Here is a 230686-nt window from a genome sequence, read left to right as displayed (position 1 = left end):
GGCGGCCTGTCAGCGCGTGGGGCGCGATCCGGCCTCGGTGCGCCTGCTGCCGGTCAGCAAAACCAAACCAGAAAGCAACCTGCGGCTGGCGTATGCGGCGGGGTGCCGCATGTTGGGCGAAAACAAGGTGCAGGAGGCGTTGGGCAAGTGGGAGGCCATGCAGGATTTGAGCGATTTGCAATGGTCGGTCATCGGCCATTTGCAAACCAATAAGGCTCGGCTGGTGGCGCGTTTCGCCAGCGAATTTCAAGCGCTGGACAGCCTGAAACTCGCCGAAGCGCTGGATCGCCGTTTGCAACATGAAGGACGTGCGCTGGATGTGTTTGTGCAGGTCAACACCTCCGGTGAAGCGAGCAAATATGGCCTCGCGCCCGAGAATGTACCGGCCTTTATGCATGCACTGCCTGCTTTCACGGCATTGCGGGTGCGTGGATTGATGACGCTGGCGCGCTTTTCCAGCGAGGCGGAACGCGTACGCGAGTGCTTTGTACTGTTGCGCACGCTGCGCGATCGCTTGCGGCAACGTGCTCCCGCAACGATTGCGTTGGATGCGCTATCGATGGGGATGTCGGGGGATTTTGAGATAGCCATCGAAGAAGGTGCCACCGTGGTGCGTGTCGGGCAGGCCATCTTCGGCGCGCGAGCATTGCCTGACAGCCATTACTGGCCCGGAGAAACAGCGCAATAATGCCCATTCTCCCCCATGAATCCAATACCATCATTTTACTTGAGAGGACCCTGCCATGTATGACGCTTCCCTTACCCTGACCGATGTCGATCCTGAACTGGCGGATGCCATAGTGAATGAACAACGCCGTCAGGAGGAGCACGTCGAGCTGATTGCTTCTGAGAATTACGCCAGTCCGTTAGTGATGGCTATCCAGAATTCGGTGTTCACCAACAAATACGCCGAAGGTTACCCTGGCAAGCGCTATTACAGCGGCTGCGAGTTTGTTGATGTGGCAGAGCGGTTAGCCACCGAGCGCGCCAAGGTGCTGTTCGACTGCGATTATGCCAATGTGCAGCCTCATGCGGGCGCGCAAGCCAATGCGGCGGTGTTTCTGGCGCTTACCAACCCCGGCGATACCGTAATGGGCATGAATCTGGCGCAGGGAGGGCACTTGACGCACGGCAATCCGTCTAATTTCTCCGGTCGTCACTACAAGATTGTGCCCTATGGGCTCGATCCCGAGACCGGGCTTATCGACTATGACTAGATGGAGCGAATTGCGCTGGAAACCCGCCCCAAAATGCTGATCGGCGGTTTTTCTGCCTATTCGCGCCACAAAGACTGGGCGCGCATGCGTGCCATCGCTGATAAAGTCGGGGCGCTGTTTTGGGTGGATATGGCGCATGTTGCCGGTCTGGTCGCGGCAGGGGAATACCCCAATCCGTTGCCCTATGCCCACGTGGTAACCAGTACCACCCATAAAACCCTGCGCGGTCCGCGTGGCGGCATCATCCTCGCCAAAGGGCAGAGTGAGGCGTTTTACAAGAAGCTCAATGCTGCCGTATTCCCCGGTATTCAGGGCGGGCCGTTGATGCACGTGATTGCGGCCAAGGCGGTCGCTTTCAAGGAGGCGCTGCGCCCTGAATTTACCACCTACCAGCGTCAGGTGGTGACCAATGCCCGCGCCATGGCGGCAGTGGTGCAGCAGCGTGGTTACCAGATTGTCTCGGGCGGTACGGATAACCATCTGATGCTGATAGACCTTTCCGATCGCGCTTACACGGGAAAAGACGCCGATGCGGCGCTGGGTGATGCGTATATCACCGTGAATAAAAATTCCGTGCCGAACGATCCCCGTTCGCCGTTTGTCACCTCTGGGCTGCGCATTGGCACACCGGCAGTGACCACGCGCGGTTTTGGCGTTACCGAATGCGAGCAACTGGCCGGCTGGCTGTGTGATGTGCTGGATGCGTTGGAACACGGCGAAAGCACGCAGAGGACAGTGCGCGATCGGGTGCGCAAGCAGGTGGTGGATCTGTGCTGTTGCCATCCGGTGTACCGATAACCGGTGCACACCTTGCGCTGCGTTGAAAAGGATAACGGCGGCTGCTATAACGGGAGAATCAAGGCAGCCGGGTGGCGTATGGACAGCAAGGTACTGAAGCACTTTTTAAAAATCGTCCAGTTAGGATCGCTGACCGCGGCGGCCGATGACGCTTGTCTCACGGTTCAGGCGCTGGCGGCGCAAATCAAAAAGCTGGAACAGCACATGGGGTTGCGGTTGCTCAACCGCACCAACAAGGGCGTGTCGCTGACCCCGGAGGGTCAGCAGATGCTGCCAGACATCATGGCGATGGTCAGAAGCGCGGAGCAACTGCAACGCAAGGTCGATCAGTTGCGCCAGCATGCGCCAACGACGCTACACATCGCGCTGAACAGTACGTTTTCGCTGGAGATTAACCACTGCATCATGAACTTTATGATGGATACGCTGCACGGTTACCGCATCGTATTCAGCAGCTCTGAATCACCGGAAAACCTGACCAAGCTGGCCAATGGCGATGCCGATATGGCCGTGGTGATTGGTTGCCCGACACACTGTGGATGACCTCATCTACCTGATTGATGCGCTGAAGGTATCAATCGTGGCCGCGATGGCACCGGGTACCGCGCTGGCGCTGCCTCCGGGCCCGTAAGTGGGTGAAAACAGCTCCCAGTAATCGGGGAAACGTGTGGTGTAGCCTACGCCGGCATAGACCATCAACGGCAGCGACGCGACGGAATGCTCCACGCGCAGGAAGCCCGCGGGCAGCGTGGCGCTGCGACTGGGTTGTTCTGCTGTGGTGAAGTTATCGACCTGCGCACGATCCAGCCGGGTACCGACAATAACCTTGTTTTGTGCGCTGGCCTCCCAGGTCAGTTCACCGAACAGGCCATAATTGTCGAAACGGGCATCTTTATCCCAACGGCCGTTGTCCAAACTGCGGTGGGTATTCAACTGGGTATCGGCACCCGTTTGCAGCTGGTAATCCTGCCACAACCAGGTGGTCATCATCCTGCCACCAACGGTGCGGCGGTCCAGACGCATCGCCATCGGCATCGACATCCCCATACCCATACCACCCATCGACATGCTGCCCGGCGTGCGCAAACTGAAGTTATCCATCACGTGGTCGGCATAGTTGTAATAGGCGCTGGCTTCGAACTTATCGAGCAGGGGGCCAATGTTGCTCTTTTCAAAACGCAGGCCCAGGCTTTCGCGCTTAAACTGCGAACCATCCATGCCGCGCCCCGCGTAGCGCGCCTCCCCATCGCCTTTGCCCGCAGAGAGCTCCAGCAGGGTGTCTTTATCCGGTGTCCATCCCAGTGCGATATCGCTGTTCCATTTATCCCACTTTGAGGGCACGCGGCGATTGTCTCCGTCCTTGTAGTCGTTGGCGCGGGATGTATTTCCCGTCAGCCGCAGATAGCCCTGCTCGTTGCCAACGCTGATATCCGCATTTTTATCCCAGCGACGGTTGGAGGCAGCCAGCAGGCTGACATTTCCTTTGACGCCCGCCTGCGTGAACTGAGGGGGCAGCCGCTCGAAGCGCAGCGTGCCCGCAGAGTTTCCTGGCCCCCATAACACGCTCTGTGGCCCCTTGATCAGCGTGAGTACATCGTAACTTTCCGGCGAGATATAAGAACTGGGGGCGTCCATACGCGCCGGGCAGGCACCGAGCATTTCGCCATCGTTGGTGAGCAGTCGCAAACGCGATCCAAACATGCCGCGAAACACCGGGTCACCGTTGGTGCCGCCATTGCGAATTTGGCTAAAGCCGGGGATGGTTTTCAGGTAATCCGACCCATCGCTGGCGGGCACGGGTTGGCGCGGTGTTTTGGGGGAGGTCGCAATGGTTAATGGAGAATAGACTGGCGCCGTCACTGTCATCACATCCCCTTCATCATGGGGGTGTGTTTTTTCTGCGCTGGCCGTTGTCTGAAGCGGCAAGGTGCACATTACCGCCAGTGATGTGGTTAACATTTTAGTTTTTTTCATTACTCTCACCTGTCTTCGATCGTACGTATGACAAACGCCACGATCGGGAGCCACCTGATCCCGGTGGATAAAAAAGGTATGTCGTTGCGAAAAAGGCGGATGCCCATTTCGAACGAGATGACATCTCCCCGGTCCATAAGCACGAGCGCTACGGGCACGATGTATCCACTGTGTTAATCCGATAACCGGTTACTGTGAAAAAGGAGATTTATGCTGCGAGTGACAGGTGAAGACGTGGCGGCGCGCGCGGAAGATGCGTGGCATCAAGCGGGGGACTACGTGGAGGCAAAACACGGGGTAGCGGCGGTGCCCGTGCTAACAGGACCATCAGCCACACCATAGGGATAAAGATAATGCCGATAAAGGGCACATGCACCAGCAGTTCGCAATAGCCGCAGGCGAACCCTTCTTCCTGCATCATGGCGGTGTGGTGATGTGCTGCAGGCGTTGCGCTGTGATGATGGATTGCCATTTCGCGCGTTTGCGGTAACGGCATACGCTCGGCGCGCCCCTTGGATATCACCGGAGCGACGAACAGCAGTAGCACTGCCAGTAATGCCAGGCAGGCTGCACTTTTTTGTGCCGTTGCATGTGAAACCATCATCGGGGCCAGGGAAACCAGAGCGTAGTTTATCGCAGGAATAATGATGAGAATGAGAAATATTATCTTGTATTATCGATTTCTTGCTTTATGTCATACTGGGTTGAATCTTGCCGTACCAGACAGAGCCCCTCCGTGCCGGTCATAGTGAAATGAGGGTCATGGGTGTATGATTTTAGCCGTTGGATCTCAGGAGGCTGAAGTGAGTACGGATATTGCGCCACGCGGCAGAGGTCGGCCGCCAAAAACCGATGCGAGTTATAAAGACACGCGCGAAGTGCTGATTCGTAGCGGGTTGGCGTTGCTGACGCAAAACGGCTTTCTCTCCACGGGCATTGATGCCATCGTGAAAAACGGCGGTGTACCCAAAGGTTCTTTTTATTACTATTTTGAAAATAAAGAAGATTATGGGCGCACGGTGCTCGCGTCCTATGACAGCTTCTTTCAACATAAGCTGAATAAATTTCTGTCGGATGCCTCTGTGACGCCGATGAAACGGCTTAGCCGCTTTGTGGCCGATGCTGGCCGAGGCATGCAGAAATACGCCTTCACCCGGGGTTGCCTGGTGGGTAATTTGATGCAGGAAACGCCCGGGTTACCCGATGCGTTCAGAGGACAGTTGCAGCAGATTCTCAACGCATGGCAACGGCTGGTGGAAACCTGTTTGCAGGCAGCACTGATCGCGGGTGAAATCCGCACGGCGACGCCACCCGAGCAGTTGGCCGAGATGTTCTGGAGCGGTTGGGAAGGGGCAGTGATGAGAGCCAAGCTATACCAGTCCACACAGCCGCTAAACGAATTCTGGTACTTCTTTTCCCAGGCCCTTGGTTATCACTCGGATGATGAAATATCGCGCTGACAGCAGCGTGCTTTTCACCGTCGTGAAATTGATAAATAACAAACTTTTCTCACTCTTCAATGCGGGTTGCTGCGCTGCGCTTGAAACGCACCGTGATGACAGTTACCGTGGTATTAATTTATAGACGATCGGTCAATAATTAATTCGATGAATTTTACGGCTGCGTTCCCCCGGTGGGCGAACGATACGGAGACGAGGTTTACATGTTCAATGCAATCGTGATCGACAAAGTTGAAGGCAATTATCATGCGGCGCTGGTGGCACAAGAGGAAAGTGCATTGCCAGAAGGTGACGTTACTGTCGCCATCGACTACTCCTCCATCAATTACAAGGATGCGCTGGCGATTACGGGGCGCGGTCCTATCGTACGTAAATTCCCGATGGTGCCCGGTATCGATTTTGCTGGCACGGTAATAGAGAGCGTTAACCCAGCGTATAAAGCCGGTGACAAGGTGCTGTTGACCGGATGGGGCGTTGGGGAAAAACACTGGGGTGGCCTGGCGGGTAAGGCGCGCGTGAACGCAGAGTGGTTGGCACCGTTGCCACAAGGTTCAGACGCCAGACATGTGATGGCGATTGGTACGGCTGGGTTTACCGCGATGCTCTGCGTCGAGGCCGTGTTAAACCACGGGGTGAAACCGGCTGATGGCCTGGTGTTGGTCACCGGTGCCAGCGGCGGCGTAGGCAGCTGTGCGGCCCTTATTTTGGCGCAATTGGGGTATCAGGTGGTGGCTTCCACGGGGCGCCCGGCAGAAGCTGACTGGCTGCGCAATGACGTTGGGGTGAGTGAGGTTATCGATCGTGCCGAGCTGAGTGCGCCGGGTAAACCGCTGCAAAAAGAGCGCTGGGTGGCGGCGGTGGATACCATGGGCAGCCATACGCTGGCTAATGTGTGTGCCAGCGTTCAGTACGGCGGCATTGTTGCTGCTTGTGGTATGGCGCAAGGGTTGGATCTCCCGGCAAGCGTTGCGCCGTTTATCCTGCGCAACGTGACCCTGCAAGGTATCGACAGCGTGATGGTCAGCACGGAAAAACGTCCGGCGCTGTGGGAAAAGGCCTGCAAATACCTGCCGATGGCAAAACTGGCTGCGTTAACGACGGAGTACCCGTTGACGCAGGCCATTGATGTTGCCGGAGCCTTATTGACGGGCAAGGTGCGAGGCCGTGCCGTGATCAAGTGCTGATAGCCTGATGTGACTGGCCCGCTTGGTTATCGGAGCGGGCCAGATACCGTTGTTTACGCCCTACCGGGGTTACTGTTTTGGCAGCGGCGGCGAAGGTAATGGCATACCCTGCTCGCGACTTGCTCCTCTGCCTTGCTCAGCAGCATAGCTGTCGAGATTAAACTGTCGGATAGCACTAAGCCGTTGTTCTATTTTCCTCATGTCTAAGGCAGTCCTAAACGCTTTTAGCTTTTTCAACCGGTACGCTATTTCCCTGTTTTTATCTTGCTCAGTGAGCGGTGACAATGCAGGCGGCTTTATCGCTTCATCGATTTTCATTTTCTTACTTGTTGTTGCTTCATGACTTATAGCATCCAGCGTGTGTTTAACTGCGGTTTTAGCGCGTATCGATGCTTCTTTATTGATCTGATGCAATAACATCATAGCGTGGTCTGGCGTTTTTACTGTTGCCAGGTATTCGTCAAGGTTTCGGTGGCCCATGCCAGAGGGGGTTAATGTCATGTCACTCATTTTTTTTGTAACATCACCGGCAAATACGGTTTGCTTTATCAATGTATTTAGCTGATCGAAAAAAATGTTTTTGCTAATAGGTAATTGGCTCATCGTTACATTGAGGGTGCTATCCTCATCGTTAAACTCTTTTTCCGTAATGATGAATTTTATATCAGGGAGGAATAGAAATTCATTTTCTCTATCATCCATGATGTCTGATAAATGTGCACCGGAGTAAGGTGTTATTTTCTCTATAGTATAAAGTACATTTATTTCTCCCTCCCGTAGCGCTTCCCTATCTCCGAGGAAGGATTCAGCAACTTCTTGGTCGTCGGAAGTACTGAAGAAGATGGGTGAGGAAAACGTATCACCCTCTTCAATATTCTCAAAACACTCACTTTTTCTCACTTCTCCTCTGAACAGGGGAACGGCATTGCTGAAATACTCAGTATCATTGGCTTGTTTCATGGCCAAGTGGTGTAGGGTTAACGCCAGTTGAATAATATGCGGCGGTCTAAGGGCGCCTGGTGGAAGGGCTAATAAGGTTTTATTGATATTTACGTAGCCATCCTTACCGTAATCATAAATCGAGAACAGGTCAATGAAATGAAATTTCTCATACAGTTTTTGCTTGTTAAAGGAGTCTATTAATTCATCCATATCCTCATCAGGGCCAGCAATTGATTTATTGAGATACTCTTCTGAGTAGATGTCTTTCAGTTGCAGAATAACCTGTTCCTTATCATTAATAGCACCTGAAATTTTGTAAGAAGAATCTACAAAATTTCTCAGGTGTTTCAAATGTTGCCCTTCAGCAATGGAAATATACGTTATTAAACCTGTTGGATTATTGATAGGGGCCGCGGTTTCTTGTCCTTGATGCCGAGTGAGTGTTGCCGCATTGTTTGCAATGAGACTGAGGCTTTCCGTGACGTTTCTGCAAGAGGGGCTTGGTTTGCCATCTGTATCTCGGCCATCATGAGGATTAAGTTGCTCTGTTTTCAGGGGGAGAGGGGGTGGCAGCGATGGGCTGTGACTCGGGATATGACTAAACATGGCGCATCCTTATGCAAAGTGCAGAACGAGCCTGTACTGAATGACATAATCCCTCTGATTTCTTTCAAAATTCAATTTTATGTTTTTGACATCGTGAGTGCATTTATTAACGATTAGTCTTAGACAACACTAGGGATAGCAAACACGCTATCCCACAGTGACTGAACCCAAGAAGGGCATAGGCGGCAGGGGCATTATCTCCCACAGACCAATGCTTTTTGCTTATCCAGCAGAAAAGGACGCAAATAACCGACGGTGTTGGACATCGGCAGGACATCGGCATGCAATGGAATGTGTAATACCTCTTCCAGATACGTTCTGCGTGTGAGAATACGCTGCCACAGCGCCGGGTACGTGCAGGCCAATTCGGCCCGCAGGTCTGCGTTAGCCAGTGCCACCGTGTCCTCAATGCTGGCACCTGCATAGCCAGCGACCGAAGGGATAATGTCGATCTGCAACAGCATACCGCTGGCGAGCGCAACGGGCGAATTCTGGCTGATGGGAGAACAGAGCCACTCTTCATCCGCCACTAAATGGCCCGGATTCAGATGCCAGTGAAACCGCTCTTTGGGCAGAACATCCTCGATTAACGCGTATATGTCCCCGCCCGTGATACCGACGCGAAGCGCGGTCAGCCAGCAGACCACGGCGTGATAATAAGGAATGGCGACACGTTCCAGATAGTCATTGGTTTTGGCTGGCAGCATCTCGCGATGTTTTACCACATAGGCCGCTCGGCTGCTGAGCCCGCCTTTAAAACCGGTGGTGAGGGAAAATTTGTCACCCAGCGCTATCTTTTTATCGCCGGGATAAAGCCGAGCTTGCTCAAAGCGATCGCCAGTGGCTGCGATGGTCACCACGGTATGCGGTTGCCCTTCGGCAGCCAGCAGTGCAGCAATCTCTTTTTCTGTTTTACCTATCTCTATTGCATTGAGCGCATTCAGCATGGCAGTGGAGGCCAGATTTGCCCCGTATTCATAGTGCGCCAGCTCGTTGGCGTTGTTAATGGTGCGGGCACCTCCGTGGGGAGAAATAAAAATACCGGTGGCATTCACCAACGTGGCGGCGCAGGGCAGTGCGTCCCGAATGCTCTGATAAATAAAGTGTGGAATATCAAATAGGGCCTGGCCTGAAGGCCCGTTAAACGTCAGGTGTTTCCAGCCAGCAATGCCGACTCGCTGGCAACACGGAATGCCTGACTGCGCAAGCAACGCGGTGAAATCGAAATCGGGCGGTATGGGTTGATCGGGCAGTGAGAAGCAGGGCGCGTGCAAAACGGTTCCCCGCAGCCGAGCGGAGGCACCAGCTTGAGATTTTCATTCCCCATGACATAGGTGGCTGCCCCATTTTTTGCGACGATCAGCAGTGCCTCTTCGAAGCGGGGAATAAATCCACTCAGGTATTCGAAATTGCCGCCATGCTCTTTATCGGCATAGATAATCAAAGCATCAAGATCCTGCTGCTGCATGCCCAGCAAGACACGTTTTAAGCGTTCTCTCTGGGTTTCATCAGTAAGAGGGGGGCTCTGCACACTCGCATAGGTGTCCGGCTGAGGAATGGCTTGCAGTGTGTATGATTCCAGTTCATTCACTGTCATGATCGCCTCTGAATAACGGGGGAAAGGTTGCTGCCTCTGGTCGTATGAACGAATTATAACCTAACCTGACTTTATCTCGCTGTGTCCGGTCTAGCGAGAATAAAGATTTTTCAGCGGATCACATTTTAGTTATTGCCATCGAAGGTTTAAATTATTTTTATATAATCAAATTATTTTAATGTTATGAATTTAATCGGTTTTATGGTTTGTTTTATCATGTGAAATTGCTGTTTTTTTATCATGTTCATTTTTTCTTAACTTAGGTTAAGTGATGCACCGTTGCGGCCAGTATGGTTATTTCAGATATTTATGGCGAAATGATTTTGTGTTTATACCGAGGTTCGCAATGAATGATACTGAATATTTAGCAAAGGCCAACATACTGACGACGCCGGAACTTGCTGATGCGCTTGATTTCTTTTCTTTGCCTGGCACGTTACTGGGTGTGAAGGCAATTACAGGAAATAAAAAAATAGCAGGCTGGGCCTGGACGGTCCGTTATGTTCCTGTCGATCCCGATAATCCTGGCTCGGTGGGCGATTATATCGATCAGGTTAAGCCAGGGGATGTTGTTGTTATTGATAATGCTGGCCGGTTGGATTGTACCGTGTGGGGCGGCATTTTAAGTCAGGTGGCGGCAGCTAAAGGTATTGCCGGAACCATTATTCATGGTGTAAGCCGTGACACCGATGAAGCGATAAATTCACATTATCCGATCTATGCCTGCGGTAATTATATGCGTACGGGCAAAGACAGGGTTCAGGTTGCCGCGGTAGCCGGTGCTGTCAATATTTGTGGTGTACTAGTGAATCAGGGTGACCTGATGGTGGCCGATATTGATGGTGCGGTCGTGATCGGTAAAAAACATATTGCTCAAGTCATTGAACGCGCCTTGGAAATGAAAGCTATTGAAGAGCAAATTGTTCATGATGCTCTGGCCGGAATGTCTATTTCTGACGCCAGGAAAAAGCATAATTATCACCTGCTACAACGCAACCCCTCTTTATAAATAAGGTCATATCGTGAAAAATAAAAATACGCTGACTGATGCCGTGGTCGAACATTTAATTCGACTGGGAAGCGCCACCATTTATGAAGCGCAAGGGGCCGTTGGGGCATTGTCTGAAGCCATAAAGCCGCTGGCGCGCGGTATGAAAATGGCGGGGTCGGCATTAACGTTACATATGCGTCCCGGCGATAATCTGATGGTGCATTACGCCTTAATGCATGCAAAGAAAGGGGATGTGCTGATTATTAATTGTGATGGATTTACGGGGGCCGGTATTTGGGGCGATGTACTGACGACGCAAGCGCAGCATATTGGCCTGGCGGGACTGGTGGTTAATGGCGCGGTCAGAGACAGCGATGCAATTATTGAATCTGGCTTTCCTGTCTTTGCCCGAGGAATCTCTATTCGAGGAACGGAGAAAAAACAACCAGGCACGTTCAATGAAACATTGATTATTGATGACTGTATTATCCGATCGGGTGATATTGTGGTCGGCGATTCGGATGGTCTGGTCGTCATTGAGCGAGAAAAGATTGATAATGTTATAAAACTCTCCGATGAGAGAGAGGAAAAAGAAAATAACTATAAAAATAAAATTCTCAATGGTGCGACAACAGCGGAATTGATGCAGTTGAACCGCGTCTTTGATTATCTCGATGTAAAATGAGGTTTTGAACATGAATCTGAATATAGAACAGGCAGCATCAGGGGTTAAACCGACTCATCATCGGTGGTGGGTCGCTTTCTTATTTTTCCTGATTTATACCATTGCGGCAGCAGACAGGGCTAATCTAGGGGTAGCACTGCCGTTTATCAGAAAAGAATTTACCATGACCAATGCGGAAGCTGGCGCGCTTGTCAGCCTGTTTCTGTTGGCCTATGCCTTTATCCAGATCCCTTCAGCCTGGTTGATTACACGTTTTGGTGTGCGAAGGGTCTTCACGTCATCCATGATCCTCACCTCTATTGCGACCGCGCTGACGGGATTTGCCGGGTCCATCTTGCAACTGAAAATATGCCGGGTGTTGTTAGGCATTGCTGAAGGCCCACTGCCTATTGGAGTAACCTCCACCATTAACAACTGGTTTCCGTCAAAAGAGAAGGGCATCGCCTCGGGTATTTTTCTCTCATCTATCAAGCTGGGCCCGGTGATAACACCGATCATCGGTTCGTTTATTATCATGCATTGGGGATGGAAAGAGGTCTTTATATTTTTTGCCCTGCCAGGGCTGATCCTGCCGGTGATGTGGTATCTGTTTGTGAAGGACAAGCCTGCTGAGTCCGGCTTCGTTAACCAACAGGAAGTCGACATCATCAGTGAAAAGCAGACCACAGCGCAGGTGCAGGAGAAGAAAGCCTACAAACGGATACCTTATCTGGACAGGTTTATTCGGGTACGCAATACCCCTAAAGTCACCACAACCCAGCAAGTGTATCGCTCATGGAATGTGTTTGGTTGCGGTCTGGGCTATTGCTGTCAGCTAGGGATTTCCAGCTTGTTGCTGGCCTGGATCCCTACCTATCTGCTGTCGGAAAAGAACCTGTCGGTGGTGGGGATGGGGTTTGTCTCTGCGGCACCTTGGGTTGGTGCGGTGCTGGGTAATCTGCTGGGCGGCCTTCTCTCTGATACGCTGCTGGATAAACGCAGAAAACCGGGCATGTTGCTCTCGGCAGTGTCGACATCGGTAATGATGCTGTGTCTGCTCTATATGCCTGCGAACCCAGCGTTGTGCGCCTTGCTGCTGTTCATGACCGGTTTGTTGTTGAGCATTGGGTTCTCTGCCTACATGGTCTACCCCATGTCTTTCGTGGCAAAAGATAAATTCCCGGTTGCCAATGCCATTGTCAACATGGGAGGGCAATTAGGCGGTGCGGCCACACCCTTTATTGCCGGGTTAATTCTTGACCATTACGGTTGGAATACGGTGTTTCTGTTTATGGCGGGCATTTCATTACTGACATTTTTGGTTGTCGTCACTATTGATGAGCCGATGGAAAACTGTGACGCCTAACCCTTGCGAGTGAGATAATCAATGTAAGTTCCAGGGAAGCGGCGTATATGCTTCCCTTTTACTGTATTATTCAGCGATCTTTTTCATGGTATCAATAAACGCATGGATGTTGGGGTTGGTATTTTTCGGGTTATAAACCGCGTAGATATAGCTGAGGCAGCGAAAATCTTCAATCGGCAGGAAGATGATATCTTGCCGGTTATTGGGAATGGTGGTTTTTCCCACCAGCGTTACGCCTAATCCGGCGCCCACCAATGCTAACGCCGTATGAATTTCAACAACGCGATGTGAAACGGCTGGGCGAATACCGTATTCATCAAACTTTTCAAATACGCGTAATGAGTAACCGCTTTTAGGGTCGCTGGGGAAAATGATAAACGGGGAATTACAAAAATCACGCAGCGTGATATATTTTTTCTTGCTTAAATAGTGATTTTTAGGGATCGCCTCGATAAGGGGATCAATCATTATCAGTTCATGATTGAGTTCATGACCAATGAAATTATCGTTATCCATTTCTCGCGTGAAGCCAATATCAAGCTCATGGTTCAATAGCAATTCTGGCTGATGCTCGGACAGCACTTCTTTCAGATTTATTTCGATATGTCCGTGTGTGTCAGCGAAGTATTTTATCGTTTCTGGAATCAGGTTAAACATCACGGAGCGGACGAACCCGAGCGTCAACGTAATCGATTTGCTGTTAACATATTGCCAGGCATCTTTTTCAAGCTTTTCAATATTGAAGATGATCTCTGGTGCGCGTTGATAGATAAATTCTCCGAGCCGGGTTAAGGTCATCGGACGAGAACTCCGATTGAATAACTCACCGTTAAGTTCTTTTTCAAGTGCTGAAATTTGCATACTGATTGCGGCAGGTGCCAGATCGAGCATTTTTGCAGCTTGGCTGGCACTTCCCGTTTCAACCACTTTGCAAAAATAGCGCAGTTGTTTGATATTCAAAGACAGGCTCTTATTGTGGTGAGAATGTTATTTAATGATATCTTGAGAGTACTTTTTTTTCAAATTTATCGCGGGGTGGCAAAGAAGGGAAAGTGTGATGATCTCGTTATTATAAATAATTAAAAACGGTATTTTTATTTCGCTATGATAAATAATGGAGCATGACAATAAATAATACTCTCCATTTTCTCACTCTATTATCAAACAGCGCCCTGTGTCAGGGCGATGTCTGTGCAGGATTAGGGTTTAACCCCTAAGCGTTTCGCTAATCGGTGAAGGTTGGCAACATCGATGTCGAGGGCTCTGGCGCTGGCAGCCCAGTTGTGTCCGTTCTGGGTTAACGCCTGATGAATCACCGTGCGCTGAAAATCTTCTGTGGCATGGCGTAAGTTGGGTGTTGGTGCAACGCTTTGGCTCTCCTGCACCGGGCGCTCAGGCGCACCCTGCTGCGCAATGTGGTGTGCTTCCAGCACGATGTTATCACCGGGCCGCTCTGCCCGGGCAAGGATGATGGCACGGTGGATGGCATGCTCCAATTCCCGTACATTCCCTGGCCAGGCGTAAGTCAGCAGCAGGGCGTGGGCACGTTGGCTGAGCGCCACACGGGTCAATCCCAGCCTTACGCGGCACTGCTCGCAGAAATAGCCTGCCAGAAGAATCACATCTTCGCCGCGTTCGCGCAGGGGAGGCACCAAAAGTGGAAATACGCTCAGGCGGTGATACAAGTCGGCACGAAAACGCCCTGCCAGCACCTCTTCGCGTAAGTCGCGATTGGTTGCCGCCAGCACGCGCACATCAACGCGCAGACTGCGATCGTCACCCACGCGCTGTATATCGCCGTATTGCAGAACCCGCAGCAATTTAGCCTGTAAGGCGAGAGAGAGTTCGCCTATTTCATCGAGGAACAGCGTGCCTTTATCGGCCATTTCGAACTTGCCGCTACGATGGCTGATGGCACCGGTAAACGCCCCTTTCACATGCCCGAACAACTCACTTTCGGCCACGCTTTCAGGCAGTGCTGCACAGTTCAGGTAGATAAGCGGGTTTGCCGAACGGGCAGATCCCTGATGAATAGCCTGAGCGACCAGCTCCTTTCCGGTGCCGGTTTCCCCGCCGATCAGCACGTTAAGATCGGACGCCGCGACGATCTCAATCTCTTTTTTTAGCTGGGTCATACCCACAGAGAGGCCAATCATCTCTGTGTGCGCGGCCTTTTCAAAGGCGGGAGCGGCAGCGGGTAGGATGTTTTGGTTTTCCAACTGGGCGATCAGCAGCGCATTATTAAAAGCCCCTGCGGTTAACGCGGCGATCAGACGCAATTCCTCATCACTAAAGGTATCGAATTGATCCGGAACCAGTCCATCAAGGGTGAGCGCGCCGATCAGATTTTGCCCGGCAAATAGCGGTAAGCCGATACAGGCATGCACTTTCAACGTTTCCTGTCCGGGGATCAATCCATCGTAGGGGTCGGGTAAATCACTATCGGCGGGGAAACGCACCACATCGCCCGCGCGCGCAATCGCCTCCAGTCGTGGGTGCGCTTCCAACGCGAAGCGTCGGCCCAACACGTCCGATGCCAGACCGTCAATGGCCAGAGGGATAAATTGGCGTGTTTCATAGCGCAGCAGGGCGGAGGCATCACAATCTAATACCTGACGCAGGGTGGTAATCAGGCGCTGAAACCGATCCTGATGACCGATGCCACTCTGTAGCTCAATGGCAATCTTCGCCAGGACGTTAACGGAAAAACTCATGGCTACCCCCCCGATAGTCAAATTGACAATAAATAGTGTCATAATGACCATAATAAGTATAGTCATTATGACATGTTTATTTTTAGATAATGTGATAAATCTTTTTAAAAACATTAAATTAAAAACATGGCATGCCAATTGATATAGCCCAACTATCTTATTCGCATTACCGCATAATTTGAGGTTGATATGGCTATTCATGTAAAGAACAACATCCATTGGGTAGGACTGCGTGATTGGGAAGTGCGCGATTTTCACGGCACCGAATACAAAACCTTGCGCGGCAGCAGCTATAACAGTTACCTGATTCGCGAAGAGAAAAACGTGCTTATTGACACGGTGGATCACAAGTTCAGCCGTGATTTCGTCCAGAACCTGCGCACAGAAATCGATCTGGCGCAGATTGATTACATCATTATCAACCATGCAGAAGAGGACCATGCGGGCGCGTTAACCGAGCTGATGTCGCAGATTCCCAATACGCCTATCTACTGCACCGCCAATGCTATTGATTCGATTAATGGTCATCACCATCACCCGGAATGGCACTTCCACGTGGTGAAAACCGGCGACACCCTGGATATTGGCAATGGTAAACAGTTGGTGTTTGTGGAAACGCCGATGCTGCATTGGCCGGATAGCATGATGACCTACATGACGGGCGATGCGGTGCTGTTCAGTAACGACGCATTCGGTCAGCACTACTGCGATGAGCGTCTGTTTAACGACGAAGTTGACCAGACCGAACTGTTTGAGCAGTGCCAGCGCTACTACGCCAACATCCTGACGCCGTTCAGCCGACTGGTGACGCCGAAAATCACGGAGATCCTCGGCTTTAATCTGCCAGTTGATATGATTGCTACCTCACACGGTGTGGTGTGGCGTGACAACCCGACGCAAATCGTGGAGTTGTACCTGAAGTGGGCGGCGGATTATCAGGAAGATCGCATCACTATCTTCTACGACACCATGTCCAACAATACGCGCATGATGGCGGACGCTATCGCACAGGGCATCAACGACGTTGATCCGCGTGTTGCAGTGAAAATTTTCAATATTTCGCGCAGTGATAAAAACGATATTCTGACTAACGTGTTCCGCTCCAAGGGGGTTCTGGTGGGATCGTCCACCATGAACAACGTTATGATGCCCAAAGTGGCGGGCATGTTGGAGGAGCTGACAGGGCTGCGTTTTCGTAACAAAAAAGCGTCTGCTTTCGGCAGCTATGGCTGGAACGGCGGCGCGGTCGATCGCGTGCAAACGCGTTTGATGGATGCCGGTTTCGAAACCACCCTTGCGTTGAAGGCTAAATGGCGTCCCGATATCGATGCGCTGGAAATGTGCCGTGAGCACGGGCGTGAAATTGGTCGCCAGTGGGCACTCTCACCGTTGCCAGAAGCGGTGCGCGCAACGTCGCAACCGGACGCCTGCGCTTGTGCTGACAACGCGGCTGCCGATCTGGGGCCACAGATGCAGTGCAGCGTTTGCCAGTGGGTGTATGACCCGGCACGCGGTGAGCCGATGCAGGATGTGGCACCCGGAACGCCGTGGAGCCAGGTGCCAGACAGTTTCCTGTGCCCGGAATGTTCCCTGGGTAAGGCGGTATTTGATGAACTGGCGGTGGAGGCTGTATGAGTCACGGTATCGTTATTATCGGATCAGGCTTCGCGGCGCGCCAATTGGTGAAGCATATTCGCAAGCAGGATACGGCGATCCCGCTGTCGTTGATTGCTGCTGACAGCATGGATGAATATAACAAGCCCGATCTCAGCCATGTGATAAGCCAAGGGCAATGCGCCGACGATCTGACGCGCCAGTCGATGGGGGCGTTTGCTGAGCAATATCAGCTACGGCTCTACCCAAATACCCGGATCACCGACATCGATGTCGCACAGCATCGCGTAAAAAGTCACGACAGCGAATGGTGCTACGACAAGCTGGTACTGGCAACGGGGGCCTCCGCATCGGTGCCTTCGGTTCCGGGGCATGAGCTGATGCTGACGTTGAACAGCCAGCAAGAATACCGTGCGTGTGAAGCGCAGTTGCAGGATGCGCGGCGGGTGTTGGTGGTCGGCGCAGGGCTGATTGGTACCGAGTTGGCGATGGATTTTTGCCGTGCCGGTAAGGCGGTTACGCTGGCTGATTGCGCTGCCAGCGTGTTGCCGACGTTGTTGCCGCCGGAGGTGAGTGGCCGCCTGCAACACTGTCTGGTCGATATGGGAACGCATCTGTTGTTGAAAGCAAAACTGCAATCGCTGGAACAGACTGAGAAAGGCATTCGTGCCCGATTCGATGGCGATCGCATCAGTGACGTGGATGTGGTGGTGGCCGCGACCGGCCTGTGCCCGGAAACAACGCTGGCGCAACGCGCCGGGATTGTCACCCGACGCGGCGTGGTGGTAGACAGCACGCTGCAAACCAGCCAGGCAGATATCTATGCGTTAGGCGACTGCGCCGAGATTGCAGGGCAAGTACGCCCCTTTCTGCAACCGATCCAGCTAAGCGCTATCGCACTGGCGAAAACGCTGCTTGGCGTTAGCACCGCGCTCGCACTGCCCGCCATGCTGGTGAAGGTAAAAACGCTGGCGCTGCCGTTACATCTGGCCGGAGAATCGGGCCGCGGTGACTTACGCTGGCAGATTGCCACTGCGCCGGAGGGCATGGTGGCACAGGGTATGGATGCTGAGGGGCAGCTGCGCGCCTTTGTGGTGAGCGAAGATCGGATGAAAGAGGCATTCGCATTGCTAAAAGCACTATAACCTGGTGTATGGGTATGATTTTTTAGGCTGACTTATCGAAAAGGCCGTCTATACCCGTCATGCTTCACGTTGCAGGTGTGTTGGCTGCGTTCACTCACCCCAGTCACTTACCTGAGTAAGCTTCTGGGGATGAATGAATCTCATCCCTGAGATTCACCCTGTGGGCCAGCGCAAGCGCTGTTCAAATCTGTTCCAGACAGATTTGTCATTCACTTGCCGCCTTCCTGCAACTTGAATTATTTAGGGTATATTTTCTGTTATGGTGTAGGGCATAGGGCGATAGCGTATTGGTTGCGTGCTGTGGACGTGATTAATGGGTGTCGCCTTACTCCGTTTTATTCCGCCATGAGGTTGTGATGAGTCTTGCCAAACAAGGCATGTTATACGTGTTAATCGCCTCCATTCTGTGGGGCAGTTCTGGTGTTTGTGCTCAATACTTGATGGAGCACCTGCATATTTCCGCCGGTTGGTTGACGATGTCGCGCCTGCTGTTTTCCGGCATCATTCTGTTAATGCTCGGTTTCTTGCAAGGCCAGCCGGTTTTTAGCGTGTTCAGCGAGAAGAAAGAGGCCACCAAGCTCTTTATTTTCAGTCTGTGCGGTACGCTGACGGTGCAGTTTACCTTTTTGGTCACGATTGAAAAATCAAACGCGGCAACCGGGACTATCCTTCAGTTTCTCTCCCCAACGGTGATTGTCACCTGGTTTGCGCTGACGCGGAAAAAGTTGCCGGGTATGTTTGTGTGTGCCGCAATACTCACTTCGCTGGCGGGCACTTTTTTGCTGGTGACGCACGGTAATCCGACGTCGCTGTCGATCTCGCCTGCGGCGTTGATCTGGGGGATTGCTTCCGCCTTTGCTGCCGCTTTTTATTCTACCTACTCCTCGGGCCTGATATCCCGACACGGCACGTTGCTGGTGGTGGGGTGGAGCATGTTTATTGCAGGGGTATCGATGATGCCGTTCTTCCTGCTGCCGGAAGAGAACATTGCAGTTAACGGTCTGGGTCTGTTTGCCTTCTTCTATCTGATTATCGTGGGCACTGCCGTGACGTTTAGCCTGTATCTCAAGGGCGCATCGCTGATTGGCGGCCAGAAGGCCAGCATTCTTAGCTGCGCGGAGCCGCTGACCAGCGCAGTGCTATCCTTGTTGCTGTTGGGCATTACGTTTACGCTGCCGGATTGGCTTGGCACGCTGCTTATCCTTTCATCCGTGCTGCTGATTGCCATGGATGCCAAGGGGAAACTGCACCAATAAACGGCGGAGTAGTAATTCAGCGAAGGTTGCAAGATACCCCGCTCATGACGAGCGGGGGCGCGAATTATTTTTTCGCCATGGCGTCTTCCCGAGCTGCCTTACTCAGGCATAGCGGGATAAGAAATGAAGGCATCAGGTTACGACGAATTAACCAGTGATCCAGTGAGAATTTGCCACCGCCAGAGAGGGTGAAACTCCCGAAAAATACCAGTAACAACACTATATATTCCCATCCACCGTTGCTAAGGCCGCCGGATGCACGAATATTCCATGTGTACCCATTAAAGAAATGTCCGCCAAATTGATTAACGCTGAGAATATAAAGGAATCCACCCAGCCCCGCCAAGCGGGTCAGGAATCCGAACCCAACGCCAATAGCTAATGCGAGTTCACATAATCCTGCAAAAATCACATATCCAGCGGTATTTGAATGTAAACCATAGCGGATGAATGCCTGTTCCAGGTTCTGGAAAGATCCCATCCCCGCAAACAGTTTCTCTGTGCAGTGCCCGACTTCATTAAAAGCGAAATAAATGCGAACAATCGTCATTTGCCATTGTATGTCTCCGAGACCGCCATCTTTTTTATAATTTTTTTGATCGTTGCGCATACAATCAAAAAATTGTATAGCAAAAAAGAACATACCCACTGAGCTTATCGCCATCACGGGGGTGACGTTATTCATGGCACCAACACGCCAGGCAATGACGAAAGGTAACAATGACGTAAGGAAACCAACGGTGTAGTTTTTGGGCGTAACAGTGACACAAATGATAAAAGAGAGGAGCAAGAGTAAGACAGTGGAATATGCTGAAAAGTCAGGTAACTGTTTCGATATAAACCCACAATATATTGCAACCAGAAGTGCTAAAAGGACTAATCCTGAAATTAGTATATTTGGTACGAATCTGGGTTTTACATACTCAAGTTCTTCTATGATCTTCTTATTTCCGACTCTTTCACTTCCCATTTTAGACTCCTGATAAAGTAACACTTTATTACCGCTGTTGCCGAGTGGCTAACAGCGGTGGTTGAATATGATACATAAGGAAGGAAAAAGGCCGTTTAGCCTGCAATGGGTGTCAGCAATATTAATACTGACATTATTTTATTTTTTAGAGTCATCAAAAAAAGTATCCAACCCAATCTCAAATAATTCACCAAGATTTAATGGGCTGGAGGCACACAGCATGCCATTGTGTATCATCCCAATCCAATTCGATGCCAGCAACAAATGGGGATAACGAACAAGTCCGTCATTTTTTAGTTCACCCTCTTGTAAAGCCACATCCAACAGCGGCCGTAAAGCATCAATCAGCGGTTGATGCACTTCACGAACATAGGCCTCGGCAAGAGAGGGGAATCTGTCACTCTCAACAATAACCAATCTGGCTATTTGCGCGCGGCCCGACGATTCCAGCGTTTGCATGACGGGTAAAAGAACGCGCTTTAAATACTGTTTGATCGTTTCGTCTTGCCGACGGTGTCCACTTTGTAATTCAATGCGCGCCGTTGCTATGAACTCCTGCAATACACTTTCAAAAAGGCTCTCCTTTGTTTGAAAGTAGTTATACATTGAACCCTTGGCCACACCTGCCTTCTTACAGATATCGGCCACACGAGCATCAGAAAACCCCTGGTTTATGAACACGTCCAGCGCAGCAGCGATAATTTTTTTTCGTGTTTGCTCTGTTTTGTTCGTGCTGGGTCCACGACTTCTCTCTGTCTGGGGAGCTTCCTTTTCATCCATGACACTGTCCTCGGTTGGTGTATTCTTTTGATATAAATCATATTCGAATGTCAGTTACGTAATGAATCCACCGTCCCAATTTGCTGTTTTGCTTTATACATTACCTTTGTATGATGAGTAGGGTATGGGCAATCCGCTGTTATTTTGGCAGTAACTATAACGCCTGCGCACACGCCCACGCGGAACTCCACGCCCACTGGAAATTATAGCCGCCCAGCCAGCCGGTCACGTCCACCACTTCGCCGATAAAATAGAGGCCCGGCACGTTACTGGCCTCCAGGGTTTTCGACGATAGCTCACGCGTATCAACACCGCCTAAGGTGACTTCTGCGGTGCGGTAGCCTTCCGTACCATTGGGTTGCACTTGCCAGGCGTGCAGATTTTCCGTAAGTGCTGCGATCTGGGGGGATTGCAGTTGCTTAAGCGACAGTTCAGGCACTAATCCCAAGGTTTGCAGGCACTCGACCAAGCGTTTCGGCAGCCACAGCGCCAGCGTATTTTTCAGGCTCTGATTGGGGTGCGCCGCACGTTGCTCGGCCAGCAGCGCGCTGAGATCGTGCTGTGGCAACAGATTGATTGTCACCCATTCACCCGGTAGCCAATAGCTCGACAGTTGCAGAATGGCGGGTCCTGAAAGGCCGCGATGGGTAAACAGCAGGCTCTCTTTAAAGCTGACACCGTTTTTTGCTGTCACCACCACGGGCACGGAAACGCCGGACAGGGTCTGTATCTGTTCTAACAGTGGTTTATGCAGCGTAAACGGCACCAGCGCGGCGCGTGTGGGCAGTACCTTAAGGCCAAACTGTTGGGCGACCTGATAACCGAAGGGCGATGCGCCTAGTCCCGGCATGGAAAGCCCACCGCTGGCAATCACCACCTGTGGAACCGTGAGCGTGCCATTGGCAAAGGTGAGGGTGAATGCTGAGTCAGCCCGTTCAATACTCTGGAGTTCACTGCGTAGACGAAACTGCACGTTGCCGAGTTCGCATTCGCGCATCAGCATGTCCACAATCTGCTGCGCGCTGTCATCACAGAACAACTGCCCAAGGGTTTTCTCGTGATAGGCAATACCGTAACGATTGACCAGATCGATAAAATCCCACTGGGTGTAACGTGCCAGTGCGGATTTGCAAAAATGCGGATTTCCAGACAGGTAAGCCGCTGGTTCGGCGTACATGTTGGTGAAATTGCAACGGCCACCGCCCGACATCAATATTTTGCGACCCGGTTTTTTACCGTTATCCACTAGCAGAACGCGCAATCCGCGTTGTCCTGCCTGGGCGGCGCAAAACAGACCAGCAGCCCCTGCACCCACAATGACAACATCAAACGATTCCACAGTGCGTTCTCCTACCAGTGGCGATATAAAAAATAAGCATTTTTCCCGATAACCTACGGGCGGCTGATTGTAGTGTCAGGCACGAAGGGATGCCAGCGTAACAAAATGTATATTTATACAAGAATATATATTTTTTTGATTTTATTAAGATAAATCCGATCAATAGCCGAATTGGTCATCTTTTCGTCAAAAAAAGTCATATTTTCCTTTTCCCGTTTAGGCTTGTCGCAGATAATGCGCCGCGTTCATGACCACAAATGGCCTAACGCTTATGCTACATTTATTTACCGGGGTTGATTTTCATACCGGTCTGATGCTGATTTTGGCACTGGTATTTGTTCTGTTCTATGAAGCCATAAACGGCTTTCACGATACGGCGAATGCTGTTGCCACCGTTATATATACGCGCGCGATGCGGGCGGAATATGCGGTTGTCATGGCCGGACTGTTTAACTTTTTCGGCGTGATGCTAGGTGGGTTGAGCGTGGCTTATGCCATCGTGCATTTGCTGCCCACTGATTTGCTGCTTAACGTCAGTTCTGCGCACGGCCTGGCCATGGTGTTCTCCATGCTGCTGGCGGCGATTATCTGGAACCTGGGCACCTGGTACTTTGGCTTGCCGGCCTCCAGTTCCCACACCTTGATTGGTTCTATCATCGGGATTGGTTTGACCAACGCCCTGCTCACCGACACCTCTGTCGTGGATGCGCTCAACGTTCCCAAAATGATCAGTATTTTCCTGTCACTGATTCTGTCTCCGATTGTGGGGATGGTGGTCGCGGGCTTGGTGTTGTTTGTGCTGTTGCGCTTTTGGAATAGCAACAAGAAACGTAAACGCGTTCACTTAACGCCAGCCGATCGTGAAAAGCTGGATGGCAAACGTAAGCCGCCGTTCTGGACGCGTACAGCGCTGATTATCTCCGCTATTGGCGTCAGCTTCTCCCACGGCGCTAACGATGGTCAGAAAGGTATTGGCCTGATTATGCTGGTGCTGATTGGCGTTGCGCCTGCTGGCTTTGTTGTCAACATGAGCGCTTCTGGCTATGAGATCAGCCGCACGCGTGATGCGGTTGTCAATTTGCAGGAGTTCTATCAGCAGCACGGCGATGCGCTCAAACATGTTATCGACCTCTCTACGCCGGTACCGGCGACAGAAACGGTGTTGCCTGATAATGGCGTTAAAGAGTTCCACTGCGACAGTTCGCGCGTGATGATCGCCATCGAACGTTCACTGGGCCTGCTGAATAACCTGAAGAGTTATGATCAGTTGAATGCCGAGGATCGCGGTCGCGTGCGTCGCTTACTGATGTGCATCGCGGATACCATGGACAAGGTGGCAAAATTGCCGGAAACCACGTCGGAAGACCGCCGCTATCTGAACAACCTGCGTCAGGATATGCTGAAAACCGTTGAGTACGCGCCGTTATGGATTATCGTTGCCGTCGCATTGGCGCTCTCATTGGGCACTATGGTGGGCTGGCGTCGCGTCGCGGTTACTATCGGCGAGAAGATCGGTAAACGTGGCATGACCTACGCGCAAGGGGTGTCTGCTCAGGTCACGGCGGCGCTGTCAATTGGTGTGGCGAGCTATACCGGTATGCCGGTGTCCACCACCCATGTGCTCTCCTCTGCGGTCGCGGGCACCATGATCGTGGATGGCGGCGGCGTACAGGGTAAAACGGTTAAGAACATCCTGTTGGCATGGGTGTTTACGCTGCCGGTTTCTCTGGTGATGTCCGGCGTGCTGTATTGGTTGGCGCTGAAATTGATTTAATCCGTCAGGATTGATACTGCACCTAATAAAAGGCGATTCGAGAGAATCGCCTTTTATATTTCTCGATTGCACATGGTTAAGTACCCAATCGCTCAATACCAAATCATCATGGACAGCAAACTTACCAGTATCAGCCCGCACAGTGCGGAGGTCAGCATAAACTGGCCTCGTACTCGCTCACAGCGGCGCATAAACGCTTCATCGTGGTGCTCCAGATAGCGCTGTGCGTAAATGTAGCGAACCAGCCGAATCTGCTTACTGGGTTGTCCGTGGGAAGTGAAAAATCCTCCGCCATCCACATACTGGTACAACAGCGGGTCGCAATCGCGCAGGATCGTCAGCAGTACGCGCAAAGAAGAATAATAGCGCGCCATGTTGATGACACAGACGATGCACAAGGCCCAGAAAAGCGCAAATGTACTGATCATGCTCCCCTCCCGGATTATGTTATTCGTCAGAACGAGGATGTGGTGAACATCCTACGGCGTTTCTGCGAATCGTTTTGCCACACGTTCATTACGCGATTTTATTAAGCGGGCGAAGAAAGGGTAAATCGCCCTTATCTTTTGCTCTACCGGGCGGTATGCAGTACGGTAATCGAAAGACCTCAAGCACCGCAACGGAACACCGCTCGACTCACCCAGAATGAGAGGCTCAACAACCGAATGGCACGTTGATATCCCCCTCACTGTTATTGTAGAAGAGGAAAACAGATTTTTGCCACAGAGTGACCGATATCAAATAATTTTGACGATTTTCCCTACTCTTTTTCCCGGTTTTGTAGCGGATTGTCGCGAATCCAGACGTGATAGGGAGCCGTTTCTACTACACTTATCAATGAGTACGAGAATTTTACGGTCAGATTGCCGCTCCCGTGAGCCGTTGTGCAATAATCGCTTGTACGTAGCGCGGACGCTGTGCGGGTTATCGCGCAAAATGCGGTAAATATGTGGCGGTGTGATCTGCTGAACATAACAAAAATCGGCAGGGGTGGTATTCTATAGCCAAGCCGTTAAGTATCAGATTAGCAGGCGGAAAAATCTGCTGAACCATTAATGTGTCTTTACGGAAGGAGCTTATTATGGCTTATAAACATATCCTGATTGCTGTTGACCTTTCTCCAGAAAGTAAAGTGTTAGTGGAAAAGGCGGTCTCGATGGCAAGGCCGTGCAATGCCAAAGTCTCGTTGATCCATGTCGACGTCAATTACTCCGATCTCTACACCGGCCTGATTGACGTGAATCTGGGCGACATGCAGCAGCGTATTTCTGAAGAAACGCAAAACGCGTTGACCGATCTCTCTAAAAACGCCGGTTATCCGATCACGGAAACCTTGAGTGGCAGTGGCGATCTTGGGCAGGTATTGGTGGATGCTATCAAGAAATATGATGCTGACCTGGTGTTATGTGGGCACCATCAGGACTTCTGGAGCAAGCTGATGTCTTCCGCGCGTCAACTGATCAACACCGTGCATGTGGACATGCTGATCGTTCCGTTGCGTGATGACGAAGAGTAACACCCTCGTTCTCTCCCCGGTTAAGGCCGGGGAGCCTTTTCAGTCAGTGCATTTTTTTGCAAATTGACCGATTTTTTAGTCGATCGCATTTTTTTACCTCCCCTCTGCAAACCGCTTTTTTGTGCACTGAATTGCGCTTTCTTTTGTTATATAACAGAAACTTATGACCTTTTTTTGTCATTTTCCATGTAAAAATAAGTGCCTATCTCATTGGTTTTTAAGCATATAAAACGTTAAAAAACGCTTGCTTGAATATCCACCAGCAGTGCTATAGTCGAAGCGGCACAACATCATTCAACCGCGATCCCACAGGCTTTTAACGTGCATAACTTTCACCGTTTTCACGCGGCCAGGCACTTTGCTGCGCGTGAAAGGGTGCGAGATAAAAAAAGCACAGTCCACCGGACGCTTTTTCTTTTTTGCAGGAGTTGGTAATGGCTCAATTAGTCTCTCTGGAAAGTTTTCTCAATCAGGTTCAGAAGCGCGATCCGCATCAGCCGGAGTTTTCTCAGGCGGTCAGGGAAGTTTTCTCTACCCTGTGGCCGTTTCTGGAACAGAACCCGCGCTATGCAGAGCAAAGCCTGCTGGAACGCCTGGTCGAGCCAGAGCGTGTTATCCAGTTTCGTGTTGCCTGGACTGATGATAAAGGTCAGGTGCAGGTCAACCGCGCCTGGCGCGTGCAGTTCAGTTCCGCCATTGGCCCGTATAAAGGCGGGATGCGTTTCCACCCTTCGGTGAACCTCTCAATCCTCAAATTTCTCGGTTTCGAGCAAACCTTTAAAAACTCACTGACCACGCTGCCGATGGGCGGTGGTAAAGGCGGTTCCGATTTCGATCCCAAGGGTAAGAGCAATGGCGAAGTCATGCGCTTCTGTCAGGCACTGATCGCGGAACTGTATCGCCATTTGGGGCCGGACACCGACGTACCTGCTGGTGATATCGGCGTGGGCGGTCGTGAAGTGGGCTTTATGACCGGGATGATGAAAAAGCTGACCAACAACACCGCGTGTGTGTTTACCGGTAAAGGGCTCTCTTTTGGCGGCAGCCTGATTCGCCCGGAAGCGACAGGGTATGGGTTGGTCTATTTCACGCAGGCGATGCTGGAGCGTCACGGCCTTGGGTTTGAGGGCATGCGTGTTGCCGTCTCTGGGTCCGGTAACGTGGCGCAGTATGCCATTGAAAAAGCGTTGTCTCTGGGCGCGCGCGTGATTACCGCTTCGGATTCTAACGGTACGGTGGTGGATGAAGCGGGCTTTACGCCGGAGAAGCTGGCGTTGCTGGCGGATATCAAAAACCAACGCTATGGCCGTGTGGAAGATTATGCGCGCGAAGCGGGTCTCACGTACCTGCCAGGGCAAACGCCGTGGAACGTGCCGGTAGACATCGCACTGCCGTGCGCTACGCAAAATGAGCTGGACCTGACCAGTGCCAAGACGCTGATTGCTAACGGCGTGAAAGCCGTGGCGGAAGGGGCCAATATGCCGACCACGATTGAGGCGACGGACGCCTTCCTGGAAGCCAACGTGCTGTTTGCGCCGGGCAAAGCCGCAAACGCTGGTGTCGCGACCTCAGGGCTGGAAATGGCGCAGAATGCGGCGCGTATGGGCTGGAAAGCGGAGAAAGTGGATGCGCGTTTGCACCACATCATGCTGGATATTCACCATGCGTGCGTGGATTTCGGCGGCGAAGGTCAATACACCAACTACGTGCGCGGCGCGAACATCGCGGGCTTTGTGAAAGTGGCGGATGCGATGCTGGCGCAGGGCGTGGTGTGACGATATCGCCTCGTGAGGCTATCCCCGTTTAGATTTGAACGGGGATTTCTGTCGGTTCCGTGAAGGTTTCGTGCGCGTTAACCAACATGGATTTCTGCAACCGTTGCAGCACGCGCCCGACACGAGGCGCTCAATCGCCGCCGCCTCGTGACTCCAGGCTTTTCGCGATAAATCACGCCGCTACGCGGTGCCTTCGGCGTTTGTGCCCGCTGTTCGGGCCTCTAGCGACGCGCTCCCGGCGCGGCGCTAGCTTTCGCGGCATCCATGCCGCTCACCCGGCGGTCACGCCCACCTCAGCGTGATGTTTTACGCGAGTAAAAGTCAAAGATGAAAACCTGTGCTACCCGGTCGATGCGTATTACCCCAAATACTCGATAATCGAGAGCCCACCGTTGTAATCCGTGCTGTAAATAATGCCCTGTGCATCCACAAACACATCACAGGACTGAATGACGCGTGGGCGACCCGGGCGGGTATCCATCATTTTCTCCGGCGCAGCAGGCACCAGCGCGCCGGTTTCTACGGGACGATACGGGTTGCTGATATCGTAAGCGCGTACGCCTGCGTTCTGGTAGGTGGCGAAAATCAGCGTTGAACTGATAAAGCTGCCTGGCCGGTTCTCGTGCAGGTTATGCGGCCCGAAGTGCGCACCTTTGGCCACGTAATCCACTTCATCCGGCTGCGGAAAGGTGGAAATGCTGACCGGATTGCTCGGTTCGCGAATATCGAACAGCCAGATCAGCTTCTCGCCATCCTCCTGATTGTCCAGCACTGCCTCATCCAGTACCACCAGCAGATCGCGATCCGGCAACGGCAGCGCGGTGTGGGTACCGCCGCCGAATGGCGGGCTCCAGTTGCGGTGGCTAATGAGCTGCGGCTGATGGCGATCGCTCACGTCCAGCAGCGTCAGGCCACCGTCACGCCAACTGGCGTAAGCGGTATCGCCGCTGATAATCGCGTGGTGCAGCGCAAAGCGTTTCCCTTCCGGCCAATTGGGGGTTTCGCCTGCGGCGCTGTGCATACCCGGCAACCACCAGCGCCCGGCCACTTCCGGTTTACGCGGATCGGCAAGATCGATGGTCAGGAAGATATAATCACTAAAACCGTCCAACAGGGCGGAGACGTAGGCCCAACGCCCACCGACGTACCAAATACGGTGAATACCAATGCCGTTCAGCGGCAGAAAGCCGATTTCACGCGGCGTGTCCGGCGTTGAGATATCAAACACCCGCAGTCCGGCGCTCCAGCCTCTGTCTTGCACGTCACTCACCGTATCGGCAACGGAGCGCGTGTAATAGACCTTTTCATCGGCAAAGCGGGTATCGGCAAACAGATCGCGTGCGTTAATCACCAGCAGTAGATCGTCATGCGCCTGCAAGTGCACATTCCAGGTACCGGGCGGGGCGGGTACATAGCCTGCCGCTCTGGGATTTTTCGCATCGCGCACATCGACGATGGAGAACCCCTGCGACACCATGTGCCCGATATAGGCGTAGCCACGATGGACCATCACTTGTACACCGTCTGGCCGACCCCCCTGATCGCTATGCCCGATTAACCGCATATTGCGGCTGTAATCGGGCTGCGGCAGTTCCTGCTTTGCCATGCTGCGGTTCCTTATTTTTTCTGTTTGGCTTCAAGTGTTGCGAACCACGGGGCAATGAAATCATCGCTCTGGCCCCAGCCGGGAATAATGTTGCCGAGTGAAGCGACGTTAACCTGTCCCGGCTGGCTCACCAGCAGCGCCTGTGGAATGGTAGCGGCTTTGAAATCATAGGTTGCCGGGGTAGGTTCGCCTGCAATCTTGTTGGCAATCAGGCGCACGTTGGTGGCACCGATCAGTTTCGGGTCAACCGCCACGCTGACTTTCCACGGGCTGTTGGCTTCGCGCATCAGTTGCACGTCCTGGTTAGAGATATCGATGCTGTAGAGTTTGATTTCGGTGCGGCCATTCTCTTTCAGTGCTTTGTAAGCGCCCTGGCTGAAGGCATCCCAGGTGCCCCAGATGGCGTCGATTTTACCTTTCGGGTATTTCGCCAACACGGCACCCACTTTGTTAGCGGTGTCACCCTGTACGTCGGAAGAGACCGCACCAATGGACTCCAGCTCTTTAATGCCGGGGTGGTCTTTCAGGATGTTTTGATAGGCAGCCTGACGGCGCTCCATCGGCGGGAACCCGGCGACCCACAGCTTGATGATGTTGGCCTGACCGCTGAAATCTTTCACCAGTTGGCCGAAGGAGAGGTCGGTCAGTGACGCGTCATCCTGCTGAGTCACGGTCACGCCGTTAATGGTGCCATTGACGGCGGTATCGAAGGTGGACACCGCAATGCCGCTGTCAACGATGCGCTGAACCAGCGCAGTCGAGTACGGATCGCGGCCCTGAGACAGGATAATCCCGTCATACTTCTGGCTGATGGCCTGATTGACGAAATCCTGAAAGCGGGCGTCATCGCCGTTGCTCAGGAAGGTATTGACGGTGAACCCCAGTTTCTTCCCTTGCTGGATGGCTCCCGCAATAAATTGGGTGGTGTTATCGTCGGATCCAAGGTTACGGATAACGGCGATGCGAATCGGTCCGTCGTGTTTGGCGATAGCGTCCGGCACGGGGGCAGGTGTGGCGGCAAAGGTGGGGGCGATGGTCAGCAGGCTCAGCGCCAGCAGTGAAAACGTCAATTTCTTCATTATAGTTTCCTGTCTTTCGGGATTAACGGCGTTGAACGTAAGTGATTGCCAGGGCGGCGGCCAGCACCAGCCCTTTGATAATGTCCATGGCGTAATAGGGAACAGAGAGCATCACCAGCCCGTTCTGCAATACGCCGAGGATCACGGCCCCGACCAGCGTACCCAATGCGTTAGGTTTGCCAGAGCCAGCGAGTGAAAAACCGATCCAGGCCGCGGCCACGGCATCCATCAGGTAACCGCTACCGGCGTTGACCTGGGATGAGCCGATGCGCGATGCCAGTAAAATACCGCCCAATCCTGCCAACAGTGAGGCGAGGATATAGGCCGCCACGCGGTAACGGGTGGTACGGATGCCGGAAAGCCGTGCGGCTTCAGCGTTACCGCCGATGGCATACATGCGGCGACCGTGTTTGGTCAATGACAGGCCCAGCTGTGCCACCACGGTGACAGCCAGCATGATAATCACAATGGTCGGCACTTGACCGAGCAGTGAGAAAGCGTCAGGGATAATGCCTTCTGCCATCTCCCCGCTGGGTAGCACCATATTTTGCGTGATGGAGCCACCGTAGCTGTAGGTCATCGCGACGCCCTGAATCACGAACAGGCTGGCAAGTGTTGCTAACATGTCGGGGATTTTCAGTACCACGATGAGAAAAGCATTAAACAGGCCGACCAGCGTACACAGCAGCAGTGTGACCAAAATCGCTTCCGTGGTGCCAAAGCCGTGCCAAACAAACAGCGAAATCACCAGTGCGTTAGCCAGCGAGGCGGTAGAGCCCACCGAGAGATCGAACCCACCCACCGTGAGTGAGATGGAGACGCCAATGGCGATCACTGTAACGATGGCAATCGAGCGCAGAATATTGATGATATTGTACGGATCGAGAAAGTTGTCGGAGGCGACACCAAACAGCGCGATCAGCGCGATCACTGTCAGCAGCATTCCCCATTTGTAGAGAAAATCAAACAGCTGTTGGCGGCCCGAAACTGTCGCCTTAAGGGAAAGTGCTTTGCTCACGCAGGGGTTCCTCCGGTGGAGTAAAGTAAAAGGGTTTCTTCGCTGGCTTTGCGGCCATCCAGTTCTGCCACAATGCGGCCATCCCACAGCACGCAAATGCGATCGCACAGCCCGACCAGTTCAGCGAATTCGCCGGAGGCGTAAATCACGCCTTTGCCTTCGCGAGCCAGTTGGTCGATTAAAAGAAAGAGATCGGTTTTGGCTTTTACATCAACGCCTTTGGTTGGCTCATCAAAGATCAGTACATCGGCATCGTTGCGCAGCCATTTGCCAATCGCGACCTTCTGCTGGTTGCCGCCTGACAGGCGACGCAGCGTCTGTGCTGGCCCGGTGGTTCGCACGCCGAGACGTGAGATGATCTCCTGTGCCCAGCGCCATGCGCGCCGATGATTAAAAAGACTCCAGCGGGAAAAGCTGTCGTCGGCGCTGATGCTCAGGTTCATCGCCACCGACTCGTCAATAAAAATGCCTTCTTTGCGGCGCTCTTCTGGCACCAGAGCAATGCCAGCGGCGACGGCATCCGCCGGCGTGGTCGGCTGCCAGGGCTTGCCGCGCAGTTCGCCGGACCGCACGCGGCTGGCATTGGCGCCAAACAGCGCTTTGCACAGTTCGGTTTTCCCCGCGCCAGCCAGCCCGGCAATGCCAAGAATTTCGCCGCCGCGCAACTGCAACGAGATATCGTGCAGCCGTGTATTGTCATGCAGACCGTCAATCGCCAGCAGTGCCTTACCGGTTATCGTCGGGCGGCGTGGCGGATAGATATCATTCAACGCATGACCGAGCATCTTTTCGACGATCGCTTCGCCGCTTAGCCCGTCCATTGGACTGCTTTCAATCAGGCGACCATCGCGTAATACCGTCATGCGATCGCAAATCGCTTTTAGCTCATGAATACGGTGCGAGATAAACACCACGCCGATACCGCTGTGCTGCAAGCGTCGCACCACGTTGAACAGGCGCTCACTTTCATGCTGATCGAGCGGTGCCGTGGGTTCATCAAGGATCAGGAAGCGACAATGGTGGGAGAGGGCACGTGCCAAGAGAATCTGCTGTTTTTCGGCCAGTGAGCATTGCTCGATGCGGCGACGCACGTCCAGATCGACACCCAACAGAGCCAGTACGTTGCGCGCACTGTGGCGGATGTGTTGCCAGCGATAGCGATGCCCCGGCTCTGCCAATTGATCGAGCATAATATTTTCCGCCACGCTCAGGCCTGGTACTAACGCGACGTCGACTTCCTGTTGTACCAGATGGATGCCAAGTTGCTTGGCCTGTCGCGGTGAGCGAATCTCAACGGGTTTTCCGTCGATGACAACGGTTCCCTGATAGTGCTCATGCGCACCGGAAAGTACCGCCATCAACGTGGATTTGCCTGCGCCATTGGCACCGGTCAGCGCGTGGATAGAGCCGCCTTCCAGCGTGAAATCGACCTGCGTCAGCGCAGCGAAGCCGGAAAAGGCAATGGAAATCCCACGCATTTCCAGTTTGTGTGGCGTTGGCCGATGTGTGTGTGTCATGGCGGTTATCCCAGGAAAAAAGACATCTGATCGGCCAGATCTTTCACGGGGTGATAACGCCTGGCAATGAACGAAAACACATAAGATAAAGCAAAATGTTATTAGCCGTCCAGATGTCCAGACGTAACATGAAGATAATTCATAAAACAGACGCTTACAACGCAACATGAAAAAAATGCATCATGATGCTTTCGATGTTTATAGCCATCCAGAAGTCTGTTTGTGGTAAGGTAGTGATCATTCACCGATGACAGTCAACACACAACAGGACGTAGCATCATGACCAGCACGGCAATTCGCGTGGTAACCGGCCCCGCCAACTATTACTCCTACCCCGGCGCATTGCAGGAGCTGGAAACCCTTTATACCCCGGCACAGCTGGGAAGCGCCGTCTGGATTTATGGTGAACGGGCGATTGCGGCAGCTACCTCGTTTTTGCCTGCGGCATTCACCCTGGCCGGTGTAAAGCACATTGCTTTTGGCGGCCATTGCAGCGAAAGCGCGGTGGCGCAACTCTGTGCACAAGCGGGTGACGATCGTCAGGTGGTGATCGGTGTCGGTGGCGGTGCGCTGTTGGACACGGCTAAAGTGGTGGCGCGTCGCCTCGGTTTACCGCTGGTGGCTATCCCTACCATCGCCGCGACCTGTGCCGCCTGGACGCCGCTTTCCGTGTGGTATAACGATGAAGGTCAGGCGCTGCGTTTTGAAATTTTCAACGATGCCAACCATCTGGTGCTGGTGGAGCCCACTATCATTCTGCGCGCGCCGCAGGAATACTTGCTGGCAGGGATCGGCGATACGCTGGCGAAATGGTATGAGGCGGTGGTGTTGAGCCCACAGCCGGAAAACCTGCCGCTGACGGTGCGTTTGGGGATTGAAGCTGCGCTCTCTATTCGTAATGTGCTGCTTAATAGCAGCGAGCAGGCGCTGGCCGATCAACGGCGTGGCGAACTGACGCAGGCCTTCCTTGATGTGGTCGATGCGATTATCGCTGGTGGTGGTATGGTCGGCGGCTTAGGTGAACGCTACACCCGCGTGGCAGCGGCGCATGCGGTGCATAACGGGCTGACCACCTTACCGCAAACCGAGCGTTTCCTGCACGGCACCAAAGTGGCTTATGGCATTCTGGTGCAGAGTGAACTGCTCGGGCAGCGCGACGTGACCGAGCAACTGATCGCGGCGTTTGCGCGTTTCAACCTGCCCACCAGCCTGAAGGCGCTGGGTGTTGATATCCATAATCACGCCGATGTGGAGAAAGTGATTGCGCGCACGCTGGCACCGTTCGAATCGATCCACGCGCTGTCTGTGCCGCTGAGTGCAGAAAGCCTGCGTGGTGCCATCGAGCGGGTTGAGGCGTTGTCGGCGTAAGGTTGCTGAGTGGTCTGTCAGGGACTAACAAGCGCTCATGTATGAGCGCTTAACTGCAGCGGCAAATAAAAATCAAAGCGGTGGCTTTTGGTGGTCAGCATCGATTGGGCGGCAATGCCTGCCAGCCGCGGAGCGTAGTCGGGGCGCTTTACCACCACGCGCTTTTTCGCCAACGCCCGCGCGGGAGCCAGTAGGTCATCCGCATCGTCGTCCGCGCCCACCAGTGATTGAAACACCCGCATCTCTTTCTTTACCAGCGCACTTTTTTGCCGATGAGGAAACATGGGATCGAGATAGACCACATCCGGTGGCGGTGTGATATCGCTCAGGGCTGTGTGGCTTGAGGCATGAATCAGCGTCAATCTTTCGCGCAGCCACGTGCCTATCTCGGCATCTTCATAACCGCGGCGCAAGCCATCGTCGAGCAGTGCGGCAACGACCGGGTTACGTTCCAGCATGCGTACACGGCAGCCTAATGAGGCCAGCACAAACGCGTCACGGCCCAACCCGGCGGTAGCATCCACGACGTCCGGCAGATAATCTTTTTTGATACCGACCGCTTTGGCAACCGCTTCACCGCGTCCGCCGCCAAAGCGACGGCGGTGGGCCATTGTGCCAGAGGCGAAATCGACATAGATAGCGCCGAGCTTCTCTTCATCCTGTTTGCGCAGTTCCAGACGTTCTGGCGTGAGCACCAGCGCCAGCGTCGCGGCGGGATCGTCCTGCAATCCCCAGCGTGCCGCTAATGCATCAAGGGCGCCTCTATCGGCGCCCCCTTCTGTCAGCAGGCTGATGTTCACCCTTTAATGCCATAGTGGTGCAGCATGGCATCCAGCTGTGGTTCACGGCCACGGAAGCGCTTGAACAGATCCATCGGCGCTTCGGAACCGCCGCGCGACAGAATGTTATCCAAGAAAGACTGGCCAGTGGTGCGGTTGAAAATGCCTTCCTCTTCAAAGCGCGAGTAAGCGTCTGCCGCCAGAACATCCGCCCACAGGTAGCTGTAGTAGCCTGCGGCATAGCCGCCTGCGAAGATATGGCTGAAGGCGTGCGGGAAGCGATTCCAGCTTGGGCTCGGCACGACGGCAACCTTGGCTTTGACATCGGACAGTGTCGGCAGAATTTGTGCCCCTTTTGCTGGATCGTATTCCGCATGCAGACGGAAATCGAACAGGCCGAACTCAAGCTGGCGCAGGATAAACAACGCTGCCTGATAGTTTTTGGCCGCCAGCATTTTGTCCAACATGGCTTGCGGCAATGGTTCGCCGGTTTCATAGTGACCGGAAATAAACGCCAACGCTTCCGGCTCCCAGCACCAGTTTTCCATAAACTGGCTTGGTAGTTCGACGGCATCCCATGGCACACCGCTGATGCCAGCCACCCCAGCGGTATCGATCTGCGTCAGCATATGGTGCAGGCCGTGACCAAATTCATGGAACAGGGTGGTGACTTCATCGTAGGTGAACAGCGCGGGTTTGCCGCTGACCGGACGGTTGAAGTTACATACCAGATAGGCCACCGGTTTTTGCAGCTCACCGTTGCTCTTGCGCAGGCGTCCCGCGCAGTCATCCATCCAGGCACCGCCGCGCTTGTGTTCGCGTGCATAGAGATCGAGGTAGAAGCTGCCGCGCAGCTCGCCGCTTTCATCAAACAGGTCGAAGAAGCGCACTTCGGGATGCCACACGTCTACGTCGTGGCGCTCTTTGGCGGTAATGCCGTAAATGCGTTTCACCACTTCAAACAGCCCTTCAACCACGCGCTGCTCTGGGAAATAAGGGCGCAGTTGCTCGTCGCTGATGGTGTAGAGGTGCTGCTTTTGCAATTCGCTGTAGTAAGTGATGTCCCACGGTTGCAGTTCGTCAGCGCCATGATGCGCTTTGGCGAAGGCGCGCAGCTGTGCCAACTCCGCTTTCCCTTGTGGACGAGCGCGCGTTGCCAGATCGTTGAGGAAATCCAGCACCTGCTGTGGGTTTTCTGCCATTTTGGTGGCAAGGGATTTATCCGCGAAGCTGCCAAAGCCCAACAGTTGTGCCAGTTCATGGCGCAGCGCCAGCTCCTCGGCCATCACCTCGCTGTTATCCCATTTACCCGCATTCGGCCCCTGATCGGAGGCGCGGGTTGCATAGGCGCGATACATCTCTTCACGCAGCGCCTGATTGACGCAGTAGGTCATGACTGGCAGGTAACTGGGGATATCCAGCGTCAGCAGCCAACCTTCCAGCCCTTTCGCCTCGGCTTGTGCAGCGGCGGCGGCCAGCGCGCTTTCCGGCATCCCTTCAAGCTGCGCAACGTCAGTGATGTGCTTATTCCAACCCATGGTGGCGTCGAGCACGTTGTTGCTGTACTGCGCACCCAGTTCAGACAGGCGCGCGGCAATTTCGCCATAGCGTTTCTGTTTTTCCGGCGGCAAACCGATACCGGACAGTTCGAAGTCACGCAGCGCATTATCCACCGCTTTTTTCTCCGCGAGGCTCAATGCCGCGTAGTGGGCCCCTTCTTTCAGGTCGCGATACGCCTGATACAGCCCGGTGTGTTGTCCAACCCAGGTGCTGTATTCAGAGAGCAGCGGCAAACATTGCTCATAGGCAGTACGCAGCTCAGGGCTATTTTTCACGGCATTGAGGTGGCCGATCGGGGAAAACAGACGACCCAAACGATCGTCGCTCTCTGCCAGCGGTTGACACAGATTTTCCCAGGTGAACGGTGCACCCTGCGCGACGACGCGCTCAACCGCACTGCGGCAGTCTGCCAGCGCAGACTGAACGGCGGGGACGATGTCATCAATGTTAATGGCGGAAAACGGGGGCAGGGTAAACGGGGTCAATAATGGATTCGTCATATCACGGTCCTATCGTTATGTGTCAGCCAGCGATAAGGGCAGTCGCGCGAGCGCTGGCAAAAAAAGCGAATTATTGATTAACATGAGGCCAGAAAGGGCAAAAATCAATGAACGGGGGAAAATTCCCTGAGCATGCCGAGATTGCGCCTGGCGCGCAAGTTAGCGCGCCGGGCGCAGAGGGCTCACTGCGGCGTTGCGGGCGGTATGAAGTGAGTGGTGCTGTGTTTAGGCTCGGGTACGTACCGCTTCGTTGCTCCCCGGCGTATCGTAACCGGCATAAAAATAGACCACGGTTTGTGGATTACCGTATTCACTAAAAAACTCGGCGATACGGTCACGCTCCAGCCCATAGCGCCGTGAAAGCAGGCCCGCCTCAAACGCGGCTTTTTGCCGATCGCCTACCGCCTCCGCCAGGTTATACGCGTAGCCACAGATATAACCACGTCGATATTCGAGACCGTGGTGCTGAATTTCGCTCAGGGGTTGTGGCGTTTGGGCCTTAAGCCCATCCATAACGCCATCGCTAAAGGGGTTTGCCATGATGTTCTCCACTCACTACCGCTATATATTTAATAATATAACGATCGATCGACCCTTTCGGCAAGGGGATTGCGTTATGGTTTTCCGGTGATATTTTCTGCGGCAGAACGTTTATACTGTGCGAGACATGATCTTGCCTTCGGGCACCCCGCTTATTTCACCGGAACAAAAACCGTTATGTTGAGTTATCGCCACAGTTTCCATGCCGGCAACCATGCCGACGTACTGAAGCACACCGTTCAGAGCCTGATCATTACTGCGCTCAAAGAAAAAGAGAAACCGTTTCTGTATCTGGATACCCATGCAGGGGCCGGGCGTTATCAGCTTAGTGGTGAACATGCGGAGCGCACCGGGGAGTATCTGGAGGGTATTGCCAAACTGTGGCAGCGGGACGACATTCCCGAAGCGCTGACCCCTTACCTGAATGCGGTTAAAGCCTACAACAGTAACGGTACGCTACGTTTCTACCCCGGCTCGCCGCTGATTGCCCGCCAACTGCTGCGTGAGCAGGACAGTATTCACCTGACGGAGTTGCACCCGAGCGACTTCCCGTTGCTGCGCGGTGAGTTTCAACGTGATACGCGAGCCAAAGTGGTGCGTGAAGATGGCTATCAGCAGTTGAAATCCCAATTGCCGCCCGCCTCGCGCCGTGGATTTATCCTGATAGACCCTCCCTACGAATTGAAAACCGACTATCAGGCGGTGGTCAAAGGGATTCAGGAAGGTTACAAACGTTTTGCCACCGGCGTGTACGCGCTGTGGTATCCGGTGGTATTACGCCAGCAAATCAAACGTATGCTCAAAGATCTGGAAGCCACCGGTATCCGTAATATTCTGCAAATTGAACTGGCAATGCTGCCTGACAGCGATCGCTATGGCATGACGGCGTCAGGCATGATTGTCATCAACCCACCGTGGAAACTGCACGCGCAAATGCAAACGCTGCTGCTGTGGTTGCACGGCGTGCTTGCGCCTAATGGCACTGGGCATACGCTGATTGAGCAAGTGGTGCCAGAATAACCTGAGAGGTTTTACCTGTTGCACCTATCGGCAAAACCGACGTTAACGGTTTTGCCGCAGACCGAGTTCAGGGGTTACACTGCGTTTTATTCTCTTCACTTAACCATGGATCTTCTCATGACAAAGCATTATGACTATCTCGCCATCGGTGGCGGCAGTGGCGGTATTGCGTCCATTAACCGTGCGGCAATGTATGGGCAAAAATGTGCGTTGATTGAAGCAAAGTATCTGGGCGGTACCTGCGTTAATGTTGGCTGCGTACCGAAAAAGGTCATGTGGCATGCGGCGCAGATTGCCGAAGCGATCCATCTGTATGGGCCAGACTATGGTTTTGATACCACCGTTAATGCCTTTAACTGGGATGTCCTGGTGAAGAACCGCAGTGCCTATATCGATCGCATTCATCAGTCCTACAACACGGTGCTGGGCAAAAACAAAGTGGACGTTATCCACGGTTTTGCGCGTTTTGTCGATGCGCATACCGTTGAAGTGAATGGCGAAACCATTACTGCCGACCACATTGTGATCGCGACGGGAGGCCGGCCGACGCGTCCTTCGATTCCCGGGGCTGAGTACGGTATCGATTCCGATGGTTTTTTTGCGCTTGACGGTTTGCCAAAGCGCACGGCAATTGTCGGTGCGGGCTATATCGCCGTTGAGATCGCCGGTGTTGTGAACGCACTCGGTTCCGAAACCCATCTGTTTGTGCGCAAGCACGCGCCGTTGCGCGGCTTTGACCCGCTGATCTTCACTACGCTGGTGGAGGTGATGAAGGCAGAAGGGCCGATGCTGCATACCGAATCCTTGCCGCAGTCCGTGGAGAAAAACGCCGATGGTAGCCTGACTCTGCATCTGACCAACGGTGAATCTTATACTGTGGATTGCCTGATTTGGGCGATTGGCCGTGAGCCAGCAACCGATAACCTCAATATTGAAGCGGCGGGCGTCATCAAAGACGAGCGTGGTTTTATCAAGATGGATAAATACCAAAACACCAACGTGCCGGGTGTTTATGCGGTGGGCGACAACACCGGCGCCGTCGAACTGACACCAGTGGCTGTTGCGGCGGGGCGCCGTCTCTCAGAACGGCTGTTTAACAACAAGCCGGAAGAGCATCTGGATTACACCAATATTCCCACCGTGGTGTTCAGCCATCCGCCGATTGGCACTGTTGGCTTGACCGAACCGCAAGCGCGGGAAAAATTCGGTGATGATCAGGTTAAAGTTTACACCTCTTCTTTCACCGCGATGTATACCGCCGTAACGCAGCACCGCCAACCGTGCCGCATGAAGCTGGTGTGTGTCGGAGCGGAAGAGAAAATCGTTGGTATACATGGCATCGGTTTTGGCATGGATGAAATGCTACAAGGCTTTGCCGTGGCGGTGAAAATGGGCGCGACCAAACGCGACTTCGACAATACCGTGGCGATTCACCCGACCGCATCGGAAGAGTTTGTGACGATGCGGGGTTAATGTAGAAAACCCACCTACACTCGTTCGTACTGTAGAAAAACTGAGAGGCCAGAGCATCGTTCTCTGGCCTTTATTTATTGACTCATCGATTGAACTGACCCCACATCAGTATACAAATTCTATCCTCACGACGAGGCCTGTTCGGAGGCTTCCTCGCCCAGTTCCGTGGGCTGGCCCAGGTAACCGGTATACGCTGCTGTTCGAATCCTTCGTCATCTCATGGCTAAAAATCAGCACCGTTGACGCGGTCAGGAAACAACTTAAGCTCAGCTAGAGTGCCGTCGATAAAATCATGCAACGTGCAGTGAAACGAGGACTGGTCCGAGATGAAAACCATCCCGTTGCAGGCAAGGAAAAGTGCACATCGCTCCCGTTATCTGTGGTTATACGGTCGCCATAAGCGTCATGGCCGCATAGCGGAAAGGCTGGAGGTAGCGCAGTTGGTCCTGCCGGATACCAGTCGTTGTTGGGCGCTGAAAGAGCTGGTGAGGGAACTCTGGAACCGACAGTACGATGAACACAGCAGACGGTTGTGGCTGGAATGGATGAGCATGGCAAAAGACGTGGGAGTGTCACTGCTGAGCAGCGCAGTCAGAACGTTCCGTAAAAGGCTTTACGGGATGCTGAATGCCATGAAACATCGGGTCTCAAACGGCAACGCAGAATCACTGAACAGTAAAATACGACTGCTTAGGGTCAAGTCCAGAGGATACCGGAACAAAGAGCGCTTCAAAATCGCAGTGATGTTCCATTATGGCAGGTTAAACATGGATTTCTGAATCTCCCACCATGATCGGGGAAGTCCCCATTAAGCACAGTGTGCCGAAAAACCTGTGTCGACCAAAATGGTGGTCGGTCGTTTTGGGACATTTTCGTCTATGCGGGAAAAAGCCCAACGTGCCAAGGGAGGGATAGGGCTGTCAGCAACGCTCTCGTCACGGCCGCCCACCCGGACTGTATGCAATTCACTGGATCATCAGTAGTTATAACGCAAGGGCACGCAGTTTTAATCTTTATGACCCGATCGTTAAAAAAGGAAAAAAAGTAGCTACTAGCCTAACCCAGCGATTATGAAGTTAAAATAAGGGTACAAAGCGGCGTTAAGCGTAAAAAGATGAAAGCCGCAATAAACGTTGGGCACTATGCGGAGAAACCCCAATCCGTGAAAAGAAAGAGCGCCTGGAAGGGCGAAATGCGATGCCCTCCTAGTGGCTCTGGTCACGTAGAAAGGAGGAGGTCGGAAGCAAAAACTTGAAAATTGCATGTGCTAAGCACCTATCCGGGATGAGATAATGATGTTCTTGAAGCAAAAGACGCGTTGAACATCCATTATTCCGCCCGACTATCCCGTCGCGCGGGAACAGGTACCGTATTTGTTTATTCCTGAACAAGTATGCGGGGAAGTGTTGTCTTGATAAAAGTTTTTTCGAGGAGAGTACTTTATTAAAGGTAGCTAGTATTGCATGGCGTAAATAGAAAATGCGTATCAGAGACTTTTGACATACAGGGAAAACCATCTATACGATAGGATATTTATGTGGGAAATTAAAATTTGAAAAATCAACAAAAAAATTGCTAAAAAATGAAAATAAATTTGATATTTATCTTGCATTATGATAATATTTTTTCATTGAGAGGTGGGTTGCTGCTTACGAAAGAAATAGCACTCACGCGTTGAGTTGATAGCACTTAGGTTGAATAAGAAATGTGAAAGATTAAATGACGGAATGCTTGAGTGTTATGACTTAGCCCTCCCTGAACTCAAATTCAACTCATTATTATCAACCTCCTGACCGGGAGGTTTTTTATTTCCAGTCAGCAAGTAATCCTCAACGTCTTATACACTGACATGCCCCCCGCCTGCGCGAATAATCTTCGCTCATGAACCGGGACACCCCTTGCCAAAATCGGGCAAAAGGGAAATGGCGTAAACAATAAAGAGTATGAAATAAGCGGGGTGAAGTATGAGCGGATAAATAGCAGAAGTGCTGGAAATACGACGCCAAAGGGAATGTTCCCTGCGGTAATGGTTCATTAATAAAGGTATTGAATATGTTTATTTCAACTACTGGTTTTACAAAACAAGCTCGTTCTAATCCATTAACCAAAGGAGACTACAATGGATACAAAGTTAGACGCAGTAAAAGAGAGTACGTTCACAGTTTACAATGAGTATTCAAGCGTTAAGTATGACATCAAGACGGCATTACGCGAGAAAAAATACTACAGGCTATTCTGCTTGGGTGTTTTGGCGCTCGCAATGACAGGACTGATACTTTTTGTGAAGCCCTTACTTGTCAACTATCTCACACAATGGATTATCGGGACTTTAGGGGGGTCTCATGCCGTCGGTATTGTCGGGGCAAACTTCGTAGGAAGTCTACTCACTACGCAGGTCCGAAAGATTTTGAAGTACTGGGTGCTTAAAATAAACAAGTAGAATACATATGACTATTATCACATGTTTCTCGGTTGGGGCCGAGGAACATGTATACATAATAGCCATACTGCTAACAAATATCAAGCCCTGATAGTTATCATCGACAAGTTCACGTAATTTGTTGTTTGAAACTTAAGGTACTTTTCTGCACTATTCATGTGTCACATGAATAGTGCTTCTTTGCGCATGCGTATATCCGAGTTCGAGAGAAAGGTACTCTTGGTTCTCTCCACGCTTGAAGCGAGCGGCTACGATGCGTCCTTGCCCGTCATGCAACTCTGAGCCTGCTCAACGCCGCCATCAGTAAAGATGTCTACGCCACCAATTTGCGCACTTCACTGCACTGCTGCGGACTACTTCAGCGCAAAGGAGATCTATTCTTCGGTATAACGGGTCTTTTTCATGACGGACTGGTGTCTTTGTTCGATAAAAGAAAGACTGGAGACTTCAGTTTAGACCGGTACTGATTACAGGGAAGAGATCAGTGATTCTGGATAATGAGGATATAAGCTATTCATCTAGGCCAAATTTAGACATACATATGTACAACAAATCTGTGTTCATGACTCGTACTTAACATCCAGGTTGCGGCCCCAATGGATTATTTTTACTAATATCGAAAGGGTGAAATTTGTCGAATAAAAACGCAGGGGAAAACTCATATACGCCTACAGGTCTTGCCCAGTTAGAATTTCCTATTTCTCTAATTATTATACCTATATGAATACTGCATGACGATGCGCTAAAGCTGACGACCTAATTAATGCCTTAAAAGAAGCTCGATCGCGAGCTTCTTTTTTATTGGCAGTACCCTACGGTTTACGGCCTAGACGTCTCCACCCGATAAGCGAGCAGAAATACCGTGATGGCGCGAGAGACCGCCGCTTCAATGCGTTTTGCATCTGGCGCGGTGTCGACGCCCAGTGCTGCGACAAGAAATAACTCCGCTTCAATCAGCCCTTTCAAATGCATTGCGCAAACCCAACTGTCTGAGCTGCGCAGAATACCTTCGTCGCTTTTTTTGCTCAGGTAATGGCTTAACCGTTTCCAGCCCTTTTGTGGCCCTTCGGCATAAAACAAACGACCAATATCGCTACGCTCTGATTCACTGATTGCCATACGCCAGATTGCCATCAGGCCGCTGCTCAGCACCGAGGAGAGGTAGTTGCGGCCAAATTGGTTAAGCGTCGTTTCGATATCTTTCTTTGGGTCTAGTGATTCGAAGGCTTCCGCGATGTCGGTTTTGGCTGACGATGCCATGACAGCAGAGAAGATCTCTTCTTTGGAGCTGAAATAGTTATAGAGCGTTGATTTGGATCCCCCGACGCGACTGGCGATCTCCGACATCGACGTATTGTTGAATCCCTGCTCTATAAATGCGCGCGTCGCGATATCCAGAATGGTTTGACGCTTGGTTTCACTTTTTACTCGCATACGCTCCTCTTCCCTTTCCGTCCAATGGGCAAGCTTCTCTTGACTATCGTTTTATGTCAAGTTATAACAAAACCGTACTGTACGGTATTAAAAAGGGTGTATCTTGAAAATCAATAAGTTAATAAATCGCAGCCTGTTACCTCCTGATTTGCGGTTTTCAATGCTTGCCGTGGTGCTCATCCTGGCGGGCTGTTCAACCGCCCCAGACAACACACTGAGCCAAATAAAACGTGCCGATGAGTTGGCTTCTTCGCGGTCGCTGACCACGGAAAAACAGGGCCGCTGGCCAGACGCGCAGTGGTGGCTACGCTACCACGACAGGCAGTTGGACAGCCTGATGGAAACGGCGCTGGCTTCTGCGCCAACCTTGAAAATAGCAGAGCCTCGATTAAAGAACGCGGCCGGGATCGCCGAGCAAATTGGTGCGATTCGTTCTGTGCAAGTTGGTGCGTCTGCGTCAAAGAGTAAAGTGAGCTATGCCTATCAGGCCTATATGCCACCGCACGGTTGGAATGACTACGGTTCTGCGACGGCTAATCTGAGTTTTAACCTGGATTTTTGGGGAAAGAACCGTGCTGAAGTTGCCGCTGCAACGTCAGATTATGCGGCGGCCGATGCGGAAATGCAGTCGGCAAAATTACTGCTCCAAGCCGCGCTGGTGCAGTCCTACGCAGAGCTGACGCGCTTATACCTCAACCGTGACACGACACAGAATGCGTTGGAGATCCGTAGCAAGACCGTTGAATTGATGACAGAGCGCAATCTCAATGGGCTAGAAACTGACGGCGTGATCAAACAGGTGCAGGCGCTGAAAGCGAGCGCCGAGGCCGAATTGATAGCCTCCGAGGAGGCCATCCAGCTACAGAAAAATGCCATTGCCGCACTGTTGGGCGACGGCCCAGACCGGGGGCTTTCTATTCAGCGCCCGGCGATCCATCTCGATGAATCCTTTAATTTGCCGGCTAACACCGGCATCAACATTCTGGGCCACCGTCCGGACATCAGCGCCGCCCGTTGGCGCGTTGAAGCTGCGGCAAAACGCATTCATGTTGCCAAAACCGCGTACTACCCCGATGTCAGTATTACCGGTTTTATTGGCTATCAGTCGTTCGGCCTGAATAATCTGACCCGCTCGGGCAACGATGCCGGAAGCATTGGGCCTGCGCTGTATCTGCCCATTTTCACCGGTGGACGCTTATCCGGGCAATTAACCTCCGCCGAGGCCAACTACGAAGAGTCCGTAGCGACTTACAACAACACGCTGACGTTGGCATTGCACGATGTGGCCAATGTGGTTACCCGTGCCAATGCCCTGAAAGCGCGTCTGTCGAAAAGCGAAAGCGCCTTTGCGAACGCCAAAGCGGCGTATCTCATTGCAGATAAACGCTATCGCGGTGGTCTGGCAACCTATCTCGATGTCCTGACAACAGAGGACGCCATGTTGGATACCCAGCGTGCGTTAGTGAATTTGCAATCACAGGCGTTCTCACTCGACGTTTCATTAATCCACGCGTTAGGCGGCGGATTTGATGCTTCTTAATCCTCTCTCGACTTGCAGGAAGTTTTTCTATGTCACAGCGAAATAATGACTCTGCCACGCCTGCGGCGGACACACATTTTCATGCATCGCGCGCCGCGTCATCGCGTAAAAAAGGGTTTATGGGATTGGCTGCCGCGGTGGTTATCGCTGCGGGCGGTTACGGCGTGTGGTATGCGGTGGTGGGTTCGCGCTATGTCACCACCGATAACGCCTACAGTGCGGCGGAGGTGGCGGAAGTGACGCCTTCGGTTACCGGCATTGTGCAGGCGGTGAATGTGGTGGATACGCAGTGGGTGAAGCAGGGGGATGTGCTGGTACAACTCGATGACACTGATGCCCGTTTGGCACTGGCGCAGGCCGAGGCGATGCTGGGGCAGTCGCGGCGGCGCGTGAGCAGCTACATGGCGACCGACGAGGGATTGGCCGCGCAAGTCAAGGCGCGAGAAGCGGATGAAACGCAGGCGCAAGCGCGTCTGGTGGCGTCACAGGCTGACTTCACCAAAGCGCAGGTGGATTTAACGCGGCGCGAGGCGCTGGCAAAGTCCGGCGCGGTATCCGGTGAGGAATTAACTAACGCTCGTAATGCGATGGCCCAGGCTGAATCTAACCTCAATGTCGCCAAGGCGGTGGCCGCGCAGTCGGTGGCTAATCGCTTATCGACCATCGGTGCGAAAAAAGCCAATGCGGCGCTGACCATTGATGCCACGGTGGAAACCAACCCAGAGGTGATGCTGGCGAAAGCCAAGGTGGAACAGGCACACGTTGATCTGGCCCGCACCATTATCAAAGCGCCCGTCGATGGCGTCATCGCCAGGCGTCAGGTACAGATTGGCAAGCGGGTACAGAACGGCGAGCGTTTGATGACGGTAGTGCCGTTGCACGACGTGCATATCGACGCCAACTTTAAAGAGGTTGAGCTGCGTCACGTGAAAATCGGTCAACCTGTTGAAGTCACGGCTGACATTTATGGCGACAAGGTGGTGTATCACGGCGTGGTGAGCGGTGTTTCTGGCGGCACGGGTTCAGCGTTCTCCATGATCCCCGCGCAAAATGCAACGGGCAACTGGATCAAGGTGGTTCAACGTTTGCCGCTGCGTATTACGCTGGACAAGCAGGAATTGGCGAAACACCCGCTACAGGTTGGCCTGTCGATGATTGCTACCATCGATACGCATAACACCTTGGATCTGGCGGCATCGGGCCATGAAGGTCTGACAACGGCTCGTCAGGATTAAGGCGCAAAACAATGAGCCACAACACTACGCAGAATACCTTTCCGCAGCCGCTAACGGGCGCGGCGCTCGTCATTGGAACCCTGTGTCTGGCGATGGCCAATTTTTTGGCCATTCTCGATACCACCATCGCCAACGTCTCTGTGTCGAATATTGCCGGGAGTCTGGGGACATCAACCAGCCAGGGAACATACGTCATCACATCTTACGCGGTGGCGGAGGCGATCTCTGTCCCTCTGACCGGTTGGTTGGCTTCTCGCTTTGGTGCCCTGCGGGTTTTCGTGATTTGTCTGCTGATGTTCGGCGTATTTTCAACGCTGTGCGGAATGGCGACCAGTATGAATATGCTGGTGCTGTTTCGCGTGTTTCTGGGTTTTTCTGGCGGGCCGCTGATGCCGCTGTCTCAGACGTTGATGATGCGTATTTTTCCGAAAGATAAAAGCCACGTTGCTATCGGTATCTGGAGTATGACTACCCTGGTTGCTCCGATTATGGGACCGATTCTCGGTGGCGTTATCTGCGATCAGTTTAGCTGGCACTACATCTTTATCTGTAAGACCCCTTTTGCTATTGCGGCGGGTTTCATGTGCTGGAAGATGCTGCAACGTTATGAAACGCAGACGGCAAAATCGCGCATAGACGTCGTGGGATTGGGACTGCTGGTGGTTTGGGTGTCCGCCTTGCAGATCATGCTCGATGAAGGCAAGGATCATGACTGGTTCGCTTCAACGCGCATTGTCATTCTGGCGATTATTGCGTTGATTGGCTTTATCTCCTTCCTGATTTGGGAACTGACCGAGCGCAATCCCGTAGTGGACCTCAGAGTATTTCGTCATCGCGGCTTTACGACCAGTATGGTGACGCTCTCATTGGCGTTTGGCGCATTCTTTGGCATTACCGTGCTGACCCCCTTGTGGCTGCAAATTTACATGGGCTATACCGCGACGATTGCCGGTTACTCAACGGCGATGATGGGGGTATTGGCCGTGTTTCTCGCGCCGCTGGTTGCTACCTTGGCGACGAAAATCGATCCGCGTCCGCTGGTGTTCGCGGGGGTGCTGTGGCTCGGCCTGTGGACGCTGTTTCGCAGCCAGGCAGACATGAGCATGACATTTTCCTAGATAAGTTTACCCATGTTGTTCCAAGGCATCGGTATGCCGCTGTTTTTTGTTCCCTTGACCGGAATTGCGCTTGGGTGCGTGCTTGAGCGAGAGATGGATTCTGCCGCAGGGTTGATGAACTTTATTCGTACCTTATCAGGGGCTTTCGCTACCTCCATGGTCAACACATCATGGGAGAACCAAACCCGCTATGTGCATGCGGAGCTGGCCGGTCTAACGGACAGGGAGGCGGTAGCCACCCATAACATGCTGAATGATGGCATGAACATGGACGCCGTTCGTGGCTCGATAGAGTGGATGCTTCAAGGGCAGAGCGTGATGGTTGCCACCAACCATATCTTTATGGTGATTGCCGCTATTTTTGCTGTCGCTGCACTGGTGATTTGGTTTGCGCCGAAACCGAATAGAGTGAGTATCTCGTCCGTGCATTAATAATAATATTGATGTTTTATCCATTTCGCTGACAATTCCCTTCCCAGGTTGTCAGCGTTTTTTTATATACGGATATATAAAAAACTATTAATTGATAGGAGGCGTGTTTTCCCGAATGTAGTAATTCCTCTTTTTGTACACGCTATAGGTTTATCTGACCCTTCAGTTAAGGAAAGGAGCTTTGGTGATGAGATGTCAGAATTCTGCACAGAATAAATCCCAACCTGTATTCACCGATGAGGCACCGTTGGCAGATCGTGTCGATGGTAGCCATTTCCCTAAGCGTATTAAGGCCATTGCTTGTACGTATGAAAATACTCCCGGCGGCGTGGAGGGGAACCGAGAAACTGCGGGTGAAAGCGGCGTATTAGCCTATATCAACCGGGTTTTCTTCACACGTTCGGTGGATCCTAAAGAGAATGATCCGCTGATGCTCCGTCAATTGGAAAAGGGGAGGCTTCTGAACGCGCAGAGCCAATATTTGCAACAGATTCGGTCCGAAAAAGGAAACGAGCCAATACCGTTAACGCAAAAACAGGCTGTGTTGCTCGGGGGGTTATTATTTGTGGGAGCAGCAGGCGGTGCGTTGTACCGACTGTGGGGTCAACACTTCGCCACTGCTGGGAAGGAAACTGAAACGTTTGCTGTTTCGCGAAACGCGGAAATGCAGCAATCGGATGCTTTTATTATTGCGAACGCGAGTGATATTTCTTTAAATGAATATAATCACGAACTGGACATTATTCATCAACTCGTTGTTCCTGACATTGACCATTTTTATCTCACTACCAAAAATGCAAGGTCCCGGAGTTACAGATCCGTCACTATCAAGAATAGGCATATTCCGAATGAGATATTGAGGGTGTTGCAGGACGAATCAATTAATTGGCGTGTGAGAAATGAATTTGATCTGATATTTAGACTCGCTGAAAATTCGCCTGATGTGAAAAATACGCCAATAAAACGAGAAAAGAATGTCAAACTGCTTATTAAATGCCTCCAACTGCTTTCGGCCTTTGTTAAAGAGAACGAGAAACAGGCTATCAATAATAAATCTTATCATTTTGGCAAAGTACACTTGAAAAATTTGTATAGCATCGTCAGCCATCTTTCTCGTGATGACAGTCGTATGGTAAAGTTATTCTATCAACAACGCAATGATCTATCAGATAAAAATGATACTTTTCAACCATTAGCGCCGATCCGTGTTAACAAAAGAATTTATTTACCTAAGAATAAAGAAATAGAACACACAAGTAATGATGACATAAAAATAAAAAGTCTTATAGATTGTCGTGATGAGAGAGAGGTGCTTAGCACTGAAAAAATAATGAGAGTGATAAGCAATACGTTAAAAAACCCAATTTCTGCATTGATTAACGAGGGCAAGATCGCGCTTGACTATAATGTTTATGGTGTAGGTTGTGTGGGGAATCGTCAGTTTGATGATCTTGCCAAAAAAATTGAGTCGATAATAGACAGTATATTTTCATGGATTCCGCTGTATGGCCGGGGTCGTCTGGTTACTTTGATTTTGTCATCTTTTCTGGAAATGCTATCTGATGCCATTGAGAATAAAGATCTTTCATTAGATAAGGCTGACGAGTTGGAGTCATACATCAGAAATTTAGCCAAAGACCTCATCTCCTCGGTGTTAACCAGACAATTATCTGATAGCACTGAAAACGGTGCGATTAGTGCCATGATGAATGATGTGGAGATTAAAAATAACAAGCTTTATATCAATGTGAAAAACCCAGAGAAGATGGTTGAAACCACAGGCGTATTTAACCATTTTTCTGATGTGGAAACCAAAGATTATATCTTTTTTAATGCTAACGGACAATGGGTTTTAAAAGGTGATATAAAATTTAATCATGTCATTGAATCAACCATGAAAAAAGCGAATGAGGTTTTAAACGATAAGGAAAATACTTTTTTCTTGCAAAATAATTCTCCGAAAATATACGGAGATAGTGTTTTCATAAAAAACCAATTAAACACTTACGCGATGATTGAAAATAATATGTTTCCCGTGCGTGAGTCGGCGGTGAAAAAAAATGTATATAGGTATGTGGTACAACAAAAGAACGATTTTTCTCCTATTGTCACTCGAGGCGGTGAGTGGGTTTTTGAAAATAAAAACTCTCCGAGTATAAGTAAAGATATTATCGCATTATTGGCAGATCGACATTCCCTGACAGAAAGACTTAGCCGTGATGACATCAAACATCAGGATGTTGGACCGATGACGTTGGCGAGCGCCACACAATACGACAAGCACCTTAATCAATACCTAAAAATCAATAACAAATATTTTTTATTAAAGTCAGACGTCAGTAACTATCAATATATTTCTGGGGAATATGATATTATTCCATTAAAAAAAACAGATCATGAATATGATTTACAATCTCATTTTGCTGACGGTATTTATACAAAATAAAAAGAAAAATTGGATGAGTTACCCACCAGAGAAAATGATCCTGCCTACTATCTTGATAACACTATCATTGATGTCATTAAAAATAACCCGCCTTGGTATAAAGATGCTATTCCTGTCACCTATGGAGGTTTACTTTATGAGAACCCTGGCGTGAGAGATATTGATGGTGCATGGCACATCAATAATGAGGATTTTTTACCCTACAATAATCGACTGCTCAGAATAAGATCTGAAGGTGATGACACCTACCTGTTAGGCGAGGCGAAGAGCAGTGGTGGTGTAGTCATTTATAAAAACGAAAAAAGTAATACTTATTTTTTATTACCTGAACGGAAGCGTGATAACGGTAGTAACAAAAACTATAGATTACGTACAAATCATTGTATTGCTAAGAGGCAAATTCTATCATTATGCAATGCGGATTTTTATGAAACGAAAGGTATTAGCACCCTACTAAAAAGAAACCAGGATCATGGCATAACCATTGTTCATCCTGATGAATCATTGACGCCTTATGTCGGGATAAATGGTTTTTTTAAAACCAGTGAGGGTAAAATATTTTATCGATCCATTGAAGGCTTTTTTTTCATGCAAAAGAAACGAAATCCAATAAAAATGCCATTGTTCCAGAGTACGTTACTCTGCATGGAAAAAAAGAAGATGGAAGCATAGATAATAAAATAAAAATAACATCGGTAAGTATTATCAAAGACTTTGATACTAAGAAAATTATTGTTAGTACCCCCGTTGAAGCACAGGAAACAATTCTAGGGATAGATAAACAATCATCAAAAAAACTGTTGGCATGGCAGGCGATTGGCGAAGATCTGTATGATGTTGATGATGAGAAACTGGCGGAGATTCAGCGTCGTCTCACCCAAGATAATAATATGGAGGACGTTTATGAAATTTTTGCGCGCAGTAGTAAGAAAATCGTTCTTTCTATGAAAGAAATGGATGCCATATTGCCAAAAATGACAAAGCTGTTTTTTGGAGAAGAAAGTGAGTTCGACCTTAAAAGCTTATCTCAGCTCAAAGAGGAGAAAGCATCCTCGGTAATTTATGATATATACAATGAAGCGTTTAATAATGCTGTTAAACATCTCAATGACGCTGTTTCAGTGATAAACGATGAGCAAGGTATTTTTGAGTCTTATATCTCTGATAGAATACAAATGAAAGATAAAGACGCTTTGCGTTTTTTTATTGACTCCCTGCTTAATAAGTTAAAAAGAATGACGTCCATATTGGATGGTGACAACAATGAAAATATTATTTTGCTAATAAAGAATAAATCAAAAGCAGAGACGGTTATGCAACCTGAAGCCATTAATAAAGACACTATTTTCGGCCTCACAAGTATCGGTGATCCCTTAGATAGAATGTTTATAAATACCGCAATTGTGCCGGAAGATTTAAATCCTTCGAACAATAATTTTCAGACGTTTCAGGATAGAGAAAAATACATCAACCTGGCGACTGGTACGATGTTGCATGAGGCGGTACATGCTATCGGACTGCCCGAAGACTATATCTATCTTAATGTTGAAGACACGGGCGGGTTTGTCAGTATTGAACAATCTCTTGCACAAATAAAATATGCCATTGAAAATAATTTCATGGAGAAAGAACATTTTAATTATCTTTGTCATTTATATTTCTTGAGCAATCCGGTTTATAAAGATTTATCGCTGGAAAGTTTAATGAAACCGAGTAATCTGAAACGTCTTTTCCAACTCGATGATTACTTTAAAGGCGTTTTGTTGATTAATAACCCTGATACAGTGAGTCAGATAATCAGTGATATAGCTAAAAATAACGAACTGTTTCGCAGAGGGGATGGCGCACCATGACTGGGGCGCTAACCCCGAACGGATTATTGGATTACGACAAGCACAATAGCATTGCGCTTGTCGTTAATCTGCGCGGCTCTCGCTCAACGCCAGCTCCACTTCCTGCGCCAGAATCGCAATGCCCTGTTCGATCTTCTCGGGTTCAGGCACATAGTTCATGCGTAAACACTGGTGAGCATGAGGCCAGTCTTCTGCCAAACCGGGGAAGAAGTAGTGGCCGGGCACCATCAATACCCCGCGTTTTTTCAACCGTTGGTAAAGCGTTTCCGTGGAGATAGGCAGATCCTTGAACCACAGCCACAGAAAAATTGCCCCCTCCGGTTTATGGATCAGGCACCGTTCTGGTGACAGGTAACGACGGATCGTCGCGATGGTTTCCGTAACGCGCTGCTGATAAAACGGACGCACAACGTCGTTGGACAAACGCAGCAAATCGCCGCGCACAATCATTTCGTTCGCGATCGCAGGGCCGATAGAGCCGGGTGACAGGCTGACAATGCCGTTCATGTTGCTGATAGCGGAGATAACCTGTTCATTGCCAACGATGATGCCGCAGCGCGACCCCGGCAGGCCGAGTTTGGACAGGCTCATACAAAGAATGGTGTTGGCATTCCACAGCGGCGTGGCGTCGCTGAAGATGATACCGGGGAAAGGTACGCCGTAGGCGTTATCGATCACCAATGGAATGCCGTGCTGCTGAGCCAGTTCATCGAGATGAACCAGTTCTTCGTCGGTTAATACATTGCCAGTCGGGTTGGTCGGGCGTGATACACAAATCATCCCGATGTCATCACCGATGGTTAAATTGTCGAAATCGACGTGGTATTTGAATTGGCCTTCGGGCAGTAATTCTATCTGTGGGCGCACAGAGACGAACATATCCTCATCCAACCCGGAGTCGGCATAGCCGATGTATTCAGGTGCGAGCGGGAACAGCACTTTGCGCGATGACCCCTCCTCATAACGGCCTGCAAACAGGTTGAACAGGTAAAAGAAGGCGCTTTGGCTGCCGTTGGTCAGCGCAATGTTTTGCGGCCCAATATCCCAACCAAACGTCTGCCGGAGTAAAGCTGACAGGTTGGTGAGAAGCGTGTCCTTACCTTGTGGGCCATCGTAATTGCACAGCGCTTCGGTCAAGGTACCGGTACTCAACATCTCCTGACAAAGTTGCTGAAAGTAGGCATCCATTGCCGGGATGTGCGCGGGATTGCCGCCGCCCAGCATGATGGCTCCAGGCGTACGTAACCCATCGTTCAGGTCATCCATCAATTGGGTGATGCCAGCGTGGCGGGTGAATTTGTTGCCGAAAAGAGAAAAGTTCATCATGTATCGCTTAAAGGTAATGCCAACGTTAACAAAGAACATAACGCTTGCCGACGGTGGCTGCAATGGTAACCCACTTGCCAGCCGCTAACGGAGAGCCTTTTGTTCGACAATGCGCCATACCCGCTATACTTCACGTTGCAGATGCGTTGGCTGCGTTCTCTCACCCGGATCACTTACCAAAGTAAGCTCATCGAGATTCGTTCGCTGGCCCTAAAGGGCCAGCGCAAGCGCTGTTCAAAACGTTAACGTTTTGTCCTGCAACTCGAAGTATTTAGGGTATAACGGGATACAATAATGAGTGATGCGATTGCGTTGCCGAAAAGTTTCAAATACCGAGACAAAAAATAACAGGTGTTAGACCTATATACAAAGGTGAAGTAGACTGCTGAAATTGAAAATACGCATTCTTACTCGTTCATTTAATATCGTACGGATACACTATCAACCCTCAGTTCATTAATAAGGACAATAAATGAAGATTGATAACCTCACTTTTATTATTTTTTTCTTATTATTTATGGGGTTTTTGTCTCAAGCCAATGCATTGGAAATGGGATGCCATGATGATAAGGACACTGATTTAACGCAGGTAATCGCGTGTTATCGTGAAGATTTGGCGGCGATGCCGATGGATTATCATTACGAAGGTGATGATATTATGGCTGACGTCAGAGTAAAGAAATACAGCATGATTTCCCAATCCTGGTCACCCGGCGGAATTAGTGCAACCCGCACAGTGGCAACACAACGTCGATATCTATCTCCCTGCCCACCTTGTTAAATCACAGCATGCGCTAATGGTTGTCAACAACGGCACCAACTACCCCAATGGTATTATCAAAACCGATGGGCATAATGAATTCAGCCCGGATATGCTGGCTTCTATTGCCCGTGCAACCGAAGCGGTTGTTATCTCTGTAAGCAACATACCAAACCAATATCTTACTTACGGTACGGATAATAAGCCGTTGAAAGAAGGTGATAATGTTGCGCGCAGTTGGTTGTTGTTCATGGATAATCCGGCGCTAAGAACACGGGCTTCCGTACATATTCCTATGGCGACAGCGGTGTCACAGGCGATCAGAGTGGCGAAGCAAGAATTAAAAGCACAAGGCATTTCTCGGTTTATTGTGACGGGAGCATCCAAACGGGGCTGGACATCCTGGCTGACCTTTATTTCTGATCCTGATGTGGATGCCGTCGTGCCCTTTGTCATCGATTTGCTGGACACGCGTACTGCGCTGACGCATATGTACCGTTCTTACGGTGGCAATTGGCCGATTGCTTTTTATCCTTACTATCAACAGGGTGTAGACAAGACCATCAATACCGAGGAATTTCAGGCGTTGATGAAAATTGAAGATCCGATGCAATATTTAGCCGCGGGCCAGTCTGCACAATTCAATAAAGCAAAATATATCGTCAATGCCAGCGGTGATGATTTCTATGCACCCGATAATGCGCGTTTTTATTATGACGCGCTGCCAGGAGAGAAATCTCTGCGCGTGGTCCCCAATTCCAGCCATAACGGTATTTTAAAATACGTTGAGCGCACGTTGATCACTTTTGTGAATCGATTTTTGAAAAACAAGCCATTGCCGCAGCTCACCGCCACACTCAAAGACGATACGTTGAATGTCACTTTTTCTGAAAAACCTGTCGAGGTAAAACGCTGGACGGCAAATAATCCGGAAGCACGGGATTTCCGCTATGCCTGCGATGTTCACTATCAGGGAACAACGGTGACGTTACCCAACCATGGGCCGGTAAGCCTGGCGCTGAATTCACAGCATGCTGGCTGGCAAGCAACCTTCGTGGAAGCCACGTTCAAAGACGGGTTTGTTGCGACCAGTCGAGTTTACGTGACGCCGGATGATGTTTTCCCGACGGCAGCACCGCCTGTCGTTGGTAATTTTTGCAAGACATTGCCGGGCCGTGGGCTTGGTGAAGCAACACCTTAAGGAGTAATAAGCGCGCCAACAGAACCACGTTGGCGCGCAATACGTTATTTAAGCACCTGCGGGTTGACGCAGTTTTCTTTAACGTCGCCTGTGAGTGCGGCGATGAGGTTATCAACGGCGCAGGCGGCCATGCCATAACGCGTTTCGTGGGTGGCAGAACCGATATGCGGCAGCGCAACGACATTGGGTAGCTTTAGCAACGGGGAATCAACCGGCAACGGTTCCTGAACGAACACATCCAAACCGGCAGCATGAATGGTTCCGTTGCTAAGGGCCTCGACTAATGCAGCCTCATCCACCACCGCGCCGCGACCGATGTTGATCAAAATGGCGCTGGATTTCATTTTCGCCAGTTGTTCATGGCCGATCAGATGGCGTGTTTCTTCGGTCAACGGAAGGGTAACGCAGAGAAAATCCGACTCAGCCAGTAAGGTATCCAAATCGCAGTAGCGCGCGTTAAAGCGCGTTTCGGCTTCGGCATGATGGCGTCGCGCGTTGTACAACACTTCCATGCTGAAACCGAAATGGGCACGCTGCGCCACGGCCAGACCAATACGGCCCATACCAAGGATGCCGATTGTTTTATGGTGTACGTCAATACCGAACCAGTCGCTACCGATGCCGCTTTTCCAATCGCCGGCTTTGACGCGTTCAGCCACTTCGACCACACGGCGGGCGCTCGACAGGATCAAAGCGAAAACGGTGTCCGCCACGGTTTCGGTTAATACCGTTGGCGTGTGCATGAGCGGAATGGCTTTTTCTGTCAATGCTTCAACGTCAAAGGTGTCGTAGCCGACGGAAATGGTCGATACCGCACACAGACGCGGCGTCTGTGCCAGAAAGGCGCGATCGACTTTGCCACCGGAACCGATGATACCTTCAGCCTGCGCCAGAGCAGGGTGTCCCGCTGGGGGCAACCCATCAAATTCGGTGACGGTAAAATGTTGTTCCAGGCGTTTGCACAAATCGGCGGGGATACTTTTGTACAAAATCACACTCGGTTTCATCACAACCTCCGGAAGTTAAAGGAAAAAAAGGCCTCACCGCATCATCGCGTAGGCGGCTGGAGACTGCAAGTGTTCATCGAAAGTTAAATGAATTTGAGAAAAAAAAGATGCCTGAGCTGAAAAAAGTTATGATTTCCGCTCCCTCAATACGACATGGACGGAGCGTAATGGGCGTAAATACCTGGCTGGTCGAGCGGTTGCGAACGCGCATGGCGGAGCCGGATAAACTCCCGCTGTACGTAAAATTCGCTGATGTAGTGCAACTGGCGGTGCTGAACGGGGAGATTCAGCGCGGAGATTTTCTTCCCAGCGAGCGCGATTTTGTTATGGCGCTGGGAATTTCCCGTATCACGGTGCGCAAGGCGCTGGAACTGCTGGCTGAGCAGGAGATTGTGGTGCGCGGTCGTGGTTATGGCACTTACGTTAATCACCAGCTCGAGTATCACCTCAAACCGGCAATGGGGTTCTCCCAGCAGGTGGTGGCAACCGGAAAAACGCCGGGCACGCTGTGGATCAGTAAAACGCGGGTACCTTGCCGGGCGGAAATTGCGGAGCATTTACAGCTTTCTGCAGGTTGTGACGTTTATCTTCTCAAACGTGTGCGTGACATTGACGGCGAGCCTGTCTCCATTGAAGAGAACTATGTTCCCTTGCACCTGATTGCCGATGTCGAACAGATCGATATTTCACTTTATGTGTATTTCCGCAGCCAAGGCATTGCGCCTGTCAGAACGCGCAACTGGGTATCGGCACAATCGCCGTCGCATGAGTTTATCCAGAGTGTGAATACGCCAGCAACGCTACCGGTTTTGGTGGTGAAATCGCTGGCGTTTGATATCAATCAGCGTCCGCTTGATTACAGTATCAACTACTGCCGTGCCGATATGTATGTCTTCTATTCAGAGGACTAACACCTGCCTCAATCGAACGGATACCTGTATCACAGGCTCTGCGGTTTAAACCGCCATGCGGCGCTGACGCAGCCGAGCCAACGCGGAACTGTACGCGTCAATGTCCAGCGCATTGACCTCATCCAACTGCCGTTTGAAATCCGAATCAATGCTTTCGACACCGTGGAGTGCACCACAGATAGCCGTTGCCATGGCGCCGATGGTATCGGTATCACCCCCCAGATTGGCGCACAAAATGGCGCAGCGGTTCGGCTCGGTATGCGCCAACTCCACCATCGCAATAGCGGCGGGCACTGACTGGATGATCTCCGTGCCGGTGCCAATCAGTTGATAAATTTGCTCTAACGCGGTGTCGTCGTCGGGTGCATTCCGCACGGTTTCCAATGCCAGCTGCAGGCGCGCGGATAAGGCCGGGCTGTAGGTGGTTGTGCGTTTTTCCTGCGCGGCTTGTGCCACTGCGGGCAATGCCGCTTGAATCTCCGACCAGCTTTTTTCTGCAATACCTTGCGATATCGCCCAGGCGATAACGGTAGCGCCAGCCACCGCAATATCTGATTTATGAGTAGGGCTAGAAGCGAGTGCTACGGCATCAATGAAATCGGATAATGGCATGGGTGGCAGCAGACACCCCAGCGGAGAAACGCGCATCGCCGCGCCATTGGTGATGCCGTTATTTTCCAGCGAGTTGATATTTGCACCCTGCTTGAGGGCGAAAAGCGCCGTTTTGGAACTGGGGCCAAGAATATTTTTTTCAAAGGCATCAGACTGTAGCGCCCAGGTGAGGATGTGGTTACCAATAACGTCAGGCACGACGTCACCCTCACATTCGATCAGCGCATCGGCAAGTGCCAGCGCCATGGCGGTGTCATCGGTGTATTGCGCTGCCGTGAAATAGCAGGCGGCGATGTTATCCGCAGGGCCAGGCAGAAAGCGATCGATCCACCCAAAATGCGCTTTGATGCGTGCTCGCGGCCACAGCTCCGATGGCATTCCCATCGCATCCCCTAGCATTTGCCCATATAACGCCCCGGCGATATGACTCTCTAATTTTGATGGCATAAGCTGTACTCTGATTGTTGTTATAAGTAACGCGGGTAGTGCATCGGTGATAAGAATCTAATACCAATATAATACCATTGGCCGTGTCTTTGAACAAAAATCCTACGTAACAGGATACCATTCGTGTATTCGAGTGAGGTGCTGTTGTTAACGCAATACGCTAGGGCCTGTTGACAATCATCGCCAAGAACCTGTTTTTTTGTAAAAGAATCTGTTTACATTCTGTCTTTTTTGGAAAAGCAGAATGCCAAGATTGATGCTCAGTGATGACCAATACGAACGGATTAGCCCGTTTTTGCCGGGAAAGGATTCGGATCCGGGACGAACAGCAGCAGATAATCGGCTTTTTGTCGAAGCGGTTTTATGGATCGCCCGAACTGGAAGCCCATGGAGAGATTTACCACCCGATTTCGGACTCTGGAACAGTGTGTACAAACGCTTTGCCAGATGGTCACGGGCAGAAATATGGCATTCCGTTTTTGCTGAACTTGCGGGCGATGCCGATTTCGAGGAAATCTTCATCGACAGCACTATCGTACGGGTTCATCAGCATGCAGCGGGCGCTCCCAAAAAAACGGTGACCAGTCGATTGGTCGTTCTCGCGGGGGATTGACAACCAAGATTCACGCTCTGGTTGATGGGCTGGGCATGCTTGCCCGTTTTAGTTTGACTGGTGGTCAAAAGAGCGACACCAGAGAAGCATTGCCTTTACTTGGTGAATTGAAACCTTCAAGCTTGGCTGCAGACAAAGCCTACGATACGAATGTGATTCTACAATATCTGGAGTCGGTAGGCATTCAGGCTGTCATCCCCAGCAAAGAGAATCGCCGTGAGCAACGCCCACTGGACAAACATCTTTACGCTTCACGCAATTTGATCGAACGTTTCTTTTGCCGTATCAAGCAATTTCGACGCGTAGCTACACGCTTCGACAAACTCTCAAAACGCTTCGCATCATTCGTTGCGCTCGCTGCTGCATTCGTCTGGCTGTGTTAATTGTCAACAGCCCCTAGGATAGGTGCAGAATTGTTGCAGCATGAAATCTGACGAACAGACAATGTAATATTAAATATCAATCAGTTATAATGTTGGTGTCGGGGTTAAACAGGGTGTAAACCAGGAGCAAACATGAATAATGCAAAAACAAAAGTGCCGGCTATCGATAAAATGATTTTGCTGCTTGATTATCTTTCAACACGGAATGTGGCAACCTTTACCGAAATACACAATGCATTATCCTTGCCGAAAAGCAGCCTCTCCCTGATGTTGTCATCGCTGGTTACGCACCGTCTGGTGAAATTTGAAAAAAACAAATATCACCTGGGTTTGAAAATGTATGAATATGGCAGTGCGGCCATTCAGAATTTTAATGTTAAATCTGTAGCTCACACCCTGTTGTCCGACTTGGTAAACCAACTGAATTTGACATGTCATTTGGGCGTACTCGATGGCGATAGCCCGATATATCTGGATAAAATAGAAAGTAATCAACTAATTAGCATAAAAAGCGTGGTAGGGAAAAAGTTGTCGCTACACAGCTCCGGGTTGGGTAAGGCACTGATTTCTCAGTTAAGTGATGAAGAGCTGGATCGCTTGTTACCGGAAGAGAACCTGGAAATCTTCACCCCGATGACCATTCCAACCAAAACTGCCCTGAAAAAAGAGCTGCAAGAGATCAGAAAAACAGGCTATGCCTTCGATCGTGAAGAAGGTGATCTGGGCATATTTTGTATTGCTATGCCAATATTCGACGGTCATCACGATATTATTGCTGGTGTTAGCGTTACGAGCGTCACTTTTCAAATGCCTGAAACACGGCATGAGGAAATCATTCATCAGTTACGTGAAGCTTGCCAAAAGATCAGCCGCAAGCTCTATGAGTAAACAATAAAAAAAGAGCGATGCCAGCAACGCTCTTTTTTCTGTCCAGACTAATTATTTATTGGCTGTCACTTTTGGCAGCGATAATGTCAGCAGTGCGGCAATAATCAGCGAAACAACCAGCGTTAATACGCCCATTTTGCTGCCTAAATACAGCGAAATCAGGCCCACCAGGTAGGGACCACAGAATCCACCCAGACTCCCGATGGCATTGATGGTGCCGCGGGCGCCACCTAACGCTTCCGTTGGGAACAGCAGGGTAGGCATTGACCAGTACGGGCCCGCCCACGCGTTCAGGAAGAAGCCGCCGCACACCAGCATGCCATAGGAAAGCCAGACGTTTTCTTTCAGCACCACAGAAAGGGCCAGCGAGATTGCAATGCCAAAGAATGACAGTGCGGTAAAGAGCCGCCGGTTCATGGTGGCGTCGCACAGTCTGGCGAAAATATACTGGCCGATGATGGTAAAGATAAAGGGCACGGCGGTCAGTAAACCGACGACCGTCATGGTGGATTTGGTGAGCTCGCTGATAAGCGTGGGCATCCACAGTGAGAAACCGTAAAAACCAGCTGACATAAAGAAGTAAATTGCCACCATGCGCCACAGGTTCAAACTACGGTAAAGGTCTTTATAGCCGCCTTTAGACAGTGCGCCTTGATTGCGCTTATTTTCTTCCGCGTCGTTGCGCAGTTCGGTTTCAATCCACTCCCGTTCTTGCGCAGAAAGCCATTTGGCATCTTTGGGGTGATCGGCGACCAGTGGCAGCCAGATAAACAGCAGTGCCAAGGAGACCAGGCCTTCAACAATAAACATCACGCGCCAGTCATAGTTCTGAATCAGCCAGCCGGAAATCGGGCTGGTGATGATCACGGCAATCGCCATGTTCATCTGGAAAAACGCAATGGCGCGGGCTCGCTCTTTATTGGGGAACCAGTGGCCAATCAATGCAAGAATGGCAGGATAAACCCCGCCTTCCGCTACGCCGAGGAAGAAGCGTACCGTCATCAGTTGCCAGGTATTTTGTACAAAACCCGATAACATGGCCAGTCCACCCCAAAACACGATGGTCCAGGCGATAAATTTCTTGGCGCTGGCCTTTTCTGCAAAGTGGCCGCCAGGAATTTGCAAAAAGAGATAGCCGAAAAAGAAGATGCCCGCAGCGGCTCCGGCGACTGAGGATGTAATACCGAGATCTTTATCCATACCGCCGGCAATGGCGATCCCGATATTGGTGCGATCCATAAATGCGACGATATAGACTAATATGGTGGCAGGAATAATATGCCACCATCTGGCATTGGGTATTGTTGCGTCAACCTGATTGTAAGTTACTGCTGGATTAGTATTTTCCATACTATAGACCTGCTATTATTATTAATTGGTAGGTACAGCGTGTATTCCCGTCACAATTAAAACGGCGTGCGTTATTCATTCCTTCCCTGGGCCTCACGGGGAGTGAGGCCATATTCCTGCCACGCAAATTATTACGGGTGTAATGTCATCAATAATGACAATCTGGTTATTTCAAAACGGCACCCTCATGTGCCGAGCTGGCTAATTGTGAGTAAATGCCCAAAATACCCTTGGTGAATTTACGTTTGGGCGCCTGCCATTGTTGTAACCGTTGAGCGATTTCTTCATCGGTTACATGGGCGTGGATCGTTTTGTTAGGAATATCAATAGTAATCAAGTCGCCATCGCGCAGTGCAGCAATGGGGCCGCCTTCCGCCGCTTCTGGCGAAATATGGCCAACAAAGCAGCCATTATTGGTGCCGGAGAAACGACCATCGGTAATGATGGCGGTGTTACTGGCCAGCCCCATGCCATACAGGTATTTCATTGCTTTGAACATTTCACGCATGCCGGGGCCGCCTTTGGGACCCTCATAGCGAATCACCAACACGTCGCCGGGTTTAATATCTCCGGCCAGAATGGCTTCCTCGGCAGCATCTTCGCTGTCAAAACAGACGGCTTTTCCGGTGAAATGACGCATTTCTGGCAAAATGGCGGCCGGTTTGGTTACCCCGCTTTTCGGTGCGATGTTGCCTTTGAGAATGGCGATCCCACCCTGAGGGGCAAAGGGCGTTTCCAGGGGTTTGATGATGTCACGGTTAGGCTGATACAGCAGGTTCATGGCCGCCAGGTTTTCTCCCACGGTTTGCCCGGTGACGGTCAGCGCGCCTTTTTCCAGCAATCCACTGATTTCATGCATCACTTGTGGTATGCCGCCTGCACGGTGGAAATCTTCCATATCGAACTTCGCCGCCGGATTCACCTTGACGATTTGCGGCGTGCTGTCACTCAGTTCTTCATACAGGTCCATCATGGTTTCAGCAGAGATATCAAGCTCATGTGCCAATGCAGAGAGGTGCAGGACGGCATTGGTGGAGCCACCGATTGCCATCAATACCCTGATGGCGTTTTTAATCGCGTCGATGGTGATGATGTCACGAGCGGTAATGCTGTTTTTCACCATGTTCATAATGGCAAAACCGGTACTTTCACCCAGCCGCAGGCGTTCGGAATAAACCGCGGGCGTCAGTGCGCCATTGGGTAATGTCATGCCGATGGCTTCCGACAGGCTGCACATGGTGTTGGCCGTGCCGAGGAATGAGCAGGAACCGCAGGTCGGGCCGCAAGTGTTTTCTAGTCGATGGCAAACGTCTTCGGTGATTTTGCCTGCTTTGAGCATGCCTAACGATTCTGACATGGTCGTCAGGTCCGATTTGCGTCCGTCGAACACTTCGCCACCCAGCATTGGGCCACCGGGCAGAATGATGGCGGGAATATCCAGGCGTGCTGCGGCCATCAGCATCGCGGGAAAAATTTTATCGCAAGAGCCGAGCATCACGATGGCATCCAACTGATGGGCTTCTACCATGATCTCGATGTCGTTGGCGATCATATCCCGTGAAGGCAGGATGTAGTGCATACCCTTATGGCCCTGTGCCGTGCCGTCACAAGCGGCAATCAGGCCAAATTCCACGGCGGTGCCGCCCGCCATGTGGATACCTTTTTTCACTGATTCACCGACCTGACGCAGATTGAAATGGCCGGGTACCAATTCATTCCAGGAGTTGGCGATACCAATGACAGGTCTTTTCAGATCTTCATCAGAATAACCGATGCTTTTAAATACGCTACGGTTAAAACCCTACTCAAGGCTTCCTAATATTTTTTGGCTTCGCATAATTAAAACCTCATATAATCATTAGTATTATTGTGCTTGCTTGGTGTTGGCGTTTTTTAAATCCAATGCAACATCGACAATCATGTCTTCCTGACCGCCGACCATTTTTCTTTTTCCGAGCTCCATTAATATATCCATGGTGCTGATGCCGTATTTTTGCGATGCACGTTCAGCGTGCAGCAAAAAGCTGGAATACACCCCGGCGAGTCCGAGCGATAAGGTTTCGCGATCGACGCGCACCGGACGGTGTTGCAGCGGGCGTACCACATCGTCAGCACCGTTGATCAACGTGTCCAACTGACAACCGTGCTGCCAGCCCTGCTTTTCCAGGCAGCCGATAAACACTTCGGTGGGCGTATTGCCCGCACCGGCGCCCATGCCTGCCAGGCTGGTATCCACCCGATCGCAGCCTTCTTCAATGGCGGTCAGTGAGTTGGCGATACTGACAGAAAGGTTGTTGTGCGCGTGCATGCCCGTTTGGGTATCGCTGTTCAGGATGGCTTTCAGCGCCCGGAAGCGATCGCGAATGTCCTGCATCAGCATGGCGCCGCTGGAATCCACGACGTAGATACAATTCGCGCCATAGCTTTCCATTTTTTTCGCCTGCTCAGCCAGTTCCTGCGGAGTAATCATGTGGCTCATCATCAGAAAACCGACGGTGTCCATACCGAGGTTGCGCGCGAATTCAATATGTTGCCGTGAAATATCTGCTTCGGTGCAGTGGGTGGCGACACGTACCACGCGTGCGCCTGCATCATAGGCGGCGTGTAAATCATGAAGGGTGCCGACGCCGGGTTGAGAATAATGATGGCTTTTCCGGCGCGCGCTTTGCCGACGTTAACAATGGCAGCCGACGTGGTTTCGGTAAATTCGTCAATATTGGCTCGGGTGCCGGGGCCCGCAGACTTGCTGGCGATACTGGCAACAATTTCGGCATAGTAAACGTCCGTGACCTGTGCCACCGCATTGACGATAGGAATGGTTGCCTGCCCACCGCAGGTGACCATGTTGATGTTGGCCGCATTACTTTCTTGTTCCAGATTAATGGACGGGACCACGTACGGGCCGATGGCTGCCGGTGTCAGGTCGATGACCTTAATGCCGAAGGGTTGCAGCTTCTCGTTATGTACCAGATGTGATTTGGCTGAAGTGGCGTCGAAAACGATTTTAATGTCTTGGAAATGGGGCAATGCCAGCAGTCCATCGATACCCTCGGCAGAAACCGGCACGCCCAGCCGCGCAGCGCGGGCCAAACCGTCTGAGGCTGGATCGATACCGATCATCGCGCCCATACTCAGGTATTGGCTGTTTTTCATTATTTTGAACATCAAGTCAGTACCAATATTTCCTGAACCAATAATGGCGGCCTGGATCTTTTCACTTCCCATGGTTTATTCCTTTTCTTCACGTAATGGCAGAAGGTCTTTTAATTCCGCAATGTGTTCCGGTGAAAGCCTATTTGTTTTATTGCCGTTGCCGTCAGGCGTATACATTCCCGTCATGGCTAACAGATGTTTGAGTAAGTCAGGCAAGGGGGCATTAATGGAAAAAAGTTGCGCCAGTCGCGATAAGTCACGTCGCTGTTGAAATACGGTCGAATAGTTTTCTGCGCAAAAATGCTCGTAGAGTTTAACGGTCACGTCAGGGGCGAAATTGGCACTCGCCGGAAAGCCACCATCGCCTCCTAATATCAGCGTGTCTAACAGGTATTCGTCGTAGCCGGCAAAAATCAGGAAGTCCGGGCGATGAGGTTTAACCTGATTCATCAATTCCCGAATATGGCTGATATTGTTAATGGTGTCTTTAATGCCGATGATCGACGGAAATTGCTGCGCTAAACGTCGCACCATATCGGCAGAAATCGAGTGCCCCGTCAGCTGCGGAAAGTTATAAATCATGATCGGCAGTGCGAGATTTTCCGCCACGGTTTGGTAAAAGTGAAAAAGGCTCTCTGCGCTGAGCGGGGCGTAATAAGGGTTGATGACCAATACGGCATCCGCGCCGCAGCGCGCTGCATGCTGCCCGAAATACAGAACATCATCGATGCAGGTACCGCCGATACCGAGAATCACCGGCACGCGACCCTTGACATGGTTAACCACAAATTCTGCGGTTTCCTGACGCGTTTCCCGGCGCAGGGCATAAAATTCGCCGCAGGTGCCCAGTGCCAACACGCCGTGTACGCCAGCGTTAATCACCCGATCGAGCAAGCTGCCCATTGCTTGCTTGTCGAGGTTCCCCTCAGCATCCGTCAACGTGGGAAGGGGGGGAATAACGCCCTTAATCCGATCTGCTTTCATTCTATTCACTATATTGAACAATAGTTCCATATAATAAACCACTCAAAGGGTGAGTGATTCAACCACAGGGTTGATGAAACGCGATCGTTATCACTAATTACGCGTGGAACAGCGCGTGGGTACGACAACCTATTGGCAGGCAGGGCAGGATATTGAGGGGGCGGTACACAGGTTAGCCTGACATCGTCAGGCCGTTTTTTCCCATTGCATAATCTGCGCGGGGGCGTTGGTTTCCGCGGGGAACGTGCGTTTTACCGCAGAGAAACCCAGTTTCTGGTAAAAGGCGCAGGCGCGCAGGTTTTGTTCATACACTTCCAGACTCAACACAGGGAAGTGCTGCTGCACATGGGTCATCAGCGCGACGCCGACGCCTTTGCCATGCCAGCGATGATGGACAAACAGTGCGCCGACAAAACGCTGTTCCATCACGCTGATGAAACCGACGATCGCGCCTCCAACCTCATAAACCCAAGTCTGCGCGTTCGGCAGATACTGCTCACGCACCAGCGGTTCGCTTTCTTGCCAATAGGTGGGGTTGATAAACGGGTGCGATCGGGTCGTGCTTTCTAGCCACAGGGGGAGGAGGAGGGCAAGATCCTCGGGCCGGTAGTCCCTAATCACGCGTGGCCTCTTGATAGCAGAAGCAGTCGGTCGTGTGATCGTTGACCAGACCGGCGGCTTGCATAAAGGCATAGCAGATGGTGGAGCCGATAAACTTGAAGCCGCGTTTTTTCAGTGCTTTTGACATGGCGTCAGACACGGCGGTTTTAGCAGGCACATCGGACAGCGTGGTGGGGCTGTTGACCAACGGCGCATGGTTAACGAAAGACCAGATGAAATCGGAAAAAGACTCGCCCTGCGCTTCCATGTCACACCAGATGCGTGCGTTGGTGATGATGGCTTCAATTTTGCCGCGATGACGGATAATGCCACTGTCTTGTAGCAAACGCTCGACGTCTTCCTGCGTCATGTTTGCCACCCGTTTCGGGTCAAACTGATGGAAGCTCGCCCGGTAGTTTTCCCGCTTTTTCAATACCGTTATCCATGACAAACCGGCCTGCTGTCCTTCAAGGCACAGCAGTTCGAACAGTTTGACGCTCTCTTTGCACGGTTTGCCCCATTCCGTATCGTGATAATCGAGGTAAAGCGGGTCTTGGGTGACCCATGCGCATCGGTTCATGGTCGCGTTCCTGTGGCGTGTGGCGCCTCTGTAATAAGCAGAGGCTATTGCAGTTTCATCAAGTTGTCATTTCATCATGATGTTGCTAAAGATATACCCGTCATACTTCAAGTTGCAGATGCGTTGGCTACGCTCACTCACCCGAATCACTTACCTGAGTATGCTCATCGGGATAAATGAATCTCATCCCTGAGATTCACCCTGCGGGCCAGCGCTTGCCGCCTTACTGCAACTCGAATTATTTAGGGTATAGGTATGATTCAATCACGATCATGGCAAAATTTAACTGTATATGCAAACAGTCATTTGTGTGCGTGCTCACAAGAAATCAATAAGATCGGCGCGTGAAAGGCACTGCACAGGTTATACACTATTACACATTGCAAGCGGGGAAGGGGAAGCACATGGCTATTGAGTGGATCGCTGCTTATCTGGCGTTGGGCGGCATTGTCAGGTTTGTGGCGGGGCTGCTGGGGATTGGCGGCGGCGGTATCATGGTGCCGATTTTAACGGCACTGTTTGCGGCTCAGGGGGTGCAAGGCGAGCATCTGGTGCATTTGGCGCTGGGCACCTCGATGGCGGCGATTGTCATTACCGCGATCTCCAGCTTGCGCACCCATCATCAGCATCAGGCGGTGCTGTGGCCCGTGGTGCTGCGTATTACGCCTGCAATTCTTATCGGCACCTTTGCCGCCACCTGGTTGGCTACACTGCTGCCTACGCGGGCGCTGGCGATCTTCTTTTCCTGCTTTATGGCCTATGTTGCCGTGCAGATGGTGCTTAACATCAAGCCCAAAGCGCAGCGCCAACTGCCGGGTGTAGCGGGGGTATCGTTGGCGGGTCTGATCATCGGCGGTATTTCTGCGCTGGTGGCGATTGGCGGGGGCTCGCTCACCGTACCGTTTTTGACCTGGTGTAATGTACGCATTCAGCAGGCGATCGGCACATCGGCGGCGGTAGGGCTGCCTATCGCGTTGGCGGGGGCGCTGGGCTATATGATTAACGGTTGGTCCACGGCGGGGATGCCTGCCTATACGTTGGGCTATGTTTCAGTGCCTGCCGTGCTGCTGATCTCGGCGGTGAGCTTCTTTACCGCACCGTTTGGTGCGCGGTTGGCGCATCGTTTGCCGGTGGCTACCCTGAAAAAAATCTTTGCTGCACTGCTGCTGGTGCTGAGCCTGAAAATGCTGCAAACGGTGTTCAGCGCGTGATCCGCTGGGCGCGGCCAGCCACGGGCCGCGCCGTGTGAAACTGACCTCAACATCAATAAAGTACCGCTGAAGTGAAGTTGTTGCAGCATTCTGGCTGTATATCTTGCACTCAGAGGGTATACTGGCGCATTCCATATAAATCCACATGTATCGCGTGAATCTGACATGCAAAAGTTTGATACCAAGACCTTTCAGGGCCTGATCCTGACGTTGCAGGATTACTGGGCTCGCCAAGGCTGCACCATTATCCAACCTTTGGATATGGAAGTCGGCGCTGGCACCTCTCATCCGATGACCTGTCTACGCGCGCTGGGGCCAGAGCCTATTGCCGCTGCCTATGTCCAGCCGTCGCGTCGTCCTACCGACGGTCGTTACGGGGAAAACCCGAACCGCCTGCAACACTATTATCAGTTTCAGGTCATCATCAAGCCGTCACCCGACAACATTCAAGAACTGTATCTCGGTTCGCTGAAAGCGCTGGGGCTGGACCCGACCATCCACGATATTCGTTTCGTGGAAGATAACTGGGAGAACCCGACGCTGGGTGCCTGGGGGCTGGGTTGGGAAGTGTGGTTGAACGGTATGGAAGTCACGCAGTTTACCTACTTCCAGCAAGTGGGCGGTCTTGAGTGCAAGCCGGTTACTGGCGAGATCACCTACGGTCTGGAACGTCTGGCAATGTATATCCAGGGCGTAGACAGCGTCTATGACCTGGTGTGGAGCGATGGCCCGCTGGGTAAAACCACCTACGGTGACGTGTTCCACCAAAATGAGGTGGAACAGTCCACCTATAACTTCGAATACGCCGACGTCGATTTCCTGTTTACCTGCTTTGAGCAGTACGAGAAAGAAGCGCAACAGCTGCTGGCGCTGGAAAAACCGCTGCCGCTGCCTGCCTACGAACGCATTCTGAAAGCCGCGCACAGCTTTAACCTGCTGGACGCGCGTAAAGCCATTTCCGTTACCGAACGTCAGCGCTATATCCTGCGCATTCGCACGCTGACCAAAGCGGTGGCCGAAGCCTACTACGCTTCCCGTGAAGCGCTGGGCTTCCCGATGTGTAACAAGAAAGAGAGCTAACAGCGATGACTGACAAGACTTTTCTGGTGGAAATCGGCACGGAAGAGCTGCCGCCAAAGGCGCTGCGTTCTCTGGCGGAGTCCTTTGCCGCCAACTTCACCACTGAACTGGATAATGCCGGACTGACACACGGTGACGTGAGCTGGTTTGCCGCACCGCGTCGTTTGGCGTTGAAAGTGGCACAACTGAGCGCTGCACAACCGGATCGTGAAGTCGAAAAACGTGGTCCCGCGATTGCTCAGGCGTATGACGCTGAGGGCAAACCGACCAAAGCAGCTGAAGGCTGGGCGCGCGGCTGCGGCATCACTGTCGATCAGGCAGAACGTTTGACGACCGACAAAGGCGAGTGGCTACTGTATCGCGCGCTGGTAAAAGGCGGCAGCGCGCAGGGGCTGCTGGCGGACATGGTCGCAAACGCGCTGGCGAAACTGCCAATCCCGAAACTGATGCACTGGGGCGATAAAGAGACCCAGTTTGTGCGTCCGGTGCATACGGTAACGATGCTGCTGGGTGATGAACTGATCCCCGGTCAGGTGCTGGGCATTGAATCTGCTCGCACCGTGCGCGGCCATCGCTTTATGGGTGAGCCCGAATTCACCATCGATAACGCTGACCAATACCCGAGCATCCTGCTGGAGCGCGGCAAGGTTATCGCCGATTATGAAGCGCGTAAGGCGTTGATCAAAGCCGATGCGCAAGCGGCTGCGCGTCAGATTGGGGGGAATGCCGATCTGAGCGAAAGCCTGCTGGAAGAAGTGGCCTCACTGGTGGAATGGCCGGTGGTGCTGACCGCGCGCTTTGAAGAGAAATTCCTGGCGGTGCCTGCCGAAGCGCTGGTTTACACCATGAAGGGCGACCAGAAGTATTTCCCGGTGTATGACAACGCCGGAAAGCTGCTGCCGAATTTCATCTTTGTTGCCAACATTGAATCCAAAGATCCACAGCAGATTATTTCAGGTAACGAGAAAGTGGTACGCCCACGTCTGGCGGATGCCGAATTCTTCTTTAACACCGACCGTAAAAAACGTCTGGAAGATCATCTGCCGCGTCTGCAAACCGTGCTGTTCCAACAGCAGTTGGGTACGCTGCGCGACAAGACCGATCGCATTCAGGCCTTGGCGGGCTGGGTGGCGGAGAAAATCGGTGCCGACGTCGCTCACGCGAAACGTGCTGGTTTGCTCTCCAAGTGCGACCTGATGACCAACATGGTGTTCGAATTTACCGACACCCAGGGCGTCATGGGGATGCACTACGCGCGTCACGACGGTGAAGCCGAAGACGTTGCCGTCGCCCTGAACGAACAGTACCAGCCGCGTTTTGCCGGGGATGCACTGCCTGCATCTGGCGTTGCCTGCGCATTGGCGATCGCTGACAAGATGGACACGCTGGCGGGGATTTTCGGTATCGGTCAACACCCGAAAGGGGATAAAGACCCGTTCGCGCTGCGCCGTGCTGCACTGGGTGTGCTGCGTATTATCGTTGAGAAACAGCTGCCGCTCGATCTGCAAACGCTGACGGAAGAAGCGGTACGCCTGTATGGCGACAAGCTGACCAACGCTAACGTGGTTGATGACGTGATCGAATTCATGCTGGGCCGTTTCCGCGCCTGGTATCAGGAAGAAGGTCATAGCGTAGACACCATTCAGGCGGTACTGGCCCGTCGCCCGACCCGCCCGGCCGATTTCGACGCCCGTGTGAAAGCGGTGAGCCATTTCCGTTCGTTGGAGGCTGCCACCGCGCTGGCGGCGGCCAACAAGCGCGTGTCTAACATTCTGGCGAAAGCCACCGATACGCTGAACGCCAACGTTGATGCTGCTCTGCTCAAAGAGAAAGAGGAAGTTCAGTTGGCTACTTACGTTATCGCGTTGGAAAGCAAGCTGGCACCCTGGTTCGCTGAAGGACGTTATCAGGAAGCGTTGGCGGAGCTGGCCGAACTGCGTGAACCGGTTGATAACTTCTTCGATAAGGTGATGGTTAACTCGGAAGACGAAAGCGTACGCCTGAACCGTCTGACGCTGCTCAATCAACTGCGTAATCTGTTCCTGAAAGTGGCGGATATTTCCGTATTGCAGTAAGCGAACAGCGTGGCGTGTAGCATCTAAACAAATAAGGGCCGTTCATGCAGGAACGGCCCTTTTTTCTACCGCTGCCTTGCTATCGATCTTCCTTCTCAAACGCCGTTTGCAGTGCCAGCACCAGCGTATCGCAACCGGCTTTATCGATAGTTAACGGTGGTGCCAGCACCAGTTTCGGTCCGACCGGACGTACCACCGCGCCCGCATCGCGTGCCGCTTCTGCAATACGAAATGCCAGTCCGTTATCCGGCGCCAATGTGCGCTTGCTCGCTTTGTCCTCCACCAGATCTAGCGCCAGCATCAGCCCTTTGCCCCGTACGTTGCCCACGGAGCGAAAGCGTGACTCAAACGGCAGCAGTTGACCCAGCAAGTATTCCCCCTGGTGTGCGGCATTGGCTGGCAGATTCTCCTGCTCAACAATATCCAACACCGCCAACCCGGCGGCGCAGGCTAACGGGTGGCCGCCGTAGGTGAAGCCGGTCATCAATAATCCACGCGCATCGCGGTTGTCCAGATAGGCCGCTTCGATACGCTGATTCAGCACGGTAGCCGACAGCGGTACATATCCGGCGGTGAGCGCTTTGGCGAACACCATGATGTCTGGTTTTACGCCCCAACCGCGTGAACCAAACATCGCCCCGCTGCGGCCAAATCCGGTGACCACTTCATCGGCGATTAGCAGCACGCCGTATTTATCACAGATCTCGCGCACCAGCGGCCAGAAGTTAGCCGGTGGCACAATCACACCGCCTGCACCCTGCACCGGCTCGGCGATAAACGCGGCGACGGTATCCGGGCCGTAATAAAGAATTTCACGCTCTAACTGCTCAGCCACCAATTTGCCTAACGTATCGGGATCGTCGCAGTTCCACGGGTTGCGATACTGCCAGGGCGATTCGATCTGCGTACAGCCTTCCAGCATTGGGCCATAGTTAAGACGATAAATCGGCAGGCCAGACACCGAGGTGCCACCCATGTGTACGCCGTGATAGGCATTCTTCAGTGAGATAAAGCGCGTGCGTTGCGGCTTGCCTTGCAAAATCCAGTACTGGCGCGCCACCTTGAGGGCGGTTTCCACACCGTCCGAGCCGCCCATGCCGTACAGCACCCGCCGCATATCTTCTTGCTGTGTCATCTGAATGAGGCGATTAGACAGCGCTTCGGCCATCGGGTGGCTGACGCCGTCAAACAGTTGGTAGTAAGCCAGTTCATCCATCTGTTTGGTGATGGCGGCTTTCACTTCTGGGCGATTGTGGCCGACGTTGACGCACCACAGCCCGGCGAAGCCATCGAGCATTTTTCGCCCTTTATCATCCCAGATGTAGAGGCCATCGCCTTTAACAATGCGCAGCGGTTCGCGTTCGGCCCAGTCATTCGGGTGTGCCATCGGGTGCCAAAAACGGTAATCGGTATGGTTATAGGGTGTTGTCATTGTGAACTCCATGAAATCAGATGACGGTGAGCCGTTGTCGCCGGAGCGACAACGGACGAATCCGCGTGGCGTTACAGGGTTTCGACCATCTGGCCGATGCGTGAATAGCGCTCGGGGCTCAAGCGACGCAGGAAGTGCGCACTCATAAACCCGGCAAACGCCACCATCAGCACCAGATAGGGCAGCGATGACACCACCGGCGAGGAAGAGCCGCTCAGTACGTCGAGGTTATTGACCACCAGCGCCAGCGTCGCCAGCATGCCGAGGGCGGAGAGAGCTGGAGCGATCAGGCGGCTCCAGCGTGACACCGGCAGCGCAGGATTACGCTGGAAGTAGGCGAGAACGGCGAGCGAGACGCTGAATTGCAGCACCAGAATCGACATGCTGCCCAAGGCGGAAGCCCAGGAGAAAACGTTCGCCATCGGGTCTAACTGCGCCAGGGCGAACAGCGCGGTGGCGCACAGCATAAACGCGCCTTGCACCAGGCTGGCGATATAGGGCGTATGGTGCGTGCGGTGGGTTTTTGCCATTTTCGACCACAGCAAACCGTCACGGCTAATGGCAAACAGATAGCGAGACAGCGTGTTATGGAACGCCTGTGTGGCGGCAAACAGGCTGGTGATCAGTAAGACCGACATCACCTGTATATCCCACGGGCCAAGCACCTGTTCGGTGACGGTAAACACAAACATCCCGGGATCCTTGGCGGCGAGCTCAGCAACGTGAGCAGCCCCCGCATATTGTACAAATGCCCAACCGGAGAGGGCGAAAAAGCTGGTGATCAGCACCACGGCGAGCAGCGTGGCGCGTGGGATTATCTTGGCCGGTTGCCGACACTCTTCCGAGTAGATCGCGGTCGCTTCAAAGCCGATAAAAGAGCAAATGGCGAAGATCATCGCAATGCCCACGTCGCCATGAAACACGGTGGACGGAGCAAATGCGCTGATATCAAAGGCAATAGGCTGGGTAACAATGGCGGCGTCAACCAGCAGTACAATGCCGACTTCCATCAGCATCAATATCCCGAGCACTTTGCCGCCCAGCTCAACTTTGGCAATGCCGAGCGCGACGACCGCTGCTTGCATCAGCAGTGAGAACAGCCACCAGGGCGCTACAACGCCAGTGTGCATCTGCACGAACTGCGCGAAGAAGAAGCCAAACATGGCCGTGACGGCAAGCTGAATGGCGGTATAGGCCAACAGTGCGATGCCGAGCCCGGCGATACCACTGTGGGTGCCCAGCCCTTGTGCGATATAGGCGTAGAACGCGCCAGCGTTTACCACATAACGGCTCATGGCGATAAAGCCAAAACTGAAAATAAGTAGCAGCGCGCCCGCCAGGACATAAACACCGGGCACACCTGCGCCGTTGCCTGCCATAAAGGCGACGGGTAAGCCCCCGACCACGCCAGTTAAGGGCGATGCGGCGGCAATAACAAAAAAGATGATCGACCAAAGGCCAAGGCTGCCTTTTTGCAGTTGGTTCCCCTGCGGCAATGCCGTCTGGGGCAGCGCGTGCGCTGATGAAGCGTGCTGTGCCATGTTCCGTTCCCCTACGTGATGGTTCATGGTCAGTCTATGAAGGGCTCTGGCGTGTGCGTTATCGAAATCTGGCAAACTTGAATGTGACTTATAGTCATCAACTTCAGATCAAATGATGAACCGCTCGCCGCGTGTGAGAGGGCAGTTCAGCAAACAGACGTTTGTAGTCAGCGGTAAACTGCGACAGGTGCCAGAAGCCCCACTTGGAGGCAATTTCGCTGATCTGCGCGTACTCTCCTTCCATCACCAGCATGCGTTTCACCCCGTTGAGTCGCATGTTTTTCAGGAATACGGCAGGGCTTTGGCCCGTGACGGTTTCAAAACAGTTTTGCAGGGTGCGACGCGAGGTGTGGGTCAGCTGGCACAGCTCATCCATGGTCAGTGGCCGATCGCGATGGGCGATCAGCGCGTCCTGCGCTTTGGTGACGACACGCTGCGCTTTTTGCAGAGAAGGGCGCACGCTGATGGTCTGCGTGCCGACGGCAGTGAAAAAGGCAAAGGCAAGCTCGCGAATATCGCTGAGAAATTGCAGTCGCGCCTGCCGTTGCGCAAATTGCAGCGGGTGTTCCATCACGCTGTGCAACATGGCCAGAATGTGCTCGCGCAGCCGGTTGGCAAGGAGATCGTGATGAATGGCGTAGACCCGGTGCGGCAGTTCATCGGTGATATCCGATAACAGCGCCAAAGGAATGCTCAGTACCAATAGCGAAGAGGTTTCCGGCGTTTGCAGCATCAACTCGCCTCCGTCGTAGGACCAGGTGATGTCCTGTTGCGTCAGGCTGCTTCCCATCCAGCGCGCTTCTCCCGACAGCGCATTAAACACCCCGAGGCAGAGCGTGCCCGTTCGGCCCTGGCCGCGTTGAAACACCGACTGTGACAGTTGCTCCTGGTAGAACTGTACGCCGTCCAGCCAGGCTTCTTTCAGGCTACCTTCAAAGCGCCCGTGAGAAATCTGGTCATAGCGTAATGACCAGTCGGTCAGCAGTTGACTGTGTTGTGCCAGTTCCTGAATGCGCGATGCGCAACGAAAACCGTTTTGTTCACCAAGATGAAGTACGGGTGTCATCGTCTGTCTTTCCTGCGTCGTGCTGGGATATACCCACTGAGCAAGAATCACGCCAGCGTAATAGCAAAAAATGGCAGATTTTATCTCTGCGTTTCGGGTCTGTGAGTGATGTTTTTGCTACATATAGCCGTAAAACAGCGGGAAATAGAGTGATTCCTGCCATAGGCGCGTTTTACGCTGTGGCGTTGCACCGTTATGGGGGCATTGCTCAATTTTGCAGCAGCGCGCGATTATCTGCCATTGCACCCTGAGTATCCCGGTGGCGTGGCAGAAAAACGAGGGTATCGCGCTGATTCGACTATGCTTAGGGATAAGGCGGAGCAATGTGGTCCGCTTCTTTACCGAATAAGACGTGCGATAAGGAGTATGGCATGACGATAACAACGGGGTGGCGCTCGCGCTGGCTATTGCCAGTGCTGGCGTTGGGTATGGTGTTCCAACTGACGGCTTGCGGTGATAGCGAAGCGGATCAGCGCAAGGCGTTTATCACGGTATTGCAAAGCGTGCCATCGCAACCGGGTAGCGTGCCGCCTGCACTGAGTGACGATCAGAAAAAACGGTTAGGACCTTTTGCCAACGATTACGCCATCTTAACCACCTTTTCCCAGCAGTTGCGTCAAAGCATGGCGGTGAGCCTCAAACCGTTATTGGAGCACGTTTCTCAGATTCGTGTGCCGCAGGATTATTTGACGCAGCGTGACGGCGTGCGTAGCGCCGTCGGCGCGATAAATCTGCTGGGGCAGCAGGTGCAGGCGGCAAAAACCCAGGCAGATTCAGCCCGGCGTAATCTGAGCCAGCCGCAAGAGGTGCAAGTGCTGTATGAGCGCGTGTACTCGCAGGTAGTGATCCAACCGGCGGCGGCATTGGGGAACGTGGTGCCGACCGCCGCCACCTTGGCACAGCAGTTGGCGCAGGTGGGCGACTTCCTTGCGGCTCAGGGCAAGCAGGTTACTTTTGTGGGAAATCAGGTGCAGTTTGAAACGGCGCAGCAGGCGGCACGTTACAACGCGCTGATTACGCCTCTGGCAACACAGCAACGCGATTTGATGAACGGATTACCGCCACTATTACCGTTGTTGAAACCATCGCTATAGGGCAATAACGCGAGGTTGTGATGATATTTAGTGATGTTGATCACATAACCAAAACAAAATCACGGTGTTGTAATGTGATTGAGGTCACATTGTGCTGCCGTTGATGCGGATGGTGATGCGTCGAATCAACCGCATTCGGTGATTTTATGTGAACTCAGTCACTAAAATGTAGCAATGATGTGGGGATTATGTGTGATGTTTGTCACATATGGCCGTCAGGTTGCGGTATCAAACCGACGTGCTAGAGTCCGCACGATCTCTACCGACGGAAGGCAGTCACACCGTCTCACGATAATGACCACACGCGCTTGCGATCGCGCGTTTGAATAGGGGTGTGTTTTTATGCTCACAGCAGATACAAAGGTCAAAGTTCAGAATTTTGGCCGCTTCCTGAGCAACATGGTAATGCCTAATATCGGCGCGTTTATCGCTTGGGGCCTGATTACTGCGTTGTTTATTCCCACTGGCTGGCTGCCGAATGCAACGCTCGCCAAGCTGGTGGGACCGATGATCACCTATCTGCTGCCGCTGCTTATCGGTTACACCGGCGGCCGTTTGGTGGCGGGCGATCGCGGTGGCGTGGTCGGTGCTATCACCACGATGGGGGTGATCGTCGGTGTCGATATGCCGATGTTCCTCGGCGCAATGATCGTCGGCCCGTTGGGCGGATGGGCCATCAAACGTTTTGACCGCGCTGTTGATGGTAAAATCAAAAGCGGTTTTGAAATGCTGGTCAACAACTTCTCGGCCGGTATTATCGGCATGTTGTTGGCTATATTGGCATTTTGGGCTATTGGTCCGCTGGTAGAAGGGTTATCGAAAATCCTGGCGGCGGGCGTAAACCTGATGGTGCAGACCAACCTGCTGCCGTTGGCCTCTATTTTTGTCGAACCGGCCAAAATTCTGTTCCTGAATAACGCCATTAACCACGGTATCTTCTCGCCGCTGGGTATCCAACAAGCGACGGAAACCGGTAAGTCTATTTTCTTCCTGATTGAAGCCAACCCGGGTCCGGGTATGGGTGTGCTGATGGCCTATATGTTCTTTGGCCGCGGTAATGCGAAAGAGTCCGCACCGGGCGCTGCCATTATCCACTTCCTGGGCGGTATCCACGAAATCTACTTCCCGTATGTTCTGATGAACCCGCGTCTGCTGATTGCGGTGATTCTGGGCGGTATGACGGGCGTGTTCACGCTGAACTTGCTGGGCGGTGGTCTGGTTTCTCCGGCTTCTCCGGGCTCTATTCTGGCTGTGTTGGCGATGACGCCGAAAGGGGCTTATTTTGCCAATATCGTGGCGATTGCTGCCGCGTTTGCCGTCTCCTTTGTGCTGTCAGCGATTCTGCTGAAAAGCACCAAGGTAAAAGAGGGTGACGATCTCGATGAAGCCACACGCCGTGTGCAAGAGATGAAAGCGGCCTCCAAAGGCGGTTCAGTGCCTACCGGCATCAGCGGCGATCTGAGCACCGTGCGCAAAATCATTGTGGCCTGTGATGCCGGCATGGGCTCCAGCGCCATGGGGGCTGGCGTACTGCGCAAGAAAGTACAAGATGCCGGGCTGACGCAAATATCGGTCACCAATACCGCCATCAACAGCTTGCCTGAGGATGTCGATCTGGTGATTACGCACCGTGATTTGACCGAACGTGCCCTACGCCATGCGCCGCAAGCACAGCATATCTCGCTGACCAACTTCCTCGACAGCCAGTTGTACAGCGATCTGGTGAGCCGTCTGGCCGCCGCTCAGCCTGCGGGTGGCAGCGCTGCTGCTGCACCGGTTGTTGAACCGCAAGCCGCCACCTTGTTCCAACTGGGGGCTGCTAACGTATTCCTGAACTTGCAGGCGAGTGATAAAGAGCAGGCGATTCGCTTTGCCGGTGAGCAACTGGTGAAAGGTGGCTACGTTGAGCCGGAATATGTGGATGCGATGTTGGCGCGTGAAAAACTGACCTCGACCTATCTGGGCGAATCCATCGCCGTGCCGCATGGCACCATTGAAGCCAAAGATCGCGTGCTGAAAACCGGCATCGTCTTCTGCCAATATCCGCAGGGGGTGCGCTTTGGTGATGATGAGGATGACGTCGCAAAATTGGTGATCGGTATCGCGGCGCGTAATAACGAACATATTGCGGTGATCACCCGCCTGACCAATGCGCTGGACGATGACACCGTGATTGCCCGTTTGGCGCAGACCCAGGATGTGCAGGAAGTGCTAGACCTGCTCTCCGAGAAAAAGAGTGCCTGATGCATCGGCAGCGCCGCCTTCGGGCGGCCTCTTTTTTTGCCATTGTTTTTAAAGGTTAACGCATGATGAAAGCTTTACATTTTGGTGCCGGAAATATCGGCCGCGGGTTTATCGGAAAACTGCTGGCAGATGCCAACATTGAACTTACCTTTGCCGATGTGAATCAGCCACTGCTAGATGCCATCAACAGCCGTAAGCAGTATCAGGTGAAAGTGGTCGGCGAGCAGGCGCAGTTGGAAACGGTCAGCAATGTCAGCGCGGTGCACAGCGCCAGCCCAGACGCTGTGGCGCTGATTGCCGAGGCCGATGTGGTGACGACGGCGGTAGGGCCGCAAATTCTAGAAAAAATTGCGGGTGCCATTGCTCAGGGTTTGGTGAAGCGCCATGCGCAGGGCAACACGCGCCCACTGAATATCATCGCTTGCGAAAATATGGTGCGCGGGACCACGCAATTAAAGCAACACGTCTGGAAGCATTTGCCGGAAAACGAGCAGGCATGGGTCAACGAGCATGTAGGTTTTGTTGATTCGGCGGTAGACCGTATTGTTCCACCGGTGGAAGCGAACCAGGACGATCCCTTGGCCGTGACGGTAGAAACTTTCAGTGAATGGATTGTCGACCAAACCCAATTCGTCGGGCCGCTACCGCAGATAGCGGGTATGGAATTAACCGACAATCTGATGGCATTTGTTGAACGTAAGCTGTTTACACTCAATACCGGCCACGCCATTACCGCGTATCTGGGGCAGCAGGCTCGTCATCAGACGATCCGCGATGCCATTTTGGATACCGAGGTGTGCGCTGTGGTGCGTGGGGCGATGGAAGAGAGCGGGGCTGTGCTGATTAAGCGTTACGGTTTTGATGCCGAGAAGCATGCTGCCTATATCAACAAGATTTTGAGCCGCTTCGAAAACCCTTATCTGCATGACGATGTGGAGCGCGTTGGACGTCAGCCGTTGCGTAAACTCAGTGCAGGCGATCGCCTGATCAAACCGCTGCTGGGCACGCTGGAATACCAACTGCCCAATGACAACCTGATTATCGGTATCGCGGCGGCGATGCATTACCGCAGCGAGCAGGACCCGCAGGCGCAGGAACTGGCAGTGCTGTTGGCTAACCTGGGGCCACAGGCTACGTTGGCACAAATTTCTGGTCTGGATGTGCAGAGTAAGGTTGTGGAGCAAGCAGTGAGTGTGTATAACGCCATGCAATAATTTGCGCCGTTCGGCAGGGACGTTATGATGGAAGAAACTCAAGCCTTTGAGAATCGCGTGCTGGAATCCCTCAATGCGGCGAAAACCGTGCGCAGCTTTATGCTAAAAGCGGTTGAGCTGTTGGCGGAAGCCGTGAGTATTCTCATGCTGCAAATCTTCCGTAAAGACGATTATGCGGTGAAATACGCGGTAGAGCCGCTAATGACCGGCAGCGGGCCATTAGGGGACCTCTCGGTGCGTTTGAAGCTGATTTACTCTGGGCATGATCAGCCGTAAAGAGTATGAAGACGCTGAGTTGGTGATGGAGTTAGGGGAAGAATTATTCCACGACGAAAACGACTATCGTTTTACCGATGATGAGATTCTCGGGCCGATTGCCGAACTGCACTGTGTGACGGCGTTGCCGCATCCTCCTGAACGGCTAATGGGAGGGGAACCTGCCGACCCCTTGTTGATTCCGATGCAGCAGCAGCGTTATCAGCAAGTAGTGCGTTCCACGCTGGTACTTTCTCTGACGGCATTAATCTCGCAGGTTAGCCTTAAGAAAGCCTTTTAGGTTTGTGATTCAGAACGTCGACGGGCGGTGCGTTTTTGATAGCGCACCGCCCGTTTTTTTACGACGCGGAATGTTATATCAACCTTATTTCGGGTTGGTTGATGCTTACTGCGGGTATTTACCGTTGGTAGTTGAGCTGTGCCGGGCGTTCGCCATAGCCGAGGGCGGGAGTAGCACCGTCTGCGGCCTGTGTAAGGCGAAATACTGATACTGCTTCCGTCAACACCTGCGTTTGTTCTTCCAGAGAGTTTGCGGCGGCGGCGGATTGTTCGACCAATGCGGCGTTCTGCTGTGTGGTGCCATCCATTTCCGCAATCGCTTGACTGACCTGAGCAATACCACGGCTCTGCTCTTCAGATGCGGTGGCGATCTCGCCCATGATATCGTGCACCTGCGTTACTGATTTCACGATGTTATCCATGGTCTTGCCCGCGTTGGTAACCAGATTGGCGCCCTGACTGATTTGCGTGACGGACTCGCTGATGAGCCCTTCAATCTCTTTAGCGGCTTGTGAACTGCGCTGTGCCAGATTGCGCACTTCGCCAGCAACCACGGCAAAACCACGTCCTTGCTCCCCGGCGCGCGCTGCTTCGACCGCTGCGTTCAGCGCCAGAATGTTGGTCTGGAAGGCAATGCTATTGATGACTGAAGTGATTTCGGCAATACGCTTGGAACTTTGTTCGATACCCACCATGGTTTGCACCACATGGCCTACCTGTTCGCCACCCTGTTTGGCCGTTTGCGAAGCACTCACCACCAGCTTGTTGGCATGGTTGGCGTTATCCGCATTTTGCTTCACGGTGGCAGTCAGTTGCTCCATGCTGGCCGCCGTTTGCTCAACGGCTGCCGCCTGCTGTTCGGTACGAGAAGAGAGATCGGTGTTACCGGCGACGATCTCGCTGGCTGCCGTTGAGATTTGACCAACGCCAACGCGGATATCATCAATCATTTGGTGCAGATTGCCGTTCATTTTTGCCATGGCATTCAACAACTGACCCAATTCATCACGGCGTGAGGTCGACATGTTCATGGTCAGATCCCCCGTGGCAATGCGCTCGGCGATGGTGAGCGTATGGTTGAGCGGCGCAGTGATTTGTCGTGAAATAAACCAGGCGATCAGCAGACCCGCCAGCAGCGTGATCAGCGCCGTTACGGTCAACTGAATTTCTGAGGTGCGCACATTGTGGTCGGTTTGCTGTAGCTGTGCGTTAAGCAGTTCGGTGATGCGATCGCTCAGCGCTACGGCGATGTCGTTCATCTGCGTGACGCTGTCCATCTCCTTCTGGTAAGCCGGCATGTAAGAGAGCACCTGCTCCTCATAATGGTTCATGGTGTTCAGAACCGGGTCCAGCGTTTCCCGTTGCTCGACGGAAAGGCTCTGGCTCAGGAAGGTCAATGCCGTTTGTGCTTCATTGATGGCGTCGGTCAGCGTTTCTTCTGCTGCCTTGCTGCGTTCCAACAACAAATTGTCCAGATGGAAGCGCACTGTCATCAGCTTGGTTTTGAAATCGGCCAGCAGCAGTTGCTGTGATTGGCTATCGCCCGTCGCGCGCAATTGATCGTCAAGCTTGCTCATGGCCTGATCGATACCGTCCAGGCTCCAGCTTTTTCTGACGTTATCTTTGGTGCCCACGGCATCCAGATAGTTTTGGCGCTGCTGCTTGTAGCTGTTGATCGTGGTTACGATGCTATCGAGCGTTTTGCTATCCTGAGCAGACCAGCTTAACGTCTTGGCCTGGGCGACCAGCGTATTGATGTTGTCGATATGAATACTGTTTTGTTTAATGTCGTTCAGATCGTAATTGGCACCAAAGCGGGCACGATAATATTTAGCCTGATTAACTTCGGTATTAATCTGATTACTCAAATTAACTTTTTGAATACTCTCTTGTAACGACTCAATGTAGCTAATTCCTCGGCCCGCAATCAGTGCGGTTAACAGCAGTACCAAAAAGAACCCCAGCCCTAATTTCTTACCGACGTTGATATTTTCAAACTTGATAGCCATTCTGTTTTCCACTGTGTGTGAAGCCAAACAATGGCGTCTATCCGGGGAGCGCACAAGCTCACGCTGTGCGATGGGGTGTCAGACACCGGGGTGTCAGGCTGAAGGCACGTCAGGAAAGAAAGACAAGCTCCGTGTCAGCGTGTGGCTAGGTACCGTATTGCACTGTACAAGCCGTATTCACCTTCCCATGGTAAAAGTCCGGATGGGATAGACTGCCTACCTCAGACAGCAGGGACTGCTATCTGATGCGGTGTTAATCGCCATAATCCGGGTACAAGGCAGCGTACGCCGCAAAGGAGGCAGCACAAAACACAGCATGATTTCGGCGAGTTAACCTTGGCAGCATAAATGAAAAACGCGCCTTTAAAAAATTTTTAATTGTTTAAATGTAAGAAAGATGAATCGAGTCAGCGGGGAAAAAGCAAAAAAAAACCGAAATAACATTTTGTTATTTCGGTTTCATGCGTTTTATATCGTCAGGACAAATTATTTGGCAGCAGCAAAACGTGCAGCCGCTTCGTCCCAGTTCACCACGTTCCAGAACGCTTTGATGTAATCCGGACGACGGTTTTGATATTTCAGGTAGTAAGCGTGTTCCCACACGTCCAGCGCGACGATCGGGTAACCGGATGCGCCAGACACAGCTTCACCCATCAGCGGACTATCCTGGTTAGCAGTAGAAACCACGGCCAGTTTGCCGTCTTCTTTCAATACCAGCCACGCCCAGCCTGAACCGAAACGGGTAGCAGCCGCTTGCTCAAATTTTTCTTTGAAAGCATCAACGCTGCCGAAATCGCGTTCGATAGCCGCTTTCAGGTCGCCACCCAGCGTGGTGCCCAGTTTCAGGCCTTTCCAGAACAGGCTGTGGTTAGCGTGGCCGCCAGCGTTGTTACGCAGTACCGCTTTTTTCTCGGCCGGTACTTTATCCAGTTTGGCGATCAGCTCTTCTGCGGAGAGGCTAGCGAATTCCGGCAGACTTTCCAGAGCTGCGTTAGCGTTATTGACGTAAGCCTGGTGGTGCTTGGAGTGATGGATTTCCATCGTTTGTTTGTCGAAATGCGGTTCCAGCGCGTCATAAGCGTAAGGCAGGGATGGCAGTGAATAACTCATATTTATCATCTCCATAGTTGTACTACTAAATAATCGCGAGCGTGCTTGGTCTTGGTTGTGGCGCGCGCGTGATAGCCAGGTACGGCACGCCTCAAGCGGTAGTGGTTAACAAACAACCGTTTGTTAGCGTCGCGTAATCATGAGGTTCATTATAGTTAATTAAATGATCTTGAAAACGATTATTCGCGTCGCCATCACACAGCGTTCTCACGTTTACCCACGGAAAACAAACGGTTATATCATTGTTGCCTAAGCTAAAAACAGATTAATCTATCCGCAGTGGCCTTATGCACTGTCGAGCAGGCGCTGTGGATGGGTATAAACGGTCGCCCGTCCTGGGCGGCAAAAGCCCACTAGCGTCAGGTTGCAGTGCTCAGCCACATCAATGGCGAGCGACGTCGCCGCTGAAACGGCAAACAGGATCTCGACGCCGCACATCGCGGCTTTTTGCACCATCTCATAGCTGGCACGGCTGGAAACCAACACGGCACCCGAGTGCCAGGGGCTTGTCGCGCGCACGCCCAGCAGTTTATCGAGCGCCACGTGGCGACCGACATCTTCGCAGCCGCCCAAAATAGTCCCTTCACCGGAAAGCCAGGCCGCCGCATGGGTAGAACCGGTCAATTGGCCGATATGCTGCACGTCTTTGAGTTGTTTTAATGCACCGTCCAGGTGATTTAGCGAGAAGGTTTGCGTGAAGGGCAGCGGTGTGACCGGCTTGCCTATCTCTTCTAACTGTTCAACACCACACACGCCGCAGCCGGTGCGACCGTTCATGGCGCGACGGCGCTCTTTTAGCCCGGAAAAGCGGCGGCTGGAAAGCTCTATCTGGACTTCAATACCATTACAGACCGGCTGCACGTCCATGCCGTAAATCTCTTGCGGTGACGTGATGATGCCTTCCGACAGGGAAAAACCTAATGCAAAGGCTTCCAGATCTTTTGGCGTAGCCATCATCACCACATGGGAAATGCCGTTGTACACCAGTGCGACCGGCACTTCTTCCGCCAGCCAGTCAGTTTTGGCCTGAGACAGGCTGCCTTGATGGCGTACCGTTCGTTGGCATGCGCCCTCGAGCGCAGGGATCGCTTCTTCCACGTATTATCCCCATAAGATGTTCATTCTGGAGTAGAAAGCCATTATTTCACCCCACCGGGTGCGATGCGAGTTTTATCGTGGCACGCGGTGTGTTGCCTGTGGTCCAGGGCACAAAAAGGGAGGCAAAGTGTGCGTTTCCTCGAAGAGTCGCTAAACAGCGCGGCAGGAAAGCCGATTTGTGTATACGCTTGGTAGACCGTCCTTGATGTTAGCAATTTTTTGCATATTGGCTCTGTTTTCATCGCGGCCTGGCCGCGTAACCCTACGGCGAAGAACAGGAGACCGCAATGGCGCATCACACCGCTGAAGACCGGGTCGCGCCCGGCACCTATGCTTACCCCCTCAATCTGAAAAAACGCTATGACAACTTTATTGGCGGCACCTGGGTGCCTCCGGTCAGTGGCGACTATTTCGTTAACCTGACGCCTGTCACCGGGCAACCCCTGTGCGAAGTCGCCAGCTCCGGTATGCGTGATGTCGACCATGCGCTGGATGCCGCCCATAATGCCAAGGCAGAGTGGGGCGAGATGTCGGTACAGGAGCGCGCCTTGCTGCTGAACCGGATTGCGGATCGCATGGAGGAGAACCTGGAACTGCTGGCGTATGCGGAAACCTGGGATAACGGCAAACCGATTCGTGAAACCTTAGGGGCTGATGTGCCGTTGGCCATCGACCATTTCCGCTACTTTGCCGCCTGTGCCCGCGCGCAGGAAGGGGCGATCAGCGAAATCGACAAGGATACGGTCGCTTACCATTTTCACGAACCGCTGAGCGTGGTGGGGCAGATTATTCCATGGAATTTCCCCCTGCTGATGGCCTGCTGGAAAATGGCTCCGGCGCTGGCGGCAGGTAATTGCATCGTGCTTAAACCGGCGAAATTGACGCCGCTCTCCGTGCTGATGCTGATGGAGTTGATTCAGGATTTATTGCCACCGGGTGTGGTCAACGTGGTGAATGGCTCTGGCAGTGAGATTGGTGAATATCTGGCGACGTCGCCGCGCATCGCTAAAGTGGCGTTTACCGGCTCCACCGAAGTCGGACAACAAATTATGAGCTATGCGGCGCGCAATGTGGTGCCTGTGACGCTGGAATTGGGTGGGAAATCCCCCAATATCTTTTTTGCTGACGTGATGGACAAAGAAGACAGCTATTTCGATAAGGTGTTGGAAGGCTTCACGCTGTTTGCCTTTAATCAGGGGGAAGTCTGTACCTGCCCAAGCCGGGCATTGATTCAGGAATCTATTTACGACCGTTTTATGGAACGGGCGATAAGACGGGTCGAAGCCATCCGCATTGGTAACCCCCTGGACAGTCAGACCATGATGGGGGCTCAGGTATCGGAAGGCCAGTTGAAAACCATCCTTGATTATATTGAGGTGGGTAAGCAGGAAGGCGCACGTATCCTGACCGGTGGGCGGCGCAAAGCGTTGTCGGATGCATTGACGCAGGGCTACTATCTGGAGCCGACCGTGTTGTTCGGAAAGAACAGCATGCGCGTGTTTCAGGAGGAAATTTTTGGTCCGGTACTCGCGGTCACCACGTTTAAAACCATGGATGATGCGCTGGAGATCGCCAACGATACCCACTATGGATTGGGCGCCGGGGTGTGGAGCCGTAATAGCAACATCGCCTATCGTATGGGGCGGGGCATTCAGGCGGGGCGTGTGTGGACCAACTGCTATCATGCCTATCCGGCACATGCGGCCTTTGGCGGCTACAAACAGTCAGGCATTGGCCGTGAAAATCACAAGATGATGCTGGAGCACTACCAGCAAACCAAGTGCTTGTTGGTGAGTTACTCCGACAAACCGCTCGGGTTATTCTGAGGGGGGCGTTATCGATCTGGGCGTTGCTGACAAACTGTCTTACTGTCACCGTCATCCCCGGCTTTCACCGACGATGACATGTGGCGTCTGAACGCCCGTCTACGACGGGCGTTGTATTTTGTTCTATCACGAAGGAACGTTGTGTGAAGATAATTTCTGTGCGTGAAACACCGCACTGGGCGGCAGAAGCTACGGCTTATTTTCAGGAACAGTGGGCATCCGAAGAGACGATGATGTTGTATCAGGATGCGATTGAACGCTCGCTAACGGCAGCGAACCCGCGACCACAATGGTATCTGCTGGTTGAAGACGAGCGGATTGTTGGCTGTGCTGGGCTGATTACCAATGATTTCATTAGCCGGATGGAGCTTTACCCCTGGCTTTGTGCGCTTTATGTAGAACCTGACTGTCGTTCTCGTGGTCTTGCTCGCCAATTGATTCGTCATGCCGCCGATGAAGCGAGAAAACACGGTTTCACCCATTTGCATCTGTGTACCGATCTGGTTGGATTCTACGAGCAAGCCGGATTTGTCTATGCCGGAGAGGGCTATCACCCATGGGGAGAATCATCGCGCGTCTACTCATTCGCGTTGTGATGTCAGGCGGTCGCCATAACGACATTTCCAGACACCCGGCCATTGAGGCATACCCGTAGTGGGGCTACCCTTATGCTGCTAAAGACGAAAGGGGAGCCTCATGTCGGACAAGATAGGCTGGGTCGATAACCTACGCGCTGTAGCCTGCCTGATGGTAGTGTTGATCCACAGTACCACCTATTACATAACGGCGGCAGGCATGCCGGGCGAGCGCCATTGGGATGTGGCAAACCTGCTAAATTCCGCGTGCCGGGTGGGTGTTCCGCTGTTCTTTATGATTTCCGGCTACCTGTTTTTTGGCGAGCGGCGGGCGGAAAAAAAGCACCTGTTGCGTATTGGCCTCTGCCTGCTGTTTTACAGCGCAGTAGCCCTAGCGTATATGGCGCTGCTGACACCTATTCATGCAGGCAACGCGCTACGATTGTTCTGGCAAAAGCCGGGCTTTTATCACCTGTGGTTTTTCTATGCCATTCTGGTTATCTATCTGCTATCGCCGCTAATACGGGTTCCCCCGGTGTCAGGACGATACCTTGCCGTAGTGGTATTGGTTCTGGCCGTTGTCGCTAATCCTAATACGCCTGAACTGACGATAGGGCATACCCCGTTGTTACCGGTCAATGTGTATATCGCGGGCGACACCTTTTACTACCTGCTGTATGCGGTGATGGGGCGTGCTTTGGGGACGTTAACGCCTACGCGTTGGGTCACGTTGGGAGCCGCACCGTTGTTCGTTGCCTCCGTGCTGCTGATTGCGATGGGCACCTCGCAGCAGACGTTAGCCAACGATAACTTTACCCAAACGTTCTACCTCTATGCTAACCCGTTGGTGTTTATTGCGGCGGTATGCCTGATGATCCTGTTCAAAGCTCCCGCATTGAGCGCCCCTTTCCCCGGATTTTCGTTTATTTCCCGCCATTCTCTGGCTATTTATGGCTTCCATGCCCTGATTATTCATTTTATTCGTACTCGCGATCTGGCCCTGAAAGGGTGGCCGATACTGGATATCTTTTACGTTTTTACCTGCGCGGTGGCGTGCAGCATGTTGCTCTCTCTGTTGGTACAGCGATGCGACATTCGGCGTTGGGTCAGTTAATGGGTATCGTTCATCAACGGACGCAGCTGCTGGTAGAGCATACGAAACGTTTCTCGTTGCTGCGCATAGCGGGCGTGCTGTGCGGCATCGGGTTGGTGAACCTGCTCCAGAGGCAGCGGTGGCAACAGGTCGGCCAGCGAGATAGCAGGATTCACGGCGCTTTGTGCTAGCCGTGCCGCCCCCAGTGCGGGGCCGACATCGCCACCGGTGCGGTATTCCAGCGTCTGTCCGCTGATATCCGCCAGCATTTGACGCCAGTAGGCGCTGCGCGCACCACCGCCAATCAAGGTAATGCTGGAGGGGCGCAGCCCGGTCATGTGCAGCACGTCCATGCCATCGGCAAGCGCGAACCCAACGCCTTCCAGCACGGCGCGCGCCAGTTCTGCCCGTCCATGCTGGTGAGTGAGCCCCCAAAAAGCGCCTTTTGCCTGCGGATTATTGTGCGGGGTGCGCTCGCCTGAAAGGTAGGGGAGGAACCAGACGGGGGGGATGCTGGTATTGACAGTGGCCTGTGCCGCTTCTTCCAGTAATTGCGGTACGCTTTCGGCATGGGTCAATCGGGCGGCCCAATCCAGACATGATGCCGCGCTTAACATCACCGACATCAAGTGCCAGGTGCCCGGCAAGGCATGGCAGAAGCTGTGCACCGCGTGCTGCGGGTTGCTGAGGAAGCCATCGCTGACGGCAAAATAGACGCCGGATGTGCCCAGTGACAGCATGGCTTGCCCGGCTTGCCACAGACCGACCCCGACGGCACCCGCTGCGTTATCGCCGCCACCGGCAACCACCGGGACGCTATTCATGTTCCAGCGCTGTGCCTGTGCGTCAGAAAGGTAGCCGGTTATCTGATTGCCCTCAAACAAGTCAGGCATGGCCTCGCGATCAAGCGAACAGGTGGCGAGCAGCGCATCACTCCAGTCCCGTTTCCCGACATCAAGCCACATCGTACCGGCGGCATCCGACATGTCGCTGGCACATTCACCCGTCATACGCCAGCGCAGGTAGTCTTTGGGTAACAGCACTTTATCAATCTGTCGAAAACATGCGGGCTCATGTTCCTGAACCCATTTCAGTTTGGGGGCGGTGAAGCCCGGCATCATCAGGTTACCGGTAATCTGGCGAGAATCCGGCACCCGTTGTTCCAATGTGTGGCATTGGGTGGCACTGCGGCCATCGTTCCACAGCATTGCGGGGCGCAATACCCGATGCTGTTTGTCGAGCAAGGTTGCGCCATGCATTTGCCCTGTCAGGCCGATGGCCTTAACGGCATGCAAATCGTACTGTGTTGCCAGCGCTTGCACCGTGGCATCGGTTGCCGCCCACCATGCCTCAGGCGATTGCTCAGACCAGAGCGGATGGGGGCGGGATACCGTTAACGGCGCGCTTTGCGCGGCAATAACGCTGCCTTCCTCATTCAAAAGAAGCGTCTTAACGCCGGATGTGCCGAGATCGATACCCATATACATAGTGTGAGATCCTTGGTTAGAGACCTGCCGACTTGCCCGTCATACTTCAAGTTGCAGATGCGTTGTCTGTACTCATTATTCGGCCCATTCCTGGCCTCACCGCTCACGAGGCCACTGCAAGCAGCGTTCAAATCTGCTCCTGGCAGATTTGTCACCCGAATCACTTACTTCAGTAAGCTCATTGGGATGCTCTCCCTTGCCGCATTACGAGACGCATAAATGAGCCTCGCCCTAAAGGGCCAGCGCAAGCGCTGTTCGAAACGTAAACGTTTTGTCCTGCAACTCGAATTATGTAGGGTATATTGCTGTAATTCCCACCATGCTATTCCCACGGATAAGTAGCAAGATCCGTGAGAATAGACGGCTTTTAACCGTTACTGATACAGGTAGTCGTTGATCAAATTCTCTAACATCTCCTGATGTCCGCTTTGGTGTTTCGGTGAGAGTTGTTTTGCGTGGACATGTTTCGCCAACTGCTCAAGGGAAAGCTTCCCTTGCAGGATTTGCTGCCCGAGTTCGCCGTTCCAGCCCGCATAGCGTTTGGCAACCCATTGGTTCAACTTGTCATCTTCCAGCATCCGGGCTGCGACTTTAAGCGACAACGCCAACGTATCCATGGCACCGATATGGGCGTGGAAAAGATCGTAGCGATCGGTGCTTTGGCGACGCACTTTGGCGTCAAAATTCAGTCCACCGGTTGTGAAGCCGCCCGCTTTGAGGATCTCATACATGATCAATGCATTTTCTTCCACGCTGTTCGGGAACTGGTCGGTATCCCAGCCCAGCTGTGGGTCGCCACGGTTGGCATCAACCGAACCAAAAATCCCCAGTGCGATGGCAGTGGCGATTTCATGGTGGAACGTGTGTCCAGCCAGCGTAGCGTGATTTGCTTCAATATTAACCTTGATCTCTTTTTCTAAACCGAACTGTTTGAGGAAGCCATAAACGGTCGCCACATCGTAATCGTACTGATGTTTGGTGGGTTCCTGCGGCTTTGGTTCGATAAGCAGGGTGCCCTGAAAACCGATCTTATGTTTGTGTTCGACCACCATCTGCATAAAGCGGCCAATCTGTTCCCGTTCTTGACGCAAATCGGTATTGAGCAAGGTTTCATAGCCTTCGCGCCCCCCCACAGCACGTAGTTTTCTCCCCCGAGCTTCTGAGTGGCATTCATGGCAGAAAAGACCTGTGTCGCCGCCCAGGCAAAAATTTCTGGATCTGGATTGGTGGCAGCACCGGCAGCATAGCGCGGGTGTGTAAAGCAGTTGGCGGTTCCCCAGAGCAGTTTTACTCCCGTTTGCTGCTGTTTTTCGGCAAATTTTTCGACAATGGTTTGGAAATTATACAGATAGTCATTAAATGAATTGCCTTCCGGTGCGATATCCACATCGTGGAAGCAGTAGTAAGGCACGTTCAGTTTTTGAAAAAACTCAAAGGCAATATCGGCTTTTTGCTTTGCCAATCCCAGGGGATCCCCTGCTGCTTGCCAAGGGCGCTCAAAGGAGCCGACGCCAAACATATCGGCACCGTTCCAACAGAAGGTGTGCCAGTAGGCGACGGCAAAACGCAGATGCTCTGACATCCGTTTTCCCAAAATTTCCTGTTCGGGGTTGTAATGGCGGAAAGCGAAGGGATTTGTCGTGCCGCGGCCTTCATAACGAACACGTTCAATTTGTTCAAAATAGGTTGGCATGGAGAACTCCTTAAGAAAGTCATTCAGCGGATAAGCGGTTATTGTTATTCATCTTCGGAGGGGATCGCCGTTTGCTCAATTATGTTATTTCACACTTGTATTCAGATAATTATTAAGTGTGCAGCCGATCGCAAAAATAACGGAGAAAAACATTCTGAATGCACATTCATGAATAATGAGGAAAGGTTGAGGGCAATAACAATAAAATATGACCGACTTCATAAAATTACGATTACACCAAAAAACATAATTGCTTGGTGAAAATCTGTAATTGAAGCTGCGCCAGTTACCAGCAACACTTTTTCTGCTTGGTAGCGTTTCTTTCCTGCACGTTAAACGTTAAAAAAGAAAAGGTACTCATGATGAAAGTTAAACACTTTTTACTGTCAGCCTGTGCCGCACTTGCGTTAATAAGCCATGCCGGATTTGCCAAAGAGGTAAAAATTGGTATGGCAATCGATGACTTGCGTTTGGAACGCTGGCAGAAAGATCGCGATCTCTTTGTTGCCAAGGCGCAGAAGCAGGGGGCGACGGTGTTTGTTCAGTCCTCAAACGGCAATGAGGAAACCCAGATTTCTCAAATAGAAAACATGATAAATCGCGGCGTCGACGTCCTGGTTATTATTCCTTACAACGGCCAGGTGCTTAGCAATGTGATTGCAGAAGCAAAACGCCAAGGTATCAAGGTCTTAGCCTATGACCGCATGATCAATAACGCGGATGTGGATTTTTATATCTCGTTTGATAATGAAAAGGTGGGAGAGTTACAGGCGAAGTACCTGATTGATAAAGTGCCACAAGGGAATTATTTCCTGATGGGTGGTTCGCCGGTAGACAATAATGCAAAACTGTTCCGTAAAGGGCAGATGAACATATTAAAGCCCTTGATTGACGCTGGGAAAATAAAAGTCGTTGGCGATCAATGGGTCGATGCCTGGTTGCCAGAAAATGCCTTGAAAATTATGGAAAATGCACTAACGGCAAACAATAACAATATTCAGGCCGTCGTCGCCTCCAATGATGCCACGGCGGGCGGTGCGATTCAGGCTCTGGCCGCGCAAGGCTTGGCGGGTAAGGTGGCGATTTCCGGGCAGGATGCGGATTTGGAGGCGATAAAACGTATTATCGCGGGTACGCAAACCATGACGGTGTATAAACCGATCACCAAACTGGCGACGGAAGCTGCTGATATTGCCGTTGCGTTAGGGGCGGGTAAAGCCCCCAAATCCAATGCCTCGCTGGAGAATGGATTGAAAGCGGTACCGTCGTATTTGTTAGAACCGGTGCCGGTTGATAAATCCAACATTGAAACCACCGTGATTGCCGATGGGTTCCATAAAGCTGCCGATCTGAAGTGAGTGACTGGCCCCGTGTGTCTTCTGACACCGGGGCTTAGGCAGGCTGCGTGACCGGGTGTGCGGCGAGTGAACGATGGAGGCGAGAATGCCGTTCTTGTTGGAAATGAAAAACGTCACCAAGGTGTTTGGCAGCGTAAAGGCGGTGGATAACGTCAGCCTGACGTTAGAGGCCGGACAAGTGTTATCGCTGTGCGGTGAGAATGGTTCGGGTAAATCGACGCTGATGAAAGTGCTTTGCGCCATTTATCCCTTTGGTAGCTATGGCGGAGATATCGTCTTCGCCGGTGATCCGTTGCACGCCAGCCATATTCGTGACACCGAGCAGAAGGGCATCGCCATCATTCATCAGGAACTGGCGCTGGTCAAAGAGATGAGCGTGTTGGAGAACATCTTCCTGGGCAATGAGTGGACGACACGCGGCGTATTGGACAGTGATGCCATGTATTTGCGCTGCCAGACCATGCTGGCGCGCGTCAAGCTTGACGTCGATCCTCATACCCGCGTCGGTGAACTGGGTCTGGGCCAGCAACAACTGGTGGAGATTGTCAAGGCGATTAACAAACAGGTGCGACTGCTGGTATTGGATGAACCCACCGCCTCACTCACTGAGCGAGAAACCGCGATTTTGCTGGATATCATTCGCGATTTACGCAATCACGGCATCGCCTGCATCTACATTTCCCACAAGCTGAATGAAGTCAAAGCCATTTCAGACGTCATCTGTGTGATTCGCGATGGCAAGCATATTGGTACCCATCCTGCCAGCTCGCTCAGTGAGGAGCAGATCATCGCCATGATGGTGGGGCGGGAGCTCACCGAGCTCTACCCTTCTGAGGCGCATGACATTGGTGAGGAGATCCTGCGCGTCGAACACCTGACGGCGTGGCATCCGGTTAATCGCCATATTCGTCGTGTCAATGATGTTTCCTTCGTGCTGCGTCGGGGGGAAATTCTGGGTGTCGCGGGGCTGGTCGGCTCTGGCCGGACTGAAACGGTGCAATGCCTGTTTGGTGCTTATCGTGGACGCTGGCAGGGCGAGATTGTGCTTAAAGGACTGCCTGTAGCGATAAATGATTGCCAGCAGGCGATGGCGCTGGGTATCGCGATGGTACCGGAAGATCGCAAAAAGGATGGCATTGTTCCGGTAATGAGCGTGGCGCAAAACATCACGCTGGCGGCGCTCGATCGCTTTTCCGGGCTGTTCTCTTCGCTGGATGACGCGCGCGAGCAGGATGTGATTCGCCAGTCGATTGCTCATCTTAAAGTGAAAACGGCCAGCCAGGATTTAGCCATTGCTCGTCTGAGCGGCGGGAATCAGCAAAAAGCGATGTTGGCAAAATGCCTGTTGTTAAACCCCGATATTTTGATCCTCGATGAGCCTACGCGCGGTATTGATATCGGCGCAAAATACGAAATATATAAACTTATTAATCAGTTAGCCAAAGAAGGGATGGCGATTATCGTCATTTCCTCTGAGCTGCCCGAGGTGCTGGGACTGAGCGATCGTGTCCTGGTGATGCATGAAGGACGCATAAAAGCAGATTTGGTTAATCACGATTTGACACAAGAGCAGGTTATGGAAGCCGCGCTGAGGAGCGAACAACATGTTGAAAACGCCACCGTCTAATGCCTCTGTCGACCCCCTGACACCCAAACAACCGGCACCAGTGGAGGAGGCCGTGCGCTGGTTCAAGCAGGTGAATCTTCAGGTGTTTGTCATGATTGCCGCCATCATCGCGATTATGTTGTTTTTCACCTTGATGACCGATGGCTCCTATCTCAGCGCGCGTAATGTCTCTAACCTGCTGCGCCAGACGGCCATCACCGGCATCCTGGCGGTGGGGATGGTGTTTGTGATCGTCTCTGCCGAAATTGATCTCTCGGTGGGCTCCATGATGGGGTTGTTAGGGGGATTAGCCGCTATCTTTGACGTGTGGTTAGGATGGCCGCTGCCGCTGACAATCGTGGTGACACTGGTTTTGGGGCTGTTATTGGGTGCCTGGAACGGCTGGTGGGTAGCGTACCGTAAAGTGCCCTCTTTTATTGTCACTCTGGCGGGAATGCTGGCTTTTCGCGGCATTCTCATCGGCATTACCAACGGTACCACCGTCTCTCCAACCAGTAGTGCCATGGCGCAGATCGGCCAAAGCTACCTGCCCGCGGGCGTCGGGTTTACGCTTGGGGTGGCGGGGCTATTGATATTTGTGGCCTGGCAATGGCGTCGGCGGCAAAAACGCGCCAATCTGGGGCTCAGCGTAACGCGTCCGGCCAGCGACATCGGACGTCAGGCCGTCATGGCGGTGCTGGTGTTAGGCGCGATTTACCTGCTGAATGACTATCGTGGCGTGCCAACGCCGGTGTTGATTTTGACACTGCTGATGCTGGGCGGGATTTTTATGGCAACGCGCACGGCGTTTGGGCGGCGCATTTATGCCATTGGCGGCAATATCGAGGCGGCCCGCTTGTCGGGCATCAATGTTGCACGCAGCAAGATGGCCGTTTTTGCCATTAACGGACTGATGGTGGCGGTCGCCGGGTTGATTTTAAGCTCGCGTCTGGGAGCGGGCTCACCGTCTGCGGGCAATATTGCCGAGCTGGATGCCATCGCCGCGTGCGTGATTGGCGGCACCAGTTTGGCCGGTGGCGTAGGCAGCGTAGCCGGGGCAGTCATGGGCGCGTTTATCATGGCCTCGTTAGATAATGGAATGAGCATGCTGGATGTTCCGACCTTTTGGCAATACATCGTCAAAGGCGGCATTTTGCTGTTGGCAGTATGGATGGACACGGCCACCAAGCGTAAGGGCTGACCGTCTCTGGCGACATGATGTCAGCGGGTCTCAGGAAACCGGCTGTGGTTCGCATTAATCAGCAAAATATTTTTGCTCACCGTGGGGGTGTGCTATTGAGAAGGGCATCTCCACGGCTGGAGCAGTGAATATGTTTGAAAAACGCTATCGTATTACGCTGTTGTTTAATGCCAATAAAGTCTACGACCGGCAAGTGGTGGAGGGCGTAGGTGAGTATTTGCAGGCCTCTCAATGCGGTTGGGATATTTTTATTGAAGAGGATTTCCGCTGCCGTATTGATAATGTGAAAGACTGGCTGGGCGATGGCGTGATTGCCGATTTTGACGATCGGGAAATTGTTCAGTCGTTGCAGCGTGTGGGCGTACCCTTGGTGGGCGTTGGCGGCTCTTATCACGATCCCGATGACTATCCGCCCGTGCATTACATCGCGACCGACAATCATGCATTGGTGCAATGTGCATTTATGCATCTGAAAGAGAAAGGACTCAATCGTTTTGCCTTTTATGGTTTACCGCCTTCAGGTGGCAAAGGGTGGGCGCAGGAACGGGAGTACGCTTTTCGGCAACTGGTTGCCTCGGAGCAATATCAGGGCGTGGTGTATCAGGGGATGGAAACGGCACCAGACAACTGGCAATACGCACAAAATCGCCTGGCAGACTGGGTGCAAGCCTTACCGCCACAAACCGGCATTATCGCCGTTACGGATGCTCGAGCTCGCCATTTATTGCAGGTGTGCGAATATTTGAACATTGCGGTGCCGGAAAAACTCTGTGTCATCGGTATTGATAATGAAGAGCTGACGCGTTATCTGTCGCGCGTTGCACTCTCTTCTGTTGCGCAGGGCACGCGGCAGATGGGGTATCGTGCCGCCAAATTGCTGCATCAGTTATTACACCATCCGGTCGCACTGCCGCTTCAGCGCATTTTGGTTCCCCCCGTGCGGGTGGTGGGGCGCAGTTCTACCGATTACCGTTCGGTGCACGATCCGGCGGTGATTCAGGCCATGCACTATATTCGTTGCTATGCCTGTAAGGGAATCAAAGTCGAACAGGTACTGGATGCCGTCGGTATGTCGCGCTCCAATCTGGAAAAGCGCTTTAAAGATGAAATGGGGCAGACCATTCACGGTGTGATTCACGCAGAAAAACTTGAGCGCGCGCGCAATCTGTTGGTGTCGACCTCACTGTCGATCAACGAGATCTCTTTGATGTGCTGTTACCCGTCACTGCCTTACTTTTATGCGGTGTTCAGGAAAGAGTATGATTTGACGCCGAAAGAGTATCGTGACCGCTTCGGTGAAGATGTGAATCGGTGAAATGCCCGGCCTCGTTTACGATAGCCGGGCTAGCGGTTTTTAGGCTGGTACGCGCCAGTGATCGTAATAGATATGCTCGATCTGGAAGTTGGTGTCTTCAACATCGCCGGTCAAGCGGCAGGCAATAGTACCCGCGAAGTCGAAGGCAACACCCAACCCTTTGCCGCTGATCAGGTTGCCATCTTCTACCACGTTTTGATCGACATAGACGCCGTCCGTGACATCCTTCCAGAGATCGCCAGAACAGACATAGCGTCGGCCTTTTAGCAATTTGTTGCCGCCCAGCACGCGCGCTGCCGCCGAACAGATCGGGCAGATCAGCTTTCCGGCCTCGTCATGACGGCGAATAAATTCGGTAACCAGTGGGTTTGCTGCCAGACTCAGCGTGCCTTGCAAGCCGCCTGGGATCACCACGGCATCGAACAGTTCATCCATGCTTCTTTCCAGCAGTGCATCGGCAAACATACGGATATTGTGATAGCTGCGCAGTTCCAGCATGTCTTGGCAGGACAGCATTTTCACGCCGATCTTCATACGGTGCAGGATATCTATCACCATAACCGCCTCTGCTTCTTCAAAGCCTGGTGCCAGCAGGACGGCGACTTTCTTAGACATAACATCTCCAGCAAATAGGCAAGGGAAAACATAGTTCGCCGAGAATAACAAAGATTTATCCTTTAAATGAAACATTGTTTTATTATTTGGTTTCCCGTCGCGTAAATCGATTTTAGCCGCTGGATTGGCAGTGAAATGGCGGTATAATTGCCTGCTGCGTTTGTTTTCTCTCCGAGCTGTTCTTCATTGCCTATTCTTTGTGGTAGAAATCCAGAGATACCGTTACATTCAAAGGCGGCTTAGCGACATCGACGGTTTTTTGCAGAAATCATCACTCGGCTCTTCCTGTCGCGGCAAAAAGATGTTTAAATTATAACTCATTTATTTTGCATAAATATGCATTTGTTGGATGGCGAACAGTATCGGTACATGAGCGTGCCGCCACGCGCATAACGATCTGATTTTTTCTCATCAATGCATGGCGTAACATATCGTGGTGTGGCTGTTAAGCTTCTCTCCATAAGTCTATCGAGCAGGGATTTATTTTATGACGACGATTCTCAAGCACCTTCCGGCAGGTCAACGTATTGGTATTGCGTTCTCCGGAGGCCTGGATACCAGTGCAGCATTGCTGTGGATGCGTAAAAAAGGGGCGGTTCCTTATGCTTACACCGCAAACCTGGGACAACCGGATGAGGATGACTATGAAGAGATCCCTCGTCGCGCAATGGAGTACGGCGCAGAAAATGCCCGTCTTATTGACTGCCGCAAGCAGCTGGTTGCGGAAGGTATTGCCGCTATTCAGTGTGGTGCTTTCCATAACACCACAGGTGGCCTGACCTACTTTAACACCACTCCGCTGGGCCGTGCGGTAACGGGCACCATGCTGGTCGCAGCCATGAAAGAAGATGGCGTAAATATCTGGGGTGATGGTAGTACTTATAAAGGTAACGATATTGAGCGTTTCTATCGTTATGGTCTGCTGACCAATGCTGAACTGAAAATCTATAAGCCGTGGCTGGATAAGGATTTTATCGATGAACTGGGCGGCCGTCAGGAGATGTCCGAATTTATGGTGCAGTCCGGCTTTAACTATAAGATGTCCGCAGAAAAAGCCTACTCAACTGACTCCAACATGCTGGGCGCAACGCACGAAGCGAAAGATTTGGAATTCCTGAACTCCAGCGTGAAGATCGTTAACCCGATCATGGGCGTCAAGTTCTGGGATGAGAACGTCAAGATTGCGGCAGAAGAGATCACGGTACGTTTTGAACGCGGCTATCCGGTGGCGCTGAACGGCAAAACCTTTGCCGATGATGTTGAACTGATGCTGGAAGCTAACCGCATTGGCGGTCGTCACGGTTTGGGCATGAGCGATCAGATTGAAAACCGTATTATCGAAGCGAAGAGCCGTGGCATCTATGAAGCCCCCGGCATGGCGCTGCTGCACATTGCCTACGAACGTTTGGTTACCGGTATTCATAACGAAGATACCATTGAGCAATACCATGCACACGGTCGTCAGTTGGGCCGTCTGCTGTATCAGGGGCGTTGGTTCGATCCGCAAGCCTTGATGCTGCGTGATGGGCTGCAACGCTGGGTGGCCAGTGCCGTCACTGGTGAAGTGACGCTGGAACTGCGTCGCGGCAATGACTACTCTATCCTGAATACGGTGTCGGATAACCTGACCTACAAGCCGGAACTTCTGACGATGGAAAAAGGCGATTCCGTGTTCTCACCGGATGACCGTATTGGTCAGTTGACGATGCGTAATCTGGATATCATCGATACGCGTGAAAAACTGTTCAACTATGTTGAAACTGGGTTGCTGTCCTCCTCGGCGACGACGGGCTTGCCGCAGATGGAAGGTCTTGAGCAGTTGCAGGACAAGAGCAGCAAATAACGCGCTGCTGGTTGTCTGTTTTTGCAAAAGGGCACCTACGGGTGCCCTTTTTTGTTTGCTTGTTTTCGTTACTGCATGCTGGTCAACAAACGACCGCTGTCACACTTCCCGTCGAGCCACCTGTGACGGTTATCACACACAAAACGTTGATTATGTGAGTGGTTGCACACTTTATCCCAATAAGTCACTCCCCGAATGCCGAGCGTCGCTTTCCTGTGTGTTTTACCTGTGGGGAAATGCTTATGCTCATTTCACGGTCAAGACGCAGTGATGTCGCATTCCAGACTGGCCGCCAAATGAAGAAGACGCTGCGGGTCGAGCAGTAGGTGAAAGGTATAAGGCTGTTGTGTGCCCGCCGAGGAAAACCAGGTTTCCAGCTCGGTGATGAAGTGCCGCAGCGTATGTAACGCTTGCCGCAGTTGTTCGTGTTGCGTGGGGTTATTACCGTATTTGTGGATCCACAAGCGGAGCGCAAAAGCATGGGTAATGTGGCTGTAAGCGCGGGTATACCAGAAGGCGCGTTCCCAGCTAGCGGTGAGCGTGTGTTTAAAGGCGTCCGTGAGCGGCATGGCGGGTAATTTTTTGTCCACCTGAGCGCGCAGGTATTCCGCCAGAAAACGAGATTTCTGTTTTTCCAGGATGATGAGCTGCATTTGCTGCTCACCAACGGCTTCATCATCTGGTGGCATCAGTGGCTGAAAAGCCTGAGACCAATTGGCTCTGCGGGTATCCATATGCAGCAGTTGTAGCGCCTGCTCAAAGTCATACGGGGGGCGGCTATGACGTTGCAGCAGTCGTCCCAGCAGGCTGGGCGTTTTACACATCCAGTCGTGGCTGGAGGTATAGATGGCAAACAGATCGTCAATCTCTTGTTGTGACAGAGGACGCAGGGCGTAGGGTTCCAGCCACTCGGTAAACAGCGTCTGCGGGGCAACTGACGGCGCGCGGATCAGGCGCGACAGGCCGTACAGATTCAGTTCGTTGACTGAGCCCAGCAGTGCATTGTTTGGCAGCCATTCCCAACTTAAGCGTGCGGTGATTGCCTCGAGCTCATCGCCCAGCGTTTGGGAGGCCCAGTGAAGACGTTTTTGCAGTTCGTCTAACAGGCAGCAGGGGAGCAGCGTCCAGCCGTATTCGATGCCCCACAGATCGAATTCTACCCACTTACGGGAGCCGCTCAGGCGAGTAAGGGTGGGATTGTTGGCAAATCCGGGACGATAGTCCAGCTCCGTTGCTTTTACGGAAGCGCGTACATCATTAGGCAGCACATCCAACGCCATCTTTAACTGCTGGCGGGGCCACGCTTTGTCCTGATAATCGCGCAGCACCAACTGACAGCCGTGTAAACGCAGGCCCTGGTAGAGGCGTTGCAGCGCTGATTCCCACGCTGTCTGGTGCACGGTAGGTGAGTAAGCGAGAGGCGTAAGCCGCGCACGGTGGGCAAATGGCTCAGGATTTCAGGCAGGGTTTCGCCAAAAAACAGGTTAAGAAACGCCGCGTCGTTGTGTGGATCCTGGGAAAGAAAGAACTCGGGAAATTTACGGTGCAGGTCGTGACAGTCTGGCGTCGCTTCGCCCTGTAGCCACAGCTGAATATGGTTCTCTTCGCAATAACGCGCCACGTTTTGCAGATAGTGCAGGGCATTGCTGCGAGCGAGCAGCAAATGTTCCACCGTGGCGGGAGGGCATCGCGGTGAAGGTTTGGCCAACAGCGCGAGCAGCGTTTGTTGATGCAGGATCAGCCCGTTGAACGGGAACGTTTTGAGATGACGCATGATGTCGGTAAACGTCTCCCACTGCCAGATGGCGGGGGTGTTTACCTCAAGAAATAACAGCGGTACCGGGTTACCCATGGCGAATCTCCTGCACGCGTCCTGCTCGCTGATACCAGCATGCGGATATTAGAACGGTGGGGAGGGGGAGTCAATCGCAGGGGGGCTAATCGCGGTGTAGTCAATGAGAGTCAAAGAAGGGAGATGAAGATGAAGACTTATGCATTGGTTGGCTCCGGTGGTCGTTCGGGGATGTACCTGGAAGCGATTGCGACCACTTATCGGCAGTCAGCGCGTCTGGTGGCGCTCTGTGATACGAACCAGACGCGTATGGATTATGCCAATCGCAATCTGGAGACGTGGGGCCATGCGAAGGTGGCGACGTGGAAAGCCACCGATTTTGAGACGATGATCGCGCAGCACCGCCCTGACATTGTGATCGTCACCAGCGTGGATCGCACGCACGATCGCTACATCATCCGCGCGATGGAGCTGGGCTGTGATGTCATCACGGAAAAGCCAATGACCATTGATGAAGAACGCTGCCTGGCGATCGTTGAGGCCGTCGAACGCACCGGTCGCGATCTGCGTGTGACGTTTAACTATCGTTATGCGCCACATCACAGCAAACTGCGCGAATTAATCCTCAACGGTACGGTCGGTGATGTCTTCTCGGTGCATTTCGAATGGCTGCTGAATACCCAACACGGCGCTGACTATTTTCGCCGTTGGCACCGCGATAAACGCAACAGCGGTGGGCTGCTGGTCCATAAATCCACTCATCACTTCGATTTAGTCAATTTCTGGCTCGACTCCGTGCCGGAGTTCGTCTTCGCGCAGGGCGATCTGCGGTTCTACGGTAAGGAAAATGCCGAGCAGCGCGGTGTAAGCGAGTTCTATTCCCGCTGCCATAACCAATCGGCGGCCCGTAACGATCCGTTTGCTTTGCACATGGAGGAGCGGGCGATGCTCAAGGAGCTGTACCTGAATGCGGAGCATGAGGATGGCTACCTGCGCGACCAAAGCGTGTTCGGCGATGGCATCAGCATCGAAGATACCCTGGCGGTGATGGTGAAGTACCGCAACAAGACGCTGCTGACTTACTCCCTCAACGCCTATCAGCCGTGGGAAGGGTTGAACATCGCCTTTAACGGCAGCAAAGGGCGGCTGGAAATGAAGCTGGTCGAGAACTCTTACGTCAATGGCGGAGGAGAGCGCAAGCACGAAGGCAGCCTGATGGACTGCGATATCACCTGGTATCCGATGTTTGGTGCGCCGGAGCGTATCGAGGTGGCTTACGGACAAGGGGGACACGGTGGCGGCGACGCACTGATCCTGGAAGAGCTGTTTGGCAACCCGGCGCCCGATCCGCTTAAGCGGCGTGCTGACAGCCATGCCGGTGCTATGTCGATTTTGACGGGAGTATGCGGAAACCTCTCGATGCAACGTAATCAACCGTTATTTATCAACGAATTGCCTGTGGGCAGAAAGCTGCTGTCACGGCGAAACAGGGAGCAATAGCAATGGCGAAAGGCGATGTTTATCAGCTCGAGTACCATGAATCTATCGATGAGGATACCTGCGCGCGGGTGACCCGATTGACACCCCCGAACGTTATCTGCCACCGCAATTATTTTTATCAGAAATGTTTTCTCGATGAAGGTCGGTCACTGATTTTTGCGGCGGAATTCGATGGATTTCGCAACTACTACCTGTTGGAACTGGCTAGCGGCAAAGCGACACAGTTAACGCAAGGTGCAGGCGATAACACCTTTGGCGGATTCCTCTCTCCTGACGAGCAATACCTCTATTACGTGAAGGGAGAACGGGCGCTGATGCGGGTTACCTTGCAGGATTTGTCCGAGGAAACTGTCTATCAGGTGGCGGATGAATGGGTAGGTTATGGCACCTGGGTCGCCAACTCTGCCTGCACCAAGCTGGTAGGCGTGGAAATCCACCGTGATAGCTGGCGGCCCGTCAGTGACTGGACGGTGTTCCAGCAGTTTTATGAAGAAAATCCGCTCTGCCGTGTGATCCGCATTGATTTGCAAACGGGTGAGCGCACCACGCTATTACAAGAGAACCAGTGGTTAGGACACCCGATTTACCGTCCTCATGATGATGATACCGTTGCATTTTGCCATGAAGGGCCACTGGATCGGGTAGAAACCCGCATGTGGCTGATGAACGAAGATGGCAGCCATATTCGCCGCGTCAAATTGCCGGCACCAGGGGAAAGTTATACCCATGAATTTTGGGTACCAGATGGCTCTGCCATGATGTATGTCACCTATGTGAAGGACAGCCCGGTGCGCTATTTGTGCCGGGTTGATCCTGAGACGGGTGTTGATGAAAAGATTATTGCCATGCCGCCGTGCTCGCATGTGATGAGCAATGACAATGGGCACTGGACGGTTGGCGATGGTTCCGGCAAGCCCATTGATATTGTTGACAATGACAAGTACGGCGATGCAACCGATCCCTATTTGTACCTCTTTGATTTGAAGCACCAACACACCCACAAAATTGCCAAACACAGCAGTTCATGGGCGGTGCTGGATGGCGATCGTCAGGTTACCCACCCGCACCCGTCTTTCACGCCCGATGAGAAACAGGTGCTGTTCTCCTCGGATAAGGATGGCAAGCCTGCGTTGTATTTGGCCTGTATTCCCGACGCTATTCTCCGCGCTATTCAATGATAAATAAGAGGATTTAGCTATGTTGATGAAACCTGTCACGCTTGCCGCCACCCTGCTGCTTGCCACATCCGGTATGGCGTATGCGGAAAACGTGGAGTTAAGATTTTCCTGGTGGGGAGGAAACAACCGCCACCAGGCAATGCTCCAGGCGATAAAAGCGTTTGAACAACAACATCCGAATATCAAAGTTCAGGCGGAATACTCGGGATGGGAAGGCTATTTATCCCGTTTTACCACCCAGATTGCTGGTGGCCAGGAGCCAGATGTCGTCCAGACTAACTGGAACTGGCTGCCGATTTTTTCTAAAGATGGGCATGGTTTTTATGATTTACGCAAAGTGGCTAAAACACTGGATTTGACGCAGTACGATCCCCAGTCGCTGGAGAGTGTGTCGGTGGCGGGCAAGCTGAACGGCATTCCCGTGGCGGCCACCGCGCGTAGCTTCTACTACAACCAGAAGCTGTGGCAAGAGATGGGGGTAGCCTACCCCAACAGCTGGGATGAACTAAAAGCAGCGGGTAAGGCGTTCAAAGCCAAGGATGAAAACAGCTACCCGCTGGTGCTGGATTACATGGAGTCATTAACGCTGCTGCATTCTTATATGGTGCAGAAATACAACATCTCTGCGATCGACGATAAAGCGGGGACGTTCACCTATACACCAGCCCAGTGGGAAGCGTTCTTCCAACTGTATAAAGATTTGGTCGACAGCCACGTTTTCCCGTCGATGCGTGTGCTGGCCTCCTATGGAAAAGCCAATACCTGGGAGATGAAGCCCTGGATTAGTGGACAATGGGGGGGAATCTACATGTGGAACACCAATGCCACCATGTATGAGGCCAACCTACAGCCTCCTTATAACAAACTGGATCTTGGGCCTTTCTTTATGCTGCCGGGAGCGAAAGACGCAGGACTGTTCTTCAAACCGACCATGATGCTGAGTATTGGGCGCTCCACCAAACATCCGGAAGAGGCGGCTTTGCTGGTCAATTTCCTGATGAATGAGGCGGCGGGTGTCAAGGCGATGGGGCTGGAGCGCGGCGTGCCGCTCAGCAATGCGGCATACCAACAATTGGTACAGGATGGCACCATCAAGGAAAACAATATCGTGGTGGCCGGACTGAAATCGTTTATGGCCTTGCCGCATGCCATTCCGACGTCTCCCCATTTTGATAATCCGCAGTTTGTGGCGCTTTACCATGAAACCATCCAGAAAATCGATCAGGGGAGCCTGTCTGTAAAAGACGCGGCATCCTCCTTCGCGAAAAGCGCCGATCGCATCCTGAAACGTGCCACGAAATAACGCCCTTCGAGCACGTAATGAACGCCCCGGCCATGCGCCGGGGAACACGGTTTCACCAGGATAGCCAAGGTACGGTACACGATAATGATTACGTTTAGTGCAACACTGACTTGCCAGTACGATGCGCCCTTTTCCCCGTTTAGCGCAGCCGATATTCATAAAGGCATTGCGTGGCTGAAAGCGAGTGGATTTGATGCGGCGGAACTGTGTATTTCGGATTATCAGGGGATCGATATTGCACGGATAGCCGATGCGTTAGCCGCACACGGATTGGGCTGCACCACCATTGCCAGCGGACAGGCGCGTAAGCGGGAAGGGTGATCGCTGCTGGCACAAGACCCGGAAATCCTGCGCCGCACGCGCCAGCGTCTTTTTGAGCATATCGATGCGGCAGCGGTGTTAGGATCTTATGTCACGATTGGTTCGTTGCGCGTGGCGGATACGACATTGAGCGCAACGCGTTATTGCCAGCTTTTGGCGCAGGGGCTCGCTCCTTGTCTGGACTATGCGCACGCACGCGGCGTGACCCTGATCGTTGAAGCACTGAACCGCTATGAGGCCGAGCACCTTAATAGTGCAGAAGAACTGGTGCAATTTCTTGATCTTATTGGCTCACCCTCACAGCTTGGTATTTTGTGGGATGTGTTTCATGGCAACATCGAAGACCGTGACTTTGCGCAGGCCATTACATTGATGGGGCCGCGCTTGCGGCATGTGCATTTTGCTGATTCTAACCGCGCTTTTCCTGGCTATGGTCACTTGCCGTTTGATGATATCTACCGCCAATTGCGGCAGTCTCATTATCAAGGTGCCATCTCGCTGGAGTGCCTTTGCCGACCATCAGCTCAGACGGTGATTGATGAGTCCGGGCCTTTTATTCATCGTTTGCGTCAATTGTAACGCACATAAGCAGACTAATAGCCTGGTCTTTCAACGGGGTATTGGTTTAGCATCGGTACTAATTATATCGACTGACGGAGTCTTACGATGAATACGCGTACCATGGCGATATTGCTGACGTTGTCTTTGAGCGGTGCAGTACAGGCTGATGCCACATCATTTTTGGCGCAGCAGGGGTTAGCGGGCAAAACGGTTGAACAAATAGTCAATACCATTGATCAATCGACCCAATCGCGGCCTCTTCCCTATTCTGCATCGATCAATGCGACCCAATTGATGCTGACCCAAGGGGAACAGAAGTATGTTTATCCGCTGGGCGACAAGTTTTATTTGTCGTTTGCTCCCTACGTGCAGCAAACACACCCTTGCTTTAATCACAGCTTGTCGGGCTGTCAGGGAGAACTGGCCAACACGGCATTCAACGTTAAAATTACTGACAAGCAGGGCGCTGTCATTGTGCATAAAGACGTGACGAGCTACCAGAATGGTTTTGTAGGGGGCTGGTTGCCGCGAAATACCGAGGGAACCATTGAGGTAACCTATCAGGGGCGTGTCGCTCAGGCACCTTTCGCGACTTATGATGACAGCCAAACCTGTATGACCACGCTACGACTGAAGAGCGTCTAAACACACCGACGATTATGCTACCTCAGCGCGTATGCTGGGGTGGCAATCCTCATGCCGTATCGGTTTAGCGACACTGCGGTTGTATCTGTATTTTTTCTTCCTTTTCTGTTACACCTGATGGTCTTGTCACCGCACGGTAAATCTGCAATGTCTCTGTTAATCAAAGCCATTCTTGGCGCTGTCATTGTTGTGCTGATTGGTATTTTGGCTAAGACCGGACACTACTATATTGCGGGGTTAATCCCGCTGTTTCCTACCTTTGCCTTAATTGCTCACTACATCGTAGGAACAGAGCGCGGTACCGAAGCGCTGCGAGCCACCATCCTGTTTGGCATCTGGTCTATCATTCCCTATCTGATTTATCTGATATCACTCTACTATTTTACCGCATCCATGAAGCTGCCATTGGCATTGCTATCCGCAGTGGCCTGTTGGAGCGCTTCTGCTTATGTATTGATCAAAGTCTGGGCGCACTTCTATAACCCGTAGCGCATACCCCGTGGCGATTGGGTTTCCTGAACGACGAGAATGGATATCACAGAAAGATGGCTTCATTGCTATTACTGCGCCTTCTACGTGATTTCTTTTTACTACAGCAAAGCGTCGCGTCCTCTGAAGATGAGGATGAAGCGGTCAGGGCCAGGCTGCGATAATCGTTACTCAGGATCATGGCGCATATCTTTTCCCACGACACGATATCGTGCTCCTCGCTAGCGCATGCCTCTTCATCCGGTATGCACGTCAGAAAGCCGCGTGAGCGGTGCCAACTAAGGTACTGAGCGATGTTGACGCGGAATTGATCTGCCATTTTCTGCGGCATTGAGTTCAAGAGGAATGTGGCATGGTTTTGCCATGTCCTCTCGCCGGGTTTGCGGGCGTTGTCACAGGGGTCAGCGCAACTGAACGTGGCCGGTTGCGCATAGTCTGCCTTACACCGAAAAATTTCTGCGGTTTGTTGTTCGAAGGGTTCTTGTATTTTCATGCTGCTACGTGGTGCACCTGAGCGATACATGAGGTCATACAAGGGGTTATAAGTCGCTTTTGACAGGCTGTTAAATAACCATACGTCTTGTGATTGCCAATCAAACAGAGGATAAAGCGTATGAATCTGGCTGCTGGTCTCTGATGTAGAGAGGCGTTCATTGCGGCCTACGCCATAGCTTGTTTGTGTCGGTTGACTGTTGGTGTTGGCATCTTCATTGGACAGCGTTCCCTTGACGAAGGCGAGTGTTTTTCCAGCGGAGAGCCAATTGAGAAACGCAGAGGTAAAGCTGCTCTCCGTCATTGCATAATGGTAAAACGGAAAGTGCTTTTGATCCGTAATGGTGTCTGCTGGCGGAATTCTCCACCACTCAACGTTATCTTCCCAAGATATCCAGGTGCGCGAATGATAGCGTTGATTATTTTCAGTTGTGAGCGGTAGCGAAATCCAATAAAAATGTTCGATGACCTCGCAATATAGCTGTTTCAAGCGTTGTATATGCGAAATGGTTTGCAAATGTTGAGCTTCCTTATCAATAAATAATACGGTGATTTTTTTACCGTGAGCTTTAGCAACCGTAGCCGCAAGATGTAATAATACCGTTGAGCTTTTGCCTCCAGATAAGGAGATACACACTTCTTCATGATCCCTGAAAACGATATCAAGGCGTAATAACGCTGCATCAAAAACGTTGGATATAGAATGTGGCTCTTTCATCTTATGGCCTTGGTGGTAAAATTTTTTCTGGGTTGCCGACTGATAGCGAACTGTGAACCTTTATATTTTATAGGGTTGGTGTGAGAAATGAATCTCGTTATCATGCTTGTTAAAAATAACCGATTTGCAAAGACGGCCATTCCCGCAAGTTAACGCTAACTATATGATATTCTTTTTATTATTGAGGTGTGCTGAATGGGGAAAACCTCTGTATGTGTACTTTTTATGGTCGTTAATATAAACTTTTTTTCGTCATTTTTCGTCATTTTTCGTCATTTTTCGTCATTTTTTGCTCAATTAATTGCAAATTTTTATAGGGAAATAGTCATGAGTTTAGCGATTATTATTGGTTTATTTATCTACCGATTAATAATCGTTGTAATTGTCAGCCAGGGAGTAAGGTACTCGTCTAGCCGATTGCTGTGTTTTCAATGCGCATTTTTATCGTCAAGTCTGTGGTATATTTTTCTTTTTTGTATCTTAAATGAGACAGTGACCCAGTAGGATCAGACAGGTAAAATCGATTTGGTTTTGATTTTATTGAATGTAAAAATCTGTATTTTTTGACATCCGCTGATTTTTTCAGGATATAGGTGAAAGTCTCGAATACCTAACCTGATATGAGCAGGTATTAAAATCAAGAATTATCTTAATTCATATTTTATTCTTCTGTGATAAGGCATCACACCTTTGTTGGTGTTGTTCGTGCTGCGAATGAGTGTGTTGGTTTCTTGAGTGCCAGGAAAGCCTTGCATTAACGCTGCCCTTATCACCGAACGCCGTTGTGTTGAACACGAAAAGAGGAAAGCCGCCCAGCAAGGCCTCATTGAGATTAGGGAAAATGTTGGCGTTTTTGCTGAAGGGCGGAATGTATTGAATGAAGTGATGTGTGTTTATCGAATGGCATGTACTGCTCGGTATAAAAGCGGCTGACCACAACGTCGTGAGATGACGTGCCGTAAATTAGCTTTTTAACGGAGTGATAAGAACCACCGTTATATGTGATTCGAGGTTTGCCAAGGGGGAGGGATCATGTAAACACAGTACGCTTTAGGATCATGTTTATAATAACAATGAGTGAAAGTGTCACGCTTCACTATCTTGATACTTGAGCTACACTTGTTTTAGGTCACTGCGTCGATTGGTGCTCTTGTGCAGAGAAGAAGAATATTTAAATCCTTTCCGCTATAGCTGGATGCGATCTGAAGCTGTAGATGTTCATTCGTATCTTTTCATGATATCGGTTTGGTTGCCCTTTGTTGGATAGGTAACTTTAGGATGATCAACGTTAAGCCTGTGCGGCAAGTGAGAAAGTTAAATCTCACGATAAATACGTAGCGGAGGGGTTATGGTAATAAATAATGTCTTGCTCTTTGGTCAAGATTCCTTTTTTTGTAAGACCATATCTGACCTTTTGCTGAAAAAAAACATTCAACATGTACATGTGAAAAATTATCGTCAATTTTTCACGCAACTTGTTAATGATGCGCCATCTCTTGTTATCGTGACAGATGATATATTGGATTGTGAAAGGAAAATAGAACTCTTCAAGATCAAATGCTATTCGTTGGGTGTGAGAGTCCTACTCTTCACCGAGGGATGTATAGATCTTAGTATTAGCAAAGACCTTTCTGTTGTCGATAAGAGAAACTCTCTGCATCTCTATGAGTCCATTATCGATCTTTTTGTTGCGGGCTACCGACTTATTGATTCGAAAGTCGCACCTGATAAAAAGGTGAATGTACAGAAAGTGCTTAGTCCAAGAGAAAATACTATTTTGTCTATGATGACTGGCGGAGTAAGCGTAAGAGATATATCAAAGCAGTTGAAAATTAAGGAAAAAAAATTATGACCTATAAGCGTAGATTCTTCGCCAAATTAGGCGTGAGAAAACTTCGAGATTGTATTATCCCTTAATCAGAGTTTCACTATGCCGAGTAATATTGTTTTCTATGATTTGGACTCTTTCTTTGTTCTTGGTGCCAAGGCGTTGCTTGATACCTTTGAACCTATTTATATTGCCGCAACACAACGAGAAGTCATCGAGCTTCTTAAATGGCAAAGCATCGACATCCTCATTATTGATCCTTCACAGAGGATTTGGATTATATCGGAGGATTTTTTAGCCTCAGTCCGTTCTGTTTCAGAAAAAACAAAGATCGTTTTCTTAATTGAAAGTAAAAATAGAAGCAATTTTTATATCAATAGACTCTGCCCGCATTTGGTAATAGAAAAAAATATTGATCCCGTCATTTTTGTGAAGATATTGGAGTTACTCAATATAGGTATCTATGCTAATAAAATATGATGTTGGCGTTTTTATGTTTTTCTATTCTTCAAATTGAAGACCGGTTTTTATTACAAGGTAAGAATTTAGCATGTTATATCATTATGAAGACAAACGCTGCCCATTGTTTGAAGAAAAATTGAGCAGTAAGATAAATATATTGAAAAGTTTTTTGTTGCCTCATATGGTGAGGGTGAAAAATGCCAAGGGTAAACAGGATTTAATGTCATTTTTCTATGTATCGTCTGGATTTCTCTCCGTTTATAGAAAGAATGAAGATATTCTTCTTGGGCATCTACACGCCCCTGTTTTTTTTGGTGTTAATTTTTTATACGATGCCTATTTTCCCGTTTATTTTACTGGAGGCCATGATACAGTTATTTATCAAGGTGACGTTAATACGCTACAGAAAATAATTAAAGAGAATCATCTGGAAGAATGCCTTATCTACGTGATGATCGCCAACCTGAATTAATTATATCGAAGAAACTTGATATCCGGAAAGTTTGACAGTTATCAGGTGATAAGAAGCATATTATTACATTATATTGATAAACCTCTGGACTTTAGAATGCAATTTGGCATAGCCTCAATTATTATCAAGTTAACAGGGCTGTCCCGTAGCCATGTCATGAGAATTCTGTCTGAGTTGAAAAAAGGGGGGTATATTGAAACCAAAGAGGGTAAACTTATCTCTGTTTCCGATTTGCCAGAAAAATTTTGAATGAAAAGATGATAACTTGTTTGTGTTATAGCCACGATAATGCGTTTAAATTTAATATGTTTTTAATCAACTAGTTATGATTTTTTATCTTTTGCTTTTTACTTTTATCTCTCATGGAGGGATTGAGTCATTTTTTGAAAGATTCGCCGCTGAATTTGTTTTAATCTTTCTGTGAAAAATTACTGATAAGCCTCGATAGCAAGACACGATTGTAAGAATAGTTTGTGGCGTGATGGTGACTCGTTCCTATTTTTATTTTTCTGTCGTTTCCTGTATTCGTTATTTTCAGAATTACAGTTGAAATACATGTTTATGCGTGATTTCTTTTGTCGTTTATTACGATTTTTGAGAGTAAACCCTATTTACTTATCGGGCGTATTCTTGTTCGTACTCACTCTGAGTGGTTCGCCTCTCTCCTCTCATGCACAATCCACTCATCAAATTTTCAACGATACTGAGGACCTTGCTTCCCTACCCACTATGCTATATACGTTGAAAATGGGAGAGTCACCGCCATCCGTGGCAAAAAAACTGCATATCAGTTTGGAGATATTGCGACAATTAAATGCGTCGCGGACCTCATTATATGAGTTTGATGATCTTCAACCTGGTGAAAAACTGATTATCCCAGCATTACCTTTGGTATCAAACAGTAAAAATTATCAACGTGATGAGTCTTCCCTGGTAATTCCAGATAATGAACGGTCGCATAAGGTTGCTCAATTAGCCCTCCGTATTGGCCCTTTTCTTGCTGACGATCCAAAGCGCGATACCGCGATGACTGAACTGCATCGCATTGCTGTCGATCAGGCCGGTAGTGGGTTTCAGCAGTGGCTAAGCCGTTTTGGTACTGCTCGAGTGCAACTCGATGCGAATAATGCCTCTTTGCTTAAAAAATCGCAGGTTGATTTATTGCTTCCTTTGCGAGACCGGCAGGACAATCTTATTTTCACCCAGGGCAGTATCCACCATATTGATAAACGTGTGCAGGCAAACCTGGGTTTAGGCATGCGTCACGTCACGCACAGCGCTGTGCTGGGGGGCAACGGTTTTCTTGACTACGATTTTTCCCATCATCATGTGCGTGCGGGGATTGGCGTCGAGTACTGGCGTGATTTCCTGAAGCTGGGTGTGAACAGTTACCTGCGCCTTAGCAATTGGAAAGCGCCGTATGGTAATGAACGGGAGCGTCCTGCGAATGGGTGGGACATTCGCACAGAAGCCTATTTACCTTATTGGCCCCAACTTGGTGTAAGGCTATCGTATGAACAATTTTATGGCGAGCAGGTGGTCCTGTTTGGTAAAGACGACCGCCAACATAACCCGCATGCCATGGGGGTGGGCGTAAGCTACACCCCCTTTCCACTGATGACGTTGAGTGCAGAGCAGCGCAGTGGAAAAGCAGGAAGCGGTGATACGCGCTTTGGCCTGCAATTTCACTATCAGTTTAGTTTGCCTTGGGAACGGCAACTTGATCCTGAAGCCGTTCGTTCGATTCGCCATTTGCCGAGGCAGCGTTACGATCTTGTCACTCGCAAAAATCATCTGGTGCTTGAGTACCGTAAGATACAGCGCCTCTTTTTGAGTATGATTCGAACGGTAGATGGGTATTCCGGAGAGCAAAAACCGCTTAATGTTGAAGTGAATGCCACCGATAGGCTCTCTCGTCTTGAGTGGTCCGCCCCGGCGTTGATCGCTGCTGGCGGAAAAATTTTGCCGCGTGGCTACCAAAATTATGCGGTCGTGTTACCCAACTATAAGGAAGACGGTCAGCCCCAGAATTGTTATCGCGTTTGTGCCGTTGCCGTAGGTACACAGGGACATCGCTCCAATCAGGGGAGATCTTGGGTACGCGTTCATGCGCCCGCAATGACCATGATGCGTATAGCCTCTGATACCCCCCGTGGCACGTTATCGGTGATGCCGGTTTCAGCCGTGGCAAACAATACGAGCAGTATCAACATCGTCCTCACGATAAAAGACAGTAACGATAGACCCCTGCGCAACATGGCCGGCCATCTTTCCTTTCGGCTACAAAACCAGCAGGGAGGTGACCCCTCTGCCAGTGAAGTGGCTCTCAGTGCAATTCGTGAAAGCGGGGAGACTGGCCGCTATATTGCTACGGTAAGGGGAACGAAAGCGGGGGTTTATTCCATAACGCCACGGCTTGATGGTGTGGCGATGGCATCATTATCGGCAAGATTCGCACTGAAGGCCGATGTGACGACGGCCAGGGTCGAGTCTCTGTCTGCGGATAAATCCTTACTGACAGGTGATGGCATTGATTATGTTCAGTTTACCGCCTTGATTAGCGATGAGCACGGCAACCCTGTTCCCAATGCGGTGGTGCAATGGCGGCATTCATTTGGTCACTTGTCCGCCAGCAAGACCGTAACATCTGCGCAGGGTATCGCCAGTGCCAGCTTAAAAAGTGTTGATAAAGGTAAGGTGACGGTTACCGCCGCTATTAACCACTCCAGCGTGAGTGATGTCAGCGTCAAGACCATGGGATTTATTGAAGACTCCTGGGATATTGCCAGTGAAGGTGTCAGATATCGCTCGGTACCGGTCAAGGGGTATTCATCACTAGGGTTTGTCGCAAAAGCGCCGACCCTTGGCCCCCAGCAATTGGTCTGGTCATCGCGTAGCGATCAGGCTTTAGTCGTGGTATTGACCAACCAAGCGGATGAAAATCGCTATACGGTGAAATTCAGAGGATATCGCCATTCTGGTTGTAAGCTCAGGCCGCTCAATGATGCGATTGGCTGTGCCAAGGCCGGGAATGGTATGGATGCTGAACTGGTGTTCTCGGCAGACGATAATGCAACCTTGCCTCCAGGGCGTTATGTGGGCGATATTCATTTTTCTGCGAGAAGCGGCACGGAAGACTTTGAGGTGGAATACCTGCTGCATGTGACGTTGCAGGTTGTCAGGTAGTTGCCTGTTCAGGGCTGTTCGCTCGTCATTGATGAGTAGGGATAACATTCTCCACTAAGTCACGTAAATGCTGTGCTAATTGATCGACGGTTTTCTCGCCAATTGCTGCCTCTACCGTTAAGTTTTCCAACATATTGTCGGTATCACGAATGCTAATACCGTTACGGTAGAGGAAGGTCATGGTAACAAAGAACGCTGTGCGTTTATTCCTATCGTTAAAAATGTGTCCACGAGCGATCGCGACCCAGTAGGTGGCGGCGAGCTCAAAGACATCAGTAACACCACATCAAACTCGGCATCCAGCTTAGCGTTTTGGTATGCCTCAAATTCAGCCTTGCTGATAACCACGGCTGCGCTACCGTCTCGACGAGTGATTTCAACGGGTTCGCCATGTGTGGCCGCATCCAATACCTCTGAGATTTTGGCCCGTGCCTGCGTTGAGGTGTAAATACGCATAATGTGTCTTCTTGAATGTACATTTAGTGCTGTTTTGATTCAATTATAAACAATGTTCAATTCATTATAGGATTGGGTATTGATGTTGATCTCTGTCCGTTGTTCGGGCACGGATATTTGGATGCGTTCAATGAGATGAAAAAAAAGCCATTTTTTACCATGGCTTTTTTAGCAACGAGCGGTGGTGAGAGCGCGTGAAACGTTACTCGATGTTCTGAATCTGCTCACGCATCTGCTCAATCAGCACTTTCAGCTCAATGGCGCTGGCAGTGACGTCGGCGTTGATGGATTTGGAGGCCAAGGTGTTAGATTCGCGGTTGAATTCTTGCATCATGAAGTCCAGACGGCGGCCAACGGCTTCCGGCTTTTTCAGGATGTTGTAGGTCTCTTTAACGTGCGCTTCGAGCCGGTCCAGCTCTTCGGCAACGTCAACACGCTGTGCCAACAGCACCAATTCCTGTTCCAGTCGGTTGTTTTCCAACTGCACCTGCGCTTCTTCCAGCTTGTTGAGCAGGCGTTCGCGCTGCCATTGCAGAATAGTTGGCATGTGCGCGCGCACTTTCACCACTTCGGCACTCACGCCTGCAAGGCGTTGCTCAATGAGCAGTTTCAGCGCGGCACCTTCGGTTTCGCGCGCGGTGATAAAATCATCCAGCGCGTTTTCCAGTGCGGCCATCAACTCCTTGCTGATCGCATCAAGGTCTTGATCTTGAGCGGACATCACGCCCGGCCAACGCAAAATATCAACGGGATTGACTTCCCCTTCATCGCTCTGCATTTTGACCCAGTTGGCGGCTTCAACCAGCTGTTTTGCCAGTTTTTCATTCAGGATCAGGCTGCCTTGCGCACTCGGATCGAGTTCAAAACGCAGGTTGCATTCGATTTTTCCGCGCGTCAGACGGGCGCGAATACGCTCACGAATCATTGGCTCCAGGCTGCGGAACTGTTCCGGTAAGCGGATGTATGTTTCAAGATAACGCTGGTTAACGGAGCGAAGCTCCCACGCTGCGTTACCCCAGCCGCCCTTGATGTCACGGCGGGCGTAGGCGGTCATACTGCGGATCATCGGTATTTACCTGTTTAGCAAGAGATAGGGCGAGTATAACGCGCCCGTGGTTTTGCAGGGTAGGATAAAATCGGTTGAGCCGTCGGCGCACGAGAGGATTTCAGAGCGCGACCGCATTATGCGGCGTGAAACAGACCTTCGTTTTGTCGGGCAATTTCCCAGCACTTGTTTTTCATCAGTTGCTTCAATTGCAATGCGGCGCGTGATTGTGGGTTGTCGCGACGGCTGATCAGCGTCACCTCGAACGGCAGCGGCTGTGCGATCGGTACAATTTTCAACATATCGGCATAGCGATGCGCGGTAAACAGATCGACGATACCCGCACCGCCGCCTGCCAGTACCATGTCGGCAATTACCGAGTAGGTTTTAATATACACCGATGACATCGGCGTGAGCCCTTTGGCGCGCAACGCACGGTGCAGCACCTGGCCTAACGGGTCTTGCTGCTGCATCATCAGCAGGTTATTGGAACAGAGCCACTCCAGCGATACCGGACCATTCTGTGGGCTGTCTTTGGGCAACACAGCGACCATATAGGCTTGAAACAGCGGCTCAGCCAGCAGGGCTGCGGGTACTTGTTGACCAAAGACCAGCGCAAAATCGAGTTGGTCTTGCAGGATATTTTGACACAGCGTGGAGAAGTGCTCGGTCACCAGCTCTACGTTGACACGCGCTTCTTGCTTGTGAAATTCCACCATGGTGGGTGCAACCACCATTTGGCTAAACGCATGCGCCGCCCCTAACCGCACCGTTTGTACCCGATTGCGTCTCATCTGTTCCGTCAGTGAACCAATGGCTTGCAGATGGATGTAAAGCTCCTGTACTTCGGGGATCAGACGTCGCCCTTCGCGTGTTGCCACCATGCCCTGCGCGCCGCGTTCAAACAGGGCAAATCCCAGCTGTTGCTCCGCATGATTGAGCACCCGGCTGACGTTCGGCTGCGAAACGTTCAGCAAGCGGGCAGCACCGCTGATGGTGCCAGCCTGAAGAATAGCCTGAAAGATTTCGATGTGGCGTAAACGCATGGACAGGTGCTCCGTGTTGGTTAGGTCATCATTTCACCTTGAGCAAATTCCATGCAATATCCACGCCACCCGATACTTTGGCCCGTGGTTATTTACCCCAGGTGGCTTCCAGTACACGCAACCAGTTGCCGTAGCAGATTTTTTCCAGCAATGGGCGATCGTATCCGCGTCGCGTCAGTGCGTCGACCAGGAGTGGCAGCCCTGCGACATCATGCAGGTCTGGCGGCACGGTGGTGCCATCGAAATCGGAACCGAAACCGACGCCGTCTTCTCCCAGCTTGTTGAGCAGGTAATCGACGTGGCGGACAATCTCTTCCACCGTGGCGTTCGGGTCTTTTTTACCATCGGCGCGCAGGAACGCAGTACCGAAATTCACGCCGACAAAGCCGTTGCTTTCACGAATGGCATCCAGCTGTTTGTCTGTCAGATTGCGGGACTGCGCGCAGAGTGCATTGGCGTTGGAGTGGCTGGCAACCAGCGGGGCATCGCTGATGCGAGCGGTCTGCCAGAACCCTTTTTCATCCATGTGCGACAAATCCACCATGATGCGTTTGGCGTTACAGGCTTTCACCAGACGCAGGCCGGTTTCCGTCAGCCCGGAACCGATATCGGCTGAAGAAGGGAAGCGAAACGGTACGCCGTCGCCGAAGATATTCGGTCGACTCCAGAGTGGACCCAGGGTGCGTAAACCCGCTGCGTGAAGGATATCAAGCAGTTCCAGATCGGGGTCGAGTGCCTCTGCACCTTCAATGTGCAACACCATCGCCAGGGTTTCCGTCGCCATGCAGTGACGAATATCGGCTACGCTGTGGCAAATTTTGGCTTGCCCAGCGGAGGCCGCCTCAATGCGCAACAGCGTGGAAATCATTGAAAAGGTTATCTCTCTGGCAGATTCCATCGACGGTGTCGCATGGTTTACAAACAAACTGTCGTTTTCTGGTACAGATTTTGCTGGGTCTTTAGGGGATGGGACATAAACGGCGAATAATCCGCCAGCCAGTCCCCCTTGTCGGATACGCGGCAAATCGATTTGACCGGCGGCTGGGCCTTGTAGAAAGGCATTGACCGCATCCTCCCGGTGGGAGGAATAAAGGCGTAATAAAACATCGTTATGCCCGTCAAAAACAGGGAAAGGGCGTTGCGTACCCGTTAGGAAATTGTTAGACATATTCAAAGTTATCGGCTCAGGATGCGATGAAACGGTATTTGCCCCATTAAGGTGCACGTTGCCCCAAAATGGACAAATGATTGCGCAGGGAATGGATGTCCTGGTGCGTTCATTTAAGCCAATCCCGTTTGACTATGTCAAGGCTGGATATGAAATAAAATCCAATTAATTGTTAAATATATCAATAAGTTGAGGGATTCATGCTTACCAGGAGACGTTTTCTCGCCGGTTGCGGCGCCGTACCTTTTTTATCCTATCTGAACCTGCACTCCGCTTTTGCTGCCACGCCTCCCACCATGCTGGTGATGGCGATGCAATTGGATAACATGACCAGCCTTGATCCCCATGAAAGTTTTGAAGCGGTAGGCTCTGAGATTGTGGGTAACCTCTACCAGCGTCTGGTCATGCCAAACCCGTTGAAACCCAGCGAAGTGAAAGGCGAGTTGGCCACGCACTGGGAAGTGAGCAACGACGGTAAGACCTTTACCTTCCATATTGATCCAAAAGCAAAATTTTCCGATGGCACGCCAGTTACCGCAGAAGATGCAGCGTTCTCGTTACAGCGTGCGGTTAAAATGGATAAAAGCCCCGCCTTCATTATCAACCAGTTCGGCTTCACCAAGGATAACGTGGAGCAGCACATCACCGCGCCGGATGCCAGTACGCTGGTGCTGAACCTGGACAAGCCGGCGGCAGAATCTTTCCTGCTCTATTGCCTCTCTGCGCCAGTGGGCAGCATCGTGCAGAAGAAAGCCGCGCTGGCGAACCAACAGGACGGCGATTTCGGCTACGCCTGGATTAAACAGCACAGTGCCGGGTCTGGCCCGTTCACGCTGCGTAGTTGGAAAGCGAGCGAAAGCATCATTCTGGAGAAGAACACCCACTTCCAGACCGACAGCAAAATTCAGCGCGTGATCATGAAGCACATCACCGACCCTGCGGCACAGTTGCTGATGCTGCAAAAAGGGGATGTGGATATCGCGCGCGATCTGACCAGCGAACAACTGCGCCCGATCGTCAACGACCCTGAGTTCAATGTGATCCGTCGTGACGTTTCGACCATCATGCTAATGTCGTGCAACACCACCAATGAATTACTGAAAAAACCGCAGGTGTGGCAGGCGCTGAAATGGGCGATTGATTATGACGCCATTCAGAAAAACATCATTCCACTGACGCACCGCGTGCATCAGAGCTTCCTGCCGGGCGGCTTCCCTGCGGCACTGGACGATACGCCGTTCCATCAGGATGTGGCCAAGGCGAAAGCGCTGTTGGCAGAAGCGGGTTATCCCGATGGGTTCGAGATCACCATCGATCACTACTCTGCACAGCCCTATCCGGATATCGCGCAGGCCATCCAGACTCAACTGGGTGCCGTGGGGATCAAGGCGAAGTTGGTCTCTTCTGAAAACCGCGCGGTGTTGACCAAAATGCGTGCCCGCCAGCACCAATTGGCGATCACGGCCTGGGGCGCTGACTATTTCGATCCCAATTCGAACACCGAAGCGTTCTGCGTCAATCTCGATAACACGGAAAATGCGCGCAGCCGTACTCTGGCATGGCGCTGCGGCTGGTCTGACGAAAAATTCAACACGTTAACCGAGCAGGCGTTGCATGAAAGCTATTCCGCCAAGCGTATCGCGCTGTATGAAACCATCCAGCGTGAGCACCGTGAGCACAGCCCGTTTATTTTCCTGATGCAAAACACCTTGCCGATTGCCTGCCGCAAAAACATCAGCGGTGTGAACATGACGGTACTGCGTGACAACCCGTACGATCAGGTGAAAAAAGCCTGATGCTGATAGCAAAACGTATTCTCAGTACCCTGGGCAGCTTGCTGCTCACGCTGTTGGGGCTGTCGGTGCTGACCTTTTTTATCGGTCGCATCATGCCCACCGATCCGGTGTTGGCGATGGTGGGGGACAATGCGCCGGAATACGTGGTGCAACGCGTGCGTGAAGAGATGGGGCTGAATCAGCCCCTGTGGGTGCAGTTTGGCCGCTATCTTTCGCAACTGTTGCACGGCGATCTCGGCAATTCGATCCTTACGTCCAATCCCGTGATGACGGATATCGCGCGTTTCTTCCCGGCTACGCTGGAGCTGGCTACCGCCGCTATCATTATCGCGGCGCTGGTCGGTATTCCACTCGGCGTGTGGGCCGCAGTGAGGCAGAGTACTTGGGTCGATCAAACCATTCGTATGGTTTGTCTGGCGGGGCACTCGTTGCCCGTGTTTGTGCTGGCACTGCTTAGCTTGCTTATCTTCTATGCCGTACTCGGCATTGCGCCGGGGCCGGGGCGTCAGGACATCATTTTTCAGGATATGGTGCCGCAGGTCACTGGCTTGCTCACGGTGGATTCGCTGTTGGCGCGGGATTACGCCGCCTTTCACGACGCGCTGGCACACATGGCGCAGCCGGTCTTGATCCTCGCCTATTTCAGTATGGCGTATATCACCCGTATGACACGTACCTTCATGCTCAATGCGTTGAGCGGTGAATTCGTCATTACCGCGCGCGCCAAAGGGCTGTCGTCGCGTCGGGTTATCTGGCGTCACGCCTTTCCGACCGTTGCGGTGCAGTTGGTGACCGTATTGGCACTGACCTATGCCGGGCTGTTGGAAGGGGCGGTGGTCACGGAAAACGTGTTCGCCTGGCCGGGGCTAGGTCAATACCTCACCACGGCATTGATGAACGCTGACATGAATCCGGTGATTGGTGCCACGTTGCTGGTGGGCACCGTATACGTGCTGCTCAATTTGCTGGCTGACATTCTCTATCGACTTTGGGACCCGCGCGTAAAATGATTTTTCCTGTCTCACGAGCATGGTTGCTCGACGAAACGCCCGCGACGCGCCGTCAGGCCATCTGGGGGCGACGTTATCGCTTATGGTTGGGGCTACAGACTAATCCGATGGCAATGATCGGGTTGGTGGTGATTCTGGCTGTACTGGTATTGTCATCTCTCGCGCCTTGGCTGACGTCTTATCAGCCGGGATTTCAGGATCTGGCCAACCGATTGGCACCGCCTTCTGCTGCCCATTGGTTCGGCACGGATGAATTGGGGCGTGATATCTACACCCGTATTCTGTATGGCGGTCGTACCACCCTCGGCATGGTGATCGCCGTAGTGGTGCTGACCGCGCCGCTAGGGTTATTGATTGGCTGTGTCGCCGGGTATGCCGGTGGCTGGGTAGACAAAACCCTGATGCGCGTAACGGATATTTTCCTCTCCTTCCCCCGATTGATTCTGGCGTTGGCGTTTGTTGCTGCGTTGAAGCCCGGTGTCGAGAGCGCCATCTTGGCGATTGCGCTGACGTCCTGGCCGCCCTATGCGCGCCTGGCGCGGGCGGAAACCATGCAGTTTCGCCACAGTGATTTTATCGCTGCCTGCAAGCTCACTGGGGCGACGCCGTTGCGCATTATCGTGCGCCACATTATGCCGCTCTGCGTGCCGAGTCTGGTGGTGCGTATCACGCTGGATATGAGTTCTATCATCATCACGGCGGCCAGTCTGGGCTTTCTCGGCATGGGGGCACAGCCGCCTTCGCCGGAATGGGGCACCATGATTGCTACTGCGCGACGTTTCTTATTCTCCGAATGGTGGGTGCCGTTGGTGCCGTGTATCGCCATTTTCATGACCTCGCTGGCGTTTAACTTTTTGGGTGACGGTTTGCGTGACGTACTGGACCCGAAGGAGCGCTAAATGTTGGTGGAAATTGAAAACTTGCGTATTACGTTCGCGAGCCGTACACAGACGTTTGAAGCGGTGCGTGGCGTTTCGCTGAGTATTGGCAAAGAGAAATTCGCGATTGTCGGGGAGAGCGGTTCAGGCAAATCTCTGACGGCACGCAGCCTGATGCAACTGCTGCCCGGCAGTGCGCGCGTGGAGGCGGATAAGCTTAGCTTTGACGGCATCGATTTGCGCGGCGCGGATGAAAAAACCTTACGTCGTATTCGTGGCAAGCGGGTGGGCTTTATTCTGCAAGACCCGAAATACTCCCTCAATCCGGTGATGACGATTGGTCAACAGATCGCTGAAGCATGGCGTGAGCATAAGGGCGGCTCGCACCGTGCCGCGCTGGCGGCAGCCACCGATTTGTTAGAGCAGGTGCGCATTCGCGAACCGCAGCAGGTGGCCGCACGCTATCCGCATGAGGTGTCCGGCGGGATGGGGCAACGGGCGATGATCGCCATGATGCTGGCGCCTGACCCGGAACTGCTGATTGCGGACGAGCCCACCAGCGCATTGGATGCCACAGTGCAGGCCGATATCCTCAAGCTGATCGACGATCTGGTCTCACAGCGTGGCATGGGGCTGATTTTGATCAGCCATGACCTGCCGCTGGTGTCGCATTTCTGCGATCGCGTGGCGGTGATGTATGCCGGGCGGGTGGTGGAGATGCTGGCCGCCAAAGATCTCCAGCTTGCGCAGCACCCGTATACCCAGGGACTGTTGGCCTGTTTGCCGTCACTGAAACACCCGCGTGAACGGCTGCCGGTAATGAAACGTGATGAGGCGTGGAAAAACGGATGATTACCTTAAATAACTTGCGTATCGCTTTTGGCGCTACCGAGGTGGTCAAGGGCGTCTCTTTTCAGGTAGAGAGTGGCGGCAGTTTTGGCATTGTTGGCGAGAGCGGTTCCGGTAAATCGACCATTCTGCGCGCGCTGGCCGGTTTGAACGATAACTGGCAGGGTGAGATGCTGTTCGGGGGCATGGCCCTCGGCGCCAAACGCGGGCGGGACTTCTTCCGCCAAGTGCAGATGGTATTTCAAGACCCTTATGGTTCTCTTCATCCGCGCCAAACCATCGATCGCATTTTACAAGAGCCCCTGTTGGTGCACTGCGTCGATAATGCTGAGCAACGCATTGCCAAAATGCTGGATGATGTGGGGCTGCCTGCGGCGGTGCGTTTTCGTTTCCCGCACCAGTTGTCAGGTGGACAGCGCCAACGCGTTGCCATTGCTCGGGCGCTGATTGTCGAGCCGGAAGTGCTGCTGTTGGATGAACCGACCTCTGCGCTGGATGTATCGGTACAGGCTGAAATCTTGAATCTGCTGGCAGATATCCGGCAGGAGCGTAAGCTGACCTACCTGATGGTGAGCCATAATCTGGCCGTGGTGACCCACTTGTGCGAGCAGGTGGGGGTGATGCAGCAAGGAGAGATGGTAGAAAGCCTGAGCGCCGAGCAGCTACGTGCCGGGCAGATTCAACATCCTCATACCGCTGAGTTGTATGCATTGAGTATCGCATTGGAGGAACCCGCATGACGCTTGATTGGCAGCGGGCGACGGAGGTGGCGCAGTCCATCACGGCGCAATGGCAGGGAGAGGGGCAGCCCGGCGGCGCAATTGCGCTGTTTGATGGCAATCAGTTACGGGCGTTAAGCTGCGGCGGTCTGGCTGACCTGGCGCAAGGCACGCCATTCAGCGCGGATAGCGTGGTGCGTTTTGCCTCGGTAACCAAACATATATTTGCTTCGTTGGTCACCGGGCCGTTAGCAGAGGTTATCGCACTCGACGACCGGTTGGCGCAGCATCTGCCCCAACTGCGTGGCCCGAGCGGGCAGGTTACCGTCGGTCAGGCGTTGGATATGACGGCCGGGTTGCACGATTTGCGTGAAACGCTATCGTTGCTTGGGTTATCGGTCTACAACGCCACGCAATCTGATGATTTGCTGGCGTTTGTTGCTGCGCTGGATAAGTTGAACTACCCGGCAGGCAGTGAAATTTCCTATTCCAATACCGGCTATCGGCTGGTGGAGGAGGCGTTGAAAGCCAAGGGCATTTTGTTTGCCGAACGCTTGCAGCAGCATATTTGCCAACCCTTAGATATCCACCTGTTCGCACCGGAAACCTGGTTTGATATTGTGCCTGGGTTGGTGCCGGGGTATTGGCGCAGCGACAGCGGTTGGCAACTGGCAAGCGCCGGGCTACATCTTTCTGCGTCCGGCAGTGTGGCGGGCAGCGTGCGTGATTTGAGCACCTGGTTGCAAACGCTATTGCGCGATGAGGGGCCGGGGCGCGGGGTAGTGGCGCGCCTGACTGCACCGCGCCAGCTAACGGATGGCCGCGTGACTGGCTATGGTTTAGGGGTTGCTCATTCACGTTTTGGTGATGCGCACTGGGTCGGCCACGGGGGTTCTCATGCGGGTTATAAGAGCTATTTTCTGCTCGATCCGCAGCGTGGTGTGGGGCTGGCGCTGGTGGCAAACCGTGAGGACGTGTCAACCTATGATTGTGCACTGCGCATCATGGCGGCGCTGACCGGGCAAGCGTTACCGCAACCGGGCCATGCGCTGATGCCGGGGCTGTATGTGGCGGAAAACGGCAGCGAGTGGCTGGAAATCAGTGGCAACAACGCCTGCTGGTTGGGCGCGACCGAAACGCTCTATCCGTCAGAGGACGGAGCGATATCGCTCTCCAGCCATTTGCCGATGCAGCTGCGTCAGAAAGGGACAGTGATTGAGGGTGAAATAGGCCATGCCACCAAACGCTTTGTGCTGCCACATCGCGATGATTCTCTCGCGCAAGCGCAAGGCCGCTGGTTCTGTCCGGAATGGCGCAGTGAATGGGTGATTGAAGGCGACCGCCTGGTGATGGGAATTGGCCCCTCGGCGCCGGTTGCGTCGCTGGAGTGTTTGGGTCAAGGTCGGCTATTGGCGACCGCGCAGGACGGCCCGTGGGAGAAACGCTTTGCGTTGCATATCGAAGGCAACAACATGACGTTTTTGCTTAACCGCAGTCGGGTGGTGACGGCGCGGCGTGGGGACGTTCACTGGGCGTAAATATACCCGTCATACTTCACGTTGCGGAATGCCAGCACAGGGCATTCCGCTACCTGTACGTTAGCGGTAAATGCCCACCCACGGGGCTTGGCCTACATAGCCATAACCGCGGTACATCCCTTCACTGTTGAACGGCAACGCGATGTTTCCTTCTTTATCGACGGCGATCAGGCCACCGCTGCCGTCCAGCGGCAACAGTTTTTCCATCACCACGCGCTCGCCGGCTTGCTCCAGCGTCAGCCCGGCATACTCCATTAACGCAGAGACATCATAGGCCGCTACGCAGCGGATAAACACTTCGCCTGTGCCAGTGCAAGAGACGGCAACGGTATTGTTGTTGGCGTAGCAGCCTGCACCAACGATGGGACTATCGCCTACGCGTCCGGCCTGCTTGTTGGTCATGCCGCCGGTTGAGGTGGCGGCGGCGAGATTGCCTGCGCTGTCCAACGCCACGGCACCGACGGTGCCATATTTGCGTTCCGGATCGATAGGGTCACCCTGCGCCATATCGCGCTGACCATCGTGATCCAGCACGACACGCCCTTCTCCTGCTTGCGCATGATGTAGCTGTTCACGCCGGGCATCGGTCGAGAAGAAGTCGGGTTCGACCATCTCCAGCCCCTGCTTACGTGCGAACGCTTCTGCTCCTGCCGCGGTAAACATCACGTGCTGGCTCTGTTCCATGACAGCCCTTGCTGCCAGCACCGGATTGCGAATATGGCTGACGCAACTGATAGCCCCAGCATCCCGAGTGCGGCCATCCATGATGCTGGCATCGAGTTCGTGGGTTTCATCGTGCGTAAAGACTGAACCGTGCCCGGCATTAAACAACGGACACTCTTCCAGTAAACGCACCGCTTCGGTAACGGCATCCAGCGCACTGCCGCCCTGGCTGAGAATCTGCTGGCCGCTGGCGACAATGGCGTTTAACGCGTCGCGGTAAGCGTGTTCTTTTTCTGCGCTCATGGCGGAACGGGTCAATGCCCCCGCCCCTCCGTGGATCACAATGACTGGCTTGACCATGTCATCTCCCTGTTATTAGTTCTGTGTGGTAGCCAGATACGAAAAAGTGCTTAGCAAGCGAACGATATCTGTCATGGTGGATGCGGTGTAGTGTACCGTCACCGCATCACCGCGTTCCACTCCGGGGATCAGGCTAAACAGATCGGCCAGCACCGGTTTGGCGGTCATCAGTTCAAGATGATAGGGCGCAGCGATGCGCGAGGTGTTTTCACGGTGCGCGCGCTGCACGGCCTGTTGCGCCTGTGCGCGAATCAGCTGTTGCGCCGCTGGTGGGCTGAGCGATTCCGCCGAGGTTTGTGAAATGGCGCGTTTGACGCAGGCGTAGGCGGTTTGGGGATAATAGCGGGCGATCCACTGTTGCAGGATATTATCGCCGCTGACCAGCCACAGCGGTGTGCCCTTTTCGGCACCGGCGGCCGCGTAGATATCGCTCTCACCCATCACTGCATCGTTGATTTTCACCCGATAGAAGGCGCGACCATTGATGGTGTGCGCCAGCACGCCGTGCTCTCCGGCAGCGCTGTGGTAGCCGATGAACATCAGTCCATCAAACGCCTGCTGCTCGAGCCCATCGACCATCGACAGTATGCGCGGTTTGCCCTGAACCAGACGGGCGCGGGCATCAATATTCTCTGCTCGCAGATTGGTCATGGCGGCGTGGCTGTCAGCCACCACCACTTCCGTTGCGCCACCGGCGAAAGCACCGTCAATGGCGGCGTTCACTTCCTGCTCCATCAGCCCGCGAGCCAGTTGGTACTCGGCTTGTCCGGGGCTGCACTGTTCCGGTCGCATCACGCCGGCGATCCCTTCGATGTCGGCAGAAATAAACACTTTCATGGGTATGTCCTTACGCTAAAACGTGTTGTGCAAGACTATCTAACACCTGTCGCAAGTCTGGACGGTGGTGGCCGCGAAAACCGCTCACCGCCTCGGCGCACAGCAGGGCATCCAGTACGGCATGTTCTGTGGCATCGGCGGCGGCGTGGGCTGGGTGGAAAACGCGACGGCGATGTCGCCAGAACCGTGGCCCCAATAGCTGCCCAGACGGCCCAGTCCGGCACCGGCGCGTTTGGCGATGCGCCCAAGCTGGCGCGCATCCAACGGTGCATCGGTTGCCATAATGATGATAATTGACCCCGCATCGCGTTGTGGTGCCAACTCGGGCAGCAGCGGTTCAATAAAGGGGCCGATGTGTAGTCCGTCCAGCGTGAGCGATGCCAGCGTGCCAAAATTGGCCAGCACCAACACACCCAACGTGGCATTCAGTTCGGGAATCAGACGAGATGCGGTGCCGATACTGCCTTTCAGACCGAAGCAGCTCATACCGCGCCCGGCACCGACGCTGCCGCGTGCAAAGTGGGTATCTGCCTTGCTCAGGGCGGCCTGCGCCATGGCTTCCGTCACCGCCAATGCCTGAATGTCGTTCAGCCAGCCGTCATTGCATTCCAGCGCCAGCGGATTCACCGTCGGCAGCGAGCGCCCGAGTTCAGGGTTTTTGGCAATCGCGTCGCGCACCAGCGTGGTAAACAGTGTGCCGATAGCCAACGTATTACTCAGCAGGATCGGGGTTTGCAGTTGCCCCAGCTCTTCCACTTGGACCAATCCCACCGGTTTGGCAAAACCGTTCAGAACCGCGGCACCGCACGGCAGCGGCTGCGTAAACAGGTTGTCACTGGGCGGCACAATGGCAGTAACGCCGGTTTGTACTTCGCCCTGCGCCAGCGTTTCATGCCCAACGCGCACGCCAGGCACATCGCACAGGCTGTTGCCTGGGCCGCTGGGCATACGTGGCACGCCGACTTGCTGGTGGTCACGCCAGCGCTGCAATAGGGCGTGCAGCTGCGCCTGTTGAAAAGCCATCATAGGATTCTCATGCATTCTTCAGTTTTGGGTCCAGCGTATCGCGCAAGGCGTCGCCTAACAAATTGAATGACAGCACGGTGAAGAAAATCGCCAGACCGGGGAAGACACTGACGTGCCATTGACCGGCCATCATCATGCTGCGGCTCATCGCGAGGATATTCCCCCACTCAGGCACATCTGGCTCAGGGCCAAGACCGATAAAGCTCAGGCTGGCCGCCGTGAGAATACTGGTACCAATGCGCATGGTGAAATAGACGATCACGTTCGGCAAGGTGGCAGGCAGAATATGGCGGATCAGCAAGATGCGATCCGGCGCACCGGCACTGCGCACCGCCTCCACGTAGGCGGCTTGTTTCAGGGTTAAGGCAGAAGCGCGTACGATACGTGCGAACACCGGCACGCTGAATACTGCGACGGCGATAATCACGTTATTCAAGCCAGGGCCGAGAATGGCGACCACCGCGATAGCCAGCAGCATACCGGGGAAGGCGAACAGCACATCGGCGCTACGCATGATCAGCATATCAATCCAGCGGCCATAAAACCCGGCCAGCAGACCCAATACAATGCCGACAACCATGCCAAGCGTGACGGAAAACAGACCAATATATAAGGAGATGCGCGAACCGTAGATAATACGGCTCATCACATCGCGTCCCAGATCGTCGGTCCCCATCCAATGGCTGGCGGAAGGCGGTGCGGACAGTGCCATCCAATCCGGGTCCATCGGGTTATAAGGGGCTAGCCAAGGGGCGAAGGCCGCGACCAGCACCAAGAGCAGAATAAATCCGCCGGACACCAGCGCCAGCGGGTTTTGGATAAAAGCCTGCCAAAAATCACGCATCGGTGAACGGATGGTGGCGTTATCCTGCGCGGCGGCGGTCATCGTGGGATCGGTAGCGTGGCTCATGATCGCTCCTAGCGTAAACGAATGGCTGGGTTAACCACGGCGTAGAGCAGGTCGACCAGCAGGTTGATAACAATAAACTCGAACACAAACAGCATGACCAGCGCCTGAATCACCGGCTGGTCCTGCGTTTTGATCGATTCAATCAGCAGCCAGCCCAATCCGGGCCAACTGAAGACGCTTTCCACCACAATCGAACCGCCCAGCAGAAAACCAAATTGCAGGCCGAGCATGGTGATGATGGGGATCAGCGCATTGCGCATGATGTGCTTCCAGGTGATCAGCCGTTGGCGTAATCCTTTAGATCGTGCGGTACGGACATAATCTTCCTGTGCCACTTCAAGGAAGGCGGAGCGGGTGAAGCGCGCCATCACCGCGGCCACGGAAGCACCCAGCGTCAGAGCGGGTAACACAATATCGCTCGGCTGGTTAAAACCGCTGACGGAAAACACCCCGAACGGCATCGCCACAAACTGGATCAGCAGCAATCCGAGCCAGAAAGGTGGCATGGAGATACCGCCGACAGCGGCGCTCATCAGCGTCCAATCCTGCCACTTTCCACGTTTTAGTCCCGATACCACGCCAATCAACAGGCCGAGTACCACTGACCAGGCGAAGCCTGCCAGCGCCAGCCACATGGTGGGCATAAAGCTTTTGGCGATCACGTCCATCACGGGTTGCTGCGTGCGATAGGTGATGCCCAGATCGCCGCGCAACAAGCCACCCAGCCAACGAACATACTGCTGCGGCAACGGATCGTTGAGCCCTAACAGTTGGCGAGCGGCCTCCACGGCGGCAATCGGGGCATCCGGCCCGGCATAAATCCGCGCCGGATCGCCGGGTAACAGCTTGATAAAACCGAACACTAACAGGGAGACCACCAGTAGCACCGGGATCATTTCCAGCAAACGTCGGACGATATAAGCAAACATGGCGTTCTCCCCGTGCGATTACTTAAATTCAGCCTGATCGAAGATCAACGAGCCATCTGCCAGCATGTAAACGCCAGAGAGATTTTTCGCTTTACCGACCAGATTGTCCGGTGTACCCAGGAACACGACGGGCGCATCACCCCAAATCACTTTCTGTGCTTCGGCGTAGGCGGCGGCGCGCTTGCCAAGATCGGCGGTCGCCAAGCCAGCCATAATGGCTTTATCGGCGGCAGCACTGCTGTAGTAGGCCACGTTATAAGCTGCAGGCACCCAAGACTCGGTGGCATACAGCGGACGCAGCGCCCAGTCAGCATCACCGGTAGAAGGTGACCAGCCGTTGTAGAACAGATCGAACTCCGCCTCTTTCGGGTCTTTCACGCCGAACAGTTTGGCGTTACGCATCCCGGAATCCATCGGTGTCACGGTGATCTTGATGCCTACCTGTTCCAACTGCTGTTTGAAGAACTGTGCGCTACGGATGTAATCGGTGCGGTTAGTGGTCCACAGCTTGAGGCTGATGCCATCCGGGTAACCCGCTTCTTTCAACAGCGCTTTGGCTTTGGCCGGATCGTAGTTGTAGCTCGGCGTGGTTTGTGCGTGGAAGAATTGAACACCCGGCGCCATGGCTGACGTTGCCGGTGTACCCATGCCCGCAAAGCCGACTTTCAGCCACACATCGCGGTTGATGGCGTAGTTGAGTGCCTGACGCACGCGGATGTCATTCATGGGCGGGCGCAGGTTATTCATCGCCAACCAGAACTGATAGATACCGGGGTCGCGTTGGACGGCCAGTTTGCTGTCGCTCTGTACGGTAGCCAGCAGATCGGACGGCAGCGGATAAATCGCATCAACCTGACTGGATTTCAGGGCTGCCACGCGCGTGGAGTCTTCCGGCGTCGGGTAGAAGGTCACGCTATCCACTTTCGGCCAGCCTTTTTGCCAGTAGCTGTCATTCTTGACCAGCTTGACGTCTTTGCCCTGTTGCCATTCGGTGAATTTAAACGGACCGGTGCCGACCGGGTGGACGCGCAGTTGTGCTTCATCCGGGTATTTCTTCAGCGCTTCCGGGCTGTGCATAACGGCAGACGGGTGTGCCAGTGTGTTGACGAAAGCACCGAATGATTTATTCAGTTCAATCTTCACCTGTGTCGGAGACAGCACGGTGACAGTTTTTACCATATTGAACAGGCTATTACGCTTTAAGCCTTTGCTCTGATCGGCCAGGCGATCCAGGTTGGCTTTGACCGCTTCGGCATTAAAGGGCGCGCCGTCCTGGAAGGTGATGCCGTCGCGCAGCGTGACCACAAACTCGGTTGCATCGTCATTGCTGGTGTATCCGGTTGCCAGACGCGGTAACAGTTTCATTTGGTTATCAAACTGGAACAGGCGCTCAAAGATACCGCTCTGGATGGAGTAGCTCAGGGTATCTGAGGTGTCGTGCGGGTCGAGCCCGGTAATATCGGCATAGATAGAGATGCGCAGATCTTGAGCCTGAGCCGCAGCGGCCAGACAGAGTGAAAGCCCGAGGGCCAGCGCGGAACGATATCGTAGTGGCTTCATGTTGTGTCTCCCGGTTGTGAATGGGTTGTCGTTGTTGTTGTTTAAAACGGCTTATTCATCAATGCGTTTCATCAATGACTGTCGTTGGCGACCCAGTGGTGTGGGCCGACTTCGCGATAGGTCATTTTATTGACCTCTTCGCCTGCCTTGCGCAGCGGGGAAGGGATCTCGCTGTCATCAAACTGGCGCACGCTGCGTTGTTGAGGGTCGGCAATCGGCACCGAAGCCAGCAAACGCTGCGTATAAGGATGCTGAGGGTTATTGAACACCGCCTGGCGCGGACCGATTTCCACAATCTGACCGAGATACATCACGGCAACGCGGTTGGCGATGCGTTCGACCACGGCCATATCGTGAGAAATGAAAATCCATGACACGCCGGTTTTTTGTTGCAGATCCATCATCAGGTTTACCACCTGATCCTGAATCGAGACATCCAGTGCGGAGACGGCTTCGTCAGCAATAATGACCTGAGGTTGCAGTGCCATGGCGCGGGCGATAGCGATACGTTGGCGCTGGCCGCCGGAAAACTCGTGCGGATAGCGACGGGCGTGTTCGGGAGGTAGTCCGACGCTTTTCAGCAGTTCCTGCACGCGGGGCGTTGCGTCCTCCAGCGATCGGGCCAGCCCGTGCAGCAGCAGCGGTTCAGCAATGGTGAAACCGACGGTTAAGCGCGGGTTCAATGACGCATACGGGTCTTGGAAAACCATTTGGATTTCGCGGCGCAACGGCAAAAAAGCGCGATCGTCCATCAGGGAGATTTCATTGCCCTGAAACAGAATACTTTCTGATTCGCTCTGAATCAGGCGCAGCAGTGCGCGCCCAGTGGTGGATTTTCCACAGCCGCTCTCCCCGACAATCGCCAGGGTTTCGCCGGGCCACACGCAAAAATCAATCTGTTCGACGGCATGTACGCGGTGCGTAACCGCGGAGAAAATACCGCTGCGGATCGGGTAGTAGACGCGCAAACCACGGATGTCCAGCAGCGGCTCTGCGTCATAGCGCGCCGTTTTCTGTTCGCTATCGCTGGATTGCTGTTGTCCCAGCAGCGGGAAACGACGCGGCCAGGCGCTGTCACGCATATCGCCCAGCTTCGGCACTGCGGCCAACAAGGCTTGAGTATAAGGGTGCTCCGGATGCGCGAAAATTTGCTCAACCGTACCTTGTTCCACCACTTCACCCCGGTACATCACTACCACGCGATCGGCGATTTCAGCGACAACGCCCATGTCGTGGGTAATAAACAGCACGGCAGTATCACTTTGCTGCTGGAGATCGCGCAGGATGTGCAGAATGCGCGCTTGTACGGTGACATCCAGCGCGGTGGTGGGTTCATCGGCAATCAGCAACTGCGGCTCGCATACCAGCGCCTGCGCGATCATCACGCGTTGGCGCATGCCACCGGAGAGGGAGGCCGGGTAGCTTTTCATCACACGATCCACATCCGCGATGCGCACTTTACGCAGTAACTCGCGCGCTTTTTTATGCGCGGTGGCCGTATCGCAAAGCTGATGGTCGCGCAGCGCTTCCGTCAACTGATCGCCCACTTTCAACACTGGGTTGAGTGAGGTCATCGGTTCCTGAAAGATCATTGCCATATCGCGTCCACGCAGTTGACGGCGATCGTCCTCTTTCATATTCAGCAGATCGTGGCGCTGTCCGTGGCGGGAGTGGAAATGCATGCTGCCGCGCTCAATGGCGGCAGAACCGGCCAGCAAGCCCATCGCGGCTAACGACGTCACGGATTTTCCCGAGCCGCTCTCACCCACAATGGCAACGATCTCCCCCTTGTTAACGGAAAACGAGACGCTTTTCAGGGCGACATGTTTGCCCGACCTGCCGCTGAAGCTGACGCTCAGGTCATCGATCTCCAGCACCGGCAGGGCGGTTTGTGGGGGGGCCGACGCCGGGTTCGGGGTGGCCTGTGCGAGTTGCGTCATGTGGACTCCGGTTAACAGTGTGGACTCTTGCTGTGTCATAGCCAGATGCGTCCGTGGTGATAAGTCAGGTAGGGTGAACTGTCGGCGGCCAGCCAGAGCGGGCCATCCAGATCGACATAGTCGGCGGCGGCAGCGACCGGTAGTGCGGCTTCCATCGCCAGTGAAGAGCCAACCAGGCAACCGACCATCAGTTTTAGCCCATGGAGCCGTGCTTCACGCACCATGGCCAGTGCTTCTGTCAATCCGCCACACTTATCCAGCTTGATGTTGATCATCTCGTAACGACGGCGGATACCGGGAATATCGCCGGCATGGCGACAGCTTTCATCAGCGCAAAGAGGGATGGGGTGCGAAAAACGCAGTAACTCCTGATCTTTGCCTGCCGGTAACGGTTGCTCAATCAGCGCGATGTTATAGGGGAGCAGTGCGTGACACAGGCTGAGTAAATCGAGCCCAGCCCAGCTTTCCGTGGCATCAACCATCAGCGTGGCACGGGGTGCGGCGTCGCGCACTGCGGCGATTTTCTCAACGATGTCGCTGCGATCCAGTTTGAGCTTTATCACCTGCGCCCCGCGTGATATCGCATCGCGGGTGGCTGCCACCGTGTTTTCCAACGACGTAATGCTCAGCGTTTCCGTGGTGATCAACGAGGCAGGCGGTTGTATTCCCACCTGCTGCCATACGGTTTGTTTATGCAGGGCCGCATTTAAGCGCCACAGTGCGCAATCGAGTGCGTTGCGTGCTGCACCAGGAGGGAGCAGCGTTTGGATTTCATCCCTCGACGCGCCACGTGTAACCGCACCACGCACGGCGTCAAGTTGACGGCAGACACTGGCGGCAGATTCTTGATATTCAAACGCGGGCGTACATTCGCCTAAACCGATAAATCCCTGTTCTTCAACGGTGATCCTGACTACGCTTACGGCATTGCGCAATTCCTGTGCACGCTTGCACGGGCGTGCCAGAGAGAGTTTGACGGTCTCAACCTGCATCTGGCGCATCTCGTGTATCCCTCTGGTGAATGAATAATCAAAACTATTTCATGCAGGGGAATGACTGACGAATACTTGTTTGTCGGGAGGGTATAACCTCAGGCTATACCTTGATGCAGACGCCAACATTCCCTTGCCGATATCGCGAAACGCGCCTAAAGTAGGAATTGTTGTCCGAAGGCCGTATAATGCGCGCCAATCAACAGCGTATAACCCGGAGAATCTCATGCGTCCGTCAGGCCGAAGTGCACAACAGGTGCGTCCCATCACGCTAACGCGTGGCTATACCAAGCATGCGGAGGGTTCCGTGTTAGTCGCGTTCGGCGACACGAAAGTACTGTGTAACGCGACGGTAGAAGAAGGCGTGCCGCGCTTTCTGAAAGGGCAGGGAAAAGGCTGGGTAACCGCTGAATATGGCATGCTGCCGCGTGCGACCCATAGCCGCAATGCGCGTGAGGCTGCCAGGGGGAAACAAGGCGGAAGAACGCTGGAAATCCAGCGCCTTATCGCACGTTCTCTGCGCGCTGCCGTTGATCTGGAAAAGCTCGGTGAATACACCATCACGCTGGATTGCGATGTGTTGCAGGCTGATGGTGGCACGCGTACCGCTTCCATTACTGGCGCGTGTGTTGCGCTGGCGGATGCGTTCAATCGCATGGTGGCAAAAGGCCAACTCAAATCCAGCCCGCTCAAAGGCATGGTTGCGGCGGTTTCCGTGGGGATTGTTGCCGGTGAAGCTGTGTGCGATCTCGAATATGTGGAAGATTCTGCCGCGGAAACGGACATGAACGTGGTCATGACCGAAGATGGCCGCATGATTGAGGTGCAGGGCACCGCCGAAGGCGAGCCGTTCAGCCATGAAGAGCTGCTGGCGCTGCTCGCTCTGGCGCGTGGTGGCATTGACACTATCGTCGAGGCGCAGAAAGCGGCATTGACGCAAGCGCCGGTCGCGGACCTCAAGTAAACATGACTGGCATAAACCGCCTGTCATCTCATCAGCCGTTGCCTGGCAGCGGCGTTGTCCATTTTTGCAAAGCGACCTCGGCGTCGCTTTTTTTATGGCTGGAATTCCAGCTGTACCCTAAATAATTCGAATTGCAGGAAGGCGGCAAGTGAAGGAATCCCGATGAGCTTACTTAGGTAAGTGATTCGGGTGAGTGAACGCAGCCAACGCACATGCAGCTTGAAGTATAACGGGTACATAACCATACTCACCGTGATACGAGGAGATGCAGTAATGAAAGCCTATCAGCGCCAATTTATTGAATTCGCGCTTAGCAAACAGGTATTAAAATTCGGCGAATTCACATTGAAGTCCGGGCGTGTCAGCCCCTATTTCTTCAATGCCGGGCTGTTCAATACCGGGCGCGACCTGGCACTTTTGGGCCGTTTTTATGCTGAAGCGTTAGTGGATGCCAGTATCACCTTTGATGTGCTGTTCGGGCCGGCTTACAAGGGGATTCCGATCGCCACGACCACCGCGGTGGCGCTGGCTGAGCACCATGAAACCGATGTGCCTTACTGCTTTAACCGTAAAGAAGCCAAAGATCACGGGGAAGGGGGCAATCTGGTTGGCAGCGCGCTGCAAGGCCGTATCATGCTGGTCGATGATGTGATTACCGCAGGTACCGCCATTCGTGAATCCATGGGCATTATCGCGGCAAATGGCGCGACGCTTGCCGGGGTGTTAATTGCACTGGATCGCCAAGAGCGCGGTACGGGCGCCATTTCGGCCATTCAGGAAGTGGAACGCGATTATCAGTGTCAGGTGATTTCCATCATTGCGCTGCAAGACCTGATCAGCTTTTTGGCCGAAAAACCAGAGATGGCCGTGCATCTGGATGCGGTGAAGGCTTATCGCGATCGGTATGGTATAACGGCGTAGTCACCGGTACATGGGTGTTGATGTTGCCTGAGAGGTTTCTGGCCAGCCTGTTACTTATGTAAACAGGCCTTGGTGCAGAGGCTCTTAGGCAAAAGCGAGGTGAAGTTAATAGAGTTGGGCGGCAAGCAGTGGCCAACGTGTCTCAAAATCCTGCGTAGGCCGAAAGCGAAATTCTGAGCGCACATAGCGTGACAGCATCCCTTCGCAGAAGGCGAGCAGTTGGCTGGCAAGCAGTGACTCGTCATGGACAAGGGCTTTCCCCTCTCGCAGTTTGTGCTCACGCAGCACTTGCTTGAGCTGCGATTCAATGCGCTCAAACAGCTGGTTGATGCGTCCTTGTAAACGATCCTGTTCGAACATCAGCGCATGGCCAGTCAGGATACGCGTCAGGCCGGGGTTGCGTTCAGCAAAACCCAACATGAGTAACAAAATCAACCGCAAGCGTTGGAACGTATCTTTCTCATCTTGCAGGATCAGATTGATACGTGTTGTCAGCGAATCCTCAATAAACTCGATAAGGCTGTCAAACATCCGCGTTTTGCTGGGAAAGTGCCGATAGAGTGCGGCTTCGGAAACCCCGACCATTGCGGCAAGCTTTGCGGTAGTGATGCGTTGGCTGCCATCACTGGATTCCAGCATTTGCGCCAACGCTTGCAAGATTTCCTCGCGGCGATTCCTTTTCGTATTTTCTTTCTCTGCCATGTCAGAAAAGACCCTTGATCAAAAAGAAGCTGACAACTATTTAGAATTATTTAGGGCAACGTCTTGAATAAACGCTACAAAGACACGCGATTGGCCGCGTGTCCAAGGGCAACGCAGGGTATACCCCTTTTCGAATCAACGACGACCAGAATGGCCGAAGCCGCCTTCTCCTCGTTCTGTTCCTACAAAATCATCGACAATGTTGAATTCGGCCTGAACGACGGGAACAAACACCATCTGCGCGAGGCGTTCACCGGGTTCGATAGTGAAGGCTTGCTGGCTACGGTTCCAAACGGAAACCATCAATTGCCCCTGATAATCAGAGTCGATAAGACCAACCAGATTACCTAAAACCACACCGTGCTTATGCCCCAGCCCTGAGCGAGGGAGGATCACAGCAGCCAGGCTGGGATCGGCGATATGGATAGCGATACCCGTTGGCACCAGTATCGTCTCGCCAGCGGATAGCGCGATCCCTTCATCAATACAAGCCCGAAGGTCAAGGCCAGCCGAGCCTGCGGTGGCATAGGTCGGTAACGGGAACTGTTGACCAATGCGTGCATCAAGAATTTTTACGTCGATTTTTTTCATCATAACGGCGGACAATCTCATCGATTAAATGTTGGCCAAGGAGGCGCTTTTCGCACAGAGGTAAACGGGTGTCACCCTCCGGCCAAAACAGCTGCAACGCGTTGGTGTCACTGTTGAATCCCTGCCCTGAAAGGGAAACATCATTCGCGCAAATCAGATCCAGATTTTTACGCGTCAGTTTTTGTCGCGCGTATTCTTCCACATTCTGGGTTTCGGCAGCAAATCCAACGACGAAAGGGCGACCCGCTGACATGGCTGCAACCCCGGCAATAATATCTGGGTTTTTAACCAGTGTGATACTGATTTCATCACCCTGTTTTTTAATTTTGTCGTTGGCTATCTGTTTAGCCCGGTAATCGGCTACGGCGGCACAGCCTATGACAATCTGCTGTTGTGCCGCATGAGACATCACCGCTTGCTGCATGTCCAACGCGCTGGTTACGTCAATGCGCTGAACGCCAGCGGGTGTTGGTAATGACACAGGACCGGTGACCAGTGTCACGTGAGCGCCACGCTCTGCCGCCGCTTGAGCGATGGCAAATCCCATCTTGCCGGAACTGTGATTGGTAATGAAACGTACCGGATCAAGCGCCTCACGCGTTGGCCCCGCCGTGATCATAATGTTGAGATGTTGCAGATCGTTGACGCGCGAGAAGTATCCGTCGGCAAGTTCAACGATCGCCGACGGATCAATCATTCTACCAGGACCCACATCACCGCAGGCCTGACTGCCGCTGTCGGGACCCCACACCAAGCCACCGCGCCGTGCCAAGGTGGCGAGATTATCCTGTGTTGGCGTCGCGCGATACATCTGTTGATTCATGGCAGGTGCAATAGCGATGGGGGCTGCCGTTGCCAGACAAAGCGTGGTGAGCAAATCGTTAGCCATGCCGGCGGCTAAACGTGCAATCACATCTGCCGTTGCGGGAGCAAGAATAACCAGGTCTGCCCATTTTCCCAGCTCAATGTGCCCCATCGACGCCTCGGCCGCAGGATCGAGCAGATCGTCTGATACTGGGTATCCTGAGACCGCCTGAAGCGTGAGCGGTGTAATAAATGCCTTGGCGGCAGGTGTCATTACCACGCGGACTTCTGCACCGCGATCGCGCAAACGCCTGACAATTTCTGGGCACTTGTAAGCGGCGATACCGCCGCTGATGCCGAGCACGATTTTTTTACCGGAGAGCCCAGGCTGATTGGAAAATCCCGTCATCATCTTTGTCCGATTAACGCCTAAGAGGAAACATTTTATCATAACCTTGCCGGATGAGCGGAATCTTGCTCGCGTTTGTGTATGTTCATGACGCTTTGTTGCAGGACGTCTTGCGTGAGGTTATGCAGGTGTTTGCTTGAGCTCTCGCCGCGTCACCGCGAGCCTGCCATGATAGGGTAACGATGGAAAGGAGGCGCAACGGTGTGGATTGACGATCAGGCTCCGCGTGAAAAGCTTATTGTTTCGGGGGCTGAAGCGCTTACGGATGTGGAACTGCTGGCCATTTTTCTGCGCACTGGGTTGCCGGGTGTCCACGTGATGGCCTTGTCAGAGCAACTGCTGCATCATTTTGGCTCCCTCTACCATGTCATGATGGCAGAGCAACGAACATTTTGCGCCGTGAAAGGGATGGGCGTTGTTAAATTTGTGCAATTTCAGGCGGTAGCGGAGTTGGCGCTGCGACTCTACGCCACGCGTTTGGTGAAAGAAAAAGCGATGCTGAATCCCGATCTGACCCTGCGATACCTGCAATCGGCGTTGGCTCATCAAGCGCGAGAGATTTTTACCGTGCTATTTCTCGATAATCAGCACCGTGTGATTCGACATCAAGAGATGTTTGCCGGTACTATTGCCAGCGTCGAGGTGCACCCGAGAGAAATTGTGCGTGAAGCGTTAAAAGCCAATGCGGCAGCGCTCATTCTGGCGCATAATCACCCTTCCGGGGATGCGGAGCCGAGTAGCGCCGATCGTATGATAACGACGCATATTATTCAGGCATGCGCATTGATGGACATTCGCGTCCTCGATCACCTGGTAATTGGGCGTGGTGAGTACGTGTCATTTGCCGAGCGAGGCTGGATTTAGCATATTTTCCGCGATCCTTAGAGATCTTTCGCTGCTCGGGACTTGAGCACATCCGCGCTAGAGCGTATACTACGCCACCTTTGAGAATCTTGGGTGTGGCGTTAAGAGCCTATCTCAGCAGGTTTACCCTGATGACAGCATCTTTACTTGTAAAGCTGCTGAGATGGGCTCTAAAGCCTGACGAGGCGGCCAACATCCTCTACGAAGCTCGAGCTGATTTGATTTTTGGAGAATAGACATGTCCCGAGTCTGCCAAGTTACTGGCAAGCGTCCGGTGACCGGTAATAACCGTTCCCACGCACTGAATGCGACCAAACGCCGTTTTCTGCCGAACCTGCATTCCCATCGTTTCTGGGTTGAAGGCGAAAAACGCTTTGTAACGCTGCGCGTATCTGCTAAAGGTATGCGTGTTATCGATAAGAAGGGTATCGAAGCGGTCCTGGCCGATCTGCGTACCCGTGGTGAAAAGTACTAAGGAACTGAATCATGGCTAAAGGTGTTCGCGAGAAGATCAAGCTGGTTTCTTCTGCCGGTACTGGTCATTACTACACGACGACGAAGAACAAGCGCACTAAGCCGGAAAAACTGGAACTGAAGAAATTCGATCCGGTTGTCCGTCAGCATGTGATCTATAAAGAAGCTAAAATCAAGTAATTTTAGTGGACTTATTAAAAACCCGGCCAAGGCCGGGTTTTTTTATGCTACGTTAGCCGCGGGCGTGTTCAGGAGGAGAAAATGCCGGAATTACCAGAGGTCGAAACGAGCCGCCGCGGGATATCCCCCTATCTTGTCGGACACACTATCCTGCACGTTGACGTGCGTAATCCCCGCTTGCGTTGGCCCGTGTCCAACGAGATCCTCGCGTTGAGTGACCAGCCTATTTTGAGCATAGCGCGCCGGGCAAAATACCTGCTGTTTGCACTGCCTGACGGTTGGATTATTGTACATTTGGGCATGTCTGGCAGCTTACGTATTCTGCCGGAATATCTCCCTCCCGATAAGCACGATCATGTGGATATGGTCATGGACAACGGCCATGTCCTGCGTTATACCGATCCCCGACGTTTTGGTGCCTGGTTATGGACGACGGATCTTGAAACCAGTAGCGTACTTGCTCATCTTGGCCCGGAACCCTTGAGTGAGGAATTCTCCCCCGACTATCTCTACCAACGTTCTCGCGGTAAACACACGGCGATTAAGCAGTGGGTGATGGATAACAAGGTAGTGGTTGGCGTAGGAAACATTTATGCCAGCGAATCCCTTTTTATGGCGGGTATTCATCCCGATCGTGCGGCAGGCTCGCTGAGCGAATCAGAATCTGCGCATTTCGTTCAGTCGATAAAGCAGGTACTACAGCGTTCGATTGAGCAAGGCGGGACGACGTTAAGGGATTTTTTACAATCAGATGGTAAACCGGGGTATTTTGCGCAGGAATTGCAGGTTTATGGTCGTGCGGGGGAACGTTGCCGCGTATGCGGAACGCCGTTGTTAACGAAAAAACATGGGCAGCGTAGTACATTTTATTGTCGTTGCTGCCAGAAGTGATACTGGGTAAATAACGCCAGGTTGCCGTTTAAAGGGCGAATCTGGAAAAGCACCAACAAGATTACAAAACTGAGGATTTTATCGGTGAACCACGAGTACGCTACTGCCGCACGGCATCCGCTTGATAAGCAGCATATAAAGTTAACCTACGTTACGCACTTTTACTGCAATCAGGACAATATGGATTCCGTATTTTCGTTGCTGCGGCTGTATGAGCAGTTGCCGGAAGATATCAGAACTGCGGTTGAGTTCGTTATTGTTGATGACGGTTCACCGATTAAGTACGACATTGGCACGTTTGTTCTGAACATCACCTGGCTGCGTATTAATGAAGATATTCCATGGAACCAGGCTGGCGCACGCAATTTAGGGGTGACTTACGCTAAGTCTGACAAAATTTTTATCACCGATCTTGACCACGAATTGCCGGAATCCTCATTCCGCTATTTGATCAATTGCCGTAATCCAGGCCGCAATTTTTACAAAATCTATCGGGAAAGTCGTGAAGACGGCATCAAAAAACGCGGCCAAGTGTGTAACGTGGGCGACAGGTATTATGGTCATCCGAACACGTTCTTTATGTCGCGTGCGCGCTTTATGCGTTTCTTTGGCTATGACGAGGAGTTTGCCGGAAATTATGGCTCAGAAGATTTCCGCTTCGTTAAATACCAGAAATACCAAGGTTCGCGCCAACATTACCTGCCGAAGAACATTCGTTGTTTTGAACGGGATGTGGACCGGGAAGAGAGTTACCATACGTTACACCGCGACCTTTCCGCCAATACGCCGATTGATAAGCGTAAGAAGCAAGAATGTAGCTTGTTCGGTGATGAATATGGGCAAAGCCGTATTTTTCTCAACTTTACTTGGGAAATTAAATACCGTAACAACGTAATGCCAGCGGCATTGCCTCCGTTAAAGACATGGTGGCGTCCACTGTGGTGGTTCCGCTATCTATGCGGTGCTATGGCGCGTTAATCATGTTGCCATTTTCCGGCGGAAGAACCCCTCTGCCCGCCGGATGATGCCTTATTTACCCTGCGCCAGCTTTTGCTTAAGCGCTGAGCCAATCGCATCGGGAAGAAAGTGCGAGACATCCCCTCCGTGGCGGGCAACCTCTTTGACCAGAGAGGAAGAGATAAATGACCATGCTTCCGATGGCATCAGGAACACGCTCTCCAGGGTTGGCATTAAGTGAGTATTCATTTTTGCCAACTGAAGCTCATATTCAAAATCCGATACTGCACGTAACCCGCGAATTAGCACATTCGCGCGCTGCTGTTGCGCGAAATGCACCATAAGATCGGAAAACCCCACTACCTCAACATTCGTCAAATGTTGCGTTGCCTGCCGCGCTAATGTGACACGCTCATCCAAACTGAACATCGTGTTTTTACTGGGGCTGGCGGCAATGGCTAACACGAGATGATCAAACAGACGTGAAGCGCGGGTGAGCAGGTCCAGATGCCCATTGGTTAAGGGATCGAAGGTACCTGGGTAGATTGCTTTGGTCGCCATGGGAATCCTTAACACCAGTGGGTTAGATAGATGAGTTTGCTCGCGGAGGAAGATAGGGCTCCAGCAATGTGAGCAAGCGCTGAAGTGCTCCCTGATTCTGGTGCAGCACTTCTACGGCGTGTCGCCCATAATAGAGTCGGTAATCTTCATCCGTCAGCAAGCTGTTCACTTCTTTGACAATACTGTCAGTATCTTTCACGGTGATCAAACCGCCAGCTTCTGACAATTTAAGGCAAATATCCTTGAAGTTAAACGTATGCGGGCCCATGAGTACAGGGATGGCATGTGCCGCAGGTTCCAGGGGGTTATGACCTCCCCGTTCCACCAGGCTTCCACCGACAAAAGCGATGTCAGCGATGCCATACAGCATCATCAACTCACCCATGGTATCGCCAATCACCACTTGTGTGTTTGCCGCAGGGACGTCGCCACTGCTGCGCAGGGTGTAGCTAAACCCCAGACTCTGGGTAAGTGCCTGAGTTGTCGGGAAACGCTCTGGATGACGAGGTACCAGAATCAACAGCAAATCAGGAAACCGGTTTAGCAATTCACGGTGCGCGGCCAAAATAATCGCCTCTTCACCTTCATGCGTGCTGGTTGCAATCCACACCGGGCGCCGCGAAGCCCATTGACGCCGTAGTGCCACGTCTCTGGCCGCTAATTCCGGTGTGACAGAAATATCAAATTTCAAACTGCCAGTGACAGCCAGGTGCGAGCGCGGTAAACCGAGGTCGATAAAGCGTTCACCGTCTTCTTGGTTTTGAGCGGCGATCAAGGTCGTTCGACGCAAAATACTGCGTGTCAGCGATCCGATTTTTTTATAGCCTGCCGCTGAGCGTTCAGAAAGCCGTGCGTTAGCGATAACCAGCGGGATATCACGGCGATGCAGTTCAGTGATCAGGTTTGGCCACAGTTCGGTTTCCATGATGATCACCAGTTTTGGGTTCACCTGATCGAAGAAGCGCTTAAGGGCGCAGGGGAGATCGTAAGGCAGATACACATGATAGACATCATTGCCGAAGGCGGAGCGGACACGCTCTGAACCGGTCGGCGTCATGGTGGTGACTGTAATCGGCAAAGAAGGGTAGCGGTGACGAAGCGCTCTGACCAGGGGAATGGCCGCCAATGTTTCACCAACAGAGACCGAATGCAGCATGATACCGTTGGGTTTGACCTTCTCCGCACAGAATCCATAGCGTTCACTCCAGCGGCGACGATATGCGGGCGCTTTGCGTCCTCTTAGCCACAGACGGAGCCAGATTAATGGTTGAACGAGGTAAAGCAAGATGGTGTAAAGGGTTTGTAGCATCTCTAGTGGCTCTTATTAGGTTATCGCTGGGGGGATTTTATCGCGTAAATAAGAGCAAGGCTATGGATTTATCGAGATGTCCCTGTTAATTAAGCTGTAAATACACATGAAAATGTAAACTGGTGATAAAAATATGATAAATATACCTGAGGTGGTTAGTTGATTATTTGCATAAAATAACTATTTATGCTGCACATCTGAAATTTCTTTTCTGGAAATATTTCTCCATCGCCTTAATTAACATTGGAATTTTAAATTTTCTGGAGTTATCGCCACGCTCGAATTTTAAATTGTTGACTTGTACGTAACGGGGCAGGGTATTTTTTTATGACAATGTGGGCGGTGGCGTTATTCTTAAATGTGCGTACTCGCGAGTTCTGGTAACGGCTTCTGAGTTATCAGTAACGTTGATGAAAGCGTTGTTGCGCTGCATTATCGACGATACCTATCGTTTTCAAGAGAACGTGCCGCGATTCGATATATCGGCCGATGATCTGATTGGTTGCCTGAGCGTGAATGGTATACCCATGCGCAATACAGACAACCCCACGTCGTCACCGAAAGGAGCATCTCAGCATGTCGCCTCGGATACGAGGTTTCTCACTGCCAGATACGGTCCAATAAAGGCAGACTTCATTACAGACGCTCCGCGACCTCGATCGCAGCGTTCCGATGCATGATCTGCACCTATATCATGAGGGAGAACCCCTATCACGCCGTGTAATAAATTCAATAAAAACAACATAAATATGCTATTGGTAATTACCAGCAGATTATTTTTTTGTCCGCCATGAATTAGAGTTGTTATTTTGATAATAAGCTAAACTCTGTTCTTTATTCATGATATCAATATCAGGATGCCAAGGTAAATGGGTAACAGAATAACGACCAGCAACCCGTATTGCATCGAGTAAATTATTGAAGTAATATTTTTTATTATAAATGGCAAATGTTGTATCAATGGGGGCAGCATATAACTCAAACAAATCATCGTTAATTTGCATATTCCAAAATCTACTTTCCCATTCGGCTACTGTAAATTTTTTAGGCGCAACATAGAATGGCTTGCGTTGTTTAGGTGTTGTCATGTACAAATCCTTTCCTATTTCTTTTGAAAGTGATAAAGCACAACCCACCTTATATATTTCATATTTTTCCGTAAGGTTAATAAAATCCTCCACAAAGCTTTCAGGAATATTATCCTCAAACGCCAAGTCAGGATCGGTATAACCAAAGAAATTAGGCAACGTCTCATAAATCGGAGACATAAAACCTACTCTATATCCAAAATTAAACTTCCCAAAAATAACTCGTGCCTTTTTACTGTCGTTTAAATCGTTCAGGGCTTTACGTGAATCACTGTCTGTTGAATTATTATCAATGATTATTGGTACGACCCCCAGTCTATTCAGCTGCAAGGTCATATTTTCCACATACACATAATTATTATATGATATTATTAGTATTGGCACATCAATACCATTTATAGCTGTTTTTAGCTCAGTGGCCATCTCATTCAATGCTTTGTTTTTAATGTAGTCTCTTAATTTTTTCCAGAAAACCATGAACTCAGCCTCTCAATAAAAATCCATACCGATCCCAGCAAGCTAGTATAATTCGCCGTGTTGAATCTGGAAAGTGTTCTATACCCGTCATACTCAGTATAGGTTTCGATTTGTCCAGGTGGTCACTGCGAACCCGAACGCCATCAATTGCACCGTACTCCCTCCGCTTTAATGCTCATACATCACGATGAACCGGTAGGTGTAAGTCAATGCCGAGAGCCCGTGTTTCCCGATTAAAGCCATCAACACCGTTAAATGAACCAATGGCCAACTCCAGGGGGAAAACCATCGGGTGTTAAGGACGCGTGAGAACGTGTACCGGATGGCAAAAGCGCAACACCTAGCAGGGCGGCCAGGCAGAACAATAAACTAACAACCGAGAGAAACCTTATGACATTAACGCAATCTTGGCGTTATACTGACATAATATTTACGATTTACGGCCGGTGGAGCAAAAGCAGATGGATCCTTTTAAATTTAGATGGACGAAACGTCACGACGATTTTTGCATCTCAGAAAATATTTTTCTTCAACAGCCATTCAATATTAAAGGTGTTTATAAAACCAGAAATCTGCTGTTATTTCAAAAAGGCCCGAGCGTTAAAATAACCCAGAACGTTTGGGTTGAAAGCTTCGCCACTATGCCCCAACGTAGTTTTTGCTCAATGGGTGCGTTTTCCTATGCTAACAGTCGGTTACGTGGTGACACTCAGATAGGCCGATTCTGTAGCATCGCAGGGGGAGTAAAAGTAATGGGGCCTGACCACCCCACCGATCGATTTACCAGTCATTTGTTTACCTATATAGATGTTGAAGCCAAAATGGCCAATGTAACACCAACTGAATATGAAAAATTACATCGGCCCGCACCAATAATCGGCAACGATGTGTGGATTGGTGAAGATGTGACCTTGAAAACAGGGATTACAGTTGGTCATGGGGCGGTTATTGCTGCGAGATCTGTGGTCACGAAAGATGTTCCCCCCTATGCTATCGTCGGTGGAGTTCCAGCAAGAGTAATTCGATTTAGATTTGAGAATGATGTCATTCAAAAGTTATTATCGCTCGAGTGGTGGAATTACAAACCCTCTGACCTTCCTCATCAAAAAATGAATATCAATGAATTTGTGGAGAGCCTTGAAAAGAAAATCTCCATGGGTGATATATCTAAGCAAGAATACAAAAAAATTCATTTATCAGATGTTTTTAAATCATTGTGTTAATTTTTCTTTTAGGAACGTAGTCAGAAGTCATCGTATGAGAAGGCGATGAGTGCACCGAAGATAACGAAGAATATCCGTATTGATGGTGGTAAAACCGGGAGGGGGCCACTCCAGCGACGACGATAGGGAGAGCCCTACAGCCCCGTACATGGCCAGAACATCGGTGGGATTAAGGGTAAAGTAGAACGGTGTAAAGGGCTTGAAGTATCGATATTGGCTATTGTTCGATCATCGCTGGGGGAGTAAACGGTGGCTGGCGGTAAAAGCGTTAAATATGTCATCAAAAAATATCTTCAATGCGCCAATATCACACCGCACTTTTTTTGCAGGGCAATTATTTTTCTAAATGATAAACATCAGCCATGATTGTGTTGACCATATAATCAGCGCTGTATTTATTCGTTATTGAATCTGAAGTAGGCGTTGTTTTTTTGTCGAGGAAATTAGGTAATAATTTTATATCATCGTGTGATAATATAAAAAATCTGTCTGGGTTATAAAAATCATATTCCATAATGTGTACATTATTGGTTATTAATTTTTTATCAAAGACCAGCGCTTCTATGGCACGTAATGTGACACCCTTCTGTCCGGCATGATTTATTTCTATGATGACATCACTTTTAATCACTTTTCTTACATTCTCATCATAGCTCAGCGATTCATTTTTACAGAACGACGGGTAATTCTTAGATTGTTTTTTCTTGTCGAATAAATAAAAATCAGCTTGGTAATTGACACTGTTTAAACAATCATGAATTTCATAAAGATAAGTTTCTCTTTCCTTTCTATATTCACCAATAAAAAAGCACGATTTCTCATTCGATAGTGTTGAATTTGTGTCTTTCAAAATATCCGAGACATTTTTGTTCGTGTAGGGTAAAAATTGATTTAGAAAGGTTAAATTGAAATTTTTGCAGTCATCAGGATCGAAGCTATAGATTATATCAAATTGATCCCGAACGGTATTGATGAATTCATCTTTTGGAAGGAGCCATTTTTTATTTTCTTTCATCCCTTTTTCAAGATGAACGATGGTATCACGAATGATCAACACCTTCTTGCAGTCGATGCTTTTTATTAAATCCAGACAGCCTAAAACACTAAAGCCATTGCAAATAATCAAATCATCGTGCTTAATTTCTCGCAGCTTTAGGAAATGATGTATTTTTACGAATAATTTGTTGCTGATGCCGAGTTTTTTTAATTTAATATTGTTTTTTGTGAAGTGTTTCATCACATTGTTTTTTTCTTTTATGCCAAGTTCTGATAAATTTGCAAGCATTAATTTTTCATAATTAGCATTCCACTCAATAAAGTAGATATTCATAAAATATTCTCTGGAGTGAAAAATTATTTTAAATAGTAATAGGCAATTCTAGCGAGAATACCATCCAGAAAGTGATATTTTCTAAATGCATGCTTAGATTTTTTCTTCCATTGTAATGCATTTGCTGGCGTTAGCAGTTTGACATCATGCCATGCGGATGCCTTGTAGGCGGTTTGAAAATAAACCGTTGATGGATATTGTCCCCATGCGCTCCACGGTTTTGTCGTACCGACATAATGGATAAATACACTTTCGTCATTAATAATTTTTTTAAATTTTAGGTGTGTCTTATCTTGAAGCTCGCTTTTGATACTGTAGATACAATTGAACTTTCGCGGTAAGAGAATTGTTTTGCCACACAACAGAATATTAAGAGCATCTTGATCTGGATATTTTAGTGTTGTGTTTTCTTTAATAAACGCCAGCGTTCTTGCTGTGAGTTGATTCGCTGTCCAGTTTTTCAGGTGCGTAAACATTACGCCTGAATTGAAGTAATCAGTCTTCATTGCTGGGTTTTCTAAGCGAAGTGCACATTGTTCCTGGATGGTACTAATATCTGGTACTACTGCGCATATGTTAGTTTTAAAATCGAGAGTGGATAATTCTGCCAGGTTGTTCTTACACATCACATCAGCATCAAGATACAGCAAGGTATCTAGCTTCTCTGTAAGATAATCAAAGGCTATAAGGCGAAAATACGCAGAGCAAGGCCATTTATCTTGTGGCAGATCAGCTAATAACGTGGTATTGACTTTATAGATGTGAATATTAACATGATGCCGATTCGCCATGGCTTCAAAGCGGGATATGGTCTCACTGTCAATATAGTCTGTGAAAAAATGAAATGCCAACGGGACAGTAGTATTGATGACAATTGACGTTGCGGAAATAGCGGCACCTAACATAAATTTTTTATCTATGCCATAGGCGATATTAAAGAACGTGACCGCTGAATTGTTACCAATAATATCAACCGTTCGCTCTACAATGGCTGATTTATCAAAATACATATTCACTCTCTTGCGTAATTATCGGGCTAGTAATTTCTTCGTAAAATACTTAGCGTAGCTCATCAACGATGGAAATATATTCCCTTTATGAGCATAATGTTTGGCGCAGTATCTTAGTTGATTTGACGATCTTGCTTTTTCCAGCGGTGAATTTTCCCAAGGAGAATGCGATTTCGCGATTTGAAAATAGTGACTGTTAGGATAATCAGCCCATTCATGCCAAGGTTTTGTTGGCCCGATATAATGAATAAAGATGACGTTGTCTGTAATAAAGTGTGTTGTGTCTTTATTTTTATTTAGTTCGTAGTTAATGCTATATTGGTTATTGTATTTCTTTGAAAGGAACAAAACTTTATCAACAAACAGCATATTTAGAATGTCTTGATCTAAAAAAGAAATTCTATTTTTGATCTCATCATTGTCAAGCAACGTCATGGCTTGACGACTAATATCTTCTTTTCCCCATTGAGCAACATTGATCAACAGAAAGCCTGCATTAAAATAACCTGCGCTGATTCGATCATCTCCCAGCGCTTGCGCCCGCTTGGTCCACCAAGGGTTCTCGCCTTCAGTTACTACCGCGGCAAGATGGTTGTCCAGTTCTAGTTCAACTAATTCATCTACGTTGCCGTTACAGATGATATCGGCATCGAGATAAAGAATTTTGTCTTTTATTTCGTAAAAATAGTCGGCAATGATAAATCTGAAGTATGTGGCGTAAGACCAATTCTTGGTGCTGGGAAGTGACTTTAGTTCGTCGCAATTCACAATGTAAATTATGATTTGAGTATTGTATTGATGACTTAGTTTAGTGAATTCTTCTCTATTTTTTTTATCAAAAAAATCAGTGAAAACATGAAATGTAAAATTTGTTTGCTTATTGTTCAGTAAAATAGATGCTATAGATATCCCGCAACCAAAAATGAAATTTTTGTCAATTCCATAGGCGACGTCTAGCGTTTTTTTCGACGCGTCTAACGATATATTTTCGTTTAAAATCAGCTTATTGATAATCACTGTTTGAGGGGTAAAATACATGCTTTCACCATTTTACGTTGTTCAATTTAATTATTTTTGTGATGCTGTAGTTATGACCTTTTTAAAGGTGCGATAATAGTTATCATCATAAAAATCATGAATGGAGGCTTTTATTGTTTTTACATCAGATATTTCTCTACTCACAATAATGGAAGAGAGAATAGCTTGTAACTTATTCAAATCCCTCACGGGATATAGCTGCCCATTAACCCCATTGTGAATGATATCTCCCGGCCCAGACGGACAGTCACTGCTCACACAATAGATACCATAGGACATGGCTTCGAGCAGTGTCATCGGGAGCCCTTCAAAGGCGGAACTCATGACAAACGCAGAAACGGTTTTGATATGGTTCTGAATGTAACCCCAAGGGTCTGCCTGCCAGCCATGCCAATGTGTCTGTTGATGAATTCCGAGTTGCTGCGCATAGGCTTTACACGTCTCGGCATCTGATCCATCACCAATAAAATGGCATTCCCACTTGCCCGTTACGCCAGCAAAGGCATCCAGCATGTCTTTCAGGCGTTTTTGCCCTTCAAACTTCAGTCGGCCCACATAAATAAACACCGCATTTTCGCCCTGTGCGGGGCGAGGGATGACAATGGTTTGTGGCGTGACCGGATTGAAAATCACAGAGATGCGTTCGGCAGGAACACCGCGCTTTATTAATTGCTGCTTGATACCGGAGCTGATAGCCAAGTGATGATCTGCGACCAGTGCCTGTGCAGCATGTTTTTTATGATCGAGTGAGTAGTGCAGCCATGAAATTAGCGGCAGCGTTTTCTTGCTGTGACGGATCGCTTGTGCCGCAATGCGGCAGGATGGTGCATCAAAAGCAATAACTGTATCCGGTTGGTTCTGTTTAATGAAGCGCGCCAGCGCAAACGCGTGACTCATTCGACGCAGAAAGGAGATCTTGATGGCGGAATGATGGCAAATAAAGTGCTTTCCTTCCAACCAGGCTTTATCCATGCGGTTATCGCGGCAGAGGAAATACAGGGTATAGGTGTTTTTAGTGTCTTGGTCACTTTCCAGAAAGCGGGTGACTTTTTTTATTACGGTTTCAATCCCGCCGAAACCGGATGTGGCCTCACCGACGAAAACTATATTCATAATGTTATTCAGGGCTCGGGTTAAAGTGCCTTACGCTCCGTTCTCTCTCGAATCTTTTCTGCTTTGGTAAACGCTTCGTGAAATAGCGCTTGTTCCTGACGCAGCGTAGTACGTAATGGTTGATGATCAAAATAGATCTTCAGGAAAAACAAAAGATCGTGTTTGCTCAGTCCAATATCGAGTGAGGAGAAATAGAGGCCGATAAGATCTTTATTACGCCATCTCAGCGGAACACGCTTGCGGAGTTGCGCCCGATGCAGATCAATAACCGAAAGTGTAAATTGTTCATCAGTTGGCTGGTAAGGCTGGCGTAGCAAGAAATGGCAAATGTAGCAATCGCGATGATTAACGCCGCCGGCATGCATCTTTCTCACCATTTCAGCCACACGGCGAATCAGTCGCCGTTTTTCGGCATGCATTGGCGGATTTTGCGGCCAGTTGGCGCAATAATCTTCCAGACTGATGGCTGGGCTTAAATCCTCAGTAATGATAAAAGATTCGCGCTGTAGCGGGTTTACTCCCCGCTGGCCAAATGCGGCACCTGTCATGGTGTCTACACCGAGATCGCGCAAGCGGTGAATCGCGTTCCATTCGCGATCGGCGCCCAATACGGGAAGGCGCAATGAAAACAGGTTTTTTAGGGCCTCTTTCAATGCCGTGCCGCGATGTATTTTGATAAACCACGAACGTCCGGCCAAGGTAAAACGTAATGTTTTACGGCTCTCTAATGCGCGAAAGACTTCTCCATCCAGTTTTTTGACTTCTTCAAACGGGTCGTGTTTCTGCCAGAGTGAGGCGAACGGCTCTTTTAACGTAATGACACTTTTCATTTAGTGACGATCCTGGCCCGAAATCAGCAGGGCGGCTTTTTCCGGTAAGCTGTAAAGATCTTCCGTATCGGCATAATGCCGGGCATTCTCCGACCAGTGATGCAAGGTTTCCGTTTGTCCCAATGCCTTGTGCAGCGCAGCGTTCAGCGCTTCCTGACTGAAGGGGGAGGCGATAACCTGGCCCGCTTGTGCCTTATCAATATGGAACGCGTAGCCACAGACTTCCGTCACGATAACCGGTAGCCCGGCAGTAATCGCTTCAAGGAGCACAATGCCAGCGGCCTCCTGATGTGCAGGATGGAGGAGCACGTCTGCGGCGGCCATAAAATCAGGAACATCGCTACGCCCCGCGAAAAAACGCACCTGTTTATCAATCCCTAACTGACCCGCCAGCGTCTGATAACGGTCGGGTTTATCTTGGCCAACAACCAGGAACACGACTTTTTTCCGCAGGTCTTCCGGCAGGCTGGCAACGGCGCGCAGGCTACGCTCGACGCCCTTGCGCTTGAAATCTGAGCCGACTTGCAGCAGTACCAGAGCGTTTTCTGGGATATTTTGCACATGACGAAAGGTTTGGCGAACGCCGGGTGTCTGCTGGTCATATTTTCTGTCCAGCGCAATGCCCGGCGGTAGGATCAGGAAACGCGCATCCTGCGTACCATAATGTTTTTTAAAATCTGCAATCTGGCGCTGAGTCAGCATCAGCATTTTGGTTTTCACATCCGGGCTGAACACCGCTTTTTCAAAAGCGGCGTAGTGCTTATAGCGCGGCGTTAAGCGATAGAAAAATCCTTTCTCCTGCTCGACTTTTTCTGCATAGCACACATCGGCGGCGTAATAAAAATCCAGTCCCGGCATTTTGTTAAACCCCACCACGCGATCGGCAGGGTGTAATTGCAGATGGTGTTGCACCCATTCACTGTAGCGCTGATGCCGCGTGTTATTGCTAATACCCACCGTGGGCACCAAAATGATCTCAAGATTTTCTGGCTCTTCTCCCTGCCAGGACAAGACATACACGCGCACGCGGTGACCCTGCCTTACACAAGCCTGAGCAATACTGAGAAAATCGCGTTGCAAACCGCCAAACGGGAAATATTTATACAAGCAGAAGGCAATATTCATGCAAAATTCCTTATCTTTCTGCGGTATTTAGTGGAGCACCCGTAGTGCAGGCCAGCAACTTTTCTGCGGCGTGAATAACGTCCCGAGCTGGGATACACGAAAGATATTTTTTATTTCTATCGAGATGTTCTCTTTCAGGCATTGCGGTGTAGTCCCCTGCCCACAGAACAATATGGTTATCTGACCAGGGGCTCCATTTACGGTGATCCGTTGGCCCAAACAGACAAACCGTTGGCGTCGCGAGCGCTGCCGCCATATGCATGGGGGCTGAGTCGACGCCGATATAAAGTACGGCTTTGTCGATCAACGCTGCCAGTTCGAGAAAATGCGTTTTACCGGCAAGTGACAGGGTAGGTTTGCATTCGCACAGGGTGTGGATCTCATTCACCACCGCCAAATCTTCGGCACCAGGGCCGCAGGTAAGGACGACCTCTAGCCCTTGCTGTTTCAGATGGTCAATGACCTGCGCAAATTTATCGTTATCCCAGCATTTGAAATACTGTCTGGCCGTCGGCTGAATGACCACATAAGGAGTTGCTGTTAACTCAGGCGCGAGAGCAAAAACGCGTTCAGCATCTTCCGGGCCATAGTGCAGCGACAGCGGCCGTGCCCTGTCTTCCTCTGGCACATCCAGAGGGGCGAGCAAAGAGAAGTTCTGCTCAACGATATGCTGCCCCGTTGGTTCCAGACAGCGGGTGAAACAGGCGCGCCATAGCGACTGCCGGGCTCCTCCTCGTTGGATGGAGAGGCTGTAAGGGCAGTTCAATGATTTAATCAGCAGCGCTATTGGCCATTGGTCGGCCAGATTCACAATCAGGTCATAGCGGTTGCGTTTGAGAGTGTTGCGCATGGTGAGAAAGTCACTGATTTTCTCCATGGCGCCAGCGGTTTTTCTTTTCAAACCGTATAACCGGTGGATATCCGGGTGCCTGGAAAGAATGGGAATGGTGTCCTCGTAGAGCAGCACATCAATAGCAGCCTCTGGGTAGCGCGCTTTTAACGTGCTGATAAGCGGCGTTGTCAGCAGCATATCCCCATGAAAACGCAGCTTTACGATCAAGATCCGGTTATAGGTCAGGGTTTTGAGGCTCACTCGCTTTCCTTCAGTTAACGCACTTAAACCAGAAAATGACCACGCTACCGCCCCTGGCTTTCCAGCTACCAGTGGACTGCGCGCTATTCTCCGGATTGTTATCAGGCGTAACGTAAATAAATACACACGCTCTACTATTTTATATCGCTATGGTACTAAAAGCTGTATGCCTCTCACAGCGATAATTACGTTAGGTTGAGGGGGCGTCTGTGCTGGGGGGACGGGTCCATTTTCCCGTCAGCGTCATGCCAAGGCAGAACGTGATCAGCCATGCCATCAACATATCTCGAGCAAAGAGAATGACATCACTCAAGCCAAACATAAGTAAGGCAAATAACAGCGCAATGGAGAAGTGGCTGCGCAGCACAAAAATCGAAAAATAAGAGAGTGCGACATAAAACAAAATAATCAGTAGTGCGCCGGGCCAGCCTTTCAGTGAAAAAGCCTCAATGACATCGTTATGGAGATGCACGTTCAAGTAGCTCACCGCCCCTTTCATGGCTGGCGTCTGCTGTGCGAGGGCGGTGATATCTTCCGCGCGCTGCTCGGCGGATTGCCCGAACGGTGCAACAAGCCCTGCATCCATGCCGGATTGCACCATGGCAAACCGTGCGCCTACCGAGGTTTGACTGTTGTTCTGGCTGTAGCTGCGCATGTCATTGATCAAATCGTTGGTGCGTTTATGGATCGTGTCGTGGAACAGCGCAACGCAGAGCGTTAGCGTTACGAGGGAGCCCAGTACGCCCTTAAGCAATTTACGGCTACTATGACGCACTTCTGATAACAGGATCATCGCCCCAACCAGTGGATAAACAAAAATGGCCGCCCGTGTCTGGGTCAGGATGATGGCACTGGTTACCAGCAAGAAATGGAGTAAATAGAGGTAATATTTGTAGCGCACAGTAAGCGTGAGTAATGCCTGCGCACTCAAGGCACCGATAAACGTCATAAAATAGGCTGCGCTGGTTGCCGGACCAAAGATCAGGCTTACACGGTGTATATCGTGAAAAACGGACTGAAATAGCGCATAAGCCAGCGTCATTATGCAGACTGCCAGGGAGCCAACTTGCAAGATAGGCTGGTTTTTATGTGGCAAGTGGCATGCGGCTAACAGAATAAATGCACCGAGAATCGCCGCATGCCCGGCGGTGCGATAGGCGGCGTAGACATCGGTAAAAAGTGTGTCGGGTTGATAGTAAAGTGAAAACCAAACGAGGTTGAGGCAGCCCATTAGTAGCAACAACAGAGGCAATATCAACAGCCGTTTTGCGGCTAAGATCGGTTTCACATGGGTAACCACATACAGAGCCGCAGACACCCCGGTCAAATAAAACAGCCATCCGGCGATGATGGTGCTAAACGGCATGACGGCCAGAGTCAGCATGCACCCTGGAAACAGCGTATTTGTAGTTAACGAGGCGCTTACCGCGGGGTATTTTGCCCAGCGGTATCTTAAATCATTCAACATAGCATTGAGTCACGTAGCAAGGGCTATCCCCGTTATCCCGACCATCAGGGATGGCATGAGTGTAGCCCCGGCGCAAACCTTTACGGAAGCGCGTTTTGCACCGGTGTGTGCGGGGAGATCGCGTCGAGAGGCTGTAAGTCTACCAACTCTGACAGCTTTTGCCGGATCGCATCGGCAGAGATAGCGCTCATGTGATGATTTTCAGATTGTTCTACCACCTGATTGAGCCCATACCCACCAATAAGCCCAGGGTCAGTAGGGCCATAGAGTGTGATGTTGGGGCGATCCAATGCCGCCGTCAGGTGACTTAGACCGGTATCGACGGATACCACCGCCTGTGCTTCCGCCAGCACGGCGGCCACCTGCTGCAAACTCAGGCGTGGTAACACGTCGACGTGTGGAAAATCAGCGGCAAGGCGCTGCGCACGCTGGTGTTCATGTTCTGCGCCCCAGGGGAGTTTGATGCGCAATCCTGACGATTGCAGGCTGGCGATCAGGGCGAGCCAGTGAGATTCGGGCCAATGTTTTTCATCACGGGTGGTGGCGTGCAGAAATACCAGATAGCGTCCGGCATCTTCCGACGGTGCTGTCAGAAAATGCTGGGCAATACCGTAGTCCCCTCGCTCACTGGGCTTGCGATAGCTCAGGCTGGCCGCGAAAAGTTCACGAATGCGCTCGACTGCGTGTTGCTGGCGTGCAATGCGGTGCTGATAGTTATAGAAAATACTGGCCAGCGGCTCACGCGCGCTGCTGCTGTCTAAACCATGCTTTTTCCCACGCGCGAGACGTGTGACTAACAGTGCACTTTTCAGCAAGCCCTGAGCGTCAATGACCGCATCGTACTGGCGTTCTCGCAGTTGTTGCTTAAATTGCGCGCGTTCACGCCGTGTTTCTGCGCTGAACCAGCTTTTACGCCAACGGCGGATGGCAACCGGGATCACACGGTCAACGGCGACGTGCCAGGTAGGGATCTGGGCAAACCCTTCTTCCACCACCCAGTCGAACTGCAAATTGGGGATGATGCGCATGGCGTCCGTCAAGGCAGGCAGCGTGTGCAAGACATCGCCCATGGAAGAGGTTTTAACGATCAGCACCCGCATTAGCGATGTTCCTGTGTCTGGAGGTAAGGCGTCAAGGCTTCCAACACGCGCTCGGGTTGAATATCAATCAGGCTTTGGTGATATCCCTGCTCACCATCGCCTTTACGCACGCGATGATAGCCGGTAATCAAGCGGATAACGTTGGCCTGATGTGACAACGGTGGTGTGAAATCCGGACTGCTGGGGCCGTAGAGTGCCACCAGAGGGCGGTTTAGCGCGGCGGCCACGTGCATTAATCCGGAGTCATTGCTGACCACAGCGTGGCAGGCGGCGATCAGCACCACGGCTTGATCCAGTGATGTTTTGCCTGCCAGATTGGTGCAAAAGGCGCGCAGCGGTTCGGGTAACGTATCGCGTATCGCTTCTCCCGCCTCGTTATCCTTGGCTGAGCCGAACAGTACAACCTGATGACCGCGTTCGATCAGCGTTTGTGCCAGACTGGCATAGTGATAGTGCGGCCAGCGCTTGGCGGGACCAAATTCAGCGCCGGGGCAGAAACCAATAAGTGAGCGCTCACTTACTAAATCAAACGCGGGGAGCACGGCGTCGATTTCTGCCTGTGCAACCTGTAGCTGCGGCCATAACAGCGGCTGCGGAAGATCTTCAGCACGGTGAATCTGGTCGCGTGGATAGGCCAGAGCGACATAGCGCTGCACCATCAGGGGAAACGCGGTTTTGTCCAATATCCGCACATCGTTCAGTAAGCCATAACGCATTTCGCCGCGCCAACCGGTGCGCGTTGGCACCTTCGCAAAGAAAGGCACCAGCGCGGATTTAAACGAGTTCGGCAGCACATAGGCACGATCGTAACCTTGCTCACGCAACGACACCCCTAAACGCCTACGTTCACCCAGCGCCAGCGCCCCGTGACCAAGCGGCATTGCCAGCGCCTGACGGATTTCCGGCATCCGGTCCAACAGCGGACGGCACCAGGCTGGCGCCATGACATCAATCTGTGCATCCGGATACTGTGCTTTGAGCGAACGATACAGGCTGTGGGACATCATCATGTCACCCACCCACGATGGGCCAATCACCAGGATTTTCATAGCGTTTATCTTTTATGTTCTGTTGCTTGGCGGCCAGAAAAATGCCATCGAAGGATGCCATCCAGTGCCTGCTGCTTACCGGGAACGTGCGGCCATACCGGCGTGCGGCCGCACATTGTTGTGGCGTTTACGCGGAGCGGTTCAGCCAGGTCAGGTAGTCGCTGACACCTTCAGCTACCGTTTTAAAGGGCTTGTCATAGCCCGCTGCGCGCAGTTTGGTCAAATCGGCTTGCGTGAAGGCCTGATAACGGCCTTTCAGTTTTTCAGGGAAAGGAATGTATTCCACCTGACCTTTCTGGTGGAAATCCAACACGGCATCGGCGACAGCCTGGAACGACTCAGGACGGCCCGTACCGCAGTTGAAAATACCGGAAACACCGTGCTGCCAGAACCACAGGTTAACCGCAGCCACATCACCAACATAGATAAAGTCACGTTGGAAATTTTCACTGCCGGAGAACAGTTTCGGATTTTCGCCCTGATTGATCTGATTATTCAGATGAAACGCGACGCTTGCCATGCTGCCTTTGTGCCCTTCGCGCGGACCGTAGACGTTAAAGTAGCGGAAGCCGCAAATCTGCGAGTCTGCTTGCGGCAGAATGTCGCGCACGTACTGGTCGAACAGGAATTTGGAATAGCCGTAAACGTTCAGCGGCTGTTCGTATTGACGTTCTTCAATAAAATCGCTGGTGCGCCCACCATACGTGGCGGCGGAAGAGGCATACAGGAACGGGATGCTACGTTCCAGACAATAGTGCAGCACCTCTTTCGAGTACTGATAGTTATTGTCCATCATGTACTTGCCGTCCCACTCCGTGGTGGAGGAGCATGCACCTTCATGGAAGATGGCATCGATATCGCCCAGATCGTCGCCTGCAACGATACTGGCGATGAAGTCTTCCTTGTCCATGTAATCGGTAATGTCCAGATCGACCAGATTGACAAACTTGGTGCCGTCTTTCAGGTTATCCACCACCAAAATGTCTCGATAACCGATGTCATTTAATGATTTAACAATATTGCTGCCGATAAAGCCGGCTCCGCCTGTGACGATGATCATGGGAGTAACCCTTGTAAATCTCGTGGGTGAAGCACCACGCTCCACACTATTTATGACTGCTATCATAACATTTCGTTGCACGACAGACAGTACACCATTTTGCGCTGCCGCAAGGTTTTACCGAGGCGGTGTTGTGGCATGTCGTGACCCGGCTGGCATTTTTCAGATTCTGTGGCGTTATCTGTCACCGTAATAAACAGGATTGATTAAGCTGTGTACGGGCTTACACAAAGGAGTGACATCATGCCTGCATCGTTTTATCAGCGTCTCTCCGCGCAACTGATGGCGGCACGAACCGACGGTCTGTTTAAAGAAGAAAGGATTATCACTACTGCGCAACGTGCGGATATCGAGGTGGCCGACGGCGGCCCTTTGCTGAATTTCTGCGCCAACAACTATCTGGGGCTGGCTGACCACCCAACCCTGATTGCGGCAGCGAAAGCGGGGTTGGACAGCCACGGCTTCGGCATGGCGTCCGTGCGTTTTATTTGCGGCACGCAAGATATCCATAAAACGCTGGAGCATAAGCTGGCGGATTTCCTCGGCATGGAAGATGCCATCCTCTACTCCTCCTGTTTTGACGCTAACGGTGGCCTGTTCGAAACCCTGCTGGGCGATGACGATGCCATTATCTCCGATGCGCTGAATCACGCCTCGATCATTGATGGTGTCCGGTTGTGCAAAGCGCGTCGCTATCGCTATGACAATAACGACATGCAGCAACTGGAAGCGCAGTTGCAAAAGGCAAAAGCGGAAGGCGCTCGCACGCTGATGGTGGCAACCGACGGCGTCTTTTCAATGGATGGTGTGATCGCCAACCTGAAAGGCATTTGCGATGTGGCAGAGCGTTATGGTGCGCTGGTGATGGTGGATGACTCGCATGCGGTGGGATTTGTTGGCAAGCAGGGGCGAGGTTCTCATGAATACTGCGATGTCATGGGGCGCGTCGATATTCTGACCGGTACGTTGGGCAAAGCGCTGGGCGGGGCGTCCGGTGGCTATGTTGCTGCGCGTAAACCGGTGATTGATTGGTTGCGCCAACGCTCCCGTCCTTACCTGTTTTCCAACTCGCTGGCCCCGGCAATTGTCACGGCGTCCATTGCCGTGTTGGATTTGCTGGCACAGGGTGATGCACTGCGTGAGCAACTGTGGAAAAACGCCGCGCTGTTCCGTCAGCGCATGACGGCTGCTGGATTTATGCTGGCAGGTTCCGATCACGCCATAATCCCGGTGATGCTGGGTGATGCGCGGCTGGCGCAAGATTTTGCGCTGGCCATGCAGCGTGAAGGCGTGTACGTCACCGGCTTCTTCTATCCCGTGGTGCCGCAAGGGCAAGCGCGCATTCGCACGCAGATGTCGGCCGCGCACACCACAGAGCAGATAGAACATGCCGTGGCCGCCTTTATTCGGGTTGGGAAACGCCTTGGTGTCGTCAGCTAACGGAGGGAAACGCATGAAAGCACTCGCCAAACTGAAGTCGGAACCCGGTATCTGGATGATGGATGCGCCGTTGCCAGAGGTGGGTCACAACGACATCATGATCAAGATCCGCAAAACGGCGATTTGCGGTACGGATGTGCATATTTACAACTGGGATAGCTGGTCGCAAAGGACCATCCCCGTTCCTATGATCGTCGGGCATGAATATGTGGGTGAAATCGTCGCCATTGGTCAGGAGGTCAGTGGTTTTCTGATCGGCGATCGCGTGGCAGGAGAGGGGCATATCACCTGCGGTTTTTGCCGTAATTGCCGCGCGGGGCGGCGTCACCTTTGCCGTAACACTATCGGCGTTGGTGTGAATCGCCCCGGTGCCTTTGCCGAATATCTGGTGATCCCGGCGTTTAATGCGTTCCCTATCCCCGATGGGATCTCTGATGAGTTGGCCGCTATTTTCGACCCTTTTGGCAATGCCGTGCACACCGCGTTGTCGTTCGATATGGTCGGTGAAGATGTGCTGATCTCTGGTGCTGGGCCCATCGGCATTATGGCGGCAGCGATATGCCGCCACGTGGGGGCACGCCATGTGGTGATCACCGACGTCAATGAATATCGACTGGAACTGGCGCGCAAAATGGGTGTTACGCGTGCGGTGAATGTGGCGCAAGAGACGCTGGCGGATGTCATGTTGTCGCTGGGGATGCGTGAAGGGTTTGATGTGGGTCTGGAAATGTCCGGTGCGCCAGCCGCGATGCACGCGTTGTTGCATGCCATGAACCACGGCGGACGGGTCGCGCTGCTTGGTATCCCGCCGGAGCCGATGATGGTTGATTGGAGCGAAGTGATTTTCAAAGGGCTGACAATCAAAGGAATCTACGGGCGGGAGATGTTCGAGACCTGGTACAAAATGGCGTCATTAATCCAATCGGGCCTCGATTTAACGCCGATTATCACTCATCACTTTCCAATAGATGACTTTCAGCAGGGCTTTGATGTGATGCGCTCTGGGCAATCCGGCAAGGTGATTTTGCACTGGGATTAACGGCATCATAGCGCGCCCCGAGGCCAGGGCGCGCGACACATTTATTTTTCCCTGGATGTCACCCAGGTGTGCCAGCGCTGCTCAATAAACTGCACCGGCGCACTGTCACGTAAGCTCTCCCCAATCAGTTTCAAGAAGACCTCGTTACCCACCGGTGGTAATGGCTGCTTAATGGTACACAACTGCGGTTTGCGGAACGGTTTACGTGCCGGTTGCGCTGGGCGAGGTTCGTAAGGCAGCGTCTGGTAGTGAACCGGCTCATTCAACAACTGACTGGGGCGCACCAGAACGATATCGGTATCCAGCGTGGGCAACATCTGTTGCAGTACTTTGATGGTCGCAGGGTGCGGGTGCCCGATGGCAATGGCGGAACCGGTACGGCGTGCCAGTTGCACTGCCCGATTGAACTGGGTGCGAATATCCGCCTCATTCTGGGTATCGTCTAAAAAGACCTTACGCTTGATAACCTTGACGTGCGTGCCGGCAGCAGCCGGAATGGATTGGCTGCTGCCGATGGTCATGCTGTCAAGAAAGTAGAGCTGATAAGCGTTGAGCGCCTGCATCACCTTTTGCATGCCCGGCAGGCTGGAGGTCATGGCGCTGCCCATATGATTATTTAACCCGACCGCGTAAGGGACGTTATTAACCGCCTGACGGATAATACGTTCGATCTCTTCACTGCTCATCTCCGGGCGCAGCGTGTCTTTTTCGAGTGGCTGCTTTCCCATCGGCGCCATCGGCAGGTGGATCAATATCTCGCGACCTTGCTGGTGAGCCTTTACTGCCATGTCACGGGCATAGGGCGCGTTCGGTAACACCGCAATGGAGATGGCGGTTGGCATCGCCAGTATCTGGTTTTCGTTGTGGGGCCGATAGCCGAAATCATCAATCACGATCGACAGCTTTCCTGCCATCGCCCATGAACTCAATGCCAATAACAAGGTGAAGAGAAGCGGACGGCGTACTTTTCGTAACATCGGTATCAGCAAAATGGTTTTCCTGTTATTTCCCTAACCACGGTTGTGGGTTGACTGCCTGACCTTGACGGCGGATTTCAAAATAGAGTGCCGGCTGGCTTTGACCGCCGCTGGTGCCTACCAGTGCGATCGGTTGTCCGGCTTTCACCTGTGCGCCAACCGACACCAGTGCGCTCTGGTTATAGCCATAGAGGCTCATGTCTCCCTTGCCGTGCTGCAACACCACAACCAGTCCATAGCCTTGCAGCCAATCCGCCATCAGCACCGTGCCATCGGCAATGGCTTTGACATCGGTGCCCTCTGGTGCGGCGATCACCAATCCTTTCCAGCGCAATTCGCCCTGCAATGGCTCGCCAAAACGGTGTTCAACCCGTCCTCTCACGGGCCAGATAGCCTGACCTGCGGGTTGGCCCAACCCGCCAGTGCGCGCCATAAGTGAACGCTCACTTTCTGAAGGTTGGTAACGGCTGCCGCTGCGTTTGGCCTGTTCTTCACGCTCACGCACCTTGGCCGCCTCGCGCGCTTCGCGTTCGGCTCGCGCTTTGGCTTCGCGTTCAGCGCGGGCAATCTGGTCACGCAGGCGTGTTTCATTCTGTCGTAATTCTGTCAGTTGCTGCTGATCTTTTTCCAGCGAACTTTCCAGGGTGGAGAGGGTTTGTTTACGTTCGCCCCGCGCTTGCTCTAACGCCTTTTGCTGCGTCTGCTGCTCGGCGAGCAGCGTTTTCTGCGTGGCTTGCTTCTGCTCTACCTGCCGTTTCTGCGCGGCGAGCTCGGTGCGGGTGTGTTGCAACTCAGCGATGTTTTGCTGACGCGCTTCATTCAGGTAACCAAAGTAGGCCAAAATGCGCTCGCTGCGCTGGCTCTCTTCGCCGCTGAGAATCAGTTGCAAGCCGTTGTGTTGACCCTGACGAAAAGCCGCGTCTAATTGGCGTGCCAGCAACGCTTCCTGCTGCTTGCTTTGGCTTTCAAGTTTGGTGATGGAGGCCGCCAGCGCTTTAAGCTCTTCGCTCAGTGTGGCAAGCGTTCCCGTGGTGTCACGCAGTTGATGACTGGCCCGGGCGATGGATTGTTCTTGCTGTTGCAACTGGCTGAGCAGCGTGCTGCGCTGCTGTTTCTGCTCTTGAACGCGTTTTTCCTTCTCCGCGATATCCTGTTGCAGCGTCTTGAGCTGTTGCTGATTATCGGCACCGAGCCCGAGCGTCGGCCACGCAAAAGCCCCAACGCAAACCGCGCTGATATATAGCGCGAGCAGCGCATGCAGCGGCGATTTGCCTGAGCGTGAATCCTGAGCTGGCACTTTGCATGGTACTCGGGGCGAGACCACTGACGCTTTCTTATTCATAACGAGGGATTATTTCACGATGGGCAGCCCCTGACCAGTCATCCTACCGCGCTTTTCTCTTTCCGGTAATGAACGAACATATTGCAGAGGTGCGCATCTTGGGTAAGGTTTACACAGGATGAACTGCATCAAGCATAGATAAAAAGGGTGTATTACGCATAAAATGGCACAACCGTTAGCGGCGGTCGCTACGATTTTTCTGATTCATGCCACAGATAGAGTTACAGTTTAGCGGCTTACTGGTTGTTACAGGCTGTAATTGCTGTACCGTATAGGTATACTCAGAAACCTTGATTTTTGTTGATTAACTGATTCGGGAGCTGTTACCCCCCATGCAAGAGATTATGTCGTTCGTAAGCAGGCATCCGATTATGAGTATCGGCTGGGTTGCACTGTTGGTTGCCGTTATTGTCATGACCGTGAAAAGTAAGCTTTCCAAGGTGAAAGAAATCGCGCGTGGCGAAGCCATTCAACTTATCAATAAAGAAGAAGCGGTTATCGTTGATTTGCGCAACCGTGATGATTTCCGTCGTGGCCACATTGCCAACGCCATCAACCTGCTGCCTAACGACATCAAGAATGGCAGTCTGGGCGAGTTGGAGAAGCACAAAGCGCGCCCTGTGATTGTCGTTTGTGTGAACGGTATCAGCTCACGTGAGTCCGCCGACCATTTATTAAAAGCCGGTTTTGAACGCGTGTCTGTTCTGAAAGATGGCCTGTCCGGCTGGAGCGGTGAAAATCTTCCGCTGGTGCAGGGCAAATAAGCGCGATGGCTCAAGCCGAATGTCTTTAAAGCATGCCGTAAAGGTATGCTAGGTTGTAACCAGGCGCAGGTTCCCTGCGCGCATTGTTCGATTTTAAATGCACACATTGGCGTCCGCAGCCATACTGTGAATGCGGCGCATTAAAAACGTTAACATTAAAGGTATTAGCCAACATGTCCGAACAAAACTCCGCCGAAATGACTTTTCAGATTCAACGTATTTACACCAAGGATGTCTCTTTTGAAGCACCGAACGCCCCTCAGGTATTTCAACAAGATTGGCAACCGGAAGTTAAACTGGATCTGGATACGGCGTCCAGCCAACTGGCGGAAGACGTGTATGAAGTTGTGCTGCGCGTAACGGTAACCTCGACGCTGGGCGAAAATACCGCATTCCTATGTGAAGTTCAGCAAGCGGGTATTTTCACCGTTGGCGGTCTGGAAGGCACGCAACTGGCACATTGCCTGGGCGCTTACTGCCCGAACATTCTGTTCCCGTACGCGCGTGAATGTGTGACCAGCATGGTGACACGCGGTACATTCCCGCAGTTGAATCTGGCGCCGGTGAACTTCGATGCGCTGTTCATGAACTATCTGCAACAGCAAACGGAAGGGCAGCCCGCAGAAGGTGAAAACGGCGCGCCGCGCCTGGATGCCTGATGAGCACAGCGAATGCTTCCATGACAGTGATCGGTGCCGGTTCGTACGGCACCGCTCTGGCGATTACGCTAGCCCGCAATGGTCACTCTGTGGTGCTGTGGGGACACGATCCTGCGCACATCCAGACGTTGCAGGCCGCCCGGTGTAATCAGGCGTTCCTGCCGGATGTGCCTTTCCCCGATACCCTGCACCTCGAGTCTGATTTAGCGCAGGCGCTGGCGGCAAGTCGCGATATTTTGGTGGTGGTGCCGAGCCATGTGTTTGGTGACGTGCTGCGTCAGTTAAAACCGCTGCTGCGTGCCGATGCGCGCTTGGTGTGGGCGACAAAAGGGCTGGAGGCAGAAACCGGACGCTTGTTGCAAGATGTGGCGCGGGAAGCATTAGGTGAAGAGATTCCTCTGGCGGTGATTTCTGGCCCGACGTTCGCAAAAGAACTCGCGGCGGGATTACCCACCGCTATTGCGCTGGCCGCGACAGACAAAACGTTTTCTGACGATCTGCAAACGTTGCTGCACTGTGGCAAGAGTTTTCGCGTCTACAGTAACCCCGATCTTATCGGTGTTCAGCTTGGCGGCGCGGTAAAAAATGTGATTGCTATTGGTGCTGGCATGTCCGATGGCATTGGCTTTGGTGCCAATGCGAGCACGGCGCTCATCACGCGTGGGCTAGCGGAAATGACGCGGCTTGGCGTGGCGCTCGGGGCTGACCCCGCCACGTTTATGGGAATGGCTGGGTTGGGCGATCTGGTATTGACCTGTACCGATAACCAATCCCGTAACCGCCGCTTTGGCATGATGCTGGGGCAGGGGCTGGATGTACACAGCGCTCAGGACCAGATTGGTCAGGTGGTGGAAGGTTATCGCAATACCAAAGAGGTGCTGGCGTTGGCGCAGCGTCATGGGGTAGAAATGCCCATCAGTGAACAACTGTGGCAGGTTTTATACTGTGGCAAGGCCGCGCGCGAAGCGGCGCTTACCCTGCTTGGTAGAACGCGCAAAGACGAAAGCGAGCGCGAATAATATAACGTTATCCTTGAGGCCAACGGTGACGCTGGTCTTCTGGCGTTTTTTGGCTTTTATATCGTATGCTGGCGGCTACGCGAGTCTTTGGCGAGCGTGATGGGCGATAACAATAAATGCAACGTGTCAGCGCATCGCAATGAACGGTGCGGCAGGGGAGTGAAGCAATGTCGACTGATGAATTGGAATTGGTGTGGGCAAATATCAAAGCAGAAGGCCGGTCGCTGGCTGATTGCGAACCGATGTTGGCCAGCTTTTTTCATGCCACATTGCTGAAACATGAAAATCTGGGCAGCGCATTGAGTTATATGCTGGCGAACAAGTTGGCAAATTCCATCATGCCCGCGATTGCCATTCGCGAAGTGGTGGAAGAAGCCTACCGTGCCGACCCGCAGATGATTCTGTCGGCCGCGTGCGATATTCGCGCGGTATGTCAGCGTGACCCGGCAGTGGATAAATACTCTACGCCGCTACTTTATCTGAAAGGATTTCATGCGCTTCAGGCCTACCGCATTGGTCATTGGCTCTGGTATCAGGGGCGTAAAGCGCTGGCCATTTATTTTCAGAACCAGATTTCGGTGTCGTTTGGCGTCGATATCCACCCGGCTGCGACCATTGGCTGTGGGATCATGCTCGATCATGCCACCGGCATTGTGATCGGCGAGACGGCGGTGGTGGAAAATGACGTGTCTATCCTGCAATCTGTCACTTTGGGTGGGACCGGGAAAACCAGCGGTGATCGCCATCCCAAGATCCGTGAAGGGGTCATGATCGGCGCAGGTGCCAAGATCCTCGGCAACATTGAAGTTGGGCGCGGCGCAAAAATTGGTGCGGGCTCCGTGGTGTTGCAACCGATTCCGGCACATACCACGGCGGCGGGTGTACCAGCGCGCATTGTGGGGCGTCCGGAAAGCGACAAACCCGCGATGGACATGGATCAATACTTCAACGGCATCAATCGGGGATTTGAGTACGGCGATGGGATTTGAGTTTTCCTCTCGCAGGCAATTTTTCAAATGATTATCCCTACATCTATCGCATATTATCGGAATATTCAGCTGATCTAGGGCCTGTTGACAATCATCGCCAAGAACCTGTTTTTTTGTAAAAGAATCTGTTTACATTCTGTCTTTTTTGGAAAAGCAGAATGCCAAGATTGATGCTCAGTGATGACCAATACGAACGGATTAGCCCGTTTTTGCCGGGAAAGGATTCGGATCCGGGACGAACAGCAGCAGATAATCGGCTTTTTGTCGAAGCGGTTTTATGGATCGCCCGAACTGGAAGCCCATGGAGAGATTTACCACCCGATTTCGGACTCTGGAACAGTGTGTACAAACGCTTTGCCAGATGGTCACGGGCAGAAATATGGCATTCCGTTTTTGCTGAACTTGCGGGCGATGCCGATTTCGAGGAAATCTTCATCGACAGCACTATCGTACGGGTTCATCAGCATGCAGCGGGCGCTCCCAAAAAAACGGTGACCAGTCGATTGGTCGTTCTCGCGGGGGATTGACAACCAAGATTCACGCTCTGGTTGATGGGCTGGGCATGCTTGCCCGTTTTAGTTTGACTGGTGGTCAAAAGAGCGACACCAGAGAAGCATTGCCTTTACTTGGTGAATTGAAACCTTCAAGCTTGGCTGCAGACAAAGCCTACGATACGAATGTGATTCTACAATATCTGGAGTCGGTAGGCATTCAGGCTGTCATCCCCAGCAAAGAGAATCGCCGTGAGCAACGCCCACTGGACAAACATCTTTACGCTTCACGCAATTTGATCGAACGTTTCTTTTGCCGTATCAAGCAATTTCGACGCGTAGCTACACGCTTCGACAAACTCTCAAAACGCTTCGCATCATTCGTTGCGCTCGCTGCTGCATTCGTCTGGCTGTGTTAATTGTCAACAGCCCCTAGGGGGGCAGACGAAAAATCACGTTAATTATGGGCGTGAGTCGTCGTGATTGACCGTCAGGGAAACGATGGCCTTACGCACAAGTATCTATGCTTTTGTACCGACGCAGTTGCAAGAGCAAGTCCTGTTTACTTCTATGCATATCCCACTCCATTGAAACCTTTAAGCTGGCCAGCCTCGTTCACTGGCCAGCGTTTCAGTTAATTTATGCTACCGAAGGCCCATCGCTTTCAAACGACTGGTATTGCTCATAATCCTGGTGCTGTTGCGTCTCATAGACTTCAACCTCCCGATCAAGGGGCTGTCCCTCCCAAGCAACCCGTTCTCCCGATCTCATCTCTGTTTGACCATTAGCAAGTTTTTGCTCCCATTTTACCGTCTCTTTACCCATGTTCGTAAGGCTTACACGCTCACCGATTTCAAGGGCCTGTACAGCACTTTCAAGAGTGACGCGGCTTTGTTGAATAAATCAGAACTTGTGACTACAGCTCCCCTAGCAGATCGATTGTTATGCGATCCGGATGCTGTTCGGCATGCCTAACAGCGTCATTTTGTTAAGCGCTTTGACCATCGCCATTGCCTCACCTACCTGCGCATCATAGTCACGTAGACTTAGATGATCGCCCAGAAGCGTTTTGAACCGGAATATCGCTGTTTCAGCCACTGAGCGTCTATGATAGCCCACTTTCTTTTTCCAGACATCGTTACTGCCGCTTAGACGCTGATCCGCAACCGCGTGATTACGCTCATGGTATCGGTCTGGCCAATATTGCGCACCACGTCGTGGAGGAATAAGAGGCTTTATCCTCTTCCTCAGCAGCACATCATGACAGTAGCGGGTATCGTAAGCGCCGTCAGCCGACGCTTCCCTGATTTTCCGGTGGGTCTGGTTTATCAGGCCCGGTAGAGCCTGAGCATCAGTCGTGCCGCTGAGTGACAAATCAGCACAGATAATTTCATGCGTCACACTGTCTGTGGCCAGATGCAGCTTACGCCACACCCGCCGTCTTTCTGCACCATGCTGCCGGACTTTCCATTCGCCTTCGCCAAAGACCTTCAGGCCGGTTGCGTCAATGACCAGATGGGAGATTTCACCACGGGTCGGCGTTTTTATGCTGATTTTAACGGTCTTTGCTCGCTTGCTGAGCAGCGAGTAGTCTGGGCATCTTAGCGGCAGCCCCATCAGTTTAAAAATGGAGTCAACGAAGCCCTGTAAAGCCCTTAGCGAAAGGCCAAACACGCGTTTCATCATCAGAACAGTGGTGATAGCCATATCTGAGTAGTGACGCGGCCGGCCACGCCGTTCAGGCGTTGTTTTCTCCGTCCATGCAGAAACGGACGACTCATCCAGCCATATTGTCAGAGACCCGCGCAGCTTGAGAGCTTTGTTGTACGTAGACCAGTTGGTGATTTTAAATTTTTGCTTTGCCATGGGGTGCAGATGTTGAAATGACGGTAGTGATCTGAGCAGATGCTCACCTAAAAGTTCTATTTATTCAACAAAGCCGAGTGACGCCCCAAACCACTTTTTCTTTTCCATTATTTCCCTGAAGCTTGACGTAATAACTGTCGTCGCGCTCTCCTTCGGGCTTTGTCATATCAGGCTTAAAGTTGTAAGGAGCGCTCCCATGTTCCAGCAACACGCCTTCATGTTTGATATGAGTTGGTTTATCTGCAGCTGTAGCGTTGGATTGCACGGCCACCGGCTGAGCGGCTATCCGTTCACGAATGCGGACCTCAATTTCCCCGCTGATTTTAGCCCGGACATCCTCATACTGTTCGGGCGTAGCGTTCCACTCACGCTGCTTCTGCTCATCACTCATATACAGGCGGCGCATTGCCGGGTCCGAAAGTATTCGTTGCACTTCAGCGTCAGCAGTTGGTAACGGATGGGCACTAAAAGACTGTCCTTCACGCTCAATGGCCAACTCATTTTTACGCTCAACCAGGCGGCGATTCATTTCTTTATCGGTGAAGTGAATATCTAGCCCTTTTTGTGCCACAACCTCTATAGGGCTTTGTTGAATAAATAGAACTTTTAGGTGAGCATCTGCTCAGATCACTACCGTCATTTCAACATCTGCACCCCATGGCAAAGCAAAAATTTAAAATCACCAACTGGTCTACGTACAACAAAGCTCTCAAGCTGCGCGGGTCTCTGACAATATGGCTGGATGAGTCGTCCGTTTCTGCATGGACGGAGAAAACAACGCCTGAACGGCGTGGCCGGCCGCGTCACTACTCAGATATGGCTATCACCACTGTTCTGATGATGAAACGCGTGTTTGGCCTTTCGCTAAGGGCTTTACAGGGCTTCGTTGACTCCATTTTTAAACTGATGGGGCTGCCGCTAAGATGCCCAGACTACTCGCTGCTCAGCAAGCGAGCAAAGACCGTTAAAATCAGCATAAAAACGCCGACCCGTGGTGAAATCTCCCATCTGGTCATTGACGCAACCGGCCTGAAGGTCTTTGGCGAAGGCGAATGGAAAGTCCGGCAGCATGGTGCAGAAAGACGGCGGGTGTGGCGTAAGCTGCATCTGGCCACAGACAGTGTGACGCATGAAATTATCTGTGCTGATTTGTCACTCAGCGGCACGACTGATGCTCAGGCTCTACCGGGCCTGATAAACCAGACCCACCGGAAAATCAGGGAAGCGTCGGCTGACGGCGCTTACGATACCCGCTACTGTCATGATGTGCTGCTGAGGAAGAGGATAAAGCCTCTTATTCCTCCACGACGTGGTGCGCAATATTGGCCAGACCGATACCATGAGCGTAATCACGCGGTTGCGGATCAGCGTCTAAGCGGCAGTAACGATGTCTGGAAAAAGAAAGTGGGCTATCATAGACGCTCAGTGGCTGAAACAGCGATATTCCGGTTCAAAACGCTTCTGGGCGATCATCTAAGTCTACGTGACTATGATGCGCAGGTAGGTGAGGCAATGGCGATGGTCAAAGCGCTTAACAAAATGACGCTGTTAGGCATGCCGAACAGCATCCGGATCGCATAACAATCGATCTGCTAGGGGAGCTGTAGTCACAAGTTCTGATTTATTCAACAAAGCCCCTCTATAGCAGTGTTTTTGAATGTTTCCGTACCTTTAACCGTCAACGTACTGCCGAATTTCTCCTTTGCCAGCTCAAGTGCAACAGCTACTGCAGATTCATTCAGCCCATGCTTACTTACTGCAATGGTTTTACCTGTATCGATAAATAATGTTTTATGGGAGGTGTTATCGAGATAATGAACGTTGTCGCTTAACTTTGACTTGCGTGTATAAAGATCTGCAGCCGTAATAATACGCACCTTTTCACGTAGGCTACGCTCGCCTAGATCATGCTCAAGTTGCTGACTAAGCTTGCGGAAACGCTCTTTTGCATCCTGTGGCCCCCGCTCAGCTTCTTCTGCTCCGCTGACTGTATTCCGGTACTTAGTTTCCGGCTTTATTTTACTCTTGATATTTTCACTGCTCATTACATAGTCCTCGTGCTGGTTGTTGCCTTGCGGCTGTTTTATAAGCAGATGTGCTTTGAGCCGTTCAAACGTGAGAACGGATAGAAATTGAGTTTTATCTCTGTTACTCAGCCGCTTATCGCTAATGATTGCGCGTCGAGTTTCAAAATATTTCTGGTCAGCCCGATAGAGAGCACTTCGCTGTGGGCTGGAAAGTTCGGTTTGCTCCTGACGCCGCTGCAAGCAGGCGGCTACATAGGAAGCATTTTTAGGTGGTTTGGGCATTAGGCGCTTAATGAGCCGCACCTGGGTTCGCTTGGTCGTTGATGTATTAGATGGTTCGCTGAAAAGCCTGATCGAGTTGCGTTCAACCGCGCTTACATCGGCGCTCTTGCGTGGGTTTCGTGCATAAACAGGAATGCCTAGCTGTTTATTTCCTGGTCCTGATCCTCCTCTGATTGAGAAATTTGAGTCACTTCTGCCCAATTCTGGAACGCCGGTGTATCTATATGATTCGATACTTCCTCTGTCGTTTGGGTATGCGTCGGCGGTGTATCTTGTGGGACTGGGGTTGGTGTCAACTTCTGTTGTCTCTTCTCTTCCCGGAGGCGCGCCCTCTCGGCTTTCACTGCCAGCTCCTGTGCCTTCTCGTCCTTCCGCTGTTGTTGTTTCTGTTCGCGATCCTGCTTGTCCCTCGCCGCCTTCTCTTCGCGTTCCTGTCTGCGATTCTCCCTCTGAATAGCCCGTATCTCTTTCTCTAGTTTCTCCTGGTCCTTCCTGCGTTCCCTGTCGTCTTTGTCTGACTGCTTCTGTTCCTTCTCGATCCGCTTCTGTTCCGCTTGTTCCTCCGACATATAAATCAGATCGCAGTCTATGATTTCCTCCTGCTGCTGGCTGCTCCACGTAAACACATGCATTACCCGGCAGAAACACCGCGCCTGTGGTGCCTCTGGTTTCCCTGTCAGTTGCCACATCGCTGCGGGACATACCTTGCAAGCTATGGGTAGCCCCGGCATGTTGTCCTCTTCGAGTTTCAGTAGAACTTCGCTCGTAACTGCCCGACCACTCGGAAGGGTGTAACTCATGTTGACCTCCAAATTTTTCGTAAAACCGTAATTGTTCGACTCCAAGTATTTTTATTTTTTCATTTAGGTCGGAATGACTGTAATAGTCATTTCTAAACGATTTACTTGCTTTTGCAACGTATTTAATTTCTTTAGAGCGCATTGGCCACTCATGCAGACGGTCAGAAATAACATGTTTGGCTAAAGGTGGTTTAGCGAGTTTTCTATCCATTATAAAACTATCGTGAAAGATGGTTTCTTTTAGGTTTGTAAACTTCTCATCCCCTGGCAGTTTGACAGCAATATATTCGTCTTCCTTTCCCTGATTACGAATCCTGATTTCGCCATACTTAGATACGGCGCTGTAAAAACCCTGACGCGTCCTTATGTCAGAATCGATAACTTCCTTGACCAAACTCTGCTTAAACTCACGATTCTTCCCTCTAAAATCATCACCCTTATATCTTGATAGAACATCTGCTGAATTATAAGGATTTACACGAACGTGTTCACGCGGTGACGCAAGGGTATATTTTTGATTAATGTACTCCTGAAATGCTTCAAGATATTTTTCTGTGCTATCATGATCTCCAATGATATCATTCACTCTTCCCGATAGAAGATTAACCTTAGGGACAACTATATGTATATGAGGTTTTCTTTCAATTTTCTCTCCGGTTCTTTTATCATACACCTCTTTTAATTTTGGTAGATGAGCCTCGGCATAAAAGTTGTATTCCTCTTCCTCGTATGCATACATAATGAACTCACGAAACTCTTTAGTGATCGATTGCATAACATGGTTAGGAATCTCATCCTCTCTGAATGAAAGAGTAAATGTGGTATAACGATTTTGTCCTCTATCAGTAATCGATTTGTAAACTCTATCCGTAAGATTTAAATCTCCTTCTAAAACCACACGTTCATCAAGTTCATCCCTAGAATAATCCCTGCCGTTTTTTACGCCTTCTTCCAGATACTCCTTTACACCTGAGTTATATCCACTAACTCTTATCAGCATCGTCAACACCTCTTAATAAAAGAGTTCGAATATCTATAAGAGCATTAAGAATTCGGCCATAAAGACTGTCAGACATTCTATTCTCAAGATGTGCTGAATTTGCTTTGTGAGCTATTTGGTTGAGATTATTGCTGGCTTTATTGTAGTAAAATATCAAAGACTGCATATCTTTGACGACTACGTTGATTTCAGCTTTACGATTAATAACTACGTCGCGGAAATATTCAGACTTAGACATACCAGCTTCAGCAATCATTTGCTCCAGCTTTTCGAAATCTTCATTAGAAACGCGACAAGTGAGAACTCTGTCTTTGGTTTTTTTAGCCGACATAAATAAGCCCTGATAATCAACGAAGTTTCAGCCCGCGCAGCGGGGGTTTCAAAGGGGGGGCCCCCTTTGGCGCGTCGGTTGTATACGGGATGGCTTGCCATCTCGTATACAATCGGGAACGTGCCCTTGTCTCATTGGGCAGCGGTTTTCATCACACACAATGCACCATTATGCAAATACCAAATCATACAAACACCATCACTATTCATACACATTTCATCACTAGCAGTTGACACACACATAAATCACCTACATTTCACACATCAACTAGCAAACGGGGGCATTGATGGATGATTTTATAAAGCAAAAGCTGAGCGGCCTGCTCGATCTGCTTAGGAATCCCGGCATAAAGAGCAAGCAAGCAGCTTTTAACGCTTACTATGGCGACCTGACTCAGGTAAAGGAGATAGTCTCCTGGGAGAAAATCGTAGAGGTCATGAAGCAGGAAACTGGCATTACATTTGATGCTCGTACCGCGTCAAATATGTACGGCAGAACCCGCCGAAAAATTGAACTCACTGAAAATAAAATAGCGAAGAAAAATAGTATTACCAGCGCTGATAAAGTTCAGGAAGCAGGTAAAGAAGATAAACAAAACATCGCGACGCAGAAGAAAGTCAGTAATCCAGGCGATCTCAGAAAGTTGCGTAATCGCCCCATTGATTTAGATGACCTTAAAGATGGAGATTAAAATGATCATTGCTATTCTTAACTGGACCGGTACTGTAGGTAAAACAACATTGGCTGCTCATCTGTTTGCTCCGCGCATGGATAACGCACCTATATTTGCAATCGAGTCAATCAACGAAACGGCAGCTTCGTTAGGTATTGATGTTGAAAAGATGAAAGGAAATAAATTCCGCGAACTCTTCAAAAAAATGATGCTTCAAGAAAATGCTATTATCGACGTTGGCGCATCAAACATCGAAGAATTTATGAGTAACATGGTTAAATTCGATGATTCCCACGAAGAAATTGATTATTTCATCATACCTGTAACAAGTGGAACCAAAGAACAAAAGGAAACAATCTCTATGGTTGATACCCTTGCACAAATTGGCATCCCAACCGATAAAATTCGCGTCGTGTTTAACCGTGTATCAGCAGACGTTACGGATGAATTTCCGTATGTAATGAGATTTTGCAAAAAAGAAAAAAACTTTATAGCAAACCCTAAATGTGCTATTTGGGAAACAGAACTCTTCGATGCGCTTTCAGTAAAAGGGTTGACAATCAATACTATTCTTAACGATTCAAATGATTATAAAGCGATGCTTCGTACCAACCGTGAAGCCTCTGAGAAAGAAAGAAATCAGTGGGCTGACATGCACGGTTTAAAAGCACTGTCAAAAAGCGTTAAACGTAATCTTGATGAAGTATATGAATCACTTTTCGCATAATAGGTTAAACTATGCTCACTGACAATCCTAGAACCGCCCGTGATGCCCTTATTATCGAGCTATTAGGTGATATAGGCGCAGTACATGACGAAATTAAGAAGATTCCTGCAAATTTGAAAGGCTCCCTTCGGGAGTCTTTAGAGCTGATCGCTAATGCAGTAGAAGAGGCGGAAAAAACCTCGCAATCCCTTCAGCAAGAGACTCAAAGCAGCTTGAAAGCTGTCTCTGAAATGCAGGTTGAAAAGCTTAACAAAGAGACTAGCGCTGTAATTGAAGAGTTATTTTCTAAAGCAATCAGCAATGAAATTCGCAAAACTGAGAGATTTGCACTCAACCTGCAGGAAACGCTGCAAAGGTTTCCTTCATACTTTGGCAATCAGTATAAAAAGCTGTGCTACTTAATGGCAGCAATCACGATACTGGTTATCTTAGCTTGTGGCTTCGGTATGACTACTTTATATCTTCAATCAAAAAGTTGGGAACAGAGAAGCGTTGGCATATTTAACGCTTATCAGGAGCAGCAAAACATTATCATGACGCTGCCCGATAATGAGCGTAACAAGTTTAGAAAATGATTATAATGGGAACTGTGAATTTTGCAGTTCCCATGAAATCGCTTCCTTTTTCTTTTGTCTCCGACCGTTAACTTGCTTCATCGCTGAAAATACTGAGGCTTCGCAAAGCGGCTTATCAGGGGGCGCGAGCGCACGACAGCGCGTTATACAAGCCCTTTTTTAGGGGTATCGGCGCGATTCAGCGTTCAAGTTCTCTGCAACTTCTTTTCGCGCCTTACATGCCCTACGGGCATCTAATATCCCAGCCAACGCAAAACATCCTGCGCCCTGTATATATCAAGATCTCCCAGTTCGCGATAAAAATCAGCAATATCTTCAGGATCACTCAAATTATGCGTTTCAAGTTCGTACAGGGCGCGTTTTCTGGATATTACGCAGTTTTCAGCTGATTCGAAATAATCTCTACAGATGCCGTCGCTCATCATTCAAAACGGGATATCATCTTCAAAGTCTACAGGGGGCGTATTGTTAGCCTGCGAGTTCGGCTGACCGGCAGCTTCCTGATTGCCACTCTGCGGCTGCTGCGGCTGACCCCATCCACTATTATTTCCCGCGTTCTGCTGACGCCCGCCCAGCATCTGCATGGTGCCACCTATGTTTACTATCACTTCAGTAGTGTATTTATCCACCCCGGCCTGATCTGTCCATTTGCGCGTCTGTAGCGAGCCCTCAATATAGACCTGTGATCCTTTGCGCAAGTATTCGCCTGCCACTTCTGCCAGCTTGCCGAACAGCACCACGCGATGCCACTCCGTCTTTTCTTTGGTTTCTCCGGTCTGCTTGTCACGCCAGCTTTCTGACGTGGCGAGTGTAAGGTTGGCTACAGCGCCCCCATTCGGCATGTAGCGGATCTCAGGATCTTGTCCAAGGTTGCCGACAAGAATTACTTTGTTAACGCCTCGTGATGCCATGATAGATCTCCTTATGGCTACATCGCCTGATGTACCAGTTCATTGATTAGCCGCTTATTTGCGGCGCGAGAAAGCAGGCACTGCCTATTACAGGTAGCGCCTATACGGGAAATAAAATTAACTAGAGGAATTTATAGGATAAAGTAGAAATTATTCGTCTAAATGACGACACGCAGCAGCATAAAAGCGTTGTTGGAAAATACGACTGCTAGTTTTACATTGACTACGGTGTGTATGTACGTATTCCATACACAACAGGATTATGCATAAGCTTCCGCCGGTCATAACTGTGTAGTTACAACGCAGGAAAAAATTAATTTGTTTACTTGAAATATCATAGCATCAAGAAAATCAGAATAGAAGTATACAGTCGGGATTACATCCGAGGTCACTAAGACTATTTTAACGACCAGAATGGTGGCCTGCAGCTGGCTCACCGCTTGCAGGACTCACATAGCAAGCAATCATTATTATTAAAAACAAATAGTTATTTTTATGGCTAAAATTCAGAATTGAAAAAAATCGGACGGAGGCGATGAATTCTCCCCCGTCAGCTGGAGACAATTCAGTCTTGTGACGATTTGGATTTCACATCAATTGCTGGCACGCCGTGTTTCACCAAAAGATCACTGATCGCCTCATCCAGCAGGCGACTTTTCGGTATGCGCGTTTTTGCGGCTAGGGCATCGAAAAGCGGCACAAGCTCATTTGCCAGTGATGATGTAAACCGGCGGCGGTTCTTCAAAAATGGTTCAGCCATACACTCTTCCTCATAGAAATTGAGGTAGTGTAAATTGCTGCAAGAGACAATAAACTGGTTGCAGATAGTGCCTATATAGTGCAATAGTAGCGAAAAACACCAGGGAACACCGTGTTAGTTCACTACTAAGTCACCATAGAGTGACTTTTTTTTTGCCATTAGGTGAGATTGAAATCATCATCAAAGACCTGACTGTGCGCCTGCTGACCCTCATACAACACGATGTATTTCACCCCCTCATAAAGTGATGTAGGTCTTTCGAACTCCAACCAAAAACAGTCTTCATACGTGCGGCCAAACCAGAACCCGCCGCCGTACTCCTTACCGCGTTGGAAAAACACCCAGCCACCGCTTATAAATCGGTTAAGCGTTTCCCCACGGTAAACGATCTGATAATTCGTATCCTTTCTACCCATGACGCACCAAACTGTATAAAAACACAGTTCTATTGTAGCGAAGATGCTTGTCTTGCACATGCGATAAAATCATACCCACCAATACCTACAAAATAGTTGACCGGTGGTTATTGGTGGGTATAATAGTACCTGAGTTGATAACAAAGGAGAGGTGATTGAGCAGCAGAGAACTCATGAAGTTGTTAGAGATAAACGGGTGGGTGTTGGATCGTGTGAAAGGAAGTCACCATATTTTCGTTAAAGACGGTAAGGATTATCACATTACGGTTCCCCATCCAGAGAAGGACGTAGCGAAGGGTACTCTCGCGAAAATTCTCAAACAGATGTAATCCAAGCGGCGCGCTCAGCGCGCCCTTTATTAAGCCAGCTAGGAGTAAAACATGAAATTTCCGATCTATCTCCATCAGGCAGACAGCGGTAGTTTCTCAGGATTCGCGCCGGATATCCAAGGGGTGTTCTTTGCCGGTGCCGATATTGATGGTGCGATCGCTGATGCATACGCCGCCATCGATGCCCATCTAGAGTTTCAGGCAGAAAAGGGCAGGGCGTTACCGCAAGCGCAGAACGTCAAAGCCCATCTGAATGATGAGGATTGCCAAGGCGGATTTTGGGCCTTTGTTGAGATCGATTTATCAAGATATGACGGCAAAGCCGTCAAGTTAAACATAACGTTACCGCAAAATCTGTTATCTCGAATTGATCAGTATGTAGCGGTAAACAAGGATTATGGCTCTCGCAGCGGGTTTATCGCAGATCTGGCCCGTCGCGAGTTGCAAAAAACCGCATAACAACAACCTTCCTTAATCAACTCACTTTGGCCCGCCGCAACGCGGGCTTTTTTTATGCGCAAAGCGCATGAAAGGCGGCACTCTATGGGGTAGGAGAACCATAATGCAAAACCGCCGCAGCCCGTCCGACAGGACGGTACAATTCCCCGGACACACGTTACCCCTCCCCCCGCCCTGCTAAGCCCATACAGCCCTTCAGACGACGCGACAGGTATTCTACCGGCCTTGCCCCGGTGAGCGGCCAGGGTGACGCAACGCGGCGACCTGGGCGTGATTTCCGGGGGCTTAGCGGGGGAGCGCAGCGAGAACGCTTAGCGCCGGTACACCTGAAAAAGGGATTGTCCCCGTTTTCCACATCCCACCCAGCCAGTGAGCCAGGGGGCCATCCAGCCCCCTGGCGAACGGGAGCGGCAAGCGCCCGGAAGGGCGCGACGGAGGGTTGTGCGTAAACGGGGACAAAGCGCCACCGGCGCGTTCCCGGCCAGACAGCAAAAGCAAAAACGCGGGCCGTGGCCCGCGTTCGCGTCAGAATGAGCCTACTACTGGTAAAGGCCCGAATCGCCTGTTTCGGTTACATTTTGAATCTGATCCCAAAGGCTTATTAACGTGGGTTTCCCGTATTTCTGTACATCATATTTGCAGTACAAAACGAACGGGCCGGGGCCATTCTCCACCGCATGATCATCACGCACACAGATAATGCCGCGCTCAAAACTGTACGCCTTACCATCAGGGGCGGCGAACTGAATAGATATTATTTCGCTTTTCAGTGATTCAACTGCACCGCATACAGCGGGTAGCAGCTCCGCAGAACCCACATCATCAGAAAATTGAATTTCCGTGCCACATGCCACGTTATCTTCCAACCATGTTTGCAGTATTTCTAACTCATCCATTGCATTAATCTCGTGCCTTGATCCCGTCATTGCCGCTTCATATGAAGCGGCAGACCTCGTTGCTTTTAAAGCGCATAGCCTTGCAGGTAATCAACCCACCATTTCAGCTCATCCCATTGATGCATTTTCATCGCCGGAATACGTACCGCTTGCTTGTTTACAAGCTTTTGGGCTACCTGTAGAATCTCGTTGGTCATATTAATTATCTCTCGCGTATGTGGTAATTGATGGCACAGAAAGCCAGTCTGTTAGCGCAGATTGGCTTTCAACTTTTCATTGTTAGTTATCTTTGTCTCCTTTGTTATATACCTTTCCTGATTTCACTAATTGCCGGAATTTCATTTCCGTCGTTTGAGCGCCATGCTCAAGGTTTGAATACACGTTCCCAATACGCCATGCATTAGCAACGTTGAATACCTGCTTCAAAATTAATACAGGTTCAACATCTTCGCCTTTTTCATAGAGCCAGATGTTCGTGAGGTTAGTTTCGCTTGATGGATAAAATTCTGTTTCGATTTCAATATCGAAATGTTTGGCAAGAAAGGTTGTGAATTGCATTTATGACTCCTGGCCGACGGGCCTTTATAGTTATGACTTCATCTAAGTCATACGCTTAATTATATAGATAACTGGGGGGGGGAAATCAAACAAAACACGTACAAATGTACGTGTTTTTTAGGGTGAGAGTTATAATCAGAAAAAAGTGAAGCGATCAATATATAAAAAGTGGATTAAATGTTCTTCCATCAACTTCAATCCAGTTTCTTGTAATTTTAACAGCGCATTCAACGATACCGTTATCCGTTAATTCCTCGTCTTTAGGGGCTTGCTTAACCAGATATCGCCCTATGCGTTCCGCAACTTCGTATTCCCATATACCGGGACACCCTTCATTAAATAAAAGTAAATCAATTACTTTGTCTATCATTTTTTCAACAGACCGAAAACGCTGGGCCACTGATGATCACCGGACCTTTTTTCAGTGATTCCAGCAAAGACAGGCGACCGGAAGCTGCGGGGCCCAGTAGCGTCTCCAGTTGTAAACGCTGCACGACAGACGGTATCATTGCCAGCCTGCTCCACAGACGCAGCGTTGCCTTTTCCCTTACCTCTGAAATCAGCCGGGTCAACGTGGTAGCTCCTGGTAGAATAATTCGGTGCTGCACCAGCCATCCTGTCGCCAGGTCGAAAAGCAGTCCCGGACGTTCGTTGCTTATCCAGCCCCGTGTATATAAAAGACGGGTAAGACGAAAAGTCCAGGGCCAGGCAAATTCACGATAATCATAATGCTTACGTATCAGCGTGGCATGCTCACGACGGGTATTTTCTCTCTGACCATACTCTGCCAGCACGGTGATATCGTGGATAGCGAGCTGTCTGGCGATAAAATGCCGGACGCCCGAAGGAATATGATTCATATCGGTGAGAAAGGTACCCAGAAAACGCACGCACCCTATTTGCAGGGCAATTCCCAGACGATTGTGATCGCCTCTACTTTTTCCGATAAATTCCTTGTCTGCCTCATCAAGATGAAAATAGCGGGCCAGCTGAAGCTCATCTGGTTCACCGGTGAACCGGCCATAGCTTTCAGTCTGCTCAGTGGTCAGAAAATCGACGGGCATATCAGCCTCCCTGCCTGAAGGTTACAAGTTAACAACTTTGTAACTGTCCGAAATATTATAAATTATCAGACATTATAAAACGGCAGACATAAGCTGTCTATTAAATCGACTTTTTGCCATAATAGACACCAGTTGTCTGATATTCGATTTAAGGTACATTTTTATGCGACTTTTTGGTTACGCACGGGTATCAACCAGCCAGCAGTCTCTCGATATTCAGATCAGGGCGCTCAAAGACGCAGGCGTGAAAGCCAACCGAATCTTTACTGATAAAGCATCCGGCAGTTCAGTTGATCGTCCGGGGCTTGACCTGTTGCGCATGAAGGTGGAGGAAGGCGATGCCATTCTGGTGAAGAAGCTCGATCGTCTTGGCCGGGATACTGCCGATATGATCCAGCTGATTAAGGCATTCGACGCCCAGGGCGTAGCCGTCCGGTTTATCGATGACGGGATCAGTACTGATGGTGACATGGGAAAAATGGTGGTCACTATTCTGTCAGCTGTCGCTCAGGCTGAACGTCAAAGAATACTGGAGCGTACGAATGAAGGCCGACAGGAAGCGAAGTCGAAAGGTATCCGGTTTGGCCGCAAACGTAGCATCGACAGAAATGGTGTACTGGCGCTTCATCGGCAAGGTACTGGTGCAACAGAGATTGCTAGGCAACTCAACATTGCCCGTTCTACGGTTTATAAAGTCATTGATGAATCAAAAAAACAGCATGTAATTAATACACAAGAAAATAATTATGAAGATGCACTACCATCTTGAAATCTATGAGCCAGATATGAGCGACTGTGTTGCTGGCCACTATGAAAGTGACACTCCCTTTGGAGCGTTATGTGTGGGAGATGAAATAAGCGGCATGTCCTTAAATTTAAGCGAGAGGCATAAAAACCTCCGTATTGTAAAAATCCAGCATATTTTCTGGGTTATTGAAGGCTCCCATATGTCACATAAAATATGCGTGTGGACGGAGTCATTGGGCCAGTAAAGATTGTGATGCAAGGATCTCTGAAGGATCCTTTCTATTAGTCGATTCCCTCGCTGCTTTGCCTTTTCATGGTCAAAACATCTTAACGTGAGTTTTCGTTCCACTGAGCGTCAGACCCCTTTAACAGCCGGCTTACGTGCTTCATAAGCATAACTGAGCTGAAACACACGGTGACAGTCACGGCAGCGAAATCTGTCATCCCCTTAGGGTTCTGACCATGGCGATACACCTGAGCAGACTGACAACGGGGACAATGAATGTTAACGCTGGCCATGAGATAACCTTAAAAGCCCATTATTATACAACAGTTCCCTTTATTGGAGGCTTCATTAAATATTCTATAAACAAATGGGTAAAATAAATGTTATCCCGATGCGCGAAGATGTTTGTAGTGCGTAACAATCCGCCCTGATTTTGTTGCCTTTATTTAAATAAAGCTGCTTAGCTTTTGCTTTTTAAACAAAAAAACAATGGCTCCAGAAATTTCGATCGGCCTGGGCGATCAATTCATGATTAATTTATCGTTTGTGACAATTATATGCACCCTATTGATTGCTTTTGCCTATACATCGATTAACCCTTATAATACCTTTACCTTCCTGAATTGGATGCGACACGAGGATTGTGCCAGCGGTTGCTGCGTGCCTGCCCGTTGAGTATTTGGATAATTCTTTTGTTTTTTTTGTACTGGGTAAATAAACATGAAACATTCACACTCATCACATCCGCCTGCGGATGCTGCCTTCTCCCTGGGCCTGCGCCGGCTGGCCTGGTTTAACATAGTGCTCCAGGCGACCTTCCCGCTGGCCACCACTTTCACCCCGTTGATGGCGGTAGCAAGTGAGCAGCATTTTCTGCGGCAGCCCGCGCCATTATCCGCGCAGCGTACGCAGGTCTACACACTGAGTGCGGGTGAGACCGTCACCTCCGTTGCCAGAAAATACCATCTGTCTCTCGGGCAACTGCGTGAGCTCAACCAGTTCCGCACTTTCGCGCGTGGCTTTGACCACCTGCAGCCAGGTGATGAACTGGATGTTCCGGTGGCACCGCTTCCGGAAGTGCGCTGGGATGATGCCCCTGCAACCTCAGTTCCCGGTCAGAATAACGAAGACATGCAGGCGCAGCAGGTCGCAGGCTACGCCACACGGGCCGGGAGTTTCCTGGCGGGCAGCGCAAAAAGTGATGCCGCCGCTTCCATGGCCCGCGGTATGGCCACCGGCGAGGTTGGCGGGACCCTTCAGCAGTGGCTGAGTCATTTTGGGACCGCCCGCGTGCAGCTGGACGCAGACAAAAACTTCTCCCTGAAAAACTCGCAGTTCGACCTGCTGATGCCCTTGTATGACCAGGGCGATAACCTGATGTTCACCCAGGGCAGCCTGCACCGTACTGACAGCCGGACCCAGGCTAATCTCGGTGCCGGGTGGCGACATTTTACTCCCACCTACATGCTGGGAGGGAACCTGTTCGGTGACTATGACCTGTCACGCGACCATGCGCGTGCCGGCGCCGGTGTTGAGTACTGGCGCAACTTCCTGAAGCTGAGTGCCAACGGTTACATGCGCCTGACAGGGTGGAAGGACTCTCCGGACCTGGTTGACTATCAGGAGCGTCCGGCCAACGGCTGGGACGTCCGGGCGCAGGGCTGGATGCCGTCCCTCCCTCAACTGGGCGGTAAGCTGACGTATGAGCAGTACTACGGTAACGAAGTGGCTCTGTTCGGGGTGGACGCCCGGCAGAAAAACCCGCACGCCATCACCGTCGGGATTAACTACACGCCGGTGCCGTTGATTACCCTGGGGGCAGAGCGGCGTCAGGGGCAGTCAGGGAAAAGTGACACCCGCCTGACGATGGGCATGAATTACCAGCTCGGGGTGCCGTGGCGAACCCAGGTCGACCCGACGTCGGTGGCCGCCATGCGCAGCCTGTCGGGCAGCCGGTATGACCTACCTGGTGGAGCGCAACAACAATATCGTGCTGGAGTACCGTAAGAAAGAGGTCATTCGCCTGCACACGGCAGGCCTGGTGACGGGACACCCCGGGGAGCAGAAGTCGCTTGGCGTCTCCGTGACCAGCACGTACGGACTGTCCCGTATTGACTGGGATGCACAGGCACTGAGCGCGGCTGGCGGGAGGGTCGTGCAGGATGGCGGAAGTTACGCGGTGGTACTCCCGGCGTACCAGAACGCGACGCAGGCGGTGAACACGTACACCGTCAGCGGTGTGGCGGTGGACGTAAAGGGCAACCGTTCTGACCGGAGTGACACTCAGGTGATGGTGCAGGCACCGGAGGTCGACAAAGGAGCCTCAACCTTTACGCCGGAGAGCAGCGTGGTGCCGGCGGACGGGAAAAGCGTGCAGGTGCTGACCCTGACGCTGCGGGACGGCAATAACCAGCCTGTGGATTTGGACGTAAAAGACATCAGCCTGAACAGCAGCACGCGGAAAAGCGCTGCGGTATCGGCGCTGACCCGGAAATCCCCCGGGGTCTACACCGTGACGGTAACAGCAGGAACGGATAACGAAACTGTGACCCTGACGCCGGTGGTCGGTGGTATCGCGCTGTCCCCGGCCAGAGTGACCGTCGTCAGTACCCTGCCCGATGGCGGGCAGTCGGTATTCACGGCAGGCCCGGAGACTATTGTGGCTGACAACACGGCCGTTTCCACGCTGACGCTGGTCGCGAAGGACGCGCAGGGTAACGCCCTGACGGGCCTGAAGGACAGCCTGACATTCACGGCAAAAGACAGCAGCGGTAAGGCGGCAGGCGGAGCCCTCACGGAAAGCCCCATCGTGGAGAGCAGCACAAAAGGGACCTACACGGCAACCCTGAAGGGAGCGGCGTCGGGCAGATACACCATCGTGCCAGAATACAACAGAACGGTCATCGGGAGCCTGAGCGCGACGGTGACGCTGAAGGCGGGCAGCGCGGTGCAGGCGGGCTCTGCCATTAAAACCGATGCCACCACCTACGTGTCCGGCGCGGACATGACGGTCACGGTGACGCTGAAGGACGCGCAGGGCAACGCGGTGACCGGGGCATCGTCCTCGCTGACGGCGGAGGCGGTGACCGTGCAGAACGCAACGCTGAAGTCGGGCAGCAGCTGGAAGGACAACGGCGACGGGACGTACACGGCAACGTACACGGCCACCACGGCGGGGACGGACCTGAAGGCGAAGGTGAAGGCTTCAGGCTGGAGCGGCGCGGCGGCGTCTGAGGTGTATGCCATCACGGCGGGCAGCGCGGTGCAGGCGGGCTCTGCCATTAAAACCGATGCCACCACCTACGTGTCCGGCGCGGACATGACGGTCACGGTGACGCTGAAGGACGCGCAGGGCAACGCGGTGACCGGGGCATCGTCCTCGCTGACGGCGGAGGCGGTGACCGTGCAGAACGCAACGCTGAAGTCGGGCAGCAGCTGGAAGGACAACGGCGACGGGACGTACACGGCAACGTACACGGCCACCACGGCGGGGACGGACCTGAAGGCGAAGGTGAAGGCTTCAGGCTGGAGCGGCGCGGCGGCGTCTGAGGTGTATGCCATCACGGCGGGCAGCGCGGTGCAGGCGGGCTCTGCCATTAAAACCGATGCCACCACCTACGTGTCCGGCGCGGACATGACGGTCACGGTGACGCTGAAGGACGCGCAGGGCAACGCGGTGACCGGGGCATCGTCCTCGCTGACGGCGGAGGCGGTGACCGTGCAGAACGCAACGCTGAAGTCGGGCAGCAGCTGGCATGATAACGGTGACGGGACCTACACCGGCACCTACACGGCGGTGACGGCGGGCGCGAACCTGAAGGCGGCGCTGAAGCTGAGCGACTGGAGCGAAAAGACAGAGTCTGAGGCGTATGCCATTACGGCGGCCACACCGGCGCAAGCCACGTCGGCCATTAACGCTGACGCCACCACCTACGTCTCCGGTGCGGACATGCTCATCACCGTGACGCTGAAGGATGCACAGGGTAATGCGGTGACCGGGCAGCAAGCGGCCCTGACCAGCACTTCGGTGACGGTGGCGAACGCGACGCTGAAGTCGGGCAGCAGCTGGCAGGATAACGGTGACGGGACCTACACCGGCACCTACACGGCGGTGACGGCGGGCGCGAACCTGAAGGCGGCGCTGAAGCTGAGCGACTGGAGCGAAAAGACAGAGTCTGGGGCGTATGCCATTACGGAAAGTCCCGCGCTGAAGGATGTTACTGTAAATGGTTACACGTTCGAAAAAGACGCTGGATTTCCGACCACCGGGCTCACAGGGGCAAGCTTCACACTGAACTTAACGACCGGTTCAGCTTCGGACTACACCTGGGCATCCGATGCCAGCTGGGTCTCGGTGACAAACGGGGTAGTGAAGTTCACCGGTACGGGCACGGGCAGCAAAGTCACTATCACGGGCAAACCAACCAGTGGCTCGGGGAACACCATCGAATACAGTTTCACCCTCAACAGCTGGTTCATAAATAACGGTTCGACCCTATTGAACTGGTCTGCCGCAAATAAGTACTGCAGCTCGCGGCCAGGTTACAGTCTGCCGACTGTCGCACAGATGATCCTGCATTCGGGCTATACCGCAACGCAAGTCCGCAGCACAGGAGCATTGTGGAATGAGTGGGGTAATCTACTTAACTACTCCGGCGCGGCTTTCTCCAGCTACAGCAGCTGGTCGTCGGAGCAGAAGAGCAGTGGCTACCACTACTACGTCAGCCTGCACTATGGCTACGTCAACAACGGCGACGACAGAGACATGCACGACGTTGTATGTCGTCAGGGTCTTTAGCTTTTCAGTCCTGGCTTGCCGCGCTCTCTCTGGTGGGAGATAACGTAGGGGGAGGCGTTATGCCTGGCGGGTAGTTGGACCACCCCATCCTGAGCGGGGAAGACTGCCGTTTTCTGGACAGCTGGCAGCCGGGTCTGTTTCCGTTATCGGTGGACGCGGGTTTCATTCAGGGGCTGAAGGCCCGGCGGAAAAATAATAACGGTCAGGTGGTCTGACAGCGCAGCGGCGCAGGTGGTGCGCGATGGGTCGCGCCGTTAAGGCGACGCGAAAACGCGCCATGAAAGAAGACCGGCCTGCTTCACGTTTTTCCGACACCAGGGAAAGCGTGAGTTATTAGCAAATCGGTGTATGGCGATCAGGCTACGTTCCGCTCTGATGCTTCGTGAATCTGTTCTCCATCCTTAAATTGGATGTTGTTTACCACCAGGGTCAGCAGGTCAAATCCTCTTAGCCGGTTCCAGCTTTTCTGAGCAGACTGAAGCAGCTTCAATACCATTGACAGGGTGGTTTCTCTCGAACCACAGTGCTTCGCGCGTCTACTTCGTAGTCTCACAGTCGCAAAAGCCGATTCAATCGGATTTGTCGTTCTTATTGACGCCCAGTGCTCTGCCGGAAAGTCGTAAAATGCCAGCCGTTCTTCTCGATCTTTCTCCAGCTTCTTCATCGCTGCAGGAGACTTCGCTGAAAACCTTGCCAACAAAACATCAAAGGCTTCATTAGCGGCATCGCGGCTCTCTGCTAGCCAGACCTCCCGCAGCTCAGCCTTAACTTTCGGTTGCATGGCTTTGGGGAGTGAAGCCAGCACATTAGCCGTTTTGTGCACCCAACAGCGTTGGTGCTGCGTGTCCGGGATATATCTTTGCCATGGCATTCCAAAAACCAAGGGCACCGTCTCCCGTAGCCAGCTTGGGAGATACGGTTAGGCCACGTGCTCGCAGGCCATTGAGGAGTTCGGCCCAGTTGGCTTCTGACTCTCGATAACCATCTTCGACTGCAACCAGCTCCTTACGTCCATGCTCAGTGACGCCGATAATGACCAGCAGGCAAAGGCGATCATCTTGCCTGACATGGCTGTCTATGCCATCGGCCCAGCAATAAACGTAGCGCGTATCGCTTAAATCACGCAGGCACCATTGCCTGTGCTCTTCGAGCCATTGCTGTTTCAGTCTGCTGATGGTACTGGCAGAGAGCCCATTGGCTTTTTCACCGAGAAGCGCCTTCAGGGCTTCGTGAAAATCACCGGTGGATATGCCTCGCAGGTACAGCCATGGTAGCAACGCTTCGACGCTTGTTGCACGTTTCAGATAAGGCGGTAGCAACGCGCTGTTGAAGCCTATTCCGTTGCCGCTGCGAGCTCTGACCTTAGGCACTTTAACTTCAACATCGCCAATACCCGTCTGTATGGTTCTCTGTGGCAAATACCCGTTACGGACGACGGCATGACGCCCATCGTCAAGACGACGTTCAGCATGTTGTTGCCGCATGGCTTCGAGCTCAGCCTCAACGGCGGCAGCTATCAGTTGTCTGGCACCATTACGGATGAGTTCATGCAAGGGAGCACCGGTAATATCTGGTTCTGCGGAGACCTGTAGGGTAGACTTTTTCATGGCGTATCATCTCGCTGTTGTTGAAATCATCCACGAAATCAATCAGCAGGATACGCAACCCTCTCTAAAACCTCATACACCAGAAATGAGCATAACTCGCTTCCTTGAACGCTGCTGCCTTTTTGCCGGTAAAGCCCATAACGAGGAAGACAAAGCCGGGCATAACCATATCAGGATCCCGTTGAAAAAATAACTGAACCAGCGATAAAAGCACTCAATCCGTCTTAAAAGGCGGCAATACAGCCGCCTTATAAAGACCGTTACATAAACTCAGGTACCCACTGAATATTACTGATTAAATCTTCTGCACGTTTGGCGGCATCACCCTTTTTTAAAGCCAGAAATTCTTCAGCTTTAATGACAACACCAGCTTGGGACAACTGATCCAACATAGAATCCTTTTTTAAACGCTTCCAGAAATTATCTGCTTGGGGTTTCCAGTAAGAATGAATGTCAAAATGCATAGCGTTTTCTAACTGCATCAGATTACTTTCATGCTCTTTATTGTATTGGTAGATGGAACCATCAAGACTTACCGCAACGCAAAAAGCTTGTAGATCCAGTAACTGCTCGGTACTGAAGCAGGTCATAAGCGTAAAATCAGTCTCCCAGCCAGCAGGTAAGAGAGACTCCCACTTAGCTCGAGATTCATTTAATGCAGTAACCGCAATACTATTTTCACTTCCCGGCGCATCTCGCATCATATAGTTTAATTTAACTTCTAACGCTCCGCTGATCGGGGAGTTATATTGAATTTTCCCAAATGTCTTGATAGCCAGTCGATGAACCATTAACGCTAAAGCGGTTTGCGACTTTTTGGTCAGTTCAGCCGCTACGGCAAGTGTACGTTCACAAGTGCATATTCGCATCGTGATCGATCAGTGATTCGCATGACAATCGATCACGATTTCGCATGAAAGATCGATCACCGATTCGCATCTAAGGTCGATCACTAATTCGCGTCGTATCGATCACTCCGGGACTTAACTCTTTTAACCTCCTCTCCATTCGCAGTTTCTACTGAAATGGAGATAACGATGGCCAGAAAGAGAAAAAGCAGGAGTCCCATGGAGACTTGTCTTCAGATCTTCAAACTCAAATTTGAGTGCAACCAGTCTAATCGCACCATCGCCGCTGCTCTTAGGGTCAGCCCTTCCACAGTTTATGAGGTGCTATCCCGTTTTACCGCCGCATCGCTGTCGTGGCCATTGCCTGATGCGCTCTTGCCAGAAAAACTGGAAAAGATGCTGTTCCCCACCCGCAGAATGCGCACCTCGGAGCTTATCGCGCCAGACTGGCTGTATATCGATACCGAGTTAAGACGGCCAGGGGTTACCAGGCAGCTGTTGTGGATAGAATACAGCACCGAAACCGGAGAAATGGCGCTGGGCTACTCTCAGTTCTGCCGTTGTTATCGCCAATGGAAGAAATGCCAGAAACGCTCGATGCGCCAGACCCACCGTGCCGGTGAGAGGCTGTTCATCGACTTCTGCGGGCCCACGGTGCCGGTATCCGACCCCGATACGGGAAATGTGCGCCGGGTCGCCATCTTCGTCGCTGTCATGGGAGCGTCAAATTATACCTATGTAGAAGCCTGCCCCGGTCAGGACATGATGAGCTGGCTCAATGCTAACAGCCACTGCCTGACCTTCCTCGGCGGCGTTCCAGCCCTGCTGGTACCCGATAATCTGCGTAGCGCGGTGAGCAAAGCAGATCGCTACGAGCCGGTCATCAACGACAGCTATCAGTCTTTGGCCTCGCATTACAGCACGGTAGTGATGCCAGCCAGACCCTACAAACCGAAAGACAAGGCCAAAGAGGAAAACGGCGTCCTGCTGGTCGAAAGGTGGCTCCTGGCGCGAATACGCAATGAAACCTTCCATACAATGCATGCGCTCAACGTCAGGCTCCGTGAGCTGATGACCGAGCTGAATAACCGGCCAATGAAAGGTTATGGGGGCCAGAGCCGAGCGCAGCGCTTTGCGCTGCTCGATGCGCCGTGCCTGCAGCCGTTGCCAGCTATGCCCTATGAATACACCGAATACCGTGCGGTGAAGGTTGCTCCTGACTATCACGTCGAATACGACCGCCACTGGTACTCCGTTCCCCATGAGCTGGTTGGTGAAAGGCTGTCGGTAAAAGCGGGTCAGACGTTGGTCCAGGCCTGGCATAAGGGCCGCTGCGTGGCTCAGCACCCTCGCAGCGATCGGCAGTACAGCCACAGCACGAATCCGGCACACATGCCGGTCAATCACCGCGGGCACAGCTGCTGGACACCTGAAAAGCTGCTGGATAATGCCGCGAGAACCGGCAAGGCGACCCGGCAGGTGGTGGAAGCGATGCTAAACGCGAAGAATCATCCTGAGCAGGCTTATCGGGCTGTTCTCGGCCTACTGTCGCTCCAGAAAAAATACGGTGCTGAACGGCTGGAAAAAGCCTGTGACAAGGCCTGTGGGTTGAACCATCCGGAAAGGCGTTTTATCGAGAATCTGCTGCGTCATAACAGGGAGGGCATCGGAGAAACAGTTAAAGAAAATAGAGAGTTACAGCTTCCACTGGAGCACGAGAATCTGCGTGGTCCAAAATATTACCACTGAAAAAGGGAGTCGTTATGACTGATGACCTGCTAACCAAACTTAGAACGCTGAAGCTGTCGGCAATGGCCGATGGCATGATACGCCAGCGTGAGGCACCTGGTACATACAATGAGCTGGGGTTCGCAGAACGCCTGGGGCTGCTTGTCGAAGAAGAGCTACTGAATCGTGAAAACAGCCGTGTTGGGCGGTTGAGAAAGCAGGCACGGTTGCGCCACAGTGCAACCCCTGAGGGTATGTACTATCCGGTCTCCCGAGGGTTAAAGGCCGAACAGATGCGCGAGCTTCTGAACGGGCATTACATCACCCACAGCAAGAATATCCTGATAACAGGGCCAACTGGCAGCGGCAAAAGCTGGGTAGGTTGTGCGCTGGGCGAGCAGGCGTGCCGCCAAAAGAGAAGCGTCCAATACTGGCGTATGGGTCGGCTGCTGGATCAGCTTGAGCAGGGGCGACTGGACGGCAGCTGGCTTAAGCAACTGAAACAGCTTCAAAAAATAGAGCTTCTTATCTTGGACGACCTCGGTCTTGAAGTTATCACAACGCGGCAATGCAATGACTTGTTGGAAATAACGGAAGACCGATATGGGCAAACCAGCACGATCCTGATAAGCCAGTTGCCGGTGGAGCAATGGTACGGTGTGATGGAAAACCCGACGGCGGCAGATGCCTTCCTGGATCGGCTGATCCACAACGCTCACAGACTGGAGCTTCAGGGAGAATCATTAAGGAAAAATAGCCCGGCAGTGGAAAGCACAGAAGAAACACGCTAAAACGATAAAAAAGTTAGGTTCCCGGGTGATCGATTACGATGCGAAAACGTGATCGACCTTAGATGCGAATCGATGATCGATCGCATGCGAATACGCACGCAATATCCTGTAGCCCTTTAGTTCACTCATTGGTGATGTCCCCCTGTTAAACCAATAAGGATGTCGCAACGCTCCTCTTTGTTTCGCTGCGCGGGCAGTTACCACTGCCCGATGCCAGTGTGCCGTGCCCGGAAGTCTACGGGACGGGCCGTTTATCGCACGCCAGGGAAAGTTCATTCAGACATTCCCCCGGCGCTGCGCACAGGGATGGCCCTTCAAGCCGCTTTCGCGGCATAAGCTCACCGGCGAAAAGAGGCCGGTTCGTTATTCCACGGTCGGCCTGACCCGTTTCCGTGCACGGCGTACAGGCCTCGGGCAGCAGGGAACGGTGGCCGTACCGGCCACCTCCTGACGCCCCTGTGACCGAGGAGTCTTTATCATGTCCCGATTTGTCCTGGGCGATTGCGTCCAAATCATGTCTGCGTTTCCTGACACTGCCGTTGATTTCATACTGACCGACCCGCCGTATCTGGTGGGGTTTCGTGACCGTTCCGGGCGCACCATCGCAGGCGATATCACTGACGAGTGGCTGCAACCGGCCTGTCATCAGATGTATCGCGTGCTGAAAAAGGATGCGCTGATGGTGAGTTTCTACGGCTGGAATAGCGCCGATCGCTATATCGCGGCCTGGAAGGCGGCGGGGTTCCGTATCGTCGGTCATCTGGTGTTCACCAAAACCTACTCGTCCAAAGCGGCCTATGTCGGCTACCGCCACGAATGCGCCTACCTGCTGGCAAAAGGCCGCCCGCGTCTGCCGGAAAACCCGCTGCCGGATGTGCTCGGCTGGAAATACAGCGGTAATCGCCATCACCCGACAGAGAAGCCTGTGACCAGCCTGCAACCGCTGATTGAATCCTTCACACCTCCCGGAGCCATCGTGTTAGATCCATTTGCCGGGAGCGGCTCTACCTGTGTGGCGGCATACCGCGCCGGACGCCGCTATATCGGCATCGAAATGCTGGCGCAGTACCACAGAGCGGGAACCAAGCGACTGGCGGCCGTCAATACCCCAGCGGCGAACGATGAATGGCTCCCGGAGGCGGCGTGATGAACTACGACGGACACGAAGCATTGCGACGCAACATGGCCGGGCTGGCCAACAACCTGTGTGACCTGAAAACCACCCTGAAAGTGCTGGAAGATACGTATCACTACCGGCATGACGGACTGCCGGAGCGGCTTGCCGGAATAAGCCTGCGGCGTCTTAGCGTCCTGATGGATGAGGCATTCAATATCGCTCTGATGCTCGACATAAGCTTTCAGGACTAAGGAGAGAACATGTACGGAACCCGTGAACAACTTTGCCGGATGCTGAGTGAGCAATACCCCGCTGAGACACCTTTGAATCTTATTATCTGGTCCCCGGTAGATATCCAGGCGCTGGCAGAAGGAATGGAGTATGTCGTTTCTGAGCAGGATACAAGAACCATTCTTGAGCGAATAGACGAAATACCAGAAGAACAGCAGCTTGAGTCCGGAGTGTCTGCCTGTGCGGTGATGGTGCTGATAAACCAGGTGAAAGAGATCGGGCAGGAGGTGCCGGTTGAATTGCTTGAAACCCTGCTGACTACCGCCGAACAGGCATTGTGGCGCCGGGAATGGGCCGCCCGGGATGATAACCATCCGGTGCCGGACAGCGTGATGCGCCGTCTGGCTGATATGGCGAAAGTGCGCGCATTACTGAAACGCTGACAACAGACCGCCCCGCGATGTTGCGGGGCGATGTTACCCGACAGAGAGACAAGAACGATGAAAAAAGAAACCCTTAACGCCCTTATTCTGCACCATGGCGACCGGCTGCTGCGTCAGGCTGGCTGGCCCGCCGCCATTGATATGACACCCGTCGCGCCGGAAACTGTACCCGGCTGGCTGACCGCCTGCGGCTCTATCAGTGGCGCGGAAATCCTGTCGCTGACGACGCACCTTTGCCAGCCTCTCACGTATGGCCGGGCGGAGTTGTTAACCGCCAGTGCCCGGCGGCTGGCGGGAACCCCCGCGCGTCTGTATCTCTTTCCGGCGCAGGCATATCCGCATCCGGAGAGACTGGCAGATTGTCAGGTTATCCGGCTGCCATACGCGCAGGAGTGGCTGACGGCGGCGGAATGCGACGACCTGCTGACCTTTCTGAAAGCCTCCCTCGACCAGATAGCGGAAATCGTTCGCCGGGATACGAAGCGCATCGCCGCCGCGATGGTTCCGTCTTCCGCCCCACGCCTGATGGACAGGCGCTTCGGTGACTGGCGGTTGCTGGCCGACGAGTACGACCATGACAACTGGCTGGACGAAAGCGAGACCGACAGGCTGGATCAGGTCCTCGACGCCATTCTGGTACGCGATGCGCGATTCTGCCCGGTCCTGCTCACGCTGGTTAACGAGCGGGAGGAAAACATTGAGGGCGCAGGCGTTATGACCGATCTGCTCCGTTTTACAGACAATCCGGTCCGTCGCTGGCTTGATCGCCGCGTTTTAGGGGACGTGGTGAGAGAGGTCCGCGCCGTCAATTCTCAGGCGTGACGAGCCGGAGCGTCAGGGGAGGGGAGACTCTCCCTTGTCTGCCTGCCGGCGCAGGAAGTCCAGAGCGAATAAGGAAGTCCCCGTGCAGGCTCCGCGTCCACCCGGCCCGCTTCCGGGCCTTTTGGGTGAAAACCAACCTCTGTTATCGCCGTGTCGTGTGCGGTCGGTGCCGCAGCACATGAAAGTCCGGAGGGAAACCATGCACTATGTAAAATCTGCAATCCTGAATGTGGAAGAGTCTGATCGTCTGTCCTTTTTACCGTACCTGTTTGGCGATGATTTCATGATTGCCGAATTGCAGGTTTACGGTAAGCGTCACATTTAGACCGTCTGTGCAGCAGACTCCGGTTTCGGGAAAATAGTGTCCATCATTTTTAATGGACATTATCGCGTGAAACACAGGACATGGCTTCTCGAGGTACTTCGCCTCCACTTTGAAGAAAAATTACCGCGCATTGAGGCCGGACGCCGGTTAGGCATCCCCAAAACCACGGCCTGCGATCTCTTTGTTCGCTTCAGGAAGGCCGGTCTGTCCTGGCCTTTGCCGCCACGAATCAACCCAAAAAACCTGGATAAACGCCTTTACCGGCAGAACTCCCGAAAATCGTCCGGTCTTCCCGTAGCCACTGCTCCCTGTGAAATCCCTGTTGCCCGCAAACGACCACGACGTCCCAACTTCCCCCGCGACTTCAAAATCGCTCTGGTGGCGCAGTCAATGCAACCCGGCGTCAGCGTGGCACAGCTTGCCCGTGAAAATAACATTAACGACAATCTCCCGTTCAACTGGCGGCGTCGTTATCAGCAGGAGTTGTCGGGAACTCCGGCCAGCACGCCAGCACTGCTCCCCGTGACGCTGACCGCTACCGAAAGGTCGGTGAGCCCGCTGACACCCTCTGCGGAAGAGTCTCCCTGCTGCGAACTGCTTCTGCCCGCTGGTACGCTGCGTATCAGTGGAAAGCTGACGCCAGAGCTGCTGCAGATGCTTATCCGGGAAATGCAGGGAGAATGCCGGTTATATCACTCCCTGCGGGCTCACGCATCTGGCTGGTTGCCGGCGTGACGGACATGCGCAACGGCTTCAATGGCCTTGCCTCCAGGGTGCAGAACACGTTACGGGATGACCCGTTCAGCGGGCATCTGTTTATCTTTCGGGAGCGTCGCGGCGACATGATAAAGGTACTCTGGGCGGACCGGGACGGTCTGTGCCTGTTCACCAAACGCCTGGAGCGTGGTCACTTCGTCTGGCCGGCGACCCGCGACGGTAAGGTCCACCTGACGCCGGCGCAGCTGTCCATGCTGCTGGAAGGCATTAACTGGAGGCACCCGCAGCGGACGGAACGACCTGGAATACGCATATAACCTGCTGTAGAGTATGGTTATGGACACCTCATACCCTGATGAAAATGCCCGGCTCAGGGCACTGCTGCTGGAGCAGCAGACCACCATCCGCAAAATGGCGGAGTATAATCGTCTGCTCTCACAGCGAGTGGCGGCCTATGCCAGCGAAATCAACCGCCTGAAGGCGCTGGTCGCTAAGCTGCAGCGCATGCAGTTCGGCAAAAGCTCCGAAAAGCTGCGTGAGAAAACGCAGCGCCAGGTCCGCGAGGCGGAGGAGCGCATCAGCGCCCTGCAGGAGGAGATGGCGGAGGTGCTGGGCGAGCAGCATGACCCGGTACTCCCGCAGCCACTGCGTCAGTCTTCCGCCCGCAAACCGCTGCCGGCATCGCTTTCCCGCGAAACCCGCACGCTGTGGCCGGCAGAAACAGCCTGTCCGGCATGCGGCGGCGAACTCAGCGCACTGGGGTGCGACGTATCGGAGCAGCTGGAGCTTATCATCAGCGCCTTTAAGGTCATCGAAACGCAGCGGCCAAAACGGGCCTGCTGTAGCTGTGACCACATCGTTCAGGCTCCCATGCCGTCAAAACCCATCGAGCGCAGCTATGCGGGTCCCGGTCTGCTGGCACGCATCGTCACGGCGAAGTTCGCAGAGCACACACCCCACTACCGTCAGTCAGAGATATACCGTCGTCAGGGTGTTGAGCTGAGTCGTGCCACGCTGGGGCGCTGGTCGGGTGCGGTCAGCGAGCTGCTGGAGCCGCTGTACGACCTGCTGCGCCAGTACGTACTGATGCCGGGAAAGGTGCATACCGACGATATCCCTGTGCCGGTGCAGGAGCCGGGCAGCGGTAAAACCCGCACGGCCCGGCTGTGGGTGTACGTGCGGGATGACCGCAACGCGGGGTCACAGCTCCCGCCGGCGGTGTGGTTCGCGTACTCTCCGGACCGGAAAGGTGTACATCCACAGCAACACCTTGCGGGGTACAGCGGTATCCTGCAGGCGGACGCGTACGGAGGCTACAACGCGCTGTACGAAGACGGCCGCATCACGGAAGCGACCTGCATGGCCCATGCGCGGAGAAAAATCCACGATGTGCATGCCCGGACACCGACCGACATCACCACCGAAGCGCTGAAGCGCATCGGTAAGCTGTATGCCATCGAGGCGGAGATACGCGGCAGCCCGGCAGATGAGCGACTGGCGGTACGAAAAGAGCAGACGGTTCCACTGATGCAGTCCCTTTATGACTGGATACAGGGGCAGATGAAGATGCTGTCGCGCCACTCGGATACAGCGAAGGCGTTCGCCTACCTGCTGAAGCAGTGGGACGCGTTAAACCTGTACTGCAACAACGGCTGGGCGGAGATAGACAACAACATCGCGGAGAACGCGCTGCGTGGCGTTGCCCTGGGCCGGAAAAACTGGCTGTTCGCCGGTTCGGATGCGGGTGGAGAGCGTGCGGCAGTGCTGTACTCGCTGATCGGCACCTGCCGACTGAATGGTGTGGAGCCGGAGGCGTGGCTGCGATATGTCCTGGGACATATCCAGGACTGGCCGGTGAACCGGCTGCGCGACCTGCTGCCGTGGAAAACCGATCTCACCTCTGCATAAGCGTCAATACGGTCTGAATGTGACGCTTACGAACGGATATGTGACAGGTGTAAAATGTTAATTGGTTATATGCGGGTATCAAAAGCAGATGGTTCTCAGGCGAATGATTTACAGCGTGATGCGCTGATCGCTGCCGGCGTTGACGCTGCCCATCTTTATGAAGACCGGGCATCAGGCAAGCGAGAAGATCGCCCTGGACTTATTGCCTGTCTGAAAGCCCTGCGGCCAGATGACACCCTGATTGTATGGAAACTGGATCGACTCGGTCGCGACCTTCGTCATCTCATTAATACGGTGCATGACCTTACCGGACGCGGGATAGGCCTGAAGGTACTGACCGGTCACGGAGCAACTATCGATACCACGACAGCTGCCGGCAAGCTTGTTTTTGGGATCTTTGCCGCACTGGCCGAGTTTGAGCGCGAACTGATTGCCGAGCGAACGACTGCAGGCCTTGCTTCAGCAAGAGCCCGCGGGAGGAACGGCGGACGGCCTTACAAAATGACGCCAATAAAATTGCGACTGGCAATGGCATCAATGGGACGGCCAGAGACGAAAGTCAGTACATTATGCCAGGAGCTGGGGATAACCCGACAAACGCTGTACCGCCACATATCCCCGGATGGTCAACTGCGCGCTGACGGCATAAAGCTGCTCAACCGGGGATAATTTTGGCGAACGGAAAAATCTGGGGTTCCGGCGTAGAACCCCATGAACAATAGCGCCCTTACAGGGCGAGCGTCATGGCTTCGCCGTTCCGGTGGTGTTCATGACCTGCTCACCATTTCAGCTGTTGCATACTCTGTCACATCCACGGTTTCCGGTTGCGCTGCCGCCTGAATGACCCTCACCTTATTCTCCGCCTTCTCGCAGCAAAACTCCGTCAGCCTGACCCTAAACCCGTGACTTTTCCCCGCGACAACATATTTTCACACTGCGTCTGCGTCAGCCGGCGCGCTGAGTAATACGTCCATAAGACCGGCGCGCCTCCTGCCTTGTGGATGACTGCAGTTATACGGTACATTCGCCTGTCTCCTCCTCTTCCTGTTTCTGTGGCATCGTGTCATCAGAGCGTTCCAGCCCCGGAACGCCCGGCAGTCCCCCGTTTCGCTCATACACAAACTTTAAAAATGCCAGTTGTCTGAATCCCGTATTCGATAGAATTTTATGCCGGTGTGAGTACAGCGTCTGTAGCGGCTTTCCCGTCAGTTTCGACAGCAGCGGCACACTGGCCCCTGATAAAAAAAGCGGCAGAAGACGACGCTCCGTCAGCGTCAGTCCCGGGGCGGTGACGCGGGCATCCGGCCTGCTGCGCCTGAATGCCTGACCACTCCCCCCGAAAAAGTATCCGGCTGTCCACCACGATAATGATATGCCGTGCAACCCTCACCACCCTCGGCTGGCGATGTGCTAAAAATCCCGACAGACGGCAGACCATTTCCGGCATCAGCGCCGCCAGTCCTGCGTACAGCCAGCGGTCCTCCGTCAGCACTATCAGCAGTACATCATTGTTCATGTAATGTGCCACTCCCCGCATCACGACGCATAAACCAACCCTGCCAGCGCGTAATCTGCTTCTCGGCTGAATCCAGTAACGTCGTCAGCCGCATAAAAGCACCATGAGCAATAAATGTCATTCCCCATCCCAGCGTCAGAAGCCCCCTGATAACAACAAGCGAAGCTCTTGTACATCCCAGATGCTGCACTGACTGACTGCGCTGTCCGGCATCCTGTTTATCCACATTATTTGCCAGTATCACCTGCTTAATGCAGTCGGTGATTTCCTGTAAAATAGCCTCTCCGGTCGTCATCCGGAATGCCCGCGGGAGGTGTCGGTGCGTCACCCAGTACGTGCGGTACAAAAGCAGCAGCGCATCGTAAACCAGGGGTTGTTTAAACGTGGACACTGTCTTTACTCCAGAACAAATTCATTATCAACTTCTTCACTGCGTTACGCTGACGCAACGCAGTATCCAAAAATCTGCAAGCATGGAAACGGTCTCCCGTACCTGTCGTCAGCTCGCAGCCGACATATTCTCACACTCATACACACCATCACCCTACACACGGTTCGCCGTCACTGACCCTAAGCTCCGTGAGATTTATGCTCCTGCCTTTCGGGACCGGCTGGCGCAGAACTGGCTTGTGTATCACCTGACCCCTTTTGTTGAAAGGGTGCTTATTGACGACACATATGCGAACCGGCGAGGTCGCGGAGTACTGGCTGCCGTTTACCGTGCACAGACGTTCATGCGCCGCCCCGGAAACGGGTACTATCTGCAACTCGATGTTCAGAACTTCTTCAACAGCATCCCGCATTCAGCGCTTCTCCGGCAATGCGATACGCTGATGACCCGCTATATGTCTTCGCATCCGTTGCGGACACAAATCCGCGATATACTGGAAAAAAGCATCCGGTATGCAGCACCAGCAAATACCTTCACTATCAGCGGTGACCGCCTTTTGCTGGACAGCATTCCCGCACACAAAACTCTGCTTGCGGCAGGACCTGACAGGGGACTTCCACTCGGGTCTGCGTCCAGTCAGATGCTGGCCGGGTTGTTTATGGCCCCCCCCTCGACCATTATATAAAGCACACCCTGCGGATTAAGGGATATGTCCGCTATATGGATGACCTCATCCTGTTTGGCAGCTCAACGGCGCAACTCTCCCGATACCGGCAGGCCATCAGGCATTTTATGCAGGAAGAGCTGGAGCTTACACTTCACCCTCACAAACAAACCCTGCAGGCCTGCCATCAGGGAGCCGATTACCTGGGGTACCGGGTTTACCCCCACTATCTGCACCTCAGAAAACGCAACATCACGAAACTGGTGGCCTGGCTGCGTTTTTTTAACAACCTGCTGTCCGGCTCGTCCAGGCACCCCGCAGCACATATCGCCGCCAGGCCTGAGTGGATGTGCCTGGCTGATACCGGCTCATTACTTCCTGAGCTGGCCCTGTTGCAGCGTATGCAGGGCGTGATTAACAGCTATTACGGCATGATGAAGCACGCCACGCATTTTCGTCTGCGCAGAGATATCTGGCGTCGCCATGGAGGCCTGCTGACAGGATACATGCTGCCGAATGGCCCGCAATATACCTCCATGCGCATCAAAAAATGCTGTATGCAGGACTGGGTTGCCGGCCAGCATCTGTCCGTTCATGCCGGATAAACGCACCATCAGTTCTTATCTGAAACAAAAGTATGTTATCTGTATCTGTAGCCTGACGGCGCAGCGGCAAGGATGGCAAGAACACCCTGACGACACACCACGTTGTTCGTGTTGTTGTCGTTGTTGCTGTTGACGTTGCCATTGTTCAGGTTGACGTAGTAGTGGTTGCCGCTGCTCTTCTGCTCCGACGACCAGTTGTTGTTGCCGGAGAAACCCGCGCCACACAACAGACTCCCTCACAAATGCCTGCTTTCTGATACCGCCGGTTTACCGCCTTGCGACGTTCACCCCTTAATAACGCTTTCCCTGGTACCGGAAAACGTGAAGCAGGCCGGTCTTCTTTCATGGCGCGTTTTCGCGTCGCCTTAACGGCGCGACCCATTGCGCACCATCCGTGCCGCTGCGCTGTCAGGCCACCTGACCGTTATTGTTTTTTCTCCGGACCTTCAGACCCTGAATGAACCCTGCATCCACCGACGACGGGAACAGCCCTGGCTGCCAGCTGTCCAGAAAGTGACATTCCTCCTCGCTCAGTACAGGGGGGGGCTGATTGCCTGTCGGACGTCACATCACCCCCACCCTTATCTTCCGCCAGGGGGAGTGCGGTAAGCCATGACTGATATGCGACCTCGTCAATATTATCTGTGTCAGCTTCGGCACCCCAGTCGGTGAACTGTGCCTCCGGCAGGACCTTTGCCAGCACCGCCTCAGGAAAGCCGCCGCTGAATACAGCCTGCCCGCCGAGCTTTTTTATCCTGCGTCCGGTAACTTTGATATCCGGATATACGGAATGCATCAGTAAAAACAACGACTGCTGGTAGCATTTCAGGAACATGCCCTCCCGGATAAGCGTAAGCTTTCCCGGACGGGCACTCAGCGCCAGCCTCTCCTTTATCTCCATCATTCATTCTCCTCAGACTCCCACCGCGGGAACGCGGGGGGAGGGTAAAAGCAATTAAAAATAAAAAACCAAAGGTTAAAAATTAAAGACTAAATGCTAAAGACCCTGACGACACACCACGACGTCCGTGTTGTAGTCGTTGAAGCTGAGGACGTAGCCATCGTTCAGGCTGACGTCGTAGTGGCTGCCGCTGCTCTTCTGCTCCGACGACCAGTAATAGCTGCCGGAGAAACCCGCGCCTGTGTATTTATTCAAATTTCCCCACTCACTCCACAGTCCGCCCAGAGTGCCGCGGGTACCACGGGAAAGACTGCCACCGCCGTTAAGCTGCTGCACCGTTGGCTGTCCGTAGCCGGACAGTGCAGCGCAGTATGCCGCGCCATCAGTCCAGTTCATGTATGCGCCACCATTATTAATAAACCAGCTGCCCAGGGTGAACGAGTAGGCTATTGCCCTACCGCCGCTTTTCGGCGTGCCCGTGATGGTAACCTTGTCTCCTGTTCCCTGGCCCGTAAAGCTCACCACCCCTGCGCTCACCGATACCCAGGATGGCGCATCTGTTGTCCAGTCATAATCAGAGGCGCTGCCGCTGCTCAGTTCAAGGGTAAATTCAGCCCCTTTAAAGCCCGTGGTCGGGAAGCCGGCGTCTTTTTCAAAGGTGTAACCATTTACCGAGACGTGCTTTATCGTGACAGGTTCTGTGATGGCATACGCCTCAGACGCCGCCGCGCCGCTCCAGCCTGAAGCCTTCACCTTCGCCTTCAGGTCCGTCCCCGCCGTGGTGGCCGTGTACGTTGCCGTGTACGTCCCGTCGCCGTTGTCCTTCCAGCTGCTGCCCGACTTCAGCGTCGCGTTCGCCACCGTCACCGAAGTGCTGGTCAGGGCCGCTTGCTGCCCGGTCACCGCATTACTCTGTGCATCCTTCAGCGTCACGGTGATGAGCATGTCCGCACCGGAGACGTAGGTGGTGGCGTCAGCGTTAATGGCCGACGTCGCCTGCGCCGGTGTGGCCGCCGTGAGCGTCACTGTCGCACTCAGACTACCCAGGGCCGTACCATTGAATTGCGGTACAACAGTATATTTACCTGCCGCGACCCCCTTCAGGGTCGCCGTGTATGTCCCTTTTGTACCGCTCTCCGTGATGGCGCTTTCCGTGATAACACCGCTGGCCGGTGCCTTACCGTTGCCGTCCGTTACCACGAACGTCAGACTGTCCTTCAGGCCCGTAAGAGAATTACCCCGGGCATCCTTCGCAACCAGCGTCAGTGCCGAGGTGGCAGTGTTGTCAGCCACAATGGTCTCCGAACTCGCCGAGAACTGCGACTGGTCCGCATCAGGCGTGCTGATGGTCACCCCCGCCGGCGACAGGGTGACGCCACTTACCGACGGCGTCAGCGTCACATTCTCATTGTCCGTGCCCGCCGTCACCGTGACGGTGTACACACCGGCAGATTTTCGTGTCAGGGCCGATACTGCGGCACTTTTCAGCGTACTGTCTTGCAGGCTGATATCCTTCACATCAATATCCACCGCCTGATTATTTTCATCCCGCAGCGTCAGGGTAAGTACCTGCGTGCTCTTTCCGTCCGCCGGCAGCACGCTGCTCACCGGGGTGAAGGTACTGTGCTGTTTATTCACCTCCGGCGCCTGCACCGTCACCTGAGTGTCACTCCGCTCAGAGTGGTTGCCCTTCGTGTCCACCGCCACACCGCTGACGGTGTACGTGTTCACCGCCTGAGCCGCGGTCTGATATGCCGGGAGCACCACCGCGTAATCCCCGCCGTTCTGCACAACTTTACCGCCGGCAGCGGTCAGGGATGAGGCATCCCAGTCAATGCGGGACAGCCCGTACGTGCTGGTCACCGACACCCCCAGGGATTTCTGCTCACCGGCATGGCCGGTAATCAGGTCCACTGTATGCAGTCGTATTGCATCTTTCCTGCGATACTCCAGCACAATATTATTGTTGCGCTCCACCAGGTCATACCGGCTGCCCGTAAGACTGCGCATGGCCGCCACAGCATCCGGGTCCACCTGATTACGCCACGGCACCCCAAGCTGGTATTTCATGTCCACGGTGAATCGCGTGTCGCTTTTACCTGACTGGCCCTGACGCTGCTCTGCCTCCAGGGTAATCAGCGGAACAGGCGTATAGTTAACCCCGGCCGTGATTGCATGCGGATCCTTCTGGCGGTTGTCAACCCCGAACAGGGCGACCTCTTTGCCGTAGTACTGCTCGTACGTCAGCTTTCCGCCCAGCTGCGGCAGGGACGGCACCCACGCCTGCGCCCGGACATCCCAGCCGTTTGCCGGCCGCTCCTGGTAGTCGGCCAGGTCCGGGGAGTCCTTCCAGCCCGTCAGACGCATGTAACCGTTGACACCCAGCTTCAGGAAGTCACGCCAGTACTCAAGACCGGCCCCCATACGCGCATGGTCCCGGGAAAGGTCGTAGTCCCCGAACAGGTTTCCGCCCAGCATGTATGTGGGGGTGAAGTGACGCAGGCCCGCACCGAGGTTGGCCTGAGTCCGGCTGTCGGTCCGGTGCAGGCTGCCCTGGGCGAACACCAGGTCATCCCCTGGTCATACAGCGGCATCAGCAGGTCAAACTGCGAGTTCTTCAGGGAGAAGTTTTTATCCGCGTCCAGCTGCACGCGGGCGGTACCAAAATGACTCAGCCACTGCTGAAGTGCGCCACCGGCTTCACCCGTGGCCATACCGCGGGCCATGGAAGCGGCTGCATCACTTTTCGCGCTGCCGGCCAGGAAACTCCCGGCCTGAGAGGTATATCCGGCCACCTTCTGCTCCTGCTCATCGCCTTCATCACGGCCTGCGGACTCCCGGGCGTTATTGCCAGCGGTACCGGATGCATCCACGGAGGAAGCGGTTAATGATGTTTCTTTATCTTTCCTCATCACCACCGGCACGTCCACGTCATCCCCGGGCCGCAGGCCGTTCAGGCCGTGTGCGAAGGTACGGAACTGATTAAGCTCACGCAGTTGCTCCAGAGTCAGGTGGTATTTTTTTGCAACAGAAGCGGCGGTCTCGCCGGCGCCCAGGGTATACACCTGCGTACGCTGTGAGGACAGTGGCGCAGGCTGCTGCAGAAAATGCTGCTCACCAGCTCCCGCCATCACCGGGGTGAAGGCCACCGCTAACGGAAAGGCGGCCTGGACCGCGATGTTAAGCCAGACCAGACGGCGCAGACCCGGGGAGGCAACAGCATTCGCAGGTTGAGCCGGGGGTATATGTTTCATGTAGTGTTTTTCTGAACCCAGTACTGAGAGAAACCGAACAAACAAGCCACCTCCCCCTTAGGAGGTTGCAGGCGGAATAATCGCGAGAGAAAATAAATTATACTCGATTAACTTGAAGTTGCATTTTTCAGCGTCTGAAAATTGTCATTAATCCGGCGCGACAAGGCGCCGGCCAATCCCGGTAATATATTGTCGAAAAAGTGGTGTATTTTCTCCCGAAACACCTTTGGTGAAGCAAAGTAGCGGTTATTCCGCACCTGTTCATTCATCACTTTCCACAGTCTTTCTATCGGGTTCAGATTTGGGCTGTATGGCGGCAAATAGTGGAGGTCGATATTCATCACATACGCCCACTCTTTCACCAGATCCGCTCGGTGATAACCGGCTCCGTCGAGGATGATATGCACTTTCTTCCTTATCGGGTAAGTTTCCCGGATAGCGATAAAAAAGCGGGCGATATTGAGACTGTTGATGCTGTCGTACTCCCGAACCACCGTACTGGCGATGTCGTTCAGGTTCAAGGCCCCCATGATGTTCAACCGGGTACGGCTGCCGGTGGTTTCCACTGGCTGAGATTTTTTTCCAGCGGGCATCCAGCCATATGCCAGTTTTGTTCCCTGTGTTGGGTGCACGCCATCGATAAACAGGATGGGTTCATCGTCACCGGCTTTTTGTTTCAACTCGTGGTATTTTTCCACAAATGCCCGCTGTGCTTCTGCACTGAATTTATGCGGGATGCCCACAGGCTTTCTGTAACTGAAGCCGTTACGGTGCAGCCACTTAGTCATGCCCGGAACGGTGTAGCGGATACCCCACCAATCAACAACCTGTTCAATGATAGCCTGTGTGGTACGGAGAAGATTGTTCGTCAGGTATGTGATAAGTTCAGCGGTTTGCTCTTCGCTGAGATGGCTATCAGAGCCGCCATTTTCAGGCGCAAGTTTCTCACCATTTAGCCAGTCATGGAGGTGACGACGTACCGTGGTTTGGTGAATTTGGTGAATAAGTTGCGAACGTGCAATCATTTCCGGCGTCCAGCCATCGGCGCACAAAAGAACACACCGTATCCGATCGCATACAAGACGGTCACGACTTTCCCTGTGGAGATTGCTGAGCTTTAGTTTTTTCTCTTGAGTAAGATTAATGTTCATACCATTTAAATGGAGCTTGCTCATGGAAAATCAAGCATCTTCAATGACGACGAGTATATATTGTGTACAGTTATTATGCACGCACTTCAAATGTAATTACAAGTGTAGTGCATTTTTTAACTAACCAGCAAGCAATGGCCACCACCATTTTTTTGACGGCAGAACACTAAATGAATGACTTATGTAATATATAAGTCATTCATTTAGTGTCAAAAGATGGCTGTAATAACGGTGATCCAGCGAAAATGTGACACCCAGCTGTGGCGCCACGTCCAGCGCAAAAATCTTCAGATACACCTCCGTGCTTTCATAGCGTTCATACCCCATATAGGCCTGGACGACTTTCGGCGGCACGTGGTTGAAAAACAGATGCATGGCAAAACTGTGCCGTAGCGTCTTTGGATTGATGGCCGGGAGCGCAAATTCAATTCCCTCTTCCCGGGCTCTGTCGATCGCCTGTTGCATCCACAGCCAGGCTGTTTTCCTGCTGACTGTAGTGGTTTACTGAATTTGGCCATCTGAACAGAGGTGATATGCTCACCTCATAACATTATAGGTGCCTCAATGAAAAAAAGAAATTTCAGCGCTGAGTTTAAACGCGAATCCGCTCAACTGGTCGTTGACCAGAACTACACCGTGGCAGATGCAGCCAGCGCTATGGACGTCGGCCTTTCTACAATGACGCGATGGGTTAAGCAGTTGCGTGATGAGCGTCAGGGAAAAACACCTAAAGCCTCTCCCATTACTCCGGAACAAATTGAAATACGTGAGCTTAGGAAAAAAATCAGGCCTCTAATCCCGCCCCGAAGTGGGGCGCAATACTGGCCGGACAAGTACCATAAGCGTAACCATGCGGTGGCGAATCAGCATCTGAGGGGGAGTAATGACGTCTGGAAAAAGAAAGTGGGTTATCACCGGCGTTGGGTGGCAGAAACAGCGATGTTGCGTATCAAAACCCTGCTGGTCGGTGATTTGAGGCTGGAGGACTATGACGCACAGCTAGGTGAAGCAATGGCGATGGTCAACGCGCTGAACCGGATGACGTTGTTGGGTATGCTACACAGCGTCAGGATCGCATAACAGGTGTAGCAGCGAGAGCCCATCCTGTCGGTTAACTCTGATTTATTCAGCAAAGCCTTGGGCACCTAGAAAAACCTTAAATTTGATAAATGAGCGTTTTTAAAAATAAAAAATGAAGAGGCCTAGATTTTTCGAGGTACTCAGTACATAATATTATTGACAATATCGCGACTGTAGTAATTGTCAGGAACGATGCATGTGCCCCGTAAAACATGGTGATGATGTCGGATCTGGACAGGGGCGTGCTGATGGCTTTATGCTCAGCTCGCTGAGGATGAAATAGTTATACTCGATTAACTTGAAGTTGCATTTTTCAGACGCTGAAAAATGCAACTTCAAGTTAATCGAGTATATACCGCAACCTTTCAATGAAGTACCGGATGATATTGTTAACCATTTTTTTTGCGGCTGATGCTGACAGGAGGAACTTGTGGAAAAAATCACCCGAAGAATGATATCCCGGCTGGGATATGTACCTGACATTCCGGATATTCGCGACGTTCATTACCGCCCTGATGAAACCCTGATGCATAAGCTGCCACCGGTGGTTGACCTGACGCCAACTTTTTCGGTTTATGACCAAGGCCGGATCGGCTCCTGCACGGCAAATGCCCTGGCAGGTGCCGTGCAGTATGAAAGGGCCGTTAACGGCGAATCACCTGACTTTACTCCCTCACGCCTGTTCATATACTATAACGAACGCGTTATTGAGGGCAGTGTTGATTATGACGCAGGAGCGATGCTGCGCGACGGGATAAAGGCACTGCATAAAATCGGCGTCTGCCCGGAAAAAAAATGGCCTTATGATGACACTCCGCCAGCACATGACGGCGGGGCCTTTCCGTCGGGCGCTCCCGCGAGGAAGAAACCCAATTCTTCCTGCTATCAGGAGGCGTCCAGGTATGTGATTACCCGATATGAGCGCGTCCGGCAGGATATATCTCACCTGAAAAACTGTCTTGCCGGCGGCACGCCGTTTGTGTTCGGATTCACCGTTTATGACAGCTGGCTGAATGGTACTATACCTCCGCCCACACAAATCCCGATGCCAGAGCAGAAAGACCGGCCTGTCGGGGGGCATGCAGTCCTGTGCGTCGGATATGATGACCGCACGCAGCTTTTCCGTATACGCAACTCATGGGGAGCTAGCGTCGGGGAAAAAGGATATTTCTTAATGCCCTATGACTATATGATCCATCCTCATCTGGCAAGCGATTTCTGGGTTATCTACACAGTGAGAAACTGAGATATAGGATAACCGATGTTCGCTTAAAATAAAATCCCCCCGGAGAACATTCCTGTGAGAGAGAAAACCGTACACTGGAACGGAGGTCTACACCCTGAAGCCGTTACCATTCTGAAGCGTGGGGGGGGGCTTGTCGTCAGCCCCACTAAAGTCGGCTATATCATCTTGGCCACGGACACGGCTGGCCTTGAGAGGAAATTTGATGCCAAGGAGCGCAGCCGGAATAAACCCGGCGTGGTCCTGTGTGGATCCCAGGAACAACTGAAAATGCTGGCACAGATGAATCAGGAAACGGAAAGGCTGTACCGGTCGCATGATACAGCTGACGTGCTGCTGGGATGTATTCTGCCGTGGCGGGATGACGCGCTGAAATATATTCCACAGGATGGCGCTGAAGCCCTGATGACAGACAGCCGCGGGACCAGCTGCTTCGTGCTCCGGTTTGGGGCACCTGGTGAGTACCTTGCTCGTGCACTCTGGGAAAACCATGGCATGCTGACATTCGCCAGCTCGGCGAATCCGTCAGGCAAAGGAAACCGGGGCCTGGTCTCAGGGATAGGGGTACGTATTGAATCTGCAGCAGACTTGATAATTGAGGGAGATGATTACGTCAGGTCAATCCAGCCGGACAAAACTACAGAAAACCGCCATGAACAGGGGGTGATGGTGTCAATGGTGGATGCTGAGGGAAAACTGGTTCCGCCGCAGGAGGGAAGACGCGGCATATCTCCCTGTCCTGTAGTGATTCGCCGGGGACTAGATGTTCATCGCGTGATGGCCTTCATGTCAGAGATTTATCCCTCATGGGATTACCGGCACGGCAATTATTACTGATCCCTGCTGACAGGCAGGCGCTCCAGAACTTCAAAGCCCCGGCGAGGTAACCGAGCAATCGGACCTGTTTCGGCTGAAATTTGCCACAGAAAATCTCAAAGACCAGGGATGGAATAACCAGCTAATGAGCGACAGGGACTGGCCTACCGGCCGGTTTTCTGCATCAGAGGGCTTTGTTGAATAAATCAGAGTTAGCCGACACGACAGGATGGGTTCCCGCTGCTATACCTGTTATGCGACCCTGACGCTGTGTAGCATACCCAACAACGTCATCCGGTTCAGCGCGTTGACAGCTCCATTGCTTCACCTAGCTGTGCGTCATAGTCCTCCAGCCTGAAATCACCGACCAGCAGGGTTTTGATACGCAACATCGCTGTTTCTGCCACCCAACTACTGTGATAACCCACTTTCTTTTACCAGACGTCATTACTCTCCCTCAGATGCTGATTCGCCACCGCATGGTTATGCTTATGGTACTTGCCCGGCCAGTATTGCGCCCCACTTCGGGGCGGGATTAAAGGCCTGATTTTTTTCCTCAGCAACGCTGAGTGGCACTAACGGGCGTCCTAAGAACCGTCTGCGGCCAGATGAAGCTTGCGCCACACTCTTCGTCTGTCAGCCCCATGCTGCCTGACTTTACATTCGCCTTCGCCAAAAACCTTCAGACCGGTAGCATCGATGACCAGATGCGAGATTTCACCACGCCTTGGCGTTTTTATGCTGATGCTGACGTTCTTTGCCCGTCTGCTGAACAGCGAGTAGTCCGATAGCACAGCGGCAGAGCCATGTCCACGTCTCCGTCACCTGCGGCGGGATCGATGAGTACGGAAAGTGGAAAAAAAAAATCAGCTTCCGTAAGGACGCCATGCGCGCCCGCTGGATGTGGAATATGCGGCAGTTACTGCTGAGCGTCTGGTCTGAAGGCATCGCGCTGCCGCCCACCCTGTCGCATATCACCACCGAATCACAATGGCGCAGCCTGGTACTGACCGCCGGGGGCGATTACTGGCATGTGTACATGTCAAAAAAGACAGCCGGGGGTAAAAACACCGTGAAATACCTGGGTCGTTACCTGAAAAAGCCGCCGATAGCGGGCTCCCGACTGGAACACTATGCCGGCGGTGCCACGCTGAGCTTCCGCTACCACGACCACAATACGGGCCAGCAGGCGACGGAAACACTGACGCAGCGGGACATCGTGGGTCGCCTGAAGCAGCACATCCCGGAGAAGTTCTTCCGTATGGTGCGCTATTTTGGTTTTCTGGCCAACCGGGTGTGCGGAGAGAAACTGCCGCAGGTGTACCGTGCACTGGGGATGGATAAACCGGCACCGGTGGTAAAGGTGTGCTATGCGCAGATGAGTAAGCAGTTCCTGCGGCGTGACCCGTTCGAATGCATACTTTGCGGCGGTCGAATGGTATACCGCCGTGCAGTGGCGGGCCTGAATGTGCAGGGGCTGAAAACCCACGCACGGGAGATCAGTCTGATGAGGTATATTCCGGCCTGATACAGGGAAGCTACGCCTTTTGCTCGCTGGCAGCCTAAGAAATGACCAAGAAAAGCACAAATCATCACCAGTCTGCGGAGCGGCGACTGACCCTGTAGCATACGAATCAACCGGTGGTTAAATTTTAACCGCCGGTTTCACGAACGACTAGTGAATGGCGTCGCTAATATGATTATGCACGTTAAACCAAACTCAAGAGCATTACTTGAAATGACTGTTGGTAATTATTCAGCTGCCAACCAAGAGATGCTTTTTGTACATAAAAGTGATAAAAGCTGCAATACTCATATATCACAAATTGTCTGGATTTATCGAGATGTTGTTGATGAACACGGTTTCCCAGGTAATGAACTGGATGCCATGTATTTTGATATGGAGCAGAATGCCTTCATCAGAAATACCAAGCAGTCAAAAGATTATTTTACCCTGCGGAAGCGATGCTAGAAAAATTTTTACGATCGGGCACCTCGAAAAACCTAACCAGAGTTTGATTTTGCAGATAAAATTATCTGTACTAGGGGCTGTTGACAATTAACACAGCCAGACGAATGCAGCAGCGAGCGCAACGAATGATGCGAAGCGTTTTGAGAGTTTGTCGAAGCGTGTAGCTACGCGTCGAAATTGCTTGATACGGCAAAAGAAACGTTCGATCAAATTGCGTGAAGCGTAAAGATGTTTGTCCAGTGGGCGTTGCTCACGGCGATTCTCTTTGCTGGGGATGACAGCCTGAATGCCTACCGACTCCAGATATTGTAGAATCACATTCGTATCGTAGGCTTTGTCTGCAGCCAAGCTTGAAGGTTTCAATTCACCAAGTAAAGGCAATGCTTCTCTGGTGTCGCTCTTTTGACCACCAGTCAAACTAAAACGGGCAAGCATGCCCAGCCCATCAACCAGAGCGTGAATCTTGGTTGTCAATCCCCCGCGAGAACGACCAATCGACTGGTCACCGTTTTTTTGGGAGCGCCCGCTGCATGCTGATGAACCCGTACGATAGTGCTGTCGATGAAGATTTCCTCGAAATCGGCATCGCCCGCAAGTTCAGCAAAAACGGAATGCCATATTTCTGCCCGTGACCATCTGGCAAAGCGTTTGTACACACAGTTCCAGAGTCCGAAATCGGGTGGTAAATCTCTCCATGGGCTTCCAGTTCGGGCGATCCATAAAACCGCTTCGACAAAAAGCCGATTATCTGCTGCTGTTCGTCCCGGATCCGAATCCTTTCCCGGCAAAAACGGGCTAATCCGTTCGTATTGGTCATCACTGAGCATCAATCTTGGCATTCTGCTTTTCCAAAAAAGACAGAATGTAAACAGATTCTTTTACAAAAAAACAGGTTCTTGGCGATGATTGTCAACAGGCCCTAGCAGATGTCACATTTTGTCCATTGTGCTAATTGCCCCGCTCAGGCAATAGCGTTATAGTTATCGCGCTTACTTCTCAGGGCGGGGTGTAATTCCCCACCGGCGGTAAACCAGACAGCGCAGGGTGCTAAAACATCGTGCTTTCGTCTGGAAGCCCGCGAGCGCTCGCCGTAACGTTATCAATAATTTATTATCGATATGCGTGGCGAGGTCAGCAGATCCGGTGAAATTCCGGGGCCGACGGTTATAGTCCGGATGGGAGAGAGTAACGGTATCCTGTTGGGCATATGCCCACTCGCGTTATTTTGTTAGTCATTGCTCGGTGCGCATTAAACCGCATCTGTTGCAATGGTTACTCCTCAAGCTCGCCCTGGTTCTGGTAATCCATAATAAACATGAGGTTTTTTTACCATGAATCAGACATTACTTTCTGAATTTGGCACGCCATCTGAACGCGTTGAACGTGCGCTTGAAGCGCTGCGTCAAGGCGTTGGTGTTATGGTGTTGGACGACGAAGACCGTGAAAACGAAGGCGACATGGTATTTGCCGCCGAGAACATGACCGTTGAGCAAATGGCGATGGCCATTCGCTACGGTAGCGGCATCGTCTGCCTGTGCCTGACCGAAGAACGCCGCCGTCAATTGGAACTGCCCATGATGGTGGAGCATAACACCAGCCACTATCAAACCGGCTTTACCGTCACCATTGAAGCTGCGGAAGGCGTGACGACCGGTGTGTCTGCGTCTGACCGTATGACAACCGTTCGCGCTGCCATTGCCGATGACGCTCGTGCAAGCGATCTGAATCGCCCTGGCCACGTCTTCCCGCTGCGCGCTCAACCGGGCGGCGTACTGACTCGCGGTGGACATACCGAAGCGTCTGTCGATCTGGCAACATTGGCTGGTTTTAAACCGGCCGCTGTGCTGTGCGAGCTGACTAATGATGACGGCTCCATGGCGCGTGCACCGGAAGTGATCGCCTTTGCTAAACAGCACGGTATGCCGGTACTGACCATCGAAGACTTGGTCGCCTACCGTCAGGCAGCAGAACGCAAAGCGAGCTGATCGCGCACTTCTCGGGCCGGTGATACCGGCCCCTAAAAACGCAGCCAGTGCGCCTTACGCGCTTGGCTGCGTTTTTCTTGCCAGTAAGGTGGCGAAGCGCAGTTTGATGCGATTGCCATTCACGTCGGTTTTATGCAATTCACCCACCTCTTCGTTGTATTTCAGGATGTCCCACCCGGCGTAATACGCGCGCAATTCATCATGCTGGAAGGTGAAGGAGAAAGGCAACGGACAGGGGAAATCCTCGGTAGACATGGCCGCCACGATCAGGTTATAGCCGCCCTCTACAGTGCACTCCTGCATGTTACGCACGATGAAAGGAATGCGCTCGCGCTCCAAAAACATCAACACCACGGTGGAGATGATCAGGTCATACTGTTCGTCTAATGCCGCGTTGTTGATATCGTACAGGTTGGCGCGAATACCGGAGAGGTTTTCGCTGCTGATGATGTCTTTCAGGGACGAGATGCTGTTGAGGTTTTTGTCATACGCAGTAACGTCAAAACCGCGCAGGTTCATGTAAAGGGCATTTCTGCCGCCCCCGCAGCCAAGGTCGAGCGCCTTGCCAGCCGGTATTTGCTCCAGTGCAGCCACCACGTCGGAGTGGGTTGCCGTCAGGCCGTGTTTTTTAGCGTAATAATCCTCGGCGGTGCAGTAAAACGCTAACTGGCACTCCACATCCGCTGAGGCACTGACTATCCGGTGCCAGGCTTGCGGTTCAACAAACGGTGGCTGATTCTGTTCGGTAAACTGATAAGTCTCAATCACCGAGCCATCTTCATGCAGCATGGCGAAAGTCAGCTCTCCTTTCAGGACGGTCAGCTTTGCCCAGGTGCCCACTTGCGTGTTGTGTTTTTCTTGAAACGCGGCGGGCAGCGTCTGTGCATTCCACTGCGGCAGGGTTTTATAACAGATCAGGTTTTGCATCATACACCTCGGAGAGCTTATACATTCTTATCGCGTTTTACCGCGTTGCGGGTAGTTTATAAAGCCTGAGAAAGAATAGCTATAAAAATGTATTTAAAATGCATCTTTAATGGCGGGAGCATGGTTTAGAGAGGGGTTGACGTTCCGCGTCGAATAACGCTGAAGAAGAAGATGGCGCCAGGATGAGCCGCATGGATGCGGCGAAAGCTCCCGCCGCGTAGGGAACGCGTCGGGAGCGGTCCGTCCGGCGGCAGCTTTTTCTGAAGGCACCGCGAAGCGGCGTTATTCCGCAAAAAGCGCGGGGTCACGGGGTGTGGGCGACTGCACACCCCGTGTCGGGCGCGTGCCACGCGGTTAGCAGATAGAGGCGGAGTGTTTCGCGCACGAAATATGACGCCTATGTCTGCATAACACTCCGCTCATCCTGGCGTTACCCGTTTCCTCAGCGTCATTCAACGCGGGTTAACATCAAAAGATATCTGGCGCGTGTGCGTCATTTAACGCGAGTCAACGCCAACAGATATCTGGTACACGCGTCATTCAACGCGGATTAACACCAGAGGTATCACGCGCAGCGAGTGCACTTATTGGACTGGATCACCTGAAAGAAATCATTCCCCTTGTCATCCACCAGAATGAACGCCGGGAAGTCTTCCACTTCGATTTTCCAAATCGCTTCCATACCCAATTCGGGATATTCAACGCAGGTCAGGCTCTTGATGCTGTTCTGCGCCAGAATCGCTGCCGGGCCACCAATGCTGCCGAGATAGAAACCGCCGTGTTTATGGCAGGCGTCAGTCACCTGCTGGCTGCGGTTGCCCTTCGCCAGCATGATTTTGCTGCCGCCGTTGGCTTGCAACAGATCCACGTAGGAGTCCATTCCTCCTGCGGTGGTTGGCCCCAATGAACACGAAGCATAGCCTTCCGGCGTTTTGGCCGGGCCTGCATAGTAAATCGGGTGATCTTTGACGTATTGCGGCAATCCTTCACCGTTATCGATGCGCTCTTTGAGTTTGGCGTGAGCAATATCGCGCGCCACAATGATGGTGCCTGACAGAGAGAGACGGGTGGAAACCGGATACTGAGACAGCGTTTTCAGGATCTGTTCCATTGGCTGATTAAGATCGATCTTGACCGCTTCGCCTTCTCCAGCCTCACGCAATGGCTCAGGAATGTATTTGCCAGGGTTCTGCTCTAACTGTTCCAGCCAGATGCCGTCACGGTTGATTTTGGCCTTGATGTTGCGGTCAGCGGAACAGGAAACACCCATGCCAACCGGGCAGGACGCACCGTGACGCGGCAGACGTATAATGCGGATATCGTGAGCGAAATACTTACCCCCAAACTGCGCGCCTAGCCCCAGATCCTGTGCGGCTTTCAGCAGCGCATTTTCCAGTTCAACGTCGCGGAAGGCTTGCCCATGTTCATTGCCGCTGGTCGGCAGCGCGTCATAGTATTTGGTGGAAGCCAGCTTCACGGTTTTCAGCGTGCTTTCCGCTGATGTGCCGCCGATAACAAAGGCAACGTGGTACGGCGGGCAGGCCGCGGTGCCCAGTGAGCGCATTTTCTCTACCAGGAAGTTTTTCAGCTTTTCTGGCGTCAGCAGCGCTTTGGTTTCCTGATAAAGATAGGTCTTGTTGGCAGAGCCGCCGCCTTTGGTGACAAACAGGAATTTGTATTCCGCCCCTTCAGTACTGTAGAGGTCGATTTGGGCTGGCAAATTGGTGCCGGTATTGACTTCCTTGTACATATCCAGCGCAGCGTTCTGCGAATAGCGCAGGTTATCTTCAATAAAGGTGTTATACACGCCGCGAGACAGCGCTTCGGCGTCATTGCCGCCCGTCCAGACCCGTTGGCCCTTTTTACCGACGATAATCGCCGTACCGGTATCCTGGCAGGTCGGCAAAATGCCCTTGGCGGCAATTTCTGAGTTACGCAGGAATTGCAGTGCTACGTATTTATCGTTTTCACTCGCCTCTGGGTCGTGGAGGATATCAGCCACTTGCTGTTGGTGAGCGGGACGCAGCATAAACGATGCATCGTGGAAGGCCTGTTGTGCCAGCAGGGTTAATGCCTGCGGATCGATCTTCAGGATCTCTTCGCCTTCAAACTGGGCGGTGGAAACAAAATCGCTGCTGATCAGGCGATATTGGGTGTTATCTTTGCTTAGCGGAAAAGGTTCTTGATAATAAAATGGTTTATTCGACATGTTTTTCTCACTTGCAACAAATTAAAAGAAAGATTCGGTATTCTTTATGTCTTGCATATGGTTATCATTTTTATACCCTAAATAATTCGAGTTGCAGGTGCGTTGGCTGCACTCGTTCACCCGAATCACTTACTTCAGTAAGCTCATCGGGATTCTCTCCCTTGCCGCCTTCCTGCAACTCGAATTATTTAGGGTATATTTAGTTATTCATTTATGCTGTAGCACAATTATCCTGACCATGGTAGGGGTTTCTTGCCTCACGTACCACTTTGGTATATCACAGTTTTTGCATCCAATCGGCGGGTTTTTACATTCTGGGCGATAAAAAAAACGCAGTGAAAATGGCAAAAAAGCAATAATGCGCCAGGTTGACATTGATGCTTATTATATTGCGTAACTTGTTTAATAAAAATAAGTAAATTTATCGACTTATTTTCCCTTTAAATAATGTGGTTTTTTATCGCGCCGCTATGAAAATAGTGGGTCTGTAGCGATCTCTCAAGGTTTCACCTTATTCACGGCAATGTCGGATCTTTTTGCATCAGTAAATTATCAATCATCCAAAACCCTGCCGGCCCTGGCGGATACTGTTTTGACCACACCACATCCATTTCAATCAGTTGCGGCCAACCTGCCACCGGAAGTTCTACCAACACCTGATGACCAAACTGAGCGACCAACCAGCGTGGCAGGATGCTCCAGCCAAACCCTTGTTCTGCCATTTCCAGCAGCATAAGGTAAGAGGGGGCAGACCAGATAATGCCTTCTTTTGGTTGGCGTTCTGTGCGCGTATAGGTATTCAGATAAAGCTGGCGTACCGTCGCCAACTGCTGCGGTGAGACAGACGGTTGCTGCGCTAATCCATGCTGTGCGGCAACAAAGATGGCCATTTCCGTTTTCACGTGTAGCCGTGAGGCGCTGATTTCTGTCGGATAGTGCGGTTGGGTGCGAATCACCGCCATGTGTGCGCGCTGTGCCTGAAGCAGGTCGATGGCATCCTCATCCTCGGCGATCAGACACTCGAACTCAATATCAGGAAAGTGGGCTGAGAACGCGTGCAGCAAAGGGTCGTAATGCGCCGCTTTCCACATATCCGACAACACAAAGCTTAAGCGTGGCTCAATACGATTAGCCAGACGAACTGCCAGCGCATCCAGCGTGTCGCTGGCAGCAAGAATGGCCTCTACGTGTACGCGCACCTTATGGCCGTCATCCGTCAGTCGCGGCTGATGCCCGGAGCGATCGAACAGCACCAGGCCGAGATCGGCTTCAAGATTGGCGATGGCTGCGCTCACGGTGGATTGGCTTTTACGTAGCTGACGCGCAGCGGCCGAAAAAGAGCCGGTTTGCGCGGCGGTAACAAAGGCAATCAGGGATTCGGGGGAATAGCGCATGACCGTTTTCCTCTCAAGTCCATCGCTTTTATCGATAGATATTAATTTCACTCTTCCAGTAATAACGATATAACCTGCCATCGTCAAGCGGTGAGAGACGATCTTCACCGCCTGTTTTCAATACCAATTGATGAAAAAAAGTGTGGTGAGGTATGCAATCTAACGCAGCAAACAGACAAACAACCGCAGTACAGCGCCGAAGCGTGGGTGAGCGTGTGTTTCATGCTGTCGGCTACGAAGTGGTGGCCCTATTGATCACGGCACCCATTGGTGCCTGGCTGTTTAACAAGCCGCTGTTTTCCATGGGTGCATTGGCGATTATGCTCTCCAGCATCGCCATGGTGTGGAATATTATCTACAACGCTCTGTTCGATCGCCTGTGGCCAGTCTCTCGGGTGGCGCGCGGTGCCAAAGTACGTATCTTGCACGGATTAGGCTTTGAGGGCGGTTTTATTCTGTTCGGGTTGCCAGCCGCAGCCTGGATGCTGGAGATCACCCTGTGGCAGGCGTTGATGGTCGAGATCGGGTTCTTCCTGTTTTTCCTGCCGTATACCGTGGTGTATAACTGGGTCTATGACAAACTGCGCGCCCGGTTTATGGCGCGCCGAGAATGTGAGCAGGGTAAATCGCCCGTCGCATCACGTACCCGCTAATGCCATCAGCCTTTGCGGTTGCTGGTTTTCAGACGACGTTTGAAATCGGCGTAGTCTGGCATCATCGGGCTGCGCCACAAATACCAGGCGGCAACGGTGCTAAAAGGCTGACACGGCAGGCTGAGTTCCGCCAATTCCCGGCGTGAGGGTATTGCATCGCGCTGATGCAAATAGCATAACCCTAAGCGGATCCCGAGATCGTCCAGCGGCATAATGTCCATTCGTTCCAATCCATAAATCAGGTACATTTCGACCGTCCAGCGACCAATGCCTTTCAACGACGATAACCGTTCGATGAGCGTGTCGTCATCCATGGTCAGCGCCTGTTCTCGCGTGGGCACCAAACCGTCGCGTGCCCCCTGCGCAATCAAGTGCAGCGTCTCTGCCTTGCGCGTTGAGAAGCCACAGTGGCGCAGCGTGTCTTTCTCACTGGCAGCAATCCGCTCAGCGGAAGGGAATACCTGCCCATCAGGACTAAACGCGTCCAACAGGCGGCGGATCATGGCATCACCCGCGCGGGTGGTGAGCTGTTGGTAAGCCACGGCACGCATCAACGCTTCATAGGGTTCACGATGCGGGTACGTTTGGTGCTGACACTCGCCGATGTGGTCCAGCAGCGCTTGCCAGCGCGTCCCAAGCGTGCGCAGATGTTCGCATGCCAGATGCACGCTCTGCGCCGAGTTCCATAATACCGGCTGCGGGTGTGACATACTTGATCCTGAACCTGAGAGAAAGGGGGGCGGACCTGCAGCATAAAAGAGTGAATCAGGGTTGTCACCCTGCGATGCGTTTCTGGAATGAGAAAGCAAGAATCAGTCAGGTATTCATCAGACGTAACCGGTAGGGTGTGATCGCTGTTGTGACCAGAGACTGCGAGGTGAGTGATGTCGACAAACGAACGCGCTTTTCCAGAGGAAGAACGTGCTCAACGCGAAAATAGCTGGTGGGATGCCCTGTGCCGACGTGATAAACAGGCTGACGGTCGCTTTGTCTATGGCGTTAAAACCACGGGGATATTTTGTATGCCTTCCTGCGCATCCCGATTGCCGCTGCGGGAAAACGTGCAGTTCTTTGTGGATGCGGAGGCGGCGCGGCGGGCCGGGTTCCGGCCCTGTAAGCGTTGCTGCCCAGGAAACCCGTCCCGTGAGCAGCGGCAAGGTGCGGCTATTACGCACGCCTGCCAACTGATGGCGCAGGCCGAGACATCGCTGACGTTGGCGCAGGTGGCAACGGCGGTGGGTATCAGCCCCTACCATTTTCACCGGCTGTTTAAAGCTCAGGTTGGCGTAACGCCAAAGCGTTATGCTGCCGCGTTGCGTGGTCAGCGTGTGCGCGCCTTGCTGAGTGGTAATGCGCCGGTAACGCAAGCCGCATTGGCGGCGGGTTTTCATTCCAGCGAGCAGTTCTATCAGGAATCCCATCAACTGCTGGGCATGCCGCCGCGCAGTTTTAAACACAAGGGGCAGGGCATGACGATTCATTTTGCTATTGGTGCATGCTCGCTGGGGGCTACTCTGGTGGCGGAGAGCGAGCGCGGGGTCTGCGCTGTTTTACTGGGAGATGATGCCACTGCATTGATAAACGAGCTGCACGCGCTGTTTGCCAATGCGACGTTGGTTGCAGGCGATGCGACGTTTGAGCAACGCATGGCGCTGGTCATTCGCGCTATTGATTCACCGGGGGCTCCGTTGGCGTTACCCCTCGATATTCGTGGCACGGCGTTTCAACTGCGTGTCTGGCAGGCTCTGCGAGACATTCCCCGGGGAACCACGCTCAGCTACCGCGATGTGGCTGAAAAAATTGGTCAGCCAGACGCGGTGCGCGCGGTGGCTGGCGCATGCGCCGCCAACCGCCTGGCGGTGATTGTCCCTTGCCATCGGGTGATTCGCACCGATGGTGCGTTGTCAGGCTATCGGTGGGGCATCGCGCGTAAACGCCAACTGCTGGAGAGCGAGGCTAAAGGATCCCATGATGGATGATCTGTTTGCCCACAAGGGCACACCGCGCTGGACGCAGACGCTGGCACCGGGCGCCGTGGTGCTGCGCGGGTTCGCCGCTGAGAGTGCGCCAGCGTTAATGCAGATGATTGATCAACTGACGCGCGTGGCGCCGTTTCGACAGATGACCACGCCGGGCGGTTTTGTCATGTCGGCCGCCATGAGCAATTGCGGCTCACTGGGCTGGGTGACAGATGTCCAGGGTTATCGCTATGCGCGCCACGATCCTCTTACGGGATTGCCCTGGCCTGCGATGCCGCTGCTGTTTGCTCAACTGGCGCAACAGGCCGCGTATGAGGCGGGGTTTCCTGACTTTGTTGCCGATGCGTGCCTGATGAATCGCTATGCGGTAGGCAGCCGGATGTCGTTGCATCAGGATAAAAATGAGCGGGATTTCTCGCAGCCGATTGTTTCCGTGTCGCTCGGGTTACCGGCCATCTTTCAGTTTGGCGGTATGCAACGCAGCGATGCTGTACAGCGTATCCCGCTGACGCAGGGGGATGTGCTGGTGTGGGGCGGGCCGTCACGCCTGCGTTTTCACGGTGTGCAGGCTATCAAAGCAGGAACGGAAGATTACCGGTTTAATCTGACATTTCGTAAGGCGGGATAGTGAAAAGAGCAACCTGCCCTTAACGGCGCAGGTTGCTGGCGAGCAGGATTATTGTTTTTTGAAGTGCATGTAATCCAACGCGCTTTCTGCGGCAATACGGCCTGAGTTCAGGGCGAAACCGAAGGTGCCGCCGCCTAACAGCAGATCGTAAGTGTCGCCGTACATGCCGCCTGCGTCATTACCGGTGACATACAGACCTGGGATGGCATTGCCGTCCTTGTTGATGGCATGCATCTTCTCGTTAATTTTCACGCCGCCCAGCGTGCCGAGTGCGGCAGGCTGCATTTTAACGGCATAGAACGGCCCGGTTTTCACCGGACGCAGGTAATCCATGTTCTTGTTGAACACTTCATCACGTTTTTGCGCGGCAAAGACGTTGTTCTGATCGATAGTCTCTTTCAGCACGCTGGCGTCAACGCCCATGGCTTTAGCCAGTGCGTCCAGCGTTTGTGCCTTGTAGACAAAACCGCGGTTTTTCTGGAGCTCTTTATCAAACTCATCGTCAAACTTGGTGAGCTTGGTGTTGGCGATAACCCATTCACCGATGGGCACGTCGATCCCGTCTTCTACGTAATGTTTACGTGAGGTTTCATCAAAGATGGAATACATGATGCCGCCCGCTTTGGAGAGCGCATTACCGGAGTGAGGCCAAATGATGACGTTGGATTCATCGGTAAAACGACGTCCATGGGTATCTACCCACAGATAAGGTTGGCGCGCTGCGGCCAGCATGTGGGAGTTTGGCGCGTAGTCTGGCAGGCCAGGGCGGTATGCTTGCAGTACACCCATGCCTTCATCTTTGGCACCGGCTTTCCAGGCCATTTTGATCCCGTCGCCATCTTTACCGACGTTGCCCACCATAATGGTATCTGGGAAGGCGACGTATTTTTGCAGCATCTCTTTGTTGTTGGCATAACCACCGGTGGCGACGATAACCGCTTTGGCATCGATCTGGATGGTGTTGCCTTGCTCGTCTTGCGCCGTCACGCCAGTGACTTTGCCGTCTTTCACGATCAAGTCTTTACCTGCGGTTTTCTCCATGGTGGTGACATCCATGTTTTTAAACTGCTCATGGAAGGTTTTGATCAGGAAACGACCGTGGCCCGGACCGTCAATAACGTGCCAGGTCAACATCCCGCCTGGCCCCCCAGGGCCGATGTATTCGAACTTGATGCCTTTGGATTTCACCCATTCGATGGTATCGGCAGAACGGTTAACAAACGCACGAACCACGAACGGGTTAGCCAGCCAGTGGCTGTATTCCATGATGGTTTTGAACGCCATGTCTGGGGTGACGATAATCCCCTGACGTTTTTGCATGGAACTGTTTGCGGCGAAGATCCCTTCCGCAAAATTCCCGGTGCCGCCGACCACACCTTGTTTTTCCAACAGAATAACTTTCGCGCCTTTTTCGGCTGCGGCCATGGTGGCGGATGTGCCTGAAGCTCCGGCACCAATAATTACTACGTCAGCCGTTTTTACGATAGTTTCTGCATTGACAGCACCGGTACCCAACAGCGATAAACAGGCGGCTGCGATCAGCGTTCTCCTGACTATTTTCATATACTCTCCACTCTCAATGGTTGTAATAAAAATATTGATGCGATGGTTTTACTCTTATTATTCCCCGCCTTGTTTTTGGCAAAAGGGGGCCATGCTCGCGTTATCCTTTTTAAGGTAAAAAAGAAATAACGCGTAGTCACTATCCTGCCGGTATTATTCAGCAGGAATGTTTAATTTAAATATTCATTTTGCAGCGAGGCTGCGAGAAATAAATAACAGTTATTTAGTGACTTTTGCTTGATTATACGCGTTGCCTGCCGCTTCTAATGCAGCTTCGCTGGTTAACGTAGAGCCAGACACGCCATCAATGTTGACGCTCTGTTTTTCAACAAAGCTTTTAGCCAACACTTTTGCTGCTTCACCACCCACTTCTGGTGTTTCAGAAGGCGCGTCAACCGTGGCTTTATTGATTTTCCCTTGTGCATCCACATCGAGTGTGACAGTAACGTCACCACCGATACCGGTGCTGGCGGAAGAATAGGTGCCTGCTTTAAAATCGCCGTCTGCAAAAGCGAAGCTTGATGCAATCAGCAGACAAAAGGCTGCCGTACCCTGAAATGCTTTCATATCAACGGTTCCAATAAAAAGTGTATAAATATTCAATGTAATATTGAACGGAAAAATAATTACGCGTGCTCTCCTTTATCTCCCATGAATAAAATGATGGCCGTCATCTTCATTGAGATGCATGAATATAAAACAACAAATGGGTAATCCGATACCGAGTAAAATAAATAACAAACTGAAGCTGTTTACATTAATGGTGCTCTCCATGCGGGTAAGAAAACGCAGCATGGGAAAGGTTAACGCCATGCTAACCATAATGGAGAGCAACTGAGTCACCGTCATAATGTTATTGCCGTTGTTATAGGTATGGTGACTCAGGTTGCTGAAGGCCAGTGTGATCTCTGCGGAATGCAGCGTCGAAATCAGAATGCCGAGCAGCACGGCAATAATACCGATGAAGAGGGTGGCGTTCTCCTGCACGGCGGCACCCATGGCAAAAATACACAGTGAGGTAAAGACCGTGGTGTGCAGCAGCAGCTTGCGGTAGCCAATCCGTTTGATCAGTGGTTCAAAGCCCAGTTTAGAGAGCAGGGCACCGCTGGAAAACAGCAGTAAAATCAAGCTGACGGTGGCGGGCTCATACGCTAATTGGGTTTGCAACATCAGCGACATCACCACCGGTATTGAAGAGAGTAAAATGCGCGTGACGATACCGCTGGTCACACCGATGGAAAACGTTTTAATGGTAAACAGGTTTTCACGCGATTGAGGCCGTGCGGCAAGCACATCACGTTTGAAGTATAGGAATGCCAGGCCGAATCCGCCGAGGGCCAACGCGGCGCTCAGTGGGAGGCTGATAATGTTTTTCGGCATCGCCGTCAGCAGAAAGGTGCCAAGGAACAGCATGCCGACCAGCAGCATCAGCTTGTAGGTGTCTCCGCGAAAATGCGGAACCTGCATACTGGCGGGAATATGTGTTCTGGCAAGCCACAGACAGACCAGGCACAGAGGAATATTCAGTACAAAAATCAGACGCCACGACAGCATATTGACCATCAAACTCCCCACCACCGGGCCAATCATGGTGCCCAGTAACCCCAGCAGGGTAATGCGGTTGAGGAATAGGAGTTTCATGGTATCTGGCGTGGTCCTCAAAATGATGGTTCTGATTATCGGCAGCATCAACGCGCCGCCAATCCCTTGTATAAACCGAAACGCGCTCAAACTGACGATAGAGGTCGCGGTGACACACAGCAGCGAGCCGATCATAAAAATGGCGATGGCGACAAGGTAGGTGTTGCGTTCACCCAGTCGCTCTGCCATCCAGCCATTAACGGGGGTGAAAGCCACCACGGTGACAACATAGGAGATAACGATCAACTCCATATGCAGCACCGGTTGGTGAAACGCCTCCGCAATGGCTGGCAGTGCGATATACAACATCGTCGTGTCGACGGATTGCATAAAAAAAGTGATAGATGCAATCCAGAACAGGGTCCACGACGTCTTCATGGTTTAGGCTACTGTCATCTGGCCGGCGTACAGTACAAACATACGCAGCAGGAACACACCGAGCAGACTGAGACCCGCCATAAACGCGATGTGCTTGCGGCTTGGCACACTGTCGTGGTTCTTCAGGAACCCGGCAATCAGCGGAACCGCAATGCCTACGCCGATAACCCCAATCCAGAATACGCCGCCCCAGAACCCGCTCAGTGCGTTGTGCGCCGACAGGGTTTTCTGACCGCCGCCCAACAACAGCCCGACAAAGAAGGCAAACAGCAAGAAGATCTCTGCAAACACCACTGGGTTTTCAATCTTGTGGATGAAATGCAGTGTGCCCTGATGTTCGGCAATAAACCGGCGATTAAAGGCTCCGGCCAGCAGCGCCACCGCAATGCCTGACGTGGTGCCCGAGGCGAGAAACAGCACCGGCAGTACCGGGTTGTTCAGCATCGGGAAGGATTTGAGCGCTGACAACAGGAAACCGGTATAGCAGCCCAACAGGATTGCCAGCACCAACAGTGTGTTTTCAAACCAACTGATACGTTTCTGGATAATGGCACTCAGGTTACGCACCAGAGAGAGCAAGCCACCGTTATTGAATTTGCTCACCAGCGTCAGCAGTTCATCACGGTACAGGCTGACCAGCCACAGGATGATAAACACGAAGTAGACCTGAAACAGCATCACACCGAGCGACATGATGGAACCAGGGTTATAGAACACCATCAGGTACCAGAAGGTCATCGGGCGCGTCAGGTGGAAGATCAGAATAATCAGACCGACCATCACCGATAACGGTGCCACGATAGCTGTCGCGATAACGATAGGGTTCTTGCCGCTGTACTCGGTGGGCACGTAATGTTTCAGCAGCATCGTCAGGGTGATCATGCCTGCGGAAATGCCCACCAAAAGCAGATAGATGGCAATGGGCCAGTCCCATACCAGCGTGTCGAAGTGGAAAGCATTATGCATTGTCGATTACCCCGCGTTTGCCAGGAATGCGATAGAGCTGCGGCTCGGTGCCCAGATACACCTTGGAACGATAGGTCGGGTTGGCGAGGATCATTTGAGAAATATCGCTGGCCGGATCGTTCAAATCACCGAACACCAGTGCGTGGGTCGGACAGATCTCGACGCAGGCTGGTTTTTTGCCTGCGGCCAGATTGGTCTCACGGCAGAAGTTGCACTTATCGGCGGTATTGGTTACCGGGTTGATAAAGCGCACGTGGTAAGGGCAAGCCGCGATGCAATAGCGGCAGCCTACGCAGCGCTTGTCGTTAACGTCAACGATGCCGGTAAGCGCATCCTTAAAGGAAGCGCCGGTCGGGCACACGGAAACGCACGGCGGGTTTTCACAATGCTGGCAGGATTTACGGAAATATTGGCGTACAGCACGACTGGTCGAGGTACGCGGAATATTCACCGAGGTCAGGATCTCGAGGCGGGTAACGCCATCGGGAACATTGTTGGTCTCTTTACAGGCACCGATACAGGCTTTACAGCCGATACACAGTGACTCGTTGTGCAGCATGCCATAGCGTACCCCTTTCGGAGTGCCGGTAGCGGGTGTGGCGTTTTGCGGTGCAGCCTCATTTGCTAATGCCAATGAGGAACTGCCAGTCACAAAAATGGCACTCCCCATGTAGGCAAGAAATCGGCGGCGGGAATGATCTTCCATAACATCACCTTCAGTATTGAATGCTAGTTGATGTAGTCATGCTGATGTCGGTACCGAAAAATCGTCGGGTGATTGGCTTTTGTAATGTCTGATTCGTTGTGACGCAGTGTGGAAGAACTCCCCTGAGACAGTGAACAAAAACTTTTTATATCGGTACCCAGCAGGCATCAGAAATTTTTTATCGATAAAAAATATAAGACGCACGTAAACCATGAGCTTCCTATGGGATTTATTTGACCATACCTCATAGTGATTAGAGTGTGCAGTAAATCACATTTGCGGGTTTGAAGGTTAATATAAAAGTTATCTGGATTTATTATAAATTTCAGGAAGATAAATATAGCGTGTAATTAAATATAATGAGCAACTGTGAATGAAAAGTAAATAATGTAATAGAGTCAATTGAGAATCATTTTTATTAGCGAGAAATAGTGTGATCGGCTTATAAATAATTGATGAAAACGGTGATGTGAGAGTATCAGCGTTTACGGCGGAAAGCGCGTCTGAATATTCAGACGCGCAAGTGCGGAATGCGTTAAAACAGTGTGAATATTAGCCCTTTAAATGCTTATCCAAGAACTGGATCACAATTTTCATGATTTCTGGCTGCATCCAGTAATCACCGCCGTGCTGTGCATTGCTCACCGAGTAATAAGTGGAATCAATGCCCTTTTGTAATAATGCCTGATGCAGTATTTCCGTCTGGCGCGGTGAGACAATGGTGTCCTTGGTGCCGTGCATAATCAGGAACGGAGGGGTGTTGCTGTTAATGTAATTGATGGGGTTAGCAGCGGCAGCGCGTTCAGGGTAGCGTGTGATCGGGCCGCCATCGTTGAACACGGAAGTGCCGTTTACCCAAATAGCCTCGGTTGCTGACGCGGAAGTGTGTTTTTGTACCACATCATCAGGGAAGCCCTCGCCGACGCGTAGCAAATCGGAGAGTCCGTAGAAATCGATCACCGCTTGAACCTGGCTGTTTTGATCCAGATTTTCCCCTTTATCAAACTGTTTGTCGCCGTTCGATGTGCCGGTGAAGGCGGCCAGATAGCCGCCCGCCGACGCGCCGAATACCGCAATATGTGCACCATCAATACCAAATTTTCCGGACTGCGCTCGCAGATAACGTACCGCTGATTTCACATCTTCAAGCGGTGCGGGAAACAGTACGGTCGGTGCTACACGGTATTCCATACTGGCAACCACATAGCCTGCCTCAGCCATCGCCAAGCGCTGTTGAACGTAATTATCCTTGTTGGCATTGATAAAACCGCCGCCTGTGACAAACAGCACGGCGGGCAAGGCGTTGGGTGATTCAGGCTGCAAAATATCCATTTTTAGCGCCACGTTGGAATAGCCGCGCATTTGCACCTGAGAGAAAACCACGTTGGAGATCAATTTTACCGATGGAACACTCTTCTTTATGGATAACGTATGTAACGGCGCATCTGCAATAGCGGCAGTAGCGGATAAGCCCCCTAAAGTACAAAGCAGGCACAGCGCCATCGATTTATTGTTGGTAGACATCATCATTCCTTAGTGATTAACAAGCATTATTTCCCAACCCCTGCCACCCCAGAATAGGGCGTGCGCGAATAGCGCATCCAAAAAGAGGTTGACGCGACTCGCACAGTAAAGGGGCGAATACCTTTTTCGCAGATGAATGCAGCAATGCGGCAATGTGTCTTTGCGCCACACCGGTCTGCATAACGTGGATAATGAAAAATAGCTTTATACTGCTAACATCGTTTTATTGAGATGCGTGTTCCCTATGCCATTTATGCAACCTGGCATTCACATATAAATAATATATATTGTGTTGTTATGCGGAATTCATTTAAGCACGTTCGGCAACCTGCTATTTGTGTCTCTTGTCACATTTGTTTTTTTGTGTGTTAATATAATAGTTATATCTATTAATTATAAATTAAGGCATCAATGATAAATATTAAGCGCCTTGTCTACTATCATGAACTGATTCGCATTGGCAGTTTTACTAAAGCGGCGAAAACACTGAATATTTCTCAGGCGTTTCTTTCGCAGGAGATAGCGCGTCTGGAGCAGGAAACAGAAAGAAAACTGATAAATCGCACGACGCGCCAATTTTCTCTTACCCCTTTTGGTAAGGCATTTGCCAAAAAAATACGGGGTATAATTAGAGAATATTACGATATTGAGCAATTTATTCGTGGTTATGAAGACAGCCACGATGGTGCATTGTTAGTCGGGGTTCTTCCAATATTCAACCGTCTGCGGCATTACGAAATTTTTAGCCAGTTTCAGCGGCGCTATCCTAACATTGAGATGTCATTCATTGATGGTGTCAGCATGGATTTGTTAGAAAAGGTGCGTAACGGCGATCTCCATTTCTCCTATTCCACTCCGTTTGCCGACTATCAGGACGATCCGCTGTTTGCGCATCAGGTACTGTATGAAGATCAACTGGTGGCGGTGATGGCGAGCAATCATCCGTTGGCACAGCACAAGACGCTGAACCTTGAAACCCTGGCACAAGCGCGGTTGATCGTGCCGCAGAAAGGGACCGGTGAGCATGCCATTGTTTCTGATGCTTATGCAAAACAGGGGCTGAAGCCCAGCTATTTCCGCGAATGCAGCAATATCGATATCATCATGGATCTGGTGATGAATCAAAACGGTGTCGTGTTCTTGTGCACCCAGGTCGCCGGAAGCCTTGAAGGGTTCGATATTACCATCACCCCGTTGGAAACCCCGTTGCCACGCATTTTCGCTGTCAGCTATCTCAAGCGCAGTGCGCAAATCCCCATGGTTAAACTCTTCATTGATTTTATTGAAGAAAACCGAATTTCCCTTCGTCCTGCCTGCTAATAACGCCCGGTATTGACCGGGCAGCACTGACTGCATTTCCTTCAACAATTTCCCTGCATCGTGTGTAAATGTGAATTGGCTCATGTTTTCATACTAGATCTACTTGTATGGTAGTCGGCATTGAAACTGTGATGTAAAAGGAAATTGATGTGAAAATTGTCAGTGCTGAAGTATTTGTTACCTGCCCAGGGCGTAATTTTGTCACCCTGAAAATCACTACCGAAGACGGTGTGACAGGTATCGGCGATGCTACGCTGAACGGGCGTGAGCTACCGGTCGCTTCCTACCTGAAAGATCATGTTTGTCCGCAGCTCATCGGGCGCGATGCGCAACAGATTGAGGATATTTGGCAATTTTTCTACAAAGGAGCCTACTGGCGTCGTGGCCCGGTAACCATGTCAGCCATTTCGGCGGTAGATATGGCGCTGTGGGACATTAAAGGCAAGGTTGCCAACATGCCGCTGTATCAGCTGCTGGGCGGTGCGTCGCGCACAGGGGTAATGGTGTATTGCCATACCACCGGGCACAGCATTGATGAAGCGCTGGATGATTACGCCAAACACCGCGAAATGGGCTTCAAGGCGATTCGCGTGCAGTGCGGCGTACCGGGAATGAAAACCACCTATGGCATGGCCAAAGGGAAAGGTCTGGCGTATGAACCGGCCACTAAAGGGAACTGGCCCGAAGAGCAGCTCTGGTCAACGGAAAAGTATCTGGATTTCGCACCGAAACTGTTTGCAGCGGTGCGTGATAAATACGGCTTCAACGAACACCTGCTGCATGACATGCATCACCGCCTGACGCCGATTGAAGCCGCCCGCTTTGGTAAAAGTGTCGAACCCTACCGCCTGTTCTGGATGGAAGATCCGACGCCGGCTGAAAATCAGGAATGCTTCCGCTTGATTCGTCAGCACACGGTAACACCGATTGCCGTCGGGGAAGTGTTTAACAGCATTTGGGATTGTAAGCAGCTTATCGAAGAACAGCTCATCGACTACATCCGCACCACCATTACGCATGCGGGCGGTATCTCGGGCATGCGCCGCATTGCCGATTTTGCATCGCTGTACCAGGTTCGTACCGGTTCACACGGCCCGTCCGACTTGTCTCCGATCTGTATGGCCGCCGCGCTGCACTTCGATCTCTGGGTGCCGAATTTCGGCGTACAGGAATACATGGGCTACTCCGAGCAGATGCTGGAAGTGTTCCCGCACAGTTGGACGTTTGAGGATGGCTACATGCATCCGGGAGAAAAACCGGGGCTGGGCATCGAGTTTGACGAAAAACTGGCGGCGAAATACCCCTACGAACCGGCCTACCTGCCGGTGGCTCGTTTGGAAGACGGCACGCTGTGGAACTGGTAAGCGATCATCAACGGTGATGATGCGGGAGAAAAGCAATGAGCTTGATTAACGACAATTT

The 230686-nt window shown here is 52.1% G+C and carries 203 protein-coding genes, 22 pseudogenes and 1 riboswitch (2 of these 226 cut by a window edge); of the genes and pseudogenes, 114 read left to right on the top strand and 111 right to left on the bottom strand.

Annotation, left to right across the window (positions count from 1 at the left end; all coding sequences use genetic code 11):
• The 3 genes and pseudogenes from K6K13_RS20855 to K6K13_RS20845 form a co-directional block, all read left to right on the top strand.
• Positions 1–688: the 3' portion of a YggS family pyridoxal phosphate-dependent enzyme gene (locus K6K13_RS20855; protein ID WP_222158669.1), read on the top strand. The gene continues 134 nt to the left of window position 1, outside the view; the window shows 688 of its 822 coding nt (coding positions 135–822); its start codon lies beyond the left edge, outside the window; the stop codon is at positions 686–688.
• Positions 689–743: 55 nt separating this feature from the next.
• Positions 744–2015, top strand: a pseudogene (gene glyA / locus K6K13_RS20850) (serine hydroxymethyltransferase).
• Positions 2016–2027: 12 nt separating this feature from the next.
• Entirely contained in the window at positions 2028–2558 is a 531-nt protein-coding gene (locus tag K6K13_RS20845) for a LysR family transcriptional regulator (RefSeq protein ID WP_252120370.1), read from the top strand.
• Between the two features lie 60 nt (positions 2559–2618).
• Here the strand turns inward: K6K13_RS20845 and K6K13_RS20840 are convergent.
• Positions 2619–3989, bottom strand: a pseudogene (locus K6K13_RS20840) (TonB-dependent copper receptor); the annotation flags it as partial.
• A 208-nt stretch (positions 3990–4197) separates the two neighbouring features.
• Positions 4198–4593, bottom strand: a complete 396-nt coding sequence (locus K6K13_RS20835) for a DUF2946 family protein (protein WP_252120369.1) — start codon at positions 4591–4593, stop codon at positions 4198–4200.
• Positions 4594–4759: 166 nt separating this feature from the next.
• Here K6K13_RS20835 and acuR point away from each other — a divergent pair, with 166 nt between their 5' ends.
• Positions 4760–5449: an acrylate utilization transcriptional regulator AcuR gene (gene acuR, locus K6K13_RS20830; RefSeq protein ID WP_222158667.1), complete on the top strand. Its 690-nt coding sequence runs from the start codon at positions 4760–4762 to the stop codon at positions 5447–5449.
• Positions 5450–5652: 203 nt separating this feature from the next.
• Positions 5653–6633, top strand: a complete 981-nt coding sequence (acuI, locus tag K6K13_RS20825) for an acrylyl-CoA reductase (NADPH) (RefSeq protein ID WP_222158666.1) — start codon at positions 5653–5655, stop codon at positions 6631–6633.
• Between the two features lie 69 nt (positions 6634–6702).
• Here the strand turns inward: acuI and K6K13_RS20820 are convergent, their stop codons facing one another.
• Both K6K13_RS20820 and K6K13_RS20815 read right to left on the bottom strand, forming a co-directional pair.
• On the bottom strand, positions 6703–8181 hold the full coding sequence (locus K6K13_RS20820; protein ID WP_222158665.1) for a hypothetical protein: 1479 nt from the start codon (positions 8179–8181) through the stop codon (positions 6703–6705).
• A gap of 194 nt (positions 8182–8375) precedes the next feature.
• A pseudogene (locus tag K6K13_RS20815) lies at positions 8376–9763 on the bottom strand (M24 family metallopeptidase).
• Between the two features lie 361 nt (positions 9764–10124).
• Here K6K13_RS20815 and K6K13_RS20810 point away from each other — a divergent pair.
• Genes K6K13_RS20810 through K6K13_RS20800 form a run of 3 tightly spaced genes read left to right on the top strand, consistent with a single transcriptional unit; the run spans position 10125 to position 12799 of the window.
• On the top strand, positions 10125–10787 hold the full coding sequence (locus K6K13_RS20810; RefSeq protein WP_222158664.1) for an RraA family protein: 663 nt from the start codon (positions 10125–10127) through the stop codon (positions 10785–10787).
• Between the two features lie 13 nt (positions 10788–10800).
• On the top strand, positions 10801–11454 hold the full coding sequence (locus K6K13_RS20805; protein ID WP_222158663.1) for an RraA family protein: 654 nt from the start codon (positions 10801–10803) through the stop codon (positions 11452–11454).
• 10 nt (positions 11455–11464) lie between these two features.
• Entirely contained in the window at positions 11465–12799 is a 1335-nt protein-coding gene (locus K6K13_RS20800; RefSeq protein ID WP_222158662.1) for an MFS transporter, read from the top strand.
• A 66-nt stretch (positions 12800–12865) separates the two neighbouring features.
• Here the strand turns inward: K6K13_RS20800 and K6K13_RS20795 are convergent, their stop codons facing one another.
• Together K6K13_RS20795 and norR are read right to left on the bottom strand one after the other, a co-directional pair.
• A complete protein-coding gene (locus K6K13_RS20795) occupies positions 12866–13759 on the bottom strand; it encodes a LysR family transcriptional regulator (protein ID WP_222158661.1) in 894 nt (297 codons plus the stop codon).
• 239 nt (positions 13760–13998) lie between these two features.
• Positions 13999–15513: a nitric oxide reductase transcriptional regulator NorR gene (gene norR, locus K6K13_RS20790; protein WP_222158660.1), complete on the bottom strand. Its 1515-nt coding sequence runs from the start codon at positions 15511–15513 to the stop codon at positions 13999–14001.
• A gap of 189 nt (positions 15514–15702) precedes the next feature.
• On the opposite strand from norR, the gene norV reads away from it, so the two are divergent.
• From norV to K6K13_RS20775, 3 genes are all read left to right on the top strand, one after another.
• Positions 15703–17148 (top strand): anaerobic nitric oxide reductase flavorubredoxin, encoded by a 1446-nt coding sequence (gene norV, locus K6K13_RS20785; RefSeq protein WP_222158659.1) that lies wholly within the window; start codon positions 15703–15705, stop codon positions 17146–17148.
• The gene (gene norW, locus K6K13_RS20780; RefSeq protein WP_222158658.1) at positions 17145–18272 is read left to right on the top strand and encodes an NADH:flavorubredoxin reductase NorW; all 1128 of its coding nucleotides are present in this window, start codon (positions 17145–17147) and stop codon (positions 18270–18272) included. The genes norV and norW overlap by 4 nt, the downstream gene beginning before the upstream one ends.
• Before the next feature lie 356 nt (positions 18273–18628).
• Entirely contained in the window at positions 18629–19528 is a 900-nt protein-coding gene (locus K6K13_RS20775) for an EamA family transporter (RefSeq protein WP_222158657.1), read from the top strand.
• A 64-nt stretch (positions 19529–19592) separates the two neighbouring features.
• Here the strand turns inward: K6K13_RS20775 and K6K13_RS20770 are convergent, their stop codons facing one another.
• The 3 genes from K6K13_RS20770 to K6K13_RS20760 all read right to left on the bottom strand — a co-directional run bounded on the left by K6K13_RS20770 (position 19593) and on the right by K6K13_RS20760 (position 22617).
• Positions 19593–20498 (bottom strand): DoxX family protein, encoded by a 906-nt coding sequence (locus K6K13_RS20770; RefSeq protein WP_222158656.1) that lies wholly within the window; start codon positions 20496–20498, stop codon positions 19593–19595.
• 138 nt (positions 20499–20636) lie between these two features.
• Positions 20637–21278: a TetR/AcrR family transcriptional regulator gene (locus K6K13_RS20765; protein WP_222158655.1), complete on the bottom strand. Its 642-nt coding sequence runs from the start codon at positions 21276–21278 to the stop codon at positions 20637–20639.
• Between the two features lie 154 nt (positions 21279–21432).
• The gene (locus K6K13_RS20760) at positions 21433–22617 is read right to left on the bottom strand and encodes a BaiN/RdsA family NAD(P)/FAD-dependent oxidoreductase (RefSeq protein WP_222158654.1); all 1185 of its coding nucleotides are present in this window, start codon (positions 22615–22617) and stop codon (positions 21433–21435) included.
• A gap of 271 nt (positions 22618–22888) precedes the next feature.
• Between K6K13_RS20760 and pitA the strand changes: the two genes are divergently transcribed.
• The gene (pitA, locus tag K6K13_RS20755) at positions 22889–24391 is read left to right on the top strand and encodes an inorganic phosphate transporter PitA (RefSeq protein ID WP_222158653.1); all 1503 of its coding nucleotides are present in this window, start codon (positions 22889–22891) and stop codon (positions 24389–24391) included.
• A 92-nt stretch (positions 24392–24483) separates the two neighbouring features.
• Here pitA and uspB read toward each other — a convergent pair whose 3' ends face one another.
• Complete coding sequence (gene uspB / locus K6K13_RS20750) at positions 24484–24819, bottom strand: universal stress protein UspB (protein WP_222158652.1); 336 nt, start codon at positions 24817–24819, stop codon at positions 24484–24486.
• 653 nt (positions 24820–25472) lie between these two features.
• Between uspB and uspA the strand changes: the two genes are divergently transcribed.
• Positions 25473–25907 carry a universal stress protein UspA gene (gene uspA / locus K6K13_RS20745; RefSeq protein ID WP_222158651.1) on the top strand — a complete coding sequence of 145 codons (435 nt, stop codon included), beginning with the start codon at positions 25473–25475 and terminating at the stop codon, positions 25905–25907.
• Positions 25908–26341: 434 nt separating this feature from the next.
• Complete coding sequence (gdhA, locus tag K6K13_RS20740) at positions 26342–27682, top strand: NADP-specific glutamate dehydrogenase (protein WP_222158650.1); 1341 nt, start codon at positions 26342–26344, stop codon at positions 27680–27682.
• Positions 27683–28040: 358 nt separating this feature from the next.
• On the opposite strand, the gene K6K13_RS20735 is transcribed toward gdhA, so the two are convergent.
• Genes K6K13_RS20735 through K6K13_RS20720 form a run of 4 tightly spaced genes read right to left on the bottom strand, consistent with a single transcriptional unit; the run spans position 28041 to position 32902 of the window.
• Positions 28041–29288, bottom strand: a complete 1248-nt coding sequence (locus tag K6K13_RS20735; protein WP_222158649.1) for an LVIVD repeat-containing protein — start codon at positions 29286–29288, stop codon at positions 28041–28043.
• An 11-nt stretch (positions 29289–29299) separates the two neighbouring features.
• Positions 29300–30367 carry a sugar ABC transporter substrate-binding protein gene (locus K6K13_RS20730; RefSeq protein WP_222158648.1) on the bottom strand — a complete coding sequence of 356 codons (1068 nt, stop codon included), beginning with the start codon at positions 30365–30367 and terminating at the stop codon, positions 29300–29302.
• 22 nt (positions 30368–30389) lie between these two features.
• Positions 30390–31385 carry an ABC transporter permease gene (locus tag K6K13_RS20725; RefSeq protein WP_222158647.1) on the bottom strand — a complete coding sequence of 332 codons (996 nt, stop codon included), beginning with the start codon at positions 31383–31385 and terminating at the stop codon, positions 30390–30392.
• A complete protein-coding gene (locus K6K13_RS20720) occupies positions 31382–32902 on the bottom strand; it encodes a sugar ABC transporter ATP-binding protein (protein WP_222158646.1) in 1521 nt (506 codons plus the stop codon). The genes K6K13_RS20725 and K6K13_RS20720 overlap by 4 nt, the downstream gene beginning before the upstream one ends.
• Before the next feature lie 279 nt (positions 32903–33181).
• On the opposite strand from K6K13_RS20720, the gene K6K13_RS20715 reads away from it, so the two are divergent.
• Positions 33182–34270, top strand: a complete 1089-nt coding sequence (locus K6K13_RS20715) for an oxidoreductase (protein WP_222158645.1) — start codon at positions 33182–33184, stop codon at positions 34268–34270.
• A 35-nt stretch (positions 34271–34305) separates the two neighbouring features.
• On the opposite strand, the gene rsmJ is transcribed toward K6K13_RS20715, so the two are convergent.
• From rsmJ to K6K13_RS20700, 3 genes are all read right to left on the bottom strand, one after another.
• Entirely contained in the window at positions 34306–35070 is a 765-nt protein-coding gene (gene rsmJ / locus K6K13_RS20710) for a 16S rRNA (guanine(1516)-N(2))-methyltransferase RsmJ (protein WP_222158644.1), read from the bottom strand.
• Positions 35067–37109: an oligopeptidase A gene (prlC, locus tag K6K13_RS20705; RefSeq protein WP_222158643.1), complete on the bottom strand. Its 2043-nt coding sequence runs from the start codon at positions 37107–37109 to the stop codon at positions 35067–35069. Before prlC ends, rsmJ begins: the two co-directional genes overlap by 4 nt.
• A gap of 225 nt (positions 37110–37334) precedes the next feature.
• Complete coding sequence (locus K6K13_RS20700; protein WP_222158642.1) at positions 37335–37649, bottom strand: DUF2623 family protein; 315 nt, start codon at positions 37647–37649, stop codon at positions 37335–37337.
• Positions 37650–37826: 177 nt separating this feature from the next.
• Here K6K13_RS20700 and K6K13_RS20695 point away from each other — a divergent pair, with 177 nt between their 5' ends.
• From K6K13_RS20695 to K6K13_RS20680, 4 genes and pseudogenes are all read left to right on the top strand, one after another.
• The gene (locus K6K13_RS20695; RefSeq protein ID WP_222158641.1) at positions 37827–38669 is read left to right on the top strand and encodes a 23S rRNA (adenine(2030)-N(6))-methyltransferase RlmJ; all 843 of its coding nucleotides are present in this window, start codon (positions 37827–37829) and stop codon (positions 38667–38669) included.
• Positions 38670–38786: 117 nt separating this feature from the next.
• Positions 38787–40142 carry a glutathione-disulfide reductase gene (gorA, locus tag K6K13_RS20690; RefSeq protein WP_222158640.1) on the top strand — a complete coding sequence of 452 codons (1356 nt, stop codon included), beginning with the start codon at positions 38787–38789 and terminating at the stop codon, positions 40140–40142.
• Between the two features lie 157 nt (positions 40143–40299).
• Positions 40300–40921: pseudogene (locus K6K13_RS20685) on the top strand (transposase); the annotation flags it as partial.
• A 1340-nt stretch (positions 40922–42261) separates the two neighbouring features.
• Positions 42262–42582, top strand: coding sequence for a hypothetical protein (locus K6K13_RS20680; protein ID WP_222158639.1), 321 nt, complete (start codon positions 42262–42264; stop codon positions 42580–42582).
• 819 nt (positions 42583–43401) lie between these two features.
• Here K6K13_RS20680 and K6K13_RS20675 read toward each other — a convergent pair.
• Positions 43402–44016, bottom strand: a complete 615-nt coding sequence (locus K6K13_RS20675; protein WP_222158638.1) for a TetR/AcrR family transcriptional regulator — start codon at positions 44014–44016, stop codon at positions 43402–43404.
• A gap of 103 nt (positions 44017–44119) precedes the next feature.
• Between K6K13_RS20675 and K6K13_RS20670 the strand changes: the two genes are divergently transcribed.
• The 7 genes from K6K13_RS20670 to K6K13_RS20645 all read left to right on the top strand — a co-directional run bounded on the left by K6K13_RS20670 (position 44120) and on the right by K6K13_RS20645 (position 52640).
• The gene (locus K6K13_RS20670) at positions 44120–45556 is read left to right on the top strand and encodes an efflux transporter outer membrane subunit (RefSeq protein WP_252120368.1); all 1437 of its coding nucleotides are present in this window, start codon (positions 44120–44122) and stop codon (positions 45554–45556) included.
• A 29-nt stretch (positions 45557–45585) separates the two neighbouring features.
• Positions 45586–46791, top strand: a complete 1206-nt coding sequence (locus K6K13_RS20665) for an HlyD family secretion protein (RefSeq protein WP_222158637.1) — start codon at positions 45586–45588, stop codon at positions 46789–46791.
• Between the two features lie 11 nt (positions 46792–46802).
• Positions 46803–47909: a DHA2 family efflux MFS transporter permease subunit gene (locus K6K13_RS20660; RefSeq protein WP_286206776.1), complete on the top strand. Its 1107-nt coding sequence runs from the start codon at positions 46803–46805 to the stop codon at positions 47907–47909.
• 12 nt (positions 47910–47921) lie between these two features.
• Positions 47922–48341, top strand: coding sequence for an efflux MFS transporter permease (locus tag K6K13_RS23485; protein ID WP_286206775.1), 420 nt, complete (start codon positions 47922–47924; stop codon positions 48339–48341).
• Between the two features lie 184 nt (positions 48342–48525).
• The gene (locus tag K6K13_RS20655) at positions 48526–50787 is read left to right on the top strand and encodes a hypothetical protein (protein WP_222158636.1); all 2262 of its coding nucleotides are present in this window, start codon (positions 48526–48528) and stop codon (positions 50785–50787) included.
• A gap of 9 nt (positions 50788–50796) precedes the next feature.
• The gene (locus K6K13_RS20650) at positions 50797–51459 is read left to right on the top strand and encodes a hypothetical protein (protein ID WP_222158635.1); all 663 of its coding nucleotides are present in this window, start codon (positions 50797–50799) and stop codon (positions 51457–51459) included.
• A 128-nt stretch (positions 51460–51587) separates the two neighbouring features.
• Complete coding sequence (locus K6K13_RS20645; RefSeq protein WP_222158634.1) at positions 51588–52640, top strand: hypothetical protein; 1053 nt, start codon at positions 51588–51590, stop codon at positions 52638–52640.
• A gap of 63 nt (positions 52641–52703) precedes the next feature.
• Here K6K13_RS20645 and K6K13_RS20640 read toward each other — a convergent pair whose 3' ends face one another.
• The gene (locus tag K6K13_RS20640) at positions 52704–53963 is read right to left on the bottom strand and encodes a valine--pyruvate transaminase (RefSeq protein ID WP_222161207.1); all 1260 of its coding nucleotides are present in this window, start codon (positions 53961–53963) and stop codon (positions 52704–52706) included.
• Positions 53964–54438: 475 nt separating this feature from the next.
• Between K6K13_RS20640 and K6K13_RS20635 the strand changes: the two genes are divergently transcribed.
• Together K6K13_RS20635 and K6K13_RS20630 are read left to right on the top strand one after the other, a co-directional pair.
• Complete coding sequence (locus K6K13_RS20635; protein WP_222158633.1) at positions 54439–54747, top strand: hypothetical protein; 309 nt, start codon at positions 54439–54441, stop codon at positions 54745–54747.
• Positions 54689–55927 carry a PhoPQ-activated protein PqaA family protein gene (locus K6K13_RS20630; protein WP_222158632.1) on the top strand — a complete coding sequence of 413 codons (1239 nt, stop codon included), beginning with the start codon at positions 54689–54691 and terminating at the stop codon, positions 55925–55927. The genes K6K13_RS20635 and K6K13_RS20630 overlap by 59 nt, the downstream gene beginning before the upstream one ends.
• 44 nt (positions 55928–55971) lie before the next feature.
• Here the strand turns inward: K6K13_RS20630 and ghrB are convergent, their stop codons facing one another.
• Complete coding sequence (ghrB, locus tag K6K13_RS20625) at positions 55972–56934, bottom strand: glyoxylate/hydroxypyruvate reductase GhrB (protein ID WP_222158631.1); 963 nt, start codon at positions 56932–56934, stop codon at positions 55972–55974.
• A 167-nt stretch (positions 56935–57101) separates the two neighbouring features.
• On the opposite strand from ghrB, the gene K6K13_RS20620 reads away from it, so the two are divergent.
• A complete protein-coding gene (locus K6K13_RS20620; RefSeq protein ID WP_222158630.1) occupies positions 57102–57845 on the top strand; it encodes a GntR family transcriptional regulator in 744 nt (247 codons plus the stop codon).
• A 45-nt stretch (positions 57846–57890) separates the two neighbouring features.
• Here the strand turns inward: K6K13_RS20620 and K6K13_RS20615 are convergent, their stop codons facing one another.
• Positions 57891–58904, bottom strand: coding sequence for an ADP-ribosylglycohydrolase family protein (locus K6K13_RS20615; protein ID WP_222158629.1), 1014 nt, complete (start codon positions 58902–58904; stop codon positions 57891–57893).
• Positions 58905–59148: 244 nt separating this feature from the next.
• On the opposite strand from K6K13_RS20615, the gene K6K13_RS20610 reads away from it, so the two are divergent.
• Positions 59149–59900 (top strand): IS5 family transposase gene (locus K6K13_RS20610; RefSeq protein WP_252120266.1). Its coding sequence is split into 2 segments (ribosomal slippage): positions 59149–59482 and positions 59482–59900, totalling 753 coding nucleotides; the frame shifts between segments, so codons are not numbered across the junction.
• 132 nt (positions 59901–60032) lie between these two features.
• Entirely contained in the window at positions 60033–60788 is a 756-nt protein-coding gene (locus K6K13_RS20605; RefSeq protein ID WP_222158628.1) for an IclR family transcriptional regulator, read from the top strand.
• A gap of 51 nt (positions 60789–60839) precedes the next feature.
• Here K6K13_RS20605 and K6K13_RS20600 read toward each other — a convergent pair whose 3' ends face one another.
• The 7 genes and pseudogenes from K6K13_RS20600 to K6K13_RS20570 form a co-directional block, all read right to left on the bottom strand.
• A complete protein-coding gene (locus K6K13_RS20600) occupies positions 60840–62138 on the bottom strand; it encodes an MFS transporter (RefSeq protein WP_222158627.1) in 1299 nt (432 codons plus the stop codon).
• Positions 62139–62304: 166 nt separating this feature from the next.
• Entirely contained in the window at positions 62305–63876 is a 1572-nt protein-coding gene (gene ilvD, locus K6K13_RS20595; protein ID WP_252120550.1) for a dihydroxy-acid dehydratase, read from the bottom strand.
• A gap of 126 nt (positions 63877–64002) precedes the next feature.
• A pseudogene (dmpG, locus tag K6K13_RS23790) lies at positions 64003–64770 on the bottom strand (4-hydroxy-2-oxovalerate aldolase); the annotation flags it as partial.
• Positions 64746–65363: pseudogene (locus K6K13_RS23785) on the bottom strand (acetaldehyde dehydrogenase (acetylating)); the annotation flags it as partial. The pseudogenes dmpG and K6K13_RS23785, both read right to left, overlap by 25 nt.
• 3 nt (positions 65364–65366) lie before the next feature.
• Positions 65367–66275: a dihydrodipicolinate synthase family protein gene (locus K6K13_RS20580; RefSeq protein WP_222158624.1), complete on the bottom strand. Its 909-nt coding sequence runs from the start codon at positions 66273–66275 to the stop codon at positions 65367–65369.
• 186 nt (positions 66276–66461) lie between these two features.
• Positions 66462–66896: an N-acetyltransferase gene (locus K6K13_RS20575; RefSeq protein WP_222158623.1), complete on the bottom strand. Its 435-nt coding sequence runs from the start codon at positions 66894–66896 to the stop codon at positions 66462–66464.
• Positions 66889–67455, bottom strand: a complete 567-nt coding sequence (locus K6K13_RS20570) for a DNA-3-methyladenine glycosylase I (protein ID WP_222158622.1) — start codon at positions 67453–67455, stop codon at positions 66889–66891. The genes K6K13_RS20575 and K6K13_RS20570 overlap by 8 nt, the downstream gene beginning before the upstream one ends.
• A gap of 404 nt (positions 67456–67859) precedes the next feature.
• On the opposite strand from K6K13_RS20570, the gene K6K13_RS20565 reads away from it, so the two are divergent.
• The 3 genes from K6K13_RS20565 to glyS all read left to right on the top strand — a co-directional run bounded on the left by K6K13_RS20565 (position 67860) and on the right by glyS (position 71821).
• Positions 67860–68666 (top strand): sulfite exporter TauE/SafE family protein, encoded by an 807-nt coding sequence (locus K6K13_RS20565; RefSeq protein ID WP_222158621.1) that lies wholly within the window; start codon positions 67860–67862, stop codon positions 68664–68666.
• A 165-nt stretch (positions 68667–68831) separates the two neighbouring features.
• On the top strand, positions 68832–69746 hold the full coding sequence (gene glyQ, locus K6K13_RS20560) for a glycine--tRNA ligase subunit alpha (protein ID WP_222158620.1): 915 nt from the start codon (positions 68832–68834) through the stop codon (positions 69744–69746).
• Between the two features lie 5 nt (positions 69747–69751).
• Complete coding sequence (gene glyS / locus K6K13_RS20555; protein WP_222158619.1) at positions 69752–71821, top strand: glycine--tRNA ligase subunit beta; 2070 nt, start codon at positions 69752–69754, stop codon at positions 71819–71821.
• A gap of 79 nt (positions 71822–71900) precedes the next feature.
• Here the strand turns inward: glyS and K6K13_RS20550 are convergent, their stop codons facing one another.
• The 4 genes from K6K13_RS20550 to K6K13_RS23480 form a co-directional block, all read right to left on the bottom strand.
• Positions 71901–73253 carry an aminotransferase class III-fold pyridoxal phosphate-dependent enzyme gene (locus tag K6K13_RS20550; protein ID WP_222158618.1) on the bottom strand — a complete coding sequence of 451 codons (1353 nt, stop codon included), beginning with the start codon at positions 73251–73253 and terminating at the stop codon, positions 71901–71903.
• A gap of 71 nt (positions 73254–73324) precedes the next feature.
• On the bottom strand, positions 73325–74794 hold the full coding sequence (locus K6K13_RS20545) for an APC family permease (protein WP_252120367.1): 1470 nt from the start codon (positions 74792–74794) through the stop codon (positions 73325–73327).
• Between the two features lie 103 nt (positions 74795–74897).
• On the bottom strand, positions 74898–75860 hold the full coding sequence (locus K6K13_RS20540; RefSeq protein WP_222158617.1) for a helix-turn-helix domain-containing protein: 963 nt from the start codon (positions 75858–75860) through the stop codon (positions 74898–74900).
• A 117-nt stretch (positions 75861–75977) separates the two neighbouring features.
• Positions 75978–76106 carry a hypothetical protein gene (locus tag K6K13_RS23480; protein ID WP_286206774.1) on the bottom strand — a complete coding sequence of 43 codons (129 nt, stop codon included), beginning with the start codon at positions 76104–76106 and terminating at the stop codon, positions 75978–75980.
• 125 nt (positions 76107–76231) lie between these two features.
• Here K6K13_RS23480 and K6K13_RS20535 point away from each other — a divergent pair, with 125 nt between their 5' ends.
• The 4 genes and pseudogenes from K6K13_RS20535 (at position 76232) to K6K13_RS20520 (ending at position 80968) form a co-directional block, all read left to right on the top strand.
• Positions 76232–76954: a DUF3053 domain-containing protein gene (locus K6K13_RS20535; protein WP_222158616.1), complete on the top strand. Its 723-nt coding sequence runs from the start codon at positions 76232–76234 to the stop codon at positions 76952–76954.
• 342 nt (positions 76955–77296) lie between these two features.
• Positions 77297–79198, top strand: a complete 1902-nt coding sequence (locus K6K13_RS20530) for a PTS mannitol transporter subunit IICBA (protein ID WP_222158615.1) — start codon at positions 77297–77299, stop codon at positions 79196–79198.
• A gap of 65 nt (positions 79199–79263) precedes the next feature.
• A complete protein-coding gene (locus tag K6K13_RS20525; RefSeq protein ID WP_222161204.1) occupies positions 79264–80412 on the top strand; it encodes a mannitol-1-phosphate 5-dehydrogenase in 1149 nt (382 codons plus the stop codon).
• Positions 80413–80436: 24 nt separating this feature from the next.
• Positions 80437–80968, top strand: a pseudogene (locus K6K13_RS20520) (MltR family transcriptional regulator).
• A 118-nt stretch (positions 80969–81086) separates the two neighbouring features.
• On the opposite strand, the gene K6K13_RS20515 reads toward K6K13_RS20520, so the two are convergent.
• From K6K13_RS20515 to fdhD, 3 genes are all read right to left on the bottom strand, one after another.
• Entirely contained in the window at positions 81087–82976 is a 1890-nt protein-coding gene (locus K6K13_RS20515; RefSeq protein ID WP_222158614.1) for a methyl-accepting chemotaxis protein, read from the bottom strand.
• Between the two features lie 486 nt (positions 82977–83462).
• Positions 83463–84086 (bottom strand): superoxide dismutase [Mn], encoded by a 624-nt coding sequence (gene sodA / locus K6K13_RS20510; RefSeq protein WP_222158613.1) that lies wholly within the window; start codon positions 84084–84086, stop codon positions 83463–83465.
• Between the two features lie 285 nt (positions 84087–84371).
• Entirely contained in the window at positions 84372–85184 is an 813-nt protein-coding gene (gene fdhD, locus K6K13_RS20505) for a formate dehydrogenase accessory sulfurtransferase FdhD (protein ID WP_222158612.1), read from the bottom strand.
• A 287-nt stretch (positions 85185–85471) separates the two neighbouring features.
• On the opposite strand from fdhD, the gene exaC reads away from it, so the two are divergent.
• From exaC to K6K13_RS20490, 3 genes are all read left to right on the top strand, one after another.
• Positions 85472–87010: an acetaldehyde dehydrogenase ExaC gene (gene exaC / locus K6K13_RS20500; RefSeq protein WP_222158611.1), complete on the top strand. Its 1539-nt coding sequence runs from the start codon at positions 85472–85474 to the stop codon at positions 87008–87010.
• Between the two features lie 143 nt (positions 87011–87153).
• Positions 87154–87606, top strand: coding sequence for a GNAT family N-acetyltransferase (locus tag K6K13_RS20495; RefSeq protein WP_252120366.1), 453 nt, complete (start codon positions 87154–87156; stop codon positions 87604–87606).
• A 100-nt stretch (positions 87607–87706) separates the two neighbouring features.
• Positions 87707–88699, top strand: a complete 993-nt coding sequence (locus tag K6K13_RS20490; protein ID WP_222158610.1) for an acyltransferase — start codon at positions 87707–87709, stop codon at positions 88697–88699.
• Here the strand turns inward: K6K13_RS20490 and xylB are convergent.
• Both xylB and xylA read right to left on the bottom strand, forming a co-directional pair.
• On the bottom strand, positions 88696–90165 hold the full coding sequence (gene xylB / locus K6K13_RS20485) for a xylulokinase (protein WP_222158609.1): 1470 nt from the start codon (positions 90163–90165) through the stop codon (positions 88696–88698). The two genes, K6K13_RS20490 and xylB, sit on opposite strands and share 4 nt — an antisense overlap.
• Positions 90166–90539: 374 nt before the next feature.
• Positions 90540–91858: pseudogene (gene xylA / locus K6K13_RS20480) on the bottom strand (xylose isomerase).
• Between the two features lie 362 nt (positions 91859–92220).
• Here xylA and xylF point away from each other — a divergent pair.
• The 4 genes from xylF to xylR all read left to right on the top strand — a co-directional run bounded on the left by xylF (position 92221) and on the right by xylR (position 97338).
• A complete protein-coding gene (gene xylF / locus K6K13_RS20475) occupies positions 92221–93216 on the top strand; it encodes a D-xylose ABC transporter substrate-binding protein (RefSeq protein ID WP_222161202.1) in 996 nt (331 codons plus the stop codon).
• Positions 93217–93301: 85 nt separating this feature from the next.
• Entirely contained in the window at positions 93302–94843 is a 1542-nt protein-coding gene (locus K6K13_RS20470) for a xylose ABC transporter ATP-binding protein (RefSeq protein ID WP_222158608.1), read from the top strand.
• Positions 94821–96023 (top strand): xylose ABC transporter permease XylH, encoded by a 1203-nt coding sequence (gene xylH, locus K6K13_RS20465; protein ID WP_222158607.1) that lies wholly within the window; start codon positions 94821–94823, stop codon positions 96021–96023. Before K6K13_RS20470 ends, xylH begins: the two co-directional genes overlap by 23 nt.
• A 130-nt stretch (positions 96024–96153) precedes the next feature.
• Positions 96154–97338, top strand: a complete 1185-nt coding sequence (xylR, locus tag K6K13_RS20460) for a D-xylose utilization transcriptional activator XylR (RefSeq protein ID WP_222158606.1) — start codon at positions 96154–96156, stop codon at positions 97336–97338.
• A gap of 39 nt (positions 97339–97377) precedes the next feature.
• Here the strand turns inward: xylR and K6K13_RS20455 are convergent, their stop codons facing one another.
• Positions 97378–97953, bottom strand: coding sequence for a DJ-1/PfpI family protein (locus K6K13_RS20455; RefSeq protein WP_222158605.1), 576 nt, complete (start codon positions 97951–97953; stop codon positions 97378–97380).
• Between the two features lie 487 nt (positions 97954–98440).
• Here K6K13_RS20455 and argG point away from each other — a divergent pair, with 487 nt between their 5' ends.
• Complete coding sequence (gene argG / locus K6K13_RS20450; protein WP_222158604.1) at positions 98441–99796, top strand: argininosuccinate synthase; 1356 nt, start codon at positions 98441–98443, stop codon at positions 99794–99796.
• 257 nt (positions 99797–100053) lie between these two features.
• Here argG and K6K13_RS20445 read toward each other — a convergent pair whose 3' ends face one another.
• On the bottom strand, positions 100054–101196 hold the full coding sequence (locus K6K13_RS20445; protein ID WP_222158603.1) for a hypothetical protein: 1143 nt from the start codon (positions 101194–101196) through the stop codon (positions 100054–100056).
• Positions 101079–101648, bottom strand: a complete 570-nt coding sequence (locus K6K13_RS20440; RefSeq protein ID WP_222158602.1) for a hypothetical protein — start codon at positions 101646–101648, stop codon at positions 101079–101081. The genes K6K13_RS20445 and K6K13_RS20440 overlap by 118 nt, the downstream gene beginning before the upstream one ends.
• A gap of 129 nt (positions 101649–101777) precedes the next feature.
• Between K6K13_RS20440 and K6K13_RS20435 the strand changes: the two genes are divergently transcribed.
• From K6K13_RS20435 to K6K13_RS20405, 7 genes are all read left to right on the top strand, one after another.
• The gene (locus K6K13_RS20435; RefSeq protein ID WP_222158601.1) at positions 101778–103088 is read left to right on the top strand and encodes a Gfo/Idh/MocA family protein; all 1311 of its coding nucleotides are present in this window, start codon (positions 101778–101780) and stop codon (positions 103086–103088) included.
• Positions 103089–103090: 2 nt separating this feature from the next.
• On the top strand, positions 103091–104266 hold the full coding sequence (locus K6K13_RS20430; protein ID WP_222158600.1) for an oligogalacturonate lyase family protein: 1176 nt from the start codon (positions 103091–103093) through the stop codon (positions 104264–104266).
• Positions 104267–104291: 25 nt separating this feature from the next.
• On the top strand, positions 104292–105569 hold the full coding sequence (locus K6K13_RS20425) for an ABC transporter substrate-binding protein (RefSeq protein WP_222161201.1): 1278 nt from the start codon (positions 104292–104294) through the stop codon (positions 105567–105569).
• Positions 105570–105653: 84 nt separating this feature from the next.
• Positions 105654–105890 (top strand): hypothetical protein, encoded by a 237-nt coding sequence (locus K6K13_RS20420; protein WP_222158599.1) that lies wholly within the window; start codon positions 105654–105656, stop codon positions 105888–105890.
• Positions 105891–105893: 3 nt separating this feature from the next.
• Complete coding sequence (locus tag K6K13_RS20415; RefSeq protein WP_222161200.1) at positions 105894–106469, top strand: sugar phosphate isomerase/epimerase family protein; 576 nt, start codon at positions 105894–105896, stop codon at positions 106467–106469.
• Between the two features lie 87 nt (positions 106470–106556).
• Positions 106557–107096 (top strand): copper-binding periplasmic metallochaperone CueP, encoded by a 540-nt coding sequence (cueP, locus tag K6K13_RS20410; protein WP_222158598.1) that lies wholly within the window; start codon positions 106557–106559, stop codon positions 107094–107096.
• Positions 107097–107243: 147 nt separating this feature from the next.
• On the top strand, positions 107244–107585 hold the full coding sequence (locus tag K6K13_RS20405) for a GlpM family protein (protein WP_222158597.1): 342 nt from the start codon (positions 107244–107246) through the stop codon (positions 107583–107585).
• Between the two features lie 46 nt (positions 107586–107631).
• On the opposite strand, the gene K6K13_RS20400 is transcribed toward K6K13_RS20405, so the two are convergent.
• Positions 107632–108795, bottom strand: coding sequence for a phosphoadenosine phosphosulfate reductase domain-containing protein (locus K6K13_RS20400; protein WP_222158596.1), 1164 nt, complete (start codon positions 108793–108795; stop codon positions 107632–107634).
• A 1348-nt stretch (positions 108796–110143) separates the two neighbouring features.
• Here K6K13_RS20400 and K6K13_RS20395 point away from each other — a divergent pair.
• The 5 genes from K6K13_RS20395 to K6K13_RS20375 all read left to right on the top strand — a co-directional run bounded on the left by K6K13_RS20395 (position 110144) and on the right by K6K13_RS20375 (position 114743).
• Positions 110144–110647: a LuxR C-terminal-related transcriptional regulator gene (locus tag K6K13_RS20395; protein WP_222158595.1), complete on the top strand. Its 504-nt coding sequence runs from the start codon at positions 110144–110146 to the stop codon at positions 110645–110647.
• Between the two features lie 78 nt (positions 110648–110725).
• Complete coding sequence (locus tag K6K13_RS20390) at positions 110726–111103, top strand: hypothetical protein (protein WP_222158594.1); 378 nt, start codon at positions 110726–110728, stop codon at positions 111101–111103.
• A 70-nt stretch (positions 111104–111173) separates the two neighbouring features.
• Positions 111174–111557: a hypothetical protein gene (locus tag K6K13_RS20385; RefSeq protein ID WP_222158593.1), complete on the top strand. Its 384-nt coding sequence runs from the start codon at positions 111174–111176 to the stop codon at positions 111555–111557.
• 96 nt (positions 111558–111653) lie between these two features.
• Positions 111654–111806, top strand: coding sequence for a helix-turn-helix domain-containing protein (locus K6K13_RS23650; RefSeq protein WP_350338141.1), 153 nt, complete (start codon positions 111654–111656; stop codon positions 111804–111806).
• A gap of 519 nt (positions 111807–112325) precedes the next feature.
• Positions 112326–114743: an inverse autotransporter beta domain-containing protein gene (locus K6K13_RS20375; protein ID WP_222158591.1), complete on the top strand. Its 2418-nt coding sequence runs from the start codon at positions 112326–112328 to the stop codon at positions 114741–114743.
• A gap of 25 nt (positions 114744–114768) precedes the next feature.
• Here the strand turns inward: K6K13_RS20375 and K6K13_RS20370 are convergent.
• The 5 genes and pseudogenes from K6K13_RS20370 to K6K13_RS20350 form a co-directional block, all read right to left on the bottom strand.
• Positions 114769–115026: pseudogene (locus K6K13_RS20370) on the bottom strand (type II toxin-antitoxin system death-on-curing family toxin); the annotation flags it as partial.
• Positions 115020–115199 (bottom strand): annotated as a pseudogene (locus K6K13_RS20365) (type II toxin-antitoxin system Phd/YefM family antitoxin); the annotation flags it as partial. The pseudogenes K6K13_RS20370 and K6K13_RS20365, both read right to left, overlap by 7 nt.
• Before the next feature lie 202 nt (positions 115200–115401).
• A complete protein-coding gene (locus K6K13_RS20360) occupies positions 115402–116265 on the bottom strand; it encodes a YicC/YloC family endoribonuclease (RefSeq protein ID WP_222158590.1) in 864 nt (287 codons plus the stop codon).
• Positions 116266–116381: 116 nt separating this feature from the next.
• Positions 116382–117290 (bottom strand): LysR family transcriptional regulator, encoded by a 909-nt coding sequence (locus K6K13_RS20355; protein WP_222158589.1) that lies wholly within the window; start codon positions 117288–117290, stop codon positions 116382–116384.
• An 88-nt stretch (positions 117291–117378) separates the two neighbouring features.
• Entirely contained in the window at positions 117379–118458 is a 1080-nt protein-coding gene (locus tag K6K13_RS20350) for a dipeptidase (RefSeq protein WP_222158588.1), read from the bottom strand.
• 200 nt (positions 118459–118658) lie between these two features.
• On the opposite strand from K6K13_RS20350, the gene K6K13_RS20345 reads away from it, so the two are divergent.
• Genes K6K13_RS20345 through K6K13_RS20320 form a run of 6 tightly spaced genes read left to right on the top strand, consistent with a single transcriptional unit; the run spans position 118659 to position 125248 of the window.
• Positions 118659–120254, top strand: coding sequence for an ABC transporter substrate-binding protein (locus K6K13_RS20345; protein ID WP_222158587.1), 1596 nt, complete (start codon positions 118659–118661; stop codon positions 120252–120254).
• Positions 120254–121264, top strand: a complete 1011-nt coding sequence (locus K6K13_RS20340; protein ID WP_222158586.1) for an ABC transporter permease — start codon at positions 120254–120256, stop codon at positions 121262–121264. Before K6K13_RS20345 ends, K6K13_RS20340 begins: the two co-directional genes overlap by 1 nt.
• A complete protein-coding gene (locus tag K6K13_RS20335; RefSeq protein WP_222158585.1) occupies positions 121261–122163 on the top strand; it encodes an ABC transporter permease in 903 nt (300 codons plus the stop codon). Before K6K13_RS20340 ends, K6K13_RS20335 begins: the two co-directional genes overlap by 4 nt.
• Positions 122164–122994, top strand: coding sequence for an ABC transporter ATP-binding protein (locus tag K6K13_RS20330; RefSeq protein WP_222158584.1), 831 nt, complete (start codon positions 122164–122166; stop codon positions 122992–122994). It abuts the gene before it with no gap.
• A complete protein-coding gene (locus K6K13_RS20325) occupies positions 122991–123731 on the top strand; it encodes an ABC transporter ATP-binding protein (protein WP_222158583.1) in 741 nt (246 codons plus the stop codon). Before K6K13_RS20330 ends, K6K13_RS20325 begins: the two co-directional genes overlap by 4 nt.
• Complete coding sequence (locus tag K6K13_RS20320) at positions 123728–125248, top strand: serine hydrolase domain-containing protein (protein ID WP_222158582.1); 1521 nt, start codon at positions 123728–123730, stop codon at positions 125246–125248. Before K6K13_RS20325 ends, K6K13_RS20320 begins: the two co-directional genes overlap by 4 nt.
• A gap of 60 nt (positions 125249–125308) precedes the next feature.
• Here the strand turns inward: K6K13_RS20320 and K6K13_RS20315 are convergent, their stop codons facing one another.
• The 8 genes and pseudogenes from K6K13_RS20315 to K6K13_RS20280 form a co-directional block, all read right to left on the bottom strand.
• Positions 125309–126271, bottom strand: a complete 963-nt coding sequence (locus K6K13_RS20315; protein WP_222158581.1) for an isoaspartyl peptidase/L-asparaginase family protein — start codon at positions 126269–126271, stop codon at positions 125309–125311.
• A gap of 15 nt (positions 126272–126286) precedes the next feature.
• Positions 126287–127108, bottom strand: a complete 822-nt coding sequence (locus K6K13_RS20310) for a M55 family metallopeptidase (RefSeq protein WP_222158580.1) — start codon at positions 127106–127108, stop codon at positions 126287–126289.
• A gap of 10 nt (positions 127109–127118) precedes the next feature.
• Positions 127119–128134, bottom strand: a pseudogene (locus K6K13_RS20305) (DmpA family aminopeptidase).
• Positions 128135–128141: 7 nt separating this feature from the next.
• On the bottom strand, positions 128142–129044 hold the full coding sequence (locus K6K13_RS20300; protein WP_222158579.1) for an ABC transporter permease subunit: 903 nt from the start codon (positions 129042–129044) through the stop codon (positions 128142–128144).
• 8 nt (positions 129045–129052) lie between these two features.
• On the bottom strand, positions 129053–129973 hold the full coding sequence (locus tag K6K13_RS20295; RefSeq protein WP_222158578.1) for an ABC transporter permease subunit: 921 nt from the start codon (positions 129971–129973) through the stop codon (positions 129053–129055).
• 18 nt (positions 129974–129991) lie between these two features.
• Positions 129992–131533 carry a glutathione ABC transporter substrate-binding protein gene (locus K6K13_RS20290; protein WP_222158577.1) on the bottom strand — a complete coding sequence of 514 codons (1542 nt, stop codon included), beginning with the start codon at positions 131531–131533 and terminating at the stop codon, positions 129992–129994.
• A gap of 71 nt (positions 131534–131604) precedes the next feature.
• Positions 131605–133473 (bottom strand): ABC transporter ATP-binding protein, encoded by a 1869-nt coding sequence (locus K6K13_RS20285; protein ID WP_222158576.1) that lies wholly within the window; start codon positions 133471–133473, stop codon positions 131605–131607.
• A 35-nt stretch (positions 133474–133508) separates the two neighbouring features.
• A complete protein-coding gene (locus K6K13_RS20280) occupies positions 133509–134474 on the bottom strand; it encodes a dipeptide epimerase (protein WP_222158575.1) in 966 nt (321 codons plus the stop codon).
• Between the two features lie 217 nt (positions 134475–134691).
• On the opposite strand from K6K13_RS20280, the gene rph reads away from it, so the two are divergent.
• Together rph and pyrE are read left to right on the top strand one after the other, a co-directional pair.
• Positions 134692–135429, top strand: coding sequence for a ribonuclease PH (gene rph, locus K6K13_RS20275; RefSeq protein WP_222158574.1), 738 nt, complete (start codon positions 134692–134694; stop codon positions 135427–135429).
• Between the two features lie 273 nt (positions 135430–135702).
• Complete coding sequence (gene pyrE, locus K6K13_RS20270) at positions 135703–136350, top strand: orotate phosphoribosyltransferase (RefSeq protein ID WP_222158573.1); 648 nt, start codon at positions 135703–135705, stop codon at positions 136348–136350.
• A 105-nt stretch (positions 136351–136455) separates the two neighbouring features.
• Here the strand turns inward: pyrE and slmA are convergent, their stop codons facing one another.
• The 3 genes from slmA to coaBC form a co-directional block, all read right to left on the bottom strand.
• A complete protein-coding gene (gene slmA / locus K6K13_RS20265; protein ID WP_195314936.1) occupies positions 136456–137052 on the bottom strand; it encodes a nucleoid occlusion factor SlmA in 597 nt (198 codons plus the stop codon).
• Between the two features lie 135 nt (positions 137053–137187).
• A complete protein-coding gene (gene dut, locus K6K13_RS20260; protein ID WP_222158572.1) occupies positions 137188–137646 on the bottom strand; it encodes a dUTP diphosphatase in 459 nt (152 codons plus the stop codon).
• Entirely contained in the window at positions 137615–138859 is a 1245-nt protein-coding gene (coaBC, locus tag K6K13_RS20255) for a bifunctional phosphopantothenoylcysteine decarboxylase/phosphopantothenate--cysteine ligase CoaBC (protein WP_252120364.1), read from the bottom strand. The genes dut and coaBC overlap by 32 nt, the downstream gene beginning before the upstream one ends.
• A gap of 198 nt (positions 138860–139057) precedes the next feature.
• Between coaBC and radC the strand changes: the two genes are divergently transcribed.
• The 5 genes from radC to K6K13_RS20230 all read left to right on the top strand — a co-directional run bounded on the left by radC (position 139058) and on the right by K6K13_RS20230 (position 142243).
• The gene (radC, locus tag K6K13_RS20250) at positions 139058–139720 is read left to right on the top strand and encodes a RadC family protein (protein WP_222158571.1); all 663 of its coding nucleotides are present in this window, start codon (positions 139058–139060) and stop codon (positions 139718–139720) included.
• Positions 139721–139958: 238 nt separating this feature from the next.
• A complete protein-coding gene (rpmB, locus tag K6K13_RS20245; RefSeq protein ID WP_195314938.1) occupies positions 139959–140195 on the top strand; it encodes a 50S ribosomal protein L28 in 237 nt (78 codons plus the stop codon).
• Between the two features lie 11 nt (positions 140196–140206).
• Complete coding sequence (rpmG, locus tag K6K13_RS20240; RefSeq protein WP_026738454.1) at positions 140207–140374, top strand: 50S ribosomal protein L33; 168 nt, start codon at positions 140207–140209, stop codon at positions 140372–140374.
• An 81-nt stretch (positions 140375–140455) separates the two neighbouring features.
• Positions 140456–141265: a bifunctional DNA-formamidopyrimidine glycosylase/DNA-(apurinic or apyrimidinic site) lyase gene (gene mutM / locus K6K13_RS20235; RefSeq protein WP_222158570.1), complete on the top strand. Its 810-nt coding sequence runs from the start codon at positions 140456–140458 to the stop codon at positions 141263–141265.
• 180 nt (positions 141266–141445) lie between these two features.
• Positions 141446–142243: a glycosyltransferase family A protein gene (locus K6K13_RS20230; protein WP_252120363.1), complete on the top strand. Its 798-nt coding sequence runs from the start codon at positions 141446–141448 to the stop codon at positions 142241–142243.
• Between the two features lie 51 nt (positions 142244–142294).
• Here K6K13_RS20230 and coaD read toward each other — a convergent pair whose 3' ends face one another.
• From coaD to K6K13_RS20215, 3 genes are all read right to left on the bottom strand, one after another.
• Positions 142295–142783: a pantetheine-phosphate adenylyltransferase gene (gene coaD, locus K6K13_RS20225; RefSeq protein WP_222158568.1), complete on the bottom strand. Its 489-nt coding sequence runs from the start codon at positions 142781–142783 to the stop codon at positions 142295–142297.
• A gap of 22 nt (positions 142784–142805) precedes the next feature.
• Positions 142806–144092 carry a lipid IV(A) 3-deoxy-D-manno-octulosonic acid transferase gene (gene waaA / locus K6K13_RS20220; protein WP_222158567.1) on the bottom strand — a complete coding sequence of 429 codons (1287 nt, stop codon included), beginning with the start codon at positions 144090–144092 and terminating at the stop codon, positions 142806–142808.
• A 773-nt stretch (positions 144093–144865) separates the two neighbouring features.
• Complete coding sequence (locus tag K6K13_RS20215) at positions 144866–145657, bottom strand: glycosyltransferase family protein (RefSeq protein WP_222158566.1); 792 nt, start codon at positions 145655–145657, stop codon at positions 144866–144868.
• Between the two features lie 461 nt (positions 145658–146118).
• Between K6K13_RS20215 and K6K13_RS20210 the strand changes: the two genes are divergently transcribed.
• Complete coding sequence (locus tag K6K13_RS20210) at positions 146119–146880, top strand: CatB-related O-acetyltransferase (RefSeq protein WP_222158565.1); 762 nt, start codon at positions 146119–146121, stop codon at positions 146878–146880.
• A 334-nt stretch (positions 146881–147214) separates the two neighbouring features.
• Here the strand turns inward: K6K13_RS20210 and K6K13_RS20205 are convergent, their stop codons facing one another.
• The 11 genes from K6K13_RS20205 to rfaD form a co-directional block, all read right to left on the bottom strand.
• The gene (locus K6K13_RS20205; protein ID WP_222158564.1) at positions 147215–148210 is read right to left on the bottom strand and encodes a WaaS/CpsH family glycosyltransferase; all 996 of its coding nucleotides are present in this window, start codon (positions 148208–148210) and stop codon (positions 147215–147217) included.
• 23 nt (positions 148211–148233) lie between these two features.
• Complete coding sequence (locus K6K13_RS20200) at positions 148234–149220, bottom strand: glycosyltransferase family 8 protein (protein WP_222158563.1); 987 nt, start codon at positions 149218–149220, stop codon at positions 148234–148236.
• A gap of 18 nt (positions 149221–149238) precedes the next feature.
• Positions 149239–150258 (bottom strand): lipopolysaccharide 3-alpha-galactosyltransferase, encoded by a 1020-nt coding sequence (gene waaO, locus K6K13_RS20195; RefSeq protein ID WP_222158562.1) that lies wholly within the window; start codon positions 150256–150258, stop codon positions 149239–149241.
• Between the two features lie 30 nt (positions 150259–150288).
• Entirely contained in the window at positions 150289–151371 is a 1083-nt protein-coding gene (gene waaB / locus K6K13_RS20190; protein WP_222158561.1) for a lipopolysaccharide 1,6-galactosyltransferase, read from the bottom strand.
• A gap of 20 nt (positions 151372–151391) precedes the next feature.
• Positions 151392–152201 (bottom strand): lipopolysaccharide core heptose(I) kinase RfaP, encoded by an 810-nt coding sequence (gene rfaP, locus K6K13_RS20185; protein ID WP_222158560.1) that lies wholly within the window; start codon positions 152199–152201, stop codon positions 151392–151394.
• Positions 152202–153326, bottom strand: coding sequence for a glycosyltransferase family 4 protein (locus tag K6K13_RS20180; protein WP_222158559.1), 1125 nt, complete (start codon positions 153324–153326; stop codon positions 152202–152204). It lies immediately after the preceding gene.
• A 10-nt stretch (positions 153327–153336) separates the two neighbouring features.
• Positions 153337–154419, bottom strand: a complete 1083-nt coding sequence (gene rfaQ / locus K6K13_RS20175) for a lipopolysaccharide core heptosyltransferase RfaQ (RefSeq protein WP_222158558.1) — start codon at positions 154417–154419, stop codon at positions 153337–153339.
• A gap of 190 nt (positions 154420–154609) precedes the next feature.
• Positions 154610–155803, bottom strand: a complete 1194-nt coding sequence (locus tag K6K13_RS20170) for an O-antigen ligase family protein (RefSeq protein WP_252120362.1) — start codon at positions 155801–155803, stop codon at positions 154610–154612.
• A 164-nt stretch (positions 155804–155967) separates the two neighbouring features.
• A complete protein-coding gene (rfaC, locus tag K6K13_RS20165) occupies positions 155968–156987 on the bottom strand; it encodes a lipopolysaccharide heptosyltransferase RfaC (protein ID WP_222158556.1) in 1020 nt (339 codons plus the stop codon).
• Positions 156987–158036 (bottom strand): ADP-heptose--LPS heptosyltransferase RfaF, encoded by a 1050-nt coding sequence (rfaF, locus tag K6K13_RS20160; RefSeq protein WP_222158555.1) that lies wholly within the window; start codon positions 158034–158036, stop codon positions 156987–156989. The genes rfaC and rfaF overlap by 1 nt, the downstream gene beginning before the upstream one ends.
• 127 nt (positions 158037–158163) lie before the next feature.
• On the bottom strand, positions 158164–159096 hold the full coding sequence (rfaD, locus tag K6K13_RS20155) for an ADP-glyceromanno-heptose 6-epimerase (protein WP_222158554.1): 933 nt from the start codon (positions 159094–159096) through the stop codon (positions 158164–158166).
• A 243-nt stretch (positions 159097–159339) separates the two neighbouring features.
• On the opposite strand from rfaD, the gene K6K13_RS20150 reads away from it, so the two are divergent.
• Positions 159340–160536, top strand: a complete 1197-nt coding sequence (locus K6K13_RS20150; RefSeq protein ID WP_222158553.1) for a glycine C-acetyltransferase — start codon at positions 159340–159342, stop codon at positions 160534–160536.
• A 13-nt stretch (positions 160537–160549) separates the two neighbouring features.
• Positions 160550–161575 (top strand): L-threonine 3-dehydrogenase, encoded by a 1026-nt coding sequence (gene tdh / locus K6K13_RS20145; protein ID WP_222158552.1) that lies wholly within the window; start codon positions 160550–160552, stop codon positions 161573–161575.
• Positions 161576–161616: 41 nt separating this feature from the next.
• Here tdh and K6K13_RS20140 read toward each other — a convergent pair whose 3' ends face one another.
• On the bottom strand, positions 161617–162552 hold the full coding sequence (locus tag K6K13_RS20140) for a divergent polysaccharide deacetylase family protein (RefSeq protein ID WP_222161198.1): 936 nt from the start codon (positions 162550–162552) through the stop codon (positions 161617–161619).
• A 25-nt stretch (positions 162553–162577) separates the two neighbouring features.
• The gene (envC, locus tag K6K13_RS20135) at positions 162578–163894 is read right to left on the bottom strand and encodes a murein hydrolase activator EnvC (protein WP_222158551.1); all 1317 of its coding nucleotides are present in this window, start codon (positions 163892–163894) and stop codon (positions 162578–162580) included.
• 332 nt (positions 163895–164226) lie between these two features.
• Between envC and K6K13_RS20130 the strand changes: the two genes are divergently transcribed.
• From K6K13_RS20130 to K6K13_RS20110, 5 genes are all read left to right on the top strand, one after another.
• On the top strand, positions 164227–164658 hold the full coding sequence (locus K6K13_RS20130) for a rhodanese-like domain-containing protein (protein ID WP_222158550.1): 432 nt from the start codon (positions 164227–164229) through the stop codon (positions 164656–164658).
• A 173-nt stretch (positions 164659–164831) separates the two neighbouring features.
• Entirely contained in the window at positions 164832–165317 is a 486-nt protein-coding gene (secB, locus tag K6K13_RS20125) for a protein-export chaperone SecB (protein ID WP_195316073.1), read from the top strand.
• The gene (gpsA, locus tag K6K13_RS20120; RefSeq protein ID WP_222158549.1) at positions 165317–166336 is read left to right on the top strand and encodes an NAD(P)H-dependent glycerol-3-phosphate dehydrogenase; all 1020 of its coding nucleotides are present in this window, start codon (positions 165317–165319) and stop codon (positions 166334–166336) included. Before secB ends, gpsA begins: the two co-directional genes overlap by 1 nt.
• Before the next feature lie 167 nt (positions 166337–166503).
• Positions 166504–167325, top strand: a complete 822-nt coding sequence (cysE, locus tag K6K13_RS20115; protein WP_222158548.1) for a serine O-acetyltransferase — start codon at positions 166504–166506, stop codon at positions 167323–167325.
• A 158-nt stretch (positions 167326–167483) separates the two neighbouring features.
• Positions 167484–168235 (top strand): IS5 family transposase gene (locus K6K13_RS20110; RefSeq protein ID WP_252120266.1). Its coding sequence is split into 2 segments (ribosomal slippage): positions 167484–167817 and positions 167817–168235, totalling 753 coding nucleotides; the frame shifts between segments, so codons are not numbered across the junction.
• 523 nt (positions 168236–168758) lie between these two features.
• Here K6K13_RS20110 and K6K13_RS20105 read toward each other — a convergent pair.
• Both K6K13_RS20105 and K6K13_RS20100 read right to left on the bottom strand, forming a co-directional pair.
• On the bottom strand, positions 168759–169682 hold the full coding sequence (locus K6K13_RS20105) for an IS5 family transposase (protein ID WP_222157231.1): 924 nt from the start codon (positions 169680–169682) through the stop codon (positions 168759–168761).
• A 64-nt stretch (positions 169683–169746) separates the two neighbouring features.
• Positions 169747–170253: a hypothetical protein gene (locus K6K13_RS20100; protein WP_222158547.1), complete on the bottom strand. Its 507-nt coding sequence runs from the start codon at positions 170251–170253 to the stop codon at positions 169747–169749.
• Between the two features lie 86 nt (positions 170254–170339).
• Here K6K13_RS20100 and K6K13_RS20095 point away from each other — a divergent pair, with 86 nt between their 5' ends.
• Positions 170340–171263, top strand: coding sequence for an IS5 family transposase (locus tag K6K13_RS20095; protein WP_222157231.1), 924 nt, complete (start codon positions 170340–170342; stop codon positions 171261–171263).
• Between the two features lie 44 nt (positions 171264–171307).
• On the opposite strand, the gene K6K13_RS20090 is transcribed toward K6K13_RS20095, so the two are convergent.
• Both K6K13_RS20090 and K6K13_RS20085 read right to left on the bottom strand, forming a co-directional pair.
• Complete coding sequence (locus K6K13_RS20090; protein WP_222158546.1) at positions 171308–173791, bottom strand: LPD7 domain-containing protein; 2484 nt, start codon at positions 173789–173791, stop codon at positions 171308–171310.
• Positions 173775–174122 carry a plasmid mobilization protein gene (locus K6K13_RS20085; protein ID WP_222158545.1) on the bottom strand — a complete coding sequence of 116 codons (348 nt, stop codon included), beginning with the start codon at positions 174120–174122 and terminating at the stop codon, positions 173775–173777. The genes K6K13_RS20090 and K6K13_RS20085 overlap by 17 nt, the downstream gene beginning before the upstream one ends.
• 286 nt (positions 174123–174408) lie before the next feature.
• Here K6K13_RS20085 and K6K13_RS20080 point away from each other — a divergent pair, with 286 nt between their 5' ends.
• The 3 genes from K6K13_RS20080 to K6K13_RS20070 are packed head-to-tail and all read left to right on the top strand — an operon-like array spanning position 174409 to position 176097.
• Positions 174409–174813, top strand: coding sequence for a hypothetical protein (locus tag K6K13_RS20080; protein ID WP_222158544.1), 405 nt, complete (start codon positions 174409–174411; stop codon positions 174811–174813).
• Between the two features lies 1 nt (position 174814).
• Positions 174815–175522 carry a StbB family protein gene (gene stbB / locus K6K13_RS20075; protein ID WP_222158543.1) on the top strand — a complete coding sequence of 236 codons (708 nt, stop codon included), beginning with the start codon at positions 174815–174817 and terminating at the stop codon, positions 175520–175522.
• Positions 175523–175533: 11 nt separating this feature from the next.
• Positions 175534–176097, top strand: a complete 564-nt coding sequence (locus tag K6K13_RS20070) for a hypothetical protein (RefSeq protein ID WP_222158542.1) — start codon at positions 175534–175536, stop codon at positions 176095–176097.
• Between the two features lie 233 nt (positions 176098–176330).
• On the opposite strand, the gene K6K13_RS20065 is transcribed toward K6K13_RS20070, so the two are convergent.
• From K6K13_RS20065 to K6K13_RS20050, 4 genes are all read right to left on the bottom strand, one after another.
• A complete protein-coding gene (locus K6K13_RS20065; RefSeq protein WP_252120360.1) occupies positions 176331–176522 on the bottom strand; it encodes a hypothetical protein in 192 nt (63 codons plus the stop codon).
• Positions 176523–177008, bottom strand: coding sequence for a single-stranded DNA-binding protein (locus tag K6K13_RS20060; protein WP_222158541.1), 486 nt, complete (start codon positions 177006–177008; stop codon positions 176523–176525).
• Positions 177009–177573: 565 nt separating this feature from the next.
• Positions 177574–177768 (bottom strand): ribbon-helix-helix domain-containing protein, encoded by a 195-nt coding sequence (locus K6K13_RS20055; RefSeq protein ID WP_196908679.1) that lies wholly within the window; start codon positions 177766–177768, stop codon positions 177574–177576.
• Between the two features lie 158 nt (positions 177769–177926).
• Complete coding sequence (locus tag K6K13_RS20050) at positions 177927–178184, bottom strand: hypothetical protein (RefSeq protein WP_222158540.1); 258 nt, start codon at positions 178182–178184, stop codon at positions 177927–177929.
• A gap of 173 nt (positions 178185–178357) precedes the next feature.
• Here K6K13_RS20050 and K6K13_RS20045 point away from each other — a divergent pair, with 173 nt between their 5' ends.
• Positions 178358–178513, top strand: coding sequence for a type II toxin-antitoxin system HicA family toxin (locus K6K13_RS20045; protein ID WP_434064621.1), 156 nt, complete (start codon positions 178358–178360; stop codon positions 178511–178513).
• 51 nt (positions 178514–178564) lie between these two features.
• Entirely contained in the window at positions 178565–178972 is a 408-nt protein-coding gene (locus tag K6K13_RS20040; protein ID WP_222158538.1) for a type II toxin-antitoxin system HicB family antitoxin, read from the top strand.
• Between the two features lie 539 nt (positions 178973–179511).
• Here K6K13_RS20040 and K6K13_RS20035 read toward each other — a convergent pair.
• The 5 genes and pseudogenes from K6K13_RS20035 to K6K13_RS20020 form a co-directional block, all read right to left on the bottom strand.
• Positions 179512–179868 carry a hypothetical protein gene (locus K6K13_RS20035; RefSeq protein WP_222158537.1) on the bottom strand — a complete coding sequence of 119 codons (357 nt, stop codon included), beginning with the start codon at positions 179866–179868 and terminating at the stop codon, positions 179512–179514.
• A 65-nt stretch (positions 179869–179933) separates the two neighbouring features.
• The gene (locus K6K13_RS23475) at positions 179934–180065 is read right to left on the bottom strand and encodes a hypothetical protein (RefSeq protein ID WP_286206773.1); all 132 of its coding nucleotides are present in this window, start codon (positions 180063–180065) and stop codon (positions 179934–179936) included.
• An 82-nt stretch (positions 180066–180147) separates the two neighbouring features.
• Positions 180148–180426, bottom strand: coding sequence for a cobalamin biosynthesis protein CbiX (locus K6K13_RS20030; RefSeq protein WP_222158536.1), 279 nt, complete (start codon positions 180424–180426; stop codon positions 180148–180150).
• A 154-nt stretch (positions 180427–180580) separates the two neighbouring features.
• Positions 180581–180826, bottom strand: a complete 246-nt coding sequence (locus K6K13_RS20025; protein WP_222158535.1) for a hypothetical protein — start codon at positions 180824–180826, stop codon at positions 180581–180583.
• Positions 180810–181490: pseudogene (locus K6K13_RS20020) on the bottom strand (DUF4158 domain-containing protein); the annotation flags it as partial. The pseudogene K6K13_RS20020 and the gene K6K13_RS20025, both read right to left, overlap by 17 nt.
• Positions 181491–181653: 163 nt before the next feature.
• Here K6K13_RS20020 and K6K13_RS20015 point away from each other — a divergent pair.
• Complete coding sequence (locus K6K13_RS20015) at positions 181654–182259, top strand: recombinase family protein (protein WP_222158534.1); 606 nt, start codon at positions 181654–181656, stop codon at positions 182257–182259.
• A gap of 342 nt (positions 182260–182601) precedes the next feature.
• On the opposite strand, the pseudogene K6K13_RS20010 reads toward K6K13_RS20015, so the two are convergent.
• Positions 182602–182756, bottom strand: a pseudogene (locus tag K6K13_RS20010) (IS1 family transposase); the annotation flags it as partial.
• A gap of 427 nt (positions 182757–183183) precedes the next feature.
• On the opposite strand from K6K13_RS20010, the gene K6K13_RS23410 reads away from it, so the two are divergent.
• Both K6K13_RS23410 and K6K13_RS20005 read left to right on the top strand, forming a co-directional pair.
• Complete coding sequence (locus K6K13_RS23410) at positions 183184–184470, top strand: inverse autotransporter beta domain-containing protein (protein WP_252120359.1); 1287 nt, start codon at positions 183184–183186, stop codon at positions 184468–184470.
• The gene (locus tag K6K13_RS20005; protein WP_252120358.1) at positions 184421–187261 is read left to right on the top strand and encodes an invasin domain 3-containing protein; all 2841 of its coding nucleotides are present in this window, start codon (positions 184421–184423) and stop codon (positions 187259–187261) included. The genes K6K13_RS23410 and K6K13_RS20005 overlap by 50 nt, the downstream gene beginning before the upstream one ends.
• A gap of 355 nt (positions 187262–187616) precedes the next feature.
• Here K6K13_RS20005 and K6K13_RS20000 read toward each other — a convergent pair.
• The 3 genes and pseudogenes from K6K13_RS20000 to K6K13_RS19990 form a co-directional block, all read right to left on the bottom strand.
• Positions 187617–188868 (bottom strand): annotated as a pseudogene (locus K6K13_RS20000) (IS256 family transposase).
• A gap of 82 nt (positions 188869–188950) precedes the next feature.
• Positions 188951–189025 (bottom strand): annotated as a pseudogene (locus K6K13_RS23780) (Rha family transcriptional regulator); the annotation flags it as partial.
• A 103-nt stretch (positions 189026–189128) separates the two neighbouring features.
• Entirely contained in the window at positions 189129–189737 is a 609-nt protein-coding gene (locus K6K13_RS19990) for a hypothetical protein (RefSeq protein ID WP_222158533.1), read from the bottom strand.
• Positions 189738–189935: 198 nt separating this feature from the next.
• Between K6K13_RS19990 and istA the strand changes: the two genes are divergently transcribed.
• The 11 genes and pseudogenes from istA to K6K13_RS19940 all read left to right on the top strand — a co-directional run bounded on the left by istA (position 189936) and on the right by K6K13_RS19940 (position 198467).
• A complete protein-coding gene (gene istA, locus K6K13_RS19985; RefSeq protein WP_222158532.1) occupies positions 189936–191465 on the top strand; it encodes an IS21 family transposase in 1530 nt (509 codons plus the stop codon).
• Between the two features lie 14 nt (positions 191466–191479).
• Positions 191480–192235, top strand: coding sequence for an IS21-like element helper ATPase IstB (gene istB / locus K6K13_RS19980; protein WP_222158531.1), 756 nt, complete (start codon positions 191480–191482; stop codon positions 192233–192235).
• A gap of 478 nt (positions 192236–192713) precedes the next feature.
• Positions 192714–193382, top strand: coding sequence for a DNA methylase (locus tag K6K13_RS19975; protein ID WP_222158530.1), 669 nt, complete (start codon positions 192714–192716; stop codon positions 193380–193382).
• Entirely contained in the window at positions 193382–193603 is a 222-nt protein-coding gene (locus K6K13_RS19970) for a YubE family protein (RefSeq protein WP_222161197.1), read from the top strand. Before K6K13_RS19975 ends, K6K13_RS19970 begins: the two co-directional genes overlap by 1 nt.
• 9 nt (positions 193604–193612) lie before the next feature.
• Complete coding sequence (locus K6K13_RS19965; protein WP_222158529.1) at positions 193613–194026, top strand: DUF1380 family protein; 414 nt, start codon at positions 193613–193615, stop codon at positions 194024–194026.
• Between the two features lie 57 nt (positions 194027–194083).
• Positions 194084–194848 (top strand): YubG family protein, encoded by a 765-nt coding sequence (locus K6K13_RS19960; RefSeq protein WP_222158528.1) that lies wholly within the window; start codon positions 194084–194086, stop codon positions 194846–194848.
• A 199-nt stretch (positions 194849–195047) separates the two neighbouring features.
• Positions 195048–195155 (top strand): annotated as a pseudogene (locus K6K13_RS23405) (antirestriction protein); the annotation flags it as partial.
• Between the two features lie 54 nt (positions 195156–195209).
• A complete protein-coding gene (gene tnpA / locus K6K13_RS19955; protein WP_222158527.1) occupies positions 195210–195908 on the top strand; it encodes an IS66-like element accessory protein TnpA in 699 nt (232 codons plus the stop codon).
• The gene (tnpB, locus tag K6K13_RS19950) at positions 195854–196207 is read left to right on the top strand and encodes an IS66 family insertion sequence element accessory protein TnpB (RefSeq protein WP_222158526.1); all 354 of its coding nucleotides are present in this window, start codon (positions 195854–195856) and stop codon (positions 196205–196207) included. Before tnpA ends, tnpB begins: the two co-directional genes overlap by 55 nt.
• 19 nt (positions 196208–196226) lie before the next feature.
• Complete coding sequence (gene tnpC, locus K6K13_RS19945; RefSeq protein ID WP_222158525.1) at positions 196227–197798, top strand: IS66 family transposase; 1572 nt, start codon at positions 196227–196229, stop codon at positions 197796–197798.
• A gap of 54 nt (positions 197799–197852) precedes the next feature.
• Entirely contained in the window at positions 197853–198467 is a 615-nt protein-coding gene (locus K6K13_RS19940) for a recombinase family protein (protein WP_058344176.1), read from the top strand.
• 214 nt (positions 198468–198681) lie between these two features.
• Here K6K13_RS19940 and K6K13_RS23400 read toward each other — a convergent pair whose 3' ends face one another.
• The 3 genes from K6K13_RS23400 to K6K13_RS19925 all read right to left on the bottom strand — a co-directional run bounded on the left by K6K13_RS23400 (position 198682) and on the right by K6K13_RS19925 (position 199609).
• Complete coding sequence (locus K6K13_RS23400; protein ID WP_252120357.1) at positions 198682–198822, bottom strand: DUF1187 family protein; 141 nt, start codon at positions 198820–198822, stop codon at positions 198682–198684.
• A gap of 141 nt (positions 198823–198963) precedes the next feature.
• Entirely contained in the window at positions 198964–199314 is a 351-nt protein-coding gene (locus K6K13_RS19930) for a hypothetical protein (RefSeq protein ID WP_222158524.1), read from the bottom strand.
• Positions 199304–199609, bottom strand: coding sequence for a four helix bundle protein (locus tag K6K13_RS19925; protein ID WP_222158523.1), 306 nt, complete (start codon positions 199607–199609; stop codon positions 199304–199306). Before K6K13_RS19925 ends, K6K13_RS19930 begins: the two co-directional genes overlap by 11 nt.
• 88 nt (positions 199610–199697) lie before the next feature.
• Between K6K13_RS19925 and K6K13_RS19920 the strand changes: the two genes are divergently transcribed.
• Together K6K13_RS19920 and K6K13_RS19915 are read left to right on the top strand one after the other, a co-directional pair.
• Positions 199698–200390 (top strand): RNA-dependent RNA polymerase family protein, encoded by a 693-nt coding sequence (locus tag K6K13_RS19920; protein ID WP_222158522.1) that lies wholly within the window; start codon positions 199698–199700, stop codon positions 200388–200390.
• A 35-nt stretch (positions 200391–200425) separates the two neighbouring features.
• Complete coding sequence (locus K6K13_RS19915) at positions 200426–200974, top strand: RNA-dependent RNA polymerase family protein (protein ID WP_222158521.1); 549 nt, start codon at positions 200426–200428, stop codon at positions 200972–200974.
• A gap of 35 nt (positions 200975–201009) precedes the next feature.
• On the opposite strand, the gene K6K13_RS19910 is transcribed toward K6K13_RS19915, so the two are convergent.
• The 6 genes and pseudogenes from K6K13_RS19910 to K6K13_RS19890 form a co-directional block, all read right to left on the bottom strand.
• A complete protein-coding gene (locus tag K6K13_RS19910) occupies positions 201010–201201 on the bottom strand; it encodes a hypothetical protein (RefSeq protein ID WP_222158520.1) in 192 nt (63 codons plus the stop codon).
• A 197-nt stretch (positions 201202–201398) separates the two neighbouring features.
• Entirely contained in the window at positions 201399–201878 is a 480-nt protein-coding gene (locus K6K13_RS19905; RefSeq protein ID WP_222158519.1) for a hypothetical protein, read from the bottom strand.
• A gap of 93 nt (positions 201879–201971) precedes the next feature.
• A complete protein-coding gene (locus K6K13_RS19900; protein WP_252120356.1) occupies positions 201972–204440 on the bottom strand; it encodes an inverse autotransporter beta domain-containing protein in 2469 nt (822 codons plus the stop codon).
• Between the two features lie 68 nt (positions 204441–204508).
• Positions 204509–204601 (bottom strand): annotated as a pseudogene (locus K6K13_RS23645) (hypothetical protein); the annotation flags it as partial.
• A 635-nt stretch (positions 204602–205236) separates the two neighbouring features.
• The gene (locus K6K13_RS19895) at positions 205237–206280 is read right to left on the bottom strand and encodes an IS630 family transposase (protein ID WP_222161196.1); all 1044 of its coding nucleotides are present in this window, start codon (positions 206278–206280) and stop codon (positions 205237–205239) included.
• A gap of 195 nt (positions 206281–206475) precedes the next feature.
• Positions 206476–206745, bottom strand: a complete 270-nt coding sequence (locus K6K13_RS19890; protein ID WP_252120355.1) for a tyrosine-type recombinase/integrase — start codon at positions 206743–206745, stop codon at positions 206476–206478.
• A gap of 99 nt (positions 206746–206844) precedes the next feature.
• Here K6K13_RS19890 and K6K13_RS19885 point away from each other — a divergent pair.
• From K6K13_RS19885 to K6K13_RS19870, 4 genes and pseudogenes are all read left to right on the top strand, one after another.
• A pseudogene (locus tag K6K13_RS19885) lies at positions 206845–207069 on the top strand (transposase); the annotation flags it as partial.
• Positions 207052–207360 (top strand): annotated as a pseudogene (locus K6K13_RS23640) (transposase); the annotation flags it as partial. The pseudogenes K6K13_RS19885 and K6K13_RS23640, both read left to right, overlap by 18 nt.
• 430 nt (positions 207361–207790) lie before the next feature.
• Positions 207791–208606: a C1 family peptidase gene (locus K6K13_RS19875; protein WP_252120354.1), complete on the top strand. Its 816-nt coding sequence runs from the start codon at positions 207791–207793 to the stop codon at positions 208604–208606.
• 54 nt (positions 208607–208660) lie between these two features.
• On the top strand, positions 208661–209440 hold the full coding sequence (locus tag K6K13_RS19870; protein WP_222158518.1) for an L-threonylcarbamoyladenylate synthase: 780 nt from the start codon (positions 208661–208663) through the stop codon (positions 209438–209440).
• 231 nt (positions 209441–209671) lie between these two features.
• Here K6K13_RS19870 and K6K13_RS19865 read toward each other — a convergent pair.
• Positions 209672–210204, bottom strand: a pseudogene (locus K6K13_RS19865) (transposase); the annotation flags it as partial.
• Between the two features lie 20 nt (positions 210205–210224).
• Between K6K13_RS19865 and K6K13_RS19860 the strand changes: the two are divergent.
• Together K6K13_RS19860 and K6K13_RS19855 are read left to right on the top strand one after the other, a co-directional pair.
• Positions 210225–210947 (top strand): annotated as a pseudogene (locus tag K6K13_RS19860) (IS91 family transposase); the annotation flags it as partial.
• Between the two features lie 150 nt (positions 210948–211097).
• Entirely contained in the window at positions 211098–211391 is a 294-nt protein-coding gene (locus K6K13_RS19855) for a hypothetical protein (protein WP_222158517.1), read from the top strand.
• A gap of 87 nt (positions 211392–211478) precedes the next feature.
• Here K6K13_RS19855 and K6K13_RS19850 read toward each other — a convergent pair.
• A pseudogene (locus K6K13_RS19850) lies at positions 211479–212218 on the bottom strand (IS5 family transposase).
• Between the two features lie 161 nt (positions 212219–212379).
• Positions 212380–212582, top strand: a riboswitch (FMN riboswitch).
• A gap of 140 nt (positions 212583–212722) precedes the next feature.
• On the opposite strand from K6K13_RS19850, the gene ribB reads away from it, so the two are divergent.
• On the top strand, positions 212723–213376 hold the full coding sequence (gene ribB / locus K6K13_RS19845; protein WP_222158516.1) for a 3,4-dihydroxy-2-butanone-4-phosphate synthase: 654 nt from the start codon (positions 212723–212725) through the stop codon (positions 213374–213376).
• 54 nt (positions 213377–213430) lie between these two features.
• Here ribB and tehB read toward each other — a convergent pair whose 3' ends face one another.
• The 3 genes from tehB to K6K13_RS19830 all read right to left on the bottom strand — a co-directional run bounded on the left by tehB (position 213431) and on the right by K6K13_RS19830 (position 217906).
• Entirely contained in the window at positions 213431–214303 is an 873-nt protein-coding gene (tehB, locus tag K6K13_RS19840; protein WP_222161194.1) for an SAM-dependent methyltransferase TehB, read from the bottom strand.
• Positions 214304–214868: 565 nt separating this feature from the next.
• Complete coding sequence (fumA, locus tag K6K13_RS19835) at positions 214869–216512, bottom strand: class I fumarate hydratase FumA (RefSeq protein ID WP_222158515.1); 1644 nt, start codon at positions 216510–216512, stop codon at positions 214869–214871.
• A 515-nt stretch (positions 216513–217027) separates the two neighbouring features.
• Positions 217028–217906, bottom strand: coding sequence for a LysR family transcriptional regulator (locus K6K13_RS19830; protein WP_222158514.1), 879 nt, complete (start codon positions 217904–217906; stop codon positions 217028–217030).
• A gap of 152 nt (positions 217907–218058) precedes the next feature.
• On the opposite strand from K6K13_RS19830, the gene K6K13_RS19825 reads away from it, so the two are divergent.
• Complete coding sequence (locus K6K13_RS19825; protein ID WP_222158513.1) at positions 218059–218559, top strand: multidrug/biocide efflux PACE transporter; 501 nt, start codon at positions 218059–218061, stop codon at positions 218557–218559.
• A 5-nt stretch (positions 218560–218564) separates the two neighbouring features.
• Here K6K13_RS19825 and K6K13_RS19820 read toward each other — a convergent pair whose 3' ends face one another.
• Positions 218565–219269: a DNA-3-methyladenine glycosylase family protein gene (locus K6K13_RS19820; RefSeq protein ID WP_222158512.1), complete on the bottom strand. Its 705-nt coding sequence runs from the start codon at positions 219267–219269 to the stop codon at positions 218565–218567.
• A 174-nt stretch (positions 219270–219443) separates the two neighbouring features.
• Here K6K13_RS19820 and ada point away from each other — a divergent pair, with 174 nt between their 5' ends.
• Positions 219444–220538 carry a bifunctional DNA-binding transcriptional regulator/O6-methylguanine-DNA methyltransferase Ada gene (ada, locus tag K6K13_RS19815; RefSeq protein WP_222158511.1) on the top strand — a complete coding sequence of 365 codons (1095 nt, stop codon included), beginning with the start codon at positions 219444–219446 and terminating at the stop codon, positions 220536–220538.
• Positions 220531–221166 carry a DNA oxidative demethylase AlkB gene (gene alkB, locus K6K13_RS19810; protein ID WP_222161193.1) on the top strand — a complete coding sequence of 212 codons (636 nt, stop codon included), beginning with the start codon at positions 220531–220533 and terminating at the stop codon, positions 221164–221166. Before ada ends, alkB begins: the two co-directional genes overlap by 8 nt.
• A 48-nt stretch (positions 221167–221214) precedes the next feature.
• On the opposite strand, the gene K6K13_RS19805 is transcribed toward alkB, so the two are convergent.
• From K6K13_RS19805 to K6K13_RS19780, 6 genes are all read right to left on the bottom strand, one after another.
• Positions 221215–222729, bottom strand: coding sequence for an FAD-dependent oxidoreductase (locus tag K6K13_RS19805; protein WP_222158510.1), 1515 nt, complete (start codon positions 222727–222729; stop codon positions 221215–221217).
• A 219-nt stretch (positions 222730–222948) separates the two neighbouring features.
• Positions 222949–223296: an FMN-binding protein gene (locus K6K13_RS19800; protein WP_222158509.1), complete on the bottom strand. Its 348-nt coding sequence runs from the start codon at positions 223294–223296 to the stop codon at positions 222949–222951.
• A 75-nt stretch (positions 223297–223371) separates the two neighbouring features.
• On the bottom strand, positions 223372–224748 hold the full coding sequence (locus K6K13_RS19795; RefSeq protein WP_222158508.1) for an MFS transporter: 1377 nt from the start codon (positions 224746–224748) through the stop codon (positions 223372–223374).
• Positions 224749–224751: 3 nt separating this feature from the next.
• Complete coding sequence (nrfD, locus tag K6K13_RS19790) at positions 224752–225714, bottom strand: cytochrome c nitrite reductase subunit NrfD (RefSeq protein ID WP_222158507.1); 963 nt, start codon at positions 225712–225714, stop codon at positions 224752–224754.
• Complete coding sequence (locus K6K13_RS19785; protein ID WP_222158506.1) at positions 225707–226420, bottom strand: 4Fe-4S dicluster domain-containing protein; 714 nt, start codon at positions 226418–226420, stop codon at positions 225707–225709. Before K6K13_RS19785 ends, nrfD begins: the two co-directional genes overlap by 8 nt.
• A gap of 552 nt (positions 226421–226972) precedes the next feature.
• Positions 226973–227944, bottom strand: coding sequence for an alpha/beta hydrolase (locus K6K13_RS19780; protein ID WP_252120353.1), 972 nt, complete (start codon positions 227942–227944; stop codon positions 226973–226975).
• A gap of 411 nt (positions 227945–228355) precedes the next feature.
• Between K6K13_RS19780 and K6K13_RS19775 the strand changes: the two genes are divergently transcribed.
• The 3 genes from K6K13_RS19775 to uxaC form a co-directional block, all read left to right on the top strand.
• The gene (locus K6K13_RS19775) at positions 228356–229264 is read left to right on the top strand and encodes a LysR family transcriptional regulator (RefSeq protein WP_222158505.1); all 909 of its coding nucleotides are present in this window, start codon (positions 228356–228358) and stop codon (positions 229262–229264) included.
• 149 nt (positions 229265–229413) lie between these two features.
• Positions 229414–230628 (top strand): D-mannonate dehydratase ManD, encoded by a 1215-nt coding sequence (gene manD, locus K6K13_RS19770; RefSeq protein WP_222158504.1) that lies wholly within the window; start codon positions 229414–229416, stop codon positions 230626–230628.
• Positions 230629–230663: 35 nt separating this feature from the next.
• Positions 230664–230686, top strand: the beginning of a protein-coding gene (gene uxaC, locus K6K13_RS19765; RefSeq protein WP_222158503.1) for a glucuronate isomerase. It continues 1384 nt past the right edge of the window; the window shows 23 of its 1407 coding nt (coding positions 1–23); the start codon lies at positions 230664–230666; its stop codon lies off the right edge, out of view.

It is taken from the genome of Symbiopectobacterium purcellii, from assembly GCF_019797845.1.
In the GTDB taxonomy this organism is placed as follows: Bacteria; Pseudomonadota; Gammaproteobacteria; order Enterobacterales; family Enterobacteriaceae; genus Symbiopectobacterium; species Symbiopectobacterium purcellii.
This window is presented reverse-complemented; position numbering and strand designations above follow the sequence as displayed.

Coding starts and splice junctions, on each gene's coding strand:
- K6K13_RS20140 (WP_222161198.1), bottom strand. CDS start 162,552: ATGTTACGAAAAGTACGCCGTCCGCTTCTCTTCACCTTGTTATTGGCA.
- ghrB (WP_222158631.1), bottom strand. CDS start 56,934: ATGAAACCGAGTGTGATTTTGTACAAAAGTATCCCCGCCGATTTGTGC.
- rpmB (WP_195314938.1), top strand. CDS start 139,959: ATGTCCCGAGTCTGCCAAGTTACTGGCAAGCGTCCGGTGACCGGTAAT.
- tehB (WP_222161194.1), bottom strand. CDS start 214,303: ATGCAAAACCTGATCTGTTATAAAACCCTGCCGCAGTGGAATGCACAG.
- K6K13_RS20315 (WP_222158581.1), bottom strand. CDS start 126,271: ATGGTCAAGCCAGTCATTGTGATCCACGGAGGGGCGGGGGCATTGACC.
- K6K13_RS20295 (WP_222158578.1), bottom strand. CDS start 129,973: ATGTTTGCTTATATCGTCCGACGTTTGCTGGAAATGATCCCGGTGCTA.
- K6K13_RS20395 (WP_222158595.1), top strand. CDS start 110,144: ATGGTAATAAATAATGTCTTGCTCTTTGGTCAAGATTCCTTTTTTTGT.
- K6K13_RS19915 (WP_222158521.1), top strand. CDS start 200,426: ATGGATGACCTCATCCTGTTTGGCAGCTCAACGGCGCAACTCTCCCGA.
- K6K13_RS20580 (WP_222158624.1), bottom strand. CDS start 66,275: ATGAAAGCAGATCGGATTAAGGGCGTTATTCCCCCCCTTCCCACGTTG.
- K6K13_RS20280 (WP_222158575.1), bottom strand. CDS start 134,474: ATGCGCCAGATGCAGGTTGAGACCGTCAAACTCTCTCTGGCACGCCCG.
- K6K13_RS19965 (WP_222158529.1), top strand. CDS start 193,613: ATGTACGGAACCCGTGAACAACTTTGCCGGATGCTGAGTGAGCAATAC.
- norW (WP_222158658.1), top strand. CDS start 17,145: ATGAGTCACGGTATCGTTATTATCGGATCAGGCTTCGCGGCGCGCCAA.
- rfaC (WP_222158556.1), bottom strand. CDS start 156,987: ATGCGGGTGCTGATCGTTAAAACCTCTTCCATGGGCGATGTCTTGCAC.
- pitA (WP_222158653.1), top strand. CDS start 22,889: ATGCTACATTTATTTACCGGGGTTGATTTTCATACCGGTCTGATGCTG.
- K6K13_RS20180 (WP_222158559.1), bottom strand. CDS start 153,326: ATGAATATTGCCTTCTGCTTGTATAAATATTTCCCGTTTGGCGGTTTG.
- K6K13_RS23400 (WP_252120357.1), bottom strand. CDS start 198,822: ATGTACCGTATAACTGCAGTCATCCACAAGGCAGGAGGCGCGCCGGTC.
- K6K13_RS20640 (WP_222161207.1), bottom strand. CDS start 53,963: ATGAACTTTTCTCTTTTCGGCAACAAATTCACCCGCCACGCTGGCATC.
- coaD (WP_222158568.1), bottom strand. CDS start 142,783: ATGGCGACCAAAGCAATCTACCCAGGTACCTTCGATCCCTTAACCAAT.
- tdh (WP_222158552.1), top strand. CDS start 160,550: ATGAAAGCACTCGCCAAACTGAAGTCGGAACCCGGTATCTGGATGATG.
- K6K13_RS19775 (WP_222158505.1), top strand. CDS start 228,356: ATGATAAATATTAAGCGCCTTGTCTACTATCATGAACTGATTCGCATT.
- xylR (WP_222158606.1), top strand. CDS start 96,154: ATGTTTGAAAAACGCTATCGTATTACGCTGTTGTTTAATGCCAATAAA.
- glyS (WP_222158619.1), top strand. CDS start 69,752: ATGACTGACAAGACTTTTCTGGTGGAAATCGGCACGGAAGAGCTGCCG.
- K6K13_RS20680 (WP_222158639.1), top strand. CDS start 42,262: ATGGATACAAAGTTAGACGCAGTAAAAGAGAGTACGTTCACAGTTTAC.
- K6K13_RS20325 (WP_222158583.1), top strand. CDS start 122,991: ATGATTACCTTAAATAACTTGCGTATCGCTTTTGGCGCTACCGAGGTG.
- fumA (WP_222158515.1), bottom strand. CDS start 216,512: ATGTCGAATAAACCATTTTATTATCAAGAACCTTTTCCGCTAAGCAAA.
- K6K13_RS20700 (WP_222158642.1), bottom strand. CDS start 37,649: ATGGCAAACCCCTTTAGCGATGGCGTTATGGATGGGCTTAAGGCCCAA.
- pyrE (WP_222158573.1), top strand. CDS start 135,703: ATGAAAGCCTATCAGCGCCAATTTATTGAATTCGCGCTTAGCAAACAG.
- K6K13_RS20230 (WP_252120363.1), top strand. CDS start 141,446: ATGGATTCCGTATTTTCGTTGCTGCGGCTGTATGAGCAGTTGCCGGAA.
- K6K13_RS20080 (WP_222158544.1), top strand. CDS start 174,409: ATGGATGATTTTATAAAGCAAAAGCTGAGCGGCCTGCTCGATCTGCTT.
- K6K13_RS20350 (WP_222158588.1), bottom strand. CDS start 118,458: ATGTCTAACAATTTCCTAACGGGTACGCAACGCCCTTTCCCTGTTTTT.
- K6K13_RS20675 (WP_222158638.1), bottom strand. CDS start 44,016: ATGCGAGTAAAAAGTGAAACCAAGCGTCAAACCATTCTGGATATCGCG.
- K6K13_RS20455 (WP_222158605.1), bottom strand. CDS start 97,953: ATGTCTAAGAAAGTCGCCGTCCTGCTGGCACCAGGCTTTGAAGAAGCA.
- acuR (WP_222158667.1), top strand. CDS start 4,760: ATGATTTTAGCCGTTGGATCTCAGGAGGCTGAAGTGAGTACGGATATT.
- K6K13_RS19960 (WP_222158528.1), top strand. CDS start 194,084: ATGAAAAAAGAAACCCTTAACGCCCTTATTCTGCACCATGGCGACCGG.
- ada (WP_222158511.1), top strand. CDS start 219,444: ATGTCGACAAACGAACGCGCTTTTCCAGAGGAAGAACGTGCTCAACGC.
- K6K13_RS20420 (WP_222158599.1), top strand. CDS start 105,654: ATGATTACGTTTAGTGCAACACTGACTTGCCAGTACGATGCGCCCTTT.
- K6K13_RS20605 (WP_222158628.1), top strand. CDS start 60,033: ATGAATAATGCAAAAACAAAAGTGCCGGCTATCGATAAAATGATTTTG.
- K6K13_RS20765 (WP_222158655.1), bottom strand. CDS start 21,278: ATGGATGAAAAGGAAGCTCCCCAGACAGAGAGAAGTCGTGGACCCAGC.
- K6K13_RS20665 (WP_222158637.1), top strand. CDS start 45,586: ATGTCACAGCGAAATAATGACTCTGCCACGCCTGCGGCGGACACACAT.
- K6K13_RS19940 (WP_058344176.1), top strand. CDS start 197,853: ATGTTAATTGGTTATATGCGGGTATCAAAAGCAGATGGTTCTCAGGCG.
- K6K13_RS20355 (WP_222158589.1), bottom strand. CDS start 117,290: ATGCGTTTACGCCACATCGAAATCTTTCAGGCTATTCTTCAGGCTGGC.
- K6K13_RS20385 (WP_222158593.1), top strand. CDS start 111,174: ATGTTATATCATTATGAAGACAAACGCTGCCCATTGTTTGAAGAAAAA.
- K6K13_RS20170 (WP_252120362.1), bottom strand. CDS start 155,803: ATGCTGACTCTGGCCGTCATGCCGTTTAGCACCATCATCGCCGGATGG.
- cueP (WP_222158598.1), top strand. CDS start 106,557: ATGAATACGCGTACCATGGCGATATTGCTGACGTTGTCTTTGAGCGGT.
- tnpB (WP_222158526.1), top strand. CDS start 195,854: ATGCCGGTTATATCACTCCCTGCGGGCTCACGCATCTGGCTGGTTGCC.
- K6K13_RS19825 (WP_222158513.1), top strand. CDS start 218,059: ATGCAATCTAACGCAGCAAACAGACAAACAACCGCAGTACAGCGCCGA.
- K6K13_RS19930 (WP_222158524.1), bottom strand. CDS start 199,314: ATGAACAATGATGTACTGCTGATAGTGCTGACGGAGGACCGCTGGCTG.
- rpmG (WP_026738454.1), top strand. CDS start 140,207: ATGGCTAAAGGTGTTCGCGAGAAGATCAAGCTGGTTTCTTCTGCCGGT.
- K6K13_RS19795 (WP_222158508.1), bottom strand. CDS start 224,748: ATGAAGACGTCGTGGACCCTGTTCTGGATTGCATCTATCACTTTTTTT.
- K6K13_RS20800 (WP_222158662.1), top strand. CDS start 11,465: ATGAATCTGAATATAGAACAGGCAGCATCAGGGGTTAAACCGACTCAT.
- rfaP (WP_222158560.1), bottom strand. CDS start 152,201: ATGAAAAGTGTCATTACGTTAAAAGAGCCGTTCGCCTCACTCTGGCAG.
- alkB (WP_222161193.1), top strand. CDS start 220,531: ATGGATGATCTGTTTGCCCACAAGGGCACACCGCGCTGGACGCAGACG.
- istB (WP_222158531.1), top strand. CDS start 191,480: ATGACTGATGACCTGCTAACCAAACTTAGAACGCTGAAGCTGTCGGCA.
- K6K13_RS20525 (WP_222161204.1), top strand. CDS start 79,264: ATGAAAGCTTTACATTTTGGTGCCGGAAATATCGGCCGCGGGTTTATC.
- K6K13_RS20290 (WP_222158577.1), bottom strand. CDS start 131,533: ATGAAGCCACTACGATATCGTTCCGCGCTGGCCCTCGGGCTTTCACTC.
- K6K13_RS19800 (WP_222158509.1), bottom strand. CDS start 223,296: ATGAAAGCATTTCAGGGTACGGCAGCCTTTTGTCTGCTGATTGCATCA.
- K6K13_RS20540 (WP_222158617.1), bottom strand. CDS start 75,860: ATGACACCCGTACTTCATCTTGGTGAACAAAACGGTTTTCGTTGCGCA.
- stbB (WP_222158543.1), top strand. CDS start 174,815: ATGATCATTGCTATTCTTAACTGGACCGGTACTGTAGGTAAAACAACA.
- K6K13_RS20085 (WP_222158545.1), bottom strand. CDS start 174,122: ATGTCGGCTAAAAAAACCAAAGACAGAGTTCTCACTTGTCGCGTTTCT.
- argG (WP_222158604.1), top strand. CDS start 98,441: ATGACGACGATTCTCAAGCACCTTCCGGCAGGTCAACGTATTGGTATT.
- mutM (WP_222158570.1), top strand. CDS start 140,456: ATGCCGGAATTACCAGAGGTCGAAACGAGCCGCCGCGGGATATCCCCC.
- rfaF (WP_222158555.1), bottom strand. CDS start 158,036: ATGAAAATCCTGGTGATTGGCCCATCGTGGGTGGGTGACATGATGATG.
- K6K13_RS19905 (WP_222158519.1), bottom strand. CDS start 201,878: ATGATGGAGATAAAGGAGAGGCTGGCGCTGAGTGCCCGTCCGGGAAAG.
- K6K13_RS20810 (WP_222158664.1), top strand. CDS start 10,125: ATGAATGATACTGAATATTTAGCAAAGGCCAACATACTGACGACGCCG.
- K6K13_RS19830 (WP_222158514.1), bottom strand. CDS start 217,906: ATGCGCTATTCCCCCGAATCCCTGATTGCCTTTGTTACCGCCGCGCAA.
- waaO (WP_222158562.1), bottom strand. CDS start 150,258: ATGTATTTTACCCCTCAAACAGTGATTATCAATAAGCTGATTTTAAAC.
- K6K13_RS20400 (WP_222158596.1), bottom strand. CDS start 108,795: ATGAAAGAGCCACATTCTATATCCAACGTTTTTGATGCAGCGTTATTA.
- K6K13_RS20565 (WP_222158621.1), top strand. CDS start 67,860: ATGGCTATTGAGTGGATCGCTGCTTATCTGGCGTTGGGCGGCATTGTC.
- K6K13_RS20770 (WP_222158656.1), bottom strand. CDS start 20,498: ATGGGAAGTGAAAGAGTCGGAAATAAGAAGATCATAGAAGAACTTGAG.
- K6K13_RS20215 (WP_222158566.1), bottom strand. CDS start 145,657: ATGGTTTTCTGGAAAAAATTAAGAGACTACATTAAAAACAAAGCATTG.
- xylH (WP_222158607.1), top strand. CDS start 94,821: ATGTTGAAAACGCCACCGTCTAATGCCTCTGTCGACCCCCTGACACCC.
- K6K13_RS20440 (WP_222158602.1), bottom strand. CDS start 101,648: ATGGGTAACCCGGTACCGCTGTTATTTCTTGAGGTAAACACCCCCGCC.
- K6K13_RS20470 (WP_222158608.1), top strand. CDS start 93,302: ATGCCGTTCTTGTTGGAAATGAAAAACGTCACCAAGGTGTTTGGCAGC.
- K6K13_RS20300 (WP_222158579.1), bottom strand. CDS start 129,044: ATGAGCCACGCTACCGATCCCACGATGACCGCCGCCGCGCAGGATAAC.
- gpsA (WP_222158549.1), top strand. CDS start 165,317: ATGAGCACAGCGAATGCTTCCATGACAGTGATCGGTGCCGGTTCGTAC.
- nrfD (WP_222158507.1), bottom strand. CDS start 225,714: ATGCATAATGCTTTCCACTTCGACACGCTGGTATGGGACTGGCCCATT.
- K6K13_RS19975 (WP_222158530.1), top strand. CDS start 192,714: ATGTCCCGATTTGTCCTGGGCGATTGCGTCCAAATCATGTCTGCGTTT.
- K6K13_RS20545 (WP_252120367.1), bottom strand. CDS start 74,794: ATGGCACAGCACGCTTCATCAGCGCACGCGCTGCCCCAGACGGCATTG.
- K6K13_RS20775 (WP_222158657.1), top strand. CDS start 18,629: ATGAGTCTTGCCAAACAAGGCATGTTATACGTGTTAATCGCCTCCATT.
- K6K13_RS20390 (WP_222158594.1), top strand. CDS start 110,726: ATGCCGAGTAATATTGTTTTCTATGATTTGGACTCTTTCTTTGTTCTT.
- K6K13_RS20820 (WP_222158665.1), bottom strand. CDS start 8,181: ATGTTTAGTCATATCCCGAGTCACAGCCCATCGCTGCCACCCCCTCTC.
- K6K13_RS20515 (WP_222158614.1), bottom strand. CDS start 82,976: ATGGCTATCAAGTTTGAAAATATCAACGTCGGTAAGAAATTAGGGCTG.
- K6K13_RS20015 (WP_222158534.1), top strand. CDS start 181,654: ATGCGACTTTTTGGTTACGCACGGGTATCAACCAGCCAGCAGTCTCTC.
- glyQ (WP_222158620.1), top strand. CDS start 68,832: ATGCAAAAGTTTGATACCAAGACCTTTCAGGGCCTGATCCTGACGTTG.
- gorA (WP_222158640.1), top strand. CDS start 38,787: ATGACAAAGCATTATGACTATCTCGCCATCGGTGGCGGCAGTGGCGGT.
- K6K13_RS20005 (WP_252120358.1), top strand. CDS start 184,421: ATGACCTACCTGGTGGAGCGCAACAACAATATCGTGCTGGAGTACCGT.
- K6K13_RS20435 (WP_222158601.1), top strand. CDS start 101,778: ATGAAGACTTATGCATTGGTTGGCTCCGGTGGTCGTTCGGGGATGTAC.
- rph (WP_222158574.1), top strand. CDS start 134,692: ATGCGTCCGTCAGGCCGAAGTGCACAACAGGTGCGTCCCATCACGCTA.
- K6K13_RS20735 (WP_222158649.1), bottom strand. CDS start 29,288: ATGGCAAAGCAGGAACTGCCGCAGCCCGATTACAGCCGCAATATGCGG.
- K6K13_RS19805 (WP_222158510.1), bottom strand. CDS start 222,729: ATGAAAATAGTCAGGAGAACGCTGATCGCAGCCGCCTGTTTATCGCTG.
- K6K13_RS19820 (WP_222158512.1), bottom strand. CDS start 219,269: ATGTCACACCCGCAGCCGGTATTATGGAACTCGGCGCAGAGCGTGCAT.
- uspB (WP_222158652.1), bottom strand. CDS start 24,819: ATGATCAGTACATTTGCGCTTTTCTGGGCCTTGTGCATCGTCTGTGTC.
- K6K13_RS20615 (WP_222158629.1), bottom strand. CDS start 58,904: ATGCCATCAAAATTAGAGAGTCATATCGCCGGGGCGTTATATGGGCAA.
- K6K13_RS23410 (WP_252120359.1), top strand. CDS start 183,184: ATGAAACATTCACACTCATCACATCCGCCTGCGGATGCTGCCTTCTCC.
- norV (WP_222158659.1), top strand. CDS start 15,703: ATGGCTATTCATGTAAAGAACAACATCCATTGGGTAGGACTGCGTGAT.
- waaA (WP_222158567.1), bottom strand. CDS start 144,092: ATGCTACAAACCCTTTACACCATCTTGCTTTACCTCGTTCAACCATTA.
- K6K13_RS19890 (WP_252120355.1), bottom strand. CDS start 206,745: ATGCAACAGGCGATCGACAGAGCCCGGGAAGAGGGAATTGAATTTGCG.
- K6K13_RS20530 (WP_222158615.1), top strand. CDS start 77,297: ATGCTCACAGCAGATACAAAGGTCAAAGTTCAGAATTTTGGCCGCTTC.
- K6K13_RS20060 (WP_222158541.1), bottom strand. CDS start 177,008: ATGGCATCACGAGGCGTTAACAAAGTAATTCTTGTCGGCAACCTTGGA.
- slmA (WP_195314936.1), bottom strand. CDS start 137,052: ATGGCAGAGAAAGAAAATACGAAAAGGAATCGCCGCGAGGAAATCTTG.
- K6K13_RS20205 (WP_222158564.1), bottom strand. CDS start 148,210: ATGAATATCTACTTTATTGAGTGGAATGCTAATTATGAAAAATTAATG.
- K6K13_RS19895 (WP_222161196.1), bottom strand. CDS start 206,280: ATGAACATTAATCTTACTCAAGAGAAAAAACTAAAGCTCAGCAATCTC.
- K6K13_RS20635 (WP_222158633.1), top strand. CDS start 54,439: ATGAAGATTGATAACCTCACTTTTATTATTTTTTTCTTATTATTTATG.
- K6K13_RS19785 (WP_222158506.1), bottom strand. CDS start 226,420: ATGGAAGATCATTCCCGCCGCCGATTTCTTGCCTACATGGGGAGTGCC.
- K6K13_RS20345 (WP_222158587.1), top strand. CDS start 118,659: ATGCTTACCAGGAGACGTTTTCTCGCCGGTTGCGGCGCCGTACCTTTT.
- K6K13_RS23485 (WP_286206775.1), top strand. CDS start 47,922: ATGTTGTTCCAAGGCATCGGTATGCCGCTGTTTTTTGTTCCCTTGACC.
- exaC (WP_222158611.1), top strand. CDS start 85,472: ATGGCGCATCACACCGCTGAAGACCGGGTCGCGCCCGGCACCTATGCT.
- K6K13_RS20035 (WP_222158537.1), bottom strand. CDS start 179,868: ATGGATGAGTTAGAAATACTGCAAACATGGTTGGAAGATAACGTGGCA.
- K6K13_RS20050 (WP_222158540.1), bottom strand. CDS start 178,184: ATGGGTAGAAAGGATACGAATTATCAGATCGTTTACCGTGGGGAAACG.
- coaBC (WP_252120364.1), bottom strand. CDS start 138,859: ATGATGACGGGATTTTCCAATCAGCCTGGGCTCTCCGGTAAAAAAATC.
- K6K13_RS20660 (WP_286206776.1), top strand. CDS start 46,803: ATGAGCCACAACACTACGCAGAATACCTTTCCGCAGCCGCTAACGGGC.
- sodA (WP_222158613.1), bottom strand. CDS start 84,086: ATGAGTTATTCACTGCCATCCCTGCCTTACGCTTATGACGCGCTGGAA.
- K6K13_RS20130 (WP_222158550.1), top strand. CDS start 164,227: ATGCAAGAGATTATGTCGTTCGTAAGCAGGCATCCGATTATGAGTATC.
- K6K13_RS20570 (WP_222158622.1), bottom strand. CDS start 67,455: ATGAACCGATGCGCATGGGTCACCCAAGACCCGCTTTACCTCGATTAT.
- ribB (WP_222158516.1), top strand. CDS start 212,723: ATGAATCAGACATTACTTTCTGAATTTGGCACGCCATCTGAACGCGTT.
- norR (WP_222158660.1), bottom strand. CDS start 15,513: ATGAGTTTTTCCGTTAACGTCCTGGCGAAGATTGCCATTGAGCTACAG.
- K6K13_RS20620 (WP_222158630.1), top strand. CDS start 57,102: ATGGGCGTAAATACCTGGCTGGTCGAGCGGTTGCGAACGCGCATGGCG.
- K6K13_RS20040 (WP_222158538.1), top strand. CDS start 178,565: ATGAAATTTCCGATCTATCTCCATCAGGCAGACAGCGGTAGTTTCTCA.
- acuI (WP_222158666.1), top strand. CDS start 5,653: ATGTTCAATGCAATCGTGATCGACAAAGTTGAAGGCAATTATCATGCG.
- xylB (WP_222158609.1), bottom strand. CDS start 90,165: ATGTATATGGGTATCGATCTCGGCACATCCGGCGTTAAGACGCTTCTT.
- envC (WP_222158551.1), bottom strand. CDS start 163,894: ATGAATAAGAAAGCGTCAGTGGTCTCGCCCCGAGTACCATGCAAAGTG.
- K6K13_RS19925 (WP_222158523.1), bottom strand. CDS start 199,609: ATGACGACCGGAGAGGCTATTTTACAGGAAATCACCGACTGCATTAAG.
- K6K13_RS20425 (WP_222161201.1), top strand. CDS start 104,292: ATGAAACCTGTCACGCTTGCCGCCACCCTGCTGCTTGCCACATCCGGT.
- K6K13_RS20095 (WP_222157231.1), top strand. CDS start 170,340: ATGGCAAAGCAAAAATTTAAAATCACCAACTGGTCTACGTACAACAAA.
- K6K13_RS20045 (WP_434064621.1), top strand. CDS start 178,358: ATGAAGTTGTTAGAGATAAACGGGTGGGTGTTGGATCGTGTGAAAGGA.
- K6K13_RS20720 (WP_222158646.1), bottom strand. CDS start 32,902: ATGACACACACACATCGGCCAACGCCACACAAACTGGAAATGCGTGGG.
- K6K13_RS20310 (WP_222158580.1), bottom strand. CDS start 127,108: ATGAAAGTGTTTATTTCTGCCGACATCGAAGGGATCGCCGGCGTGATG.
- dut (WP_222158572.1), bottom strand. CDS start 137,646: ATGATGAAAAAAATCGACGTAAAAATTCTTGATGCACGCATTGGTCAA.
- K6K13_RS20210 (WP_222158565.1), top strand. CDS start 146,119: ATGGATCCTTTTAAATTTAGATGGACGAAACGTCACGACGATTTTTGC.
- K6K13_RS20360 (WP_222158590.1), bottom strand. CDS start 116,265: ATGATCCGCAGTATGACCGCCTACGCCCGCCGTGACATCAAGGGCGGC.
- K6K13_RS20430 (WP_222158600.1), top strand. CDS start 103,091: ATGGCGAAAGGCGATGTTTATCAGCTCGAGTACCATGAATCTATCGAT.
- xylF (WP_222161202.1), top strand. CDS start 92,221: ATGAAAGTTAAACACTTTTTACTGTCAGCCTGTGCCGCACTTGCGTTA.
- K6K13_RS20695 (WP_222158641.1), top strand. CDS start 37,827: ATGTTGAGTTATCGCCACAGTTTCCATGCCGGCAACCATGCCGACGTA.
- K6K13_RS20600 (WP_222158627.1), bottom strand. CDS start 62,138: ATGGAAAATACTAATCCAGCAGTAACTTACAATCAGGTTGACGCAACA.
- K6K13_RS23475 (WP_286206773.1), bottom strand. CDS start 180,065: ATGACCAACGAGATTCTACAGGTAGCCCAAAAGCTTGTAAACAAGCAA.
- K6K13_RS20715 (WP_222158645.1), top strand. CDS start 33,182: ATGACCAGCACGGCAATTCGCGTGGTAACCGGCCCCGCCAACTATTAC.
- K6K13_RS20340 (WP_222158586.1), top strand. CDS start 120,254: ATGCTGATAGCAAAACGTATTCTCAGTACCCTGGGCAGCTTGCTGCTC.
- K6K13_RS20405 (WP_222158597.1), top strand. CDS start 107,244: ATGTCTCTGTTAATCAAAGCCATTCTTGGCGCTGTCATTGTTGTGCTG.
- waaB (WP_222158561.1), bottom strand. CDS start 151,371: ATGAATATAGTTTTCGTCGGTGAGGCCACATCCGGTTTCGGCGGGATT.
- K6K13_RS20200 (WP_222158563.1), bottom strand. CDS start 149,220: ATGTATTTTGATAAATCAGCCATTGTAGAGCGAACGGTTGATATTATT.
- K6K13_RS23650 (WP_350338141.1), top strand. CDS start 111,654: ATGCAATTTGGCATAGCCTCAATTATTATCAAGTTAACAGGGCTGTCC.
- K6K13_RS20105 (WP_222157231.1), bottom strand. CDS start 169,682: ATGGCAAAGCAAAAATTTAAAATCACCAACTGGTCTACGTACAACAAA.
- K6K13_RS19780 (WP_252120353.1), bottom strand. CDS start 227,944: ATGTCTACCAACAATAAATCGATGGCGCTGTGCCTGCTTTGTACTTTA.
- K6K13_RS20030 (WP_222158536.1), bottom strand. CDS start 180,426: ATGCAATTCACAACCTTTCTTGCCAAACATTTCGATATTGAAATCGAA.
- K6K13_RS20285 (WP_222158576.1), bottom strand. CDS start 133,473: ATGACGCAACTCGCACAGGCCACCCCGAACCCGGCGTCGGCCCCCCCA.
- rfaD (WP_222158554.1), bottom strand. CDS start 159,096: ATGATCATCGTCACAGGCGGAGCCGGCTTTATCGGCAGCAATATTGTT.
- K6K13_RS20150 (WP_222158553.1), top strand. CDS start 159,340: ATGCCTGCATCGTTTTATCAGCGTCTCTCCGCGCAACTGATGGCGGCA.
- cysE (WP_222158548.1), top strand. CDS start 166,504: ATGTCGACTGATGAATTGGAATTGGTGTGGGCAAATATCAAAGCAGAA.
- K6K13_RS20730 (WP_222158648.1), bottom strand. CDS start 30,367: ATGAAGAAATTGACGTTTTCACTGCTGGCGCTGAGCCTGCTGACCATC.
- K6K13_RS20065 (WP_252120360.1), bottom strand. CDS start 176,522: ATGATGAGCGACGGCATCTGTAGAGATTATTTCGAATCAGCTGAAAAC.
- prlC (WP_222158643.1), bottom strand. CDS start 37,109: ATGACGAATCCATTATTGACCCCGTTTACCCTGCCCCCGTTTTCCGCC.
- istA (WP_222158532.1), top strand. CDS start 189,936: ATGGAGACTTGTCTTCAGATCTTCAAACTCAAATTTGAGTGCAACCAG.
- K6K13_RS20090 (WP_222158546.1), bottom strand. CDS start 173,791: ATGCTGATAAGAGTTAGTGGATATAACTCAGGTGTAAAGGAGTATCTG.
- K6K13_RS20335 (WP_222158585.1), top strand. CDS start 121,261: ATGATTTTTCCTGTCTCACGAGCATGGTTGCTCGACGAAACGCCCGCG.
- K6K13_RS20490 (WP_222158610.1), top strand. CDS start 87,707: ATGTCGGACAAGATAGGCTGGGTCGATAACCTACGCGCTGTAGCCTGC.
- uspA (WP_222158651.1), top strand. CDS start 25,473: ATGGCTTATAAACATATCCTGATTGCTGTTGACCTTTCTCCAGAAAGT.
- K6K13_RS19990 (WP_222158533.1), bottom strand. CDS start 189,737: ATGCGAATATGCACTTGTGAACGTACACTTGCCGTAGCGGCTGAACTG.
- K6K13_RS20330 (WP_222158584.1), top strand. CDS start 122,164: ATGTTGGTGGAAATTGAAAACTTGCGTATTACGTTCGCGAGCCGTACA.
- K6K13_RS20835 (WP_252120369.1), bottom strand. CDS start 4,593: ATGATGGTTTCACATGCAACGGCACAAAAAAGTGCAGCCTGCCTGGCA.
- gdhA (WP_222158650.1), top strand. CDS start 26,342: ATGGCTCAATTAGTCTCTCTGGAAAGTTTTCTCAATCAGGTTCAGAAG.
- tnpC (WP_222158525.1), top strand. CDS start 196,227: ATGGACACCTCATACCCTGATGAAAATGCCCGGCTCAGGGCACTGCTG.
- K6K13_RS19970 (WP_222161197.1), top strand. CDS start 193,382: ATGAACTACGACGGACACGAAGCATTGCGACGCAACATGGCCGGGCTG.
- K6K13_RS20320 (WP_222158582.1), top strand. CDS start 123,728: ATGACGCTTGATTGGCAGCGGGCGACGGAGGTGGCGCAGTCCATCACG.
- secB (WP_195316073.1), top strand. CDS start 164,832: ATGTCCGAACAAAACTCCGCCGAAATGACTTTTCAGATTCAACGTATT.
- K6K13_RS20535 (WP_222158616.1), top strand. CDS start 76,232: ATGACGATAACAACGGGGTGGCGCTCGCGCTGGCTATTGCCAGTGCTG.
- K6K13_RS20055 (WP_196908679.1), bottom strand. CDS start 177,768: ATGGCTGAACCATTTTTGAAGAACCGCCGCCGGTTTACATCATCACTG.
- K6K13_RS20070 (WP_222158542.1), top strand. CDS start 175,534: ATGCTCACTGACAATCCTAGAACCGCCCGTGATGCCCTTATTATCGAG.
- K6K13_RS20550 (WP_222158618.1), bottom strand. CDS start 73,253: ATGACAACACCCTATAACCATACCGATTACCGTTTTTGGCACCCGATG.